The organism is Hazenella coriacea (assembly GCF_004341825.1).
GTDB lineage: Bacteria > Bacillota > Bacilli > Thermoactinomycetales > Thermoactinomycetaceae > Hazenella > Hazenella coriacea.
The window spans coordinates 115,344-346,029 of the sequence record NZ_SMAG01000001.1 but is presented as its reverse complement, the minus strand read 5'-3'; the positions used below and the strand labels follow the sequence as shown (position 1 = coordinate 346,029).

Here is a 230,686-nt window from a genome sequence, read left to right as displayed (position 1 = left end):
TCCTTTTTTACAGTACGATTACCTGCTTGATCCAAAGCGACAACAGTTAAAATATTTTTGCCTTCATTCAGTAAGGTTCGTCCTGAATAAGTTCCATCTGGATGAATGGTTGCAGATTGCCCATTTACCTTGACCGACTTTAAATGTTCGTCGGAAACTGTTCCTATAACTGAAACAGCTTCTCGATTCGTTTTCAAACCTCCGACGGGTTGTTCAATGGTCAGTTGAGGCTTAGTTTGATCCAGTGTAACCACTACTTGCTGGGAAGGAGCAGTAGTCCCTCCTTTGGATGAAGAGGTTGCTGTTAAGAGGTTTTTACCTTTCTTTAGTGAAATTGAACCTTCAAACATACCATCCTTGTTAGCTTTTATTTCTGCAATTTTTTCGCCATCATTTTGAATTTGTATAGGAGCTGAAGGTGAAGCTTTTCCTTTTAGGGTGATCGTAGATTGGTTAGTAAAAGATTTGTTTTTGGGCGAAAGAATTTCTGGTACATCCAATTCGTAGTTAACAACAGCACGAATCATGAAATTACCTAATGCATAGGGGCTTTGATACCAATCACCATCCCTATATTCCCATGTGCGCCCAGTAGGTAGACTACTTAGATCTGTGCTCAATCCAGGTACATAGGGGAAATCATTCTTTTGAATATAGGTCAAGTAAAAATCTCCTTCAACTACAATTCCCTTGTCAGATAAATCAACATAGGTCCAATCACCATTACGTAAAGCTTTTCCATCAAAAGGTCCAGCTATTTTCTTACCTGGTGAACCATTGGGACCACTTGCATCAAACACAGCTACTTGGAAAGAGTCACCTCCAGGTAGAGGCCAATCATCAGTCGAAAAATGAAATAATCCTCCTTGAACCATCGCTTTTTTCTGTCCATTTTTAAGGCTCATATGAACGCCCCAACCATCCCCATAGCTTTGAAAGGCTTGAGCATCTTCAGCTGATCCATCATCATAACTAATTTCTTCTGGATAACCGAGAAACGGTTTTAAAGAGAAATTCTGTGTAGTGTGACCATTGCCAGAAATAGTGACAGAGGCTGTTTGTGGGAAAAAGTTGGCTGAGATCACTTGGAGGGTATATTCACCTTCATAAGCGGTAAGAGTAAAGTTCCCATTTGCATCTGTTTTCACTGGTTGGATTGCAGCATCTTCGATCAAAGTGAGTGTTGCATCGGCAATAGGTTGTCCATTGGTTTGATCAGTCACTCGTCCAGAAATCGTTCCTGTGGGGATGGGTTGCATGACAAAGTTAGCGGAAGTGACTCCATTTTTAGTGATTGAAACGGTTTGTTGTGCAGATTGATAGCCATAGGTCTCTGCTAATAAGGTATAGTTGCCAACAGCGTGTTTGAATGAATAACTACCATCCATGGGATTGGTTTTAACTGAACGTCCTGTTTCCAATACTGAAACCTGTGCATCCAAAGGTAGAAGAGAAGGTTGGATCGATGTAGAGATAGCTTTGGATGGGGCTTGCAAATGAATGATTTTACTGGGTCGTAGCTTAGATGGATCAATCCTTTTTCTTTTCCCATTTTTGTCAATTGCTTGTGTTGGTGATGAAGTTTGAATCCTTTTCTTGATTGCTGAGAGTGGAGTAGCATCGATGGAAACATCATCCAAATACCAACCGTTCAGGCTCATGTGTGAATCTGAAGTCAAATGGAAACCAATATAAATCGTTTGTCCTCGATAGTCAGAAAGGTTAATCTCTTCATCTAACCAATCGACTGAATTTCCATTATATGTGGCTACTTGAGTCCAATTTTGCTTATCTGTGGAAATAACAACATGTCCGAAATCAAAGTACTCTTCTAGTTGAAAATAATTCTTGTAATGAAGGTAGGTGTTGCCTGAAAGTGGCACATGTATGGGGGGTAAAAGTAGTGTTGAGTTTTCTGATAAGTTATAAGGACCATGTAAGTTTGTTGCAAATACTTTTTCTCCAGAGTAAGCAGTTGGTCCTACAGTTGGTTTTCCCCATTCCCAGGTGCTTGAGATTCCAAAGGAAGTCCAACCAGATGGATAGTTCTCAAAATCTTGCTTATAACCGACCGTTTCTCCTGTTTTGACAGGTAGTTGATAAGGATCAGATTGAACTGAATTTCCCCCAAAGTCAGTGATTCGCCAACGATATGAAAGTTTCGGAAGCTTAATCTCATTCGCTGGGATGATCGCTTGATAATTGGCTTCTCGATGGTCTCCATTCATTCTTTTAGCAGAAATGGTTTTCCATTCTTTAGAGTTGGCTGGTAGATAGGATAGTTCTACTTTGATTACACTAATGTTGTCCTTCACATGAATGTTAAGAGGTAGTTCATGGTTTTGATAAGCGACGGAAGGTGAAGGATGTTCATACGTAGGGGGTTCAAGATCTTCCCCCTCCATGGAAACAACCCCTTTGACTTGTCCAATTCCATTTTGTAAAGCAGCAATTGCTTTAGAAGCGTCAAGGAGTCCATGACCATAGCCATTGTTAGGAGAATTAGGATATTTAGAATCCGTTAGAGGCTGTGCTGTAGCAAGTAAAATCTCCTCAATTTGATCTACAGTAAGGGAAGGATCTACTTGTTTCATTAGAGCTACTGTCGCAGAAACGTGTGGTCCTGCCATGGAGGTTCCGTCCCATCCATCTTCGTATTCACTTCCAGGAATGGCAGAGCGAATATTGACCCCAGGTGCAGAAATTTCTGGCTTGATGGCATCATCGTAAGGTGAGGAACCACGAGAAGAGAAGGAAGCTAACTTATCATCGGAGTCTGTTGCTCCTGTAGCGAACGACTCAGGATAATTGGCTGGAGTAGCTATCGTTTTGGGATCAGGACCGTCATTACCTGCCGAAAACTCAGGGAAAATTTCTGCGGATCGCCAATTTTGTACCATAGGACGATAAAATTCATCTAAGCCAGGACCGCCACCCCAAGAATTATTCACAACATCAGGAGCTTTTTCAGGATGGGGGTTTCCATTGGCATCTGTAGGAGAAAGAATCCATTCACCTGCTTTTAATAGGTCAAAGTCAGTTCCGCCTGCTTCGGAAAAGGCTTTAACTGCAATCCATTTTGCTCCAGGAGCTACTCCAATTTGATTAGAGCCATCAGGTTCGGAGCCGACCATGGTTCCCATCGTATGTGTTCCATGTTGAAGATCATCATAGGGGGTTGCTTGTCCATTCACAGCATCAAACCAGTTAAAGATATGGTCAGGTTGATCAGGTTGTGCCGAATTGTATCCCCGATATTTTTCTTTTAGTGATGGATGGTCCCACTGTACCCCTGTATCAATATTCGCTACAACGGTTCCGGTTCCATCAATTCCTTGTTCCCAAAGGGCTGGGACACCTACACGCTCAATGTTCCATTCAATGGTAGAAGGAGAGGTGTTGTTGGTCGATGTTTTTTTATTTTTCTTGACCGGAGTATGCAGTTTTCTAATTTCATTAGGTACAATTTTTTCAACTTCGGAGAACTTCGATAATTTTTCCATTGTTTCTTTGGAGCCTGTAACAGCGATCGCATTGACAATATAGAAGGAGTGGTAACTTTTTACTTTTTCAGCTTTTTTCTCTCGTTCGAGAAAATCTTTGATAGGGGCTTGTGTTTGCTCAGAGGTTGTTCTTAAGGATGAGACAACAGAGGATCGTTTAGCTATTTTGGTTTGATAGGGACTTTTGTGTTGCTTTTTGGCTTTTTTAAGTGCATCAGTAGCTACCTTTTCTGTATTTGCCTGTGTCTTAAACTTGACTAAAAAAGTGGTCTGTTTTTGTTGACTAAACTGTTTATACAGCTTTTGATCAATTTTATTTTCCTTAGAAACAGCACTTTTGCTAATTTTAGATGGTGTTTCTGCAAGAGCAACTGGTGCGTGAAAGCTACTAAGTAGCAGGAGAGAACAGAGTAGCCAACTAAGCAAATGGGAGAAACTTTTTGACTTTACCAATAGAAATGCCCCTTCCCTTTCTGAAATGAGTGTATTATCGTAAAACTCACACCACTTATTATATATGATTAGCAACTATCATTCACCATTTTATTTGTAATTTAGGTTATTTTTTCATAATTAAATTTGAACTTTTTAGGAGGTTCCCATGGGAATTAAAAAAGCACTTCCACGATCGTGGAAGTGCTTTGATTTAACCACAATGATATTAGGGTTTTACTTGCTGGAGTGCTTGTTGGTAGAGCGCAGAATTAGGTTCAAGTTGTACGGCTTTCGTGAAAGATTGAGTCGCATCTGCCTTTTTGTTGGTTGTCAGCTGAACAATACCTTTTTGATAGTGATAGAGGGCATTTTCAGGGTTTAATTGAACTGCTAGGTTAATGGCGGTTAAGGCAGAGTCATATTCTTTACAATAGTAATGGGCTACAGATCGATAATATTGAACATCAGGATCTTTAGGTGAATCATTGGCCGCTTCTTTAAATGCATCTAAAGCCTTTTGTGCCCATTGGTTCATTTGTTGTAACTTCACGTTGGCAACTAAGGAGGGGGATTTTTGAACTTCCTCCCTTTTTTCCAAATAAATAATCCCAAGAGTTAAATCGTACTTCCCTTGAGTGGGATTTTGCTGAATAGCTACCATTTCATCTTTAATGGCTTCGTCTAATTTACTATTACGGAAACTAGCAATTGCCCGTTCATGGTAGTAGTTAGGGACATCTTTTCGTAGTTCAATGGCTTTGGTTAGTGATTGGATTGCTTTATCATACTCACGCATCTGATTTTCGATCCGTCCACGAAGGTAAAAATAACCAGAAAGCTTTCCGTCACTAAGTGTGATTGCTTTTTGAATTGCGTCTTTTGCAATATCGTAATCTTTGTTAAAAAAAGCTTGTGATGATAATTCATAAAACATTGAAGGACTTTCAGGGAATTTTTCAGTTCCCTTTTTCAATGTTTCGATACTTTTATCGTTACGTTGTGTAGCTTTGTAAAGATTGGCTAAATGTAAATAATACTCTTCTTTTGGATCTGTTTGTATTGCTTTATCTGCTTTTTCAATCGCTTGGTTCAATTGTTTATCTTTTACTGCTTGCTTGGATTCTTGGTATAAAGTAGCTGCTTGTTTAGCTTGAGTAGTGTTGGCATTGACTTTGTCACCGCCAGAGAAAAAGTAAGTAACTACAAAAGCTACTGTGACTAGTAATGCAATACATCCCCCAACAGTAATGGCAAGACGCTGTTTGGTGAAGGGTTTTTTAGTTTTAACAGGCTTGGGTGAAATGGGTTGACTTTCCACCTTTTTATGCTGATCGACCTTTGTGGGTGGAGTTTCCGCAACAAGTTGTAGAGGTGTATTTGGATTAGCTTGCCGAACCCACTTCAATAGATCTTGTAGCACAGGTCGTCTGCTAGGATCTGGTGACAATGAGCGCATTAATAAATTCTCGAGTTCTAAAGGAACATCTTTTCTAAAGTTCCGTATACTTTCTACAGTTTCATCTTGCTTTACCCATTTTCCAGTAAGCATGGTATAAACGGTGGAAGCCAGTTGGTGAAGAGATTCAGATTCGTTAAGTTCTGTGGATGAGAATAATTCTACAGGTCCCCCTAAAAAAAAGCGGACTTGATGTTTGCTTCCCAAACACATATTTTCTGGATGAATAATTGTCCAATGCTTATTTTCTTTCAGTAGATACAAGTGTTCACACGTATTTCTGAGTAGCTGTAGCACTTCGCCTAATGGTAAAGGACCTGCCTTTTGTAAATAGAAAGCAAATAAGGTTCCTTCCATCTTTTCAAATACTTGATAGACTACGCCATCTTCGATGAATATTTGTTCGATAGGGAAAAATACTTGTGAATTTCGTTGAAGTAAAGATGTTATATCAGATCCTGGAGGAAAAGAACTAACATCTAAAGCAAGAATAAACCTTGTTGTACTCGAAGATGTTTCATCAGTAGAAGACTGTTCAACATAATAAAGCAATCCCTGAATGAAGGGAAAACGATTGAGTACCACATACTGTTGGATTTTTTGTCCTTTCTCTTTCATATGCATGTGTCTCATCCTTCTATTGTGTTAATCAAACAAATATGTTGCATGATTGGTTCGTCATTGATATAAAAAATTATCATGCCAGATTTTTTCAGTCCCCGATAAACGTTTCCTTTGATTTTTGGGGGATACAGAAACTTTATACAATTTTACATTTCATTTTATTCTATCATGAACTGAAAAAAATAGGGATTGTTTTCGATTAATTTCCCAATTAGACTCAAATTAGACAGATAGGAAGATGTTAAAAATTTAGTAAAATTGCATGTTCCCTTCTTGAGTGGTAAGTTTTTCTATGCTAAAATTTAATAGTTGCTGGGATATTCATTCAAAGCACGCTTTAATGAAGATTTAAAAAAGGGGGATTTTAATGAAACGGTCTACCCAAGTGGCTTTAAGAGTAAGTTCTCTCTGCCTCGGACTGTCCCTTGTGGCTGTTCCTACGGTAGGATTTGCTAATGAACCCGCTGCAGAAGCTGTCATTAACGATGTAGTAACTGTAGAGCAAGTAGCTGCTGCAGCAAAAGCATCAGTTGTAGAACAAGTACCAGTAGTCGCAAAGGCACCAGTAGTGCAGCAAGCACCAGTAGTTGCAAAGGCACCAGTGGTTGAGAAAGCGGCTCCTGTAAGTGAAGAAAAAGCCCCATTGGCTAAGTCGATCAACATGAGCTCGAAAGGTAAGCCTAAGGATCCAGTTGACCCAGATCCACCAACCGATCCAGGTCCAGTTGATCCAGGTCCAGTTGATCCAGGTCCAGTTGATCCAGGTCCAGTTGATCCAGGTCCAGTTGATCCGGGTCCAGTTGATCCAGGTCCAGTTGATCCGGGTCCAGTTGATCCGGGTCCAGTTGATCCAGGTCCAGTTGATCCAGGTCCAGTTGATCCAGGTCCAGTTGATCCAGGTCCAACGAACCCACCAGGAAAACCTGGAACTAAACCAGGAAAACCTGGGGATAAACCAAGCAAGCCGGGCAAACCTGGAACTAAACCTACTCCTCAACCACCAGGTGGGAAACCAGTTCCTACACCTCCTGTTTACGCACCTGATAATCCAACAGGAGATAAGCATGTCATTAACTTAGCCGCTGCTACAGGAACAGGGCAAACAGATACTGAAGAAGGCGGGGAACTTCCGAAAACGGCTACTTCATATCCAAATCAACTATTTAGTGGTCTTGGAGTCATGTTGTTAGGAGCATTATTGTTTGTCTTTGGTAGAAAGAAAAAAGTATCTTAAATTATTTATATTAAGATAGGTTTTTTCTATAAATAAACACCTCAGCTTTTTGATTAAGCTGAGGTGTTTTCTTGTTTCATTGGAGATTTACGATTTACCGTTTTGAGTAGGGAGTCTCGCCAGCTTAGGGCTTACTCTATATGAATTGAAAGCAATCTCTCATTATATTAACTGTGTTATTAAGCTAGCTTTTTAAGTAGATTAAGTAATTTTTCAATTTCTTCAGTAGTTAACCCCTCAAATTTCTCATGAAAGTATTTCAGCTTTTTTTGAGAGAGATCTTCAACTAGTTTTTTTCCTTCCTCGGTAATATGAAGCTCCACTACCCGTTTATCCAATTGAGAACGCTTCCTACAAGCAAGATTCTTCCGTTCTAACTGGTCAGCTACATGAGTAATATGGCTGACTGAAACTTCAAATTCCTGTGATAGTGCTGTTACAATCTGTGGACTTTTCTTTTGTAATTGTTTTAAAACACCGAATTCTGCACCTGTTAAATTATCTCCTAAAATAAAAGCTAAATCTTTTCTCATCTGTCGGATGGTATTTCGAAAAGTTTGTTCTAGATCAAGGATGAGTTCTACGCGGTCAGACATGGTCAGCTCCTTAGTTCTTCTACACTATACTTAATGGTTGATTATACCCCTGTCAGATTGGTTATGCAATACAAAGTTTTATCAGTAAGTCGTTTTTAATGTGAGGCAAAAAATAAAAGCCATCCTATTTGTGATGGCTAAAAAATGGGTATTTTAGGTTGAAGGACGATTGGGGCCTTCTAATTTTTTATTCCCAAATCCTACAGTATGTTCAACTTCCCGATTTTGAACTGATTTCTTTTGAGACTCTCGTTCTTTTCTTTTTTGTGCCAAACTTTGGTTTGGGTTGTTCATAAGTATTATGTTCTCCATAACTTTAAAATTAGTATTAATAACTAAAAATAGTATGTCTGGTTGCTTACAAGAGTATTCGACTAAGGAATCGTCTGTATAAAATATTAAATTTCCTATGGTGTGAACCTTTTTACTTTATCAATCATCTAATACGTGATTCAATCAAAAATGCTTTTTGAAGAGGAGGGGAACTGTGAATATAGTTATGGATACACGATTAGCTCTACAAGGAGATCAAGAAGCATTTATTCGCTTGATTAATCAATTTGAGCTAAGCCTATACAGAGTTGCAAAAGCTTTTCTTAAAAAAGATGAAGATTGTTCAGACGCTATTCAAGAAACCATTGTAGCTGCCTATCAGCAACTACATACCTTAAAAAAACCAGAATACATCAAAACTTGGATGATTCGAATCTGTATCAACCAATGTCAAATGATCTTGCGAAAGCAAAATCGGATTGTTACAACGGACGTAGTTGAAAACTCAATCCCATCTGATTCTAAATTTGAATCCATCGAGATTAAAGAAGCGGTGGGTCAGCTGGAGGAAACATTAAAAGTCGTTGTTGTTTTACATTATTTTGAGGATTTGACAATTAGAGAAATCGCTGAATTGTTACAAACCCCTGAGGGGACAATCAAATCTCGTTTGCATCGAGCTCGATCCGTTTTCGTTGTATGTGGATTAATCTTTGGTACTGCTTATGTATTCCCATCATGGATGCAAGCATTGCAACAAATACCTGTTGTGGGGAATATCTTTAAGTCATTGGGAGGTAAGGGAGAAAAACAGGCTGCGGAGGAGAATCTGGTTAGTGAGATCAACCAATCAGTCACTAATCAGGGGATTACACTTACCATCTCTGAAGTGCTGTTCGATGGAACACGGTTTTCAATCGGTTATATTGTAGAATTGAACCATGATCAAAAGATCAGTAAAGAAGCTACTCCATTGATAGACAATCCTGGAGAGTTCATTATATCAATTAATGGAAAAGAGATTAATTCTTCTAAATCAATGAGCAGAGAAGAAGATTTGGGCACAAAGAAAGAGTTTGGAATGATTCAATTAAATCAAGTAAATGATCTTCCAGATCAATTCGAAGCTGAAGTTCATGTACACACAATTGGAAAAATCAAAGGGGATTGGAAGTTTCGCTTTCCGGTTAGAAAGATTCCACCCAAAGTATTTGAGCCGAATCTAAGTGTAAAAGATGGGAATGTAACAATCCGTGCAGATAAAATAATTTTAGCTGCGGGCTCTACTCAAGTCAATTTAAGGGTAGAGGGGCCACTAAATAGTGTGAGAAGGAAATTTTACATTTTTGATGACCAAGGGAATAAATTGAAATCAGTAAATCAGACGAGTGATGGGAAGGCCATTGACAATGATAGATTTTCTGAAATTTATTATTTCCATTTCGATCCATTGAAGCGAAAACCCCATTACTTATTAGTTAAAGATGTGAAAAAGCATGATGAATATATTGAGCGGGTGATCGTAAACCTAAATAATCCACCTACACCTAGTCAACCGATTATACTCTCACAAGGGATTCTAGGGGAGACAAAAATAACTCAAATCGAACGATTGACAGATCGAACAGAAATCCATTACCAATCCACAGGTGCTTCCAAGGAATCACATTATATTATTGCTACATGGAAAAAACAGCTCAATGAGGAAAAAGATTATATTAAACCTTTAAAAGAGCCTCGTCTTGTGAAAGAACACCCAAACTCTTATATTTTGACACTTCTGCCTTTAAAAAAGGATACATCCATTTACTTAAATGCTCAAGCTCAAAAAGACCCAGTTTACAATGAAGATCTAACCTTAAAGATTCCATTGAAGGAGTAATTGGATAAATATCAAAAAAGCAGGTTCCGTTATGTGTGATTATGAACATCGGAACCTGCTTCTTCAGATTATTGCGATCTTTGCCGATAGGTGGCAAGGGCTCTCTTAAAGAAAAAAGATGATCAACCCAGCTCCGATTAGGATGGTTCCCAAGTGAATAAGCTGTTCTTGAATCCTTTTCTTTTTAGATTCTTTTTGAGATGTGGGTAAGTGCCTAATAGATATACGACCCAATCCCTCAACGAGCATGATGAGAATGTAACCTAACAAAACAAACGAGGCACCAATCATTTTCATGGGCGAATCTGTCGTATTGGAAGTATATGCAGAGCATCCAGCTAAAAAAGGGAAGAGGGACAGAAAGATGAAACGAGCCATTAGTGTCAATGAACTCACCACTCCCTCTGTATTAAAAGTATGGGTAACATGGGGAAATTAATAATATTCAAAATCTATTTCATATGTGTAACAAGTTCTATATCATTAGTTTAACTGATTTTGCTAGCAGATATGTTTGTTTTTTGCAATTATTTTATTTTATGATAATATTGTTAGTTGGAGAATAAAAGTAGCCTCCTTGAAGGTTCAAGGAGGCTATGTATATAAGCGATTAGGCGTTTGCTACTGGAGTTGGTTTAATTTTGCTGTTGGAGAAAGGTTGTTTTAAGGCTTCTTTTTGTCCAGATTCCCAAAGTTCCTCAACTTTTTTCATCTCATCAGCAGTTAACGGAGTTTTCTCTGGAGCAGCCGCAAATTCTTGTAAGTTCTCTTCACTTGTGATGTTTGGCAAGACTGATTTGATCGCTGGGCTTGCTAAGGAGAAGAGGATGGCGGCTTGGCCAATGGTGCGATCTGTATCTTTATACAGGAATCCCCATTCGCGAACAGCTTCCAAGCCTGCTTGCATCCATTTAACAGGACGGTGGTTACGATGATCTGTTTTATCAAAGTGCTTGTCAGGATCATAGGAGCCATCAAGGAGACCTGAAGCATGAGGAACACGTGCGACTAAGGCTCGTCCTTGTTTTTCGGCTGCTTGGATCAATTCCCGAGCAGGATCTTGTTCAATCAAGTTGTTAATAATTTGAGCCATATGTGTTTTTTCAATCGCTGCAAGTCCTTCATCTTTCCAACCCACATCAGGACCCAAGGCAACTCCATAAGAGCGGATTTTACCTTCTTCTTTGAGTCGTTCGAGAGTTTCTAAGACTTCATCACTAGTGATTGCTTCCATTCGAGCATTATGCATTTGAAAGAGATCGATGTAATCTGTTTTCAAACGTTGTAAACTTTCTTCACAAGATTTACGAATGGATGCAGCGTCCCAACGTTGTGGCAGTTCGCTATGACCACCGTGACGATCTGCTCGTTTAGCATAAATATCGTAGCCAAACTTAGTGGCAATGACAATTTTATCACGAAGATCTCCAAGTGCGTCAGCTAAGATGGTTTCACCTTTTCCTTGACCATACACATCAGCAGTATCAAAGAAATTCATCCCGTGATCTTCATACGCACTACGAAGTAGTTTTTTTGCTAGTTCGTCATCTTTGACTCCCCACCATGGAGTAGCCACAGACCAAACTCCAAATCCCACCTCTGAAATAGGTAAGTCAATCCCAGGCATAGAACGATATTTCATGGGAGGTCCTCCTTGTCCTGATCAATATTATTTGAAAACATAGAGAGAGTTACATGGTTTTTTATAACCATGTAAATGTTCTCTTAAAAGGCTAATCCTTTTAACATCGGATTTATTGTACCACTTTTCTATTCCATATATCTGTTAAGCGTTTACAAATTTGTGTAGTCAAAGTTTGTTCATAAGTCTAATCTGATATGCTACATGAAACATTGTAATTAAGTGAAGGTTATGATATATTCCCATTGTTAATCAACTATTCATTTAGTAAATATATCCAATTACATCAAAGGACAAGGGGGAGACTACGGGTGCAACAGCAAGAGATGACAGCAACTCAGAGGGATCATGGAAAATCTGCCTTTGTACTTGAAGAGCAAATCTGGAGTATGGTATCAATCGTGCTTGCAACGGTTGGTTTTATTATGTGGATTGTAGATGTATTTAGCTCAACACCAGGCACAGGAGTCGAAGGGCGGATGCATCTCTGGATTTGGACATTGATTGTGAGTCCCATTGGAATTTATCTAGGAAGGCGTGCGTGGAAACAGACGAAACACTCACTCGCTCGTGTTGCAACGATCGCTAATATTGTACACATGTTATTTATTCCTATTTTAGCCTATATTGGAATCATCGGTATTATGTTAAGAAGTATTTTCTCCTAACAGTACGTGGAATAAAAGCCTTGATCAAGGTAGTCACCTTGATTAAGGCTTTTTATGTTCTCCAGATTATACATCATATCCTTAAGTCATATCAAACAGGATAGTGAGATTCGTTGCTTAACGGTGGATGATCTGGAATGAATAGGGTTGAGAATTAAATTTTGAATTAATAATCACAGTTGTATAAGAACTGCCTTAGATGTTCTAGAAAAGGAGCCACATTTTGTTGTAACATGAGTAAAAAGGAGTGAAAAACATGGCGAAAAAGAAGAAGTCTTCGATTGATGTTGGTTCGTTAACGATTGGTACGATTTTGTTACTCATCGTTGGTTTTGGGATCTTTACCCTAGTTTCATCCTTGATGACTGATGAGGGTAATGATCCTGCTAAGGAAAAGCAAGCTGAAGTTGTTCCAAAAATTAGTGAGAGTGATTACGAGGGACAACCTACGCTGGGAGATGCTAATGCTCCAGTTAAGATTATGGAATTTGGAGACTACAGATGCCCATCATGTAAATTATTTAATGACGAGGTATATCCTCAGTTGAAAAAAGAGTATATTGACACGGGTAAAGTTCAATTTACTTTTGTGAACTTTCAATTTATGAATGATTCTTTCCAAGCAGGAGAAGCAGGGGAAGCTATTTTTAAGCAAAACCCTGAGGCGTTTTGGAAGTATCATCATCTGATGTATGCGAATCAAGAGAATCACCCAGCAGGTTCGTGGACTCATGAGTTCATTATTGACTTTGTTAAAAAAGAAATCCCAGAAGTAAATGTCGAGCAGTTGAGTAAGGATCTTAAAGATGGAACATATAAAGCTGTAGTCGAAAAAGATAATCAATTGGCACGGAAGGTTCCTGTGGAATCTGTACCAGCTGCTTACGTTAACGGAAGATTTGTGAATAATTCTATGGATTATGAGCAATTGAAAAAAGTCATTGAAGAAGAGTTAGCGAAAAAATGAGTACACAAACATCCGCTAAGTCCGAGTTATTAGAAAGGTATGGTCTCTACTTTTCATGGTTAATTGCCCTGTTTGCAACAGGGGGGAGTCTATACTTTAGTGAGATTATGGGTTTCGGACCCTGTACATTATGCTGGGTGCAGCGTATTTTTATGTATCCATTGGTGGTGATCTTAGGGATCGCCAGTTATCGTAATGATCGTCAAATCATTACATATGTATTACCTCTGACGTTGATTGGAGGTTGCATTGCACTGTTTCAATACCTACAGCAGAAAATTCCAGCTTTAGCTTCTGCAGTTCCTTGTAAAGTAGGAGTGCCTTGTAATTTTGAATATATTAATTGGTTTGGTTTTGTTACCATTCCGTTTTTATCTCTCACTGCTTTTACTCTGATAACGATTATTTTATGGCTTTCACGTGCTTCAAACCCAAATAAATAATCATTTTAGGCGAATACTCTCCGTTTTTTGTCCAACCACTCTCTTTTCAATTACATACATTGATTGTGAATGTATATTAGAAAGGAGAGTGCAGCCGTGAGCAAAGTAACCAAAGCGAGTGGTTATGGTGCTTTGGGTTTAGGTTTTGGAGGTTGTTGGTGGATCATCATCGGTATTCTTGTGATTCTGTTCCTCTTGTGTATCTGTTTCTTTGGCTTTGGGGGCTTCAGATTCGGAGGTTATTACTGGTAAGGGTTGATTTTAAACAGAGTGAGCTTAAGAAAACGAGACCTGCAATCCTACAAGGAATGCAGGCTTTCTTTTATCCTCTTTATTGTGATTCAAGTAAAAACTAGTTAGAATAGGGGAAGAGTATCAGGGATGAACACCTTTATTGAGTCGTAGATAAACGCTCTTGTAAAGTTTCAATCATTTGAGCCTGTTCTTGAGTAGAACTGTTTTGCCAGATCACTTCAAAGATGACTCCTAATCCAGGAAGTAGTTTTTCGTCTCCTTGTTGGATCGAGTCTTGGACTAATTGTTGTAATTCCTGATCATTCATTTGATGGATGTTGTGAATCACAGCACCACGGATATTAAAATTCATTGAAGAAACCTCCTTTTAGGTTTAGCTTGTACGGAAATTAGATCTTTATCCTTGAATATGGCGATAGAAGTGTGGATGAAATTTTTTAGGAAACCGAACATGAATTTAGATAATAAACGGAGGCACTAACATGAGCAAGACATTTGCCATCATAGGATTAGGGCGTTTTGGCTCAAGTGTAGCCCAAACCCTAGACACAATGGGATATGAAGTGCTTGCGATCGACCAAGATTCACAGCGTGTTCAGGACTTGTCCCAGTCTATTCCGCATGTGGTTGAGGCTGATTCTACAGACGAAAAAGCATTGAAAGCTTTAGGAATTCGAAATTTTGATGTGATCGTAGTTGGAATCGGAAATGATATTCAGTCAAGTATATTAACCACCTTGATCTTAAAAGAGATGGGAGTAAATAAAATTGTAGTGAAAGCTCAAAATGAATTACATGGGAAAGTATTATATAAAATTGGAGCAGATCGGGTTGTTTTTCCTGAACGTGATATGGGGGTTCGGGTGGTACATAATCTCATTTCCCCCAATATCTTAGACTATGTAGAGCTTTCCAATGACTACAGTATTGTTGAAATCATTGCACGAGACTTTTTTAATGAAAAAACATTACAAGAGCTAGATATTCGTGCTCGCTTTGGCTGTAACGTGATTGCGATTAAAAATGGGGATATATTTAACATTGCTCCAGCCGCTACAGATATCATCTATGAAGGTGATATGCTAGTCGTGATCGGGCATAATGATGATTTAAAGAAACTACAAGAAAAGGCATATGGAGATGGCTAATATTATTTCAATTCAATCGTCGAATAATGAGAAATTGAAACAATGGAAAAAATTACGTACTAAAAAAGGAAGACTGCAAACTCAATCGTTATTGATTGAAGGAGAACATCTATTGTTGGAGGCTACTTCGGCAGGTTTATCGTTCTCAGCGATTTTGTTGGATCAACAAAAAAGAGAGGGAGTACTCGCTTTTCTACAACGTTTCTCCATAGATGTACCCATCTATGAATTAGCTTCTGAGTTATTTAAGGGAATAGTAGAAACGGAAACTCCTCAAGGTGTAGCTGCTGTTGTTAGCATGCCACAATGGTCTTGGGAGAATCTTGTCGTATCAAATCAAGCAGAAGCTACATATATTGTTGTAGATGCTGTTCAAGATCCTGGTAATCTTGGAACGATGTTGCGAACAGCGGAAGCGGCAGGGATGTCTGGCTTTGTGTTGGGGGCAGGAACCGTAGATCCGTTCAATTCAAAAGTAGTGCGAGCTGCGATGGGATCTGTGTTTCGATTGCCTATTCTCCAATTAGATCTCAAAGTAGGTTTAAGTCGTTTGAAAGAGCATGGTGTAACGATTGTGGGAACTTCTCCTCATGCAGGAACCCCTCATTTTGCCTATTCGTTTCCACAACAGTCAGCGATTGTGCTTGGAAATGAAGGTCGGGGTGTGGATCCAAGTTTTCAGCCATGGATTGATGATGAGGTGATGATTCCGATGCCAGGTCATACAGAATCACTGAATGTGTCGATTACACATGCTATACTAGTATATGAGCGTGTCAGACAAAGCTATCCGCACTTGTAACGGTTGCAAGTTAGCTGTTCCTTGGCTATAATAAAGAATAATTTTTATATTGTATCAGCTATGAAAGAGAAGAGTAAGCAGTACGCCCTTTCAGGGAGAAGGTGTCATGACTGGAAGCGCCTTTAGGGAAACGACTGTCGAAGTTCGCTCTGGAGCTGTCCCTTGAAATCATTTATATAGTAGAGGGAACCGGTTTCGACCGTTATTTCGATGAAAGTGGAAAAGCATTGCTAGTTATAGATATGTTTTTCAAGAAGGGTGGTACCGCGAATCTCTCGTCCCTTTTCGGGCTTGAGATTTTTTTGTGTTTTTTAATACATACAAATAGAAAGGAGCGGCTTTGAATGAGAGAACGATTACAGTCATTAAAAGAGGAAGCTCTTACTGCGATTGACCAGGTATCTAGTCTAGATCATCTGCGTGAGCTTAAAGTGAAGTATCTAGGAAAAAAAGGGGAATTAACAGCTGTATTGAGAGGAATGGGCAAATTAACACCTGAAGAACGTCCATGGATCGGAAGTCTTGCCAATGAGGTTCGCACCGAATTAGAAGAAACTATTTCTCAGAAACAGACAAATCTTGAAGATCAAGCGATTGAAGAACAACTAAAATCAGAAAAAATCGATGTCACCTTGCCTGGAATCCCTATGGAGGTGGGGTCTGTTCATCCTCTTCAACTCGTCATTGAAGAGCTGGAGGACTTTTTTATCGGTATGGGATTTCAAGTGGCTGAAGGCCCTGAAGTGGAGAATGATTATTACAATTTTGAAGCACTCAACTTACCCAAAGATCATCCCGCTCGTGATATGCAGGATTCGTTTTATATCACTCCTGAGTTACTATTGCGGACACATACTTCAACCACACAGATTCATACCCTTGAAGCTAAAGAAGGAGAAGTTCCTGTTAGAATTATTAGTCCTGGAAAAGTGTACCGCCGTGATGATGATGATGCTACCCACTCCCATCAATTTACACAAATTGAGGGACTGGTCGTTGACCGTGGTGTGTCAATGAGTGAATTAAATGGGGTCTTACTGGCTCTGATTGAGAAACTTTTCGGTGAAGAGACAAAAGTGCGCTTACGACCCAGTTATTTCCCATTTACAGAGCCGAGTGTTGAAGTGGATATTTATCACCCTGTTAAGGGCTGGATTGAAATCTTAGGTGCCGGCATGGTTCATCCACGTGTTTTGGAGAGAACAGGGTACAACCCTGAGCGTTACACAGGCTTTGCATTTGGAATTGGTGTGGAACGAATCGCTATCCTAAAATACAACATTGACGATATCCGTCATTTTTATAATAACGACTTGCGTTTCTTACGCCAGTTTAAATCTGAGTGAGAGGAGTGTTTGAAGGATGCGTGTATCTTATGAGTGGTTAACCCAATATGTTGATTTGAAAGATATTTCTCCAGAAGAGATTGCTGCAAAGATGAACCAAACAGGAATTGAAGTTGAAGTAATCGATTCTCGAGATTCAGGAGTCTCTCAAGTAGTTGTAGGAGAAGTACTATCAACTCAGCAACATCCTGAAGCGGATCGTTTAAAAGTTTGTCTTGTTCATGTAGGTAAAGGGCAACAATTGCAGATCGTGTGCGGTGCTCCCAATGTGGCTAAAGGCCAACGGGTTCCAGTGGCTTTAGTAGGAGCAAAATTGCCCGGAGGAATGAAAATTAAAAAAGCCAAGCTCAGAGGGATTGAATCCAGCGGAATGATCTGCTCAGCTAAAGAGTTGGGACTTCCCGAAAAAATGATAATGAAAGAGCAATCAGAAGGGATTTTGGTTCTAGGTAATGATGCTCAAATCGGCGAAGATATTAAAGATTACTTAGGATTGAATGACCATGTGATTGAATTAGAGCTAACACCTAACCGTTCTGACTGTCTTGGAATGATCGGTGTTGCTTATGAAATAGCAGCGATTTTTGATCGGGAACTTCGTTTACCTGATGTATATATTCAAGATGTTGAAGAGGGCGAAGGATCAGAGATAAGTATTCGACTGGAATCTGAAGAGGATTGTCCCCTCTACGCGGCTCAAGTTGTACACCATTTACAATTGGGCACGTCCCCCCAATGGATGCAAAACCGCTTAATTGCTGCGGGAATTCGACCGATCAATAATATTGTCGATGTGACCAACTATGTCATGATGGAAACAGGACAACCTCTGCATGCGTTTGACTATGAGAAAATCTCATCGGGGCAAATTGTGGTTCGTCGTGCCTGTGCGAAAGAACAAGTTGTTACTCTTGATGGATTGACTCGCACCTGTGATGACGAAATGTTGCTGATCACAGATGGTACACAACCTCTAGCGATCGCGGGAGTGATGGGGGGAGAATCTTCAGAGGTTACAGAGCAAACGACCTCAGTTCTTATTGAATCCGCTTTATTTGACCCTGCTTTAGTTCGTAAAACATCACGGAAGTTAGGACTTCGATCAGAAGCGAGTAGTCGGTTTGAGAAAGGAGCAGATCCCGAACGGGTTCTCCCTGCTTTGGCTCGTGCTGTTCAATTATTGCAACAGACTGCTGAAGGTACTGTAGGCTCTAGCATTGAGTGTGAGGGTTTGGATGAAGTAGAGGACATGTGGGTGAAATTACGACATGATCGTCTGTCTCAAGTATTAGGAATCCAATTGGAGCAATCTGAAGTATTAGATGTTTTCCAACGTCTTCGTTTTGAAGTGGAGTTGGATCAAGATACTTATAAGGTACAAGTTCCCACCCGTCGTCCAGACATAACGCTTGAAGTGGATTTAATCGAGGAAGTAGCTCGTTTATATGGTTATGATAAAATACCAGTTACTTTACCTTGGGGACAGCAATTACCCGGAGGGTTGACCCAACATCAAAAACTACGTCGGGTGATCCGTAAGACACTCGGAGATTTGGGGCTTAACGAAGTTATTACGTATAGTTTGACATCCCCACATCTCGATGAAGAGATTGAGTCTTTAAATCCAGAAGTCATCCCTGTTTCACTGGCATTACCTATGAGCAATGAACATTCTGTGTTACGAACCACTTTGTTGCCTCATATGATAAAAGTGGCTGAATATAATCAGAATCACGGCCAGGAACGGGTTGCGATTTTTGAATTAGGAAAAACATTTTTAACAGATGAGACCATATTAACGAAGCAACCTGAAGAGCGTTGGGAATTAGCAGGTCTATTAACGGGTGCACAAGAGACCACCATTTGGAAAAAACCTGAGCAGGAAGCATCTCACTTTTATGAGGCGAAAGGAATTCTTGAAGCCTTATTTGCAAGGCTAGGGCTGGATCAAGTTCAGTATCGTGAAGCATTCCCAGTTGGTTATCATCCAGGTCGCACTGCAGAAATGATAGTCAAAGAAAAAGTGATCGGGGTCTTTGGACAGCTTCATCCGAAACTATGTAAAAAATATGATTTAGAAGACACAGTGACGTTTCAGATTGACTTAGCAGAGCTATTCGCAGCCATGAATGACGAATTATTATACCAACCAATTCCACGTTTCCCGGCTGTAACGAGAGATTTAGCTATGATTGTAGATAAAGAGATTCCAGTCGGTGAGATTGAAGAAGGGATTAGAGAAGCAGCTGGAGAACTATTAAAGTCTATAACTCTTTTTGATGTCTTTGTTGGCGAACAGATCGGTGAAGGTAAGAAAAGTGTAGCCTATTCTCTAATCTATCGGGCTATGGATCGAACTCTTACCGATGAAGAAATACAGGGAATACACCAAGGTGTGGTGGATCATCTAGAAAGTCAATTTAAGGCGAAATTGAGACAGTAGTCTCCACCCACATAGGATTTTTACATGGGAGGTAGGCGCTAGGTATGTATAAAGATGCTCTAACCGTCGAGATTTATGGACAGCAATATCATATTTCTGGCGCAAGCCATGGAAATATTCGACAGGTAGCAAGCCATGTCGATGAAATGATGAGAAAGATTGCTGATAAAAACTCTAAATTAGACATAAAAAGCTTAGCTGTCCTGTCAGCTGTTAATATTGCAAATGAATATTTGGAACTGAAGCAAGTTTATGATGAGATGATGCATTTAATCGAAGATGATCAACCATGAGGAGATGAAATGAATCTACTAGATATAGTGTTTATACTCTTGTTGGCAGGTTCCATTTTTCGAGGTGTTCAACGGGGATTGGTCATGCAAGCAGCTTCTCTGTTTGGATTATTGATCGGGATCTGGGTTGCTTTTCAATTTACCAATGATCTAGCCGTCGTGTTTAGCGAATGGTGGTCTTTACCAGATTCTACAAAAGAAGGATGGTTGGCACTTCTTCCAGTTGAAAAAGCAGTTTACTCCATCGTTGCGTTCTTAGTGTTGTTATTTGGAACGAAATTTGCGATTACCATTGTCTCTAATCTGCTCAATCAAGTAGCGTCCTTACCTGTACTCTCTTTGCTCAATCGAACTGGAGGAGCTTTACTCGCTGTTATTTCGTTTGTATTGTTTTCTGTGGTAATTATTAATGTATTGCATATCATGCCATGGGAAACTGGGCAACAAGCGGTTCGGGATTCAAGTATCGCACAAGGATTATTAGCGATCACACCTAATCTCAAAGAGACATTTATGTCTGTTTTCACCAAGGTGTATGAAGGAAAATAGATCCAACATATGAAAGAAGCCATCCGATTACAGGGTGGCTTTTGACTTTGAGACCTTAAGTTCTTGAATAAAATATAGCCAAATAAGCAAACTCATATTGTGATAAATCTCACCATATGGAGGATGCAAACGAATGGCTAAAGTTAAAGGATTAGGTTTTATACCATCACCTGAAGATAAACGGGATCTGATCATGTCTGCTTTTTTACCGACATTCACGATTCCTCGACAAAAAGATTATACAGATCAAATGAGCCCAGTTAGAGATCAAGGTACAGAAGGAACTTGTGTAGGATTTGCTACAGTTGTGGGTGTGAAAGAATATCAAGCAGAAAAGGATTTTCACAGCTTTATTCCACTTTCTCCAAGATTCTTGTATCAGAAATGCAAGGAAATTGACGGAAATCCTGATCAAGAAGGTACTTATCCTCGAATCGCCATGCAAGTGCTGAAAAAAACGGGCGTATGCTTGGAGGAATATTGGCCTTATATGGCCAAGCAACCAGGTCAGCCTAAACCAGGGGCTGAAGAAAATGCCAATCGATACCGAATCAAGGCTTTTGCTAAGTTAGATTCTGTTGAAACGATGAAAAGAAGTTTAGTTGCGAATGGACCATTTTTAGCTGGGGTTCCTGTTTATCAAAATTGGATGACACAGGAAGTACACGCAACGGGAAAAATACCACTTCCAGGAAATGATAACCAGATCGGAGGACATGCGATCTGTATCGTTGGTTACAATGATGATACCCAATTGTTTAAGTTTAAAAATTCTTGGGGTGATAGTTGGGGTGATCATGGTTATGGATATTTGCCTTATGAGTACTTAGAATTAAAGCTTTCAGAGGCTTGGAGTGCCACTGATTTGATTGACAACCCTGATGCTTTGGTAAATGTAAAGAAAGAAATTCTTCAAAAATTAGGGGAAGACTTTGGAGGAGCCGAACGAGGAGAAGATTTTCAAACTAAGCAACAAACTATCACCTATCACTAAGGTTGATTTCACTATGCTTATCTTGAACCAAACAGATCATGGGAAAACCATTCAATTAAAATTACAAGACCGAATTCAGTTGAAGTTAACGGAAAACCCATCCACAGGCTATACGTGGTTAGAAGAAATAACACCCCGTATAGATATTGTAAAGTTAGAACATGAGGAGATCGTGCCTAATCATTCTACAAGTGGAGGACAAAGTACCCATCAGTGGATCTTTCAAGCAGTTAAACCAGGTCGGAAAATGTTAAGGTTTGTCTATCAACGACCCTGGGTTAAGAGCGTTACTGGACAAGAAAATGTATTTGAAATAAGTATAGTAATTACTAATAGATGAAAAGACAGGTTGGAAGATACAGTACACTAAATCACATGATTGTAAAAGAGCAACTAGTTTAGTTGCTCTTTTAGGTGGCTGATATAAAGTACCAATTCTTGTCTAGCTTGTCGACTTCTATAAAGTCCACACCAAAATCATCTGGATTTGGCTCTTTGTCATTAGGTGAATACACAAAACCTGAGAAGTTGTCTATCAAACCTCTAAAAGTATAGAAGAAAATATAATAGTCATTACCATTTTTCTCTAAGACAATTTCTCCGCCACCTTTAGATAAATGTTGATATTCTTTGGGCAATCGAATTAAAGAAGGGTTATAAGAAACATTAGGCTTAATGGTCTGATTTTCCACCATTTTGATGACTTTTTCTCTTTCAGACTTGTTCATTTTGAAGTCTAAATCCAGTATGATCTGATTAAATGGAAAGAAAAGCCATAGCGAGATAGTTATTGCTTGAACCGCGATAGGTTTCCAATTTTTACTCTTAAATAAAACAATTAAAGCTATTACAGTAACAAGGATAAAAAAACCGGATAACACCATCCACAAGGGAATCATCAAAAATGGTGTTATGATGTCAACAATTGACCATTGAAATACGAGAAATAGTAGAACTAAAACACTGCTGAAGATTGATAAAATTAACGGGACTCTATATTTCATTTATATACCAACCCTAGGATTTAATGGAAAAACTATTTTGTTAACAACGAACAGATGCTGTAAGGAAACCCCATCCTCTCTTTTCTTAAACTACATAACTTTAATAATTATATACTTATTCGGAAGAGGAGTCTTTTTAATATTCTTTTTCAGAGTGATGGAATGTGCTAGTTTAATGGATAATATAAGAGAATTGTTAGAGAAAAAATTTTCAGGAGACAAAAATGAACAATAAACAAATTGCGGGTATTTTGCACTCATTAGCTAATTTGATGGAGTTAAGTGGAGAAAATCATTTTAAAGTGAATGCCTATCGAAGAGTAGCACGATCTGTGGAAAACAGCCGCCAATCAGTATCGGAGATGGAAAAGTTAGAGGAACTGCCAGGTGTGGGGAAGGGAACAGCAAGTGTCATTGAAGAGATTTTACAAACTGGACGTTCCAGTCAATTGGAGGAGCTTCAACAGAAATTACCTCCAAAGCTTCCTGATTTATTACAATTACCAGGGTTAGGACCCAAGTCTATTTACACCTTATATAAAGAGTTAAATATTACGAATCTCGAAGAGTTACAAGTAGCAGCTAAACAACAGAAGATTCGCTCCTTGTCTGGTTTTGGTGCGAAAAAAGAAGAGAAAATTTTAGAGGCGATCTCTCAATATCAGAGCAGACCTGAACGAAGGCTTTTACATGAAGCGTTAATTGTAGCCCAACGATTCACTGAGTATTTTGAAGGGAACGAGTGGATTGACCAGTTCGAGTTGGCTGGGAGTATCCGAAGACAGAAAGAGACGATCAAAGATATTGACTATGTAGTCGCTACAACAAAGCCGATCGAGGTGGGGGAATGGATTGCATCCTTGCCTGAAATCTTGGAGATTGTGAACCAAGGAGAAACGAAAGTGAGTGTGATTGTTAAAGTTGAGGGAATTGAAATATCGATCGATATTCGATTGGTAAGTCCTGAACAGTTTGCGAGTGCCCTTCATCATTTTACAGGCTCAAAAGAGCATAACGTTCGAATTCGCCAACGTGCCAAGCAGTTTGGTTGGAAAGTAAGTGAATATGGAGTTTATCATCCCGAGCAAGAGAATACAATAACTTTTCGTGATGAAGAGTCTTTTTTTGCACATCTCCAACTTCCTTTCATTCCCCCTACATTACGTGAAGACCGTGGTGAGATCGAACGAGCTGAGCATCATGAGCTCCCCATTCTCATTCAAAAGACTGATTATCGTGGTGACTTACATATGCATACTTTGTATAGTGATGGCGCAGATCGTATACAAAAAATGGCTGAAGCTGCACAACAGAAAGGCTATGAATATATTGCAATTACCGATCACTCCCAATCTTTAAAGATCGCAAATGGACTCACGATTCGGGACCTGCAAGAACAGTGGGAGGAGATAGACCGCATCAATGCAAAGATGGAAGGTTTCACTATTTTAAAAGGAACTGAAATGGATATTTTGCCTGATGGTACATTAGATTTTCCTGATGAAATTTTGCAACAGATGGATCTAGTGATCGCCTCGATTCATAGTAGTTTTAAACAAGATGAGCAAACCATGACACGACGAATTGTGAAGGCAATGGAAAATCCTTATGTCGATATTATCGCACATCCAACGGGACGTTTACTTTTACGGCGAGACGGATATCAGGTAGACATGGATCAGATCTTTCAAACAGCTACAGATACAGGAACCATTCTAGAATTAAATGCAAATCCACACCGCCTTGATTTAAACGATGAGTTGTTAAAAAGAGGAAAAGAAGAATATGGGTTAAACTTTACGATTAATTCTGATGCTCACTCCACTGAAGGGCTAGAAGTCATTCCATTTGGCATTTACACAGCACAAAGAGGATGGCTGGAAAAAGAAGATGTGATTAATACTTTGCCTTTAGTTGAATTAAAAAAGAGACTTAAATCAAAAATCTAAAGGAATAGAGGAGCAAAAACTTCGCATAATAACATCAGAATACCAACCTGAGAAAGGGTTGTTTTCCATGCGAAGAAAAAAAATGGTTCTAATCCTAACTGCTTTTACACTTGCTTGGACCGGTTTGATCAGTTCAGTTCAAGAAGGGGTGGTCGTGGCACAAACTTCATCCATGGAAGCTATCCATCCGTTTGGCAAGCAGATTCTCAAACAGGGAGCACGGGGTGGAGATGTGTATGAGTTGCAAGGAAGACTCAAATTGCTCGGTTTTTATACAGGAAAGATCGATGGTGTGTTTGGAAATCGAGTATATAAAGCGGTCCGACTTTTTCAATATCGGTTTGGATTGAAGATTGATGGTGTTGTTGGTCCAAAAACGAAGTTGAAATTATGGAAGGCGACAAAGCATTGGCGTCCTTCATCACCACCTCCCAAAAAAGCTAGCCTGATTCTAAAGCCAGGATCACAAGGTAATGATGTATTAGATCTTCAAGGGCGATTAAAGTTTCTTGGATTTTATACAGGGGAGATCGATGGAAAATACAGTCATCGTGTCTATTTAGCTGTTCGACTTTTTCAGTATCGTTTTGGATTGAAGGTAGATGGAACTGCGGGACCAGACACTTTAACTAAATTACGTAAAGCGACTCAAAATTACAACCCATATTCAAAATCAGCGGTAAAAAAGCCAGCGCCTCAAAACAAAACAACGATTCCCAAATCTTCCAAAGGATTAAGTCAAAACGATATTACCTTATTAGCACAAACGATTCATGCTGAAGCACGAGGCGAACCTTATATTGGTCAGGTCGCAGTCGGTGCAGTGATCTTGAATCGATTGCAGAGTGAAAATTTCCCAGATACAATTTCGGGGATTGTATTCCAGCCTTTAGCTTTTGAAGCAGTGGCGGATGGACAAATCTGGTTACAACCAAGTGAAAGTGCTAAAAAAGCTGCCAGAGATGCGTTGAACGGTTGGGATCCTTCGGGGGGAGCAGTTTATTACTTTAATCCAGACAGAGCGACTTCCAAATGGATCTGGAGCCGCCCGCAAATAAAGAGAATAGGCAAACATATTTTTATGAAATAAAGATAAAAAAACTCGAGCCGATCGTAAGGGAAGGCTCGAGTTTTTATTTGGCTAAATATCGTCCTTTCACAGGAACAAAAAAGTCGATGACCCCCACCCATAAAGAGGCGGTCACTATCCCTAGTAAAGTAATATTTGCTTCTTGAACCATTATAGAGGTACTGATTAACCCCAAGACCGTTAAAGTAATGGCAATGAGACCGCGAGCAAAAGGATTAAGAGTCCCACCCAGAAACACTTCAAGTAACCATCCCACTAAGGTGATAGCTATAGAAAGAATAGCGATATCTAATAAATGACCAAAAGAAAAACGTGGGATGATCTTTTCGATGAGGACAAACACTGTAAAACAAACAACAAAACGGACTAGATGTTGTCCAATCATGGTTATCCCTCTTTTTAAATGATGATCACCATCGTTATTTTGTACAAATCAATTCAACTTCATGAAAAATTCATGTACTAAAAAAGGAACATGGTATAATAGATAAGGATTTTTTATAAGAGGGGTTGTATACGTGGAACAATGGACGTTAAACACGTTGGAATTTAATCACGTGAAAGAGATGTTAAAACAACAAGCTTCCTCTTTGTTAGGAAAAGAAAAAGTAGATGAAGTGGTTCCTTCTGCTTCGCTTGAAGAAGTGAAAGAGCGATTAAAAGCAACTGCTGAAGGAATGGATCTTTTACGGCTTAAAGGTGATGTTCCTCTTGGAGGAATCAGACAAATCGGTCCATCGATTCGTAGAGCCAAAATCGGAGGGATCTTGACAGAGTCTGAGCTACTTGATATTGCCAGTACACTTGCCGCAGGTCGAAAGTTAAAATCATCATTAAGGCAAGTTGAAATAGAGCAGGCAACACTTCCTATCTTGCGAGGATATACAGAGCAAATTGAAAGCTTGGAACACCTTGAGAAGACAATTGAAAATGCGATTGATGATCAAGGAGTGGTAAAAGATCAAGCTAGTTCGATCCTTACAAAGGTTCGTCATTCAATAACTCGAATTCGTCAAAAAGTGAATCAAACATTAAATCAGATGTTACGCAGTTCTCATTATCAAAAGATGATGCAGGAAGCGATTATTACCCAACGATATGATCGTTATGTAATCCCTGTCAAACAAGAATATCGACAATCATTTGGTGGAATTGTTCATGATCAGTCAGCATCGGGAGCTACATTATTTATAGAACCAGAAGCAGTCGTGCAGTTAAATAACCAGTTACGTGAACAAGAGCTTGCAGAAGAAAAAGAATTAGAACGAATATTGGCAGAATTAACAGGGAAAGTGGCCGAGGAAACAGAATGGTTAGAGCAAAATATTGCGATCCTAGCTGAAGTTGACTTCATTATTGCTAAAGCAAGGTTTGGTTATGCTAAGAAAGCTGTTTGCCCAATCATTACTACAGATTTCTCGATGCAATTAAAAAAAGCTCGCCATCCACTAATTCCTAGTGAGCAAGTGGTTCCGATCGATGTGGAAATGGGAGAAAATCAGAAGGCGATCATCGTCACTGGACCCAATACGGGTGGAAAAACAGTTACCCTAAAAACGATTGGACTTCTTGCTTTAATGACACAATCTGGCTTTCCGATCCCTGCCGAAGAAGAGAGTATGATGCCTGTATACAGTGGCGTTTTTGCTGATATTGGTGATGAGCAGAGTATTGAACAGAATCTCAGTACTTTTTCAGGTCATTTGACAAACATTATACGAATTTTAAAGCAAATCGATGACCAAAGCTTAGTACTTTTTGATGAGTTAGGGGCAGGTACAGATCCGACAGAAGGTGCGGCTTTAGCCATAGCGATCCTTGAACATGTGATGAACAAAGGTTGTACAGTTGTTGCGACTACTCATTATAGTGAGTTAAAATTATTTGCCCACTCCCATCCAAGGGCGTTGAATGCGAGTGTAGAATTTGATGTAGAAACACTACGACCCACGTATCGCTTACTAATCGGTGTTCCAGGTCGTTCTAATGCGTTTGCTATTTCAAGTCGTCTTGGTTTACCTACACAAATTATCGATGAGGCAAAGAAACAGCTCTCAAGTGAAGAAAATCAATTAGAGGACATGATTACTTCATTAACAGCTGATCGCAAAAAATCCGAAGAAGATCGGCGTGTAGCAGAGCGACTTCACCAAGAAGCAGAGCATTTGTATAAAGAGTTACAACAACGGCTTCATCTCTGGGAAGAGGAAAAAGCTCAAATCAGAGAAAAAGCTAGAGAAGAAGCTCGACTGATTGTTTCCAAAGCACAAAGAGAAGCAGAAGAAGTGCTTAAACAATTGAGAGAATGGGCTAAAGAGAGACCACAAGCGATTAAGGAACATCAATTGATCGAAGCTAAAAAACGCTTGGGTGAGGCGGTTCCAGAATTACAAGTCCCCCGAAAGATTCAAACAGACTCTTTAAAAAAGCATAAAGTTGAGGTAGGGGACGATGTATTCGTTTTGAGAGTGAATCAAAAAGGAACCGTTGTTGAAGTGCTGGGTAAGGACGAATTTCAAGTTCAAGTTGGCTTTCTAAAAATGAAAGTGAAACGAGATGAATTAGAAAAACGAGAATCGACTCATAAGGCAACCATGCCTAAGGCCACATCCTCTGTAAAGCGTAAATCCGATGATGTAAGACCTGAACTTGATCTACGTGGACAAATGGTAGACGAAGCGATTCTAGAGATTGATAAATACTTAGATGATGCTATTCTAGCTGGATATAAACAAGTCTCTTTAATTCACGGGAAAGGTACAGGGGCATTACGTTCTGGAGTTCAAGATTTTCTTAGAAGTCATCCAAGTATTAAATCATTCCGCTTAGGTTCTCAAGGTGAGGGTGGTTCAGGAGTGACAGTAGCAGAACTACGTTAAAATAGGAATAGGCAGGGGAGTGTTATGAAATATCTTCCTAAAATTTTAGGATCCATTGCGTTGATTTTCTTTATCATTGGTGTCATTTGGTTTATGCTTAATACTTAAGCTTGGCACCCTATGCTTCCAATGGAACATAGGGTTATCTTTTTTAATGGATTGAAATCAAGTGGCTTGATCGAATGAACCTAGGAGGGGTGATGTTTCTCTGGCAAGCAACTTTTGCGGATCCGCTACGAGAGCGAGACAGAAAAACAGCGCCCCGACGGGATCTGTATCATTGTGTTACTAATGCCCATATAGAGTTAATAAATTCAATGATATTGAGTGATCTTTTTGCTTAAACAGCATGGTTGATTTGTTGAGTGAAATGGAGGGTATTTTAGATGAGAATATTCATCTGGAGCATAGCTCTTTACCTCATGATGTTCCTTGTTACTGGATGTAGTACAGAAGAAGATACACCGGAAAAAGAAAAAGGACAGGCGAAACCAACAACCGTTCAAAGTGAGACACCCGAAGATGCAAAAGGAACAACCAATCAAAGTAATACCCAAGTAGATGAAAATGAAACCAAACCACCTCAGTCTGCAAAGCCTGACGAACCCTTACCTAAACCCAAAGAAAAAAAGCTACTCAAGTTTAAACAAGTATCTGCTAACTATTACAATGTTCCTGCTCAATCAACATCAGGTGTTTGGTTCTATACGAAAGAAGCTCATCCAGGGTCTATTAATCGCTATGCCAACTGGGATCGAGAGGATCTAGTCTACATTCAATTTGCTGATCGAGAATATTATGGTTATAATATGGCCATTCTTTCTGTAGAACCTATCGATTCAAGTAAAGTACAAGTCTTGGTTAGACCTAGTAAAGATCGTTTATTTCAATATGATCAACCTGCTCGAATCATCTTAACCGTACCCAAGGGATCTTTAAATTCCAATATTCAATTTCAAGTAGAAACAGAAGGTAAGACAGAGAAGCTTCAGCTTCAATAAATAGGTTAAGTTAGAAAAATACATTTGAATTCTTTATAAAGCCGGTGGATAAAGTAGGTTATTCTTCGGTTTTGTTGTTTTCAATCGAAAAAGACTGCAGTCCTTTGACGGATGCAGTCTTTTTCATGAGTTTGTGACTTTAGAGATTAATAATTAACTGCATTGTAAGCGTTTACTCGACCGTGAGTCCAGTAAGTACCTGTTCCAGAAATATTGTCAGCACTATTTTCAATGGCTGCACGAATTTGTACGTGATTTCTACCTTGTGCTGCCAATAAACCAGCTACACCAGCAACATGAGGAGTAGCCATGGAAGTACCACTTAGAGAGGAGTAAGTGCTTGTAATGTAAGTGGAGTAGATGTTAGAACCAGGTGCAGCTACATCCACCCAGCTACCATAGTTAGAGAAATATGATCTATTATCGGAGGAATCTGTAGATGCGACAGCAATTGCTTTGTCATAGTAAGCAGGATAGGAAGGGGCACTAGTATTGGAGTTACCAGCAGCTGCAACTACAACAGAACCTTTGTTCCAAGCATAGTCAACTGCATTTTTCAAAGTGGTGCTACCTGAAGAGCCACCTAAGCTAAGGCTAATCACTTGGGCTCCTTGATCAGCAGCATAGATAATACCATTAGCAACATTGTTAAGGGTTCCACTGCCACTGTTGTTCAATACACGAACTGCAAGGATTTTAGCTTCTGGAGCTACACCTGCGATACCAATTCCATTATTGGTAGCAGCTGCGGCGATCCCAGCGCAATGAGTTCCATGTCCATTTCCATCTTGAGAAATATTATCTCCGTCTACGAAATCGTACCCATTAATAACTTTTCCAGAGAGATCAGGGTGGTTAGCTTGTACACCCGTATCGATGATCGCGATTTTTACACTGCTATTGCTTTTTGTAACATCCCAAGCTTCTGGTGCTTTGATCTTTTTGGGACCGTATTGTTGAGAGAATGAGGGATCATTGGGAACCCAAGCAGCGTGGAAGTAGTAGTTAGGCTCAGCATACTCTACATTTGGGTTGTTTTTGTAGGCCTGTAGCATTTGATTCACAGATTTATTTTTGAACTGAATAACTTCAAACCCAGTTGCAGCATTTTTACTAACAACTTGAGCTCTTTCGCTTGCGTGAATAGATTGAATATTATTCGCGGAGATACCTTTTTTAAACTTAACGATGATTTGGTCTGAAACAAATGAACTGTTAGACTCCTCAACAGCTGGTTTAGCCATAATAGTTGCAGGCATTACCAGTAATACCAGTAGCATCACGATACTAAATAATTGGAAAGCTCTTTTCACATAGATCCCTCCTACTATAATTTAAATGAATGTTGCTTTTTTACAGACGGCGGATAGAAACATTGGCATTGAATCAAGTGAATGATTAGGAATAGTTAGATATTTCTTCTAGATTTATCACATCCTTTCGATTGATGATTAAGAAGCTCTAAATCAATTATAAATTATTTATTAATTAATTAGAATACTTTTTTTAATAAAATTTTCTGTTTTATTGGATATATTCAATAATTGGTGGTTAATATTGGAATGATGACTGGTAAAAAAGAGGTTAGAAGTGTTTTATTATAGAAAAGACTACAACTCTTAGTAGAATTGTAGTCTTTTCGTAAGTTTTAAGCTTTTAGATTAATAAGTAACAGCTTTGTAAGCATTCACACGACCATGGGTCCAGTAAGTACCTGTTCCGGAAATTTTGTCAGCACTCTTTTCGATAGCTGCACGAATTTGCACATTGTTTTTACCTTGTGCTGCAAGTAGAGCAGCAACACCAGCAACACCTGGGCTAGCCATAGAAGTACCACTTAAGGAAGAGTAACCTCCTCTAAGATAGGTAGAGTAGATGTCAGAACCAGGTGCAGCTACATCTACCCAGCTGCCATAGTTGGAGAAATAAGACATACGATCCGCAGAGTCAGTAGAAGCTACAGCAATAGCATTGTTATAGTATGCTGGGTAGCTAGGAGCAGAAGTACTTTCGTTACCTGCAGCCGCTACAACAACAGCACCTTTATTCCAAGCGTAATCAACTGCATTTTTCAATGTAGTTGTACCAGAGGCACCGCCTAAGCTGAGGTTAATCACTTGAGCACCTTGATCAGCAGCGTAAATGATACCATTGGCAACATTGTCAAGAGTTCCGCTACCTCTGTTGTCTAATACACGAACAGCAAGAATTTTAGCATTTGGAGCCATACCAGCCATACCGATTCCATTGTTGGTAGCAGCAGCGGCAATTCCAGCTACGTGGGTTCCATGACCATTACCGTCTTGTGGAACATTATCTCTTTGTACAAAGTCATATCCATTGATCACTTTTCCAGAGAGATCAGGATGGCTAGCTTCTACACCTGTGTCAATCACAGCGATTTTTACAGTGCTACTACTTTTGGTTACATCCCAAGCTTGTTGGGCTTGCATTTTTTGTGGTCCATATTGTTTGGTTGAGAAAGATGGATCATTAGGAGTCCAAGTAGCATGGAAATAGTAGTTTGGTTCAACGTATTCAACATTTGGATTGTTTTGGTATTCTTTCAACATTTGGTCTACCGATTTTTTGTTATCGAACTTAACAACTTCAAAGCCAGATTTTCCTTTGCTAACAACTTGAGCCTTTTCACTTGCGTGAACAGACTGAATACTCTTTGCAGAGGTACCATTTTTAAATTTCACAATAATTTGGTTAGGAGCATAATCCTTGTTCACTTTTTGGTCGGTAGCTGGTTTAGCTAGGATTGTGGATGGAATCACTAGCAAGACAAGTAGCATTACAATGCTAAACAGACGAAATGCCTTTTTCATGTTATAAGTTCCTCCTCAATAGTTTTTGCTCCGATAAACTCGTTTACGTCAATAAAGTATGGTTAATAGGGCGTTAGAACATTACGAATTCATATGAGTTTATAGGAAATAAGTAACAGGAAAATAGAGAAAAAAGTTGAACAAACTAAAAGATATTACCTTATTTTTCTACTTCTATCACATCCCTTTATACTGATTATATATTATTTATCCATAGATTTGAATACTCTATTAATCAAAAAATAAAAAAATATTAATATTATATTTTTATTTTGACAAATACACCCAAAAAATAGATAAATTGTGACATGCTTTTAGTTGGTTTATACTTAAATAAAACGAAAATGTTCGCAATAAAGATGGATGATCGGAGGTATATGAAGATTAGGGGATATATATTTATAGGGTAAAAAGTAAAATGTAAAATAATTGCAAAGTATGTGTATGAGTAAAATATTATTGGATAAAGTACCATGAATAACAAAACTGTTTTAGTATATTTATCTATTTTTTGGTATGAATTTAGCTAATTCAGTTTAAAGATCGATTCGATGATCTTGACTAGTTCCTATTGCCTCAGCAACACAATAAAAATAATCTACTCGACTTAAGCGAAAAATATTGAAGTCATTGGGAATCATTTTATTCGATCGATCCACTTAGGAGGGATGTTTCTATGACGAACGACTTTTGCGAATGCACTACGAGAGTGAAGCAGAGAAACAAAGATCTGACGGAATTGGGATCAATTTGTTAGTGAAATTGTTCAGACTATAGAAATTGAGAGGTTCATGATGAAAATTGGATATCGTACATTAAAGACAGCGATTGGAACGGGTTTGTCGATTGCAATTGCTCAGTGGCTAGGGTTACAATTTTATACATCTGCCGGTATTATCACGATTTTATGTATTCAGCCTACGAAAAAACGGTCTTATCGAAGTGCATTTGAGCGAGTACTTGGTTGCTTGATGGCCATATTTTTGGCAGGGATTCTATTTGAAATGATTGGTTATTCTCCTTGGGCATTAAGCTTATTATTGTTGATTCATATCCCACTCAGTGTATTCTTTAATACTAAAGAGGGAATTGTGACCAGCACTGTGATTATGCTACATATTTACTTGCAAAAAAGTATCTCTATCGATTTAGTTCTCAATGAGTTAGCTTTAATAGTGATTGGAGTTGGAGTTGCTTTAATTATTAATTTGTACATGCCAAATGTAGAGAAACAACTGAAACAGTATCAACAAGATCTAGAAAGTAATTTTCGGAAAATATTAAATGAAATCTCTGTTTACCTTCGAAAAGGTGAAAGTGATTGGGACGGAAGAGAGATTACAGAAACTGCTCAATTACTAAAAGAGGCGAAACACCTAGCTCTATTGGATATCGAAAATAGTGGAATGGATGAAGAATATAGTTATTACCGTTATTTTGAGATGAGAGAGCACCAATTTGAAATATTAGAGCGAATTATGCCGATTGTTTCAAGCCTTGAACCTCGATTACAAAGTTTTATGATTGCCGATTTTTTTGATCGTGTTGCAGATGCTGTTCAACCAGGGAATACAGCCACGATCTACCTAGACGAACTGGAAGAGTTAAGAAAAAAATTTAAACAAACTCCATTGCCTTTAGACCGAGAAGAGTTTGAGACACGAGCAGCTCTTGTACAATTTGTGAATGAAATGGGAGGATATTTGATTTTGAAGCGTGATCTCATCAAAGAGGAACAAAAGGATCAAAAAAAGAAACGAGTGAGCTGGAAGCGATTTTTCCAAAAGTCTGTTGAAGACCATTAAGAATCCAACACGATTTACATATTGTTATGTAAAATAGATAGTAACGTAAGATAGATAACATAATTGATGGAAGGCGTCTTACAATCCGATGGGGGGAACGATTGTGGTAGAAAGCTTTTTACAACAAGAGAATAAAAAGTTGGATCAGCTACTAACAGCTTGGAACCATGCAGTCTGGATGGTAAATACAACGGGGGAAAAGGAATGGCAAGTAAAAGAAGCTCAAGCAGAAGCTACATATCGAGAGTATTGTGCAGATAAGGATCGCTTTTCTATGATCCAACAGTTATTGAAAGAAGTTCAACCTGGTTCACTAGAAGAACGACAATTACAAAGACTTGTTCAAGAGGCTGTCGAAAACCAGCTTCCTAAGCAATTGCTTGGTGAAATGGTCCAACTCTCGTCCAAGTTAAGCAATATTTTTAACACGTTTCGAGGCTCGGTTGATGGTAAGAAAGTGACAGAAAATGAAGTTCGCCATACCTTGATCCATAGTGATGACACGATTGAACGTAAAAAAGTATGGGAAGCAAGTAAGCAGATCGGTAATGAAGTCCAACCTGATTTACTTCGATTAGTTCGTTTGAGAAATCAAGCTGCGAAAAGTTTGGGATATGAGGATCATCATCAGATGATGTTTCAACTACAAGAGTTAGATCGGGATGAAGTTTTTCGGATATTTCAGGAGTTAAAGGAACTGACGGATGAACCTTTCCGAAAAGTAAAAGACACTATCGATCAAGAGTTATCTACTAGATTTCAGATCGATATCGAGGAGTTACGTCCTTGGCACTACATGGACCCTTTCTTTCAGGAAGCACCATCGATTGAAGGGGCTGACCTATCACCCTTTATTCAACAATATTCGGTTGAAAAGTGTACAGCTGAGACCTTTCAATCCTTGGGCATGGAGATTAAAGACTTGTTGGCAAGAAGTGATCTATATGAGCGTGAGGGTAAAAATCAACATGCTTTCTGTATCGATATGGATCGGCAGGGGGATGTGCGAGTTCTATGTAATATTCATCCCAATGAATACTGGATGGAAACGATGCTACATGAGTTTGGGCACGCTGTTTATGATAAATATATGGATTTAAATCTACCCTTTATCTTACGAACTCCTTCTCATATCTTTACGACTGAGGCCATAGCGATGTTTTTTGGTCGAATGGTTAGAAACCGAGAGTGGCTGCACAAGTTTATTGGTATGTCCAAGGAAAGTCTGGATAAGATGATGCCTAAGCTGGAGCTAATGTTACAACGGCAAATGTTAATTACAGCGCGTTGGGTGATGACATTTGTTTTCTTTGAAAAAGAGTTGTATGCCAATCCTGATCAAGACTTAAACCGTCTTTGGTGGAAACTAGTTAAAGAGATTCAATATGTACACCCTCCAGAAACGAATGATGAGCCTCACTGGGCGGCCAAAATTCATTTTACGATAGCTCCGGTTTACTATCAGAATTACTTATTAGGTGAGCTGACAGCTTCCCAGTTTGATCATTATATTCGACATCATGTTTCAGATGAGATGTTTACTAAGAAGACAGGTCAATTCTTTATGGAAAACGTATTTTTCCCAGGGGATCGGTATAATTGGCAAGAGCTAATCAACCAAGCAACTGGAGAGCCACTCAACCCTAAATACTTTGTGGAGCAATTTGTATATTAGAGTTTGCTCGTTAAAAGTTCATGGGCCGCATCCAAAATGATGATTCAAACAGGTTGTTGGCTCATGATCTACTTGATAATCTAATGATTAGGAGTTATGCTACACTTAACTATATACCCTCCCTAGGTATAAGAGAAAAGGGGGACTCTTGTTGGAACCATTTGAAAAGGATCCATCCCTAGATCAAGAAAATTGTCACCATGACTTAAAAGGACAAGTTCCCGCTGAGTTAAAAGAAAATCTAATCAAACGAATGAATCGAATTGAAGGACAAGTAAAAGGGATTAAAAATATGATTGAACGTGATGTTTATTGCGATGATATTTTAAATCAGATGTCAGCTGTTCAAGCAGCGCTTCATTCAGTGTCCAGACTGTTATTAGAAAGTCATATTAATACCTGTGTCATAGATCGTCTAAAGGAAGATGATCGGACAGTTGTCACAGAGCTTCTTAAAACGATTTCAAAGTTAACCAAGTAATATTATAAAGATACCAAGCGACTTGCAAGGTATCTTTTTGTTTTAGTTTTAAGGGTAGACTTCAAAACAAAAATGAAAAATAATTAATTAAATATAAATAATTATTAAATAAACAGACTGGTTGAATATAATAGAGTAGTAAGAACTCTATTTGATTTGAGGTGTATACATGAAGACTGATTATGATGTGATTATTGTTGGATCTCGCTGTGCAGGCTCCACCCTTGCTATTGAACTAGGAGCGGCTGGCTATGATGTACTTCTTCTTGATCAAGCTACATTTCCGAGTGATACCCTTTCAACACATGCTTTTTTTAATAATACCGTACATACATTGAAGGAGCTTGGAGTGTGGCCATACCTAGAGCAAATAGAAGCGCCTGAGGTGCGTCAGGTTCGATTTCAATTCGAAGATATCAAGATTGAGGGAGAATTACCAGTTGTACATCATGAAGAGAGAAGCTTCTGTATTCACCGCAAACATTTTGATCTAGCGATGTTTCAACGGGCGAACTCTTTTGAAACAGTAACTAGCTTGGAAGGCTTTCGAGTTAGAAAGTTATTGAAAAATGGAGAGCAAGTATTTGGTGTGGAAGGTGTAGATCGCTCTGGTAAGGAAATGAAATTTCAGGCTTCATTGGTGGTAGGGGCAGATGGGCGACTTTCTAAAATCAGACGAGAACTAGCGCTGCAACCCAAACGGGAAGTTCCTACAGATTTCGCCTTTTTTTATGGTTATCTCACTCATTTCAAGCAGGAACCACCTACTAAATTTGAAGTGTTTCGAATCTATGATCGCACCTTGGTCATTTTTCCTACTGCGGATGATCAATATGTTGTTTTTACCGCATTTCCGTTAACCAATAAAGCTTGGTTGGATGCTTTTATACAAGATCCCTCTGACGCATATTTCCGCTTTCTTCAAACGCAGTTTCAAGAAATTTCTTTTCAGCACCGGATTGAAGAGGCTAAATTGGTAGGAAAAGTAAAAGGGCTTACTGGATTTAATAATCACTGGTATTCAGGTATGGGAAAAGGTTGGGCGTTAGCTGGAGATTCCATGGTTTTTAAAGATCCTGCCCTAGCCCAAGGGATTCATGATGCCATCTTAGAAGCGCGTTCCTTAGCAGAGGTATTGAAAAAACATGAGAATTGGGATCAACATTGGGATGAGATGAAAGAAGAGTATGAAAGCCGAGTAGAGAAAAGTATCTTAGACCGCTTTGAACTAGGACTTGTCTTAACCAAAAATCAACTGATGACCTCAGAACAAAAGTTTATTCAACAGGTGATTAGTACCCATCCGGAAGCGATTAAAAAATTTCTAGGTGTTTATAACTATGCCAATAGTATAGATGAATTAAACCAAACCGTAGCTAACATTTTAAAATCGATGGAAAGCTGAGGGTTCCGTCCACCCCTTCATTTGAATGAGGGGGTGGATGGCATTTATGATTTATCCAGGTAATAAGTAGAGCAGATCTAAATGCTCAACTAAGAAAAACATAACAGCTAAAATAGGTAAAACACGTAGTCGTTGAAAACTATTTCTAGACAAAATGATAAACAGCAAAATGGCTGAAAGGGTAAATATCTTCCTGAATTATTCTGCTCTGTTGTTTGAACAATGGTAATCCTGTTTGACGATATCAAGGAATTGAAACCAACTCACATATATTAAAATAATCCTTTGAGGTCTAAATACCAGTATATCTCCAATACCAATATAGGGAAATTAAGTAGATCAATAGAAAAATTATAGAGTAAACTCTCCCGATGATTGTTAAACACCCTTTATCATTTCTAAAAATGTATAAGAAACCAGCACATGCGATCACCTTTAGAATAAATAATGGAGAAAAAGCAAGCTGTGATAATAAAAAAGAAAAACTTTGTTCCTCGATTCCTTCAGATAACATTTTCTCTCCCCCCTAATTATTAACAATCATAATTATAAAATAAAATGGAGTACTATATCTTGAGTTTTTATTATATATAATCCACTCGATGATTCTCCTCAAAGTGTTTTACCAAACACAATAATTTTCAGGGTAAATGAATATGATAAGGAAGACCCCGTTTTAGATAGAGCAAATCATTTAGTCAATAACTACTATGGATGTTTAACTTTTAAGAGTAGAAGTTATGCATGAAATAACTTTGTGATGCTATGGAGTGGAAACCTTTTGATGGGGCAAAAAATAGATAAACCTTCATTAAGGTACTAAATGTAGAAACCCTCATTCAAAATTCTTCTTGATATACAATAGGGGGGTATCGTATAATGACCTTGTAAAGGAAAGAAATTGTAATAGGGAGGATTCGATGATGAATCAGGCTACTTTAATTGTGAAAGGGATGTCCTGTGGACATTGTGTTCAAGCAGTCGAAACAAGTGTAGGGAAATTAAATGGGGTGGAGTCGGTAAAAGTTCACCTTGAAGCAGGCAAAGTGGATGTTAGCTTTGATTCCCAAACGGTTTCTTTGCAGCAAATTGAAGAGACGATTGAAGATCAAGGATACGATGTAATAAAAGCATAGAAAATAGTAATGAATCGTGCTAACTACAAAAGGAGCACGATTTCTTACGATGAATCATATACCCCTATAGGGTATATAGAGCGAGGTGAAATCTTTTGAGTGAACAAAATCATAAACAGACTTCAATCACGATTACAGGCATGACTTGTGCGGCATGTGCGAATCGGATCGAAAAAGGACTCAAGCGCACTGAAGGTGTTCAGGATGCCAATGTGAACCTAGCTGTCGAAAAAGCGAGTGTTAGTTTCGACCCCAGCAAAACGGATCTTGAAGCGTTAACCAAAAAGATCGAAGACTTGGGTTATGGAGTAGCTCAAGAGAAGGCAGAGTTTTCGATTACAGGTATGACTTGTGCGGCCTGTTCCAATCGGATTGAAAAAGGACTCAACCGATTAGAGGGGGTTTATCAAGCTCATGTCAATTTGGCTTTGGAAAGAGCTACAGTGGAATATAATCCAGCAATTCTCCAAAAATCTGACTTGATTGGGAAAGTAGAAGCATTAGGTTATGGAGCTGTTGATCAACATTCTGAGCAAGAAGAGGGAGTAGACCCAAAGAAAAAAGAATTGGATTCGCAAGTGAGAAAGTTAATTTTTTCGGCTATTTTATCTTTCCCACTCCTGTGGTCGATGGTTGCCCACTTTCAGTTTACTTCTTTCATTTGGATGCCTGATTTATTTATGAATCCGTGGTTTCAATTGGTGTTGGCAACTCCAATCCAATTTATCATTGGAAAACAGTTCTATGTTGGCGCTTATAAAGCTTTGCGAAATGGAAGTGCCAATATGGATGTGCTTGTCGCTTTAGGTACTTCAGCTGCTTATTTTTACAGTCTATATTTATCGATCCGCTCTTTGCTCAACCCTTCGATTCCGATTGAACTTTACTATGAAACCAGTGCTATTCTAATTACCTTGATCCTACTTGGAAAATGGTTAGAAGCAAGAGCTAAAGGTCATTCTTCAGATGCGATTAAAAAATTGATGGGATTACGAGCTAATACAGCCACTGTGATAAAAAACGGTACAGAACAACAGATTCCCATCGAACAAGTGGTTGTTGGAGATTGGTTAATTATTAAACCAGGTGAGAAAATTCCAGTAGATGGAGAAGTGATGGAAGGACAGTCAGCAATCGATGAATCGATGTTGACTGGGGAAAGTATTCCTGTTGAAAAAAAAGTGGGCGATGAAGTCATTGGAGCTACGATTAATAAGCATGGACGATTGAAAATCAAGGCAACAAAAGTAGGGCGTGATACGGCACTCGCACAGATTATTCGAGTGGTAGAAGAAGCACAAGGTTCCAAAGCCCCAATTCAACGAATGGCCGATCAGATCTCTGGAATTTTTGTTCCCATTGTGGTAGGAATCGCTCTTCTGACCTTTGTGATTTGGTATATATGGATTGCTCCAGCTGACTTTGCAGAAGCACTTGAAAAAATGATTGCTGTTTTGGTCATTGCCTGTCCCTGTGCATTAGGATTAGCAACACCTACTTCGATTATGGCAGGTTCCGGTCGTGCTGCAGAGATGGGGATTTTATTTAAAGGTGGAGAGCATTTGGAGTCCACTCAACAAATCGATACCGTCATCTTAGATAAAACAGGGACTGTAACCCATGGGAAGCCAGTCTTAACGGATGTGATTCCGCTTGGCGATCACGATGAAATAGATTTATTACAAATGGTGGGGACAGCAGAGAAAAACTCTGAGCATCCTTTAGCACAGGCGATTGTCAACGGAATTCAAGAAAAAGGGATTTTAATAGGAGATGCGGAGAGTTTCCAAGCTTTACCCGGTTATGGAATTGAAGCGATTGTGGAGGGGAATCAACTTCTGATCGGTACACGAAAATTGATGGCTAGCCACGGAATGATGGTGGAAGCCGTTGATCAGCAAATGAAAAAACTAGAGTCAATGGGTAAAACTGCAATGTTGATCGGAATCAATCAGCAATTGGCAGGGATCATTGCAGTGGCTGACACAATTAAAGAAAGCTCCCCCCGTGCAATCCAGCGGTTAAAAGAGCTAGGAATTCAGGTTGTGATGATTACAGGAGATAATCGACAAACTGCTGAGTCCGTGGCTAAACAGGTAGGAATCGATCAAGTAATTGCTGAAGTGTTGCCAGAAGGAAAGGCGGACGAAGTACAAAAATTGCAAGAACAGGGTCGAAAAGTAGCCATGGTTGGGGATGGAATCAATGACGCACCTGCATTGGCAACCGCAGATATTGGAATTGCGATTGGTACAGGAACCGATGTGGCTATGGAAACGGCTGATCTTACCTTGATGCGTGGAGATTTAAATAGCGTGGCTGATGCAATGATCATGAGTCAAAAAACGATGCGAAACATCAAACAAAATCTATTTTGGGCACTTGCGTATAATAGTATCGGTATTCCGATCGCAGCTTCAGGCTTGTTGGCTCCGTGGCTAGCAGGTGCTGCGATGGCGTTCAGCTCTGTCTCTGTAGTTCTCAATGCATTGCGTCTGCAAAAAGTAAATATAAAATAAGGCTGCCTCATAAAATAAAAAACCACCTCCAGTTTTTCTTGGAGATGGTTTTTTATTTAGAACGAGGGCGGAAGTTGATTTGAATAGCTGGGGTTTGTAATGAACGAGAAGTAAATGAAGAGGTGTTTGGGTTTTGCTCCTCTTCCTCTTCTTGATCAAAAAAATGTCCCATGTAAGTCCACTCAGGTGAGATCATTCCCATCGTAATCGGGGTATAAGGTAAATATTTAGGCCAATGGGAGCGTGGATTACGGTTGTCGTCACTCATCCAATCCCTCCAGTTTTTCTTTGTGTTATTTAGTATATGTAAGGGGTTGTTTGTTTCATAACCACGATAAAGCTTTACATTAGATCATTTCGTTTTTTCGTTAATCGAAATATAATAGTAGCGAAGGATAAGTAGAAAGGTATGGATGTATGACAACTAAAAAGATTTGGACGAAGGATTTTATTCTTTTATCGTTAGCTAACTTTTTTTTATTTGGTAGTTTCTTTCTTTTGTTATCTTCTCTTCCTTTATTTGCTGTTCAACAGTTACAGGCACGAGAAGAGCAAGTGGGCTTAATTATTGGAATCTTTACGATCGCGGCTATTATAGTCCGGCCCTATGCAGGGCTTTTTTTAGATCAGTGGGGTCGAAGAAAGGTAGTGGTACTTTCCCTCCTCTTCTTCGTGATCGCCACCGTGGGATATTTTTCTGCTTTTAGTTTGTTCATCTTATTGATTCTACGTCTTTTACATGGGGCTGCTTTTGGGATCTCAACGACAGCGTTAGGGACAGTTGCGGCTGACATCGTTCCTGCCGAACGTCGGGGAGAAGGACTTGGTTACTTTGGAACATTTAATATGCTTGCCATGGTAGTGGGGCCTGCGATTGGATTGTATATCATTCATCAATCATCTAGCCATTGGCTATTTTTTATTTGCTTAATATTAGCATTGATGGGTTTGGGCTTTGTGATGGTGATTCGTTACCCTCAGTCTGAACAATCTCCGACTCAGGTGAGATTCCGCTTGTCAGATTGGAAGAAAATGATTGAACCCAAAGCGATTCCTTATTCACTTCCTTTAGTAGGGCTTGGGGTTGTCTTTGGGGGAATCGTCTCTTTCATCTCCCTTTATGCGACTACATTGGGAGATCCAAACTTAGCGGGTGGCTTTTATTTTGTTTATGCGATTGCATTGATCGCTGCACGGATATTGGCGGGGAAATTATTTGACCAAAGAGGATCTGACCTAGTCGTGTATCCTGGGATTCTTGCGTATGTCCTCGGTTTATCTTGTCTAGGAGTGGCTCAGGGGCCCATTTTATTTTACTTGGCTGCTGCTTTTATCGGCTTTGGATATGGAAGTATTCAACCAAGCCTGCAAGCACTTGTCATCGAAAGTGTACCTAAACAGCGTCGGGGAGCGGCAACTGCGACCTTTTTTATCGCAATTGACCTTGGGATTGGTCTGGGTTCACTACTTCTAGGCTTTGTAGCGACTTGGATTGGCTACCCATGGATGTATATAAGTACCATTCTATTTGTGTTGCTCTCCTGCATGACTTATTGGAGAGCAAGGAGAGCTGAACTTAAGAATATCAAACATATAGATAAATTAAGTGCTTAATAAAGAGAGTTTCTAGGTCTGATGATCTAGAAACTCTTTTTTGTTTAAGATTCGACTGGAGAGAAATAACTTGAATGAATCGGGAATCATATTGCTTGATCCAATCTAGCTAGGTAGGCAGATGTTTCTCTAACGAACGACATTTGCGAACATGCTACGAGAATGAGGCAGAGAAACATCGACCCGATGGGATTTGGATCAATGTTTTAAGAAAATGATTGATATGGATCTAGGCGTATGATTTCCAACGCATCCACTTAGGATAGTGATTTTTTAATAAGCCTCCCGAAGCTTTTGCCCAGCCGAGTGGAAATTGTTCCACTGCCACTAACGTCCACCCGTTTTCTAGTTGAGTAGGGATCGCTTCGCCTTGTAGATATTGGAGTAATTGGGGGTCATTTTGAGCCAATTGTTCAGATTGAATCACTTGATCAACACGACTTGAGCAGGCGAGGGCATGAGAAGGAACAAATCTTCCTTTCTTTACTTGTCCAAGGTAACGCCCGGGTCTTTCTACACGGATTCCTTTCAGAGAAGGTAGCTCTACTGGCACTTGATAGAGATGCTCGCCGAACAAGGTTAGATTTCCTTCACTCCATTCATCTTCTCGATATGTCTCTTTTGTAAATTTCCGTAACTGCTTGACTGCATCAACAGAGACTGGAGGTAGTTTTCCTAGACGTTGTTTGCCTTGAGGGCTATCAGCTCTTTTTTCGAGACAAGCGACAAAGTGACCTTCTCCTTGCAAATAATGGGGCCATAATCGGGAAGCTTGGTTCAGATCTGATTCGGAGTTGGGAACCCAGTCGGTACGTCCAGGCTGATAATGTTTGGCTTGTGGGACGGGAATGAGTGCAAAATCAGGGTGTTGCTCTAGAAAAAGCTGAATCGTAGACTCGTTTTCGGTCGGATTAAAAGTGCAAGTGGAGTAGACAAGCCTTCCTCCAGGTCGCAACATAGGTGCGGCAGCGGCTAAAATCTCTAACTGCAAATCTGCACATTTCTCTACTGCACGTAAGCTCCACCGATCACATACGTCATGATCTTTACGAAACATTCCTTCCCCTGAACATGGGGCGTCAATTAAAATACGGTCAAAAAACCCCCGAAACCGTTTTGTTAAGTGGACCGGATTTTCATTGAGCACTACAGCATGAGTGACTCCACAACGCTCTAGATTTTCGACTAATGCTTTGATGCGAATGGGATCAATCTCATTGGCGACCAAAATTCCTTGTCCTTTCATTTTAGCTGCGATTTGCGTTGTTTTACCACCAGGAGCTGCACAGAGATCTAAAATTCGTTCACCGGGTTGTGGTTCGAGTGCCTCCGCCGGAGCCATCGCACTCGCATCCTGAATATAGTAAAGTCCTGCCGCATGGTAGACATGTTTCCCAGGGCGATCTACCTCATGTTGATAGTAGAACGCTTCGTTACACCACGGAATTGGATTTAGTTGAAAGGGGACACATTTAGTGAATTCTTCAGGAGATATTTTTAAGGTGTTGATTCGTAAGCCACGTGTGGGGCGTTGTTCATATGTTTTTATAAATACTGGATATTCGTCCCGCAATAACTCTTTCATTTGTTCAAGATAATCGTGAGGAAGAGAATTCATACATGGGCTCCTTTCATTTTGTGGATACTTGTTCTGCGGCGCTTTTACCAGCCACATACCCAGTGCAAGAGGCGGCAGTGATATTATATCCTCCTGTATATCCATGAATATCTAAAATTTCACCGCAAAAATAGAGACCTTGCATCTTTTTGGATTGCATGGTTCTAGGATCAATCTCTTTGACATGAACACCTCCACCTGTCACAAAGGCTTTTTCTAGAGGAAGGGTTCCGTTGATTGCGACTGGAAATCCTTTGATTCGTTTCACTAGTTGACGAAGTTGTTCTTTGGAGACGTGGGCATTGGTGATCTCTTCGTCCATCCCAATTTGTGAAAATAATAAGGGAATCATCCGTTCGGGTAACACTTGTTTGAGGGTATTTCGTAAAGTCTTTTTGAGGTTTTGTTTGACCCAAGGTTCCCATTTTTGTAGAAGTCCTTCTTCTGATTGATTAGGAAATAAATCAATCGCTACCGTGGTAGAAGAAACGTTAAATTTTTTGAGAGTTTTGATGACAAATTGACTACAGCGCAACGCTACTGGACCCGACAATCCGAAGTGAGTAAAAATCATATCACCACGATGTTGGATCACTTTTTTACCTTTAGGATTGTAAACAGTAAGGTGAACATCACGTAAAGATAGACCTTGAAGAGCTTTGTTTCGGATGAATGGTTCCTGTGATGTTAAAGGAACTTCCGTTGGAAAAAGTTCTGTAATGGTATGCCCTGCGGCTTCTGCCCAAGCATACCCATCGCCTGTTGAACCTGTGTAAGGAACAGATTTCCCTCCCACAGCTACAATAACAGCTGGAGCATAGAGTCGTTCACCTGTTTGTAATTCAACTCCTTGGACTTGTCCCTCTTGATATAAAACTTGTTTAACAGGTGAATCCACACGGATCTCAGTTCCGACTTGCTTGACTCTATCGATTAGGGATTGAACGACGGTTTTGGCACTATTGGAGACTGGGAACATCCGACCGTTATCTTCCTCTTTCAATAAGACACCCATGTCCTCAAAAAAGTGAACAAGATCCTGATTATTAAATATAGAAAAAACGCTATATAAAAAGCGACCATTTCCTGGAATGTGTTTAATCAGTTCATCTAATTCCTTAATGTTTGTAACATTACAGCGACCTCCACCAGAAATGGCTAATTTACGTCCAAGCTGGTGTCCCTTGTCCAAAAGAACAACACGGGCTCCATGCATACCCGCTGAAGCACTTGCCATCAATCCGGAAGGGCCTCCACCGATGACAATGACATCCTTTTTCATTTTGTAATCATCCTATCTCAATCGGAAGCTTCTAATCTCACCATTGTAGAATAAGCCACTTTTTATGAAAAAGCAAAAAAGTATCTATCTGCTTATGGAAAAATGATAAAATGAAAAACATGTATTTAAAAATAGGGTTCCGCTCAGTTACGGTATAAAATTATTTCATCTGGAAGACCGATTCCGGACTTATGGTAGGTTAAAACAAGGGTTGCTTTTTAAATAGGTCGTAGGACTAAATTTTTCTCGACTTGAGCAAAACAACTTGAATCAATTAGAAATCAGGTAGCTTGATTCAATAAACCTAGGAGGGGAGATTTTCTCTGACGAGCGACTTTTGTATATACACGACAAGAGTGAGACAGAGAAACAGCGACCCGACGGGATCTGGATTAGAATAAAGAAGTTTTATCATAGAAGGTAGGAAGATAATGAGGGAATTATCTGGAAAATGGTTTCATGACAGTATGTCGTCCGTGCAATGGTTTATTTTTTTATTAGCGAATGCACTTACTTTACCGATTGTAATTGGTCAAACGTTTCACCTCTCAGGTGATGAGATTGCTGGATTGATGCAACGAACTTTGTTCGTAGTGGGATTAGCTTCACTTTTACAAGGATGGTTAGGACATCGATTGCCCATTTCCAATGGACCTGCTGGGATCTGGCTAGGTATATTTATTATGATGGGGGAAGTGGGGAAACAACAGGGAAAAGATCTACATTCCGTTCTGCAACTTCTTGAAGGTGGCATGCTTTTAACAGGTCTAATTCTACTTGTAGTAAGTGTTTTTGGTTTGATCAATCGAATGAGTACTATTTTCACCCCTTTAGTGACAGGTTCCTACTTAATGTTACTCTCCCTTCAATTGAGCGGAGTTTTTCTTAAAGGGACGATTGGAATCAATGATCAAGGAGAATTAAGCTCAGGTATTTTTGCTATTATGGCGTTGTTCGTTTTTCTTCTCGTGCTTGCCTTGACCATTTGGGGAAAAGGATGGCTGAAAAGTTATGCAGTTTTGATCGGAATTATTTTAGGCTGGATTGGATTTTGGTTACTAGGATGGGAGTCGGGAGCATCAAATGTAGACTTTCAACCACAGCTCCCCCAAGTGTTTGCGTGGGGAATGCCACAAATCAGTGCTGATATGGTTGTTACATCTGTGCTTGTCACGATGGTACTGATTTCAAATCAGATTGGTAGTATTGTGGCAATGAACCAAGCTCTGGAAGGTTCCAAAAGTGAAAATACAGGTTCATTAAGGAGAACAGGGATTGTTGATAGTTTTGCAAATATCCTTTCATCTATTTTTTCTACTGTGGGAATGGTTCCAATCTCTTTAGCAGCAGGCTTTGTTCGGATGACTGGGCAAAAACGGATGCTCCCTTTTTTAATGGGGACTCTATTGCTAACTGGAATCTCTTTGATTCCTGCAATTACTTCTTTTTTTGCACAAATGCCTGCTCCAATCGCTAATGCAGTTTTCTTGGCTTCATTTGGACAGATGTTTGGGATCGGATTAAACAGTGTCTTACGAGAACCTCTTACTCAACGACGGTTAACGATTCTTGGATTGACCTTGACTTTGGGAGTGGGGATGATGTTTGTTCCCCCATCAGTATTTATTCCATTTCCGGCCGTTTTGCAATCAGTTTTAGGAAATGGTTTGTTAGTGGGGATGTTAATCGCTTTACTGTTTGAGCAACTATGGAAGGAAAAAGAGAGCGAGCATAAGGCGCTATAGGATATGGTTTTCATCGAGGGTTAATCCCCGTTTGCAAGTCGCTTCTTCTGGTAATAATGGAGAGATCACGGCAGAATAGGTGATTTCAGTGGAGGAAGCTCAAAACAAAGCGAATATGCAGGTTCGTTTAACAGATTCATTGGCGAATAATACTACTTTACTCAATGAAATCTTAGGGGTAAAAAAAAGCTTTGATGTGATCTGTCGGAAACTTCATTATGCAGGTCACCCATTTGCGCTTTACTTTGTGGATGGATTTGCTAAAGATGATATCTTAAATTTAATCATGGAAGACCTTGCTCATCTACGTCCTGGTGAACTAGGGAAACAACCAATTAAGAAGTTGGTTGAGAATAAAGTTGCTTATTTGGAAGTAGAGTCCACAGATAAGGTTGAAAAGATCGTGATTTCCGTGCTTTCTGGTCAACTCGCACTTCTGATGGACGGACAGTCTGAGGCCATTCTGATCGATGCTAGAAGTTATCCGGCTCGAGGACCTGAGGAGCCTGACATTGAGCGGGTCGTACGTGGGGCACGGGATGGATTTGTAGAGACACTCATTTTTAATACAGCCCTAACTCGACGGAGATTGCGGGATCCCTCCCTGCGTATGGAGCATATGCAAGTGGGGAAGCGCTCGCAAACAGATGTGGTTCTTGCTTATATTGAAGATGTGGCTGACCCCTCTTTAGTCAACCAGTTGCGAGATAAAATAAAAAAAGTGATGGTCGATGGATTACCTATGGGAGAGAAAAGCCTGGAAGAATTTTTATTTAGGCATCATTGGAACCCTTATCCAATCGTTCGATTTACAGAACGTCCTGATGTAGCCGCTGTCCATCTGTTGGAAGGACACGTTCTCATCTATGTAGATACTTCTCCGAGTGTCATGATTACGCCTACAACTTTTTTTCATCATGTACAACATGCGGAAGAATATCGACAAAAGCCAAGCGTTGGAGCTTTTCTACGGTGGGTTCGCTTTTTTGCTATGTTTACTTCTTTGTTTGTCCTGCCATTGTGGTATCTATTTGCAATCGAACCTCATCTACTACCAGAAGGATTGCAATTTCTAGGGTTGAAGAAGTCAGGAGAAGTCCCTCTGCTTGGGCAAATTGTTTTTGCCGAGATTGGCATTGAAGTTTTACGGATGGCGTCGATTCATACCCCTTCACCACTGGCGACGGCATTGGGATTGGTAGCCGCTATTTTACTAGGGGAGATTGCTGTTGATGTAGGTTTGCTTTCTTCAGAGGTTATTTTATATGTAGCAGTGGCAGTGATTGGCACCTTTGCGACTCCCAGCTACGAGATGGGATTGGCAAATAAGCTTACTCGTCTTTGGTTGATCATACTGATTGGTTTGTTTAAGTTACCGGGGCTTGTGATTGGTTTGCTCATTTGGTTCTTTTTATTGATGCGGATTAATGTGTTGGGTACGCCCTATATGTGGCCGTTACTCCCTTTCAATGCAAAAGCTCTTTGGGATGTGTTAGTTAGAACGCCAATGCCGATGAAAACGAAACGTCCTAGTGTGATTTCGCCTCAAGATCCTGACCGAAGAAGTGGGTAGAGCGATTTAAGGATTGTTAAGATGCTGAGAATCTGTCGGATTTTTGTTTCATGAATACGAAAGGCTTTAGGTTTTGTTGATAGTAATCATTCGATTATTTTCATCACTCCTAAAGCTTATTTTTATTCAAACTTGACTTAAGCAAAACAACTTAAATAAATTAGAAGTCAGGTAGCTTGATTGAATGAACCTGGAGGAGAAAAAAGATGTTTTCTAATGATTAATTGAGTTTCCTTTACAAAAAATCATATTTTTGTTCACAGAAATGAAAAAAATAGTTTGATTATGATGTGAAATTAGATAGAATGAGTTTGGGAGATAAAATAAATTTGGAATACTTTTACCTAATAATGAATGACTATTCAGTCGAAACGGGAGGGAAACCGGATGGCAACTACTGAAAAAATATGGCTTCGTCATTATCCGCCACAAGTTCCAGCGAGTCTAGAATATCCGCGGATTACACTCACACAATTTTTGATTGACGCAGCTACTGAATTCCCTGAACGGGATGCCATCGAATTCTTAGGAAAACGAATTTCCTTTCGTGAATTGCTCGATGAAGCATACCGTTTTGCTAATGTCCTTAAAAGCTTAGGTGTTCGTAAGGGTGAGCGTGTCAGCTTGATGTTACCGAACTCACCACAAGCTGTCATCGCTTACTACGGATCTTTAATCGCCGGTGCAGTGGTCGTACAGTTTAACCCTTTGTATATGGAAAGGGAATTGGAACACCAGTTGAATGACAGCGAATCGGAGACGATGGTTTGTCTTGATCTTGTGTACAATAAGGTGAGACATGTTCGAAAACAAACCCAGTTAAAGAGGGTCATTGTAACGAGCTTAAAAGAGCACTTACCGTTTCCGAAGAATTGGCTTTATTCGATAAAAACATTACTGGATGGTTCATATCAAAAAATTAGTTATGATGAGACTACACTTTCTTATTCTCAGCTCATGCAGAAAGCGCTTCCAAATGAGATAGATATCTCTGATCAGTCTCCCGAGGATTTAGCATTACTTCAATATACAGGTGGTACCACGGGTTTAGCTAAAGGTGCGATGCTAACTCATAGTAATTTAGTGGCGAATGCGATTCAGTCAGTGGCTTGGATGTATAAAGGAAAGCGAGGCCAAGAAAAGGTTTTGGGCGCATTGCCATTTTTCCATGTTTATGGAATGACTGTCGTGATGAACTTTGCCATTTCTATTGGTGCTACCATGATCTTGGTTCCTAGATTTGATCGTCACCAAATTCTTAAAATCATTAATCAGAAAAAACCAACTTATTTTCCAGGTGCTCCAACCATGTATGTATCACTGATCAATGAGCCTGACATTCGAAAATACGATCTCTCTTCTATTGTGGCTTGTTTAAGTGGATCAGCACCTCTTCCTGTGGACGTTCAAGAAAAGTTTGAGGAGTTGACAGGTGGCCTTTTGATTGAGGGCTATGGGATGACAGAGACTTCTCCAGTCACTCATGCCAACTTGATTTGGGATCGTGTTAAAAATGCCACGATTGGCTTACCTTGGCCTGATACAGATGCTCGAATTGTTGATCCAAGTACCAAAGAGGTATTAGAGATTGGCGGTGTGGGCGAATTACAAGTCAAAGGTCCACAAGTGATGAAGGGGTACTGGAATCGCCCTGATGAAACCAAAGAGATGTTACAAGAAGATGGATGGTTAAGTACAGGGGATATCGCAACCATGGATGAAGATGGGTACTTCTACATCTTAGATCGCAAAAAAGATATGATCATTGCAGGTGGGTTAAACATTTATCCACGTGAAGTTGAAGAAGTTTTATTTGAACATCCTGCTATTCAAGAAGCGGCTGTAGTGGGTGTTCCACATAAATATCGTGGGGAAACAGTAAAGGCCTTTATTGTTCTTAAGTCAGGCAAAAAAGTGACTGAAAAAGAACTAGATAAATATTGCCGAAAAAAATTAGCAGCTTATAAAATTCCTCGAATCTATGAATTTAGAACAGAGTTGCCAAAGTCGTCGATTGGTAAAGTGTTACGTCGGGTTCTACAGGATGAGTCAAATAAAGTAAATATATGATAAACACTTTTGATTTCATATACCGAGGAAAAAAACCTCGGTAATTTTATTGTCAAAAATAATGAAAATTGATATATTTGCTTTGGTTCTATTTTTATACTTTGCTGAAATCGTTGACAAAGGGTTTGTGCCATACTAAACTAATTATTGAATGAATCATCATTCAGCGCTGAATGACAGAGAGGAACATGACCCATGGCTAAACGGACTGGAGAGAAGTACAACGCTATTATTGAAGCGGCTGTACGGGTGATTGCTGAATATGGCTATCATAATGCTCAAGTGTCTAAAATCGCTCGTGAAGCCAAGGTGGCAGACGGAACCATCTACCTTTACTTTGAAAATAAAGATGATGTTCTGATTTCGCTCTTTAGTGAAAAAATGGGAACCTTTATCAGCGATGTAGAAGAAAGCATCAGCAAAGTAGAATCTCCCATTGATCAGCTCCACAAGTTGATCACTCTACATTTTCAAAACTTGGAGCGGGATCATCAGTTAGCGATTGTGACACAAATTGAATTGCGTCAATCGAATCCAGAGGTTCGCAAAGGGATTGGGAATATTTTAAAGCGATATCTAGATGTGATTGACCGTGTAATTGAGTCAGGGATCGAACAAGGATTATTCAGAAGCGACACAGATGTGCGTATTGTCCGTAGGATGATCTTTGGAACCTTGGACGAAACTGTAACATCTTGGATCATGAATAATCATAAATACAGTTTACTCAGTCAAGTAGATCAAATTCATAGCCTATTGGTCAAAGGTATGGGAAAATAAAATAGGTGAACAGTTCTGCGAAACAAGGAGGAACGACCATATGAACATCTTGGTTTGCTTAAAACAGACATTTGATACCGAAGAGCGAATCTCGATTGAAAATGGACAGATTCAAGACGAAGGTGTAGAATTTGTCATCAATCCCTACGATGAGTATGCAGTTGAAGAAGCGATTAAATTGAAAGAAGAGCATGGCGGGGAAGTGACTGTCATTACAATTGGCCCTGAACGTGCAGAACAAGCTTTACGCACTGCAATGGCTATGGGAGCAGATAAAGGTGTCATTGTTGATCTCGAAGACTTTGAAGAAGAAGTAGATGAGCATACAGTGGCACAGATTTTAGAAGCTACGATTAAAGAAGAAGATTTGGAATTTGATATCATTCTTTGCGGATATATGGCTGTGGATGATGGTTCAGCACAAGTAGGACCTCGTCTAGCAGAGCTACTTGATATTCCACATATTTCTACAGTGACTAAGTTGACTATTGATGGAGATCAAGTATCAGTGGAAAAGGATGTGGAAGGGGATACCGAATACATCGACTCGAAACTTCCAGTTCTTGTGACTGCTCAACAAGGGTTAAACGACCCACGCTATCCTTCCTTACCAGGGATTATGAAAGCTAAAAAGAAACCGCTTTCCCGCTTAGATTTAGATGATCTCGAGATCGACGAGGATGAGATCGAAGCGAAAACAGAAACTGTCGAAGTTTTCCTACCTCCCAAAAAAGAAGCAGGAAAAATTCTACAAGGAGAAATTGCGGATCAAGCCAAGGAATTGGTGCAATTGCTACGTTCTGAAGCGAAAGTGATCTAATAGCGAGGAGGATATTAAACCAATGAGCAAACATGTACTCGTGTTAGCAGACGTTCGTGATGGAAAGTTACGTAATGTTAGTATGGAAGCATTAGCTGCAGCTAAGATGGTTGCTGATGGTGGATCGATCACGGCTGCTGTATTAGGTAGCTATGGAAAAGAATTAGCAGAAACTTTAGCACATCATGGAGCAGAGCGAGTTGTCGTTGTTGAGAACAAAGAATTAGATCAATATACGACTGATGCTTACTTCCAAGTTCTCAAAAAGGTAGTTGACCATGTGAAGCCAGATGCGATTTTTACGGGTCATACTGCTGTAGGTAGGGATGTAAGTCCACGACTTGCTGCTCGCTTAGGAATCGGATTAATTTCAGATTGTACTCATATTGAAGTCGTGGATGGGAAAGTTACTTTTACTCGTCCGATCTATGCAGGAAAAGCATTTGTCAAAAAAGTAGTGAAAGATGGAATCATTTTTGCTACGCTTCGTCCTAATAATATTCCTGCTGAAGAGCCTGATCTCAGTCGTACAGCTCAAGTGGAAGAGTTAACGGTTGACTTTGCTCCAGATTCACTTCGAACCATCGTCAAAGAGGTTGTAAAAAAATCTTCAGATGGTGTTGATCTCTCCGAAGCTCGAGTAGTTGTCGCTGGAGGACGCGGTGTTAAAAGCGAAGATGGATTTAAGCCATTACAAGAACTCGCTGATCTATTGGGCGGTGCCGTAGGTGCTTCTCGTGGTGCTTGCGACTCCAATTATTGTGACTATGCATTGCAAATTGGACAAACAGGTAAAGTAGTCACTCCAGATCTTTATATTGCTTGTGGGATCTCTGGTGCGATTCAACACTTAGCTGGAATGTCTAACTCTAAAGTGATTGTTGCCGTTAATAAAGACCCTGAAGCACCCATCTTCCAAGTGGCGGATTATGGAATTGTCGGAGATTTGTTTGAGGTTGTTCCATTATTGATAGAAGAATTTAAAGCCGTATTATCTGATAAATAGAACATTGATTTTACAGGAGTATTTTTGAATGAAAAGGGGAAAGAGCACATTAGCCAGTGCTCTTTCTTAGTGTGATGATATTTTTGGAACTTTTTTTAGTACGGTGGTATACTAATCACTGTGAAAAGGGTTAAGAATTCACTGGCTGGATCTGTTACATCAATGAAAAGAGTCCTTAGGATTATGAAGGATTAAGCTCATCACTTTTTGAAAAAGTGGGTAGCATGTTGTAACAGCTTATCGAATAAGGAGGTTTATTTAGAATGGCAATTGTAGATGTTACCGACCAAACATTCGCAAAAGATGTAGAGTCTGCGGATGCAGGAACAGTACTTGTGGATTTTTGGGCACAATGGTGTGGACCTTGCCGTATGTTAGCACCAATTTTAGAAGAGGTTGACGCTGAATTGGGTGACCAATTGAAAATAGCGAAAGTGAATGTGGACCATAACCCAGAAACAGCAGGTCGCTATGGGATTATGAGCATTCCAACTCTCATGGTGTTTAAAAATGGTGAAATGGTAGCTAAAATTCCCGGCTTACAACCTAAAGAGCAATTGATTGAATGGCTAAAACAACATTTTTAACCTGAGAAAGGCGAGTATAAAAGTACTCGCCTTCTTCTATTCTAAAGATCAAGCTTAGGTGGTTGATTTGACGATGGAGGTGAATCAAAAGTAAAGGGTTGATTAAATGGTTGTTGATTGATTCTGAAGTGCATATGTCCCTCATTAGATCCATTTGACGGAGGGAAAAGGTGTTGCCGTAGTTTTTTATTATATCGGTCGGAGATCCATAAAATAGGAAAAGATATAGTTAATGGAATGAATAGTAGATAGAGGATCACTAAAAAGATTAGACCAATCACACCTGGGATCGCTTCATTGCCTGTAAGTTCAGCAACCGCTCCTAGAACAAGGACGAGACAAAGCATGATTAGATACATCACTGTAACAATGATTATGAAGGAACTTAGATAGGCGAGTGCAGATAGGATCATTTGTCCGATCGAACGAAAAAAGAGTTTCATACTTAGAGCAATTGATTTCCAAGCACCTGCACCTTCTTGGATAATGAAGATGGGAGCATGGATGGCAATGGCAATTAGAAAGATCATTGCCACAATAAAAAGGGAGATGAAGAGCAGACCAAGAACAAAACTAGGAACAATATTCACGGCATCTAAAATGATCAGTGGTAAATAAAGGACTAACATGACAGGGATGACAACCACAAAAGAAAAGATGAATGACATCCAAGTCAACTTGAACATGTATAGAAAAGCCTTTGAAAAATATGTTCCGATGGTAGAGCTGTTGTTTTGAGATGCTTCTAAACTAAAAGCATATGTACCACCCATCCAAATGGAGTTACAAAGACTCCCTATAAATATGAGCAAGATATATAAAATTACCAAAATAATCAAAAACATAAATCCAGTTGCTATACTAGACTCTAAAAGTTGAGCAGGATCTTTATAATCCGTACCAATCATAGCCCAAAATGTACCACCAGCGCCAAAGAGAAAAGCAATAGATACCAACAAGATTGCACCTATAGCAAATAGAACATGACTAATGATTAATCCAAGTAGATTAATCCAGCTCAACTTCAAACTATGGCGAAACGCAAATAGCATGCCCTCACTCCTATGTGCTTTCAAGCAAAATCTACAACATACATTATCATATAGAAAAAAGAACCCTTTGTCTACTAAAAAACAAGAATTTTTACTTTATATACAAAAAAAGAAAGTTGTAGTGAAATTGAAAAAGGCAATATCTTTAGGATAACCTAAAAATATTGCCTTCATTAGAGTTTGAAATTAATACTTTAATTTTAGGATGACTTTCCAGAATCATCATTCGTAGAGTTGTCAGATGAAGAAGAATCGCTTTTAAAGCCCCATGAGAGTTTACTTTCATGATCAGAAGAGCTTGAATGACGATCAGATTCTGAAGAAGAAGCTTCATCTTCGGGTTTTGATGTTTTTTCGGAGGAAGCTATTTCAGAGTTTGCCGTGGAACTTGAAGAGCTTTGTTGATCATTTCTGTCATCATTGGTTTGATTCTGGTGGCTTTTTAAACCAAAGTACAACTGGTTTGAACCCGTATTTTCGATCGGTGCTAAACCTAATGTAGGACGCAAGTATTTATAGTAGCGTAGGGTAACGAGTAAACTGACAATCGTTAGGAAGAAGGGTGATACCCACCATCCAATTAAGAAATTGTATAGGTTGCTTACTGTACTGAAAGTATTTAAAGAGTAGAATAAAAAATCATCCAAATTGTCGGTGGTAACCCCACTGATCAAAGCTGAAATGAGAAAAATCAGGATCAATGAACCGATACTATAAAGAAGATAGTAAATACCAAAGTAATAGAAAGAACTGCCAAACACCCGACCGAACTTACTTTTACATAATTGAATAGAGGCTTTGACTGAATCAAACACTCCTGCATTTTCTGCGACCAAAACGATAGGAGCATGGAAAAATAGCAAGTAACATAATATTGAGAGAAGGAGAGTAGCTAGAACTAGTACGATCCCAATAAACAGACCTAGACCACTTCCCATGTTAAAGGCAAATACTGTGAAAACAATCAACAAGATGATCGGGATGGAAGGCAAAAATAAGATTGTTAAGTTTAATAGGAACATTTTCCACATTTTTTTAAACCCTTGAACAAAAAATGTTCCAATACTTAAACTGCCTTCTAAGATAGGTTGAATGGTAACACTAATGGTTCCAGCTTGTAGAAAGGCTGTCAGTAGACTAACACCCACCATGAAAATCATAAAACCTAATATACCCATGATAACAAATCCAGTCGATAAACCAGTGGAGAATAGGCTATCAAGGCTATCAGGATTCGAAGGATCAAATCCTCCTAATGTTGTTGCGAAAAAGAGACCGATGAATATAAATGCGAGCAGTATAAAAACAAAATAAGCGGCAAGTGCAGTAAAAAAGACAACTAAGTTTCCTAGGAGTACACTTGCATACATTTTAAGTCCATGTTGCTTAAAAATCTCTGAAAAACTGGGCACGATTGACAACACTCCCTTTCATACATAGACCAATCATCTAGTGCCTAATTTTTGCCCTCTTTTCAAGTTGTGTCTAGCGAATAACGTTAAGAAGTTATTTGTTTGGAGCACACAAACTTATCTTACAAGAAAAATAGCCCCTCACCTGAAATGTAGGCACTACTAGAGTTAGATATATTGAATCTGCTCTGTTAAAATAACTGTATCATGTGCCTTTAGGTCATAAAGGTTGTTGTGCGATTTCTGCTCATTGTTTCAAGTGCAATCAAATGAGGAATCGATTCATGATAAGTATATTATAAAAGATTTATTACGAAAGGGGGGAAGATATATGTCTTTGATACAGAATAAATTGTCGCTTCTCCCAGAACAACCGGGCTGTTATTTGATGAAAAATAAAGATGATGAGATTATCTATGTAGGGAAAGCCAAAAGCCTACGTAATCGAGTCCGCTCTTATTTTACAGGTAGCCATGATGGTAAGACTCAACGTCTGGTAATGGATATCGTAGATTTTGAATATATTGTGACAGGAAGCAATTTAGAAGCTCTGATCTTAGAGTGTAATCTCATCAAAAAACATCGACCACACTATAATGTGATGTTAAAAGATGATAAATCATATCCTTATATTCGCTTAACGAAAGAGAAGCATCCACGATTGGAAGTAACCCGGAAGTTGAAAAAGGATGGTTCCAAGTATTTTGGACCTTATCCCCATGCTGGAGCAGCCCAACAAACTAAAAAGCTATTGGATCGCTTATTTCCACTTCGCAAGTGTCGTACAATTCCAAAGAGGGTTTGCCTCTATTATCACCTTGGACAATGTCTGGCTCCGTGTGAAATAGAAGTAAACTCTGCTGAATTAGAACAGATTACTAAACAAATCACTCGTTTTTTAAATGGGGGATCTTCAGAGTTACAACGTGAACTCAAAAAGAAAATGGAAGAGGCTGCAGAAGCTTTAGAATTTGAACGTGCGAAAGAGTATCGGGATCTCATTTCTGATATAGAGGCAACGATGGAAAAGCAAAATATTGTTTTAAATGACCACACCAACCGTGATTTCTTCGGCTATGCTGCTGATAAGGGATGGATGTGTGTTCAAGTCTTTTTTGTACGACAGGGAAAGTTGATCGAAAGAGAAGTATCGATTTTTGCCCATTACAATGAACCTGAAGAAGACTTTATCTCATATATCGCCCAGTTTTATCATGATCTACCTACCTTGCCTAAAGAAGTTGATCTCCCTGAAGGTGTAGATCAGGAATTAATCGCTGACTTGCTTCAGGGCGTGAATGTTCATGTACCACAACGAGGGATGAAAAAAAATCTAGTGAATATGGCGATGGAGAATGCAAAAATTGCTCTTCATGAGCGTTTTCAGCTGATGGAGCGAGATGAGGAAAAGACGATTCAAGCGATAGAGCAATTAGGACGCTTGATGGGGATCGGATTACCTCGGCGGATTGAGGCATTTGATAATTCCAATATTCAAGGGACAGATCCTGTCTCTGCAATGATCTGTTTGCTGGATGGAAAGCCTGCGAAAAAAGAGTACCGTAAATTTAAGATTCGCTCTGTAGAGGGACCTGATGATTACGAAACGATGCGTGAAGTAATCCGCCGCCGCTATACACGTGTACTCAAAGAAAATCTGCCTTTACCTGACTTGATTTTAGTTGATGGTGGAAAAGGACAGATGTCTGCCGCTATAGATGTACTGGAAAATGAACTGGGTTTATATGTACCCATTGGGGGCATGGTCAAAGATGATAAACATCAAACGGCCCGGTTGTTATTCGGTGATCCACCTCAAGAAGTGGATCTAAAGAGGGGAACCCAAGAATTCTATCTCCTCCAACGGATTCAAGAAGAAGTACATCGGTTTGCGATCAGCTTTCATCGACAGACCCGTGGTAAAACAATGATTCAATCACAGTTAGACGAAATTCCTGGAGTAGGTCCCAAGCGAAAACAACAACTCTTTAGACATTTTGGCACCATTGAAAACATGAAAAAAGCATCAATAGAAGAGTATCGTAAAGCAGGTATTGGGGATCACTTAGCAAAAAACATCATTGAATTACTAAATAATTAAACCGTTTCTAAGAAAAGCCTTAGAGACGGTTTTTTAAAATGATATAAAAGTTCAGGTTTTACCTACTAATGTGAATTCAAGCTTAGTCCAAGATATATGGATTGAAATGGGAAAGACAGTTGTATAAACTTTGCCTAGGCGGTACTTTAAATATCAAAATTACTCTAGCTTCTATTATGGTAATAAGCATCATTGATTTAATCCTTATTTGAATCAGAAGAGTTTGACGTAAGGATAAAATATTATTTAACAATATACTTAGTAGTATATTTATTGATCAAGGAGTAAATATGAGTGATCAACAAAAAACATAGAAGTTATCCATTGAGAAGAAATCCAGGTAGACCCAAAAGGTCTGAGCAAAAAGGTCAAGTAGATACAGAATCATTAATTTTACATCATGCAGGTCTTTTATTTATGAAGTCTGGGTATGCAGGGGTTTCGATGAGTGCGATTACCAATGAAGTTGGTATTACTAAGCCTACTCTGTATCACTACTTTCCAGACAAAGAGCATCTATATACAGCTGTACTGTGTGATTGTTTAGCTCGAATTGGTAAGGAGATTGTCACTGTCATTGATGGTGTAGGGACAGTGCGTGAAAAATTATTTGGACTTGCTTATGGTTTTTTTCGTTTTGCTCCCATGTCGATGAGTTCGCTCATGCGAGATGTAGATAGTAAATTAGATTCTACTTTGATAAAAAAAGTTTATGCTTCCTATGACCGATGGATCATAGACCCGCATGAAATGTTATTTTTAAAGGGAATGAAACAGGGAGAACTAGAAGATGATCATAATCAAGTTCGTTTACGGGTTGATATGTGGTTAGGTCTTTTAGATGCTCTTTCACAAAGAAGGACCTATGTAGGCAAAGATCATGAAAAATTAGTGGAGTTAACGCAAACAGTTGTCACTCAGTTTATGGATGGGATCGTAAAAAAATAACCCTAACACTTATGAATGACTCGTCTAGAAAAATGCTCATATCGGGTTAGTTAAAAACACACATACTGATCCCAAGTTTGTAAAGAAGTACCGAGAGATTGATCATCATTGGGAAGGGAAGAACATCTTATGAAAAAAGGTGTGGTCATCGGCGGGGGAATTGCGGGACTTGTATCTGCTTCAGTTCTCGCAGCAAAGGGTTATCAAATCACTTTGTTGGAGAGACAAGCAACATTGGGAGGGAAGCTACAGGATATTCAATTAAAGCATTATCGATTTGACTTAGGTCCTTCGACGATTACCATGCCCTGGATTTTTGAGCGCGTTTTTCGAGAAGCTGGTAAAACTATTGATCCTGCACTACGCTTTATCCCCTTAGCCGTGAATAGCCGAAATTTTTTTGCCAATGGAAGTGCGATTGACTTAACTGCTGATCCTGATTATATGGCAGAACAGTTAGTCACCTTTTCGCCTGAAAATCGAAGTGGTTTTCTTGAATATTTATCTGAAATTCAACGCATGTATGAAATTGTGGAAGACCATTTTTTTGAAAACCCAATGGTTGAGTGGAGAGATTATTTTAAACCTGAGTTAATTAAATCTCTGCTTTCTGTTCATCCACTACAATCCATGGATTCTTTTCACCGAAAATACTTCGATGATCCCCGATTGATTTCTATGATGAATCGTTATGCTACTTATGTAGGTTCCTCTCCATATGAAACACCTGCTACATTTTCATTGATCGCTTATTTGGAGATGGTTCAGGGGGTTTACTATATTGAGGGAGGGAATTACCGACTTATCGAGGCTTTAGAGCGATTGGCTCAGTCCGTAGGGGTAAAAATCGTTAAGGAATGTCCGGCGGAGATGATTTTAACTAGAAAGAATAAAGTGGTGGGGGTTCTAGCAGGAGGCGAGGATTGGGATGCTGACTTTGTCATTTCCAATGTGGATGTAAGAACAACCCAAGAGAAACTTTTATTACTTCCAAAAAGGAAGATTCGACGTGATGTACTTAGTTTCTCTAGCTTCTTATGTTTATTTGGGGTAAACAAGAAATTCCCTCATTTACATCATCATAACCACTTTTTCCCCAGAAATTATGGACGAGAGTTTATTGATATTTTTGAGCAAAAAACATGGCCCCTTTCTCCAGCTATTTATATATGTAATTCAGGATTTTCAGAGATTGATCGTGCTGGCAAAGGCTCCAATCTATATGCTTTAGTTCATGTGCCTGCGAAGGATTCAAATCAGCCTTCGACCGTAGAAGACACATACAAATACCGATCGAATATCGTGCATTGGTTAGAGAATAACTGGAAATTAGAAGGGTTATCGGATGCGATTGAGGTGGAACGTTGGTACGGACCTTCAGAAATGGAAAAGTTCACAGGTGCATGGCAGGGATCACTTTATGGTTCCGTTTCACATGGAAAAAAGGCATTTTTTCGTCCACCCATGAAAGAACATTCCTGTAAGGGGCTTTATTACACTGGAGGAACGACACATCCTGGAGGAGGCACTCCAATGACTGTTTTAAGTGGGTTGACAGTCGCCAATCTGATTCAACGAGAAGATAAAAAATAATTGGACAACTGTTTATTGTAGTGATTACTTAGAGAATCTCTGATCTTAAATCAAAAGAGTCAGGATCAATCCCATCTTTCAAGTTAAATCGAAAGACGTTGACCCTGACTCCTAAAATAAAAGCATAGCCAATTACTTAGAATCTTCTTTTTTACCCTCATCGGATTTATTACCTGAGATCGCATCACGAAATTGTTTTAAGGTCTGACCTGTAGCACGCCCAAGTTCAGGCAATTTCTTGGGACCAAACAAAAGCAGTACGACTACAAGGATGATAATCAGGCCAGGAATGCCAATATTAGTAGGCAACATATATATCACGCTCCAGTTGGAGTCACCGTTTATCTTTCACGATTTATTATAGACCCTCTATATTGAAAAGCCAAGTTAAGGTTTATTGAAAGTTATTGGGAGTGATGAAAAGAAACGATTAATTTTATCTAACCAATCAATCTAGGAGAAGAGATATTTCTCTGACGCATAACTGTTGCGAGTACGCTAAGAGAGTGCAGCAGAGAAACAACGACCTGACGGTATGTGGTTCGAGATTTGTTACTAAAATGGCTCATATAGAGGGATTAGTTATGTGTATCTTCGAGTTAGTGATAAATATAATCCGTTTTTGTATAAATTGACTCTGACTTTTACCTGTTTTCATAGTAAAATGAATATACATTCATTAGGTTGTTGATATTCCTCAAAAGATAATGACGAAACACTGTTTTCTACTTCTTTGTCATCAGCCCTATGAAAAGAACTTATATAGGAGGTACTCTTATGTCCGTAAAGGAAACTTTAGCGACATTAGCAGACAAAATCAATGGGAACCCTGAGGGAATTCAGGAACTAGATGTCACTTATCAATTAGATCTAAATGAAGTTTACCAGATTCGCTTTCACGAAGGTAAGGTGGAAGTAGCAGAGGGAACCCCTTGGGAAGCAGTATGTACATTACAACTTAGTGATGATAATTTTGTCAAATTAGTAGAAGGATCTCTAAATCCTACATCCGCGTTTATGACGGGAAAGCTGAAAATTAAAGGGGCTCTAGGACAAGCCTTAAAACTTCAATCTATTTTTAACCAATACTCTAAGTAAGGGTCAGTCATCATATGTAGATTACCGGACAAGGAGTACTTGTCCGGATTTTTATTGATTGATGGGGATTTTTTCTTTTTTCTTTGAATCGGATTTTATAATCTCATCCGGATTAGAAATGGCTTTTCCGTAGTCAAACACCTTTACTTTGACTTGAACCTTTTTCAATAAGTCAGGATGAAGTGTTAAAGAGTGACTCTTAGCCATTTGATTCCATCGACGAAAGTCTTTTCTGTACAATGTGTTAAACAAATTGTACACGTCATGATTTTTCTGAAGAGCCTTTTCGAAGGTTTGACGTATTTCTGTCTCGATCGCTTCTGCAGCACGACGTTCAATTAACTTTTCATCCATCGGAATTTCTTTACTTGTGATACTTCCTTCTACGGAAATGTTGATCTGAAAAGCTACTTTTCCATCTTGGATGATAGGGATAATTTTAGAGTTGGGTTGCTTCATCGTCATAGTGATCGCGGGTTTTCCTTTAAAAGGAATAGTGAGTAGAATGCGGTTGGCATCTTCAGAAAACCAGATGATTCCAGGTAATTCTTCTGCAAACATATTTCCTTTTAGTTGCCAATTTTGGATCAACCAGACTCCATTGATGCTTAAGGATGTATGTGACTCTTTAGGGTCTGTCCACTGTTCCTGAGAAATTGTTAGGTTAGGTAAAAAGGCTGTTCGATTGGGCTCGTAAACTTGTGACATAAATCGGTTAATTCGGATCGGTTCGATGAATGAGCTTTGTTCAAAGACCTCTTTGGGATCACCCAGTTTCGAATATACAGGTGTAGATTCCATAACTGGAGTAGTGTTTAAAATTTCCTCGATCGGTTTGTCAGTCCCATATAACCAAACGATATGCCTGACTTCATTATAACGAGTTAGTGAGTCTAGCGTTTCTTTCAATCCTTTATTTAAAGCCTCTTTACTAAAAACAATAGCACTGAGATGCCCCCAGTAAATTCTCCGTTGGGCTGTAGCATAAAGATTATGGATGGCAGAGATTAAAGTACTACCTACTCCTTTTCCTACCCAGGCACCGACTTGCTCGCCTTGTCCACCTGAACTCCCTCCACTTTCCTGTTTAGCCAGTGTAGAAAAGTTCAGGACTTGTGCATACACCTCATAACGATTATTTTTATAATCTACACCTAAAGCATGAACATAAAACATGTGTTCAAGTTCTCGCATGTCCCAACATCCCGTTAATGAAACAAGTAACATAACAATGAGAGATCGACTTAACCATTTCTTCATATTTTTTACCTCTGACGACGAGTGTCCTTGGATTTGGTCATTTGGGGTCGTTTTTTAATATAAGGAATAGGGATACGCAACACTCCCTGTATAAAGTCTTGAAACGAAAATGGTGAGATCGGTGCTAGGTATGAGACTCCAAAGGAACGCAAGTTGGATAGGTAGATCAAGACGACAAAAACCGATAGGAGAAAGCCATAAATTCCGATCAGGGAAGAGATGATGAGAATACCAAAGCGGATCACCGAAATAACCCCCTGTAGGGACTGATTGACTAAGGTGAACGTAGAAACGGCTGTGGTAGCTACGACTACTAACAGAGTGGGGCTTGTTAGTCCTGCTCGGATCGCTGCTTCTCCAATGATAAGTCCGCCTACGACGGAAAGCGTTTGCCCTACAGCACTGGGTAATCGAATCCCGGCTTCTCGAAACAGTTCAAACAGAATGAGCATGATGATTGCTTCCATGGGAGTAGATAAGGGAACTCCTTTTCGAGATAACACAAGGGTTGAGAGTAGTGAAAGTGGGATTTGGTCTGGATGATAGGTAGTGATTGCAATATATAGACCAGGTAAAAAAAAGGAGACTAGTAATCCAATGGTGCGAAAAAAACGCTCTACGGTCACGTAGAGATAGGATTGGTGTAAATCTTCAGGTGTTTTTAGTAACAAAGCTAAGTTTACTGGTGCGATCATAGCCGTTGGAATCCCATCTAGTAAAAGAATAAAGCGACCTTTTAAGAGGGCATTGGAAACATAGTCTGGACGCCCTGTATAGTCATACAATGGGAAAATGGTGAAAGGGGAATAGTCTGTAAGATAGTCGATCAGATCAGAGTAGCTACTGATGGCATCGATCCGAATCTCGGATAGTTGTTTTTTTACTTTAGTAATCACCTCAGGTCGAGCAATATCATCAATATACAGAAGTCCAACTGATGTTTTGCTTCTGACTCCCACTGTAAATTTTTCATAATAAAGGGAAGCTGTTGGCAGGCGTTTACGAATCAAAGCCACATTAACGGTAATATTTTCTGTAAAATTATCACGTGAACCCAAGAGGGCGATTTCTGTATTGGATTCTTCAGGAGTTCGTTGGGGTTGGTCAGCCACATTTAACAAAAAGGCTCCTTCTAATCCATCGATCAGTAACGCTAATTGCCCAGCAAATATCTGTCTAAGTAAAGGTTCTAATTGATCTTCTTTTTTGATGTCAGTATATAACCATTTATTTAATACATCATTCACTTGGATTTCTTTTACTGATATCGACTCAAGTAACTGTTGAAGGCAAGGGAAAACAAGTTCATTGATCTGTTTATGAGAGCTTAGTCCTTCGTTATAAATCCATAGCGTCTCAACAGGTTGATCTTTGCTTTGAAACTGTTTGGTTGCTATGATCACATCTTGACAGTGGGAGAGCTTTTCCCGTAATAACTGCTCATTTTCTTTAAAGCTTGTTTTTAAGGGTGGAGACTTATGAGACTTATTCTTTTGTCCGATCTTGTCAAGAAAATGGTTCCACTTCACTGACTTTTCATCCTTTCAGACTTGCCAAAGGTTGCGAAGAAAAATAGAAAAGAGATGGTGACTGATGTGATGAATGTATAAGGTAAATAAAATTTAGCTAAGTATGTAATGAATTGCAGATCACTGATGGGGATCTGTGAAATGATAATGATGGTGCCTGAGATGAATAAAAGTAAATAAAATCTCTTTTTCTTCGTTTGAATTAAGAGAAGATCTGGGAGTAAGAAAAGAGCAATGGAAATCCGAACAAATGATCCAACTAACCATTGATAAATGGATAAGAAATCGACATTTTCTAAATAACGACCAAAGGTAACCAGCCTCCATTCTTCAAAGGCTGGAAAGCGCAAACGACTTGCTTCGTATGGCCCAAATTCGATAATGGCTCCAATTAATGGTCCTAACATCAAGATAATTAAGGTTAGACCTGTCAGATACAAAGGGAGCAGACGGATTTTCGATTTCAGTTGATGTTGCATGATGACCAATAGTGTGATTCCTACAAATCCCGATCCTGCATAGAGCATTCCTGATAAGGGACGTTGAAGTCCTTGCTCGAAGACTGGGAATAATAAAGAGTAATCTTTATGTTGGAAATTGGCAATGGCTACGAAAAGGCCGAGAAGAATTACGACGGGTAATAAAATTCCATTGACAATGGCAATCACGCGGATGCCTGAATAGGCGGCATAAAAGCAAACCGTGATTAAGGTTATAACAAGAACAAAGTTGGGTGTTTCAGGAAGATAAGAAATATTAGCCCAATAGGTTACATCCCGTAGAGTCATGCTGATCATGAGAAATAATTCTAGGACAATAAAGCTAATGATGATGGTGGCAATTACTTTTCCCCAACGATTTTTTAACCATTGATATAAATGCTCTTGGTGCGTTCGTTTCATAATCACATAGATGATTGGTAACCAAAGGAGAAAGAGGATCGCAGAGAACAAGACGGTGATCCAAGCATCACGCCCTGATGACTCCAACAATGTGGGCATAATGATGACATGATCTAATACGCCAACAGCCGTAACCAAAATAAAAATGGCTTGAATGGAGCTGATTTTATCAGATGAGTGATTCATAAATAACTCCTTTTATATAATGAATCTGAGGATTATTCTTGCCTTTACAAGGTTTTTTATGTAACAAAATCTGTTGCATCTGGTTATCTTGTTCTCTTGACTGAAAACCTATTTTTAAGAGATGATTAAAAATAGTCCTAGATTGAATAATTTTCTACATAAACGAATGGAGGTGTCAGGTTTGGTTCGGTATATCATTCGGCGATTATTACAGATGGCGGTTACTTTATGGGTGATCGCAACGGTCACGTTTTTAATGATGAAAGCGGTACCTGGAGATCCTTTTTCTAATGATAAAGAGTTACCGGATCAGGTCTTACAAAACCTGAAAGCGTATTATCATCTAGATGAACCCCTTTCTACGCAGTATGTTATTTACATGAAAAGTTTGCTCCAGTTGGATTTAGGGCCTTCGATTAAGTATGAAACACGTACCATTAATGATATTGTTACGGAAACTTTTCCGGTCTCAGCCCAACTAGGAGCTCAGGCACTAATTGTAGCTATTGTTCTAGGGTTAATATTGGGAACGATCGCAGCTTTGAGACAGAATAAACTGTTAGACTATTCAGCCATGGTTCTGGCTGTTGTAGGGATCTCGGTTCCAAGCTTTGTACTAGCGCCCATACTACAAAAGTATTTGGCAGTGGAATGGGGTTTGTTTCCCGTGACGAGTAATGAATTATTTATATCTACCATCATGCCAACGGTTGCGTTAGCAGCTTTTCCACTTGCGACAGTCACGCGTTTGATGCGTTCAAGTATGGTGGAGGTTTTGCGACAAGATTTTATTCGAACGGCTCGTTCTAAGGGATTACCTCCTACCAAAGTAGTTTGGCGTCATACCGCCCGAAATGCGATTTTACCAATTGTGACAATCCTTGGACCTTTAATGGTAGGGATTTTAACCGGAAGTTTTGTCGTAGAAAAAATCTTTTCGGTTCCGGGGATCGGAAAGCACTTTGTTGAGAGTATTTCAAATCGTGACTATCCTCTAATAATGGGAGTAACTCTTTTTTACTCAAGCTTACTGATTTTCATGAATTTCTTGGTGGATTTGGCTTATGGAGTGATTGATCCAAGAATCAAACTAGCCAAAAAAGGAGGGAAATAAATGGAACCAGCAGTTTCCCCACGCTTTCAACCCGCTGTTCGATCACAAAAGTCAATGGAAACGATTCGCCGACCACAAACCACTTATTGGAAAGATGTTTGGCGGCGGCTACGCAAAAATAAGTTAGCGCTTACGGGTTTCATTCTGATTCTACTGATTACTACGATGTCGATCATCGGGCCTATGATTTCCCCCTATAGTTCAAAAGAACAAAACTTAGAGACAGGGATCAATCAGCCTCCTTCAAGTGATCATTGGTTTGGAACAGATGAGTTAGGAAGGGATGTCTTTGTTCGGGTATGGGAAGGCGGACGAATCTCACTGACGATCGGGATTGTAGCTGCTTTAGTCGATCTTCTCATTGGTGTGTTATATGGTGGGATTTCAGGATATCGGGGTGGACGAATCGATGAGATGATGATGCGATTGGTCGATATTTTATGGGGTCTACCTTACTTATTAACAGTTATCCTACTTCTAGTGGTACTTCCCCCTGGCTTACCAACAATTATTATTGCTTTAACTGTAACAGGATGGTTAAGCATGGCACGGCTTGTTCGTGGACAGGTATTGCAATTAAAAGAGCAAGAGTATGTTTTAGCGGCTGTAACTCTGGGAGCAAGTACTAGACGGCTCTTATTTAAACATCTTATTCCTAATTCCATGGGACCCATCATCATCATGCTTACATTGACGGTTCCATCAGCAATCTTTGCAGAAGCTTTTCTAAGTTTTCTAGGTCTTGGTGTACAAGCACCCATTGCTAGTTGGGGAACGATGATTAATGATGCATTAATCACAGTCTTATCTGGAGAATGGTGGAGACTCTTTTTCCCGGCGTTATTCCTTTGTTTGACGATGTTAGCATTCAATGCTTTTGGTGATGGTCTGCGCGATGCCTTGGACCCAAAAATGAAAAAATAGAAGGGAGAATCAGTGATGGGTTCATTGCTAAAAGTTCATGATCTCCACGTTAACTTTCAAACAGGTGGGGGGATCGTGCAAGCAGTTCGAGGTGTTTCTTTTGAGCTTCAAGAAGGCGAGTTTTTAGCGATTGTTGGTGAATCTGGAAGTGGAAAAAGTGTGACGGCTCAGGCGATTGTCCGGTTGATCCCTACCCCACCCGGAAAAATTAGTCAAGGTGAGATCCTATATCAGGGGCGAGATTTAACGCAAGTATCTGAAAGAGAAATGTTTAAAGTACGGGGAGCAGAAATTGGGATGATTTTTCAGGATCCAATGACTTCACTCAATCCAACGATGCAGGTTGGAAAACAAATTAGTGAAGGTCTCCGTTGGCATCGTGGATTGGACGCTGCTGAAGCAAAAAAGATAGCAATCGAGATGCTAAAACTTGTTGGAATCCCAAATCCCCAAAAGCGTGTTCACCAATACCCTCATGAATTTAGTGGTGGGATGCGACAAAGAGTGATGATCGCTTTGGCATTAGCCAGTGAGCCCAAAATTCTCATTGCTGATGAACCAACTACTGCTTTAGATGTAACCATCCAAGCACAGATTATGAAACTGATGAAAGCCCTGCAACAGCGTATGCAGACTTCTATTATCTTAATTACACACGATCTAGGAGTTGTAGCTGAAACGGCAGATCGCGTAGCAGTGATGTATGGAGGACGATTGGTTGAAACAGGTTCAGTCGAAGAAATCTTTAAACAACCACATCACCCATATACGTGGGGGCTACTTGCATCGATGCCACGAATGGATCAATCCAAGGATCAGGAGTTACAACCAATTCCAGGTTCTCCTCCGGATTTATTCGAACCACCTTCAGGATGTCCTTTTGCAGATCGTTGTCCATTAGCGATGCAAGTATGTCTCGAAGAAATGCCACCCATGACCTCGATTTCGGAGAAGCATCAAGTGGCTTGCTGGTTAGAAGACCCTGAAGCACCTAAAGTAGATCAAGAGCAACTAAAACATTTGTTTGCCCATAATAAGTGTTGATAAATTTTGAACAAAATATGTCATTTTAACGACGAAATAACGAATGATTTTTTTGGAATAAATAATAGAAGAAACTCCTAATATAAAAAACAACACCTTTTTTGATGAGAATGGTGTTGTTTTTTAATTATGTGAATAGGCATGTATCTAAAATCCTTGCTTAAATAAGTGGTTTTTGCAAACGTAACAAAACAATATGGCTAGATGTTTTTTTGGGATATAAAAAACCATATTATGGGTGAAGAGGGATTAGTTATAGACTGAAGGATTTGTGGCATTTCCTTGACGCTTTTATATCATTGGGAGTACAATAAAAGCGTTGATGTGAAACCCCTTTCTCTATAAATTTTGTAAAAAGGGGTTCGCGATTGCTAGTTCTATCTGAATCTGCGATTAAATCCAAGATTGGAGGCACACGATGAACATGCAGCGCAGTTTCTTTAACCGTCGGTTACACTCCTTACTAGGCGTCATACCGGTGGGCTTTTTTTTGGTTGAACACATGTTAATGAACTATTACGCTACTAAAGGGGCAGGCGCTTTTGTGGAGCAAGTAGAGTGGCTATGGGGGATCCCATTCCTGCTCGTCCTGGAAATCTTTTTTATTTTCTTGCCGTTGTTGTATCATGGTATTTATGGATTGTATATCGTGTTCCAGGCAAAGAACAATGTAGGTAATTTCGGTACATTCCGTAACTACATGTTCATGTTGCAACGTGTCACAGGAGTACTCACCTTACTATTCGTTTTTTGGCACGTTTGGGAAACTCGTATTCAAGTAGCATTGAATGACTACAATCCTGAGCAGTTGGCTAACTTAATGCATACTCTTGTTTCCAATCCCGTCGTATTGGGAATCTATATTCTTGGAGTCATTGCCGCTGTCTTCCATTTCAGTAATGGAATGTGGGCATTTTTAGTCAGCTGGGGAATCACAGTAGGTCCACGGGCACAACGCATCTCAACTTGGGTTTGGGCTGGTGTGTTCGTACTCGTTTCGTATCTAGGTGTTTCTTCCTTATTAGCTTTTGCAGATCCTGCATTTGCTCAGCAGTTGGCACAGTAGGTAGAAGGGAGCAACTTGCCAATGAATGAAAAGATTATTATCGTCGGTGGGGGGTTAGCTGGTCTAGCAGCAGCTCTTAAATCAGCAGAATCTGGCGCCGATGTTCAACTATTTTCGATTGTTCCTGTTAAACGCTCTCACTCCGTATGTGCGCAAGGTGGCATTAACGGAGCGGTTAACACCAAAGGGGAAGGCGACTCTCCTTGGGAGCACTTTGACGATTCGATTTATGGTGGGGACTTCTTAGCCAACCAACCACCGGTTAAGGCTATGTGTGAAGCCGCACCCGGAATCATTTATTTAATGGACCGGATGGGTGTTCCATTTAACCGTACACCTGAAGGGTTGATTGACTTCCGTCGTTTTGGTGGAACCCAGCATCATCGTACAGCTTATGCTGGAGCAACCACTGGTCAACAATTGCTTTACGCATTAGATGAACAAGTCCGTCGTTATGAAGTTGAAGGTAAAGTGACGAAGTTTGAGCATTGGGAGTTTCTTTCCATTATTCAAGATGATGAGGGTCGTTGTCGTGGGATTGTGGCTCAAGACCTCAGAAGTGGTAAGGTCGAATCTTTCCCAGCAGATGCAGTGGTTTTAGCAACAGGTGGTCCTGGAATTATCTTTGGTAAATCAACCAACTCCATGATTAACACCGGTACAGCTGCAGCTGCTGTTTATCAACAAGGTGCATACTACGCTAATGGTGAGTTCATTCAAGTCCACCCAACAGCGATTCCTGGGGATGACAAGCTTCGTTTGATGTCTGAATCAGCTCGTGGTGAAGGTGGTCGGGTATGGACTTATAAAGACGGAAAACCATGGTACTTCCTTGAAGAAATGTATCCAGCTTACGGAAACCTCGTACCACGGGATATTGCGACACGTGCGATCTTTAAAGTGTGTGTCGATATGAAGTTGGGAATCAACGGAGAAAACATGGTTTACCTTGATCTCTCTCATAAAGATCCTAAAGAGCTAGATATTAAATTAGGTGGAATTATTGAGATCTATGAGAAATTTATGGGTGAAGACCCACGTAAAGTCCCAATGAAGATCTTCCCAGCCGTTCACTATTCAATGGGTGGTTTATGGGTTGACTATAATCAAATGACGAATATCCCAGGTCTGTTTGCAGCAGGTGAATCAGATTACCAATACCATGGTGCAAACCGTTTGGGTGCGAACTCATTACTCTCTTGCATCTATGGTGGTTTACTAGCTGGACCAAAAGCGATCGAATATGTTCGTGGCTTGGATAAATCAGTAGATTCCTTGAGCAGTGAATTGTTTACCTCACATCAAAAAGCTGAAGAAGAAAAATACAATAACATCCTTAACATGGATGGTAATGAAAATGCGTATGTTCTTCATAAAGAGCTTGGTGAGTGGATGACAAAGAACGTAACTGTTGTTCGTTATAATGATCGTTTGCTAAAAACGGATGAGAAAATTCAAGAATTGATGGAACGCTATCAAAACATCAACATGGTTGACACCAGCCAATGGAGCAACCAAGCAGCTCCGTTTACACGTCATCTATGGAATATGTTACAACTGGCTCGTGTCATCACAATCGGTGCATACAATCGGAATGAAAGCCGTGGGGCACACTATAAACCAGATTTCCCAGATCGTGATGATGAAAACTTCTTGAAAACCACTAAAGCATTATTTAAGCCTGAAGGTCCACAATTTGAATATGAGCCTGTCGATGTATCTTTAATTAAACCACGCCCACGTCGCTATGATGTTGACAAAGAAGGGGGCGCCAAAAAATGAGTGAGCAACAATGGATTCAATTGATCGTAACACGACAAGATGGTCCTAACGAACAACCATACAAAGAAGAGTTTAAAATTCCCTATCGTAAAAATATGAACATCATCTCAGCATTGATGGAGATTCAGCGGAATCCTGTCAATGCTAAAGGTGAAAAAGTAGCACCTATTCAGTGGGAATCGAACTGTTTGGAAGAAGTATGTGGAGCTTGTTCGATGGTGATTAATGGTCGTCCACGTCAATCTTGTACCGCACTCATTGATAAATTGACACAGCCGATTCACTTAGAACCCATGAAAACATTTCCGGTCGTTCGTGACCTTGTTATCGATCGTGGTCGGATGTTTGATGCTTTAAAACGTGTAAAAGCATGGGTCCCAATCGATGGCAGCCACGATTTGGGTCCAGGTCCTCGACTTGCAGAAGTTGATCGTCAATGGCGGTATGAGCTTTCTAAATGTATGACTTGTGGTGTTTGCTTAGAGGCATGTCCAAATGTTAATAGCAAATCGGAGTTTATTGGTCCATTTGCTGTTGGACAAGTACAATTGTTTAACTCCCATCCAACAGGAGCAATGAACAAAAACGAACGGATTGAAGCCTTGCTTGCAGATGGTGGATTACAAGAATGCGGAAACTCTCAAAACTGTGTTCGTGCCTGTCCAAAAGGGATTCCACTTACTACAGCGATTGCAGCAGCTAACCGTGAAGCAAGCAAACATATGTTTAAAAAATGGCTTTCTTTCTAATGTGATTTTCGGTTACCAAAAGTACCTGTTTCAATCGAAACAGGTACTTTTTTTATCATTAAATATAAGCAAAGCCCTCCCAGACTCGGGAAGGGCTTTACTGTTACTTTTCTGTAGCTTTAGAGGAAGAAGAACTAAAGAAGTCGCCAATTGCACTGAATAATTCGCCGAGCCATTCAAGGATCGAATCAATAATTCCTTGTGTTTGTTCTGAGTTAAGTACATTGGCAAGGTCGCCTTTTAGCTTAGAGAGTTGGTCACTAAGTTGGTCCCAATCGAGATTGAGAGAGTTAAAGTTTTGAGAGAACTGAACGAGTTGGTTAATCGATTGATCACTCAAGTTGATATTAAATTCTTGTGAGATATTGATAACGATATCTCTGTATTCTTCTGGAGTGGAAGGACGCTCAGTGGCAATCTCTTTCTTGAGTTCATTCATAAACTGAGCTGCTTTATCAGGGTCGTTAATCTCTTTTGCGACTTCATTGGTTCGAACGATTTCTTCGTTGGCTACTTGCTTTTGATTTTCATCAATCTTTTTACCCGTTGCTTCTTCAAAGGCTTTAATGATCCCTGTGAGTGCAGCTGTTCCGGAAACATTGAAAGGTGCAGTGACATAGATATCTGCATCTTTAATCCCTGCGGTAATCGCTGCGTTGGCATACATACTTGGTGTAATCGCAGTAATATTTTTGGTTTTTACATCCATACCTTTGCCATCACCAGTTAAAACGATTTTAGCTGATGAAATGGCCCGAGTTCCGATTTCATTCCGGGACATATACTTACCTAAGTATTGGTATTCTTCTTCGTTTGTCACATCCAAGATTTGAACATTATTCCCATTTGGATCTACTTGCATTTCTTGTAGAAGTGCACTTCGCTCAGAATCTTTAAGGTCTTTCCCCAATGTGACTACTGTTTCTCCAGGAATCGCATCCGCAGAAGCCATCATGGTTGGGAATGCTAGGAAAACAGCAGTGACTGCAGCTAAGGCAACCGTGCCGATCTTTTTCATATTCTTGAATATCATAGAAGTAAAAACCCCCTTTATTGTATATAAAGACAATGGGTATATTTTTGTTTCAACCAATTCGAGAAATCAAAGAAAAAATCTTTAAGAATTAGGTCTGAAACGTAATAGATTTCCAGTTCTATTGTATCGTGTAATATAGATTCTGTGAACAGTAAAAAAGGTGGGAATGGATAAAAAGAGCCAAGCCTACGTGATCACTATCAACGAGGACTTAGCTCTTTGATTAAGAAATAGTTGATTAAAAGACAGGGTCTTTTAATTCGGATAGCTTCTCAAGAGAAGATTTATCTACATCAGCATGTAGACTATTTCCATGAGAGTCCATAGTGACAATGGCAGCAAATCCTTTTACTTGTAGATGCCACATAGCTTCAGGAACTCCAAACTTCATAAAGTCGACTCCATCTACTTTTTCGATGCAATTGGCGTAGTATTGAGCAGCTCCACCGATTGCATTGAGATAGACTGCACCATGTTCTTTTAAACCAGCCAATGTTTTAGGACCCATACCGCCTTTTCCAATGACTGCACGAATACCAAACTTTTTAATGATATCGGCTTGATAGGGTTCTTCTCGAATACTGGTTGTCGGACCAGCTGCTTTGACATGCCAAGTTCCTGCTTCGTCTTTTAACATCACCGGACCACAGTGGTAAATGACGCCACCGTTCAAATCAACGGGACTATCATGATCCATCAAATATTTATGCAATGCATCACGACCGGTATGCATAGGTCCGTTGATAATAACAACATCGCCTACTTTAAGATCTCGGATTTGCTCTTCTGTAATGGGGGCGGTCAATTCGATTTGTCGAGTTCCACTAGGAGTGGATTGAGCTTTCTCTTCCCCTTTTTCCGTGGTGATTTCTTCGTCTTTATAAAGCCAACTCGTAATTTGGCCATCTGTATTTAAGGTGACTCCTTGACGACGGAATGCCCAACAATTGTATGCAACGGATACGAAAAAACTAGCAGGAAGTCGATTCATGGCTCCGATTTTACAACCGAGCAAAGTAGTATTTCCACCGAAGCCCATCGTTCCGATGCTTAGGGTGTTTGCTTTTTCCATAATATAATCTTCTAGTTGGGCTAAATCTTCATTGGGATTGGTATCGGTAACTTTTCTAAATAGCTGTTTTTTAGCTAGTTCGTAACCAGTGGTGCGGTCACCACCCACACCAACTCCGATAAATCCAGCACTACATCCTTGACCTTGAGCTTGATAGACGCTATGGAGGATACATTTACGAATCCCGTCTAAGTCTCGACCAGCTCGACCTAATCCTTCTAGTTCGCAAGGAAGACTGTACTGGATATTTTTATTTTCACAACCGCCGCCTTTTAAAATGAGGCGAACTTCAATCTCATCTTTTTCCCATTGATGATAATGAATGACGGGTGTTCCTTCACCAATGTTATCCCCGCTATTTTCACCTGTTAATGAATCAACGGAGTTAGGGCGAAGCTTTCCTTGTTTGGTCGCTTCTACTACAGCAGTGTGAATCGCTTTTGACATCTCAATCTGGTTGACCCCAACTGGTACGTGGATCTCAAAAGTGAGCATTCCAGTATCTTGGCAGATGGGAGAAATATTCTCTTCAGCCACTTCGATGTTATGAGAAATGGTTGAGAGAGCCAGAGTCGCTCGTGTCCCTGCATCTTCTTTTGCTTTTGCAGCATGAATGGCTTGTCTTACATCTGGAGGTAAGTTGGTAGATGTTTCAGTGATGAGTTGTAAGATCGAATCTTTTAAAGCATCCATAGTAAACCCCTCTTTATTCCCATTTAAATTCAAAAAGATACTCTCATTATCCTATTATAGTACTTTCCTACGCATTCTTCACATCAAAGAGTCAATGAAAAGAGTCAATGAATCGAAACAGCCATCCGATTTAATTACGGATGGCTGTTCATTGTAGCTCTTATGATTGATGTATACGAGCTTGTTGAATAAATAGCCGTTCTGCTTCAACCATGCCACAAACTCCACATTGTACACGATATGGATCACCATCGTATTTAAACTGAAGAGGGTCATCAGGGTCTAAGTACTCGATAACGTCCCCTGTTTCTCGATCTTTTTTAACAGATTGTACGACTTGTTCAATGAGATTGAAGCGGCTACGGTTTGTTCCACAATGAGGACAGAGATAAGGAAATGACATCAGAAAAGCACCTCCAACTGTTACATTTCCCCATCAGATTGCTCGACATCCATCCATTCTTCGGCCCATGCTTGAATAGAGTCAAAAACAGGAGCCATCGCTTTTCCTTTTTCTGTTAACTTATATTCAATCCGGACCGGAGTCTCTGGATAGACCCGACGCTCGATAATCTTGTGTGATTCCAGCTCCTTCAGTCGTTCCGCAAGCATTCTTTCGCTCATTTGAGGGATTTGCTCGCGAATATCACGAAATCTACTTGTTTTTTCCATGAGAACACGAATGATTAAACCCGTCCATTTTTTAGTTAATATTTCAATGGCAGATTCAAACTTTGGACATATACAACGGTCCATCCGACTCACCTCCATTCTATAGTAGGTGCTTTTGAGAACTTCATATTTTTTAGTTGATTACATTTAGTATATCCTTTTCTGCAAAGAGATTCAAAAATGAGGTAGCTTCAAATATAGTCACATTGTAAAGTTGTTGCATCATTTAATCCCCATCGCTTCAATCTATGATTTTCATGCTACATGCTCTCACTGTAAAAAAGATCAATCCAATTTATTCCTCATGTGTTGACACTATATAGTTTTAGAGTTTAAATATACCTAAGGGGGTATATGGAACCTTTTTGTTTTTTTGTTTCTAATATACCCATATGGGTATTTGCGGATTCATAAATGATCAGTTGCACCAAAGTAACTCATCGGGGGTTAGATGAACCAAGATGTCAACTGTATAAATTGTAGTCACTAAGAAAAAATATAGTTAGAGAGTATGTCTAATAGAGTAAAGCCTAGTTAGAAAGAACCCCGAAATTGGCTGATAATCATTGGGGCTTGGGATCAGGAGGGGAAAGAAATGTGGAAATGGGCTGAACGGCTGTTGATTGATCGGTGTCCTGTGTGTGAACAGCGATTAGAAGTTGATTATGATCAATCAAGTTCCTTAATCACTGTAAAGGCGTGTCCTTCTAGGCATTATACAAAAGAAACATACCCTTTTCTCGAACAAACATTCGAGTTTTATCCATCGAAAAAAGAAAATATTAGAAGGGGGCGTTAGTGATTATGATACGAAAAGTAGTTCCTGCTGTTAACTGGTTAAGAAATTATAAAAAATCGGATTTGGGAGGGGACTTATCGGCAGGACTTATTGTTGCGATTATGCTTATCCCCCAAGGTATGGCTTATGCGATGTTAGCTGGGTTACCGCCTGTGATTGGTTTATATGCTTCTACGATACCGCTGATCATTTATGCACTGTTTGGTAGTTCAAGACAACTGGCGGTTGGACCTGTTGCGATGGTATCGTTACTTGTGTTTTCGGGAATCTCAACCTTAGCCAAGCCTGGAACCAATGAATATATTGCACTTGCGATTCTGCTGGCTTTTATGGTGGGAATCATTCAGTTATTTCTTGGTTTGTTTCGGCTGGGTTTTTTAGTGAATTTTTTGTCTCATGCAGTTATTAGCGGTTTTACCTCGGCGTCTGCAATTATCATCGGTTTGAGCCAGTTAAAACACTTGTTAGGAGTAAAGCTATCAGGTGGAGAGAATGTGATTCAATTACTTATAGAAGCTTTTCAAAAAATGGGACAAACGAACCTGATTACTTTAGGAATTGGTTTAGCAAGCATCTTTATTCTTGTGCTAATCAAAAAAGTAGCGCCAAAAATTCCCGGGCCTCTTTTCGTTGTTGTAGGAAGTACCCTGCTTGTCTACCTGATGAAATTAGATCAATCTGGTGTAAAAATTGTAGGTGAAGTTCCTCAGGGCATTCCATCTCTTTCTTTACCAGGCTTAGATTTAGGAGCGATCCAATCTTTATTGCCAGCGGCTCTAACCATTTCATTTATTGGATTTATGGAGTCGATTGCGATGGCTAAAGCAATTGCATCTAAAGAAAAATATAAAGTGAATTCTAATCAAGAATTAATCGGACTTGGATTAGCCAATATTGGGGGATCCTTTTTCTCTGCGTATCCGGTTACTGGAGGGTTCTCACGTTCAGCGGTTAACTATGAGGCGGGTGCTCGTACGCCTTTAGCTTCGATCATCACAGCGATTATCATCGTTTTAACATTACTCTTTTTTACTCCTTTGTTCTATTATCTTCCTCAAACCGTATTAGCTGCAATTATCATGGTTGCCGTATATGGATTAATTGATGTGAAGGAAGCGATCTATTTATTTAAAGTAAAGCCTATAGATGGGTGGACTTTGGTGCTGACGTTTGTCGCTACTTTAACCTTAGGGATTGAAGCAGGAATTTTGATTGGGATTGTGTTTTCACTTCTTGTATTCATCGGACGTAGTGCTTATCCTCATGTAGCAGAATTAGGTTTCCTACCTGAGAAAAATGTGTATCGAAATGTGAAGAGGTATCCAGAAGCTAAGACTGATCCTGAAGTTTTGATTTTTCGTGTTGATGCTTCTCTATACTTTGCCAATATGTCATTTTTAGAGGATCGATTGCGCCAGTGTTTGTCTGATCGTCCTGAAGTAAAATGGATCATTTTTGACTATTCTGGAGTCAATGCAATTGATGCAGTTGCAATTGATTCGATGGAAGAACTGATGGTAACATATCAAAGGTCAGGTCAAAAGATTATATTTGCAGGTATCAAAGGACCTGTCTTAGATCTTATGAAGAAAGCTGGTTGGGATCGAAGGTTTAAGGATCAGATTAGTTATCTATCCATTGAAGAAGCATTACAATCAATTGGAAAATGATAGGAGAGTGTTAGATGGGTCAATTAAATCTAAAGGAACAGCATGAGCGATTTGTACAAGAAGCGGTGGAGCAGAAGCCGACTTTTTTCGAGGAGCTGAGTAAAGGTCAGTCTCCCGAATATTTGATGATTGCTTGTTGTGATTCACGGGTGAGTCCATCCACGATTATGAAGGTGCCTTTGGGTCATCTTTTTATCCATCGAAATATTGCTAATCAGGTTAATCATAACGATGAGAGCTTTAGTGCAAGCCTGTATTTTGCATTGAAACACTTGGGTGTTCGGAAGGTCATTGTTAAAGGTCACACCGATTGTGGAGGAGTGAAAGCAGCTTATCAAGATAATCAGGAATCTGAATTGAAGCCTTGGCTAGATCATATTAAAAAGGGGCTTCAATTCGGCCAAAATGGCTTATCTTCACCCAATGAATTGTTTAAGAGGAACGTAGTACAACAAGTGAAAAACTTAAAAGAGCATCCCGTTTTCAAGAAGTATGGGAAAGGTGTCGAAGTAATCGGATATTTATTTCATGTGGAGTCGGGAGAGTTGGAAAAGGTAGTTTAATGTTTTTATGATGATGAATTGAGTGATCTAATTGAATATATTTTGAAAGCAGGTTCAGATCAGTGAACCTGCTTTTTGGGGTGTTGCTATATTATATGTAAACATCAATCTGCTTACTTGGGTATTTATACAAGCAGTTTGATGGGTAATAAAGGAGGCTCTATATGAAGGGTTAGTTACATTCTATGAGTGCTTTTCATATTATGTCGTTGTTATGTAGATGGTGGGGATTGATTGGTAGATAGATGTAATCTTTTTGTAATATGAATGTAATAACCTCTATATACTTTCATTCGATAACTATCTATTTTTTATGTCACTAAGAATGAGTTTTCGCAAAAAAATTTTTATTAGGTAAGGACAACTTATTATTTCTTTTGGATATTCGTAAATAGTTAGAGGGTTTTATTTTCTTTGACTTCACTACGCGGTCGAAGCCCCAACTCTAAAATTCGGAATAACTCTTCAAATTGTGTCAAAAATTGAGATTGGGATTGCTCTGGTGAATGGTCACGGAGTCCAAGAGTTAACAAAGTGAGTATGGAAGAGATTAGTTTGGGATTGTAACTGGGATCCACATCACCTCGCTTCATACCTAATCGGACTAATTGTTCCCAGGTATCTGAGATTGTTTGTCGTAAACGAGTCCTTACTTCATCATGCCATGGGTAGTCGCTAAAGGTAGCACGATAGACGACTTGATTAAGTTGAGGATGTTGATGGTGAAATTGTGTATTTTCCCGGATCGCTACTTGAACATATGAGAAAAAATCTAAGTTCGACTTATTGTTTAATAATTCAGACATAAAAACACTCTGCTCTTGACAAGCTAAGTCAACTAAGTAGAGGTGTAGATCTTGTTTATCTAAAAAATATTGATAAAAACTGCCTTTTGCAATCCCAGCTAAAGCAACGATTCTTGAAATAGAAGTATTGATCGGGTCATAGTCAGCAAATTCAGTGATGGCTGCACCAATTACTTTTTTCTGTTTTTTCTTGGGTAGGTTAAAAAATGTATCCTTAGGCATGCATGTTTCTCCCTTATAAAAAAGTGACTATATCGTCATATAACGATATAGTCACATCATAAACCCATTTAATATTTCATTTCAATAGAGTTTATTTCACAAAGGTTTAGCTCAATTAATGGGTTGATTGATCCAGTTCTTCGCTCGGAGGGGCTGGAGGATGAAAGATCGGTTCTACGCGTTGACGAACAGATTGAAAGTACTCACGAATTTGTAGTCTGCTTTTCCCCTGATCCTTTAGAAGTAAAAGATGATCGAGTAAAAGAGGGGACCATGTTAGCTTTAGGACTTGCTCTGTAAAAGTATGAGCAGCGATCTCTCGTAAACGGCGAATTGGTTTATGGCTGACAAAGGGTCCCCATATTTTTTGTTTGGCTCGAGGAAGGATTAAGTCTGTTCGTTGAATTTTTGTCTCCTCCAAATGGTGAAACCACTCATGGACCAAATGGAGCTGAATCAAATCTTTCTCCCCCACAGGTTGTTTCATCTCTCGGAAGAACGTTTCCATTTGACTGAGAGAGGAACGGTAGATCTCAATGGATGGAGGTTTGCGGATGTATTGTGCACGAATCCAAGAGTTTGCGGGTTGGTGTTGGAAAAATCGAACCCTTACTCCTTGTTTCAATAGCGTATTAATCAGGAAAGTCAGTTCAAGATTTTTAGCAAACTTTTTAGCTGCTTTTTCTCCATGCTCCATAGCCAATTGGATGAGTTGTGGGATTTTTTCATCAGGAATTTTAGAGAATAACTCATCTTGCTCCAACTCCAAGTAAGCTAAATAAGTAAAGGGCAATGTAGGCCAAATCACAGACAATGAGACTTGATGGAGTCGATTTTCGTTCATTCGATCAGAGTGTCGCTTTGTCTCAGTGACTTTCACTTGTTCTCCTCGTTTCGACAAGGTTTGATACACTTGTATGTAGAGAAGAGCTTGCCCTATTCATCTTTTTTCTGTTGCTCCTCATTGGACGATCCAACTAATTGCAGGATCCAATTTTTCAAATCGATGATGCGTGGGTGAGTGGGTTGTGAATCGGTTCCAGTCACAATCATTGGTACATACGAGTCGATGTGATGGAGAGAGCCGTGTGCCGCTCCGATATGTCTGGGAGATGCTTCAGCAATCATTTCATAACCAGGTGAACAAGTGACCACCACCATTCGTTGCGCAGCATCCATGACTCCTGATAAACGGAGTAAGACATCGGGATATAGACCATACTCCACTTGTTGATTCTCTGTCACTGTCAAATCTAGGATGGCTAAATCCCCCTCAAGATGCCAAGATTGTTGATACTGATCTTGAAAGGAACCGCCTTCTTTAAACTTCAGTCTTCCTGGGGTTTGGCCACTTTCTACTATGATTATGTCTTGTTCTTTCCAAGCGATAATGTCTAATTTAGATTCTGATTTACATTTCCCTATCACATCTTCAATCGACACATTTTCAGATACATAGATATAAGCCGAGCGTTCATTTAAGCATAAAATCAATTGATCCTTTTCTGAAGGTTTTTTTTGTCGAATTGGCATGATGGAAAAAGGCTTTAAGATCTGGCGCAAGTCTATATAGGACTGCTTTTTATCAGGGAGCAAATTGGTTTGCCCGCTATCTCCCATCACAATGAAAGTGGCTTGCTGAATCGCATCTTCCCATGATGGAAATGAATGTAGAATCGTTTGTAACTCCTGATCAGCTTGGATAATTCCCTTGATCTCAGAGGTACCTTTGAGATGAATATCCCCATCATTGTCAGGTAGATAAACAATAGAAAATGCAGGTAATTGCTTGTTGGCAATGATTGAACTCAGCTCCATTTGTGCAAATCGGTCGTTCATTCCATAGCGAAAAAAAGCACTCGCTTTTTGTGAATGTGTACTGGTCTGCACAAGTGATCCATAGGAAAAGATTTGAGGAGCCATGGTGGCTATTTTTCGTGGTAACAGATTAAACAGTACAGCGAGTCGAGGGGATCGCAATGTATGCTCAAAGGGCCCTCGATAAACAACAGCGTTGATCGAAGCTGTTGGTTGATCCAAAGCTTCATGAATTGTCGTCACATCTTTACTTAGGAAATCTTGGTTTAAGCGGGTTAGACTATCAGTCACAATTTGTTTACTGCCAAATACGATGGTTTCTCGTAATCCTGTTCCTAGGTTAACCATTCTTTTTTCCGTAGGATGCATATAACATAAACCAAAGATGTGGTGTTGATTAGGGGTTGTTCCAGTCAACAAAGTACTATCTATACAGACAGACATTGTTGGAAAAGGAGAGACAACTTGTGGAATGTATTTCCCGTGTTTTTTCAAAAATTGAAAAGCAGGAGCTTTTCCCATCGCGATGGCTTCTTTTAAAGGTTGATCCATCAACGAATCGACTATTATTAAAATAACCGGTTTTCGAGATGAAGGAGGTAAGGATGGGACCGGTTCTATATTTCGGTTTGGACTTACTAAAAGCCACAGTACGATCACGACCACAACAAAAATGAGTAACCATAATGTAATTCCCATGAACGACATCCTTTAACATGTAAGCTTTCACTGTCCAGTTACTTTACTCTATATGAGCATTTTTAGTCACATATTGATCCAGATCCTATTGGGCGCTGTTTCTCTGTCTCACTCTCGTAGCGAATCCGCCAAAGTCGTTCGCTAGAGAAATATCTCCCCTCCAAGATTCATTGAATCAAACCACTTGATTTCTTTTTGCTCAAGTTGAGTACTTTAGTAGTATCAACTTATCCAACAGTAGGGCGTCGTATCTTTTGAGCGAAACCCTCTTCAGAGAGGCCGATCATAGCCTTCATAGACCCTACTGTAGTTAACTTTTATCATTCCTCAAGATATTTTCATCTATTCAAAAGGAAAAAACAGAAATGAAAAGGGTTTCAAACGGGTGAGAGAGAATTTTTGAAGAAGACATATTTCGCTAACAGAAAGGATGAAGCTTTTATGCACTCATTGCCACTAGTCCCTGTATCTGAAATTAAGCAACGACTTCAAGATTTTCAGCAAACATTGCAACAAATGAAGTTAGATGGAGCACTCATTACTCAGAATATAGATATTTACTATTTGTCTGGTACGATGCAAAACGGAGTCTTATATGTCCCAAAGTCAGGTGATCCCTGTTTATATGTGAAAAAAAGTGTCACTCGAGCCGAATTTGAAGCCTCGATTCCTGTTGAAGAGATGGGCAGGATGAAAGAGCTAGGAGATAAGATTAGGAATCATTTTGGTGAGGTGAAACGTCTGGGAATTGAGATGGATGTTTTGCCTTACGGTCTTGCGCAACGCTATTTAAGTATGTTTCCTGGAGCGGAAGCTGTGGACGTCTCCTTTGCACTTCGTCTTCAACGAGCTGTCAAATCGTCTTATGAGTTAGAACAATTACGAGAAGCAGCGCGCAGGGTTCATGAGATTGTGGTCTCTTTACCAGAGATGATTCGTTTAGGGATGAGTGAGGTAGAACTCGCTGCCCAGATCGAATATAAGTTACGAGTTCAAGGCAATATCAGCCTATATCGGATGCGGGGCTATAATCAAGAGCTAGCTTTAGGAATGGTCGCTTCAGGGATGGCTGCTGCTACTCCTACCTACTTTGACGGGCCTGCTGGGGGATTAGGTCTAACGACGGCTAGCCCACAAGGATCAGGACATAAAACGTTTACTAGTGGGGAGCCCATCCTCGTCGATATCAGTACAGTTGTAGAAGGCTATATTATAGACCAAACACGGATGGCTGTGGTTGGTGAAATGGACGATGATCTACAACAAGCATATGAAATTACTCGCTCCATTTTACGTGAAATCGAACAGATGGGACGCCCCGGTGTGAGTTGGGAATCGTTATATCTGAAAGCGGTTGAAATGGCAGATCAAGCAGGGTTAAAAGAACATTTTATGGGGTATGGAAAAGATCAAGCTAAATTCCTCGGACATGGAGTGGGATTGGAATTAGACGAATTACCTGTCTTAGCTCGTGGATTTAGCCAAGAGTTGGTCGAAGGGATGGTCATTGCGATCGAACCTAAGTTTACTTTCCCAGGTAGAGGTGTTGTAGGGATCGAAAATACATATCTCGTCACTACACAAGGACTTCAATCATTAACGACTGCACCTGAAGAGATTGTAAAGATTGAAGCTTAAGAGTTAGGGATATCGTAAATCAACCAGCCACAGCGATCAGACAGATTCGCGGGCTGGTTGTTCTTTTTGTCTTACTTAATGGGGTATAAACGGCAAGCATGATGTTTCAATGGTCCTACGTATTGGTTGATAGGGAAAGAGTGGCGAATCGCTTCAGTAATAAAAGATTTAGCGACTTCAATCGCTTCTTTAACAGGCTTTCCTTTCGCCAACTCAGCTGTAATAGCTGCTGAATAGGTACAACCTGCTCCATGTGTATTTGTCGTTTTGATGCGATCTCCTTCTAACACATCAAACGTTTGTCCATCATAAAGAACGTCAACCGCTTTTTCGTGTTGAAGCTTGCCGCCGCCTTTGACCAATACATATTTGGCACCCAAATCATGAATTTTAGCTGCGGCCTCTTTCATGTCGTCCACAGTACGAATCGGTTTTCCTTGGCTGAGTTGTTGTGCTTCAAACAAATTGGGAGTGACTACTGTTGCTTTAGGGACGAGAACTTCTCGTAGGCTGACTGCAGTGTCAGGTTGAACAAGCTCATCTGTACCTTTACAAACCATCACAGGGTCAATGACAACATGTTCTACATCATATTTTTCAATCGTTTCGCCAACTAGTTCAATCACTTCAACAGAGCCAAGCATTCCCGTTTTTAAAGCTTGTACGCCAATGCCCTCTAAAATTGTTTTTAACTGGTCTTTTAAGGTATCCATAGGAATGGGGAATACTTGATGTGACCAGTTATCATCGGGGTTCATCGTTACGATCGTCGTTAAGGCGGTCATCCCATAAACTCCACATTCCTGAAAAGTTTTCAAGTCCGCTTGAATCCCAGCGCCACCACTGGAGTCAGAACCTGCAATCGTCAATGCTTTAAACATACCTGTACCCCTTTTCTCTCTAGCCTTGAGCGAAACCGTTCTCAAGACTTTTTTATAGTATTTAACAATGATTTTCTACTATCTTGAAAAGAGTTATGACATCATGAACTGAATCGCCTCTAGACCTAATCCAAGATATCACTCACTCTTAAAAAGAAAATAGGAACCACTTATTATAGTACTTCTTGTGAACAGAAGAGAAAAGAGAATTTTTAACTCGGAAAGTGCTGGAACCCCTTAATCTTTTTTGCATAAAATGTGAAAACAATATGAAGCAAGAATTTAAAAATAACAGAAGCAACCGCCTATTTTACCTCATTTGCCTCACCTTGATCGATTCTTGCTCATAAGATAGTTTGACTGGTCCCTGACCCTCGTGTTCTTAGTGCTCGAGCAAGGAAGGGTGGCATCATTTGAATAACCAAAAAGGTAAATCCTTATTAACCAATCGGGAGAGGGAAGTTTTCGAGCTACTCGTTCAAGACAAAACAACCAAAGAAATCGCCCAACATCTCTTCATCAGTGAAAAAACCGTCCGCAACCACATCAGCAATGTCATGCAAAAGCTCAACGTCAAAGGACGATCCCAAGCTGTTGTGGAGCTCGTGCGGTTGGGTGAATTGAAAATTTAAGAGTCGCGTAACCCTACCGAAGTCATGGAGTGGTAGGGTTTTTGTTTTGGGGTGGGTTTGGAGTGATTCATTTTAGATTCAAAAGAGTTAAAAATGACACTAATATATATTTCATTTAATATTAATTCAATTAGAAAATTATATAATAGTAATGATAAACTATAATTATACTTAGGATCAGTAGTGCTGATTAGGAAATGGGTAGGCGATGGAACAAAGTCATTTGGTCCAGAATAATTGATCCTAAATCATGGTGAATCGACACTACTGATTTACTATTTATATTTGGGAGAAGAGTTTTATGAAAGAAGTTTTTACTACTATTCTAAGAAACTATATAAGTGAAGCTAAAAGTAACTTTGGAGGAAATAAAATTGGTGAATTTGTCCGTAGTTTTGCAGTTGAAGAGGTAAAAGAAAAAGCTAGTATTGATTCAAGTCAATACTGTATAAAAGGATCAGTCGGCCAAGGGAACTGGGCAGAGATCCCTTGGATCTTGATTTCTGATAAAGGTATAACAACTACTGCCACTAAAGGTTACTACATAGTTTACCTTTTTAGAGCTGATATGAGTGGCGTTTATCTGTCTTTAAATCAAGGCTGGACCTATTATAAAGAAAAATATCGAACAACTGATGGTAGACATAAGATCGAACTTGTTTCTGATAAATGGAAGGAAATTCTGAACTCACCATTAAACGATTTTTCATTTGAACCTATTGATCTTCATTGTACAAAGTCACTGGGCAAGGGATATGAATTGGGGCATATTTGCGGTAAGTTTTATGAGACCGGTAAGATTCCTAATAATACTGTATTAGTAAACGATTTACGCAATCTAATTGGAGTTTATCGTGAAATCAAAGGATATATGGGTGGGAAGGAATTTAGCGAAATCAATGATTTAATAATCGCAAATAAATTTATTTTATCTCTTTCAGAATTTAGTTATCAAGCAAATATTGATAGATCTAAACCTAGTGTCACTCCTGAGAAGCCGCAAAAACGCCCAAAAAGAAAATTGACAAACGGTATTGAAGAGTGGGAACGTAATGAAAGAATCTCTAAGGAAGCCATACATAAGGCAGGTTATGTGTGTGAATACAATCCGGAACATAGGACATTCGTATCTAATGTAACAGGTAAGAATTTTGTTGAAGCACATCATTTGATTCCACTCGCTAAACAAGGGGAATTTCAATATAGTCTTGATGTGCCTGGAAATATAATTTCGCTGTGTCCAAATTGTCATAGAGCCATTCATTTGGCTACACCAGAACAAAATCAAAAAATCATTAAGAAACTATATCATAGTAGAAAAGATAAGTTAGTATCATACGGAATTGATATAAAGTTAAGACAACTATTAAAGTGTTATAATGACAAGCGATCATAAATGCCGGAATTTAAACGGGTTCTGTCCATACGAAGAAATGTTTTATAACTAAACTCTAGAAATAGGACAATTTGTTGATAAATAAATGAAAATGAGGTTCATATGTTGTGTTCTGACACAATGTATGGGCTTTTTTTATTCATTTTTGATTAGGGTAGACATGATTCAAGGTATCCCCATTTTGGCATACCTGATTCGATACACTTAGGATAGAAAATAAAAATCCTAATTTAGAGAAGGAAGATAAAAGATGGCAAACATCACAGAAAAAAACACCAAAGCCACCATTCTTACGGCACTTCGAGAAGCTGAGAAAAAGATTGCTGAGTTGGAAAAAGGAAAGTTGAACGCTGTTGCTGAAACTACGGCTAAAAAAGCAACTGAAACCATCACTAAAGCAGACCAGATTGTAGAAGATAATGTTGAGAAGAAAATTACTGATTTGTCTAAATCGATTTCTAGATTGTTAGGAAAAATCAATGAAGATATTGTCGTTGAGATGAATAGTTTACAAACGATCAAAGAAGCAATTGAAATTAAAGAGGCTGAACTAAAAGAATTATTCGGTATTGAAAAGCAGGCACATACACTTGCAGCACTCGTGAATGCGCACCAAGAACTGAAGCTAGAGCAAGAAAAAGAGTTAGTGGATGAAAAAGAAAAAGCTGCTGCTGAATTGGCTGAGATCGTAAGTCAAATTAAATTGAGTCGTGAAGAGTACGAGACTTTAATCAAAGAGCAAAAAGAGAAACTAGTTCAAACGAAAAAACGTGAAGAAGAAGAATTCAAATATGAATTTGCTAGACATAAAAAGCAAGCCATGGACAACCTTGAGGATGAGATTACGAGTAAACGTAAGGAATTCAATGCAGAATTAGAAAAAACAAACGCTGAACTAAGTACATATGAAAAGTCTTTAGGTGAACGTGAAGTGGCAATCGAAAAACGCGAACAAAAATTAGATGATCTTGAAGCAGAAATCGCTGCTTTTCCAGCAAAATTAGCTGAGGCAAAAGCGGAAGCAGACTCTAAAGCCTCCTCAGAAATCAAGCGAGTACTTGCCATACGTGAAGCAACTCTTAAAAAAGAAGTCGAAGCAGATCGGCGTATTCTCGAAGCTGAGCGCGAACATTTAAGATCACAACTAGAAACAGCCAACCTAACCATTAGTACACTACAAGCGAAGTTGGATGAAGCTTACAAACGTATTCAAGAAATGGGAATTCAAATGGTATCCAGTTCCAATGAATCGAAAGCATTTGATAAAATTGCAGCACTTGTTACTGAAAAGAATACAAAATAAATGATTACTAACTCATTTGAGTAAACCAGCTTGATTAAATTAGAAATCAGGTGGCTTAATTCAATGAACCTAGAAAGAGAAATAGTGACCTAATGGGATTTGGATCATCTAAAAATGCTCATATAAAGTTACTAATGTTTAAAATATAGATTTGTATTATCTCGTTGTAGTAGTGTCGATGAGGCAATATTCACCTTACATATTCGTGCATCGGAGCTCAATTTTCTCCCTCCATGAGCTTGTCCCTTGCAAAGAAGTGGAGAAGTCCATTTCACCCTTTGATTCCGGGAGGAGGCAAAAGGCAACGAAGGATCTCAAGGAAGAGTTGCCTCCTCTTTTCCTTCATCAAAGGGTTCCACTAAGGATCGGTACAAAGTCATTTCGAGCGAAATATCGTCTCCTAACTGTTGGTAAATCAACACTACTGATCTTGTTGCCCCTTAGCTTTTGAATTCACTTCTATAACTGTTAAGATTTTCATAAGTGACCCATCTCAAAAGTCAGGAGCTTTGACTTTTATATAAGCAAGGAACTATTAAATTGGTGTAATGGGTAAAATTCAAATAATTCTACAAGGAGAAAAAACAGAATGCCACACTTTAACGAAGAAAAGCTAAAAGAAATCCTTGTTAATGAACATAAACATTCATATGAGAAGGAAGTAGAAAGTTTAAAAAAGCTCGACGAATCATTACAAAAAGCATTGCAACAATGGATTGAGCGATCTCTGAAGAAATTGAAGTAGAAGGTGTCACACTCCAATATATTATGGATAAATGGGATAGTAATTATATAGATAAGGATATCGTATAAAGGTGAAAAATGTTCTTTTGTATTTATTTTTCTAATTCCTTACATATATCATGCTTAAAAAAACAACAAGATTCAAATAATAATTAAATTCCTATAATAGATAAAACTGATAAAATGCTCAAAGAGGAAAACAAAATGTCACTTTTTAACGAAGAAAAACTAAAAGAAATTTAAACCATTCGACTTATAGGGCAGAGCAGGAAATTGAAAGTTTTAAAAAGCTCAACGAACCATTACAGAAAGCTTTACAACAATGGATTGAGGATCGAACCATCTCTGAAGAAATTGAAGTGGAAGGTGTCACACTCCGATATATTATGGATAAATGGGATAGTAACTTTACTAGTGCTTTGTTTCTCATGAGTGCATTTATGAAAGAGCCCCGAAAAGCCGCAAAATTCAAATCGGTCCCTTTCTTCTTCATTAAATAAGAATGTGAAGCTAAAGTGAATAAAGAAGAATGGATTAGAAGCATTAACTGAAGAGTCACTAAAGGAAAAATTGTTTCCGGAATGTATCCAATCACAATCATCTTTTATTTTATATGATTCAAATTGACTCCTGTCTTCTTTAAATAAGGGTATTGTATAGAGTAAAGACGAAAATGTTCTTTATCTTTAGTTTGCTAATTTCTTAGATCTATCACGATCAAAAAATAACAAGATTCAAGAATAATTAAAATGCTATAATAGACAAAATGCATAAGGGGGAAAACAGAATATCGTCACTTTTTAACGAAGAGATGTTAAAAGAAATCCTTTTGAATGAATGTAACTTTTATCAATACCAGGCAGAAATGGAAATTGACGGCTTGAAGAAACTCCAAGAGCCATTACAAAGAGCATTGCAACAGTGGATTGAGGATCGAACGATCTCTGAAGAAATTGAAGTAGAAGGTATTACAATTAAATATATTATGGACAAATGTCAAAGTGATTTTACCAGTGCCCTAACTTTTATGAGTGTATTTATGGATGAACCCGAAGAGGCCATAGAGTTTAAATCAATTCCTTTTTTCTTCATTAAATAAGGATGTTTTTATAGTATAAAAGGGGGGGACAGAATGTCGTCACTTTTTAACAATGAGAAATTAAAAGAAATCCTTTTGAATGAATGTAATTTTTATAATCACCAGGCAGAGAAGGAAATTGAAGGCTTGAAGAAACTCCAAGAGCCATTACAAATAGCATTGCAACAATGGATCGAGGATCGAACCATCTCCGAAGAAATTGAAGTAGCAGGTGTTAAGCTGAAAGATATTATAGAAAAAAGGAAATGTAACTTCACCAGTGCTCTATTTCTCATGAGTGTGTTTATGGATGAACACAAATATGTAGAAGATTTTAAGTCGATTCCTGTTTTCTTCAAAAGGGATACAGGTAAAAGATGAATAAAGAGTGGATCAGACTGGTTATAAATTGGAAGTGTAGATATAAAAGATCTATAGAAGACTTATAATCAACATAATCATCCTTTATTTTCTATGATTCAAATCGATTCCTATCTTCTTTAAATGTTTTTTATCTTTATTTTTCTATTTTTTACATATATCATTCTTAAAATAACAAGATTCAATAATAATTATAATTATTTAATAGATAAAATACATAATGGGGAAAACAGAATGTCATCATTTTTTAACGAAGAGAAGCTAAAAGAAATCCTTTTGAATGAATGTAACTTTTATCAATACCAAGCAGAAAAGAAAATTGAAAGCTTAAAAAGACTGCAAGAGCCATTACAAAAAGCATTGCAACAATGGATCGAGGATCGAACAGTCTCTGAAGAAATTGAAGTGGAGGGTGTTACACTTCAATATATTATGGATAAATGGGAAAGTAATTTCACCAGTGCCTTGTTTCTTATGAGTACATTTATGGATGAGCCCCAAGATGCTATAAAGTTCAAATCAATTCCTTTCTTTTTTATTAAATAAGGATGTAATAGTATAAAGGCAAAAATGTTCTTTTTTGTTTAGTATGCTAATTATTTACATATTGTTAGTTTGCAAAAAATATAACATTATCAAGAATAATTAAAATGCTATAATAGATAAAACAAATAAAGTGCACAAGGAGGAAAACAGAATGTCACTCTTTAACGAAGAAAAATTAAAAGAAATCCTTTTGACCGAATGTAACTATTATCAACACCAAGCAGAAGATAAAATTGAAAGCTTAAAAAGACTGCAAGAGCCATTACAAAAAGCATTACAACAGTGGATTGAGGATCGGACGATCTCTGAAGAAATTGAAGTGGAGGGTGTTACACTCAAATATATTATGGATAAATGGGATAGTAACTTTACCAGTGCTCTGTTTCTCATGAGTGCATTTATGAAAGAGCCCCAAAAAGCCGCAAAATTCAAATCGGTTCCTTTCTTCTTCTATAAATAAGGATGTGGTCACAATCATACTTGAGAATGTTTCACACTTCAAATTGGGAGAAGGCTTCTCAAACTGAAAAAATGAAAGCTTTGCAATTTCTTGAATATGATTATGCTTTAAAGCAAGGAAGATATCCTTCCTATATTGAAGAAATAGCAAAATCAATTGAAAAAGAATACAATAATCAATTTGAAGAGCAGAAAAATCTTAGTTCTCCTAAAAATTCTCATGAACAAAAAATAGAACAGACCAAAGAAGCTAATGAACAAATATTGACGCATAACAGCAGTCAGTTCTCGGCGATTATGAATAGAATTAATGAACTCTATAAGCAGCAAACAGGAAAAGATTTAGTCCCTTCTCTTTCCAAAAAATCTAATAACATGGATGGTATACATAACGAGAGTCAACCATTAATAAATGTTCGAGATGTAATAACTGAGGCAGTAGAAGAAAGAAAAGAGTTATCCCAAGTGATTAATCAAAAAGAAAAAGGTATGAATTGGAAGTGCTAAGAGTCCGTTGCCTTGTCATTTCATCACGAAATTACTTAGTCAAGATTAGTAGGATGTTGAGTGAAACAGGCTTTACCTCTTCTTAGCAAAGGTACAAGTTCATGGAGGGGGAAATTGTTCCGATGCTCAGGTTCATCGACACTACTGAGTCAAAATTTAACATCAAAAGAATTATTCTCCCCCCTCTCCCACTTGACATAACCCCCATAGACAAACAATAATAGATAAAATGAAAAAATTACAAAATCATTAATTTTTCACTAAAAATGCTCATTATAGAGTATTAAAGTCATTTTATTTTCGAAAATCGAATTTTTACAACCTAGAGGAGGTACTAGGATGAATGTAATCAACTCTCCTGAGGCCGTTAGAAACTATGCAAAACAAATTCAACGATTTGTACAGCAACAAAATCAATTACTCCAAACTTTAAAATCTGCTCATTCGAATGTGGGGGGACAATGGAGAGATGCTCAACATCAAAAATTTGGCCAAGAGCTTGAGTCGATGATCAGCCAGATTAAGAATCGGTTACCTGAGTTTGAAAGTTATATTCAACACCTTAATGCGAAAGCCTCCCAATTGGATGACTATTTAAGATAAGTTTGTAAGTAATAGAAGCCTTATTTTTCATGATTTCTAAGTGAGAAGTCATTTTGAAAAATAGGCTTCTGATGTTCATATGGAGTTTTTCGTAAAGGAGGGTTGGAGTTGCTGTCGAGTATCCATGAAGAAGGGGAAATGATCGCAAGAAATGATCATAGTCATATCAATGGTGGATTTAGTGACATGTCACAGATCCACAATAAAATGCGTCTAGCTGCGCTTGAGGGAAAAGTGCTCAGTTTCAAGATCAATACCTTAGTCTGCTCTGCAATCATTTATGGGGTTTTTGGTAGCATTTTGTGGACAAGTGAATATTTTCACGTTCAGAATCTTTTTGCGGGCTTGCTCATTGGATGTGTATTTGGGACGGCGATTACCGCTTTTTATAATTATAAATGGGCGAAGACCTATGATGGAATCGAATATGGATGGACCCTACTTTTGCCATTAGGAGTAGCTGTTGGGTGTTATATCGCTATGCGGTTATTAGTCTGGTTGATCGCGATTTTTTTCATGTTAGTGATTATGATGATTGTAGGTAAGATATGTAAATTTGCAAGTGGTAGTTGAAGAGCGAGTGGCTGTACCTCATTTTGATGAAGCTAAGGATGTGAGCATGATGAGACCTTCTTCAACCATTTCTGAAATTGCTGCGAAGTGTCAGAGTTTATTTAAGACTTTAAGTTCTGATTGGCAATCCATCGAACCGCAATGGAGAGATTCGCAACGGAAAAAATTTGAACAGTCGGAGATCGCACCCGTTTTGTCTTCTGAAGGACAGCTTTTGAGTCGGATCAATCAAGTGTACTCCATCATTTGTGAAATAGAAAAGAGAGGTTATCTCCCATAAGGAGAGAGTGATTGATGAATAAATTTGCCACCAATATTCTAGACTGCGTTGATAACATTCGAACATCAATCGATAACTATACTCAAGCAATTCATAAAATCGAGAGGGATTATGAAGCAGAACAAGAGTCAATCCATGAGTCTTATCGAAGTGAAAAGAGTCGATTAGGGGCTGAGTTAGAAGCCGAAAAACGTACATATCAAGAGGAAAGTGATCAGGTTACAGCTGGGATTACAAAGTATTATTCGATTGCAATTGCACACGAAAGTGAATTTTCGATCCTTGATCCTGAGTATTACAAGAAAAGAGACCATCTTCAAATTGCTGATCATTATTTATATCCATTTGATCATATTCGAGACCCTGTTCGTGAGATGCAAGCCATTGCAGATCGAATTGAGCAGCTTGGAATTGATTTACTCAGAAAACGATCTGTGATTCATCTTCTGGTTGGAAATAGACCCAAAAAGTATGCCGAAATCAAGTATTTGGTGGAACGAGCAAATACAATTCATGATCGAATACAGAGTGAAGTTCAAGAGCATCTTTGTAAGCAAATGAGTGAAGCGGAAAGAAAGTATGCTCGTTTAATGGAAGAGCTTGAGAATAGTCAAAGAGAACAGCTTCATCAACTCAAGCTTACTGAAGCTACTATGAGGGAAAAGGCAGAAGATACATTTAAGATACAGCTTGAAGAAATGATGCCACCTTATATGTTGCAGGCAATCGCCAAGCGAATCAGTTTATATGAACCTGATTTTTCCCATTATACCCATCCTGGTGAGGAAATCCCAGTTATTCAGATCGGTACCATGAAAGTAAGACTTAATCACTTAGATTCACCAGAACGATCAAAGGAAATATTAGAAAGGTATGAAGAATTCATCAATGAAGACTACATCCTTATGCCTTATGCATTTCAATTCAATGATATATGTTCATTACTGATCCAATCCAACTTTTTGATTGAAGATCAGGTAAATCAAGGTGTCCAAGCTGTGATCGCCCGAATGCTTGCCCAGTTACCACCTACACAATTACATTGTATCTTCATAGATCCCAAAAATGCAGGCCGAATCTTCTCGCCTTATATGAAATTATCATCTAAAGATGAAAAAATAGTAGGGAAACAAGTGTTTACAAGTCAAGATGCGATTCGTCAAGCTCTGGATGATGTGTATAACCATATTGATCACATCATCCAATTTAAATTATCTTCCGGGACTGGATTTGGAGATATCTATGAATACAACACCTTCGCCAAGGAAAATGCTGAAAGCTACAAACTGTTAACTGTATTAGACTTCCCCAAAAATTTCACTGTAGAAATGATGGAAAAACTACTCTATATCATCGAAAATGGGAGCAAATGTGGTGTACATGTAATTGTTACATATAACTCGGAATTTGTTTCCCAATATCAACAGGATTCATTTGAGCAAATCATCAACCACATGGGAGCAATTTCTAATGTCATTCAAAGTGATCGTAATGATCTAATGATTGGTAACCCATCAAATGAAATTCTATTTGAATTTGTTTCTCCACCACAATCATCTCAATTGGTGGCTTTCGTCGATGAGTTAGGCGAACAAGTAGTGATTGCCAATAAGAGGGAGACTCCCTTCTCGGTGATTGCTCCTAGGCAGACCGATTGGTTTGCAAAGAGTAGCTCTGACTCATTAACGATTCCTATTGGAAAAACAGGAGCTGGTGAGATTCATCCCTTGATTTTTGGTGCAGATACTTCTCAGCATGCCATTATTGCAGGAAAGACAGGATCAGGAAAAACCTCGTTACTACACACGTTGATCACAAGTGCATGTATCAACTATAGCCCAGATGAGTTGAACCTATTCCTATTGGACTTCAAGGAAGGTGTAGAATTTAGCGAGTACGCCACCCATCGGATCCCCCATGTAAAGGTTCTCGCTCTGGAGAGTGAACAAGAATTTGGCGAAAGTATCTTGATCGAGCTCCAACAAGAACTAAGTCGTCGTGGAGATCTATTTAAAAAGCAATCTGTTCAAAATATCATGAATTACCGAGAAAAAACAGGGCAAACCATGCCAAGAATCCTTCTGGTTATTGATGAATTTCAGGTTCTTTTTGATACGCAGAAAAATCGTAAAGTGGCTCATAATTGTGCAGCGATCTTGGATGACCTGGTTAGACGGGGAAGATCATTTGGGATTCATGTGATTTTATCATCACAAACCGTCTCTACAGTGATGAATTCGTCACTTGAAACCTCAACCCTGTCTCAAATGGCAGTAAGAATTGGTTTAAAAGCAGACGAAAAAGACGCTCGTGTGTTACTAGGACAAGATAATGATGGGATTGCCAGTTTAGGACAAGAAGTGGGCGTAGCTATTTATAATAGTGATGCTGGCAATGCGACCAATGTAAAGTTTAGAATTGCCTATCTGGATCGAAAATACCAAGTAGAGATTCTCCAAAAAATCGGGGAGTATAGTTCACAACAAGGGTATGTGTATGAGGCCGAAGTTTTTTCAAGTCAAGCAGAGGCTACTATGGAGGATCCAGCTCTCCTATTTAGAAGAAGCGAAGATGATTACGGCTCTATCTTATGGTTGGGCAAATCGGTTCGAGTTGCACCTCCTTATACCACCATCCATTTACAATATCAGCATGAGGATAATGTGGTGATCTTGGGTCAGGATGAGGGACTTGCACGAAGGATGATCTATTATTCACTATGCTCAGCTTTGTGTTCGGGCTCTCATGCTTCCTCTGAAACGCGCATTATTTTCGTTGATTATCGACCGCTTCATAACCATCGAAATGATACTGTAGATCTTCTGATTGAGCAGACAGGTAGCCATATACGTAAAGTTAGTAACGATAGCGAGTTGCAAAAACAAATCACTTGGCTTTATGAAGAAATGGACCAACGCCGTTCTGGAGGGAGTCAGAATCGTTCTCCATATTATTTATTTGTTCATGGGATTCAGCGGATTCGTCTCATCATTAAGACAGCTGATGAAAATTCATTTTCCCTAGACTTCGATCAAGAGAAGCCCGTTGGGAAAATGTTTCTTGAGATCCTCAACGATGGTCCAGCACTGGGGATTTATACAATCATGTGGTGTGACACCTATGGAAACCTCAACAAATTTCCATATGGTACCCAAGATCTTTTTGGCTACAAAATCGCTCTGTTATTACGTGAAGAAGACTCTAACAAGTTTCTAGGAGAAAATATCGCTACGGATCTAAAAGGCAAGTTTGCGATTTGCCGAGACTTATCTGGCGAGTTTCGAAAGTTTCAACCTTTTCAATACCCTAGTAAAGAATGGAAATCGGAGTTTATTAGGGAGATTGTCGGTCAGGGTTAGCATCTCACAAAGTAGGTGAAGTGATGGATGCTCATGTATCCTTGGAAGTGTTAGAAAAGTTCAAGAAATCATTAACCCAATTCAATAAAGGTTTAAGTGAAGAAGCACAAAAAATGCAATGGGTTCTTAATAAAGTTTATGAGCAACTTCAACAAAAGCACAATGAACTAAGTTTCTCGAGAGCGGGCAAAGGAGAGAAGAAAGAAGAAATGAGTAAATGGCTATTAAAGATGAATCGTGCCCCTTATATTGAAAATCCAGATTGGCAATCCATCGAAGAGCATCTAGCTAAGATGAATGGACAGGATGTTTCGATGGTTTTACTGAGACGAAAAGCTAAGGGGGAATTGGTTATTCATGGTGGGAACATAATAGATAATGAAAAAATCTTCTATGTCAATTATTGGTATGAACTGACGGATCAACTATTTGATGAGGAAGAAGAGGAAGGAATTGAAGAATTTTATCCAAGTGATACCTATTTTGAATTAGTGGATGGAACAAAAAAAGAAGGAAAAGAATATTCAATTACGATTTCACAATTATCGGTGATGCCAGAAAATGTATGTGTTTCTTGGGATTATATGATCAAAGCAGTTAAATACTTTTTTGATCAAGATGCTAGTCTAAATCCTGATCAAATCTGGCGAGAGTTTGATATGTAAGAATGTCCATTTAATAAAACAACACATAGCTTCATTAACTTTTAGAAGTGTGTGTTGTTTTATATTAAAAGACAGTTATTAGTTATTGATGATAGTCGAAAGTAAATACACAATAATCGGAGGGATCATATGCAAACATTAACGAAGGAAGTAGAGAATATTCTTGCTCAATCTGGATGGCATATAGATCGGCAAGTTGATATAACAGAGATCGAAAATTTTTTGAAGTCCAAGGGATATTCATTATCTCCATTAGTAATTAAAGCTTTACAAGAATTTGGAGGAATCGAATATACATTTAGGCATCCTGATGAATCGTGCCCCTTATATTGAAAATCCAGATTGGCAATCCATCGAAGAGCATCTAGCTAAGGTGAATGGACAGGATGTTTCGATGGTTTTACTGAGACGAAAAGCTAAGGGAGAATTGGTTATACATGGCTGTAATAAAGTAAATCATGAAAAAACTTTATGTGAGCTATTGATATAAACTGACGGATCATTATTTGATGAGGAAGAAGGGGAAGGAATTGAAGAGTTTTTATTGTAACACTATTGGGGGGATGTAAATGTCTCATTGGCGAGACGTTTTTTTAGATAAAATCGTTGCAATGCCGAAACTTAAAAGGGTATTGATTGAAGTATTTAGTGATAAACAGATGGAAATCGATCCAGAAGATGTAGCTATTATTGGAGATATTACTGAATTTCCAGCGAACAAACGTATTGTCTGTGACGTTTCTTTATGTGAACATGAATTTAGATTTATGATATCTATTTATATCGTAGATGAACAACTAATGACCGAGCAAGATCATGAAGTGGTATCGAAAATTTGTTCAAAACTAAATTGCCGAGCTTTAGTTGAAGATGTAAATGTTATAGCTACTAATTTAATGTATCTTGTTCATCCGAGTGGGCACCATGAACATTTTACAGTGAAAAATTCCGAAAAGTTAGAGGGTATGCATATCGGAGCTAGTTACTTTAGTTAGTTCTAATCAGTACTCATATAGAGTAAGGGAAAAGGATTATTTATATCTAAATATTTTGGGTTATTCACAACACACAGTTCTTCCCCCATTTTGAAGAGCGTGTGTTTTTTTATGTAGAAACAATCTTCTTGCGTTAACTAATGATATTAGTTAATATAAAACTAACATAATTAGTTTTTGTGCTAATAAAAGTAGGAGAGGTGTTATCATGCGAATCATTCGTGAAAAGACGGTTTATCAACTAACTTTTTTACCACGTTTTTTTCCTGTCAATTGTTATTTAGTCGAGGAAGAAAGTAACTTAACTTTGATTGATGCTGCTCTTCCCTATAGTTCAACGGGGATTTTACGGGCGGCCAATGAGATTGGAAAACCAATTACACGGATTCTTTTAACACATGCACATGAAGATCATGTGGGAGCGCTTGATGCATTGAAGCAAGAGCTACCTGAGGTTCCTGTCTATATTTCTAGACGTGATGCCCGGTTAATGGAAGGGGACCTTACTTTAGATGTGAATGAAACAGATACTCCGATTCGAGGTGGAGTACCTAAAAAATTAAAGACAAGAGCGGATGTATTACTTCAAGATGGAGATCAGGTTGGATCGTTGCTTGTGGTGGCTACACCAGGTCATACACCAGGTTCGATGTCATTTCTTGACACTCGTAATAAAGCTTTAATCGCAGGTGATGCTTTTCAAACAAGAGGTGGAATTGCGGTTTCAGGGCAAATACGACCATGGTTTCCATTCCCAGCTTTCGGTACATGGGATAAAAAGACATCACTAGAAAGTGCATGTAAGCTATATGAGTTACAGCCTTCATTACTCGCAGTGGGGCATGGATCGATGTTAACCCAACCAGAAGTAGAGATGAAACTTGCGATCGATAAAGCCAAACAGAATTTAGAATAGATTTTTGATAGGAAAGGAATGATTGGCATGGCCCCACGAATAAGACTGGATCTCAATACAATTCTAGAAGCTGCAATTGAAATTGCTGATACACAAGGTGTTGACGAGGTAACATTAGCCTCTTTAGCAAAAAAATTAAAGATTCGTCCTCCTTCACTTTATAACCATGTAGACGGGTTACTAGGATTGCGAAAAGAGCTTGCTATTTATGGTCTGAAGCAACTTCATTTCCATTTAACTCAAGCAGTGATTGGTCGGTCGGGGGATGAGGCCGTTCATGCCCTAGCTAAAGCTTATGTGGAATTTGCTCGTGAACATCCGGGTTTATATGAAGCGACTCTACGTTCTCTGAAACCATATGATCAGGATATTCAAAGAGTTGGAGATGACATCGTAGATCTAGTCGTTCGTGTACTGAATGTTTATGGCTTGAAAGACGAAGCAGCGCTTCATACAGTACGGGGATTACGTAGTATTTTTCATGGGTTTGCTTCTCTTGAACAGCGTGGTGGATTTGGTCTTCCACTTGATCTTGACGAAAGCCTTCGTTTGCTGATCGACACCTTTCTTGCAGGTATTCACAAGATGAAATAAGCTTGAAAAGCATTTTAAATAGGTATTCATATTCATCATTTTTCTTAAATATCAACTTTAAAACTTTGACAAAATCAATACTTTTGTATGATGTTTATATAATTTCTGATAAAATTTATTTAAATTTGACTCTAAATTATTTGGTTCATTCGAATGAAAGAATATAAGAAATTAGCACCTCAGGTCATCCACATCGATGGACAGTCTGGGGTCAATTTATTTCTTAAGGGCATGACTGGATAAAGGTGGGGATTACACGACTATCAAATAGTGAACAGAGTTGTACTTTACAACGCTTTCCTCGTTTCTTCTTGATATTATTCGGAGTGAGCTTTCTTAGTTTAGCAATCTTTCTTCATTATCAATTTTAACTAAGGGGATTTATCTTAACATGATCTATACTTAGGGGGTAAAAAATGATTGCATTAAAAATCCTACCTATAGTCATGGGATTGTTCACCTTGGCCTTTGCTGCTTTTATCCCAAAAGGTGCAAGGCTACAGATGAATTTGAAGGAATATTCTAGGGAATATTTTGAGGATGATCTCAAAGGCTATAAAGATTCGATTAAAGGTACGAAAAGCATTTACTCCTTTGACTTTATTTTGACAGTACTGTTTTTTATCAAAGAAACTATCTTCGGATTTGGCACTAGTTTTTTCATACAACGTTATCCGCAAATCTTTTTGGTGTTTCTTGGAGTTTGTTTAATGAGTGTAGCTATCTTAATTCAATAATATTTCTTATGTAAGTAAGGATTAATATATATATTATAATAGGATGAATGAAGTGACCTCGATCAGGGGTCACTTTTTTTGAAAAAGGATTAATTAGAGCCATGGAGAATATGATATTGATTGAAACAAAAAATATATTATTTACATTCATAAAGGTGATTATTGGAGAACATTTGAGAATTGGTGTCAACTGATAAGGAAATCTTCCTAATTATACTGGTGCTAGTTTGTGAATTTTGCACAAAGGAGTACGAAAATGAGTCGAAAAATGGTTTTACCAGGTGGTTCGGGTTTTTTGGGGCAGGCATTGGCAAAAGACTTAGAGTCACAGGGCTATGAAGTCATCGTGTTAACTCGTGGTACGCAGAAAACAGAGGGGAACATTCGATTTGTACAGTGGGATAGTTCTACTCTAGGAGAATGGGTATATGAGATTGATGGGGCAGAGGGGATTGTTAACTTTACAGGGAGAAGTGTCAACTGCTTATACACGGCTAAGAATCGAGCAGATATTATCCATTCTCGTGTGGACTCAGTCCGGATACTTCATGAAGCTATTAAGCAGTGTGACTCTCCTCCCAAAGTGTTTGTTCAAGCTGGCTCATTAGCCATCTTTGGTGACACACGAGAAGAATGTGACGAAAACGCCCCACATGGTGAGGGATTCTCAGTGGAAGTTTGTCAACGGTGGGAGAAAGCTTTTTTTGCTGAAAATCTTCCTGAAACGAGACAAGTGGTTTTGCGGATTGGATTTGTTCTAGGGCGGAATGGTGGAGCACTTGAGCCGTTGCAAAAGTTAGCGAGATTTGGTTTAGGTGGAACCATTGGATCAGGACAACAGTATATCAGTTGGTTGCATATTGATGATCTCAATAAAATGATTCATTACGTGATTGAAAATGACTGCGAAGGTGTTTACAATGCAACAGGTCCAAATCCTGTAACGAACCAAACATTTATGGAAACTTTACGTAAAGTGATGGGAAAAGGATGGGCTCCGCCTGCTCCAGCCCCTTTGGTACGTTTGGGGGCAGTGACGGTGATGAGAGCAGATCCGGGGCTAGCGCTTACAGGTCGTAATTGTATCCCCAAGCGGTTGCTCGATGAAGGGTTTCAATTTGCATATACGGATTTAGGGGATACCTTGAAAGAGTTGGTATAAAAGCGATTTTAAAGGACTATAAAATGAAGATAAATTTTTGTTGCGATTGCTGGCAACTAAAAAATCCCCAGTGATAGGGGACTTTTTATTTCAAAAAACTTTTGTGGTCCAATGTTCACAGTTCCACACATCTGTGACTACATCACGGTAAAAGTCGGGTTCATGGCAGATCAGTAGGATACTTCCTTTATAAGTTTGAATGGCTCGCTTTAGCTCAACTTTGGCGTCAACGTCCAGGTGGTTAGTGGGCTCATCGAGGACAAGAAGGTTAGATTCGCGATTGATCAGCTTACACAAGCGAACTTTGGCTTTTTCGCCGCCACTTAGCACCTCTATTTTGCTTTCGATGTGTTTGGTGGTTAAACCACATTTGGCAAGGGCTGCACGTACTTCGAATTGTGAAAGGGAAGGAAATTCATTCCAAATTTCATCAATACAGGTGTTGTAATTGGAACCTTTGATTTCTTGTTCAAAATAGCCGATATGAAGGTATTCACCCCGCTCAACTGAACCTGACAGTGGCTTAATTTCACCTAAAATACTGCGGAGAAGTGTAGTTTTTCCAATTCCATTAGCACCTACGAGTGCGATTTTTTGCCCACGCTCCATACGAAGGTTCAGTGACTTGGAGAGTGGTTCATCATAGCCAATCACAAGCTCTTTTGCTTCAAAAATAAGCTTTCCAGAGGTTCTTGCTTCTTTGAAGTGGAACTGTGGTTGGGGCTTTTCTTTAGCTAGTTCAATTAGTTCCATTTTATCTAATTTTTTCTGACGCGACATGGCCATGTTCCGTGTAGAGACTCGAGCTTTATTTCTAGCTACAAAGTCTTTTAGATCAGCAATTTCTTGCTGTTGTTTTTTATAAGCGGCTTCAAGCTGTTGCTTTTTCACTTGGTAGACTTGTTGGAAATGGTTGTAATCTCCTACATATCGATTCAACTCTTGATTTTCCATATGATAAATTACATTGATTACATCATTTAAAAAAGCAATATCATGGGAAATGAGGATAAAAGCATTTTCATAGGCAAGAAGGTAACGCTTTAACCAATCAATGTGTTGCTCATCTAAGTAGTTGGTTGGCTCGTCTAACAGAAGAATATCCGGTTTTTCGAGGAGCAACTTGGCAAGCAAAACTTTGGTTCGTTGTCCACCACTAAGATCATGTACATCTCGATCCAGTCCAATCTCATCTAACCCAAGACCACTTGCAATTTCCGTCACTTTTGCATCAATCATGTAAAAATCATTATTGGTTAACAAATCCTGTATGATGCCGACTTCATCCATGAGCTGTTCAAGTTCAGAAGGAGAGGCTTCAGCCATTCTTTCATAGTGTTGATTCATTTCCGTTTCTAAATCAAATAGGTATTGGAATGCACTTTTTAAGACATCACGGATGGTTAAGCCTTTTTGTAGCACTGTATGTTGATCTAGATAACCGACTCGAACTTTATTAGCCCACTCAATTTTACCTTCATCGGGTTCTAATTTTCGAGTGATTATATTCATAAAAGTAGATTTACCTTCACCATTAGCACCGATCAGTCCCACATGTTCTCCTTTGAGAAGACGGAAGGAGATATCATTAAAGATCGCTCGATCGCCAAAGCCATGGCTTAAGTTTTTCACAGTTAAGATACTCATGTGGATTTACACCTTTTTCTATAATGACATGGGATAGATGTTAAATGTGATCTCGTGACCGTTTACGTAGCTGCTATCTTATTCATGTCTAGTATGCATGTTCATCCTAAAGCTCTGATGACATCAAATATTCTAATGGATCTATGGCGTAAGCTCAAGAAAACATTTATCTCAACTGTATTTATATAGTAGCTCTTGTTATAAAAAAAAGAGCCTTACTTTTACCAAGGCTCTTTCATGATGATAATATCTTAGTGAATATCAATCAATTAGTTAGGAGGCGGTATTTTGTATTATTTATTCATTTGACTTCGTTTTTGATAAAATTCTTCTTCAAATAGCTGATGTAACATTTGTTGTGAAGCCATACCATTTATTTCGATTTGACCATCGGGATTGAGGCGGACTTCAATTTTGTTGGGAATTTGCTGCAATTGATTTTCTAAATACTTATAACGATCGGTTAAAAATCGATATTGCTGGTTAGATGAACCCACCCAAGGTCGAGCCAGATCTAAAAGTTCTTGTTTAAAGGGTCCATCGATGAGCAGATCCGTGACTGTGAGTAAATCTTGCCAATCTTGACGTTGAGAGGATTGTAGGTGCTTATATTCATAACCTGAAAATGTTACCACGGATAGCCCTTTCGATTTAAGAATTTTCCCTAGAGAGGATAAAGCTTCTGCTTGCTCAAAAGGTTCCCCACCCACAAAAGTAACACCTTCAATCTCTGGTTCCTCTAAGATTTGCCGAGCAAGTTGTTCGACTTCAACTTCTTGTCCGTGATTAGGAGACCAGGTCCAAGGTACAGCACATCCTTTGCAATGAATCGGACAACCTTGTACCCAGATACAAGCTCTTACTCCTGGTCCCTCTACAGTAGTTGTAGGCAAAAAACGGTGGATTCGTAGCTTCATCAGTAGTCAACCATTCTGCCATGTGAAGAGGGCTGTTTGGGATAAATAGGAGTGACTACAACTAAAGGCCTAATTCTTTCCACAATATGAGGCTTTAACTGGAGTAAAAATGCAAACTCTTCAAGAGATTGAAATCCTCCACGGTACTGTCTGTGCTGAATCGCTGCTCGAGCCAAAACAGTGCCTATTCCAGGCAAGGAAGCGATCATTTCTTCAGAAGCAAGATTAAGATTAATAGGGCTTTGGTTTGGTGGAATCGTTGAAGATGACTCTACAGCATGATGGTTGGGTGAAAAAGATGTTGGTTCCTTTTTTTCCTCAAATAGATGTGCATGAGATTGATTAGGCTGATGAGTAGGTTGAACACGATTTCCATATTCAGCTTCTATTTTACGTTTTAATGCCTCATTTTGATTGATTTTATTTGCTTTTATCGTGCTAAGTCTTAGTAAGTATTCTTTACGAACCAGAAAGGCATGTACAATTGCAATGATCCCCAGAAACAAGGTTAAACCAGCAGTGACATTAACCATCCAATGATCATTGTTAGGATTGTTATCACCGTCCATAAATATCATGGCTAAAATAAATGGGATCGCATAAATGATTCCTGATATTATCCACTTCGTTTGTTTGGTACGAAAGCCGATATAAAAAAAAGAGATCCAACTAAAGAAACCAAATGCAAAAGTCCATAGGATCCAAATCGAATTCAACCATTCCCATTTTTGACCGCGATTAGTGATCGACATTAGTTTCACTCCTTCAAAGTCTGTTGCTGTTTGATTCTGTCGCTGTTCAATTCCTCTGCTTCAAAGTACTCAGATGTATAATTCGAATCAAAAGTTTCTGCCTCTAATAACTGCTCTAAAATCCGAATATACTCTGTACACTTTTTTCCTTTAATTCCTTCGATATGGGCAGCGATTTTTCCATCCCGTTGAATTTGAATTGTTACTTTTTGATTCATCAATATCCTTCCTTTCCAATAGAAAAGGTGAGTAATACAGACTGATCTTCTTGGACTGTTTCAGATTCTAAAAAAAGTCCATGGTTGGGAGCTTGTTGTTTTAACCGAAGATAAACTTGCTCCTGAACGACACGAAAATATTCTTCATGTAGGTTGTTTACGAAGTTTTCTGCTTGACTTTGTGAAATATCACCAGTAAATAACGCAGTAAACCCTTGCTCTTCGTCAGTGGTAAAGATAATCTGTGTCGCATCAACAGATAAACTTACTTCGTCAGAAGTAGCAATAGATTGACATCCTAATTGTACCAATGTTTTTTGTAATAGTTCCTTATTTCGAATCTGTGTTTGTATTTGGTGCGAGTTTGTAGAATAGTCGGTTGTCTTTGTGGAGAGTGCACTAGCTACAGCGATCGCAACAGGAATCAATGCCAATTCAATACTCAATCTTAAAACCTCCCTCTTAAAATTGAAGATTACTCAATCAATCTCTCGTTTTCTTCTTTTTTAAAAATCAATACTTCGTCCTCCGCGTGTTGCGGATATATCCCCAGACTCTGATGAAGATGTGCTTGAATACTCCATTCGATCTTCTTGTTTAGTGGCAGCAACTGCACGGAGATTGGCCCAATCGCGAATTTGCTTGATTTGCTCCGCTTGTGTAACAGAGAGTGGGACAGTTTGACGAATAGACTTAACGAGATCCTCGGGTTGAAGGGCTCTTTCTTCATAAAAAGCTTCAAATAATGCTGAAATAACAACTTGTTCGATTTCTGCACCGATAAAGCCTTCTGTCATTTGTGCTAAAGCTTCCAATAGAGACGGAGAGATTTCAAAATCTCCTGCCACGTCCTTATGTTGGAGTCTTTTTTGTAAGTGAATCCGGAAAATAATTTCCCGTTCCCTCCGTGTTGGTAAATCGACAAAGAAGATTTCATCAAACCGACCTTTACGAAGAAACTCAGACGGTAGGGAGTGAATCTGGTTTGCTGTTGCCACGACAAAAACAGGTTTTGTTTTTTCTTGCATCCATGTCAAGAAAGAACCAAATACACGTTTGGAGGTTCCAGAATCACCTGCATCGTTGCTAAATCCTTTTTCAATCTCATCGATCCATAAAATAGAGGGTGCGATGGCTTCTGCTACTTGGATCGCTTTTCGCATATTTTCTTCGCTACTACCGACGATCCCACTGTACACTTTACCAATATCAAGTCGAAGTAAGGGGAGTTGCCACATGGCACTGATTGCTTTGGCAATTAAACTTTTCCCGCATCCAGGAACTCCAGTGATCAAAATTCCTTTGGGTGAAGGCAAGCCATACAGCTTAGCAGAATCCAACCAAGACTTATTTCGCTTCTTTAACCAGTGTTTTAGATTTTGTAATCCACCTACATCTGCTAACTGTATATCTGTTTGAATAAATTCTAGGATTCCAGATTTTTTAATGACTTGACTCTTTTCTTCTAAAATGAGTTGGACATCTGAGATGCTTAGCGTTCCATCTTCAACAAGGGCTCGAGCAAAGGCGTTTTCAGCTTCTTGTAAAGTAAGACCTAGTGCTGCTTTAGCTAACCGCTCTTTTTCCTCATGGGTCAAACGGATTTGAATCCGTCCATTCCTACTATTCGTTGCAATCATATCATCTAAGAGATCTTGGATATTTTGATAGGAAGGTAAGGGGAAATCTAGAATGGTGATCTCTTTTTGTAAATCATCAGGAAGAACTAGACTAGGAGAAATAAAAATGACATTTTTGGGATTGGCACTATTTTTGAGTAAGATCGATAGGTCCCTGATTTTCCGAATGATTTGTGGATCAGCTTGTCTTTCATGACCCAAATAGATATGAAAGTCTTTTAAGATAAAAATAGCCGCTTCTTCAGTGTTTTCAATAATTTGAAGTGCTTTTAAGGGTGACGTTGTATTCTCTGAGTGGTTGTAATTTGTCATTCCCGTAGTGACACTCCATGTCATCACTTTTCGGGGAGTATTAATGAGTTGAAGATCATTGACAACGGTATGGATAATTTGAATGAGTCGGTCTTCTTCCCATGTAGGTATGTACAAAAAAGGAAATCGAGCTTTTAATAGATTTGCGAGTGTTTGTTCAAAGTGAGACATCAAGGATTCCCCTTTTTAGAAATATTATCTATCCTCCATATTATAGTCCAAATAATATCCTTTTTCATTGATTTATAGTGAGTGAAAAAGGGCTATGTCAAAGTGACATAGCCGGAAGAACAACGGTTATTTTAATCGGCTACCTTGACCAATTGTTTCCCGATATTATCTCCTCTAAATAGACCGAGGAAGGCTTGTGGAGCATTTTCTAATCCATCCACAATATTTTCCCGATACTTGATCTTCCCTTCATGCAGCCAAATAGAAAGTTGTTTTAACGCTTCCCCAAAGCGGGAGGCATAGTCGCTCACGATAAATCCTTGGACTAGGGCACTGTTAATGAGTAAGAGTGAAAAGTTACGGGGACCTAGCTCTGGCTTTTCAGCATTATATGATGCAATCTGCCCACAAAGGGGGATACGTGCATGTTTATTGATGTGACGTAAAACTGCATCCGTAATGCCTCCACCAACATTATCAAAGTAAATATCCACACCATTGGGGCAAGTTTCTTGGATCGCTTGGTTGAGATCAGTACAGGTTTTATAATTGATCACTGCATCAAAGCCTAGCTCATTTTTTAAATAAGCAATTTTCGCTTCGGATCCAGCGATACCTACAACATGACAACCATTCAATTTGGCGATTTGACCCACGATGCTTCCCACAGCGCCAGCAGCCCCAGAGATGACTACGGTTTCTCCTGTTTTAGGTTTTCCAATGTCTAAAAGTCCGAAGTAAGCGGTCAAACCAGGCATACCAACGACACTGAGAGCCGTTGTGAGGGGGGCTTGTTGAGGGTCTAATCGAGTTAATTGATCTCCATGACAGATAGAGTAATCCGCCCATCCAAGTGTCCCCAACACGAAATCTCCTTCTATAAAATCGGGGTGTTCAGACTCAACGACTTTTCCTACTACACCACCAGTCAGAACTTCATTTAGTTGAAAGGGAGGGATGTACGATTTGCTATCATTCATTCTACCTCTCATATAGGGATCAACCGATAAATATAACGTTTGGATAAGTACCTCATGATTTTGGAGAGAAGGGATGGGGGTTTCTATCAATTGGAAATTGCTTTCATCGGGCATTCCTTTAGGGCGACTTGTAAGCAAGATTTGACGGTTCTTCATATTTATTGATCGACTCCTTTTTTGATTTCTATAACGTCTTTTTACCCCTTTCTTAGAATCACAATCGTATAAAATGTAAGGTTAATTGTTAATTATCTATATTTAAATTTATTCAATTTAGGTATAATAAATTTAAATATGAAAAAATAACATATTTATAAAGTAGAAGCATCCAGTCTAGGAGGAAAGAAATGAGTTTTGTTCAGATTGATCCAAGCCAAACTGAGCTATTACAGAAAGATATATTGGAATTGACCCAAGTTTTAAAGGAAGTCCCAATGGAATCAAATTGGAGTGAACCATTGTTTCTTAAAGCACTCAAACATAGATATAGACCGGAAAAGGAAACAAAACTGGAGGAGGTTTCCACTTCAGAGGATTCTCTTGATGATTTTGATCGTCAACTGGAACGGATAGATATAATGATTGGAGAAATTCAACTCGATAGAATGCTTGAAAATCAAAGCGGTCATACATATAGAGGACCAATCACTTTACCACAATCAGATTCACATGCTCAGGATTTGGACGAGGTTTTAGAGCTTTCAGAGGAAATCCAGTCAGAACTGATCCAAGGCAAGGTGAATCAAGATCAATTGGCTAAATTAAATAAGAAGCTTGAAAGCCTCAAAATCAACTATGGTAATGTCGCAGGTGTAGCAGTAGCGGCAGCCGCTGTAATTAGTGGATTGACTGATTTGCTTGAACTTATTAAATCATTATCTGGACAATAATCTATAGTGATTAATTCGATCAACTCTCTTTGCGATCATAACGAGAGAGTTGACCTTTTGAGCATTTAAGATGAAAAGAAACGACGTCTTTTTCGGCGATGTTTACGACGGGATGACGATGAGTAGGAAAATGAAGATGAAGAAAAGCTACGTGATGAGAATGAAGAATGTTTGTGACGGCGTCTACGTCTTTTTTTAGAAGAGAAGGGGAAACTGAATAAATGATATTTAATATTTTCTAGCTCTTCTCTAATCTGATCTGTGTAACTTTCTTGATTAGTAGTGTAAAAGAAACGACCGACATCAATGATTTTAATATGATTGTCTTTGTCAATCATGATGTTATTGAGGTGCAGATCATGAGCAATAATCCCATCTCTATAGCAATCTTCAACATATACTTCAATTTGTCTAAAAATTTCATCATTAAGCGAATCCCCAGATTTTAATGCCTGTCCAAGAGTATAACCAGATACTTTGTCCACAACCATAAATTGCTCTTCTTTATAATGAAGATTGGGGAAACCAGAGTGATTATGTAAATGATTCAGCATAATAAAGTCATCATTTTCACTATACTTTTCTTTGAAGACTTTGACGGCGTAGTTTTCAAATTCATACACTTGACCACTTAATCCTTCACCTAGTAAGGGATGATGGTCTTGCATTTTTCCGCTTGCCACTATTTCTCTAAGATACTCAATGGTTCCTTGATCGTTGGAAAATGTATATTTCAATTATAACGCTCCTTTTTTATTTTATTTTACTAATTAATCAATCTATTTGCGAGTGTTAATCTATGTATTGGGTTATTGATTGCTGTTTGATCAATTCTATCAATCGAATAGACGACTCATTGAACTATATGTAGGATTTGAGTGGTTAATGAATAAGAAAAGGTTTGGAGGAGGGATCAAGATGAGTGAATTCCAACGTGCGATTCGATGTCGAGAAGAGGGGCGTCTTGAAGATGCCCAATCTTTATTGTTACAGTTGATCAAACAGGATCCATCTAATCCTCAAACACTGTATCAGTGTGCTTGTGTTCATGATGCATTAGGTTTGGAGAGAGAAGCGATTCCATTCTACGAAGAGGCGTTACAACTGGGATTAACGAGTGAAGAGCGCAGAGGTGCATGGTTAGGGTTGGGCAGTACGTACCGAACGTTAGGTGAATATCTCAAAGCGCAAGAAACTTTGGAAAAGGGGATACAAGAGTTTCCTGATGCTCATGAATTGTACCTCTTTTATGCCATGGTTTTATATAATCTAGGAGAGCATCAACGATCCATGGAGATCCTTTTACAAAAGATGATTGAGCTTACTCAGGATGAAGGGATTCAAAAGTACCAACGAGCTATTCTTTTTTATGCTGATCAGTTAGATCAGGTCTGGGAGTGAGCTAGAAATGAAGTCAACAAATCCGTCATATGGATGAAAAAAGAAGGCATCAACTTTTCTCGGAGAAATGTTGATGCCTCCTATACTCAAGGGGGGAGAGAACCTCCTCCTTTCATTGCAAGAGAAAAGTCGAGCTCCATCATGGATTGAGCAGGTAATTCTGTTCTCATCCACACTACTGTTGAAAGGTTAGTCTCTGTCAAAGTCTTTGGCTAATAATCCCATATGAATCACATCATGATATTGATGATTGTAAAATAGAGCTTCCCGTTTGACGCCTTCTTTTCTGAATCCTACCTTTTCATAAGTGCGAATCGCACGTTTGTTGTACTCATAAACGTCTAATGAAAGACGATGAAGATTACGGATTCCAAACGCATAATCAGCCATTAATCGCATCGCTTCTGTTCCATACCCTTTACCAAAATGTTTTTCATGGTAAAGGGCGATCCGTATATTGGCACTGCGATTGACCAGATCCATATGATTAATTTCTACGTCTCCAAGTATTTCATGAGTTTGCTTGGAAACAATCATTAAAAAGACATGATCATTGGACATCAATACATTTTTTAACCATGCTTCTATTTTTTCTCTTGTAAAAACTTGAGAAGTGCCAGTCAATCGACGGACTTCAGAATGATGAAAACTGTGGTAAAATACTTCAAAATCTTCTGGTTCAAAAGGACGTAGATAGACTTGCTTACCTTTCATGAATTGAATAGGGGATGGCTGAGTTGAACTCATAGCAAAATATCCTCATTTCTCCTGAAATTACGAAGGTTATAACTCTTTAGAGCGAAAACCATTCGTAATTTATTATACCAGTCAATAATTACTAGAACGATAGAGAGATCGTTCTAGTAAATAAAAGCTATTGTTGTACATTTCCTTGAGCAAGTTGTTCTCGTAGAAGGGGTTTGACTACTTTCCCGTAAGCATTTTTGGGTAGCTCATTGACAAATAAGACTTTGGTTACTTTATAGTTGGCTAATTTTTCTTTACATTCATCTAAAATCATTTCTTCAGTTACATGAGCTTCTGCTTTCTTAACCACACAAGCACAAGGCATTTCCCCCCAGATGGGATCAGGGATGCCAACGAGTGCCACTTCTGCCACTTCATCAATCTGACTAACCACAGACTCTACTTCTGCGGGATAAATATTTTCTCCTCCACAAATAATGATATCTTTATAGCGATCAATGACATATAAAAATCCGTTTTCATCTTTTCTTCCTGCATCCCCAGTCAAAAACCATCCATCTTTAAGTACTTTTTGCGTTTCCTCAGGTTTTTTCCAGTATCCAGCAAAAACTTGGGGACCTGTGATTGCGATTTCCCCCACTTCACCTGTAGGTAATTCCTCTCGTGTCTTGGGATGAACAATCTTTGTTTGTACATACATAATTGGTTTACCAACAGAATGTGATTTGTCTAATCCCATAGATGGAACCCAAAAGTGAATCGCTCCAGCCACTTCAGTAGCTCCATAGCCATGAAGAATCGGGTAACCAAGTAAATCATATTGTCGAATCAAACTCTCAGGAACAGTGGTTCCTCCACAAGCGATTTGTCGGAGAGAGCTCAGATCTTTTTCGGTCTTTGCAAGCTCGGGTAGTAAATAAATTAAAATGGGTGGAACAGTCATCATGGTAGCAACTCTCTCGGCTTCGATGGTATCTAAGATTTTGGACGAATCAAAACTAGTCAAAATAACTAAAGTGGTTGCAAAATAAATGGAGTTGATCAGAATGATCACACCACTAATATGAAAAAACGGAGTCATAATTAAGAAGCGATCTCCATAGTGGGGATCAGAGGCAAGGGCGCACCCGATTCCCGTTGCAATAATGTTTTTATGACTGAGTACGACTCCTTTAGGCGTTCCTGTTGTTCCTGATGTACTAATGATGATTGCTGGGTCATCTTCATAGACTTGGACATGGGGTTCTTCGGTAGAGTAACTCATCCATTGAGACTGGAAAGATGGAAGCACTTTCAATCCATGGCACACAGCGATTTTCTTAGAGAGAAAATACCACTCGTTGGACTGAGTGAGACTAGCGGAAAACTCTTCATCATAAAAAAGGATTTTGGGCTTACTGTCTAGAATCATCCCTTTTAATTCCTGAGGTTTTAATCTCCAATTTAAAGGAACAAAAATTGCTCCCACCTTGATCGTCGCCATCATGATGAACGCAAATTGGGGGCTATTTTTACACAGAGTTGTGATTCGATCCCCTTTTTGAATACCAAGCTCAATAAAATAATTGGCTAATTGATTCACTTGTTCATTATACTGCTGATATGTATATCTTTGATCACCAAAAACTAACGCTTCCAAATCGGGAGAAAAAGAAGCTCGGTTTCTAAGAATTTCCCCAATAACATTCATCTTTGATGCGCCTCCATTCCAATATTCAGGTGGTTTTGAAAAGAGATGGTAGGATGTTGCAATAGTTTCTAAGATAAAGAATAACGAGTAATGTTATAGAGAAAGTATACCATTGTTTATAGAATATAAGAAATAGATAGATTATACAGAATTTAAATTATATCATTTGTAGATAGCGTCAAAGTAGCGTTTTAGAAAATTATACATGATTATTAATTAATGATTTAATTCTTTTTATAAATGGATTTTTACTTTCATTTATGCCTTTTCTATATTAGATTCTATTTTTATTTTGTACGAGTTGAAAAAACGCCTGACTCCTTTCAGGAATCAGACGTTAAAACATTTAATGATTTGGATTTAGGTGAAGATGATCTACTTTTGAATTGAGCGAGGAGGATGAGAGGGGTTGAAAACCTTGGATGGATGCCTTGGATTGTTGCTTTTGGCTCGAAGCTGGAGGGATATAGTTGGGAAGGTGAGTTTCATCGATGAACAAGATCCCATCATATTGATCTCGAGGGAGGAGTTCTTCCTCCATGAATCCCCAATCCAGAGCTAGACGAGGGGTATACATCCAAGAAGTTCCTTTTTTATTTTTATGTTTGGCTAGATCAACAAAGATCGCAGGTGACTTCATGTGTTTACCGAGAATTGATTCCATGGTTCCGGTTGGATGAGGGTAACGAACGGGCATAGGCACTCGATTGTTAGAAGCAGATTCTCCACGGTTCATGTACAGTCCGACAGTATAGGTTTGCTTTTTGATATGGTCTGGGAGTAACTCACCCATGGTAACCAATGAACCTCGATATGGAGCTGTAATTTGTGAGTTGTTTTTACGTATATGGTAGTTGTGTCCCCAAGCAATAATTTTTTTATCAGGGTAGAGTTCGTCAGCGACCCAAGTCAAATGTTTGGCCATCGCTTTGTCACGAACGACACTGAGCCGATCCATATTTTCTCCAGCCTTTTCATAATCTTCTTCCTCTAAATACTTTTGGAGAAGGATTGAAGGCTCGATCATTTGATTGATACTGTCGATTCGATCTTGAAATGTATACTTTGTTACTTTCGTTAATTCTGGATGTTGTGGATAGATTTTTTGTAATTGTGATTCGTGTGACTCGACAAATGAAAGTAATTGTTGATACTGAGCAATCAAATGTGGTTGTTCTTTTTTAAATGCATTGATATCTGATTCCATATAGTAGTAGTGAACAAATTTATTCTCCAGTTGGAATGCGAGCTCAGCGACTTTAGGATCTACTTGCTTAAACCAATCTCGAACAAAGGGACTGTAAGTTGCCATTGGCTGATTGTCAAAGCCAGATAAGATCAAAGGATTCTTGGTGTTTTTCTGCTCTTTGATGTAATCGAATAAAGGTAAAGTTTCCTGTGAATGCCAGACACCAAAAATAGAATTTTGCATGGTTGTCAACGGAGGTTTCTGGCCTGACTCAATAAATGCAGCATGGTTTTCGGCTAATCCAGATTCGAAGGAGATCACTTCATAACCTAATTCTTTATGTAAATATTGAATCATGCGAACCTTCGAAGAGTTAAATTCCGCAGCACCATGAGAACTCTCCCCAAGCAAAACGATTCGTTTGTCTTTCAATGTCTGCTTTAGAAAATGCAAGTCTTTGTAGTGATCATTTTCTGAGGGGCTCAAGATTTTAATCGGATTCGCGTGTTTTTGAACCCAATGTTGCCAATCCTTTTCAGATCCAATCGGTTGAGCCGAAACCCAAGAAGGAAATGCCCCCACAGATAAAAAAGCAACCAAAAAGAGTGAGACCCACATCGATTTTTGCTTTGCGATGATTTATACACCCCTTTCATTAATAGGAACATATATCTATCTTAATTATAATGAAGGAATCTTAACAAGAGTTGAATAAGAGTGAAACAATAGCTTAAGAAATTTATATTTTTAACTTTTGTCAGGTTGAATCAACCAGTCCTTTTTTTGTCCTCACCTTCCAATTTTCTTAAATTGGCTTATGATAAGGATAAGGATGTTGGATTGCCACCAGCATCTTTAGGATCATAGGAGAAATGAGGGAGAGGATATGGTTCTTCCATTTATAAATGATGATCATGGCTACCAAACTTGGTGTAATGAACATCAATCGGGGTATGTGGCGACGATTAGGGAGTTTGAATTACAGGCTAGGAATAATGTGATCCATCGGGTTCGTTGTCCACAACTACGGAATCAAGGAGCTCTGAGAAGGTGGACTGTGGGGAGTACAATCGTTTGTTCTACTCAATTAGATGAATTAAAGAAGTATCTAGAAAAAACATGTGGTGAATCTTGGTCTTATTGTAACTCTTGCTTTTAAATGTAAGCCCTTTCACGAAAAGTGTATAACTGAATTTGAGTGAAATCAATCGAAGTCATTGGCATTCATTTTTATATCTAATCAGCTAAGGTGGGTCGCTGTTTCTCTGAGGGATCACTCTTGTGAATATATTACAAAAGTAAGACAGAGAAAACAGTGACCTTCCGGAATTTTGTAGATGTGTTACTAAATTTGCCGATGAAAAAGGTAGATAATAACCAGCTCCCCTGAGTGTAATGCTCAGGTTTTTTGAATTGCTTTTAGGGAGTAGCTCTAATCTTCGACTTTCTGACTACTTCAGTGTAGAATAGGAGAAGATTTCAAGTACATAAGAAGAGATAGCAAACTTTGAAATAGGTTCAGGTCGCAAGTTCAAAAAGAGTGAAAGTCAAATTCTCGTCATTGCCTGATCGAGATCTGACCGAACATAGATTCTAAGAATGTAATGAGGTTGAATCACATGAAAACTGTTTTAGCTACACTCAATGCCAAATATATTCATACCTCTCTGGCACTTCGCTATTTGAAGGCGTATAGTGGTAGAGATTTCGAGACGGAGATCGCTGAATATACGATTAAAGACCCAGTGATGAATATTGTCTCCGATGTATATCAGCGACAACCAGATCTTGTGGCGTTCTCTTGTTATATCTGGAATATCGAAGAGACGATTACAGTGATCAGTATGTTGAAGAAGGTTAAACCAGAGCTGAAAATTGTGTTAGGAGGTCCAGAGGTCTCTTATGACACGAAGTACTGGATGGAGCGTCTCCCGGAAGTAGACTTTATCATTATGGGAGAAGGAGAAGAAACTTTTCATCATTTGCTTACAGAACTCCACGGGGAACAAAAGTTTCATTTTGTGTTGGGGCTCGCTTATCGGAAGAATGAAGAGATCATCCTGAACCCACCCCGCCCGAAACTAGATTTGAACGAGATCCCTTCTCCGCATCGTTTCCCGGAAGACTTGAAAGATCTTCCGAATCGAGTGGTTTATTTTGAAACCAGTCGGGGTTGCCCGTTTAGTTGTCAATTCTGTTTATCCAGTATCGAAGTGGGAGTTCGTTATTTTGATATCGAACGAACTAAACAAGACTTGTTGTATCTCATTCATAATGGGGCGAAGTTGATCAAGTTTGTGGATCGAACCTTCAACATTAAGCGTGACTATGCGATGGAGATTTTTCAGTTTTTAATTGAAAATCATGGTGGGTGTGTGTTCCAGTTTGAGATTACTGCTGATATTATGCGTCCAGAGGTACTTGATTTTCTCGCTGAAAATGCTCCGCAGGGTATTTTTCGCTTTGAGATTGGCGTGCAATCGACCCATGATCCGACCAATGAAGCAGTGAAGCGGCGACAAAACTTCACTAAATTATCTCGTACTGTGACGAAGGTCAAAGATAGTGGTAAAATCGCTCAACATCTAGATTTGATCGCAGGATTACCCCATGAAGATTACAATACTTTTCGCAAAACATTTAATGATGTATTCGCCCTTCAACCGGAAGAACTTCAATTGGGCTTTTTGAAAATGTTGCGGGGAACGGGTATGCGACATGATGCAGAGCGTTACAACTATGTCTACATGGATCATGCTCCTTATGAAATCTTGGGTAATGATCTGCTTCCATTTTCAGATATTGTACGAATTAAGCGTGTGGAAGATGTGTTGGAGAAATATTGGAATGCCCACCGGATGGATCATACCGTCCAGTATCTGATTAAACATGAATTTGCTTCTGCCTTTGACTTCTTCCAAGAGTTTGGAGACTACTGGGAAGAGCAAGGGTGGCAACGAATTGGGCATCAATTGGCAGACTTATTTACCCGCTTATGGTCCTTCTTGCAATACCATGACACGAAACACTTAGAGCGGATTCTGGGTCTGATGAAATACGATTACTATCTCAATCATCGGCATCGCCCACGTAAAGTCTGGTGGAACTTTAGCTTATCTAAAGAGGAACAGTCTAGATTGATTCGTCAGGCAGCAGAAAAACCGGATACGGTTTCTGGGGATTTTGCCAACTGGGGACTGACTGAACGTGATTTGCACAAGCATGCGGTCGTTGAAATTCTTCCTTTTGATCTAGAAGCGTATCTGGAACATGGGAAGTGGGTGGACAAAAAGCATGTATTATTAGCTGTTTATCGTCCTGAAGAGGAAGTGCCTGTACACTGTTATACGATGGTATTGGAAACTAAAGCAGAAGAAAGAGGAAGCCTCGTGTGAGAGGCTTCCTCTTTGATGTAGAAAGATCAAATGATTCCTTTTAAAACAGAAAACGCAAAAGCATCATGGACACGACACCAACCATAACAGTGGCTAGCAAACTTCTTGTAAAGACTGCGATCAGGATTGTGGGGATGGCAGCTACAAGTCGGAGGTTTCCAGAAAAATAGGTGAATTCTTGGTTGGGTATTAATAACTCTTGTGCTAAAAGTGCAGCCATAATCGCCACTGGAATATGTTTGAGCCAGCTGATAATCCAGTTAGGCAAATGAATTTTACTTAATACGACCAAGGGAAAGACACGTGGAACGAAGGTGACCATGGCTCCACCGAAGATCATGAGTAAAATATCTAGCCTTATTTCCATTTTTCGATCACCACCCCTAAACATGCAGCCAATAAGGTAGCTACAATGAGATCTAACCCTTTAGAAAGCATAAAACTAGCTAGGATTGTTAAAATGATTGCACTGATGGCTATAAAAAAATCCAGAACTATTTTGGGGCTATCTACAAATTGTAAGACCAGTAAGCCAATAAACATCGCTGGTAAAGCAAAATCAAGTCCAAAGGAACTCGGATCTTGAATCCATTGACCTAAGTATGCTCCTGCTAAATTAGCAAATAACCAATTAAGATAAGCTGTGATATTTAAACCAAGCATCCAACTGTAGCTGGCTTCATTTCGTTTTGAGAGACGATTCGCTGCGACACCAAACGTTTCATCTGTTAACAAGAATCCATTCACGATATTTTGTAGTGTTGACATTTTTCTGAAATAGGGGGCTAAAGCCGCACTTAAAAGTAAATATCTTAGATTTACAATAAATATGGTAACAATTATAGATAACAATGGAGCCCCTGCTACGAACATGCCAGCAGCTATAAATTGAGCGGATCCCGCGTACAAAAGTGTGGACATCAGTGCAATTTCCATCATACTTAATCCTGCTGTTGCCTGAACGACTCCAGCTGCAAATCCGATACTTAAATAACCTAAAACCGTAGGTAAACAGTCTTTAACTCCTTGGAAAAAGTGATCTTCACCTTTCCACCGATCCAGATAGGAGTTGACTTTGACTTGATTTTTATCCATTCCCTTTAATCTCCTCCCAATAGTAATATTTCTCCCTAGATTTGCCACTGAACATTCCCCCAGATTAGGTGGGGGATGAAATAGATGTTATCAACCTAACTACTATAAAAGCGATAAGAAAATACGGTTCATTTCAACATGAACCGCTTTCCTGTTACCACTTGAATTAAATCTTGTTTATTGCGCCATAAAGCATCTAGTTTGTCGGAGCCAAATTCTTTGGTGATTTCTTCGATCATGATGTCATGTCTAATATATTCTGTGGCTACTAGCACCAAAGCAGGATCTTTAGTTTTTACTGCCCATGTTGTGTGATGGTTATCGAAGTTTGCGATTAGAACCTCTTCATGATCACGAGACACTACCGTTAAATGCCCACCCATACGTTCTTCGACTACTTCTGGAGGCATGTAGTTATGATGATAGGTGGAGCCAAGCTGTACGTCGGGTGCCCCAAAAAGGATTGTAAATACTTGTTTACCATTTTTGACTTGTTGCTCCACTGGTTCTCGGATCAAAGGGGCTTGTCTTTCCCAAATAGACAACCATAATTCATTTTTGGCTTTGCGGATCAGGTTTTGCATTTCGTTAATGACTAATTGCTCATTATGAATTCGCCAAATGACATCAATCTCTGGTTCTGTTCCCAACATAGATAATTCTTTTTCAAGAAAGTCAAACGAATCTTCAAATGTTTGGCGTAATCGAGCAATTAAGTCTTTAGCAGGGACAGGTAAATATTTTACTGGATCTGATGGGACCGTATAGATGGCTCCTTTGTCTAATAACTTACCTAACACTTCATAGATCATGGAGCGTGGTACACCTGTCCGTTTACTTACTTCATATCCTGTTACAGGTGAATGTTTTAAAAGACCTACATAAGCTTTGCATTCATACTGCGAAAAACCTAACCGTTGTAATTCCTTATAAATGTTGTCCATGTAACACTCCATTTTAGTAGTTATTCTTTTAACTACTATTAGAAATTAACATGGGTCTCTTGTCAATAAGGAACATACCAGAAAATATTTAATTTAAATCATACAATATTTGAAAAAGTCATATATCGTTTTTAAAAAAGTAGAGTTATAATTAATAACGCATATATTTCAAAAAAATTAGGAGGAATATCATGCTCCAATTACGAGTGAGAAAACTAATCCCTATTTTTCTGATCTGTCTGCTATTTTTCTCTTGTGTAGGCATCACTCAGGGAGTATCTGCTGAAGTAGGATCAGCTAGTACTCTCTCCATTGCTCAAGCGAAACTGAAAATAGGGCAGACCGTCACTGTGGAAGGTGTTGTTCTTGCTGACAACTCAGCCATTGGGGGTGGAAAGTTGTCTACATTTATTCAAGACGCAACAGGTGGAATCAATCTATTTGCCATAAGCCCCACTAACTATCCTCAATTAAAAGAAGGCGATCAAGTAAGAGTCACAGGCAATATTACTGAATATAAAGGTTTGACAGAAATCACTCCAGGAACAGTTGAAGTATTGGCTAACCAACAACCTTTGCCAACACCTCAGAAGATTCAACTTTCGGATTTAAAAGATGCTAAGAAAGCAGAACCACTAGAAGGTTCACTTGTCCAATTAACTGGATTTATACAAAATATTCCTTCTGCACCAGCGGGTGGCGGATACAACATCTCACTCATCGATGCTGACTTCCAAGAGACTACGTTACGTGTGATGGAAGGGTCTATGGATGTATCTCAGTTACAAAAAGGGAAATGGTATGAAATTACTGCAATTCTTAGTCAATATACATCGTATCAGTTAATTCCCCGTAAAGATAAGGATCTGTCTCTACTAAGTAACCAACCAGCTCCCCCTTCCGCAGAGGGACTCTATCCATCTGTGGTATCTAGTGTGGTGGATGGTGATACGATTCACCTGAGCAAACCCGTTCTGGGGACAACGAAAGTTCGTTTTGTTAATATGGATACAGCTGAAACCTATGCAGCACACAACAAAGATCCAAACCGTGCGACGATTAATCGCAACCAAAAGGAGTTTGGAGAAAAGGCTAAATCATATATCAACACATTGATAAAACCCGGAGATGAAGTACTCATCAAGGTTGGACCTGAACCGACAGATAATTATGGTCGCTTACTTGGGCAAGTGATTCGTAAATCAGACCAAGTCAATATCAACCTTGAAATGGTGAAGCAAGGGCATGCAGTTACTTACTTTATTTGGCCGATTGATGAAGAGGACTATCCTAAGTATCAAGAAGCTGTCAAGTCAGCGAAAGAAGCAAAATTGGGAATTTGGAATCCTGAAAATCCATTATTGGAACTTCCTTTCCTCTTCCGTGCAAATGATGACAAGAAAGGGTTAAGTAAGTATGTAGGGAATTCTGATACAAAAACTTATGTCAAACCTGAAGAATGGGAAAAGGTTCCGGTCGATAAGCGTATTTTCTTCTGGGATGAAGCTACTGCACAACAAGCGGGCTATACCGATGGTCAATTGAACTCTGTAACTCTTGCTGAAGCTCGTCAAGTATCTGTGGGTACTGAAGTAATGGTAGAGGGAGTAGTTACCTCCCCGGTCGGAGCATGGGGAAGTAAAGGGTTTTATATTCAGGATTCATCTTCTGGTGCTTATGTGCACCAAAAGGATTTAGATGTAGTCATTGGTGATGTTGTCCAGATCGTCGCTAAAACGGCTGTATTTAATGGAGAATTTCAATTAACAAATATTAGTGGAATCCAAGTAACTGGGAAATCTGATGTCCCAACACCATTAGTGGTTCGTCCAAACGAAGTAGGCCTCAGTAATGAAGGACAACTCGTTCAATTAAAAGGAGTTGTCATCGAAAACCTTAAGCAAGTCAATACACAAGGAACGTTTGAATTTGATGCTACTGTAAAGGCGACAGGTGAATCGGTGAAAGTTCGGATTGATCATCGGACAGGTCTTACATTTGACAAATTTGCTTATCAAAATGGAGATATGATCGAGTTGACTGGGGTTTCTAGTCAATTTCAAGGTGTCTCCCAAGTGAAACCACGCATGACATCTGATATTCAGGAACTCCAACTACTTAGTGATTATTTAGCAGGTAAAAAGGAGCTTCAGATAGTTTCCCAAGACTTGATCAAACTTGTCACAGTAGATGGACTAGAAGCAAAGCAAGTCAGTCGTTTGTTAGAAAAACAATTAACTCAAGCGATTGGTAAAGATCCTAAAACTAATCTACAGATCAAAATCTCAGTCAAACAGATTCAAGTTTCTCTAGAGGTGATGGAGAAAAAGTTGCAAAAAGCTTCAAAGCATAGTGAAACGACGTTGAAAATCACTGAATCTCTCATCACTCAAACTTTAGAACATCTTTTTAAAAAGGCAGAAAAACAGCAACTTATTTCATAATAAATCTAGACTTAAGAAAAGACACCTCAGCCAAGAAACATGCAGGGTGTCTTTTCTTAATGATGAATGAATTAGCACCAATCCGGTGTTTACGGACAATTTCTATATGCCAAAGACTTTATTTCCTGCTTGTCCGATAATTGGAAATGATATAAACTAAGCGTGGTTATTCTTTTCCATTACTTCTTAGTTCAAGGAAGCCTTTTATAATCGGAACTGATTCTCTTGCTCAATGGATGTAAACAGTTTCGCATAGCTGTAAAAGTTTGAGATTATCTTGGAAGCAATGCTTATTTACAAGAAAAGTATCTTTATAAAGGAAAATAGCATATCCAACGAATCGTCATGAGTTGGATGTTTGAATATGGATCTATCGATGGTGAATGAAAAACAGTCCTAGGGAGGCAGCTTTCTTGCGCAAATTGGTAGTTTTTAGTTTATTACTCACTTTCCTTGGAGTGGGTCTCTACTGGGCTTATTTAACTTATCCACTGCATGAAGTTCAAGATTTTCGAGTGCCCGGAAAACTGGCACCTGTCTATGTGAAGGTAGCTGAACAATCTGGGATCCCTTGGACTATTCTTGTAGCGATGGATGAAGTGACGAACCAATACGAAAAAGCAACTCCACAAACCATAAAGAAACAGGCTGATCAACTTCAACAAGAATTAGCTGGAAAAGAGCCAACAACACGCCATTTGACACAGGTTCTTTCACAAATCTATTCACAAGAACAGGTCACACAAATCATCGAACTTGCAGATCTTTATGCTTGGGAAGCGGGAGCTCTAGGAGAACCTTATGCTTTTCCGTTTCATACGGAAGATCGAGACAAGGTTACTTATGCCGACGGTTGGGGAGATGGTAGGGAGTATGGTGGAAAAAGAAAACATGAAGGCACAGATCTTATGGCTCCGAAAGGAACACCGATCCTTTCTGTAGGAGATGGAGAAGTAGTTCGTAAAGGATGGAATCGTCTAGGCGGTTGGCGGCTTCAGATTCAAGATCGTGAACATCCCCATATCTATTACTATTACGCTCATATGAGTCAATACGCTGATCAGATCGAAGAGGGCACTGTGGTGAAAAAGGGGCAAATCATTGGTTTCGTCGGGGATAGTGGATATGGACCTGAGGGGACTACAGGTCAATTCGCTCCACACCTACACCTAGGGATTTATGTGAAAGGTTGGCCTGTCATCAAAGAAGCGATCAATCCGTTTCCTTTTCTAAAAGTATGGGAGGAGAATAATAAATAGGTTGTGTTGGTTCTTCGTGAAGAGACGCTAGATATTCCACCTGAATGAAGTATGAAGAAGGGATTTCTTCTATATAAAAGGAATCCCTTCTTTGTGTTTAAAATCGTCTATTTTTCCACTTCGTAAAATGGAGTCAACACGACATGTTGACAGGCGGTATGTAGATCTCGCCATATTCGGTTGATGGATGTATGTTCCATCACAGCTCCCATCCCCAAATAAGGCAACAGAGAATCAGTACTAGATAAAGCTACTCGTGCTGTTTCCTTGCATTGGTAACTGATCTGATCCAGTTCCTCCTCAGAAAGTGGTGGTAGCTGGATATGCTTGTCCCAAGAAGTATCAATGATCTTGTAGAAATCCTCTACAGATCGGGTGAATACTTGTTCCAGTTGTTTCTTCTTTTGATTCACAAACTCCCACCGATCCGTTTCCCACTTGTTTTTACACTCATTTAAAATAAGCTGTGCTTCTTCAAAAAAGTGCTTACCGATTCCGATACTCACTGCGGCAAAAGAGGCTGCAGCAAACGGAATAAAGGGATATTGAAAAACAGGGTGATTGTAGTAAGAATTGGGCTCGGTAAGGTCGAATGTCATAGAATCAGGGACAAAAATATCTTCCACCTGAATCGAATGACTACCTGTAGCTTTTAAACCAAAGGCACTCCAGTCTTCAATGATTTTGACTTGATCAGGTAAAAAAATAAAGGAACGGATCGATTGTTGTTTCGGTTTGTCTGCTAGTTCAATCAAACAGTTAGCTGTAAAAAAGGTAGCATGTGGAGCACCGCTACAATATCTCCATTGTCCGCTCACCTGATACCCACCATTTACTCGCTTGGCAACTCCTGATGGAGTTCCGCTACCAGCAATCACTGCCTTTGGGTTTGAAAATAGATTTGTACACACAGACAGATCGATCAAAGCAGAGAAAAATCCACCTCCTGAGCCAATGGTAACTGTCCACCCCAAATTACCATCCACCTTAGAGGCATCAGCAAATAACCGTAAAGCTTCTGGAAGAGGAGTCATTCTTCCCCCAAGCTCTTCGGGGACAAATAATTTAAACAGCTTCTGTTCGTAAATAAAGTCCAATATTTGGTGAGAGATCACACCTGTTTGATCCATCTGATTCGATTGTTCTCTGATTTTTGCTGTGACTTCTTGACTAAACATTTCTAGAAGAATCCCCCTTTAATTGATCCATCAAAGATAACCTCTCTTGTCCAATATACCAAGAATGGTTGAATCTTGTTAAATAATTGGTTGAATGTGACAGTATTCAAGCATTTAAATGTTAGGAGTCGATGTTTCGTGCAAAATGTTTGTGCCAATTCTTAGCGGAACCCTTCGATTTTTTACATGATTTTAGTGTTTCCAAAACATTGAACCAAAGTAAAGGGATATAAAATGAAGAAGGAAGAAGATCTGTACAAGTCGTTTAAAAGCTGATATTATATTTAACTTGGTTGAATATCTACATAATAGGTGAAAAGCAGGGAGTGGCTTAACGATGAAAAGAGGTTTGGTAATCGGAAAGTTTATGCCCATGCATCAAGGACATGTTACATTACTCGAACATGCAAGTAGCCATTGCGATCTATTAACGATTGTCGTCTGTTCGATGGATGAAGAACCGATTTCGGGCGAACAACGAGTGACTTGGATCCGTCAGCAGTGTCCGCATGCTCGTATTCAATGGTTACATCGAGAGATGCCGCAAGAGCCGCAGGATGAACACGACGATCGATTTTGGGATATTTGGCGAAAAGAGCTCAAACATCTCCATCCCGAAAAAGTACACCGTGTCTTTGGTTCAGAGCCTTATATCCTCCGCTTGGCGGAAGAGATGGATGGGGCTGAGCCCTGTATTTTTGACATCAAACGGGAGCAGGTACCAATCTCAGGAAGCGCGATTCGCCGAAGCCCTTATGATTACTGGGAATTTATCCCCAAGATTGTTCGGCCTTACTATGTGAAGAGAGTCTTAATCACGGGACCTGAATCTTGTGGTAAAACAACACTTGCTCAACGCTTGGCAGAGATTTGGAATACGACCTGGACTCCTGAATATGCGAGGGAATACATTGATATTGAACTAAATCAGGTTATGGATCACCTTACTCCTGAGGATTTAACTGTTATCGCCAAGCGTCACTATGAACAAGAGCATTATGCTTGGTTGAATGGGCACCATGTCACCTTTAGCGATACCTGTGCCATTGAAACAGAAGTTTACGCCAACGAATTTTTTGGTCATGTTGACCCATTTATCAAGTCTCTGATTCAACCAGAGCGCTATCATCTTGCTCTTCTGATGAAGCCAGACATTCCGTGGGAAGCAGATCCACAACGAAACTTGGAAGACCGCAGGCAAGAATTTTATGGAAAATTCAAAGAGAAACTTGAAGAGTATAGGATTCCATATGTTGAAGTGGGTGGGCTTTGGGAAGAACGAATCGGAAACGCATCTGTGCAGATTCATCAGTTAATGCGCGAGATAAATAGTTGTGAGTAAGATAAAGTATAGGTGATGAGGAAAAGTTTATACATATATAGTTTTTAAGTTAAACAAAGACCTACTTCTTCAATGAGGTAGGTCTTTCTATTGGTTCAGCAAATGATGACATTTGTCATTTTTTTTTATGGCATTCTCTACTAAACCAGAATTCATCAGGATCATATACTAATTGATATATACGGAGGTGCTGAAGATGACAGAGGTAATAAAGGTAGAAAACGTGTCAAAGTCCTTTCAAGATAAAAAGGCAGTTGATCGTGTTTCATTCACCATTTATTCAGGAGAGATTGTAGCGATCCTCGGTCCGAATGGTGCTGGAAAGACAACTACCATTTCGATGATTTTGGGGCTTTTAAATCCTTCGCATGGAAAGATTCATGTATTTAGTCGCGAACCTAAGGAGCGAAGTGTTCGGGAAAAGTTAGGAACCATGCTTCAGGATGTCAATGTGATGCATGGTTTAAAAGTGAACGAATTATTAGATTTAGTTCGTCACTATTATCCAGATCCTCTTTCATTAGAGGAGTTGATCTCTTTGACGGCATTAAATGAACAAGATTTGAAAACACGAGTGGAAAAGCTTTCTGGTGGTCAAAAGCGGCGGTTGAGCTTTGCGTTAGCGCTTGCGGGAAATCCAGACTTGCTGGTTTTAGATGAACCTACAGTGGGTATGGACTTAAATTCACGAAAGCGCTTTTGGGAAACGATTCAACAATTGACGGAGCATGGAAAGACGATTATTTTTTCTACCCACTATTTACAAGAAGCCGATGACATTGCCAATCGAATTCTTTTATTCAAGGAAGGCAACATCATTGCTGACGGAGCACCAGCAGAAATCAAATCTAATTTTTTAACACGGACTGTCTCTTTTCAAGCAGATTCTGATCATCTGTTAACTCAGCTGAAAGGATGGTCTGAGATTAAAAATGTAACGCAAAAAAATGGTCGATTTTACATTGAAACCAATAATTCAGATGCGATCTTAGAACGGTTATTTAATGAAAAAACGGGTGCCTATGATATTCAAATTGAGCAGGGAAGATTAGAGGCGGCATTTGAACAACTGACTAATAATCAACAGGGGGTTATTTAATATGAAAGTGTTGTTCATGCAATGTAAAGCTGAAATAATCAGAGTCTTGCGTAATCCATATTTTGTTTTTTGGTCCCTCTTGATGCCGATCTTTTTTTACTTTATCTTTACCAAGGTAGTCAATACAAATGCACCTGATCAAGCTCTCTGGCAAGCACATTATTTAATGTCGATGACTTCTTTTAGCGTGATGGGGTCTTCGATTATGACACTAGGCCTTCGTATGGTGCAAGAGAGATCACTCGGTTGGTCCACCTATATGCGAGTCACCCCTCTTTCAAATACGATCTATTTTATTGCACAAATGGTAGGGCAAACATTGATTCATATAATGTCTATTTTGGTGATTTTTACAGCGGGTGCACTGATTAATGGTGTATCACTCAACTTTTCACAATGGTTACTTAGTGGGTTGTGGATTTTAATCGGTTCTATACCGTTTCTAGCATTAGGAACTCTTTTTGGAACCATGAAAAAGGTGGAGACAGCAGCTGCAGTCAGTAATGTGTTGTATATGATGTTAGCTGTGGCGGGTGGCATGTGGATGCCATTAGAAATTATGCCTAAAATTATGCAAAATATTGGTGAATGGTTACCTTCTTATCATTATGGTAGTGGGGCTTGGGAAATTGTACGTGGACATTTTCCTAGTTGGAAAAGTGTTCTGATTTTATTCTCTTATTCCATCTTATTCATGGTAGTATCGAACTATATTAGAAGAAAACAAGAAGCGGTGTGATTAATGAAAAGATGAACATTCGGATATTCCCTGAGAGATTTGGGGCATTGCCTTACGTATTTCTAGTCTATTTATTTATGCCAGCTTATATTTTGGTGAGTCCGATCAATGTCAAGAATGGGATCGGTCTTGGTATACTTTTCATGTTTCTTGTTACCTACCGCCAATTATATTTCTCCATGGGAAAACAAGCCTATTCCTATTGGTTAGCGGTTCAAATGTTGATCGTATTCATTTTTGGTTTTTTTTATCAACCTAATATGCTATTTATGGGCTTTTTTCCGGCAAACTTTATCGGTTGGTATGGGAGTGATGAGTCAGAAAAGAGGAAATTTAAAATCGCCTTTGTCTGTCTTGTCTTGATCGAACTGATTCCATTGATTAGATGGGGGGTATTCTCCTCACCATTTACATATATTTATTTTTTTCCATTTCTTCTGATCATGTTCATGTCTCCATTTGGTATTCGCTCGATGAACAAGCGGATGGAACTTGAGGAGAAATTAGATCAAGCGAATGAGCAAATTAAAGTGCTTGTGAAGCGAGAAGAGAGAGTGCGAATCGCTCGGGACTTGCATGATACGTTGGGTCATACGTTATCGCTCATTACATTAAAAAGTCAGTTAGTTGAAAAATTAATTTCTCGTGATACGAATCGGGCTGAGATCGAAGCCAAAGAAATCGAACGAATCTCACGAACTGCTCTAAAACAAGTACGCGAGCTGGTATCTAATATGCGTGCGATTACGATTGCTGAGGAATTGATTCAGATCCAAGAGATTTTAAAAGCAGCTAATATCACTTATAACTATAAAGGGGAAAGCGATCTGTCAGAGATCCCCCCTTTAACTCAAAATATTATTGGTATGTGTTTGCGTGAGGCTATTACCAATGTCGTCAAACATAGTCAAGCGAAAAATTGTACAGTCACAATCCTCCTATCCAAGGATCACATACATGTGGAAGTGAAGGATGATGGAATTGGGATTGGTGACAGGGGTTTGTATAGTAATGGCTTAAAAGGCATCAGTGAACGATTAGCATTTATTGATGGAACATGTAAACTCTCGAATCAAAATGGGACTTTGTTAGCGATTATGATCCCTATTGTTCAGAAAGAGGGTGCCTTTATATGATTCGAATATTTATCGCAGAAGATCAACGAATGCTACTTGGAGCACTGGGTGCTCTGCTCGATCTAGAAAAAGATATGGAAATCGTCGGACAGGCCATCAACGGGCAAGAGGCACTTGATTCCATTAAAAAATTACAACCGGATCTATGTCTGATGGATATTGAAATGCCACTTAAAAATGGGTTAGAAGTAGCAGAGGAATTGAAAGAAATCCTGCCTGAGTGTAAAGTTATCATTTTAACAACTTTTGCACGTCCGGGTTATTTTGAACGGGCGATTAAAATTGGCGTACAGGGCTACTTATTAAAAGATGGTTCAATTGAGGAACTGGCAGCAGCGATTCGCCAAGTCATGAAAGGGAAGCGTGCATTCTGTCCTGAGTTAATGTTTGATATTATTCACGATGAAAACCCATTAACTTCACGTGAACAAGAGATCTTATCTATTGCTGCTGAAGGTAAAACAACAAAGGAAATTGCAAAGCAACTTTTTCTGTCTTCGGGTACTGTTCGGAATTATATGTCTGAGATTATCCAAAAACTCGAGGCGAAAAATCGGATCGAGGCGATTAGTACAGCGAAAGAAAAGGGCTGGATTTAATTCGATAACGATCTAGATCGATTCAACTCGACAATGCTTTGGCGTTCAGTTATACTCAACTTAAAATAGGTCTTCATCATAGAGCATAGATCGTTTTCTTCAAAAATGATCTACGGGTATAGGAAAAGTTCTTCTCTTATTACCCTTTAGATGATGAGCCTAAATAATTGAATATGTGAACATCCTTCGGGGCTGGGTGAAAATCCCGACCGGCGGTGATGGTCAGTGCTTAAGCTTGACCTCAGTCCGTGACCCGCGTAAGCGGTGGATTCGGTGCAACTCCGAAGCCGACAGTGAAAGTCTGGATGGGAGAAGGATGGATTCGGATCTATACCCTTGGCACTTTGTTTTTAAAACAAGCTTGCATAAGGCTTATTTGCGTATGGCTGTTTAAGTTTGGCTAAGGGTACAGTTCAACTTCTTCCTGGAATAACCAAGCCCCGATTAATAAAGATTGGGGCTTTTTTATATGGATGTGAGTGGAGAAAGGAGAGGAAGATGAAAACACACGAAGACTGGATGCTTTTCGCTTGTCAGTTAGCTCAGAGTGCAGAAGGGCAAACTGCACCTAATCCCATGGTGGGTGCAGTTGTTGTAAGAGATGGTTGCTTAGTCGGTTCAGGAGCTCATTTAAAAGCGGGAACCCCCCATGCAGAAGTACATGCTTTAAATATGGCTGGTAAAAATGCAGTGGGAGCAACTATTTATGTCACTTTGGAGCCCTGTAATCATCATGGACGCACTCCACCTTGTACAGAGAGAATCATTGCTAGTGGAATCAAACGAGTGATTGTTGGTTCTCTTGACCCTGATGAGAAGGTAGCTGGGCGTGGGATTGATCAGCTCAAGCAGGCAGGATTGGAAGTCATCGTAGGTGTGCTTGAGGAACGATGTTTCAAGATGAATGAAGCTTATTTTCATCATCGGCGAACAGGGAAACCATGGGTTACTTTAAAAACGGCGACGACCTTAGATGGAAAAATTGCCACAGCCGTTGGTGACAGTCGTTGGATCACTGGAGAGAAGGCACGAGAGAAGGTTCATGAACTCCGACGCAGTTCTGATGCGATTTTGGTCGGAGTTGGGACGGTGTTGGCGGATGATCCTTTGTTAACAACACGTTTAGAAGCAGGCGGGAAGAATCCAATTCGTGTGATTATTGATAGTCAGTTACGTACACCTTTGGATGCAGCGATTACAGATGTGGAAAAAGCAGCGACTTGGATCTATACCACTGACCGACATGATCCTCAGGTTAAACAACAACTCAAAGAGAAAGGTGTTCGAGTTGTATCAACGGGTGCTGGTTCACAGGTGGATTTGGACATTGTTTTACAAGATTTAGGAAAGCAAGGGATCTTGTCATTATTGGTAGAGGGAGGTGGAAGAGTCAATGCTTCTCTTCTTCAAGAGCGAAGGGTGCAAAAAGTAGTCGCTTTTATCGCTCCGAAATTACTTGGTGGTAAGTTGAGTCCTACTTCTGTTGAGGGAGAGAGTCCTTTTTATATGAAAGATGCGATTTCGCTTCGCGACGTAACGATTACACAGATTGGGGAAGACTTTTGTATAGAAGGATTGATTTAGTGCTCTTGCTATTTTTTCAGATGAACTCCGTAAGGGGGAACATAGATGTTTACAGGTTTAGTTGAAGAAGTGGGGAGCATTCGGCACATGCATCGTTCTGGTGAGACGATGAAGTTAACGATTGCTTGTAATCATGTGTTAGAAGGAACACAGGTTGGAGATAGTATAGCCGTTAATGGGATTTGCCTAACTGTTACAGAGCTAGGTAAAGACTATTTTGTGGCTGATGTGATGCCTGAGACTGTCAAACGAACCCATTTAAGGAAACAATCTCCTCGGTCTTTGGTTAATCTGGAGAGAGCAGTGGCGGCGGGGCAACGGATGGGAGGACATTTTGTCCAAGGGCATGTCGATGGTGTGGGTGTAATCCAAAAGCGGCATCCCTATGAAAACGCTGTATTATTTCAGATTCAGGTAGCACAGGAATGGACGAACTTGATGATTGAAAAAGGCTCCATCGCAGTCAATGGGATTAGTTTAACCTTGGTGGATGTGGGTACAGACTTCTTTACTGTTTCGATCATTCCTCATACGTTACAACAAACCCAGTTACAAGTAGCTCGAGTGGGGGATGAAGTAAATATAGAATGTGATCTAATCGGAAAATATTTGGCGAAGTGGATGGGTCCATCTCAATCCGGAACAGGATTAACCCTAACCCAATTGCAACAAAATGGCTTTGCCTAAAGAAAGGGTGAGAGAATTGAGCACGTTTCATCCCATTGAAGAAGCAATTACAGCTTTAAAAAAAGGTGAGATGATCATCGTCGTTGATGATGAAGATCGTGAAAACGAAGGGGACTTGCTTGCATTAGCGGAAAAAGCGACCCCTGATGTGATTAACTTTATGATTACTCACGGCAGAGGACTTGTCTGTTTGCCAATCACAGAAGAGCGAGCGACGCAACTGGAGTTACCTATGATGGTAACCCATAACACAGATCGACACGGGACTGCGTTCACGATCTCGATTGATGGTTTTAATACAACTACAGGAATTTCTGCTTTTGAACGTTCAGCGACGATTCAACAGTTAATCGATCCACAGACAGGGCCGGAAGATTTCCGCCGTCCAGGTCACGTATTCCCTCTCATAGCAAGAGAAGGGGGAGTTCTTCGACGTGCAGGTCATACGGAAGCGGCCGTTGATTTAGCTCGAATTTGTCACTCTTACCCTGCAGCAGTGATCTGTGAAGTGTTAAAAGAAGATGGCACCATGGCACGAGTTCCTGATCTCCATGAGCTTTCTAAACAGTTTAATTTGAAGATGATTACCATCCAAGACTTGATTGAATATCGACGTCGAACAGAGAATTTAGTGGAACGTGTGGTTTCTGTTCAGATGCCTACTGGATACGGAGATTTTCGTATGGTAGGTTACACCAATCAAGTAGATGGTAAAGAACATGTTGCTTTTGTTAAAGGAGAGATTGACTCTAAGGAGCCTGTATGGGTGCGTGTCCACTCAGAATGTTTAACTGGGGATGTCTTTGGTTCGATGCGTTGTGATTGTGGTCCCCAGCTCCATGCTGCCTTACAGAGGATCGAGAAGGAAGGAAGAGGTGTTCTTCTTTATATGCGTCAAGAAGGTCGAGGGATTGGTCTCATCAATAAGTTGAAAGCATACAAGCTACAAGAAGAAGGGTTAGATACCGTTGAAGCCAACCTACAACTGGGTTTCCGTGACGACTTACGCGAATACGGGATTGGAGCTCAAATTCTGCGAGATTTAGGAGTGAGAAAGATGAGACTTCTAACCAATAACCCTCGTAAAATTACGGGACTTAAAGGATACGGACTTGAAGTTGTGGAGGTACTACCACTAGAACTTCCCTTAAACCGAAATAACCGCAAATATATGGAGACGAAAAAAGAAAAGCTAGGGCATTTTCTACATTTATAGAGCTTGTCACACAAAAATTCCTATATAGAGTATTAATAAAAAGGAGAATGGATAGATGGTTAAAACATATGAGGGTCACTTAGTAGCTACTGATTTGAAATTTGGAATTGTTGTCAGTCGTTTTAATGAGTTTATCACAAGCAAATTGCTTGGTGGTGCGATCGATGCATTGAAGCGACATGGTACAAATGAAGAACACATCGAGGTGGCTTGGGTTCCGGGAGCGTTTGAAATTCCTCTCATTGCTGACCAAATGGCTTCCTCTGGAAAGTATGATGCTGTCATTACCTTAGGTACAGTGATTCGTGGATCCACCAGTCATTATGATTATGTTTGTAATGAAGTTGCTAAAGGAGTCTCCGCGGCTAGTTCGAAGCACGGATTGCCTGTGATGTTTGGCGTGATAACAGTGGAAAATATCGAACAAGCGATTGAACGCGCAGGGACCAAAGCAGGCAATAAAGGTTGGGAAGCGGCTGTCGGAGCGATAGAAATGGCAAACTTAGCACGGATGTTTAAGTAGAATGATTTCTATTTAAAAAAGACCCTTTTGTTACTACTATGTAATCATCTAGAAGAGTTCAAAAGGAATATTTTCTAAGAAATTTGTCCCTTATATAATAAAAGGTATATCACCAAATAGGGTGGTGTACCTTTTTTAAAAGGTGGAGATTCGTATTATTTATCAAAAAAACAAAAAGGATAGATAGAGTAGAAAAATTACCTTATCTATCCTTTACTTTCATCTTGTAATTCACAAAAAATGGATTCTAGAATATGATGAAGGGCTGATTCAATCTCAGCCCAGAAAAGCGATAGATTGTTTCGTTTTCATTGCAAAAGTAATGGGGTTTTCTATCGCTTCCCAGTGGATATACATCAAACGGGGTTTTTCAAATAACCAGTGATTATGAAGTGCTGTAACAGTAATTCCACGTTTCTGAAGGTTGGCGATTAACCGGTTGGCTTGACTTTGGAAAGCCGCAGTTTCACCCAAGCAAAGGGCACGTCCAGATTTATCTAACGATTCAAAAGAAAAAAGTTGATAGCGAACTAATGGGGAAAGTGTACGTCTCCCCAAAATAGTTTCGGGTGCTCCTAGCTTATGATCACGACTAACAAAACAAACGGGTCCTTCTTCAATCTCAGATGTTCCACCTAGAATTCGACCAAATTGGTTACAAAGTCTTTTAAATTGTGGACTCGCTTTTACGTTTGCCATTCTATAACCTCCTTTAATAGTTCAATACAAACTATGTTATGTATGAGCAAGAAGAGGTGATTGGATGAATGATTAAGTTTGCATCATTTTAGACTTGGTTATAACTTAGGAGATCAAAAGATGTGTTGAAGGGAAATTGAGAGACTCGGACAGGAGTAGGGGATCAGACAAAACAATGAAGGGAAGTCAGAAATGACTCCCCTTAGTTACTTATTCCCCCCTGTTTGAAAGCAAAGTTTAATAGATGATTTTTGGAAATGAAAAATGTTATTCACTACTTGTTTGCTCTCTTAAAGCAGTTTTGATCACTTTACCCAATGAATTTTTAGGTAACTCATCCATAAAGCGTACCTGAGTTACTTTATAATTCGCTAATTTTTCTTTACAGTAACTTAGAACATCTTCTTCGGTAATCTCTGATCCTTCTTTTTTAACAATACAAGCACAAGGCATTTCGCCCCAGATTTCATTGGGAGTACCGACTAGTGAAACCTCGAGGACATCATCAAGTTCACTAATTACAGCTTCTACTTCTGCGGGATATACTTTTTCACCACCACAGATGATGACATCTTTGTAACGGTCAATTACATACAAAAAACCATCTTCATCTTTTTTTCCGGCATCCCCTGTATAGAACCAACCATCTTGGAGAGCTTTTTTGGTTTCTTCAGCATTGTTCCAATAGCCTTTAAAGACTTGTGGACCTTTAATGATGATTTCACCGATTTCTCCAGCTGGTAATTCTTTTCCGGTATCAGGATCAACGATTTTTATTTTGGCAAACATAACGGGCTTACCGACGGATTGACATTTATCCATCCCCATATAAGGAACCCAACAGGAAATGCCACCTGCTACTTCAGTTGCTCCATAAGCTTGAATGATTGGGTATCCAAAGGATTGATACTGTTCAATTAATTTTAGTGGAACCTTTGTTCCGCCGCTAGAGAAATACTTCAAAGAGCTAAGATCCCGTTCCGTTTTGGCGATCTCAGGGAGTAAATAGATTAAAATTGGGGGTACTCCCATTGTTGAAGTAATTTTTTCTTGTTCGATATACTCTAAGATACGGGAAGAATCAAACTGGGATTTCATGACTAGTGTAATCGCATAGTAAATCATATTCATAATCCCTGTCACACCACTAATATGGAACAGAGGAGTGATTAGGAGAAACCGGTCCGCATAACTAGGATTTGTGAGAAGTGTTCCTCCTGTGCCAGTGGTAAATATATTATGATGACTACACACAACGCCTTTGGGCTTACCGGTTGTTCCAGAAGTATAGACAATGACGGCTGGATCATCTTGATGAAGGTGAACCTCAGGGTTGGTGATGGGTTTGTTGGAGAATAACGCCTCATAAGTGGGATGAGGGTGGATTCCCTTGCATGTTAATATACGGTGAGTCACAAAATACCATTCATTGGAATAGGTAATCGACTGAGAATATTCTTCATCATAAAATAGAACTTTGGGTTTGCTATCTTTCATTAGTTCATGAATCTCGTCTGCTTTTAGTCTCCAGTTTAAAGGCACAAAAATAGCACCAATTTTTAATATTGCCAGCATGATAAAAGCAAAGTGTGGGCTGTTTTTACAGAGAATTGCGACTCGATCTCCTTTTTTAACCCCAATCTCTAATAAGTAGTGTGCAACTTGATTAGATGTTTCATTAAAATCTCGATATGTATATCTTTGATAATCACAGACTAAAGCTTCGAGATTTGGGGAGACATTGGCACGGTTCTCCAGAATTTCTCCAATGATACTCAACGTCTATTCCTCCATTCAAAAAACGCTTCTAAACAGAATTATAAATGACTTTGTAATAGAATCATACAATTATTTATTAAATTTAAAAACATAAAAATGGCCTAATATATATTTATTTATAAATAAACAGCTTTATATAATTAAATATTCATCTGTTCGTAAAATTAAAATATAAAAATCCTGAGATGGGAAGTTTGCTCTCCTCTTTTTTCTGGAGGTGGGAAAAGGGTTAGAAGCATTACTGTTTTTTCATAAAGTAGATTAATTACGATTTACAAACAGGGTGCTCTGCTATGTTTTATTGTTAATTACATATATTATAGCTTTTATTTTACTCCTTCTTATTTACAAATCGTAATCTTTACGATATAAAAGATAAAGATGAATCAATGAAGGAGAGATGTTACTTTATGACAACATGCAAATTACCTGTAACGGTTCTAAGCGGTTATCTTGGAGCAGGGAAGACTACGATCCTTAACCATATCCTGAACAATCGCCAAAATTTAAAGGTAGCTGTGATCGTGAATGACATGAGTGAAATTAATATTGATGCAGATCTTGTTAGTAAAGAGACCAACTTGTCACGGACTGAAGAAAAGCTGGTTGAAATGTCTAATGGCTGTATCTGTTGTACATTGCGTGAAGACTTATTGATCGAAGTGGAGAGGCTTGCTAAGGAAGGACGTTTTGACTATATTTTGATTGAATCTACTGGAATTAGTGAGCCGATTCCTGTGGCACAAACTTTTAGTTATATGGATGAAGAGATGAGGATTGATCTCACTTCCTTATGTCAAATCGATACGATGGTTACGGTTGTTGATGCCTATCGCTTCTGGAAGGATTTTTCCTCAGGCGAGTCTCTTTTAGATCGTAGTGAGGCGCTCGGTGAGAATGATACTCGCGATGTCGTTGATTTACTGATCGACCAAATTGAATTTTGTGATGTTTTAATCCTCAATAAGTGTGACTTGGTTGAACAGGAGGATCTTGACCAACTAGAAAGTATATTAAGAAAGTTGCAACCGTCAGCCAAGATCATTCGAACCTCCCACGGTCAGGTGAATCCCAAAGAAATTTTACATACAGGCTTATTTGACTTTGAAAAAGCGAGTCAATCGGCAGGTTGGATACAAGAATTAGAAAATGAAAGTCATACCCCAGAAACAGATGAATATGGAATCTCTTCTTTAGTCTATTGTCGTCGTCGACCTTTCCATCCTGAACGTCTCATGAAGTATTTTGAAGGGTGGAATGAAGAAGTCGTTCGGGCGAAAGGAATGATTTGGATCGCCACCCGTAATCAAGTCGCTTTTTCGTTTAGCCAAGCGGGTCCCTCGATTCAAGTAGGGATGATGGGATATTGGATTGCTTCTTTATCTAAAGAAGAGCAAGCTGCCATTTTCATAGAGCAACCTGAGTTGAAGGAATTATGGGATGATGTTCATGGTGATCGGATGACTGAACTAGTCTTAATTGGTATCGAGATGGATCAAGAGCAGTTAACCAAGGAACTAGATGAAGTATTGTTAACTGATGAGGAAATGAATCAAGATTGGACTACTTTTAACGATCCACTGCCACGACCATCAGCAGAAGAATCAATTTTAAATGAAGCATAATGGATCGTCCGTCGAGTTCTCATCTATCAATGAGTAGAGATTGACAGGTTGGATCTCCAGTGTTTCATGTGTACAATCAAGTGGAATAGAGTCCATTTTGATTACGAGGTGAAAGTTCGATTGGGGAAACACGTAGATCTATATATATTAAGTGGGTTTTTAGGTAGCGGAAAAACAACTTTATTACAGCGGATTCTGATGGAAGAGAGACAAAGACAACGAAAAGTAGCTGTTCTCATGAATGAACTGGGAGAAATTTCGGTAGATTCAACGATTTTACCTGATGGAGTTCCACTAAAAGAGCTTTTAAATGGATGTATTTGCTGTACGATTCAAGATCAATTGACTCAGCAATTAGTTAGTCTTTGTCAACAACATGAACCTGATGTGATCTATATTGAAGCGACAGGGGTCGCTCATCCATTGGAAGTACTAGAAGCTTGTCTCACTCCATTGATGATCCCATATTTACGAACATGTAAAACAATTTCAACTGTGGACTTGTTGCGTTGGCGAGATCGTGGTCAACATACGATTCCAGTACAACGTCTAATGGAAGATCAAATTCGGTATGCGGATTGGGTAGTAGTGAATAAAATCGATCAACTTCCTGACAAAGAGTTTGACTGGGTAGAACAACAAATGAAGCAACAAAATGAGCATGCAGAGTTTGTTTTTACCAACTACGCCCAATTTGACTTAGCGTTACTATTCGATCAACCTGCACAGTCAGCATCATTTCAACGTGAGCAGATGGAGAAACGAGCCCATGTGCATCAACATCTCCACGTTCGCTCTTTTGCTTATACTTGGGAACAACCGATCCATCGTCAAGCATTTGAAGATTGGTTAAGAAATTCACCAGATCAATTGTATCGTGCCAAGGGATATTTACGCTTTCAAGATGAGCCTCAAAAAACATATCTCTTTCAGTATTCATATGGCATGCCTATTTTTACAGAGGAGTATTTCCGATATCCTTTAACTGTGGTTTTCATTGGCGAACAACTGGATGAACAGGTACTAAAAAGAGAATTAGCTAGTTTATAACGAGAATTTATTTTCCCAACCTTTTTCTTGAAGTGAAAAGAAAAAGGTTTTTTATTTTTGGAATGAAATCTCTCCTTGCGAACATGCATAGGTGGTGGGAGTGTTCTACATACGTGTACCCAAAGAATCTAAAAACGAAATTTTGAAAGAATACCCTGGTCAATCTAGCTTCACAATTAAAGAGACACCCAAACATCTATTCTTAGGCATTTTCCCTGCTAAAGAAGAGATAGAAATGTTCCCTGAAATCAAAGATAAGATTCCCACTGAAGAAGAGGTTAAAAAATGTTTCAGTTGATTCCAAAATAAAAATCATATCTTCAATATAAAGAAACTAGTGCATATTTACTAAGGCACTAGTTTTTTGTATGTTACCTAGCTGAGGAGTCAATCTATAAAGCAATAGATTGCGGAAGTCTTTCAAAAACAATGGAAACTTATAGAGATGAATGTAAAGTAATAACAAATAATATGAATGTGTAGTTTTCCGAAAAAGAAAAGCATCATTAGTAATCATTCAAATAGATGTATTTTTCGGGGATAGCTATGGATCTCCCTTGATTTCGTTGATTGAGTTTCTGGGCTATATATGAAACAATTTCCTTTGACAAGCATAAATAAATCGAATCGATTCCTTTTGCTGTGTGATTCAGTGATGATATTGGATTTTTTCGTGAATCGAAAGATAAACCTTTTAAAAAACATCGAAATCGATTAATATATCATTTATATATTAATGAAAAATATATAAAATGATAGTAAAATTAGCATTTATAATAAGGAGAAAGGAGAAAAAGAATAGATTGATTTAAATCAAATAGGGGTATATAATCCAAGATTCCGAAGAGTTCGAAAATCCACTATTCATCTATGAGGAGGGCTTCATTTTGACTATCAATATTGGGCAGCTCTTAACACATCGTGCTCGTACATACCCACATCAGGAAGCTGCAGTTGACGCACATGGTAGGTATACATTTGACCAACTCAATGAGCGTGTAAATCAATTAGCACAGTGGCTATTAGATCAACAGGTAGGCAAAGGAGATCGGGTAGCTCTTCTATGTAAAAATAGCGCAGCAATGGTTACGATCTTTCTAGCGGCAGCTAAAATAGGTGCAGTTACGATTCCATTGAACTGGCGTTTAAGTGGTGAAGAACTCAGATACATAATTAACGATTGTGAGCCTAAGGTTATTTTCTATGACGAAAGCTTCTCTAGCCAAGTTTATCCACTTCAATATATTCCGTTTATCGAACGGTTTGTACAAATTGGAGTCGGTCAACAACCCGCTCAATACTTATTTGAATCCGTTCTTCAAGAACATGAAGGCAATGAACCTCAGATTAATGCGGGTGGCAATGACCCGATTATGATTATTTATACCTCTGGAACAACAGGACGAGCTAAAGGGGTTGTCATTAGTCACGGTAGTCTATGGACAGGAGTTAATGGAACATTATCCTTCCTCGATTGGAGAGCGGGAGATCGTTTCTTATCGGTTTCTCCATTATTCCATATTAGTGGGGTGGGTTTGGTTCTCACAGGATTGGTACGAGGGATGACGGTTGTCTATATGCATGACTTTCATCCAGATTTTGTGTGGGAATTAATTGAACGTGAACGGATTAGTCACTTTATGTCTGTGCCAGCCATGTTGAAATTAATGTTTATCAGTCCAAACTGGCTAAAAACAAATATTGATTCATTACGCTTTATCATTTGTGGTGGGTCGGCGGTTCCTCCAGATTTGATTCGCTTGTATGATTCTTATGGAATCCCACTCATCCAAGTTTATGGAATGACTGAGTTTACAGGACCAGTCAGCTTTTGGACTCCCGAAATGGGAATGGATCAATGTCAATCTATGGGGAAACCCGTTTTTCAAACCGAAGTTCTCATTGTTGATCCGGAGACCAATGAAGTTTTGCCAGAAGGGAAAGTGGGCGAGATTGTCTGTCGTGGACCACAGACTTTCTTAGGTTATTGGAAAAATGACGAAGAGACTAGAAAAGTGATTCGAAATGGTTGGTACCATACAGGTGACTTAGGAAAAATCGATGAAGATGGATTTTTAACGGTGATCGATCGGTATAAAGATATGATTATTTGTGGTGGAACGAATATTTATCCTGCAGAGGTAGAAGCGATTATCCAAAATATTGATGGTGTTGCTGAAGTAGCAGTTATTGGTGTGGCTGATGAGATCTGGGGTGAAATCCCACGTGCTTATGTGGTGAAACGTCCTAACTCTGATTTAACGGAACAAGATATTTTAGATTATTGCCGTACACGCTTGGCAGAATTCAAATTTGGAAATGATGTCCAATTTATTGACAAGCTTCCTCGCAACTCTGTCGGCAAGATTCTGAAGCATGAATTAAGAAAAATAGTGATTCATCACCCTGATCATGAAATGCATGATGAAGTTTAAATAATGAATGGATGAGTCTATGAGACTCATCCGTTTTTTTGTGAGTGTAGATAATCGCGACGTAGCTCTCTAGTTAAGAGGTCTGGTTGTCGTGTGATTTCAGGAATTCTACTTTTGTTGCCAACCCAGTGCATGGTGAAGTCGATCGTATTTTGTAAAGTTACTCGATTCCCGACAGATACATAGACGGGTTTCACATCGGTTTGTGTTCGTAGCACAGCGCCTATGATTTCGTCTTGATCATAGATCCATTCATAACTCCCTTGTACAGGTGAAGGAGTTTGATAGGTGCCAATCATTGGTGTCTTGGCGATCCCGATCGTTGGTTTATCGATCCAAAAAGAGGCATGAGTAGCAATCCCAACTCGATGAGGATGTAAAATTCCATTCCCATCAAAGAAAACAAGATCAGGACTCGATTTTAACTTTTTCCATGCTTCTAAAAAGAGTGGGAGTTCACGAAAAGCAAGAAAGCCAGGGATATAATCATTAGAAACAGTATCCATATAAGAGACCGTTTCGATTACTTTTTTCGTAGCAACATCCATAGCAACAATCACAGCAATTGCTTGATTGTCAAAGTAAGCAAGATCTACTCCAGCAACGATTTGAGGTTGACCCGAATAGGGTGTGATTTGAATCTGACTTTGTAACTGGAGTTGAAGTGCTTCCATTTCGGTTCGAGTAAGATCAAACGAGTGTAACTGTTGTTTGATATCCATGGATACCTCCAAAGTGTGAGGGAAAAGCTCACTGAGTCATAAAAGGATTCGTAAGATTTGAGAAGCTTATCCTACTCGATTGTAACAAAATATTTGCTAGGTCAATCATTTTTTTTCTTATGACTTTGAATTCCTAAGTACTTTTCATATTCTCTTAATAGTTCCAAAAAATAAACTGGAGGATCTACATTTCTTTTTTTGGTACGTACAGCAGCTAAGGCTTCACTACAGGTAAGTTTAAATCGTTGCATGTAATAGGCAGTCAACACAAACCCAAGTCGATGCATTCCTAGATGACAATGGGCTAAAACCCGATAACCTGAATCGATGAGTGTATTCATTTGATTCATCAATTGGACAAGCCATTGAAGACTCGGTGCTGGCCACATCATTAAAGGAGCCCAAATCAGCAGGATCGGATGATGGGAAAAAGGAGGCTGATCAGGAATGAGACGCAGATTGATAATCGCATCAATATGACGATCAATATAAGCCCAGTCCTTTTGGCGGATTCGACCGCTCGCATATAATTGGTCTGGAATCATTTCTATGATACTCATAGGAACCTCCTTTTAAAAATTAGGATCATATTTTTGTCTGATCTAACTACTTTATTGGAAATACATCCATTCTGTTCCGAAATTAGTTGAATGGACTAAATAAAAAAGAGGAATATCCCTGGGATATTCCTCTTTTTATATACACAAGCGGATGGAAGATAATGATCCAACGTCATCGCTATAGTAAAATATTATCCAGTTCCTTCATCAAAGAGTTTACTAAGATTCTTCTACTTACTCAGCTTTCCTTCCCAACTATTTACACCACGTTCCAAGTGAGATAAGTTTTTAAATTTACTCCTTTTTAAGATTTTGGCAGCTCGTTTACTTCTAAAGCCACTTTGACATGTAATCACGATGGCTCGGTCATGTGAAATTTCTTGTTGACGTTGAGAAAGTTGAGACATAGGGATATTTTTAATGCCTTTAATATGGCCATTTTTATATTCAAAGGGTTCACGCACATCGATAAATTGAAACTCCTGTGGTTTCTTTAGCAGATCCTTGACTTGTGTAGGTGTCAGGTTGGTTAACCAGCGGTTAGGTAAGAATGGCTTAATTAATAAAAAGAGAATGAGACCTAGAATCATCCATTGTAACCAATGCATACTGTTTCACCTCCTGATACAGGTATGGGTATTTAGCTTAAAGAGAAAATGGGGATCTTTGATTGATGATCCCCGGTTTGAAAAAACAAACTACGCTCACTTGATTAGACTAACTCGAAGGGCATAGAAGTCTGGATGAACAGAAACGACTTCAGTCCATACATCGTGTTTGTGGAATAGAGATTGAAGTTTCTCTGGAGTAATTCGATGGTGAAGGGGTGGACCTGAGTCAGTTTGTCTAGGAGACCATTCAAGAATGAGCCCTTTCCCTGTAGGTTTCATCACCCTTTTCAATTCTTGAATCGTCTGTTCAAGATCATCCACTTCATGTAACACAAGACTACAAATCCACTTATCAATTTCATGATTAGGAATTGGGATGACTCCAAGATCATTCACAATATATTTGAAGTGATCCAGACCAGCCTCGTTGACTCGTTCTTTTAATAAATCCAACATTTTTTCTTCAACATCAACGGCATAAACCAGACTTTGTGTCTGCTCAGCAAAGGGAAGGGTAAAAAAGCCATTTCCACAACCAAAATCTGCGATTACATCTGTACTATCGATCTCTAGATATTGAATGATTTGTTCAGGAGGTAATTTGCGATAGCGCTCAGGATCTAATAAACGAGCTGCTTTTTCGGGATTAAATCTTTTTTCGTGATGCAAGAGGTGTTCTCCTTTCAGCTTTTGAATGGTGGAGGAACGCTTTCTTACTGTTCCTCCACCCATTTTATCAATTAGCTGTGATGGATGGCACAACGGTTTGGACCAATTTCTAGTTCAGTTGCCTTTTCTGGAGGAACGGTCATCGATCCACGGTTAATTTGGACGATCTCCTCAAAATTTGGAGGTGTTGCTCCCACATTGCTTGCTACCATTTCTGTAAATTGTTCACGATCTTCGGTGCGCATAATTTCGTTTGCTTTACGGATTTCACCAAGTAAAGCTCCAACGTAACCAGCTTCGGTAATTTCTTTGATATCAGCATAGTGAGAAGGAAGTACAATCACATCGTCAGACAAGGTGGAAACGGTATTAAATACTGTTTCATATAGGGATTGTGCCCACTCTCGGACTTTTCCACCAAGGTCAGGACGACCCAGACCTCCCACAAAAATGGTATCACCAGAAAGTAAATATTGATCATTGACTAAGATGGAAACACTTCCAGGTGTATGACCAGGGGTTGGAACTGCAATGATTTTCACATCTGCTTGCCCAATTTTTAAGTGTTTGTTTTGCTCAAGTGGTTCATAAGGTAATGGGCTTCCTTGCATTTCACTGGAGCTAATGTAATATTTTGCACCTGTTTCTTTAGCTAAATCTATGGCACCTGAGATATGGTCTGCATGTAAATGTGTATCGACGATATGTTGAATCGTTGCATTTTTTTCTTTGGCCAGAGTCACATATTCATTCATATGACGACCTGGATCGACAACTAAGGCTTGCCCCTCAGAAATCATCATATAAGAAAGGCATCCTTTGGCTAAGCGGTTTACTTGGATGAGTTCAAAATTACCTTCTTTTACGACAGTGATTGGATGATAGAACTGGCTCCATTCTTTCATTCCACCTTCAAGATAGCTAACCTGGTATCCTCTTTCGTCCAACATTTCTGTCACCATTTGCGCACTACCGCCCTTAGCACAAATTACTACAATATCTGCTTCTTTAGGAATTTGATTAAAGGTTGCTTCGTCTTCATCAAGAAAATCGAAATAAGGGATATTGATGGATTCAATGTGTTTATGTTCGATTTTCCAGTCATCAAAATCTTCACGGTTTCTTACATCAAGAATAAGTACCGATTGCCCACTGTTCATTTTTTCATGAAGTTCTTTTGCTTTTATAGCTGTTACAGCCATTTGGCTCACCTCTTTAATTAATTTACATGAAAAAGCTCTCATTGATCAGCTCTTCTTGAATTTGTTGAATTGAGCTCCCAAAATTTTGGGTTACAGTGACATCAGATTTGGTATTTCCCAAAACCTCTTTCTCTATGAAGAGATATAAAGGTGGTGAAAAATGACCCATTGACTTACTGCTATATCTCACTATACCTATAGGGGTATATAAAAAGGGTAAAAAAATAGTCAAAACCTATTTGTATACCCGTATAGGTATAATAACCCTTCTTTTTGTTCCTGTCAACGGTGGTTTTTATGTACAATTTTAGAACTCGATTAGATCATCAGGTATAGAGATCGTCGTTCAGTAAATGATAAACACAAATCGATCTCAACCCATAACCCATGGATTAGGGAGAATTTAAAGGAGGTTGTTTTCTTGTATCGAATTGCGATTGAACCCTCACTCACTCCGATCAAGGAATACTTAGCACAAAAAGGATATCAATGTGATCTCTTAGAAAATACCAATGAGAATCTAACACAAGGAACTTATAAAGCAGTTGTCGTTACAGGAGGAGATATCAATCTGATGGGGATGCAAAATATTGAATTTGCATGTCCTGTAATCAATGCAGAAGGATTAACTCCTGAACAAGTATACGATCGATTACAGTCTATTCCTCAATAAGATCTGTAAATAACAACACCCCCGCCTTAATTGAAGGATGGGGGTGTTGTTTGGATGACGGAACGACTATATGAATAGCTCGTCCAATAATAGTAGACTCCATAGATCAAAAGGTAGATAGTGACAACTCCGATATATACAGTCCAAACGGGTTGTTGGAACATAAAACTAAACATGTTTAATGCTATAGCAGAATGGATCAGTCCAATTGCCATAGGTAAGAAAAAGAGGATTCGTATTTGAGCCTTTAGGATTCGTTTCGCATCATGTACGGTCAGACCTATTTTTTGTAAAATCCTCATTTGCTTTTGATCATAAGCCAACTCAGTAAAACATCGGAAGTAAAGCAAACTACCTGCCGCCAGGAAAAAGAGGATTCCAATAAATAAGCTGATGAACATGAGTGGAGCAAATAATTCTTTAAGTAATTGGTACAAAAGAATGGTGCCTTTGAACTGTTGGATGTTTCCTTGTTGTGAAATGATTTGTTGTTCCCACTGTTTCATTAACTCCTCAGTCTGTTTCCAATCAGTGATTACATAAGCATGCATTTGAGTTAATTGGGAAGGGGGAGCGGTTTTCTTCCATTGTTTAAACTGATGATCCTCAACGATTAGCATCATTCGTGTGGAATCGTGTTCATTAAAAGTTACATGGTTGATTCGACGTTGTAATTGTTTTTGAATGGATGAATCTGCAATTTGAATTGAGATGGTTTCTTTGGGTACTGAAATAGTTTCACTCTTGAAAAATCCACTACTTACAGCGAGAACAACTTCGTTGGGATTCAACTGAATCGCTGGATATTTTCTATTTCGTAGGAGCTGATTATAGTCAGAAAGAGAGATTAGAGTTATTTCATTCGCAAATGAAGACTGGACAGTTGCATGCAATAAAGGAAAATGAATCTCATCCTGAATGGGAACATGATGCTTTTGTAAGTCAGTTTTGATTTGTTCGGTAGTTAGTCCTGTAGGAGCCCCCTCTAAGCTAAGTGCATAGGGCATCTGTTCCTCAGCTGCTTGTTCCGCTTGGGTATAGTAAGTTACACAGACACTGATGGAAGTGATGACGACTGCGCATAAGATCGAAACAATAAATAAGATTCGAGCATGATCTGTTAACCGATAGCGTAATTGTGAAAAGAGTAGTAAACGATGTCCGTGATAGATGAATGAAGGAGACTTCTCCAACTGATTGATCACAGCTACGCTTACTTGAGTAAAGGTGAGGTAGGTGCCAATCAAGGTAAGGATAAGAATAGGGAGAATCCGATAAATGAGTGAAGACAATGGAACATCCCAAGCGAGTAGATATGCACTTGCCAAGCAGCCGATCGCTAATAAAACTAACCATATGGAGGATCGAGGGGCTGGCTTATCTTGAACCGTTTCGCGAAATAAGTCGGCAATGGATAGCTTGCGAATGGTAAATCGACTACGCCAAGATAGAAGGGAAAAAAGAACATAAAAGAAGATCATCGTAATCAGGATGGGCGAGATCGAAAAGTGAAAAGGAATCGGCTCACTTAATTGTAAAACAGCCGAAATTCCAAGAAAAAACAACTTAGAAAATAGCAATCCGAATCCAATTCCAGTTACTAATGCAAAACTTCCCATGATCATGTTTTCCCAAAAAAGGAGTCGTGTCACTTGTCGAGTTTTCATTCCTAGTAATTGTAATAACCCGAGATCTTGTTTTCGTTGCCGTAAAAAGGCAGATTGTGAGTATCCAATAAATAAAACTGAAAATACCCCAATGATGATCACCACAAAATAAAGGAGAATGATAGCTTGGTTGGGTATCGCTTCTTCCTGTAAGATCGGATGGGATAAAAGGGAAGTATAGAGAAAGAAAACCCAGATCGTAAAACAACAACTTAAGAAATATGCGGCATAGCTTCGGGCATGGAAGAGTAAGTTTTTAAGGGCGATTGAGCGAAATGTCATACTGACTTCCTCCTAAAGCAGTCATCACATTCATGAGTTGCTGAATAAATACTTGTCGTTCTTCACCACGGCGGACTTCATTGTAGATGCGACCATCCTTGATAAAGAGGACTCGGTCACAGTAGCTTGCAGTAATGGGGTCATGAGTCACCATCAAAATGGTTGCCCGTTCCGTTTGATTCAATCGAACTAAGGATTCCATTAAGGAACGGGATGATTTGGAATCGAGATTCCCTGTGGGTTCATCGGCGAGTATTAAAGCAGGTTGATGAACCAAGGCTCGTGCTGCCGCTGCTCGTTGTTTTTGGCCACCTGAAACCTCGAAAGGACGATGATCAAGGAATTTTAAAATATCTAACTGTTGAGCTAGTGTTTGAAGCCGATCTTCCATTTCGGAGAGGGGACGCTTCTCCAACACTAAGGGAAGTAAGATGTTTTCTTTTAATGAAAGGGCATCAAGTAATTGAAAGTCTTGAAAAATGAACCCTAATGTTTTGCGACGAAATGAGGCGAGCAGATCTCTGTTCATCTTTGAAACCTCTTGTCCCTCAATGATGATCTCACCTGAAGTAGGTGGGTCAATCGTGCCCATCAGTTGAAGTAGAGTGGTCTTACCACTTCCTGAGGGACCCATCAGTCCAACAAACTCTCCCCGTTCTACGGTTAAACTGACATGATCTAAGGCTTGATGAACAACGCCCCTTTGCGCATGACCATATACTTTTGTGACATCTTTAACCTCTAATACATTCATCATGAACCTCCTTGGAAAATGAATCTTGATTTGTTCTAATCTCATTGTAGCGAGACTCATCCTATTCTTGGATCGATTTGGCTTACAAATCATTTCTTAACCTTACATTTTTGCAAGAAAAAAGCCGCTAATAGGAGCGGCTTGGCTAAGATATGATACGTGATCGAAAGAAGATTATAGCTGTGCAGCAACCATATATTTAATGATGAATACACTTCCCTCTCCCACCTCTGATGTCACTTCTACTTTATGCCCCAACTCTTCAGTTACCTTTTTGACTAGATAAAGGCCCATCCCTGTGGCAGAAGCGAACTGTCTTCCATTTTCTCCTGTGAAAAACGGTTCGAAAATTCGGGGAAGATCTTGGCTTGGAATGCCAGGTCCTTGGTCTTTGATTTCCAAACGAATCCAATTGTCGTCTCTATGTAAGGAGATCATTAAGTTACTTTGTGGTTTGACTTGTGAAGTGTATTTGATGGCATTGTAGGTGATTTGTTCAAGGACAAACCGATTCCATTTGGGATCTGTATAGACAAGCCACTCCTGTTCTTCTGCTTCGATTCGTGGGAAAATATGATGACGAATCCAGGTTTTTTTATGATCATTAATTAGTTCACGTAACATACTTAGTAGATCAACAGGTTGAACTAAATAATCCATGGAGAAGTCAGAGAGACGTGCCATAGATAAAGAAAGATCTAGACCATGATTTAGTTTATCCAATTCTCCTTCAATCTCGTTCCAGCGGTCGCGCTCGGCGGCGGAGGATGGATTGGAACGTTGCATAATGAGGTGAATGGCTGAAATGGGTGTTTTCATCTGGTGCACCCACAAATTAATAAATTCCAATTGTTGTTGATGGGCTTGTTGGAACTGTTTTCTTTCTTTGATCCCCAGTTGATATAGATGTTTAATCACTTCTTCTGTGATTTGCCTTTCTCCAGAGTCTGGAGCTTGCCAGTTGTTAAACCAGTGTGAAGAATGGCTGTTTAATGCATCTCCAGTAAGCATGCGACCATAAGAAAACCAACGAATCCATTGATAAACAAGGAATAAGAGCAGACAGCCGAATGAAATGAGAAAGCCATAACCAATCACAGTATAAATGGATGAAGATTGAAATAGACCAAAATGAAGACTTAAGCCGATCCAGATATACTGGATCACCATTTGGACCAATAGGAATAAAATCCACGCCACGCGATCTTTCAAAAAGATAGATAGTGTTTTTTTCATCCATTGTTCCCCCCTTTCTTATGAAACATATACCCCATACCTCTTTGAGTCTCGATCAGTGAGTCTAATCCCCAATGCAAAAGCTTTTTTCGGACTCGGTTGATGTTGACTGTTAAGGTATTATCATCAACAAATCGAACGTCATCCCAGATCTTTTCTAAGCACTCCTCTCGACTCACTACACTTCCTGCTCGACTCATCAGTAGATATAAAATCTTCCACTCATTTTTAGTTAGAGTTTGTGTTTCGCCTTGGTAGCTCATCTCCATTTGTTTTACATGAAGAGTAAGTCCATGAAGAGTCATTTCAGGTGTTAGATCTTCCATTGCATATTTTCCATAAGCTCGCCGTATGAGGGCTTTAATTTTGGCTAATAAGACTTCGAGGTGGAAGGGCTTGGTCATATAATCATCAGCACCACTTTCCATCCCTAATACTTGTTCTATCTCCGATTGACGAGCAGACAGGAACAAGATTGGGACAGATGAGGATCGACGAATTTGTTGACAGAGAAAAAAGCCATTTTGATAAGGAAGGTTGATATCTAAGATGACAAGATGGGGTTGAACACGGATAAATTCTTCAATTACATGACTAAAATCTTGAGCGAGAATTACTGAATATCCATAGGGTTCCAGAAAAGTTTGGATCGATTTGGCGATGATGGGATCATCTTCGACCACAAATAATTTCATTTGTATTCCTTCTTTCTTTTATTGACAATACTTGTTTCAATACTCCTCCTCCAACATACTCATCACGATTAGGTTCCAATAATCATCCCCCACTCGATTTTTGATCTCTAAGGATCCCTTCTTCAACGAAGCATTTCTTTCATCATTAGTTGGGCATAACCTTAATGATGCCTCCATTAGTAAGAAAATCAGTGGCTGAAGAGAAGATCAGATTCCAATCTTGTCATATGATATGTAATACCGACCATGCTTGATTTAATTGATACTCTTTATATTATAACGAGAGTAGGGGAATGAATCATACTAAAAAAGCACTCATTCTAGAGTGCTTTCTAAAACTAAATCGTAGTTTGTTTGGAAGTCTTTTGCAATTCTCTCCGCAAAAACTCAGGAAGTTCAAAGCAATGTTGTAAAACTTCTTGATTTACAAATTGAGTTTGTTTCACTAAAGACTGCGGGTATACTTCTGTATATTTCTTAGATCCCAGTGTGAAGCTCCAGAAACCACCAGGATAAGTGGGGACTGTAGTGATATATACTTGACTATGTTCAAAGAGTTGATCGATGTGAGTTAAGGTTTGCTTGGTAACATGTTGATGGAAGAGGGGCGATTGACTTTGACAAACCATGAGTCCATCTGTTTTTAGGGCACGATGGATATTTTCATAAAAGCTCTTTTCAAAAAGTTGCACAGCAGGTCCAACAGGATCAGAAGAATCGACAATAATGACATCATAGAAATCTTCCACTTCTTTGACAAATTGGATGCCATCTTTGTAAATAAAATGAACTCGTGGATCGGAAAGATTTCCAGATACTTCTGGAAGATGTTCTTTACATAGACGAACAACAGCTTCGTCAATCTCCACCATGTCAATTTGCTCCACTTGATCATACTTAGCGACTTCACGAGCAACACCACAATCTCCGCCACCGATAATTAAGACTCGTTTGGGGTTTGGATGAATACAGAGAGGGACATGAGAAATCATTTCGTTGTAAATATGACCATCGATGGAAGTAGTCTGGACAGCTCCATCTAACACTAACATACGTCCAAAATCATATGAATCTAGGATCATCAGTTGTTGAAACGGAGATGACTCTGAGATGATCACATCTTTGATCCGGTAGCTAACTTTCATGTTTTCTCGTTCATCTTCAATTAACCACCATTCTCCGTTGATCTTTTGTAAATACTCCGGATAATTGCTCATGATTTTCCTCCTTATTTCTGTATGAGTCAATGCAATCATCTATTCTATCAAAGATCAGTCCCTTTTTGTTAATGAAGAAAGAACTGCTACTCTATATGGATCGGCTCAACATGAACATGGATGTGTGAAATGTTAAAGACTTTTTTAGTCGTGTCTTCTACAAGTTCTGTAATCGTATGGCTTTCGACAACATTTAACTTCGGACTTACCGAAATGGCTACGTCTACTAAAAGTGAGTTTCCGTGCAATCGTGCTTTAATATCATTTACAGAATGAACTCCATCTACCTGTTCAATCATCTTTTTTAATTTAAACAGGACTTCTTCATCTACTCCATCCGTTAAGGTGTGAGTTGCCTCCCAGAAAATATCCCATGCTGTTTTACAAATCATAAATCCAACAATTAATGCTGTTACAGGATCTAACCAAGGGAGTTGCCATTGGGTACCTAAAATCCCGATGGTGACTCCAATACTGACCCAAGCATCAGATAAGTTATCTTTCGCAGCAGCATCTAGAGCTTTACTTCCTACTTTTTGAGCTAAACGTTTATTGTATCGATAGACTCCATACATGACTAAAGCACTAAAAAAAGAGGTATATGCAGCGACTACATCAGGAGTTTCCGGATGATATTGCAGAAGTGATTTCACAGCTTCGAGTAGCACTTGTAAACCTACAGTCATCATAATAAATGAAGCAATCAACGAAGAGATCGTCTCAGCTCTGCGATGTCCGTAAGGATGGTCTTCGTCAGGAGGCTTTCTGGATAAACGAAGACCGATCAGAACTGCCAAAGAAGCTAAGATATCTGTAGAGTTGTTCAGCCCATCAGCAAAGAGCGCCTCAGAGTGAGCGATTGAACTCACTATCACTTTTAAGATAGATAGGCATATATAGGCAAGGATACTAATCCAAGCCCCTTTTTCACCAGACTTTAAGTTTTGTTGTTCCATTGTTGGTTAGAGCTCCTGATTATGTAATGAATGATGTTGTTCATAGACATGATGATAAAAATCATTATGTTTTAGGTTTCTCTTATTATTTGTCTTCATGCTTTGGTATGATTCAACCAAAAACAGTGAAGAGATTTCGATCGAGAAAAAAATCAATTGTATAGATCTATGATTATTAATGACAGTCGTTTTAATCATTAACATAAGGGAAAGTTGAGTGAGCTACTGATCAAAAAGATAAGACAGTCTCTTGATTATTTTTGAAAAATGGGAAATGATTCATTATGATTGGTCAAAGTAAGCAAAAGTAAGAAATCTGTAAGCTCTATGTCAGAATCACCAGATAAAATGCCTATATAGATTTAATAATCATCTGAGAATAGGAGTGATCTGAATACAGAATAAGACTGATAGATCCTAGTTAAACAGCTATTAAATTTGTATCTATTTCATCTGCTTTGTATATAAATTCACCTGAACAGGTATACGATGGATGTACAAATAATTAGTAAATAAATTTTAACAAAGTTTAAAAGAGTAGTTGATTCACTTGTTGTATGATTAAAATCTAAGTATTGTAATTAAATATGAGAGTAAATTCTCGATTTATATTGAATATTGGGGGATATAGATGGATCAGATACTATTATGGTTAAAATATCTACTTTTAGGGATTTTTCAAGGATTCACCGAACCCATTCCGGTTTCTTCAAGCGGACATTTGGTCATCGCACAGTACTTTATGGGGCTAGATATCGAGGGACTCAACTTTGAGGTGATTGTTAATTTTGCTTCGTTGTTAGCTGTTTTGATTATTTATCGTGAAGATCTCATCCGTTTAAGTAAGAATGGTGTGAAGCATTTTTCACAACCTACTGCTGAAACAAAAAGTGATTTTCACTTTATCCTATATCTCATTGTTGGAACAATTCCAGCGGGGGTTTTAGGTGTCCTCTTTAGTGACATTATTGGAAGCTATCTCAAAGGGATTCAAGTGATTGGAGTCGCCCTGATCATTACAGGAATCGCTCTCTTTTTAATTCGCAACTATAAAGGAGGGCGCTCTGAAAATAATTTAACCATTAAAGATGCGATTATTGTGGGATTGGCTCAAGCTATTGCTTTAATCCCTGGAATTAGTCGCTCGGGTGCTACCATTGTTGCAGCGATGGGATTGGGAATGAACCAACAAACCGCACTCCGCTTTTCTTTTCTATTGTATATCCCTGTCAGTTTGGGTGGGATGATTTTGGGTGTGAAAGACCTGTTTAATGATCCCAATATGAGTCAACTACTCATTCCTTATATTATTGCGTTTATTGCTTCTTTTATCATGTCCTATATTTCTCTTCGTTGGTTTATGGGGATTATGGAACGTGGTAAATTAATCTACTTCTCTATTTACTGTTTCATTGTTGGACCGACAGTCATTCTTCTTTCTTGGTTATTTTAAATGAAGTCAAAGAGACATCCACAGAGTTGGGTGTTTCTTTAATAGAAATATGTTCGGAAAATTAGCAAATTATCGAGATTATTTGAAGGATATTATATATTAATATAGAAAATAAACATACTAACAAATTAGACCCTTTGTAATTCCTGCATTTCAACAGATGTTTGTTTGTCAGATTGATGATTTTATCATATACTTTTGTACAATAAAGTTTTTAAAAGGGTCAAAGGGGAGTTCTATGAATAAACATCAACCAGTCTCCGCCCAAACAGTCAGTGATATTGAACGTCTATTACGGGAAATCAGTGTGATTGTCAAGTATAAAGGGAGAGAGATTTTGACTCACTTTCCAATTACTCCACCTCAATTTTCAGCTTTATTGTGGTTGGAAGAAGAAGGGGACTTAACCATTGGAGAGTTGAGTCAAAAGATGTATCTTGCCTGTAGTACAATGACAGATTTAATTGATCGGATGGAGAAAAATGGTGTAGTTGAAAGAGTAAGAGATGATCGGGATCGCCGTGTAGTACGTATCCACTTATTGAAAAAAGGAGTGGAGATTATTACTGAGGTGATGGAGGCGCGTTGTGAATATCTTGAAAATGTCTTGTCTCGTTTATCAGATGACGAAGCAACTGAGATTAAAAAGTACTTATCTATTTTATTTGAAGAGATGAAACGATAACACTTGTCATTATGAATCTTGTATCATGCAGAGCCGGATTTAGGCAAATGGATCAAATGAATTGTCCAAACCCCCTCTATGAAACTTAGAGGGGGTTTGGCTGTTTAGAACGCCGTTTCTTGAGGAAGGGAGGTTCATATAATAATCATAAGATGAAGCTTTAGTGGAAGTTGGATGGGACAGGAGATGAATACCAGCATGGATATAAAAAAAGAACATGCAATTGGCATTTTAGATTCAGGTGTGGGAGGGCTTACGGTAGCAAAAGAAGTCATGCGTCAACTCCCGCAAGAAGCGATTATCTATTTAGGAGATACGAAGCGCTGTCCATATGGACCCCGTACAAAAGAAGAAGTAAAGAAATTCACATTGGAAATCGTACATTTTTTATCGCAATTCCCACTAAAGGCACTTGTAATTGCCTGCAATACAGCGACAGCTGCTGCTCTGCATGAAGTCCGATTGCAAATCCCGATTCCAGTCTTAGGAGTGATTAAACCGGGAGTGAGAGCCGCAATTAAAGCAACGAAGCAACATCGAATCGGAGTGATTGGCACACAAGGAACGATTCAAAGTCAGGCATATGAGCAAGCACTCAAAAGGATTCATCCAGAGATTGAAGTTTATAGTGTCGCTTGTCCTCAATTCGCGCCTTTAGTAGAGAATGGCTTGCATCAATCGGAGCTGGCGGAAAAAGTGGTTGCCGAGGGTCTTGCCCCATTTCAAAATATCTCGATCGATACTTTAATTTTGGGCTGTACTCACTACCCTCTTCTTGCTGAGTCGATAGCCAAGGTGATGGGAGAAAAGGTTGAGATCATTAGCTCTGCGGAAGAAACAGCGGCTGAATTGAGTACCATTTTACAACATCAGTCTCTCCTCGCTTATGATTACACCCCTGACCACCATTTTTTTACTACAGGAGACCCTCATTCATTTAAAAAGATTGCTGAAACATGGTTGGGACAAACGATCAAAATAGAGCAGGCTCGTTTAGAACCTGTCCAAAAAATATCTTTTTAAAAGCATAAATTCTCCTAGGACTCGTATACATGTTACTAATCAACCTTGTCCTAGGAGGGAAATGTATGCAAAAAGTGTGGCGTACTGCGGCGATTTGTTTACTATTGCCGATCACATTAACAGGATGTTTATTTGGACCAGAGGAAAAAACATCTGGAGCTATTGATCCTCCACCTCCTCATGTGGAGAATAGTCATACTCAAGAAGTACAAGCAAAACCTGAGCCAAAACCAGTGGTCGATCAGAAGACTGAGCAGAAAAAAACGAGTGGGATCGAGCTTTACTTTCTAACAGATCATGGTTATGTCGTTCCTTACACGGTCCAAATGCCAAATGTGAAAACAGTAGCGAAAGAGTCTTTAAAGTATATGGTTCAAGGTGGACCTGGAGAAGCCTTATTACCTAAAGGATTTGTTCCCATTCTCCCCAAAGGTACTGAAATTAAGGGTTTAGATATTCAAAATGGAACAGCCAATGTTGATTTTTCTAAGAACTTTTTAAACTATGAAGCTAAAATGGAAGAAAAGGTATTGAGTGCAGTTACTTGGACATTAACAGGGCTTTCGTCAGTGAAAAAAGTGAATATTTGGGTAGATGGGAGACCTCTGGCCGTCATGCCTAAAGGTAAAAACCAGGCTCAAGGGTTAACCAAAAGTCGTGGGATCAATGTGGAAATTGCAGAAGGGGTTAATTTGACTCAAAGTATTCCAGTCACTTTATATTTTATGGGACAAACTCCTGATAATGAGGTTTACTATGTACCTGTAACTCGCATGATCAACCGAGCTGAAAATATTGCCCAAGCAGCGATGAAGGAGTTGATCCGTGGTCCATTACAAAGTAGTACGAATCTCATTGGGGCGCTAGATCAGTCTACAGCAGTTAATCGGGTACAAGTCAAAGGGGATACCGTTCTTGCAGATTTTGGTGAACAATTACTTCAATATGATAATCAACAGAAAACTTCCAAAAATGTACTTGATACGATCGTTTTCTCTCTCACCGAAAACACAGCAACCAAAAAGGTAAAGATTACAGTGAATGGGAAAGAGCAAGCTTCTACTGCAGGGAAAAAAGGTACCTTCAGTCAGCCCGTTTTACGTCCAACATCAATCAATCCAAATGGCTTATAAAAATCATTCCATTCTCTAGTAAAGTCTTGGAGGGATGATGTGCAAATCATTCCTTTTTTCTTTTTCTCATTCCGTATATTAGCCTTGGGTATGCTATACTTAAATGACTTGGTACAGGAGGGAAAACACCATTGAGAGTTGACGGTAGAACAAATGATCAGTTGAGAAATGTAACAATTGAACGCAATTATATTAAGACAGCTGAAGGCTCAGTTTACATAACGATTGGTGATACAAAGGTAATTTGTACGGCAACTGTAGAAGATCGAGTACCTCCATTTCTTCGGAACTCCGGAAAAGGTTGGATTACAGCCGAATACTCGATGCTACCACGTGCGACACAGACACGTACCATTCGCGAGGCTAGTAAAGGGAAGCTAAGCGGACGAACGATGGAAATCCAACGACTCATCGGGCGTGCTTTGAGGTCTGTCGTGGATTTAAAGGCTCTAGGTGAGAGAACATTGTGGCTCGATTGTGATGTTATTCAAGCAGATGGGGGAACACGAACAGCATCGATCACGGGAGCATTTGTGGCTTTGGTAGATGCCTTAGTTCCTCTTGTTAAGAATGGAACTCTATCCACTTTACCTATTAAAGATTTTTTAGCAGCGACAAGTGTAGGATTGATCGGTGATCAGCCTTGCTTGGACTTGTGTTATGAAGAAGATGCTTCTGCGATTGTGGATATGAATATCGTGATGACAGGTTCAGGAAACTACGTAGAGGTTCAAGGAACAGGAGAAGAAGCTCCATTTAGCCCTGACCAATTAAAAGATCTTCTAACTCTCGCCCAGCAAGGAACCAGACGTTTGATTCAACTGCAAAAAGAAGCATTAGGAGAAAACGCCAACGGGATCGGGGTGACTTCTTCTACGGAAGAGAAAACCATCTCATCCTGAACATAGAAGTGGCCCATGATGAAGAGTCATGGGCTTCTCTGTCTATTTATGGTATACAAACTCATTCGAAGATCGGAGGAAGGGTGTATCGTCACCTTATCAATATGAAACCAAAATGGCCATTCCCATATCTAATTATCGCTACAGGAAATCAGAATAAATTAAAGCAATTTGCCGATCTTTTTAGTCAAAACTTAGGTCTAGAAGTTAAAGGGCTCAAAGACTTTTCAGACTTACCAGAGATCGTTGAAGATCGGGATACTTTTGAAGGAAACGCTTGTAAAAAAGCCGAAGTCATCTCCAAGGCTTTACAGGCTCCAGTGATTTCTGACGATTCGGGGTTAGTTGTTCCTGCTTTACAAGGTGAACCAGGTGTTTATTCAGCACGTTATGCAGGTCCTCACTCCACCGATGAGCAGAACAACATAAAGTTAATAGAAAATATACGTCCCCTTCCTGAAGCGCAACGTGATGCATATTATGTATGTGTCATGGCATTAGCTCTCCCAGATGAACCGACCCAATGGGTTCGTGGAGAATGTCAGGGTCGTATCATCACAGAGCCTCAAGGGACAGAAGGATTTGGATATGATCCGATCTTTTATCTTCCAGAACAACAAAAAACAATGGCTCAACTCCCAGCTGCCCAAAAGTATCAGATCAGTCACCGAGCCAAAGCGACAGAGAAGTTAATGGAGTTGTTAACCACTCGCTATCAATTTACGACCCAGACATAGGGTTAGTGAAAGGTGGGGGCTGTGTGAAAATATTAATTGTGAGTGACTCCCATGGTAAAAAAGACCTCTTGCAGCAAATCGTTCAGCAAGTGCAAGCCGATCATGTGATCCATTGCGGAGATTTTTGTACGAGTGTCAATGAGCTTCCAGATGTTCCGATCACCGTTGTTCGTGGAAATTGTGACTTTGAAAAGGTTCCTAAAGAGCAAATCTTTATTGTTGAAGATGTACGGATCTTGGTTGCACATGGTCACACCTTACAAGTGAAGCGAACCCCTCTGCCGCTTCGTTACCGTGCAGAAGAAGTAGGGGTACAGATCGCCTGCTTTGGACACTCACACCTTCCTTTTTGTGAACAAGTGGGAAACGTTTTGTTAATCAACCCTGGCAGCATCTCAAATCCGAGAGGCTTTGCTTTCCCCACATATGCCATCTTACAAATACACGATGGGAATGCTGAAGTGAGCTATTATCAGATAGATGGAAAAGTGACTAAAGAACGCGGTGGCTCATTTCCACTTCACAAATATTGAAAAAAGAGGGGCTCGGTTTGACAGATCCATGCTCATCAAAGGAGCCAACCAGTCCCTTTGAATCCTATGAAGAATCGAGGAATTCTAATCATTAATAAAAAAAGAGATGAAATGAAAAAATGCTATTGACAACAGCAAGCTTTTTATTATATTATATTCTTGTCACTAATCACTAAGTCCCAGTAGCTCAGCTGGATAGAGCAACGGCCTTCTAAGCCGTCGGTCGGGAGTTCGAATCTCTCCTGGGACGCCAATGGAAAAAGCTGATTTACAAGTTCTGAATCAAGAGCTGGTAGATCAGCTTTTTTATTTTAGATTCATTTATCTAAAGAGAAAGTTAGTGATGTAATTGAAGATCGCATTCGTAAGTTGTACTAAATCCAAAGAAAGTATTTCATGTGAAGCAAGAAAGATGTATCAAAAGTCTATCTTGTTTAGTAAGGCAGTCAAATACATTGAGCAAAAAGATTACGATAACTGGTATATTCTATCTGCAAAATACGGGCTTCTTAGTAAGGAGCAAATTATTACCCCTTATAATCTAACATTAAACAATATGAAATTACCTGAGCGGAAAGCTTGGGCGGAACAAGTTCTTTGGCAAGTACAAGAACAAATACAAAAGAAGATAACTCAAATTGACTTTTATGCAGGAATTAATTATAGAAAATACTTAATTCCTGTTCTTGAACAACAGGGAATTGTATGTAATATTCCTCTTCAAGGGAAATCGATTGGAAAACAAATGAAGTTTTACACACAAAACACAAAATAGTATCGTAATTTAGTATAAAGTGAATGGGTTAGATTATGTAGTTATGGTGATGTGAAGCTTCAGTTTAAAGGATAATGAATTCATAAGAGTAGGGAGTAGAACTTTATTTTCGTTGCTCCCTTTTAGCTCTTTTTAATCGATCTGATTTCCATTTTGTTAATAAAAAGTCTATCAAATTGTTTATGTTGAGACTAACACCCCAAAAGCTTGGGTTTAGCTCTATTATTTTATTGAAATCAGCCAAGATGCTCATGTTTTTACTATGGCTTATATTACTATTTTCGTTGGTATTTTTAAAATCAACAGTGCGATCTGCGCGAACTTTATTAGTCCCATTAGGTTTCTTAAGTGGTGTAAGCGTAAATGATGTTAATGAGCCATCTAATGTCAAAAAATCAGTTTTTATAAGTTCTAAATACATAAATTAAATCCTTTCTATTATTATTAGATTCATTTATATCTCTCGATATTATTCGATTAAATTTTATCTTTTCCTGCTAAGATTAGCAGCATAAAAAGTTATTTCCTTTGATCTCAACCCTTTAAATAATGATAAAATAATTAAGAAGATAACATTTAAAATAATAATTGAACAACTCCAAGAAACGGTGATAACAGTGAATAGCAATTTTGCATTTTTCCGTGGGAAATGGGATGCCCTTGCTGAACTAGGATAAACGGCAGAGAAAAATGTATATCAAAACCCTCATACGACCCTTATGAAGCTCCGTTTGTTTGCGGAGACATTGGCAAAATATATTCTTGCTGCGGAAAACATTCAAGAAACGTATGGGACCAAACAAGTAGATCGCATTCATATACTTCGACGAGAAGGATTACTAGAGCCTGAGCTTGATGATATATTCGAAGCCCTTCGTCGTAAAGGAAATACAGCTGTACACGAAGCTGGCTATGGGAAAACAGAAGAGGCGAAAGCATTATTGAAATTAGCATTCCGCTTATCAATTTGGTACATGGAGGTTTATGGTGCCTGGAACTTTCAAGCTCCCGAGTATATGGAACCTCAGGATCAAGAAATTCCAGATACACAAGAGCTTCAAAGAGAATATGAGGATCGAGTTAAAGATCTAGAAGAACAATTAGAGACCATTCGTCAACAGGCTGAAGCCGAACACGATGACGTGAAAGCGAAGCGCAAAATGATTTCGAAACAATTTATCCGTCGTCAACATTTAACAGAGGCTGAAACCCGTGCTTTGATTGACCGAAAATTACGTAAGGCAGGTTGGGAAGTAGATACCCATACACTTAATCATCAAAAGAATGGTACTTTTTTAAAAAACACTTGTCTTCCATGTATTGATATGTAAATATTAGATAATATACAAATATTCATACAATATATCTAATTCTACTAACAACAATGAACACCTATCAACCCCACTTCTAAGTACCTTTACATAAGTAGGTGAAGCGATGGATGCCCATGTTTCATTGGAAGCCCTAGAAAAATTTAAACACATCCTGAACCAATTCAGTGTAGGCATGAGCGTAGAAGCACAGAAAATGCAACAACACCTTAAGAAAACCCATCAACAACTAGAACAAAAACACTATGAACTCAGACGAAAACTTCAAATGTGCCAAGATCCCATTTCTCAGGAGAGAGCGAAACAACAACTCATGGAATTTGAACGACTCTTTGCAGGGTTTTGCCAAGCCGCCCAAGAATGTATCAAAGGTTTCCAGCAACAAGAACTAATGGCAGCCAATCGAGGAAAGGCTGTTGTGAAGATTGATCAGAAGGTTGGGGTGTTAAAGGCGTATTTAGGAAGTAGGTCTACAGATAGAAGGGATCAATTGAGTCAGATTGGAGTTACTTCCAAAAGAGTCAATGATACTCCAGATAATTTTGCAGATAGACAGAAGTTAGAAGGCCATTTTGAAAAGCATGGACATGAATTTAAGGGGATCTATAAAAATGCGGATGAATATCTAGATGGTGCAAGGGATGTTATAAAAAGTGGTATAGAGGTTGAATATAGGTATAGGGAAGAAATCAGGACTGGTTATGTAAGGTTTATGGGTAACAATCGAGGTGGAAAAGCTAAATTTGAATTTGTTGGTACAAACAATGAAGGAAAAATAACTACATATCATACTCAAAGTGGAAAGAAATTTTGGAAAACTATTAATGGTAAGAATGAACCTGTTATCAATCCGGTTAATCAATAAAATAGGAGTGATCATATGAGATATAAGGCACAGGTGAAAAAGCTAAACCCTCATATTGAAGAGGAAGTGACACTAGAGATACAAGGTCATGTAATTACCGCATTTTCTTCCATTTGTCCGTATGTACTTGAAGAAGGCAAATCCTATCCGATTTCCATTGGCTTTACCATTTTGGATAAATTTGAGATTCGGGAATTAAATGAGGATGTGAAAAGCTTAGAACAAGTTGATATAGGTTATCAATATTATATAAAAGGTATTTTACACGAAGACTTTATTGATGCAGGATTAATAATATTAGATGAAGATGAATATTTTGTTGACTATACTTATCTGATTGGTAAGTATGTAGAAATAAAAGTTGACCGCTTAGATATTGAATTTATATAGTTTCAATATCATGAGCTTTTATTAACTAGCAATATAATATTTTTGTATGACTTTGAGAGATATTCTTCAATTTTTTTAAATAACATTAGTTCAGACACCGAAGATTATGCTATTGAGAAGTTACCGAATATATGAATGAAGTTAAGCAAAAAACAAAAAGGTTTATTAACGATGTTGCTTTATTAAATAAAGAACTATTAAATTCAGTAATGATGCAAGAACTCATTTTGATACATAACAAACTTTAGTATGAGTTCAACCTTGGGAGTGACTTTTCGACTTTCAAGGTTATTTTTGGGTTTGGGCACTTTTAGAATTAAAAATGTAATGTTCAATCATCCAATAAGCAGGAATTGATGAACGTGGACATCAATGGATTTGGAAAAGCTACACAAGATATGATTGATCGCTTTGAACATCATATAGGTTTCTCTCTGCCTGAAGACTACAAAGCTTTTTTACGTCAATATAATGGAGGGCTTACATCAGTAAGATACTGTAATTTCTTTGTCAATGAGTTAAATGAAGAGATCCCATTAAATGTTTTATATGGGTTGGGGGTTGATTATGAACAAGCAGACTTACAGGTATGGTATGACGAATATAAAGATGACTTACTTCCAAACAGTCTAATTATAGGTAATGATCCAGGCTCAGGGATGATTGTACTGGTTAATGACCTAGAGGGATCAGGGGTTTATTATTGGGACCATTCGTGGTATTTTGAGCAGTCAGATGAAGAACAAAACTCATATAAAATTGCAGATAGTTTCCAATCTTTTTTGGATGGTTTAAAAAAACCATAGGTAAATCTTTAAACAGTCCCTTAGACCTTTTCATGTTTAAATCATGCTTTTAAGGAATTGAAATAGTTTATAAATTTAGGATGGTTTGCTATAATGATATGTGTAGGAACATCCATGTGCGTTCCTACAAGTTTGTATTTCTTTCGACGCAAAAAAGCCTGTTTCCATTTGGGAATGGGTTTTTTTGTTTATTCCAATTATATGATGGTGTGGATCTGGTTCTTTCTATTGTTGTAAATCTGGGTCTGGAGAAGTATTTTCTAAAGGCTAAGATGTCAATCAGTCAAAATGAAGATACTTCACCACCCAGCAAGTCTGAGATAGAAGATGCTATAAAGGAAGTTGGGGAGCATATTTCAATCCATATCATAGTCTAGATCCTTAGAGACCCCTTGAAGAAGAAGTGACACTAGAGATTCAAGGTTATGAGGTGGCTGGATTTGCTTCTATTTCGTTTATATGTACTTGAGCAAGGTGTATGAAGATGGAGAGATCAGCTGGCGTTATAAGTGACAATGAAGTGCCTATGATTGTAAACAGACATATAGATGGGATTATAGTAAAATATGTAGGGAGAAAAATCAATCAAACAAGATATATCAATCTATTTAGATTTAACTGGAATATTGTTACAGGATGACGAACGTGGTAATCATATTTAAATTTGAAAAGATAAATCTTAAGATTAGGAGTAGAATGATGTCAAAGAAGAAAGTCAAAACAGATCGCTATCAAGCAAATGGGATTGATATTACTTGTATTCATTGTCAATATGATCAGTTTGATCTTGGTAAGGCACAATTAAATACTGCGGTCATGAGTTTTTTTGACCTCGACTTTCTCAATAAATCAGCACATACATTAACCTGTCATCGTTGTGGTTATGTCCATTGGTTTAATAAAGAACTTCAAAGAGTGTATGTGAAAAAATGACCTCCCATTTATGGTTTCATTTACAGTGAAGTTTTACAGTATTTTGTAGCTGTTAAAGGGTAACAATGGATCTAATTAGAATGAGCTTATATGCAAGAATCTCCAGTGAAAAAACACTTTACATTCTTGGGCTGATTTCGTTATGATTATGAGGAACGTTTAGGGAAACGAAGCCATACATATGCAATAAACCGGAACGATTTTATATCTCAAAAGTGGAATGAATAATACTTAATCCATATGGGATGAATCCATGGCATGCTATGGGCATGAAGCTATGGGGAAAATCACCTCACAACGTTTATGCAAGGTGGGGTTTTTTGACTTTATAGGTGCTTTCAACCACATCTGCTGTTTATTGCAATGTTGACACCCTGTGTTATAATGTAGTGGTTGTAATAAGCGCGGTATTTATAGGATTCATCTTCCATATGACGAGTTTGCAGGAGGTAACATAGATGAAGGCAAGTTGGGAGAAAACAGAAAAAAATGTAGGTGTACTTACGGTTGAAGCAGATGAGCAAGCCGTAGCAAGTGCTCTTGATCAAGCATTCAAAAAAGTAGTAAAAAAGGTAAGTGTACCTGGTTTCCGTAAAGGAAAAGTACCACGTTCTCTTTTTGAACAACGCTTTGGGGTAGAAGCTCTTTATCAAGATGCTGTCGATATTTTATTGCCAGAAGCGTATACGAAAGGGATTGAAGAGACTGGAATTGAGCCTGTCGATCAACCTGAGATCGAGATTGAACAGATCGAAAAAGGAAAATCCTTCATCTTTAAAGCAACAGTTACTGTTAAACCAGAAGTTGTTCTTGGAGATTACAAAGGATTAGAAGTACCAGAGAAAGATTTTTCTGTTAAAGAAGAAGCTGTCAATGAAGAATTAGATCGTATGCACAAACAACAAGGACAATGGAGCGCAGTTGAAGAGGGTGCAGTTGAGAATGACGACCGCGTGACCATTGACTTTGAAGGTTTTGTGAATGGAGAAACCTTTGAAGGCGGAAAAGCAGAAAAATATACTTTAGAAGTAGGTTCTGGTTCTTTCATCCCAGGCTTTGAAGATCAGTTGATCGGGCTTAAAGCTGGCGAAGAGAAAGATGTAGAGGTTACCTTCCCAGAAGAGTATCACGCAGAAAATTTAGCAGGTCAGCCTGCTACTTTCAAAGTGAAACTCCATGAAATTAAACGTCTTGAACTTCCTAAGTTGGATGATGATTTTGCTCAAGACGTGAGTGAGTTCGACACCTTAGATGAATTAAAACAAGACATCAAGAAGAAACTAGAAGAGCGTGCGAAAAACGATCAAGAAAGTTATGTACGGAATCAATTAGTTGAAATCGCTGCTAACAATGCAGAAATAGAGATTCCGGAAGTGATGATCAACAATGAAGCACACAACATGGTTCATCAGTTTGAAGATCAACTTCGAATGCAAGGAATGAATCTTGAGCTGTATGCACAGTTAACTGGGCAAGATCATGATGCTCTTCAAGATCAGTTTAAAGATGACGCCGAAAAACGTGTACGTGCGAACCTAGTTCTTGCAGCAATTGCCAAAGCGGAAAACGTAGAGGTAACTGCAGAAGAGATCGATGGAGAAATCAAAGAAATGGCTGAGCAAATGAATCGGGACGAAGCTGAGATCCGTCGCATTCTAGAAGCTCAAAATGCATTTGATTCTGTAAAGGAACAATTGATTGTCAAGAAAACAATCGATCTACTTGTATTGAGCAGTAAAAATGCGGCATAATGGATATAGGGAGATATAAAACGAGGCACGTGGATCACGTGCCTTCTTTTTAAAATTTTGCTAACTCCGAAACGAGGTGTTTCCTATGCCTTTAGTGCCAATGGTTGTGGAGCAGTCTAACCGTGGAGAGCGCGCCTATGACATATACTCCCGACTGTTAAAAGACCGGATTATCTTTATCGGAACTCCGATTGATGATCATGTAGCTAACTTAGTCGTTGCTCAGCTACTTTTTTTAGCAGCCGAAGACCCTGAAAAGGATATCCATTTGTACATAAACTCTCCTGGCGGTTCAGTAACTGCAGGGATGGCGATTTTTGATACTATGAACTTTATACAACCAGCCGTTTCCACCATGTGTATGGGTTTGGCTGCAAGTATGGGGGCTTTCCTACTCGCTGCCGGTGAGAAAGGAAAGAGATATGCTTTACCTAACAGTGAAGTGATGATTCATCAACCACTAGGAGGAGCACGTGGGCAAGCTTCAGACATAAAGATTCATGCGGATTGGATCTTACGAACCCGTCAACAAATCAACAAAATCCTTGCTGAGCGCACAGGACAACCGATTGAGAAAATCTCCCGAGACACGGATCGTGATTATTTCATGAGTGCGGATGAAGCCAAGACATATGGTCTTGTCGATGAGGTCATCACCCGTCCAGACCTAAGAAAGGGGTGATCTAGATGTTCAAGTTTAATGAAGAAAAGGGACAGCTAAAATGCTCTTTTTGTGGGAAATCTCAAGATCAAGTTCGTAAGCTTGTGGCTGGTCCAGGAGTATACATTTGTGATGAATGTATCGAACTGTGCAATGAGATTGTGGAAGAAGAGCTAGGCAGTGAAGAGGAAATCGATCTCAAAAATCTGCCGAAACCACAGGAGATCTGCGATATTCTTGACCAGTATGTCATCGGTCAGGAACAGGCAAAGAAATCTCTCTCTGTTGCTGTTTATAACCATTACAAACGAATCAATACTTCGCAAAAGACGGATGATGTCGAGTTGCAAAAGAGTAATATCCTGATGGTCGGACCTACCGGTTCAGGTAAAACCTTACTTGCACAGACATTGGCTAAAATCCTCAATGTACCTTTTGCGATTGCGGATGCCACTTCTCTGACAGAAGCAGGGTATGTGGGTGAGGATGTTGAAAACATTCTGCTAAAATTGATTCAAGCAGCTGATTACGATGTAGAAAAAGCGGAGCGCGGCATTATCTACATCGATGAAATTGATAAAGTGGCTCGTAAATCAGAAAATCCTTCGATTACTCGGGATGTTTCAGGTGAAGGGGTTCAACAGGCTTTACTCAAGATCTTAGAAGGTACTGTAGCGAGTGTGCCTCCTCAAGGAGGAAGAAAGCACCCACATCAAGAGTTCATCCAAATTGATACGGGCAATATTCTGTTTATTTGTGGTGGAGCTTTTGATGGCTTAGAACCAATTATTAAACGCCGGATTGGTAAAAAAGTGATTGGTTTTGGAATGGATACACAGAGTGTCACGATGAAGCCAGGTGAATACTTGAAGCTAGTTCTGCCTGAGGACTTGCTGAAGTTTGGTTTGATTCCTGAGTTTGTAGGACGTTTACCTGTGATTTCTACCTTAGAGCCTTTAGATGAAGATGCATTGATCCAGATCTTAACGGAACCCAAAAATGCACTTGTGAAACAGTACAGTAAATTGCTTGAGATGGACAATGTTGAATTGCAATTTGAGAAAGAAGCTTTAGAAGCGATCGCTGCCGAAGCAATCAAACGGAAAACAGGTGCTCGTGGATTGCGTGCGATCATCGAAACAATCATGTTGGATGTGATGTTTGATCTTCCATCCCGTGATGATGTGATTCAATGTACTGTTACAGAAGACACCGTCTTACACAATCTTGCACCTAAATTAACCACTCGTGAAGGTCAAGTCATCACTCCAAAGAAAGAAGAAAGTGCATAAGAAAGTGATGGAAAAGCATCTATCTAAACGGTGGGTGCTTTTTTCATGTCTTTGTAAATATATTTTGTGATAGAATGAAATAGTTCAAGGACGGACCCAAAGCAGTTCTACCATGTAGGACTGCTTTTTAGATAACAGCAAGACTGGGAGTGCATGGGGAATGTTAACAGTTACGTTGGTTGAACGAGATCATTATTTGAATTTTGTGGAGACCCACCCGTATAGGAACTTTATGCAATATCCTTCTTGGTCTGACTTGAAAGCCGAGTGGAAATGGCTAAGTGAATTTGTGGGTTGGTTTAACAGTCAAGGAGTGATGGTAGGGGGAGCTGTCATTCTTTACCGAAAGGTTCCAGGTTTAAATAAGTATTTAGCATACATACCGAGAGGTCCAATCATTGATTGGTTTGCGCAAATCCCTTTAAAGGAATGGTTTTATCCTTTATTTAATCATCTGAAACAAAGACATGTGTTTAGTGTGAAAATGGATCCGCCCTTGGTACACCAGACTTGGTCTATGGAAACGATCATCAACAGTTTACAAGGAATTCCAGCAGATGAATTGCGGAATATGCGCTTACATCGCCTGAAACCGGACCGAGTTGATCAGAATGTAAATCAAGTCAAACAGGGATTAGCCGAGATGGGATGGAAAGAGAATGTGGGACAAGATAGTTTCGATACTGTCCAACCGCAATATGTATTCCGTTTGAACATGAAAAATAAAACATTAGATGAAGTGTATAACGACTTTCATCCATTGTGGCAGCAAAAGATTCAACAAGCTGAACAAAATCATGTCACCATTAAGGTAGGGACAGAACAAGATCTTCCTAATTTCCACCATCTTCTAACACTGAATGCCCGACGTGAACAAAGCCAAGTCCGAGATATATCTTATTTTAAACGAATGTTTGAAGCACTGACTAGCGAAAGTCCAGACCGAGTTCGTCTTTATATGGCTTCAAGAGGAAACCATTTATTATGTGCGGCTTTAGCTATACATGTAAATGGACAAACTTGGGATTTATACAGTGCTCGCAGTGACTATGAGGATGACTCATCAGTCTATTTAATGCGTTGGAAAATGATTCAAGATAGCTATAACCAAGGGGATCGGGTCTACGATTTCCGTGGGATTAGTAATACTTTAAATGCAAGCGATCCTTTGTTTGGATATCTTCAGTTTCGAATGGGATTTGGTGGAGATGCGTGTGAACTGATGGGAGAATGGGATTTTCCTGTGATTCCCATGCTTCACTGGGCTTTTGATATGTACATGAAACGCCGGTAACTTTTAATGGATGAGTATCCCTTTTCATTGACGGTCATACTACAGTTAGAAAGAACCTTCATGAGCGATCGAAGGGAAGGGAGTCACCGTCATGAATTGGACTGTTTTTCTTATGTTTTTACAAGTTTTTTTCTCCATTATCATAGGTCTTTATTTTTGGAACCTGCTTCGTAATCAACAAACAAATAAAAGTGCAGTGGATAAAGAAGCAAAGAAAGAATTGGATAAGTTGGCGAAAATGAGGCGGATTTCTCTGACGGAGCCTCTTGCTGAAAAAACTCGTCCTTCCAAAATTGAAGAAATCATTGGGCAAAGGGAAGGAGTTCGAGCCTTACGCGCATCTTTATGTGGACCTAATCCGCAACATGTGATTATTTATGGACCACCAGGCGTTGGAAAAACGGCCGCGGCAAGGGTTATATTGGAAGAGGCAAAGAAAAATCCTTCATCGCCATTTAATCACCAGTCTAAATTTATCGAGATTGATGCCACAACTGCACGGTTTGATGAGCGAGGCATTGCAGATCCTCTGATCGGCTCTGTACATGATCCAATTTATCAAGGTGCTGGAGCCATGGGAATGGCTGGAATCCCACAGCCTAAACCTGGAGCTGTGACCAAAGCCCATGGAGGAATATTATTCATCGATGAAATTGGGGAGTTACATCCTGTACAGATGAATAAACTATTGAAGGTATTAGAAGACCGTAAAGTATTCTTGGAAAGTGCCTATTATAGTTCTGAAGATGTTCAGACACCAGGTCATATTCACGATATCTTTCAGAATGGTTTACCCGCAGATTTTCGTTTGATTGGAGCAACGACTCGTACACCTGAAGAGATTCCACCTGCAATCCGTTCGCGTTGTATGGAAATCTTTTTCCGCCCACTACTTACTAATGAAATAGAAAAAATTGCAACTCAAGCCCTTCAGCGTGTTCAGTTTGGTTATGAAACTGAAGCGATCGAAGTCATTCAGCGATTTGCCATGAATGGAAGAGATGCTGTCAACATTGTCCAGACTTCCATCGGACTAGCTATGACTGAGGAAAGACAAAAGATCAATGCGGCTGATGTGGAATGGGTTGTGCATAGTAGTCAGTTGAGTCCAAGACCTGACAAAAAAATGCCTGAAAGATCACAGGTGGGATTAGCATCAGGACTTGCGGTATATGGTCCTAATTTGGGAACAGTCCTTGAGATCGAAGTTTCTGCAACACCTTCTACCACTCCAGGGAAAGGGAGTATTCAAGTTACAGGGGTGGTAGAAGAAGAAGAGATGGGTGGAAGACAACGAACCATACGAAGGAAAAGTATGGCACGTGGCTCCTTAGAAAATGTACTTACTGTTCTTCGACAAACCGATGTAAAGCCTGAGGATTATCACCTTCATATTAATTTTCCTGGAGGGATTCCTTTGGATGGTCCATCAGCAGGGATTACGATGGCGGTGGCTATTTATTCGGCGATTAAAGAAATTCCTATCGACCATCGAATGGCAATGACAGGAGAATTAAGCATCCATGGTCATGTAAAGCCTGTTGGTGGGGTGATTGCTAAAGTGGAGGCAGCTAAACAAGCAGGTGCCACACAAGTGATCATACCTAAAGAGAATATGCAAGCTATTTTTCAAACCATGGAAGAAATCGAAGTGATTCCAGTCGATGATATTCAAGAAGTGTTAGACTTAGCACTAGTTAAAGAAGAGACAGAAGAAGAGCTATTACCATCCGTATCCTCGGTTTGGTCCACTTCTTCTGCACCGATCTAATTGGAAAAGGTTTTGGTGGGTCTATAGGTCCAACATCGGTATTCCACCTAATTTTTTGGGGATACCGATGTTGGTATGTCATAGACAAAAGGAAACGAATAAGATAAAATCGTACAAAGTTAAAGCCAACAACCAGTTCCTTTTAGAGACAGCAACGGAGGTGCATGTATGGCTGTAAAAGAAGAGGAACGTAAATTGCCTTTACTTCCTTTACGAGGACTTCTCGTTTTTCCAACCATGGTACTACATTTAGATGTGGGACGGGAGCGATCAGTTCAGGCACTCGAAAAGGCAATGATCGATGAAAACCTTATTTTATTGGCAACTCAGCGAGAAGTTCATATTGAAGAGCCAACGGTTGATGATATCTACACTGTAGGGACAATTGCGAAAGTTCGACAAATGCTAAAGCTGCCTAACGGAACCATCCGTGTACTGGTTGAAGGTGTTAAACGAGCTCGAATTTTAGAATTTATCGATACAGAAGAATATTATCAAGTACAAATTGAAGAGTTGGATGATCATGATCATGTAGGTCTAGATACAGATGCTTTGATGAGATCTGTGTTGGATCACTTTGAACAATATCTACGACTATCTAAAAAATTGTCCGCAGAAACTTACTCAGCGGTATCTGATATTGAGGAACCGGGTCGTTTGGCGGATGTGATTACCTCTCATTTACACTTGAAAATCGCTGATAAACAAGCGGTTCTAGAAACGTTAGATGTGCGTGAACGGTTAGAGAAGTTGTTAACTATTTTAAATAATGAAAGAGAAGTATTGGAACTTGAAAAAAGAATTAGCTCACGTGTTAAAAAGCAAATGGAAAAAACGCAGAAGGAGTATTATCTTCGCGAGCAAATGAAAGCTATTCAGCGTGAGCTGGGCGATAAAGAGGGTCGAACGGGTGAAGTTGAAGAGCTTCGTGAAGAGTTAGAGGAATTAAGTGCTCCTGAATCGGTCAAAGAAAGAGTGGAAAAGGAAATTGACCGCCTCGAAAAAATTCCGACTAGTTCAGCGGAAGGCGGAGTTGTTCGCACATATATCGAGTGGTTACTTGAGTTACCATGGGAAACCATCACAGAAGATGACCTTAGTTTAGAAAAAGCAGAACAAGTTCTAGATGAGGATCACTATGGTTTGGAAAAAGCAAAGGAACGGGTACTTGAATATTTAGCTGTTCAACAAATGGTGAAAAAATTAAAAGGTCCCATCCTTTGTTTAGTGGGACCTCCAGGAGTAGGAAAAACATCATTAGGTCGTTCCATTGCACGAGCACTCAATCGTAAATTTGTCCGGATTTCCCTAGGGGGAGTGCGTGATGAAGCGGAGATCCGTGGTCATCGTCGGACTTATGTTGGAGCGATGCCAGGACGGATCATTCAAGGAATGAAAACAGCAGGGTCGGCCAACCCAGTATTTTTATTGGACGAAATTGACAAGATGGCCATGGATTTTCGAGGGGACCCTGCTTCGGCATTGTTAGAAGTGCTCGATCCTAATCAAAATACAACATTTAGCGATCATTATATTGAAATTCCATATGATCTTTCCAAAGTGATGTTTATCACGACAGCTAACACGATTCATACAATTCCTAGACCACTACTAGATCGAATGGAAGTTCTTCATATCTCTGGTTATACAGAATTGGAAAAAGAAAAAATTGCAAAAAACTACCTCATCCCCAAACAATTAGAAGAGCATGGGCTAACCAAAGAAAACATGCAGATTAATACAGAAGCCCTCTTTAAGCTGATTCGTAACTATACACGTGAAGCAGGTGTCCGAACGTTAGAACGTACGATCGGAACCCTATGTCGGAAAGCAGCACGTAATATCGTTTCAGGTAAAAAGAAAAAAGTTGTTGTGACTGTGAAAAATCTGGAGCAGTATTTAGGTCCAGAAAAATTCCGCTATGGAATGGCAGAAGAAACCGACCAGGTTGGAGTTGTGACAGGTCTAGCGTGGACAGCTGCAGGTGGAGATACAATGTCCATCGAAGTTTCATTATTTCCGGGAAAAGGGAAATTGACTTTGACGGGGCAGTTAGGCGATGTCATGAAAGAGTCTGCTCAAGCTGCATTTAGTTATATCCGGTCACGGGCTGATGACCTGAACATTGACCCTGAATTCCATGAAAAAAATGATATCCATATTCACGTGCCAGAGGGAGCGATTCCTAAAGATGGTCCTTCAGCTGGGATTACCATAGCAACTGCACTCGTTTCTGCTTTAACGGGTATTCCTGTTTCTCGTCATGTAGCGATGACAGGCGAAATTACCTTACGAGGTCGAGTCTTGCCGATTGGTGGATTAAAAGAAAAATCATTAAGTGCTCATCGGGCTGGAATCAAGCATGTGATCTTACCAAGTGAAAATGAAAAAGATCTTGAGGAGATTCCAAAAAGTGTACGAAAAGATCTCACTTTTACTCCCGTGAGCCATTTGGATGAGGTGCTAAAATTGGCACTAGTGAGGGATCCTTATGATCATAAAGAAAGCTGAGTTCGTTATAAGTGCAGTAAAACCTACACAATATCCTGAAGAAGCCCTGCCGGAGTTTGCTCTGGCTGGGCGTTCTAACGTGGGGAAATCTTCTTTAATCAACACATTGATTCGACGTAAAAATTTGGCTCGCACTAGTTCAAAACCGGGGAAAACGCAAACGATTAATTTTTATCGGATCAATGATGTACTTTGTTTTGCGGATGTTCCGGGCTATGGGTTTGCTAAGGTTCCAAAAAGTGTACGTAATGCCTGGGGAAAAATGATGGAAACCTATTTGAAAAATAGAGAGCATCTAAAGGCTGTTATTCAAATCGTTGATCTTCGTCATCCTCCCACCGTAGACGATCAAAATATGTATCAATTTCTGAAACATTATGGGATTCCTGTGATCGTTGTTGCTACTAAGGCGGATAAAATTTCCAAAGGGAAGTGGCAACAACATCTTAAAGTGACTCGCAATGAATTAAATTTACATACAGGTGATCCATTAATTCTGTTTTCATCAGAAACTTCATATGGTAAAGATGAATTATGGAAAGAAATTGAACAACGCTTGGATGAGAATTCCACAGAAACAGTGAGTGACTAAAAGAAAACAGAGGAGGATGGGAGTGGATGAGTAAGAGATTACGTGTGGCTGTATTATTTGGAGGAAAATCAGGCGAACATGATGTTTCCCTATCATCGGCAGCTTCAGTGATTAAATCCATGGATTTGGATCGATATGAAGTGATTCCAATTGGGATCACTAGAGATGGTTTGTGGAAAATAGGTCAAGAATCCTTACCGATGATCGCTGCAAATCTAGATCAAAGTAAAAGGGAACAACTACAAAGCCAATTGCCTGTGTTGTCTGATTCTCATGATCTAGGTCATCCTTCAATCATGAAACCGAGTGAGATTGATGTCGTCTTTCCAGTACTTCATGGAACATTTGGAGAGGATGGAACCATTCAAGGATTTTTAGAAATTGCTAATCTTCCTTATGTGGGAGCAGGTGTCTTGGCTTCTGCGGTGGGGATGGATAAAGTGATGACTAAAAAAATCTTTGAACAAGCAGGATTACCCCAAGGTAGATATGTGTACTTTTTGAAATCGGAGTGGAACAAGGACGCCTCGCAAATTCTGCAACAGATTGAAGGCTCATTTGGATATCCATGTTTTGTTAAACCGGCTAATTTGGGATCAAGCGTAGGGATTTCCAAAGCATCGACACAAGAGGAATTGGTTGAAGCGATCGATTTCGCAGCTCAATATGATCGTAAAATTCTCGTAGAAGAGTTTATCCCTGCTCATGAGATTGAAGTAGCGGTTTTAGGTAATGATGAGCCACAAGCTTCTCAACCTGGTGAAATTGTATCTTCCAATGATTTTTACGATTATAAAGCAAAATACATTGATGGAAAATCAGAGATGAGGATCCCAGCAGAGCTGCCAGAGGAAACCAAGGAAAAAGTCCGTCAGATGGCCGTTCAAGCTTATAAAGCGATCGATGGTTCAGGTTTATCGCGGGTAGACTTTTTTATCCGTAAAGATAATGGTGAAATCCTGATCAATGAAATTAATACCATGCCTGGCTTTACGCCTTTTAGTATGTACGCAAAACTCTGGGAGCATTCGGGTATTTCATACCCTGAATTAGTGAGCAAGTTGATTCAACTAGCCTTGGATCGATTTAAAGAAAAAAATGAATTGATTACTACACACGAAATTAAGTAATCCCGTCTTTCATAAAATCGAATCACTTCGGTGATTCGATTTTTTATTTTCCCTGTATTAAAATGATTATATATTTTCTTTAAAATATAATGAGCTTGTGAATAGGGGTAGGAGACTTCACGAACGAGGTGTTTAAGAATGAAGCGCATAATGTAACCCCTTATCTGAAAACAAATATTCATCAGATTAGTTCGATGATGGTGGCAAATTTATTTATAGTCGAGACGCTTTTCAATTCTCCTGGAGTGGTCTGGATTTATGAAAATTTTTATGGTGATTTTTTACTGATTAATGTTTTGTGGATCTTTGTGATCATTTATGGATTCAATGTCTTGAGTTTGCGTTTGTTGATTGTTGCATGTGAAAGGGTGTTTGCCCATGAATAAAGAAAAAATGTTTAATTGGCCGTTGTGGATCGGAGGAATATTGACGAGTTGTTTTATCATATTGGCGATCATTGGTCCATGGATCGCTCCCTATGAGATTACATATGAAAAGATTTTGGATCATCCGCCAATGGGAGAATGGAAGGTAGCTCCCGCCCCTCCCTCAGAAGAGCATTGGTTGGGGCGAGATCGGCTTGGACGCGATATTCTCTCTTTACTATTACATGGTTTAAAATATACGGTATTCATTACTTTGCTAGTCGCTTTTGTTCGGTTGCTATTTGGATTTAGCATTGGTTTATATCAAGGGATCAATGGGAAGCCTGTGGGGTGGCGCTTCTCGCTCGGTTATTTGGGAGCGATTCCTCAGATTATTCTCTTGTACGTGATTCTCCTCCCTTTTAAATATGGAGAACTACCCATTTGGCAAGCAGTTCTTATACAAGTAATCATTATGGCTCTTTTTGGAATTCCAGCGGTTAGTGGAGCTGTGCACCAGCGTTAAAAGAAGATCTCATTATCATGTTTGTGGTTGAAATGATTCTGGTGCTTAATTTGATCGGACAGTTAAGTGTGCTTGATATTTTTTTGGGTGGTACAGAGGTTCGTGGTTATAGTGAATATTTATCAAAGACTTTTGAATGGTTAGGTTTGATTGGACAAGATCGGGCTTATATTCTCGTTTATCCGTGGCTGATGGTGATTTTAGTAGGATGTTATTTGCTTCTTCTCCTATCCTTTTATCTACTTTCAAAAGGATTAGAAAAAAAGTATCAACATCAATATAATAAATATCCTTATCTTTGATCTCGGGATTGTTGTTGGCGATCCTAAGCATAGGAGACAAGTGAGTTTTAGATAGATGAACTACGATCTGGTCGAATCACTAAAGAGGTTCGATTTTTTTTACTATAAATATAGAAAACAAAGTTAATAAGTAATAGAATTAGTTGTATAATTTTCTTTTTTTAGAGGTGAAAGAAATCGGAATTGACTGAACTTTGGAATTTGAGGATATTTTATGTGGGATTTGAGAGTGTGATGGGGGTGTTGGTTAGGTGAAATGGCTTTTGCAGACTATGTTGTTAGTCAGTTTTGTTTTTCTTGTGGCTCAATTACCTCAGTGGATTCCTTTTTTTATGAAGCTCAATGAAGGGATGACGATCTTACATCTGGTAAAAGACTGGCTGCATTTTATTCAAAGTTATCTGATAGGATTATTTTCAGGAGAAAGTTTGACCTATCATAGAGAAATTTATGGAGAAAAAGTTGAAGGTTATTCTTGGTTGACAGATGGTGTTTCATATTTTTTATTCTCACTGATTAGTTTAGTGGGGACAGGATTGTTAGCTGTGTTTAGTGGAATGTTAACCGGGATGTGGATCGCTCGTAAACAAGGTTGGATGAAAAGTGTGCTAGAGTTTACTTCGGTCGTGCCTGACTTTTTGGCCGTTATTTTGCTTCAACTACTAGTGATCTGGATCCTAGAAATGACCGATGTGCTGGTGGCTGAGGTATATACGACAGATCAGGATACAGCCATTTTGCTTCCTTTGATTATTTTATTTTATCTGCCTTTCGCCTATGTGACCCGCATAGTTTCCAAGCAAACCTATCAGGAGTTAACCGAAGACTATATTTTAACCGCGAAAGCGAAAGGATTGAGTCGTTGGTCGATTTATACAGACCATGTTTTTCGTAATGTTTCCCCTTATCTCAAAACGAATATTCATCAAATCAGTTCGATTATGATCGCCAACTTATTTATCGTGGAAACGTTATTTAATTCCCCAGGAATCATTTGGATTTATCACAATTATGCTGGTGAATTTGAACTAATTAATCTTTTGTGGATGCTCATCATCATTTATGGATTCAATGTCATCTGTTTGCGCCTGTTGATTACTGGGTGTGAAAGGGGGATTGCTCATGATTAAAGTAAAATCATTCAATCTACCTTTGTGGATCGGAGGAGTATTAACTAGCATTTTTATCGTACTAGCCATCATCGGTCCCTGGATTGCTCCCTATACAATTACAGATGCAAAGATTTTGGAACTGTCACCTACTGGAGAACTGAAATTAACTCCAGCCCCTCCATCAGAAGAGCATTGGTTGGGACGGGATCGTCTCGGACGCGATATTTTCTCTTTACTGCTACATGGTTTGAAATATACGATATTTATTACTTTGCTAGTCGCTTTGATCCGATTGTTATTTGGCTTTTTCATTGGTCTCTATCAAGGAATGAATGGGAAAGAAGTCAGTCGGGGTTTATCCATCGGTTATTTAGGAGCGATTCCTCAGATTCTTCTTTTGTACATCATTCTCCTTCCTTTTATGGAGCCTGAACAACCCATTTGGATAGCTGTTTTGATTCAATGTATCGTGATGGCTCTATTTGGAATCCCTGCCATCAGTGCATCAGTACAAGAAAAGACTTTATTACTCAAAGAGCGTTTATCTGTTCTTGTGTCGCAAACGATGGGAGCCAGTCGGGGTTGGATCATTCGTAAGCATATCCTTCCAGCCCTAAAAGAAGATCTGATCATGATGTTTGTGTTTGAAATGATTCTGGTCCTTAATCTCATCGGACAGTTAAGTGTACTCCATATTTTTTTAGGTGGTACAAATGTTCGAGAAGATCAATTTGGAATCGAGTATTTATCGAAGACTTTTGAATGGTTAGGATTGATCGGACAGGATCAGAACTATATTGTCGTTTATCCATGGTTGATGGGCATTTTGGTAGGAAGTTATTTACTCCTTCTCTTATCCTTTTATTTGCTGTCTAAGGGATTAGAAAGGAAGTACAGACAGCAGTATAGCAAATACCCTTATATGTGATAAAGATTAGCTGTTAAAGGCAAGAATGGCAAAAGATCATATAAAAAAGTAGGTTTACCCATTGAAGTGGAAACCTACTTTTTTATATGGATACTCAATTTCTGATTGGAAGGATTACTGTTCAGTCAAAATGAGTGGTCCCTCATTCGTAATGGCAATGGTGTGTTCATATTGAGCAGACCATTGATTGTCTACCGTTTTTGCTGTCCATCCATCTGAGAGGACATGGACATGGTGACTACCTAGGTTGAGCATAGGCTCGATCGTGAGAACCATACCTTCTTTGAGTAAAGGTCCTTTTCCAGGTGGTCCGTAATGAGGAACTTCTGGTTGTTCATGAATCCGTTGTCCGATCCCATGCCCGATGAAGGGACGGACGACAGATAAACCGTTTGACTCTGCGTGTGTTTGGATCGCATGTGAGATATCGCCAATCCGATTACCAGGAATCGCTTGTTCAATCCCTTTGTACAAAGCTTGATGAGTGATTTGAAGAAGTTGCTCTACTTCTGGAGATACTTTCCCTACTGCATAAGACCATGCCGAATCCGCTAACCACCCATCGAGGTTCACAACCATGTCGATGGTAACAATATCTCCATCGTTTAAGGGTTTTTTTCTGGGGAAGCCATGGCAAACTTCTTCATTGATCGAAGCACAGGTCGCATAGGGGTAACCCAGATATCCTTTTTGCTCAGGGGACGCTCCATGTTGAGCTAGATATTGTTCCACCCATTGATCAATATCCCATGTGGTAACACCGGGTTGAATTCGTTTGGCTAGTTCACGATGACAAGCAGCGAGTAATGATCCCGCTACTTTCATTTTTTGAATTTCCTCTTTGGTTTTAATTAAACTCATTTTTTGATTCTCCAATACTTTTATGGTTGACCGTCTTGCTTAATCATGTGAATGTACCATGAGGAGTCGATATTTGTCCAAATGGGTTTGTATCGTCTCCCATTATAACAATTATTTTTTTAGGAGTAAGACGGTTCCTAGTGTGACAATAAAGATCGGCCAAATAGAATGGACCATCGATGTCATGGGTGCAAGTATAGGGATGTCAGTAATACCGGGCCAAGCAAAGAGTCCAGCTAGAAGAATCATGGCACCGATGAGGGCTGTCGATTTATTTTTACTAACTCCAAATTGTAACAAAAAGGCGATCCCAAGGATCACTACGATGAAGCTCCAGTGGTCAGGCCAACCATCGATCTCGTATTTAAGTCCCCAAATATAGAGTCCACATCCACCCATAATTGTACCCAAGAAAACAAGTTGAGGTTTTTTTCGAATAAATCCGAGAAATGTTAATAAGGCTCCACCTAAAAAAAGTAGAAAAGGCCAGCTAAGAAAAGAGGTTAATGGAGCCCACTCAAATTTAACAATCAAGAGGAGGAGTCCGAAAAGAACGAGAAGTAAACCTATCACTTTCGATTGCATGGGTTGGAGTCTCTCCTTACCATATTTTTTCTATTATCTTACCATACAGTCGATGAAGGTTGATAGATTTCCTATGAAAGCTGTTCTTTTCTCGGAATCCTTAACTTAACTTATATACTTTATTAGTGTGTCGAAATACCCACAGTTAGGAGTTGATCTTTCGCACGAAATGACTTTGTACCACACCTTAGTAGAACCTTTCGATGAAGGAAATGAGGAGGCAACTCTTCTCGGAGAGACTTCGATCCTTTTGCCTCCTCCCGGAGTCGAAGGGTGGAGCGAACTTTTTTATTCTTTGCAAGATACAAGCTCATGGAGAGGGGAAATCGAGCTTTGATACTTGATTAAACAACCTTATTGACACCACCGATATTTTATTGCTTTTGGAGCAGGTACTGTTCTAACCAAGAAATGAGTTGATACATGATCGTGGCAATTAGTGCGATGACAACTAGGCTTAACATAACTAAGTTAAGGTTGAAGACTTGAAACCCGTACATAATGAGATAGCCTAATCCCCCCTTAGAGACTAGAAATTCTCCAACAATCACTCCAACCCAAGCTAACCCTACATTTACTTTCAAAGAGGCGATCATATCAGGAATACAAGCGGGAAAAATAATCATACGGAAAATCTGGGATCGAGTTGCTCCTAAAGACCTGGCAACAATCAAATAGCTTTCATCAACATTTTGATAGCTGGTGTGAATCACCAAAGTTGTGATAATAATAGTGATTGCTACTGCCATCGCTAGAATCGAACCAAAACCTGCTCCAATGGTGACAATGAAAAAAGGTCCTAAGGCTACTTTGGGCATACTATTCAGAACGACTAGATAAGGATCCAGAATTCGCGAGAAAAATGGGGAAGACCAGATCAAAGTGGCGAGTCCAATCCCGCCAGCGGTTCCTAATAAGAAGCCAATGATTGTTTCACTGGCTGTTAGGAAGATATGACTGATAAGCTCTCCTGTTTGAGCAAGTTGAACCGCTTGTTGCCAAACAAGAGTTGGACTACTAAAGAGAAAAGGATCTACCCATCCTGTTTGAGTACTCCATTCCCATAAAGAAAGAAAAATGATCAGGATCGCTAAACGGATGGTCCAAACCAACCATTGGGTTCGTTTCAAGTGACGTAAATAAGCAACATAAGCAGGGCTGTGCGCTACTGTAGGTTTTAAGGGGTTCACTTTTTTTCCACCTCCCGCCATAAATCTTCAAATAGTGGGCGAAAGAACGGATGACCTCTCGTTTTCATAGGGGGACATTGGCGAATTTCATCAGGAACTTGGATTACTTGACGAACTTCACCGGGATGTCCTCCCAAGACTACAATCCGATCTCCTAAGGCAATCGCTTCTTCTAAATCATGAGTAACTAAGACCGTTGTTTTTTGGTGATTCTGTAAGACGAGTGTCAAAAGTTCTTCAAGATGTAATTTGTTTTGGATATCTAAGGCGGAAAAGGGTTCATCGAGGAGGAGGATTTCAGGTTGAATGGCGAGGGTTCGAACTAAGGCGACCCTTTGTCTCATTCCTCCCGATAACTGGGAAGGATATTGGTGGATTACATGACTCAGACCCATCTGGGTGAGTAATTGTTGAGCATGGAGAATTCGTTCTTCTGTTGCCTGACCTTGAATCTGTAAGCCCAAAATCATATTTTGTTTGACCGTTCTCCATTCAAGTAATCCATCCTTTTGTAGCATATATCCTGTCAAAGATGAAGGATGGGTGGTTTTTTTTCCATTTAGAAGAATTTCACCATAGGTAGGCTGTAGTAATCCTGCAATCAGGGATAAAAGAGTACTTTTTCCACAGCCACTGGTTCCTACAATGACTAAGAATTCCCCGGGCAATACTTGGAGAGAAATCGATTGTAGAGCTACCCTTTCTTCTTTTGGGGTCATAAAGGTATGGGTTAAGTTGTTTACTTCTATGGCATAAGGGGAAGCCACTGGTGATCACCCCTTTATTTTTAAATGAATTGGAAATCAAGCTGTTTAATCCCATGAACCTAGGAAGGGAGATGATTCTCTGACGAACGGCTTTCTTATAGGTTACGAGAGTGAGACAGAGAAACAGCGACCCAACGAGATAAAATGCTCATATAGAGTTTTTACTGACTTTCGCTCATGATCTCTGTAGAGATCTTTGTATCAATCAGTTGCGAAAAAGGAACTCTTTTAGGTAGTTCACCTGATTGTTGCATCACATTTAATAAATGGTTATATTCAGCTTCATCGATTTGTGGATGGGTTGCGTAGGAACCTTGCTTTTTGTATCGATCCATCACACGTGCGAGAATCTCTGGATCTGTATCAGGAAAGTGTTCTTTCATCACTAGGGTGATTTCTTCTGTGGAGTGAGTCTCAACCCATTGTTGTCCTTTGTAGATGGCGCGAGTAAAACGTTTGATAAGATCGGGATTTTGATCTAGGAAGCTCTTTTTGGTTAAATAACAAGTGTAGGGAACACGACCACTATCTGTCCCGAAGGAGGCGACGATATACCCTTTGCCTTCTTTTTCTAATTTAGAGGCGACAGGTTCAAATAGTTGAGCAAAGTCTCCTGTACCTGCGGCAAAGGCTGTACCCAGATTTTTAAACTCTACATTTTGAATAATGGTGACATCTTGATGAGGAATCACTCCGTTTTTTCTTTGTACATATTCACTCACCATTTCAGGCATTCCTCCACGGCGTTGGCCTAGTAAAGTCTTTCCTTTGAGCATACTCCAATCAAAAGAATCGATGGGTGTTCGAGAGACGAGAAAGGTTCCGTCAGTTTGGGTTAATTGAGCAAAGGCGACTGTGGACTGATTTTGGGAACGAGCAGTCACATATATTCCAGCTTCTACTCCAACTAAAACGATATCCGATTGTCCAGAGACGAGGGTTGTCATGGTTTTGTCTCCACCATCTCCATTGCTTAACTCGATTTCGATGCCTTCTTCGGCAAAAAATCCTTTACTTATCGCTACATATTGAGGGGCATAAAAGAGGGAGTGGGTCACTTCGACCAGTTTCACTTTGGTAAGTCCAGTCTGCGAGTTGCTCCCCATACAGGCTACTAAACTGAAGAAAAGGCATACTATGATTGACAACCGAAGCCAACGGAATTTCTTTTTCAAATTCAACCACCTCTTCTTATGTGGTCCCAACCACAGAATGGGTATAGAGTTTTGACAGTCAGTTGCGTTTTATAACTCGACTTGAGCAAAACAACTGGAATCAATTAGAAATTGGGTAGCTTGATTCAATGAACCTAGCTAGGAGGGGAGATATTTCTCTGACGAGCGACTTTTGCGTACACGCTATGAGAGTGAGATAGAGAAACAGCGACCCGATGGGATCTAGATCCATTTGTGACTAAAAATGCTCATGTAGAGTTATAAGTGAAAGGACTGGAAGGAATTGCTTTATGGTTTCCATGAATTACTTGATTAGGTTGAGTTAGAACTCTATTTATGCGAAAACGTCATAGTATATAACAACGGGGCTTCAAAATGTGTTCACAGGTGAAGCTTGGGATTAAAAGTGCCTGTGTTATAATGAGAAATGATTATTGACTAATATATGTACCAGATCAGCCTAAAAGTGGTTAATTAAACTGGCTAATCTGTAGTTCGGGGTGAAGTTCTTATGCATACTCTCATCGTTGGATTTAACCATAAAACGGCTCCAGTGGAACTTCGAGAAAAACTTTCTTTCTCTGATGACCGGCTTCAGATGGCCTTAAGAAGTCTCAGAGATATGAAGAGTATTCTTGAGTGTGTCATTGTGAGCACTTGTAATCGGATGGAGCTTTATGTGGTATGTGACCAACTGCATACAGGTGAATATTACTCTAAATCTTTTTTAGAGAGTTGGTTCCGTATTCCGAGAGAGGAATTCGTTGATCATTTGTATATTAAACAGAACCAAGAGGCTGTTGACCATCTCTTTCATGTGGTATGTGGCTTAGATTCGTTGGTTCTTGGGGAAACCCAGATTTTAGGACAAGTAAAAACAGCCTTTTTAACCGCACAATCGACGGGGACAACAGGAACTTTGTTTAACATGTTGTTCAAACAAGCTGTAACATTAGGTAAACGCGTACATGCTGAAACGGAGATTGGTCAAAATGCGGTTTCCGTTAGTTATGCGGCTGTAGAGTTAGGCAAAAAAATGTTTGACACGTTTGCAGATAAAACGATTTTGTTGATCGGTGCTGGAAAGATGAGTGAGCTTACAGCCAAACATTTCTACTCTACAGGTGCGACTCGAGTGCTTGTGGTCAATCGGACGCTAGAAAAAGCTGAAGAGATGGCGAAAAAGTTTCATGGTGAAGCTCGTTCATGGGATCAATTGATTCCATCTTTGGCGGAAGCGGATATTGTAGTGAGTTCCACAGGTGCATCTCGAGCAGTTTTAACAAAAGAGATGGTAGAGATTGCGATTCAACAACGTCGCTCTCCAATCTTTATGATGGATATAGCGGTTCCAAGGGATATTGATCCAGGTGTTCATGAGCTAGATCAAGTATTCCTGTATGATATTGATGATTTACAGGGGATTGTTGACGCCAATATGAGTTTGCGTGAGCAAGAGGCTGAAAAAGTACGAGCTTGGATTGTGAATGAGACGAAGCAATTCCAAGATTGGTTACAAACATTGGGTGTGGTTCCATTGATTTCTGCTTTGCGCGAGAAAGCGATTTCAATTCAAGAGGAAACGATGGCTCGAATTGAGCGTAAGTTGCCTGAACTGAGTGAACAAGAAAAACGTGTGCTTCGTAAACACACCAAAAGCATTGTGAATCAGTTAATGCGTGATCCAATTGTTCGTATTAAAGAATTAGCTACTAGTTCCCAAAAAGAAGATGCCTTAGATATGTTTGTTTATATATTTGCTCTTGAGCAGCAGCTCAAAGAAAAAGAGCTTGAGAAAGAACGTAAAACTGCATCCGTAGAGCTCAAAACCTCAGCTTTTTTCGATCAAAAAGCTTTGATCCGCTCATAGTGAGGTGGAGCAACTGTGTTCGCTGAGCGATGGATCTACGACTTTACGATATATGTGTATGCTTTGAGCCTCCTTTTTGCGTGCTCTGATTTTTTACATGCAAGTAAACGAGCTCAACGCATTTCATATGGGTTACTCATGCTAGTCTGGCTTTTACAGACAACAGAATTTACTTTACGGGTGTTTGAGTTCTTCCCGATGGCGACTCGTTTTGACTCATTATTTATTTATTCGTGGATGTTGGTTAGTTTTACGCTCATTTTGAACAGATGCTCTCGGTTGATGATGTTCTCTTTAGTTGCTAATTTATTTAGCTTTACGGTACTTGCTATTCATTTCTTTTTTGCGAGGGATGTCTCACCTGTATTGGAGCAGTTGCTACTCTCTGAGTTGGTATTTATTCATATGACAATGGCTATTATGGCTTATGCTGCTTTTACGTTGGCAAGTATTTGTGCAGGACTTTATCTCATCACTACGTCTCTGTTAAAGAAACGCAAATGGAACCGTCTATTAAGACGATTGCCTAGTTTGGATCGACTTCAATTGATTCTGAAATGGTTAGTGATGTCAGGCACATTATTATTGTTAATCGCACTCATCTTGGGAGTTATTTATGCATATCAAACAGTTGGACACGATTTTTGGATGGATCTTAAGATTTTAGGATCATTAATGGTATTATTTGTTTATGGGTTTGTCCTTTATCGATCCATCATGAATAAGTGGTATGGTCGTCGCCTTGCTTGGTGGACGACTCTCTCTATTTTTGTTATCATCTGTAACTATTTGCTTTCTAAATCGAGTGTGTCGTTTCACCATTGGATCTAGAGAAGGAGTTATCGATTGAGATGAAACATTATTATCCAATGATGGTTGATCTATCGGCTCGCCGTTGTCTAGTGGTGGGTGGTGGAGTTGTCGCTGAGCGAAAAGTTCTTTCATTGGTAGAAGCAAAGGCGGATGTAATCGTCGTTAGCCCGCAAGTGACTTCTCGACTCGAACAGTTAGCTTTGGTTGGACAAATCCGGTGGATCTGCCGTCCTTATCAATCTGAAGATGGTCTAGACAGTTTCTTAGTCATTGCTGCTACTGACCGTCAAGAAGTGAATGTAGAAGTTCACCAGGATGCCAGTCAACGAAGGCAATGGATTAATGTCGTTGATCGCCCTGACTTGTGTAACTTTACCGTTCCCTCATCGGTGAAACGAGGGAAGTTACAGATCTCCATATCTACCAGTGGGGCAAGTCCTTCTCTAGCCAAAAAAATTCGACATGAACTAGAAGACGTGTATGGAGATGAATATCACCTCTATCTAGATTTAATGCAAGAGGTTCGGGAATGGATTCAACGTGAGGTACCCGATCACAAGCGACGAGCTCAATTGATGAAAGAGTTGGTATCCGATGAGTGGATCGAACGTTGTCGGACTCATCCGAATGAAGTAAGAATGATGATGTTTTATTGGATTGATCAACAAATATCAGTTCGTACGTAGAAAGGGGTTCATCATGAGACCTTTGGTAGTTGGAACTCGAAAAAGTGAATTAGCTATGACACAGACCAAATGGGTGGTGAACCAGCTTAGAGAGGCACATCCAGATCTTCAAGTGAGCCTAGAAAAGATCGTAACCAAGGGAGATCGGATCTTAAATGTCACCTTATCCAAGGTTGGAGGCAAGGGGCTATTCGTGAAGGAGATTGAACAAGCCCTATTGGACAAACGGATCGATTTTGCTGTGCACAGTATGAAGGATATGCCTGGAGAAATGCCAGAAGGTCTTGTGATTGGTGCGATTCCTCCTCGTGAAAATCCGCATGACTGTCTCTTGACTCGGAAGGGTTGTACCTTACGTGATCTACCTGAAGGGTCACTAGTGGGGACCAGTAGCTTACGCCGTCAAGCCCAATTGTTGGCGATCCGTCCAGACTTACGTGTGGAACCTGTTCGAGGGAACCTTGGAACCCGTTTACAGAAGATGAAAGATGGAGAATTTGATGCGATCATTTTAGCAGCTGCTGGCTTGTCAAGAATGGATTGGAAAGAAGAGATTCATGATGAATTGTCAGCCGAGGAGATGCTACCAGCGGTAGGTCAAGGAGCGCTAGCGATTCAGTGTCGTGCTGACGATGAAGAGTTACTTGCGGCATTGCAAAGCATTCACGATGAAGAGACAGGTCGTGCCGTTCGTGCTGAACGTGCCTTCTTACAAACTTTCCAAGGTGGATGTCATCTTCCTGTGGCCGCATATGCGCAAGTGATCGGAGAGGATGTCCAGTTGACTGGGTTGGTGGGACAACCAGATGGTAAAAAAATCATCAAAGGCTCATTGACAGGTAAAGATGAGCAATCTGTCGGTCAACAACTGGCGGAACAATTAACAGAACAAGGAGCAGGACGTTTACTTGCAGCTGTGCGAGAGGGGTTAGTTGGATGAGCGGAATCGTTTATTTGATAGGAGCTGGGCCTGGGGATCCAGGGCTCATCACTGTGAAAGGTCTTGAAGCAATAAAAAAAGCAGATGTCATTGTTTATGATCGCTTAGCAAGTCCACAATTATTAAAATATGCTCAAGAGGATGCTGAGCGGATCTACGTAGGAAAATTGCCAGACCGTCACACTTTACAACAAGAAGAAATCAATGATCTACTCGTTGAAAAAGCAAAAGAAGGAAAAATAGTCACCCGTTTAAAAGGTGGAGATCCTTATATTTTTGGACGTGGTGGTGAAGAGGCTGAAAGATGTGTAGAAGAAGGGATTCCTTTTGAAGTTGTACCTGGAATTACTTCAGCGATTGCAGTACCTGCTTATGCGGGAATTCCTGTCACCCACCGTGACTTTAACTCATCGTTTTCAATCATCACAGGTCATGAACGTCCTGAGAAGACGGAATCATCCATTCGTTGGGATCGTTTAGCTACGGCGACCGAGACGCTTATTTTCTTGATGGGTGTCAGTAATCTACCTTTTATTGTGGAGCAATTGACCCAACATGGTCGAGCTGCAGACACTCCTGTTGCTCTTGTTCGTTGGGGAACCCGAGTAGAACAACAAGCTTTGGTTGGAACATTGGCCGATATTGTGCAAAAAGTGGAGGAGAACCGTTTTCGATCTCCAGCTATTATTATTGTAGGTGAAGTCGTCAAACTGAGAGAAAAATTATCTTGGTTTGAAAAGAAACCGTTGTTTGGTAAGCGGATTTTGGTGACCCGGGCACGGAGTCAAAGTAGTGTTTTATCTGAAAAGATACAGGAATTAGGTGGTGAAGCACTTGAATTCCCTGTGATTCGGATCACACCACCTAAAGAACAAGAGAAGTTTGATGAAGCTCTCCAGCAATTACCTAAGTACGATTGGGTTGTCTTTACTAGTGCAAACGGTGTCAAACACTTTTTTAAGCGCTTAAATGAGTTGAAAGTCGATATTCGTCAGATGTCTAAGGCACGGATCGCAGCGATAGGTCCTAAAACTGCTGAAGTTTTAATGGATAAAGGGCTACTCGTAGAAGTATTACCTGAAGAATACAAGGCAGAAGCATTGGTGGAAAGTCTCAGACCATTTGTTAAGCCTGGGGAAGAGATCTTACTACCTCGTGCCGATCTTGCGAGAAAAATATTAGCGGTTGAACTAGAACAGATTGGCTGTCATGTGACTGACGTGGATGCATACGATACACGGATCGAGACTGGAGATGCAACCGAGGTTGTGGATCTATTAGAAAAAGGAGCCATTCAAGTGGTCACATTTACGAGTTCCTCAACTGTTCGCAATTTCGTAGAGGCGATTCGTACTGTTCGTGAAGATGTACAGGCTCTCCTCAGCCATTCACAAATCGTATGTATTGGACCCATTACAGCCCAAACGGCGAAAGAGCTGGGTTTACAAATAGATGCTGTTGCAGAAACTTATACAATAGATGGACTGGTAGATGCGATTCAGCAACTACCTGCGAAGTAAGGTAGGGAGGTTTCAACAAGATGTCATCATTTATTCGTCATCGTCGTTTACGATCCAATGACTCCATCCGCCGGATGGTAAGAGAACACCAAGTTCAAGTGGATGATTTAATTTATCCTCTCTTTGTTGTGGAAGGGGAGAATGTGAAAAATGAAATCCCTTCCATGCCTGGTGTTTATCATTTCTCTCTTGATCGGTTAAATGAAGAAATCGATGAAGTCGTTGAACTGGGAATTCCTTCGATTATCGTGTTTGGTGTTCCTGCAGAGAAAGATGAATGTGGATCTCAAGCAGATCATGATCATGGAATTGTTCAAAAAGCGATTCGCCAAATAAAAGAAAATCATCCATCTCTCTATGTGATTGCAGATACCTGTCTGTGCCAATTCACCTCTCATGGTCATTGTGGGATTGTAGAAAATGGAGAGATTTTAAATGATCCATCCTTAGAACGTCTGGCTTCAACAGCCATTGCACAAGCCCAAGCGGGTGCGGATATGATTGCTCCCTCCAATATGATGGATGGGTTTGTCTATGCGATTCGCCAAGGTCTGGATGAAGCAGGTTTTGAACACATTCCAATTCTTTCATATGCGGTCAAATATGCATCTGCTTTTTATGGACCTTTCCGTGATGCAGCTCATTCCACTCCGCAATTTGGAGATCGCCGTTCCTACCAAATGGACCCTGCGAACGCCAGAGAAGCTATACGGGAAGCAGCTTCTGACGTAGCAGAAGGGGCAGATCTTCTAATGGTCAAACCAGGACTTGCTTACTTGGATGTTATTTACCGAGTACGAGAGCGTTTTGATCTGCCGATTGTGGCTTATCATGTAAGTGGTGAATACTCCATGGTAAAAGCAGCCGCTCTCAATGACTGGGTGGACGAAGAGAAAGTTGTAATGGAAACAATGATCGGTTTTAAACGAGCAGGTGCCGATTTGATCTTAACCTATTATGCAAAAGAGATTGCCAAGTGGCTACAAGGAGGAAAATAGGATGGGAAAGATGACGATTGAAGAGCTAGATCAAGAGCTGTTAAACCTCTTACAAGCGGGTCTTGAGTTTGTTCCACGTCCATTTCTTACGATCGCTGAAAAGTTGGGAGTGGATGAAGAAACAGTTCTTCAGCGTGTCCAAGAACTTAAAAAAGATAAAATTCGTCAGATTTCCGCTATTTTTGATACTCGCACGCTAGGCTACAAATCAAGCTTGGTAGCAGCAAAAATTCCTGCGGACCGGTTGGATGAAGCGGCTCAAATTATTAACCAACATCCAGGTGTTACTCACAACTACAAACGTAACCATGACTTTAATCTGTGGTTTACCATTGCTGTTCCTCCTAATAGTAAGCTGGGTCTAGAAAAGACGGTTGAGCTTTTAGGTGAACTGGCAGAAGTAGAAGTGATTCGGCTGATGCCAACCTTAAAGTTGTTTAAAATTGGTGTTCAATTGGATATGACTGGTAAAGAAGATGGAACGAAAGCGAAAGCAAAACCTACTTACAATGAAGAAGATCGAAAAAATGCAGATAAAGATATCACTGACTTTGATATTCAAGTGATTCGTGAGTTACAAAAAGATCTACCGATTGTGTCACGTCCTTTTGATTCTTGGGCTGACGACTTAGGAATCACGACAGAAGAACTGCTAGAGGCTGGACGTAAGATGATCGAGCGAAAACAAATGCGTCGCTTCTCAGCTGTACTGAATCATCGTAAAGCAGGGTTCCGTTTTAATGGAATGGGAGTTTGGGCTGTCCCTAAAGATCAAGCAGATGATACCGGACAGTTGATGGGTTCCTTTAAAGCTGTGAGTCACTGTTACTTAAGACCTACTTATCCGGACTGGCCATACAATATTTTTACCATGGTACATGGTCGCTCTATGGAAGAATGTGAAAATATTCTTCAGGCGATTGAAGATGAAACAGGAGTAACTGAGCGAATCACTCTCTATTCCACAAAGGAATATAAGAAAACTCGTGTCTCCTATTTCACTCCAGAAATGGATGTATGGGAAGATAAGATTATGAAAGAACGAGGCATGAATGTCTAAAAACCTCAGCTGACAGTGAGGTTGTGAAAGCTGGAAATGGATTTGCGAGCCAATTGGGTAAAGTTATAACTAGTTATGGGACAGGCCTTTGTGATGGGTGTTGGGCAGGGTGGACCACCCACATTTGTCATCACGATGCCGTTCACTAAAGAACCGCCGACCCCATACGGCGGTTTCTTTTCGATCTGTTACACTTTGCTGTATTGATCTCATTGCTGAGCGTTCATGTGAGAAAAGTAACGTTTTGAGATAGAATAAAGTAAAAGTGATGGTGAATATTAAGCTCCAGTTCTTTTTAGAAATCGACCACCTAAATCAAAAATTGTTAGATGGTCTATACATAACTGAGTGAAAAGAGTGATGAAGATGCATCGAGGATATGAACGGTCGATTGCCAATTATCGTGAAGCTGTAAAAGTAATTCCTGGGGGAGTGAATAGCCCCGTTCGGGCCTTTAAATCTGTTCAAATGAATCCAGTTTATATTGAGCGTGGTCAGGGATCACGGATTTTTGATGTTGATGGTAATGAATATATTGATTATATCTGTTCTTGGGGGCCTTTGATTCTTGGACACTCTCATCCTAAAGTCATTCAAGCGATCCAAGAGACAGCTGAAAAAGGAACGAGCTTTGGAGCTCCTACTGAAATTGAAACGGAAATGGCTGAGATTGTCACAGAGCGAATGCCTTCAGTAGATATTGTTCGTATGGTTAACTCGGGAACTGAAGCAACGATGAGTGCATTACGCCTAGCTCGTGCCTATACTAAGCGGAACAAAATTTTAAAGTTTGAAGGAAGCTACCATGGTCATTCAGATAGTTTGCTTATCAAGGCAGGTTCCGGGGTAGCGACTTTGGGTCTGCCAGATAGCCCTGGAGTTCCTGAGCATACCGCTCAACATACTTTGACGGTCCCATACAACGATCTAGATAGCCTTCGTCTGGCATTTGAACGTTATGGTGAGGAAATTGCGGCGGTGATCGTTGAACCTGTCGCCGGTAATATGGGAGTGGTTCCACCATTGCCTGGCTTTTTAGAAGGATTACGTGAAATAACAAACCAATACGGAACAGTTCTCATTTTTGATGAAGTCATGACTGGATTTCGGGTGGGTTACCACTCAGCACAAGGTCGTTATGACATTACCCCTGATTTGACTACCATGGGAAAAGTAATTGGAGGCGGTCTTCCAGTAGGGGCCTATGGTGGAAAGCGTGAGTTGATGGAGATGGTTGCACCAGTGGGGCCTGTCTACCAAGCAGGAACACTTTCAGGTAATCCATTAGCGATGGCCGCTGGCTATGCTACTTTAAATGAAATGAGTCCCGAAGCCTACGAAAAGCTAGAGCGAAAAGGGCAACGTTTAGCAGAGGGCTTGCATGCGAATGCAGTGGAATTTGACATACCCCATCATATCAATCGAGTTGGCTCAATGGTGTGCTTATTCTTCACTGAAGAGAATGTAGTCAGTTATAATCAAGCGAAAGAGACAGATACAGCTCGGTTTGCAAAATACTTTGGTTTGATGCTTGAAGAAGGAGTTTTCCTTCCACCTTCTCAATTTGAGGGTATGTTCGTGTCAATGGCACATACCGATGAAGATATTGAACGGACGATTGAAGCGAATCGCCAAGCATTTCGTCGTTTAGTGAAATAAGTGAGTTAGTCAAATTCAAACAGGTGCAGTGATGAGCAGATCACTACACCTGTTTTTTATTCCGATGTATGTTTCTCTAGTGAATACCTAAGAGGTGAGCCGAAGAATATGACCCTCTTTTATAGAGGTGAAAATAACCGAGGCTTTCTGGCTATTCAAGTCATTTTTACTCCAGTTTAGCTATATATATAAATCGTTAAACTCAGTCAATGCTCATTCTATCATTTAGTTATAACCCTCTCTTTGATGCATATAGATGATAGTAGCATCCTGAACCTATGATCCTTTTATTTGGGGTTGTGGAAGTTCTAACATTTCGGTGTGAATAGTTGCCAAGGAGGGATTCGATGGAAAACTCGTTTAACCAACTCCGGTTCGATATTTCCGAAAAAGTCCGATTACACCCTCAGCAGGCGGGAATCGGCAACCTCTTGGAGTTGGATTTATATCCTGATGTACAGATTAAGGATGAAGGTCAGCATCTAAGGATTCAAGGCTATCTACGTTTAAATGGAACTTATTTAACTAAACAGGAAGAACCATCTTACGACGAACTAGTACATACAGACACAGATGTCTATGGAATTCAACGTCAAGAGATCGCCTATGTAATTCCAGTAGAAATTACACTTCCTGCTGAACGAGTAGAAATGGCTCATATTTCTACAGAAGTTGAAACGTTTGATTACCAAGTATTATCTCCGTTTGAGCTACAGATTGAGGCAATCCTGATGATCGATGGACTTTTACCTGACCAACAGGAGGAATGGGGAAGTCAAGAAGCGGAAAAGGAAGATGCATATCCATATCCAGTCTTTTCGGGTTCTCCGGCTCAATCTCTGTCCATATGGGGAGAAGAAGTACAGAATGAGAAAAAACAAGACTACCAAAAAGAGAAGATTGATGAGTGTAATAATGCAGAAGGATCTTCATCTCCAGAAAAAGTGACAAAACCTGTTGAGCCAATGATCGAAGAGTCGAAGGATTTAAAGGTCATTGATTCACAACCAACAGCACCACGGATGGCAAAGAAAGAAGTTTCTGTTCCCGAAGAACTCAACCAGAAAGAACTCAACCAGAAAGAACGAACACTAGTAAACCCACCCAAATCTAAGTCAGAACAATCGGAGGAAACATCACTTACGCAATCAAGTGAAAAGACTGAACAGAGTGTGGAGAAGAAAGAGTCTTTAGAATCTAATAAGAGTCAGCCTGCTTCAGAGCCAAAAGAGGTGAAGTCTGAAGTCAAAGAGCCCCACGAGAAAACAGAATCCAAAAAGTCAGAGCATCACCAAGAAGATCCTCCAAAAAAAGAGAATTCGTTTGAAAAATTAGATACAGCTCCAATGGTCGAAGAATCCATCGAAGATCAGCCTGCACAGAAGTTGAAAGAAGTGGAAACTGAAAAGAAAGCGATTGAAGATCAGACAGAACCAGAAAAACCAAATACACACTTAGGTGAGCAAAAAGAGGAAGAATCCCATTCCTCTACCCATTGGATTAACTGGTTGGTTAAGAATAAGGAAGAATCTTTTGCACCCATGCGGATGGTGATTGTCCAAAAAAATGATTCATTAGATCAAATAGCAGAGCGGTATGAAGTCTCGACAGGTCATTTATTGAGAGTCAATCACCTTCAGTCTGATCAACTTGCAGAAGGGCAAATGTTATATATTCCGAAAAATCAATCCCAATTGTAATCAATCAGAGCGAAGTGGAAGGAGGGAAAGAGTTGGAACAACATCCTGCTTATGAACAGGGAGAAGAGATTTGGGAGGTTATGGAGCAGTATGATTTGAATCCTACAGTTCTTCAATATACTGGTGGGGTTTGGAGGGTGGTTACAGATGAGGGTGTATTTGCTTTAAAAAAATCACCTTCTTCAAAAGAAAAATTGCTCCTCTTGAATGAGATGCTGACAAGTGCTCAAAAAGAAGGTTTTCCCCATTTAATTACTTGGAAATTAACGAAACAAGGAGAACCCATCGCTGAGATCCGTGAAGAGATTTGGTATGCTTCTCCATGGAAAGAGCCTGTTGGAATTGGAGAGCCAGAAACCAAACCCTCTGCGAAGGAGTTAGTTCAATCTATAGCTCAATTTCATCGGGTCTGTGAAAAGCTAGTAAAAGAGTATCCTGAATTAACACCCACATTTAACAAAGATCTAGTGGATGATTGGAAAGAATCACGTGATCATTTTATCGATTTAACTCGATTCCAAGAAGAAAGAGAATTTCGTTCCCCATTTGACCAGGTTGTGTATACGAATCAGGATCATGTGGAGCGTATGTTTAACTTTGCGATCAAAGGGATGGAGAGACTGATCGAGACAGAGCAAGGAAAGTATCCTCGAACTACACTTTGTCACCGCCGAGTTCACCCAAGTAACGTGGTTTATGATGATCAAGACTATTACTTTATTGATTTTGACCATGCTGAAGTGGATACTCCTATTCGAGATTTGGCACTCGTTTTACGAAGATATACAAAAGAGAAGGGGTATTCAGAAACCCCAGATGAGTTGATTCAGTGTTATCATGAAGTAAATCCTTTACAACCGATTGAAAAGAAATTGTTAGCTCTTTATTTGCTCTATCCAGAGCGGTTGTTGAAAGCTTTACGACATTATTACGAGTCACCACAGATTGCTCAACAGGAATCACAATGTGTTAAACATCTAGAAGCTGAATTTCGTCATTATGATGGACTACAAGATGTTGCCAGAAATCTTTGGTCTACCAAAATAACTAAACAAGAGGAAAAAAAGAAACCAACTGCGGTTCGACCCGTAACTAGAGATAGAAGAAAAGGAAAAAGAAAAACATAAACAGATGGATGTACGAATTTATGATCGTGAGTGGGAACTTTCACTATTTCAATAGGGAGATAAAAGTGAGCGTTGCTCAGTACCCCCTTTTTTAGGGGTGCTTAGAGCAACAATTTTTTGTATAATAGCTACGATTTGCAGGGTTGGTTCACTCTCTTCCGGGAATTATCCCGGTTTTTTAGATTTGTTTAGTGGGACACTCCTCTTTATAAGGAAGTTGAACGTTGTTTAGTCTCCTTTCTTATGAGAGTACTTAGAGCAATTAAATCATTTATGATATAATCCAAGATGGATTGTAAAACACAAAAAAACATTTTGAAAAATTGTTTACTTGTTTAAACGATTTGCCCGTTGTTTCATCCAACGGGTAATCTTATTCACGGGAACGGTAAGAATCACTGCCCAAATCAAAATTTCAATCATCAGGAATCTCTCCTTTTTTCAGTCAACGATGAGAGGTGCATGATGCAACTAGGTTATAGGAATCAAAGGACAATCTGAATCCCAACAAGTGTTGCTGATGGCAAAAAACTTTCCTTTGGTAAAAATATATGAAATAAGTTCCCTGATGGATTGGGATTTTGTAGTTTTCTTTTAAAACACTAGACAGATATTGACGAAAAGTGGAGAATAAGAATATGCTAAAGCGATAAGAATTTGGAGGATGTAAGGAAGGGGTTTATTATCTTGAGTTTGGTAAAAACCGTTGTCCGTAAAGCTTACCGTGGAGTATTGTTTTTGGCATTTTTAAGTATTTTACTTTTATGCTCGGTATTATTGTTAGTATTTTTGGCAGACCCTCAGGGAATGTACGAATATGTTAAACAAGTCTTTGGGATGAACTAAGTTACGCTTTGATCAGTGGGTCATAAAGGATTGTCAATATCTTTTTGTAAAATGTTAATACCCAAGATCCCCCCGCAAAAATTCGGGGGAGTGGTCAATTTACTGTGTTTTATTGACTCCTTATTCGAATCGTTGTATGATATAAAGCAAATTATCGTCTATGTTGAATGCTGTGAAAGGGAAGAGTAAACAAAACTGATCTGTCAGAGAGAGAAACCCTTGGCTGAAAGGTTTCTTCAGATTAAGTTGTTGAACGTCGCCCTTGAGCTGTCAATCTGAAATCAATGAGTAAGATTGACCGGGTACCGACCGTTATCTTGGAACTAAAGTGCACTGAACCCGAAATATGGATCAGTGAACAAAGGTGGTACCACGAAAAAACCTTTCGTCCTTTGCTGACGGAAGGTTTTTTTATTTATTTAAGTAATTGGTTTTTAATTAATAATGAACTTATGAAAGATTTAAAGGAGGATTGGAAGATGGCTGACTCAGTAAAAAGTAATTTACCTTCAGCATATGAGCCCAAACAGGCAGAGCAAAAGTGGTATGACTATTGGATCAAAGGGGATTTCTTTAAATCAGGACAACACCCTGAAAAAAAACCATTTACGATTGTGATCCCCCCTCCCAATGTGACAGGAAAATTGCATATTGGTCATGCACTGAATAGCACGTTACAAGATCTCCTCATCCGTTGGAAACGCATGCAGGGTTATGATGCTTTATGGCTGCCAGGAATGGACCATGCAGGAATTGCTACTCAAGCGAAAGTCGAGGCAAAACTACGAGAACAGGGTACAAATCGGTATGAGTTAGGAAGACCCAAGTTTTTAGAGGAAACATGGAAATGGAAAAAAGAATATGCACAAAACATTGCTCATCAGTGGAGAAAGATGGGATTATCCCTCGATTACTCCAAAGAGCGATTTACATTAGATGAAGGACTGTCTCAAGCAGTTAAAGAGGTATTTATTCGATTGTATGAAAAAGGGCTCATCTACCGTGGAAAATATATTATCAATTGGGATCCAAAGACCCAGACCGCCCTGTCTGATATTGAGGTTATTTACAAAGAGGTGAAGGGTGCCCTTTATCATATGGAGTACCCACTTAAAGATGGATCTGGAACGATTCGAATCGCAACGACACGTCCCGAAACAATGCTAGGTGATACTGCGGTTGCTGTTCATCCTGAAGACTCCCGTTACACGGATTTGATTGGCAAAACTGTGGTTCTACCCATTACAGGTCGAGAAGTACCTATTATCGCAGATGATTTTGTGGACCCTGAATTCGGAAGTGGTGCAGTGAAGATTACCCCTGCCCATGATCCAAATGATTTTGAGATGGGGCATCGTCATCACTTACCTCAAATCTTAGTGATGGACGAGACAGGAACGATGAATGAGCTCGCTGGGAAATATGAGGGTCTAGATCGTTTCGCATGCCGTAAGCAAATTGTGAAAGATTTACAAGAAGCAGGTGTGTTAGTTGAGATCGAAGAGCATGTTCATTCAGTTGGACATAGTGAGCGTTCAGGAGCAGTCGTAGAGCCTTATCTGTCCACACAGTGGTTTGTCGCGATGAAGCCTCTAGCAGAACGTGCAATCGAAGCACAAAAGAAGGGTGAAGGAGTACGCTTTGTTCCAGATCGGTTTGAAAAAACCTATCTCAACTGGATTGAAAATGTTCGTGATTGGTGTATTTCACGACAATTATGGTGGGGGCACCGAATTCCTGCTTGGCATTGTCAAGATTGTGGACACATCACAGTGGCTAGTGAAGCACCAAACGGTTGCTCTTCTTGTCAAAGTGATCATCTGAAGCAGGATGAAGATGTATTAGATACATGGTTTAGCTCTGCCTTATGGCCATTTTCTACCTTAGGCTGGCCAGATGCAGATGCTGCTGACTTCAAACGTTACTATCCGACCGATGTTCTTATAACTGGATATGATATTATATATTTTTGGGTAGCTCGGATGATTTTCACAGCGCTAGAGTTTACAGATGAGAAACCATTCCAAGATGTCATCATGACAGGGCTTATTCGTGACGCTGAAGGGAACAAGATGTCCAAATCCCTTGGTAATGGAGTAGATCCGATGGAAGTGATCGACGAGTATGGTGCGGATGCGATGCGATTCATGTTGTCAACAGGTTGTACGCCAGGAAATGATCAACGTTTTCGCTGGGAGCGAGTAGAGTCGGCGCGCCATTTTGCCAATAAAATCTGGAATGCTTCTCGATTTGCGCTGATGCATTTGGAAGGTGTAACCGCTGATGAGCTAAGTCTAGAGGGAGAACGCTCAACGGCAGATCGTTGGATTTTACATCGCTTAAATGAGACAACCGCAGATGTGACTCGTTTATTAGAGCGTTATGACTTTGGCGAGGCAGGTCGAGTGTTGTATAACTTTATTTGGGACGAACTTTGTGATTGGTACATCGAATTTGCTAAACTACCTCTATATGGTGAGATAGAGGAAGCCAAACGAATGACCCGAGCCGTTTTAGCACATGTATTGGATCAGTCTTTACGCTTATTACACCCGATGATGCCATTTATCACAGAGGAAATCTGGCAACACCTTCCGGTCACTGGAGAAAGTATTAGTATAGCAGAGTGGCCAAAGGTACATGCAGAATTTGAGGCGCCTGAAGCTGTTCATGAGATGCAGATCTTGATTGAAGCGATTCGTGCTGTGCGGAATATTCGTGCAGAGATGGAGGTAGCTCCAAAACACCAAATCGAATTGTTGGTACGACCTGATCAAGACGCGATCTCTGCCATTCGTCACAACGAAGCAGCTATTAAACGTTTATGTGGTGTCAATGAGTTAACAGTTGATCTAGACCTCAAGCGCCCAGAAAAATCGATGACCGCTGTCGTGACAGGTGCAGAACTATTTTTACCTCTCGCAGGTCTCGTTGATCTTGAGCAAACCGTTGCTCGGCTTGAAGCAGAATTGAAAAAATTAAATGCTGAAGTAGAACGTGTTGAGAAAAAACTGGCGAATCAAGGATTTGTCGCTAAAGCACCTGCTCATGTAGTCGAAGCAGAACGACAAAAAGGGGAAGAGTACAAAGAAAAAAGAGAAAAAGTACTCGCTCGCTTGCAAGAAGTTCAAGCATAAAGAATTGAAAATCACAATGAGATGCAGGGTAGGCGAGTTCTACCCTCTCATTGTTGACTCAGGTCTTAATTATATGGAAAATGATTAAAGATCTTTATTTTTAGCTTGAGGAATCAAACATCAGCAATTATAGTGATAGAGATACACTCGCTCTTTGTGAACAAACATGGAATATGATGAAGGAGACGGTTCTAATGTGTCAAACAGAGAAATTTTCCAAAGCAGAAGAGGTTTTTCACTGGATGGATGAGTATTGTACTCAAGCGATTCAACCCGGCTTACAACGGATGGAGTGGATGTTGGATCGACTCAATCATCCAGAACGACGTTGCAAATTTATACATATTGCTGGAACGAATGGTAAAGGTTCAACAGCTGCCATGGTTTCATCCGTTCTTCGTGAAGCAGGTTATCCAACCGGATTGTTTATCTCTCCTTATATTACGAAGTGGAACGAGCGAATTCAATTTGATGGAGAAGCGATCTCTGAATCTTCGTTTGTTCATTGGGCGAATGTTTTACGACCTCTGGTCGAAGAAATGAAGAAAACAGAGCAGGGGGCTCCTTCACCCTTTGAATTCTGGACTCTGATGGCCATTTGTTATTTTGCATTGGAAACGACTCCATGGTTTATCGTATGGGAAACTGGATTAGGTGGACGCTTTGATTCAACCAATGTGGTTCATCCACTTGTTTCTGTGATCACTCAGATTGGGTGGGATCATCAAGAATGGCTTGGTGAGACATTAAGTGATATAGCCAAAGAGAAAGCAGGTATTATTAAACCTGGTGTACCTGTCGTCTGTGGAAGTGGCGATGAAGAAGTGGTTCAAGTGATTCGCCGAGAGGCAGAGACTAAAAAGAGTGGGTGTTATGTATTAAATCAAGATTTTTCAGTTGAATTAGATGAAGTAAACACCACTATGCAAAGGTTTCATTTTCAAAATATCTATCACTCCCTTCGTGGATTAGAAATAGCCATGATGGGAGAGCATCAGCTTCGGAATGCAGCTACAGCTTTAATGACCTTAGATATATTAAGGCAAGGTTATGCCACCGTGCTTGAGCCTGAGCATATTTATCAAGGTATGAAAAAAGCATTTTGGCCCGGTAGAATGGAATTAGTCAGTCAACACCCCCCCATTGTACTAGATGGTGCTCATAATAAAGACGGAATTCAAGCATTAGTGTCCACCATTAAACAATTGTATACATATGATCGGCTTCTATTGTTAACTGCAATGATGAAGGAGAAAGAGATTTCTTCGATGGTCGTACCACTGGCAGAGATCGCAGATGAGGTGATCACTACAACAGTAGCAGATCAACCCCGAAGCTTGTCAGCAGAAGAATTGGCTTCGGAATTTAGGAAACAAAGCTCTACACAAGTTCATGCCATCTCTTCGGCTCGAGAAGCATGTCAATGGATAAGGGAGAGAGCTACTTCACGGGATTTATGTGTGATTGCCGGTTCGCTCTATCTGGTCTCAGAGGTTCGTTCACTTCTGTTAGATGAATTTCAAGAATAAATGTAATAAAAAGGCTGGTGATTTGTAATGAAAAAGAAACATGTACATTTTATTGGAATTGGCGGATATGGTATGAGCGCCATTGCCCGAGTATTATTAGATTTGGGATTTGAAGTATCCGGTTCAGATGTCTCTGAGAATGCATTAGTACAAAAGTTAATCGAACGTGGGGCTAAGGTAATGATTGGGCATGATGCTTCTAACATTCATGGAGCAGAGATCGTCGTCTATTCTACAAGCATCTCCGAAGATAATGTAGAGCGGGTGGCGGCCATTGAACAAGGAATTGAAACGCTCCATCGTTCGCAGATGTTGGCGAGATTATTAAATAATCGAAAAGGCATCGCTGTTGCTGGGGCTCATGGGAAAACAACCACTTCTTCGATGATTGCCCAAACCTTGGAGATTTGTGGAGTTGATCCTACTTATATTATTGGTGGAGAGGTTGTAGGACTCAAAAGCAACGCTAAAGCAGGTCAGAGTGATTATGTGGTTGCAGAAGCCGATGAAAGTGATGGAACCTTTTTAGAGTATTATCCTCATTTGGCGATTGTAACAAATATTGAACCTGACCATTTAGAGAATTATGGAGGAGATTTCGAAAATCTAAAGCAAGCCTATCGTGAGTTTTTAAGTCAAGTTCGCCCAGATGGAACAGCTATTTTAAGCTGGGACGATGCCCATGTCCGTGATATGGCAAAAGAGGTTCGTGGGAAATATATTACTTATGCGTTGAACCAACCTGCTGATTATATGGCTACTGAGATTCGAGAAAATAAACAGGAGATTTCTTTTACTGTTGTTCATAAGGATGAGAGATTAGGAGAAGTGACGATTCGAATCCCAGGACGACATAATGTATCCAATGCATTATCTGTGGTGATTGTTTGTTTACAACTGGGGCTTCCATTTGAACAAATTGCTCAAGCACTCTATCAATTCTCTGGTGCAAAAAGACGTTTTCAAATCATTGGTGAGTTGGATGATATTCTTGTTGTTGATGATTATGCACATCATCCAACAGAGATTGAGGCTACCCTTCGTGGTGCTAAAGCTCTAGGCAGACGAATGATCATTGTATTCCAACCGCAACGGTATTCACGGACGCATTTATTAATGGAAGAGTTTAGCCGTGCATTTCAGTTAGCTGATGAAGTGATTATTAACACGATTTATGCTCCTCCAGGTGAAAAGCCAATTCCAGGTGTGACAGCGGAACGTCTTACTGAACTTATTATAAAAAATAGTAATCCGCATGCACAGTTTATGGCAACCAAAGAAGAAGTGATCGATTATTTACTGACTCATACCCAATCAGGTGATTTAGTGATATCGATGGGGGCTGGGGATATCTGGAGAGTCTCCCATGGTTTAGTTTCTGAATTGGAAAAAAGAACTGTAACAGGTTAAATGAATAGAAAAAAACACAAGAATCTCAATCATATTCTTGTGTTTTTTTTATGTCATTTTTAGACCGATTTAGTGAAAACGCTTTTTTAGAATATGGAGTATGATAAATTGATATGGGAAATAGTAGAATAATGAGGAGGAGAGAAGTGTGAAACTAAGAAAGCAAAAATGGGCCTTATTTGTAGGATTTCTTACCCTGTTATTCGTGGTTTCGGCGTGTTCCACAGGTCAGCAACCAAATGATTCACAAAAACAGCCAGCTGCTAATGATGTATCTGATCTCAATTGGAAAGTTCCTGACTTTACATATACAGATCAAAATGGAAAACCATTTGGTTTAAATGATCTCAAAGGAAAAGTATGGTTAACTGACTTTATGTTTACTCGTTGTCCGGATATCTGCCCTCCGATGACTGCCAACCTGTCTAAAATTCAACAGCACCTTAAAGATGAGGGAATTGAAGCAGAAATCGTTTCCTTTTCGGTAGACCCTGAACATGATACTCCAGAAGTCTTAAAGAAGTTCAGTTCTAACTTCAAGGTAGATGAATCCCATTGGCATTTTATAACTGGTTACCCACTACCTGAAATTCAAGCAATGGTGAAAGATACCTTCAAGGGAAACGTTCAACATCAAAAAGGACCTTCCGAAGATGTTCCACTTTTAGTGAATCACCCATCTCAATTCTATTTGATTGATGGTGAAGGCAAAGTTGTAAGATTTTATGATGGTCTGCAACCTGACCCTAAACAAATAGCCAATGACATCAAAGAAGTACAAAAATAAAGAAAAACTCGATGAGAAGTTGACCTTCATCATCGAGTTTTTTTATGGGACTGTTTAAAAATTTCTCTGACTTTGTTTTTTCCATGAGTAGGGTAATAGGAATTGACTGAGTAAAAACACGGTGATCCCGTTTAGTGCCCAGCCACCCCACAGCCAAAGAGTTGGAACCCAAGGGAAGAAAAGCAAAAGGAGACTTAAAATTAATGCTTGGAAACCAAGTAAGACTTGCCCCAATTGGATCAAGGCCTCTTTTTGCTTGGATATGGGCACAGGATATAAGGTGATCCAAATAGGATAACGTCTAGAACTTGCGATTTCAGCGAGCTGAGTTGCGAACATCCATAGAGTGATGGGTGGAATCAGTAGAGCCACCCATGGATACGGCAAAAATAGTAGCATAATCACTGCCCAAAACATTAAGCGCAGATAAATGGCAAAGTTTTCGCCTCTTCGTAAAAAGGATCGCCAATAGAGATAAGAAAAAGGATCTGTTTTGAGTGGAGAGTGTTTGAATAGGAAGATGAGCCAGGTTCGCTTTTTAATCGGCTCCTCTTTGTTAGGCATATCCACAAATAAGCGAGCAAGAGAATAATAACGGGCTAAGGTACGTTGTTCTCTTTTCTGTAGGTCAGACCAAGGGTATGGGAAAGTAGGTGTCCAGTTACGAACTCCCCACCCAAAGATTAAAGGAACAATGGTAGCGACACATAAGAAAAGCCACCGTTGATCCAAGATCACTACAACCAATCCTGCATTAATCAACCATTGGAGAAGTCGAATTCCTTTCAAGCTCCATGGGTTTTGTCTTGAAGTGAGCCGAAGTTGTAGCCAGTTCATATAGAGATTCCATGCGAGTAAAACAACCAATATAAGATATGTAAGTAAAAAAGGTAGCAAACTTCCGATTCGGGCCATGTATAAGGGATAGGCAAATCCCCAAAGAAATCCTAATCGGATGGCGTCAACCACCCAGCTATATAGAAAGCTTGTCCGAAAATAAGATTTCATTTTGGCTTCCATTGGCAATAGGAAGACAAGATCAGGGACTTGAATCCAAGTTCGAACCTGACTAAAGGTTAGCAGGAAAGCCAAAAGAATCGCTAAGACCCATGTGATCGGAAAATCAGTGGGTAAGAGGTCAAGCAATTGGATATAGGCAAAGGAAATAGATAGAAACAAAATCATTGCAATGATGAGGGTGCCGCCACCTCTTAATACAGTGACAATGATTTGCAAAGCATGACTCCAAGAAGATTTCATTCGTTTTGTGAATAATTGATTGGTTTCCATGGGTTCACCCTTTCACAACCTGGATAAACAATTCTTCCAGTGTAGCGGTAGGGGCATTGCTTTGAGACCTCATCTCTGAAAGAGTTCCTTTGAGTGCAATCCGCCCTTCATGAAGCATGATGAAGCGATCTGCATATGTTTCAGCCATTCCTAAGATGTGTGTGGACATTAAAATCCCCATGCCTTGTTGTTTCCCTTGTTGTAAAATATCGAGAAGTGATTGGATGGCGATTGGGTCTAATCCAACAAAGGGTTCATCCACGATTAAATAGGCAGGTTGTACAAGAAAAGCTGACATAATCATGATTTTTTGTTGCATTCCTTTAGAAAAAGTATCAGGGAACCATTTCACTACTTTTTTCATGCGAAAGGTTTCTAAAAGCTGTTCAGCACGTTCATGAAAGGTGTCACGATTCAATCCATAAGCATGAGCAGTTAGTTCTAAATGCTCCCATAAAGTAAGCTCCTTATAAAACTGAGGAACTTCTGGAATATAAGAGATATGAGAGCGAAAGTGGACTGGATCTTCTTGTAGAGTGGTTTCGTTAACAGTAATGGTTCCTTGATGTGGAGTAAGTAAACCTAGTATATGTTTAATGGTAGTGCTTTTACCTGCACCATTGAGTCCAATGAGCCCTACGATCTCCCCAGGTTTTACGTCTAAATCAATGTCATGTATGACGGGCTGACGCAGGGAATAGCCTCCGGTTACATGTTGTAGAGAAAGCATAGCAACCTCCTTTGAAGTTCATTTACGGTTTCTCAGTAGTGTCGATGAAGTAAGAATCCCCTATACAATTGAGCGTGGAGCTAAATAGCGGTACAAAGTCATTTCACGTGAAAGATCGACTCGGATCTGTTTGGTAGATCGACACTATTGACAACGTCTTATCTATTTTAGCTTATTATATCTTTATGAGCGAGCCAACTTCTTGGATCTTATCAATAGTAAATGTCAAAAAAGTGAATAAAATGGAAATATCTACTTTGAGAACATATACTCAAAGTGTATTTTTTAAAAAAAATTTATTCCTTTCGCTTTCGACAGCTAGTTTAAAATCCAACTCTGCACATCTCGCAGCTTCTATACTTTCAGAGAAAATTCATTTCGACAGCTATAGAGAAAAGGTTTAGTTATTTTGGTTCTTTACTCCCCACTCACATAATTCTTCCAAAACGGGTAATAGTGTCTCCGCTTTATCTGTGAGACTGTACTCGACTTTAGGAGGAATTTGAGGATACTCTTTTCGTTTCACCAGACCATCTGCTTCTAATTCCTTTAGTTGTGAACTCAAAGTTTTAAAAGTAATAGTTCCTATTTGTCTTTTCAGTTCATTAAATCGTACCCGTTGGTTTTCTGCTAAAAGGTAGAGAATAACCATTTTCCATTTACCACCAATAACTGAAATTGTATAACCAAATGGTGTATCTTGAATATTTTTAACTTTCCCTTTATATTCAGTCATGCCCATATTAACACTATCCTTTCGGGTAGTACCTATCAAAAAAGTGCGTACTACTTTTTTATTTTTGCTCAGTTTATACTGAACTTACTTTAAAGTAAAGGGAGAGAAAAAATGAGTAATCCTAAAACGTACAATCACGGTGTTGATTGGGAAGAATCTTTCGGACTAACGCAAGGTTACAGCATCAACGACACGATCTACATTTCTGGTCAATTTTCCCACGATCTGCAGGGACAATTTGTTGGCGAGGGCGATTTTGAGGCACAGGCCCGACAGACACTAGAGAACCTAGATCGTGTACTAGAAGGATTTGGTGTAACAAGATCGAACATCGCTGAAATGGAGATTTTTCTAACAAACCCGCAAGAACATTTCGAACAGTGCGTCGTTCTGTTTAAAGAGTATGTGGGTGACCATCGTCCGGCTGGCACCCTCATCGGCGTGTCAGGTCTGGCGTTCCCTCACCAACTGATTGAAATTCGGGCAGTTGCACACACTAATTAAATAAAAAATCATGATGTCTATTTAAACTGCACTCCAATTGTTAGATGCACTTTAACAATTGGAGGTGCTTTTATTTTGGCTACTGTATGAGATTCAATGCCTAGTACATCATTGCTCGGTACGTCATTGCGACGAACTGCCACGTGTCACGGGTTCACCTGGCTTAAAGTTTCTGTTATCACCTAATACCATCCCTTGGTCTGCTGGCTGTGTCTTCAGGTGTAAATTTTCCTCAGTCTAGACATTAGTAAAACCCTCCCATTTTTACTATTAAGATTCTACCTATGTCTTGTTGCAACCTTCATGGGCTCAGTATAATGTAGTCAAGGTCGCCTGTCAGTAAATTAAATATCCCCTCGTCTGACATCTTTTGGGTAGAAATATAGATCAACCTCTCGTAAAATAGTAAACAATAGAGAAAAATGTAGATAGTGAGTGGTGGAGAAAGTCGTAGGAGGTTGGGTGGCGCATTGCATAAGTTATTAAATTGTGCGATTGAAAAACAGGCATCAGATTTACATGCTGTGACAGGGGAACACCCTTGGCTTCGAGTTCAAGGGAGATTAATTTCCTTACCTGATGTGTGTACTTATGAAGAGATCTTTAGTCTACTGCGTGACATTTTCACTAGAGAAGAGTTAGCGCAGTTAGAGAAAGGTAAAGAATTAGACAGAGCGATCAAGCTACAAGAGAGAAGAATCCGTGTTCATACTTATTTACAAAAAAGTAAAATAGCTTTAGCCATTCGTCTGATTCCAATCAAAATCCCCTCATCTACAGAGTTAGGTCTCCCTCCCATATTATTAGAATTAGTGGATCAGCCCCACGGTTTAGTCTTAGTCACAGGTCCAACTGGAAGTGGTAAGACAACCACTCTAGCTTCGGTCATTCACTGGTTGAATACAAATCGGTCTGTGCGTGTCATTACACTTGAAGATCCGATTGAGTTTGTCCACGTTTCTAAAAGCTCTTTGATCACTCAACGTGAGATTGGATCTGATACCGCCCATTTCACCCAAGGTATTTATACGGCTTTACGGCAAGATCCCGATGTGATTATGATTGGTGAATTACGTGATCAAGAAGCCATTCAAGCGGCCATTCGAGCAGCTGAAGCTGGACATTTGGTTGTAGCTACTTTACATACAGCGAGAGCTCTACAGGGAGTTCAACGGTTGATCGACGCATTTCCTGCAGAACAACATGCATTCATTCGTAGCCAGTTAGCTTCGATTCTTCGAGGTGTTTGTGCCCAACAATTAGTCTACAATGAACGATTGGACAAGCAAGTAGGTATTTTTGAAATGTTAGTCAATACATCAGGCGTTGCTCACTTGATCCGTTCGGATCAGGTACACCAGATTGAATCGATGATGCAGTCTGGAAATGCCCAAGGAATGCAGACTTTTGAAATGGCCTTTTTGAAAGAGAAAAATAACAGATTATGTGCTGAGACTAATGGAGAATTTACATGAACAGTTGGTGGATCGGATTGATTCATCTTTCAGTAGCTCCATGGTTGCCAAAGTTAGCATGGCTGTCTGTACGGAAACGTTCGGATTGTGTTTGGAGGAGTCAAAATTGTGGTACATGTCTGAAGGCAAAGCCACAAGGGTTGACAAAAAAATGTGTGGATTGTCGAATATATATAAGACAGATTCAATGGATTTCTACTTTTTTGATTTTGATCACTACATCAATCCTTATATTCCAACAGAGAACAGGTTTTGATTTGTTAGCTTCCCTTCTCCTTCTTGATTTTCTCCTATTAGTTTCTTGGACAGATTTGTGGACAGGCATCATTCCTAACTGTCTGACATTAGGAGGATGGTTTTCCTTCTTGGTATTTCGCATTTTTGAGCATACCCAACCTTTCTGGCAGTATTTTATGGCGGGATTGTCAATTGGAATTGGCTTAGCGCTGATCGCTTGGTTGACAAGAGGGATGGGATTGGGGGACGCTAAATTAATGGCAGTAGCGGGTTGGGTGATTGGATGGCCTCACATTTTTACTGCGTTCTGGTTGTCCACAGTCAGTTGCATGATCTATGTCATCTACCGATGGCTGACAGAAAAATCTCTGAGCAGATTGGATAAAATTCCTTTTGCCCCACATTTAGCGATGGGTCTATTTGTTGCTGATGTGTGGGGGGAAATGGGATGGAGTTGGTATCTATCATGGTTCTTTTAGAAACTGAAATGGGTGTAACTGGATTTGACAGAAGTGTATACATGATTACTCGGCTTGAGCCAAACAGCTTGATTTAATTAGAAATCAGGTGTCTTGATTGAATGAACCTAGGAGGGGGATATTTCTCTGGAAAGCGTCTTTTGCGGATTCGCTACGAGAGTGAGACAGGGAAAAAGTGGCCCGACAGGATTTGGATCAAGATGATAACAAAGCTGATAGAATATAAGGGTGTGATCGATTTGCCTCTGAGGCAGAGAAGATTAGGGCTTGAATTAAATGATACCTTATTAAAACTAGTAGAAGTATCTCAAAAGAAAAAGCAAATTCGCGTTGAGCAAGTCGTGTCTCACCCACTGCCCTCTGTATGGAATCGTGATGGAGTATTTATTGAACAAGAAGAATTAACCCAATCCGTCAAAGAGGCGTTAACAGGTCGGAGATTTTCAACTCGAAAAGTTCATGTTGCTTTAAACAGCCGCCATGTGATGATCCAACACAAGCAAGTTCCGATCATGAAAAAACGTCAACTTCCTCGATATCTAAAAGAACATATACTCCCAACATGTAATCTGCCTTTTACAGATCCCATGCTCAACTATCTTTGTCTGGAACAAGATCAAATCGCTGGGACACAAAATCTTTTACTTGTGATGGTTTCTAAAAGTTATATAGAGACCCTAATCAAGATCATTGAACAATGCGGATTACAACCAGTCTGGATTGATTTGTCTTCACTTAGTTTGTTCCGATGGTTAAGCTATGTCAACTCTAAACAACCTATGTCTACCAAATTATTAACCTTAAACTTTTCAGTGACTGGAGTAGAACTAAGTTTGTTTAAAGACGGGGATTTACAAGAGGTCTCCTATATTCCTTTACAGATGGCGGCTCATCGTCATGGTGAGGATCATCCACAGCCAGACCCTTTAAAGCCTATTTTGTTGGAATCCTCTGAAGTAGAATCATATGGAAAGGCACTTTTGCTTGAGCTACAAAAGCAATTACAAGCTTGGGAAGAAGCTTATGGTTGGAAACCTCAACATTGGCTTTGTACGGGTGAGGGGATTGACTTTTCTTTGCTACAAACGGTTTTAACTACAGAGGAAATAAAAGTAACGACAAGTGATTTACCTGAAGAGTTATTGTCTAACTCTCTGCAGGAATCTGCTTCTCGGTGGATTGGAGCTTCATTATCTGTACCCATTGGCTTACTTTTAGATGGAAAGGTGCAGATGATATGAAACTAAACTTAATGCCCAGAATTCCATGGGCGAAGCGATTTTTTGGTTGGTGGTTATGTTTCATTCTGATGATTTGGCTTGGATTAATTGTCGCAGTTGTTTGGTTTTATCAAGTTCAGTCTACACAATTGACACAACTGGACCTGCGAATGAAGCAATTGCTACCACAAGAAACCAAAGCAAAAGCTGAAATGAAAGAACGAGAAACTTTCTATAAAAATCATCGGGCGGTGCTCGACTATCAACAGACTGTACAAGCTTTAAAGTCGGACTCCTTAGATTGGTCGCAAGCGATTGCAGCGATGGAAAGTGCTACCTCAGCTGAAGGTCGTCTCTTTAATTTAAAAGTGCAAGGGAATCGGCTAGAAGCAATGGCTGCTTTTAGTACCATGGATCATGCTGCTTATTTTCAGAGTCAAATGAAAAAGAATACTTTTATTCAGAACTTCACGATTGACAAAGTAGAAGAAGCAACAGTGGTCAAGGAAGTAGAAATTAAGCCAGCTACTGCAAAAGTGGTTCATTTCCACTTTATATACCAGCCGGATCTTCAAAAAGCACCCAAACCAAATATTGGGGAGGATCCATTATGAAATCGAACTCTCCGTTCTGGTATAAATCAGGTCGCTTTTTATGGGGAACTTTCGTTGTGGGAGTTGTCATCATTACGGTTTCCACTGGTCCCCTCCTTTATAAACAATATGAGGTAGTTCAATCAAAAAAAGAGCGAGTTACTGAAATGAAACAGATCATAGCACAGCAAAAGGAATCTGTTTCTTTATCTAATCAGCCACTACGTCTTCCAACGAATGATGAACTTCTTCTATTGCAGCAAAGAGTCCCGACTGAAGTGGATACTCCGTTATTTTTAAAGCAGATTCAAGAAAAAGCGACTGCTGCAGGAGTTCAATGGAAAGGCGCTCAATTTGGCTCCTCCTCAGAACAATTGGATGAAAAGATAGAAAAGAAACAATTGGATGATCCAAAGGAAGAAAAGGTGGAGAAGAAATCGACTCTAACTTCAATTCTTGGATACCAACCACTTCGCTCTCCATATTTAAAAGAGATGTGGGTAGATCTTTATGTAGATGCGGATCTAGCCCAGCTAAAAAACTGGTTTGAACAATTAAAAGGATTGGAGCAAGTTGTTCGTATCGAGGGTTGGGAAAATCAACTTGTGTCGATCGATGGAGGAAATACCCGTGTGAGACTTTCCTTTTTAGTGTATCAGGATACAGGTTTGAAGATTGCTCCCAATCAACAAGAGATGTTGGTTCCACAACCTTCTTCAGAGTTGATTCAAGTTCTTCCTCCTTCACACAAATTGAAGACTGATCAGAAAGGTTCGCCTGATCCAGTTCCTTCTGGAAAGGATACAACTCCCCCAACAGGAACTGATCAGAAACAAGAACCCACAAATCAAAAAAATGTCACTACACCTAGCTTGTAACTTACCCTCCTATTGTGGAGGGTTTTTTTGTTCTTATTCTCTATGAATCTATTCTTTGGCTAGTGTTATGAAATGGATAAAAACGAGATGAGGCAATTACCTTCACAACAGAAAAAAGTTCTATTTCCTCTATCAAAACATAAGGTATATTAACAGATTTTAGAAGGGACGGTTTCAAGATGGAGGCAAAAAGGACTTCTCATTCCGATGAGAAAGGATTTAAGGGAATGAAAGTAGTAGTAAAATCGAAAAATCAGACAACCTCACATCAAGCCAAGAACCAGCCTCAAACTTTATATCTGGATTCAGCCCATTCAGCTTCACAGCCCAATAAAGATTCAATTCATCAATCCAAAGATAACTCAGGTGATTCTTCTCGTTTTAAGGATTTTACAGATGCCAAAGAACATTATCAATTTAAAAAGGTTTTCCAAATGGATGACTCCATGAACAAAGAGGTGATCGAGTGGGCTTCACCCCATAACCCTTTTTCCAAACAACGTAGGAAACAGCGCAAACCGAATGCGTCAGGAGCGGTCCAACTTTTGATTGCGATCGGTGGAGCGATTATTGTGGGAACTATTATGGGGTTTTCAATTTTATCTTTGTTCTTTTCAGATGACTCGAGCCACTCGGACCGATCCATTGACGCACATCTACCACCCAAACAGGTGACAAAAACAAACCAAGAGTCACCTGGAACTTCTACCCGTGTTAAAACGGGGAAGTTAGTTTTCCCAGAGTTAAAAACAGTGATGATTCAAGCTGGAAACTTTTCAGAAAAAACAGGCGCCCAAAAGACAGTACAAACTTATCGAACGCAGGGACTAGCAGCAGTCATGTCAGAGCAAAGTCCTTATCGTATTTTTTTGGGGATGGGCTTAAGCCGTGATGAAGCTTTGAAGTTGTCGGCAATCTATCAAGAGAAAGATATCCCTGTCTATTTGAAAGAGCTGAATATAAGTGGGGCGACTCCATCTTTACCGTATGAAGTCTCTGTTCAATTACCACAAGCATTACAACAGGGAAATCGCATCTTTATAGAGTTGGGGCAAGCTTCTGTGCAAGAGATTCAAGTTCGTTCACAACAAGCACAAACCCCATTTAAGTTTAAAGAGGAATGGTTAGAACAACATAAAAAGTTTGTTACAGAAATACAAATGGTAGAGAATTTACTCCCTGTTGAAGCACAAGAATCACTCACAGGGATGTCACGTGCGTTGGATCAAGCGATTCAAAGTGGTCAGGAAGCTAAAAATAATCCAAGTCAAGCTTTATTGTGGCAGATTCAAGAAGGACTGGTTAGATATGCGATTTCCTATGATCAATTGGTAAAGTCTCTGACCAAATAGAATGATCGAAGTGATGTTGATTCGTTGGAAATTCTAGAGAGAAGTTTCTAAACAAGCGCTTCGAATGTTTACAAAATGTTGAATTTTTCCTTGTTGATAGTTGGTTTATTTGCTAAACTGAAGATGTTGATACAAAGAAAACAAAGCGCCTTCACAACGTGATGGTGCTTTTTTACTTGTCGATCTTACCTAACTTCTTAGAGTGACATATTTTTGTGCAGTCGAACATATGTGCTATAATGAACCCATAGATCGTAGCTTGGTTTTTTAAAATACCATGACTGGGAAATGCATAAAACCAAGAAATCTACACTCTCCATCATGTAGTGACACAAAATGGTGATACTAATTGTAAATGGTTACCTCAAGGAAGGTGGAACTGTGAAGAAACTAGAGATTGTCCTCGCTTCTGGTTCACCACGGCGACAAGAAATGCTAACTCAACTTGGTGTTCCTTTTCGCGTACAAGTGAGTCAAGTAGATGAAAATGTAGAAGAAGAGCTTACCCCTGATTTACTTGTTGAACAGTTAGCGAATCGGAAAGCAGTGGCTGTGGCTAATCAGTGTGAAAATGCGTTAGTCATAGGTGCTGATACCATTGTGGTTCTAGATGGTAAAGTCCTTGGAAAGCCTAAAGATGAACAAGAAGCAATGGACATGCTACAACAATTACAAGGCAAGAAACACCAAGTATTTACTGGGATTTCTGTTATTCATATCAACGAAGGATTCATGCAAAATCAGCAGGTGGCCCACCGAATGACAGAGGTTACAATGCGTCCTCTTTCACAGGACAAGATCCGCAGGTATGTTGAGACTGGTGATCCTTTAGATAAAGCAGGAGCTTATGGTATTCAAGGAAAAGGGGCTGTTTTAATTGAGAAAATTAGCGGCTGTTATTTTAATGTAGTAGGAATGTCACTCTCTCTTTTAGATGAAATGCTTGAACAAATAGGATTTTCAATAACTGGTGAAAGTGCTCGTTCATCTGGAGTGTAGGACTCTTCATTGATGAAAACAACTAGTCTCCTCGTCCGGGTGAATAGAATCAGACTGGAGAGGGGAACGAGCAGTGGAAGAATATAAAGAAGGTGCAGTGTTAATCAAAGATCTTCCTGAACAAGAGCGACCTCGGGAACGAATGATTCAAGTGGGGAGAGAACAATTATCTAATGCTGAACTCATTGCAATCCTCTTACGAACAGGTCGAACAGGAGAATCTGTCATGCAACTCGCCCAGCGATTACTTCACTATACAGGTGGATTGAAGGGGCTCACCCAAACGGAAATCCAAGAATTAATAAAAATTCCTGGGATTGGTTCAGCAAAGGCGATTCAAGTGTTGGCTGGAGTAGAGTTGGGACGACGAATTTCTAGAGCTTTACCTGATGAACGCCCTGCCATTCGCCAACCAAGTGATGCAGCTCAATTGGTGATGGATGAATTAAGGTATTTACAACAAGAGCATTTTATTTGTTTGTTTTTGAATACTAAGTTTCAAGTTGTGGATAAGCAATGTATATTCAAAGGAAGCTTAAATGCGTCTGTAGTACATCCTAGAGAAGTGTTTAAAGCCGCTATTCATCGAAGTTCAGCAGGAATCATTTGTGTACATAATCATCCAAGTGGAGATCCAACCCCAAGCCGGGAGGATTTAGAAGTGACAGAACGTTTAGTGGAAGCAGGAGATCTCCTAGGGATTGAGCTCGTTGATCATCTCATTATCGGAGATCAGACATACTATAGCATGAAAGAAAAAGGGCTGATATTGGATCGATAAAACCGGTCTCATCAAAGAATAGATAATTGAAAATGACTAAAACCATGCTATTTAGCCCCTAAATTAAATTCGAGTCATCCCCTCTACCCTATACAATGTAGTTAAACACAGTGGAGGGGATTTTTAATAAAGAGACGAAACGGTTGGATAAATCAATTAAACAAAAAGAGGGGGAATCTAGTATAAATATGAATATAACAGAATTTGTAATTGCGAGAGCTAACTCTGGGCCTTATGGCATAGCTTCAGCAAAAGACGGAAATGTATGGTTTACTCAACATAAAGCAAACAAAATCAGCTGTATAGATCAAAATGGTAGGATAAAGGAGTTTACAGTTCCCACTCCTAACGCTAAAGTGATGTGCTTAACTGTTTCTTCCCGTGGTGAGATATGGTTTACAGAGAATGGCTCTAATAAAATAGGGAAACTTACAATAAAAGGTGATTTTATAGAATATTCATTGCCGCAGCCTGATTCAGGACCTTACGGAATAACTGAAGGTCTAAATGGCGAAATATGGTTTACTCAAATGAATGGAAACCGTATAGGAAAGTTGACGGCTGATGGTGCTATTCATGAATATGACCTGCCAAATAAGGGATCTTATCCTGCTTTTATTACTTTAGGTTCAGATAACGCCCTCTGGTTTACGGAGAACCAAAATAATTCAATTGGAAGGATTACGAATACAGGAAAGTTAACGGAATATCCTCTACCAACACATGCAGCAGCTCCAGTAGGTATCACTAATGGTAACGATGGTGCACTCTGGTTTGTCGAAATTTTGGGCAATAAAATAGGTCGAATCACTACTGATGGGGAGATTAGAGAGTATGATATTCCCACTCCAAATTCACGTCCACACGCTATTACTGCGGGAAAGAATGATGAAATGTGGTTTACTGAATGGGGAGCAAATAAAATTGGTCAAATTTCTGTTATTGATGGGAAAATTAATGAGTATAAAATTCCGACATCATCAGCAGAACCACATGGTATCGCATGTGACCCAAATGGGGATGTCTGGTTTGCATTAGAGTGTAATAAAATAGGTCATATTAGAAATAACTCATAAAAAGGTGTGTATTGTGCCGAATATTATAGTTGGCGAGTACCCTTATTATGATAGCAAGAATGGAGACTTTAGGGCAAAGTTCTCTTACCCTTATCAAGCAGTGAAATCCATCATTCAGCTACATGGTTTCAAAAGCAATTCCTTAAAAAAAAATTTATACAAATGTTGGGTCCATTTCGATGATTCCTTTTTCAATATGGACTCTTTTTATTTTCTATTAGTTGGGTGTTTGTCCGTTATTATTAATCAAACTGTAATTCAAAGCTATAATAACACCTTTAAAGAAAATTGGATTGGATGTAGAATAGGTGTATGGACACACGAGATAGAGTTAGTATTATTAGACCTCAAGAGAGGACGCGTCCATTTTATGAGCCTGAAACGATTTAACAAAGATTTAAACAAACAAAGAGAAAAAAGGTATTTCGAAAAAGTTTGATCAAAACATAAAAATCAAACATAATTAATCTGATCACTGAGTCGAGAAGACTTAGATATGACAGAACGTTTAATGAAAACTTAACAGTATTTAGAAATTGAACGAGTTGATCATCGAATGATCCAAGACTAGACCTACTATAGAATGAAAGAAACAGGGCTAATCTTAGACATCTTAGAGGATGGTATTTCAAATAAAATTGATTTGTTCAACTCTACACATTAGAGATTTAGCGGAAGGGGGTTTTTCATCATGTTTAAAGGTTTTACTCGAGATATGGGAATCGATCTCGGAACAGCGAATACACTTGTCTTTGTGAAAGGGCAAGGGATTGTTGTCCGGGAGCCTTCTGTTGTGGCATTTGATAAGAACACTGAAGAGATCAAAGCAGTAGGAGACGTTGCCAAACAAATGATCGGTCGAACGCCTGGAAATATCGTAGCCATCCGTCCTATGCAAGATGGTGTGATTGCTGACTTTGATACAACCCAGACGATGATCGATTATTTTATTGAGCAAGCAACTGAAAAACGTATGTATTTACCACGGCGTCCCAATGTGATGGTTTGTATCCCTTCAGGAGTTACTCAGTTGGAGAAACGAGCTGTAGAACAAGCTACTTTACGTGCTGGAGCAAAAGAAGCCTATACGATTGAAGAGCCTTTTGCAGCAGCGATTGGAGCAGGGCTTCCTGTTTGGGAACCGATGGGGAATATGATAGTTGATATTGGTGGAGGGACCACTGAAGTTGCAGTCATTTCTCTAGGAGGCATTGTACTGAGTCATTCGCTTCGAGTTGCTGGTGATAAAATGGATGAGGCAATTATTCAATACATTAAGAGAAAACATAATCTCTTGATCGGTGAACGGACATCTGAAATGCTTAAAATGGAGATTGGCTCTGCGAGTCCTCTAGAAGAAGAGATTGAGAAAGAGATTCGTGGAAGGGATTTAATTTCGGGTCTTCCTAGAAACTTAATGATCACTTCTAAAGAGATCACAGAAGCACTTGAAGAAACTGTGGATGCCATTATAGAATCAGTAAAACAAACCTTGGAACAAACTCCACCTGAGTTAGCAGCTGATATTTTAGAAAAAGGAATTGTTTTAACAGGTGGTGGTGCGTTGTTAAGGAAGTTAGATCAACGATTGAGTGATGAAACCAAGATGCCTGTCATTGTCGCCGAAAATGCACTTGATTGCGTAGCGATTGGTACAGGAATGGCCTTGGAACATATTCATCTTTTCAAACCAACCACTGAGTCATTCCTATTTAAACGGCGGAGGTTTTGGTGATTTATTATGTTTGAACGTCCGAAGTTCCAACGCCGCATCTTGTTTCTATTGTTGTCTGTAATCCTTCTATTTATTTCTGTAGGAATGACAAAAGGGAACCAAGGAGAAATGAAGGGACCTGAAGGTTGGCTGAAAAATGGATTTGTGTTTATCCAAGGTTTTTTTTACACTTCTACATATGATTTTCTATCTTTATTTTCTACAGAATCGAAAGAATTTGCTATGTCCTTGGAGCAGAAAGCGGAAAGAGATCAATTAGAAGTGAAAGTAAATAAGCTCGAACAAGAAAATGAGCAATTGAAACGACTGATTGGTTATCAAGAAGAAAAGTCGATTCAGTATATTTCGGCTCGGGTTGCATATCGGAGTCCCAACCGATGGAATAATCGGGTTGTGATAAATCGTGGAGCTAAAGATGGAGTATTGCCTAGAATGCCTATTATCACTTCACAAGGACTTATTGGTAGAGTTCAGGCAGTTACAGACCATATGGCAGATATTCAATTGTTGACGGATGCGGGAAATGGGGCGAGTAATCCGGGCATTGCAGCCGTGATTCAAAAAGACAAGCAAGAAACCTTGGGAATTATTGAAGGATTTCATGCTGAGAGTAATTCCTTAATCATGAATAAAATTCCTGCTTCCGCTCGACCTGAAAAAGGTCAGCTTGTGGTTACCTCAGGGTTATCCGATGTTTATACAGGCGATTTACTCATTGGGACAGTAGAGCGAGTAGAGATTGGAGAAACAGGTGTGGACCAGAAAGTTTTTGTAAAGCCAGCAGCTCACTTTGAACGACTCGATTATGTGTTAGTAGTGAATGATCCGACAAAGCTTCAGCTAAGCCAACATCAAAAACAGACGAAAGTCCAAACCGGAGGGGAAAAGCGATGATGCACTTTATTTTCGTCGGTTTTCTCTTCTTTCTTTTTATTTTGGAAGGATCTCTATTACAACTTATGCTTCCGCAATCGATGGGGAGTTCTTATGTAGTTGTTTCGCAACTTGTTTTTAATGGCATGATTCTTCTTTCTTTATATTTGCAGAAACGGGAAGTTTTTTTCTATAGCTTGGGATTTGGATTGTTTTATGACTTGATCTATGGTCCAGCGATCGGAATCTACACTTTCACTACGATTTGGACAGCTTTTGGAGTGTGTTGGGTCGCCAAACGATTTCCGCCAGTTCCATGGGTCATCACACTGACAACTCTTTTAGCTCAATGGATACATCTCAGCTTATATTACGGATGGTTGCGCCTTTTTGATTTGACAAATCAATCACTCTTCCCAACCTTATTTAATTCGATCATTCCATCTGTCTTTTTTAACCTGATTATGATGTATCCCATTTATTTGTTCATCCATTGGATTCTCTACAAATATCAACACAAATCTGTTCAATTATATCGTACCTGATCACAGGGGCTTTGTTTCAGAGATGAAATAGGTACATATCGTTGGTATGCGTTGACATTAGAAGGAAAAACAAGGGAAAGAGCGAAAACATTTAGTTAAGGCGGGGTGACGTACGTATGGGAAAAGCATTAAAGCCGGGCGTAACCATTAAAGGAACCAAAAATGGACTTCTCTTCTTTCTCGATGATTCGCGCCCCTTTTCTGAGGTATTAAATGAATTAAAACATAAATTGGAACACAATCAAGCTTCGCAAATCTGGGATGGTCCTAAGATGAATGTACAGGTGAAGCTGGGTCAGCGTCGAATCACTAAGCCAGAAGAGCTAGCTGTTCGAGAATGTTTTTCCATTCGTAAAAATTTGATCATCCAAGAATTTGAATCGGAAGGGGTTCCATATCTACTCGATCAGCAATTGGGCATTCAAATGCTTTCTGGAACTGTTCGCTCAGGTCAGGTACTCGACTTTCAAGGAAGCTTACTATTACTTGGTGATGTAAACCCTGGAGGGATGGTGCAAAGTACAGGAAGCATTTATATTATGGGAGCTTTACGTGGGGTAGCCCATGCGGGAAGTCAAGGAGACGAATCAGCGATGATCGCAGCCTCGATCTTCAGACCTACCCAACTACGAATTGCTGATATCATCTCTCGACCTCCTGATCGATGGGATGAATCGGAAAACTCGATGCGTTTTGCTTATTTAGTCAATAACCAAATTTCTGTTGAAAAATTGCATTGTATTACTCAAGTGCTCCCGCAAAAAGAGTGGAAAGAACATACCAAACGGGTGTAAATAGAATAGAAACCACCAGATAGAAATAGGTTCGGGAAAGGAGGAAAGGAATGGGCGAGAGTATCGTGATTACTTCTGGTAAAGGAGGAGTGGGGAAATCTACCACTTCTGCTAATATCGGAACAGCGCTTTCATTAGCAGGTAAAAAAGTATGTTTGATTGATACAGATATTGGTTTGAGAAATCTAGATGTATTAATGGGATTAGAAAACAGAATCGTGTACGATCTTGTAGATGTGATTGAAAAGACGTGTCGCATCCAACAAGCATTAATCAAAGACAAGCGGTGTGAGGAGCTATTTTTATTACCTGCCGCTCAAACTAAAGATAAATCTGCTTTGTCAAGTAACCAACTGCGATGGATTGTTGCAGAACTCAAAGAGGATTTTGACTATGTGTTGATTGATTGTCCTGCAGGGATTGAGATGGGCTTTAAGAATGCGGTTGCAGGAGCAGACCAAGCTATTATTGTGACTACTCCCGAACATACAGCAATCCGAGATGCCGACAGAGTAATTGGTCTATTAGAAAAAGAAGTCAGTGTTCCGCCTAAGCTGGTTTTGAATCGGATGAAAAAACAAATGGTGAAACAAGGCGGTATGATGGATGTTGACGAAGTCGTCTCTGTGCTCTCTATTGATTTGCTTGGAGTGGTCCCTGACGATGAACAAGTGATTCGGGCAGGAAATATAGGCGAACCAGCGGTATTTGATCATACTAGTCTTGCTGGAAAAGCATATCGGAATATCGCCAGACGGATTCAAGGTGAAATGGTTCCTTTAATGGTGTTAGACTCAGAACAAAGGTTTATCACAAAAATGAAAAAATGGCTAGGGTTTGCATAATCATAGGAAAAGGCTACATCTCTAGGTGTAGCCTTTTTATCATATAAACTTTTAAAAAGAATAACCACATCCAGTCCTACATATGTTGATAAAAAGGCTTGGACAAAGTGTGGTGAAGTAAAAGTGAAAGAAGAATGGAGCCAAAACATTAAGAAGCGGAGGGAGCAACAAGTTCGTTTAATCAAACAAGGGATTTCAACTCCGCCCCCGCCATCGGGTCCTGTGCCGTTTAAGGAAGAGAAATCTTTTGTAGATCAAACCACATCTGAACTGGCTCCTTGGAATCAAGGAATCAAACAGAAGTCAAGGCGTGAGCGTCGCTTGGTCTATCAGTTTATAGGGGCAGGATTTTTATTTGTACTTACATTCTTAGTCTTTCAATCCAATTCTCCAACGATGAGACCTGTAGAACAATTTACTGTTCAAGTGATGACCCGTGATTTTAACTTCTCAGGAATGTCCCAATGGTATCAGCAAATAGTTGGCACATCACCCTCTATTTTACCTGCTTTTTGGAGTAAGCTGGAAGCTCCGAAAGCTACTTCAATTAGCTGGGGGACACCTGTCAATGGAACAATTGTCTACCCATTTGATAACAAAAGAAAAGGGGTTGTAATCCGCTCAACTATACAGTCACCCGTGGGAGCGGCAGCAGAGGGTTGGGTGATTTTTGCAGGCCAAAAGGAAGGGTTAGGAAATACAGTGGTCATTCAACATGGGAATGGTCGGGAAACTTGGTATGGTTGGCTTCAAGAGATCACTGTCAAAGAGAAAGATTGGGTGCAAAAAGAACAACCGATCGGTAAGGTAGGAGAAAAAGAAGGACAGCCCCTTGTTTATATTGCACTAAAAAAAGATGAACAGTTTATAGATCCGACAGGTGTGATCTTTTTTGAATAGACGGATGTGGAAAGAAGTTAAGTTTCAGATTCACCCGTTATTTTGGTTATTAGTCTGTTCAGCGATTTGGACAGGCTATTTTCTTGAAGTTCTCACTTTGATGGTATTGGTAGTTATCCATGAACTCGGACATATGTCTGCAGCTTGGTCTTATGGTTGGCGAATTCATTCCATGCAACTCCTTCCTTTTGGGGGAGTTGCCAAGATGGAAGAGTGGGGAACAGTATCTGCACAGGAAGAAATGATTGTTGCATTAGCAGGTCCATTTCAACACATGTGGATGATTATAATCAGTTATTTATTTTATTTTACAGGCTTTTGGTCAAAGGGATGGACCGACTATTTTATTCTATGTAATTTTTTGATTGCTGGGTTTAACTTACTTCCGATCTATCCGTTAGATGGTGGGAGAGTGATCCAAGCTCTTCTCTCCTATCTCATGCCCTATCGTTTATGTATCATGATTACTCTATGGCTAGGAATTATCTGTTCTACTTTATTAGTGATTGGTTCTTTCATTCTTGCACTTGATGGGGTTTTACTTCATCTCTTATTTTTATCATTGTTTTTAGTCTATTCGAATGTAATCGCACTGAAGCAAAAAAACATTCAGTACATAAGGTTTCTTTTACGGCGTAGGGAACGAGGAATTTCACACAGTGCAAAGATTCAAACTCTATGTGTAAATGAACGAGACCCACTGTGGAGTGTGGTGAAGCGGTGGTATAAAGAACATTATCATGTGCTTAAGGTGGTAGATCAGAAGGGAAGGGTGATTGGATTCATCCCTGAAGAGCAAATCCTTGAACAATATTTTGACTCAGCTCGTCCTAATTGCAAAATAAAGGAGTTAATCAGTTAATAAAAAGCCAAGGGCGTAGTTCGAATCGCCTTTGGCTTTTTATCTACTCTCTATTCCTGAGTGGATCGGACTCAGTAAAGTGATGATAGGTTATTTAGTTATTTTTCAATATAATAGTAATTGACATTGGGATCTTCGACTTGACCTTGAAGGGACATGTCAAATCCAAAGTACAATTGAGCATTTTTCCCTTCATATTTAATAATATAATCTCCACCTGTATCTAGTTCTTCCGCTGGACTACCAAAAGTTTTTTCAAGTTTGGATAGAGTTAACGATTTTAGTGAAGGGTCGTAGCAAAAAATTTTGTTAACTCCGTTTGGGTCAAATGTGAATTGGGCCCCCTTCTGGGTGTAATCTAGATAACTTGCCTCTTGATTTTCTGGATCTCCCCATTGTTGAAGGATCTCATCCTTCGTTGATTTTAAACTTAACTCTTCACTGGTTAACGTTTTTCCACTCTCTGCTAATTCCTTGATTTGTTTGGCTAACTCTTGATCATTCTTTCCAGCTGAGGGATTCGAAGAGAAGCTACATCCACTCATGACTATAAGAATGCATAAAATAGAAAACCATGAAAGCCACTTTTTCATCAAAACAACTCCTTACTCCCTATGAGCAGATTTCAGTAACATCAGAGTCTAAATCTCCGATGATCCACAGTACCTACTTCACTGTCAGTCCTCAAGGATACTTGGATATCTACAGGAAGAAACTTTGAGAAATTGTGAATGGATTCATTTATTCTAGTTTATCATCTTATTTTCCTGCTATTAGAGACTTTTACTAGCTAGGCAACAGATAGATTCAAATCCCGTTGGGACGTTGTTTCTCTGGATTACTGTATTTTCCAGATTCGATCGATTGAAGATGTGCTATAATGAAATTCCTTCTTACGGTGTAAATATACTGTTTCCAAGGGCTGAAGGTGGCTCCTAAGAAACGGAAAATCTTTGACAAGAACTCCTTTATGTGCTATTATACTCGTTGTGATTGCTCACCGCACACCAATAGGATGAGTGTGAAAAAGGTTTTTTACCTTTCCTATAGTGGCGAGTCTCTATAACGAGGAGGATTGTCATGTACGCTTTAATCGAAACTGGTGGTAAACAATACCGCGTTGAAAAAGATAGTGTTTTATTCATTGAAAAACTGAATGCTCAAGAGGGTGACACGGTCACTTTCGACAAAGTTTTGCTCGTCAACAAAGACGGTGAAACCAAAGTGGGTGCACCAATCATCAATGGTGCCAAAGTGGTTGCTAAAGTAGTTAAACATGGTAAAGCTAAAAAAGTTACTGTGTTTAAATTTAAAGCAAAGAAAAACTATAAACGTACAAGAGGTCATCGTCAGCCGTTTACCAAAGTCGTGATCGAGAGCATCGAAGCTTAATGATCCGCATTCGGGTAGAGCGAAACGAGCAAGCTGAAATCGAACGTGTTCTCATTACTGGGCATGCAGATTTTGATGAATCAGGTAAGGATATTGTCTGTGCTGCTGTATCTGGTATTTCCATTGGGATGGTGAATGCCATCGAGGAAATGTTTGGAGTCCAGATGCATGCGGATGATGATGGAGACGGTAAGGTAGATTGCCGTATTCCCCTTCATTTGGACGATCCCGAAAAGCTTGCAAAGATTCGCTTATTGCTTGAGGCGATGGTGGTATCGCTTCGAAATATGGCTGATGAATTTCCTTCTTATGTTAAAATAAGAGAACGTTAGCCTGTTAATCTAATATAATATAACTTTATTGAAAAGAGGTGGAAATCATGCTAAAACTTAACCTTCAATGCTTTGCTTCTAAAAAGGGTGTAGGTTCTACAAAAAACGGTCGTGACTCCATTTCCAAACGCTTAGGTGTTAAACGTGGAGACGGTCAATTTGTATTGGCTGGCAACATTCTTGTTCGTCAACGCGGAACCAAAATCTACCCAGGTTTGAACGTAGGTAAAGGTGGAGACGACACCTTGTTTGCAACAGCTGATGGTGTAGTACGTTTTGAGCGCATGGGTCGCGACAAAAAACGTGTAAGTATCTACCCAGCAGCAGTGAAAGAAGTAGCTGCATCTGTACAAGCTTAATTGTTTTCAGGTTGGAAAAACCCCAGCAAATGTCTGGGGTTTTTCTTTTGCTGAAAAATACTGTAAAATAGAGGTCTGAACTAGCTACATAGGAGAGGTTTTTTCATGATTCGGTCGTTTGCTCCAACTATTCTTATAGGGATTGTTTGGGTGTTCCAACCTTTTGGGATGATCGGGAATATGATTTGTTTTATTGGCTCCATCGTTAGCTTATGGGGTGGTATTTATTTTTATCATCAAAGAATTCAAAAACAAGCACTCATCGAAGAAGCTGATCAGATCAAGTGGATTTTAAGTCAACAACGCCATGACTGGATGAATCACATCCAAGTATTGATGGGATACCAAACGTTAGGGAAGTCGGATAAAATAACTCCATACCTCATGAAGTTAGTCGAAACCTCTATGCAAGAACGGAATATCTCGGAGATTGGATATGCCCCACTAGCTGTTTACTTGATGACGTTGCCTCATCGTTTTCAAAATGGGAACATACAGGTAGTGGTTTCAAGTGGTTTCCAGTTACCGAACCAACAAGATGAACAGCGTCTATTAAGGATTTTAGAAGTATTATTTTCTTGGCTAGAAAAACAGGGTGAGGATCAAGCTAACTGGAGTTTGATAGAGACAAAGTTTGAGATCGATGAACAGCATCTAAATCTATGGATCACGATGAAGAGTGTAGATCATGAACTTTTGTCATGGACATTTCCTCCGCATGAGTGGGAAAAACTGCGGAATGATATGAACAAATGGAACGGAGATTTACAAATTTCTAATCAAGATCACGGTTTACAGATTCAACTTCAGCTTAGATGAACGGGAAATGTAAGGTGGGTGGAAAGTATGTTTGTAGATAAAGTGAAGGTATACGTAAAAGGTGGAGACGGAGGGAATGGGATTGTCTCATACCGCCGTGAAAAGTATGTTCCCTATGGTGGACCTGCGGGTGGAGATGGAGGTCGTGGGGGAGATGTTGTTTTTGAAGTAAATGAAGGACTTCGGACATTGATGGACTTCCGTTACCAGAGGCATTTCAAAGCGACACGTGGAGAGAATGGACGACCTAAGACTCAACATGGAGCCAATGCAGAGCATAAAGTGGTGAAGGTACCTCCTGGAACGATCGTAAGAGATGCTGATACAGGAGAGTTAATCGCAGATTTGACTGAACATGGGCAACGAGCGGTGATTGTCCGTGGCGGACGTGGGGGGCGTGGAAACACTCGTTTTGCTACGCCTGTCAATCCAGCACCCGAAATCGCAGAAAATGGGGAGCCAGGAGAAGAACGCTGGGTTGATTTGGAGTTAAAAGTATTAGCCGATGTAGGATTGGTGGGTTACCCGAGTGTGGGTAAATCGACTCTCTTGTCAGTCGTATCAGCAGCTCGTCCCAAAATTGGAGCGTATCATTTTACGACACTGGTTCCGAATCTAGGCGTGGTACAAGTGGAGGATGGGCGTAGCTTTGTGATGGCGGATCTCCCCGGTCTGATCGAAGGCGCCCACGAAGGTGTAGGTCTAGGGCATCAATTTTTACGTCATATCGAACGGACGAAAGTCCTTGTGCATGTGATAGATATGGCAGGCTCAGAGGGCAGAGATCCCTATGAAGACTGGCAACAGATCAACGAAGAGATTAAGCTTTATCGACAAGACCTTGAACAACGTCCGCAAATCGTTGTAGCTAATAAGATGGATCTACCTGATGCCGAAGAATATTTAGAGCTATTTAAGGAACAAGTGGGCCCAGACGTTCCTGTGTATCCGATCTCCGCGGCCACCCGTCAAGGACTGCGAGAGTTATTGTTTGCCATCGCTGATTTACTAGACAAAGTGGAAGAAGAGCTAGCTGAGGAGACAGTAGCTGAAGAACAATTCTCCGCTGAACGTAAAGTGTATAAAAGCGAAGCTGAAGAGGCAGCCTTTACGATTCGCCGTGAAAATGAAGTGTATGTGGTAGAGGGAGAACGGATCGAACGATTAATGCAAATGACCAATTTTAACTACCATGACAGTGTGATTCGTTTTGCCCATACAATGAAACAAATGGGAGTCGAACAAGAATTACGTGAACGGGGAGCCAAAGAAGGCGACACGATTCGAATCGGGGAAATGGAGTTTGAGTTAACTAATTCGATGTACCAAGACTAATAAAGATAGTCGGACCTAAGCGGTTCGGCTTTTTTTATGGGGGGAATAAGGTGAAATATCTTGAAAGTACAGTGAATTAATGTTAGTAGTGGCAAATGGCGGTAAAATCGAGCTTTGCTACCCCTACTCCTAATTGCGCCCGTTTGTTAAATATCTAAATTACGAATGATGATACCGCATCCCCCATTTTAGGTATGTCTCTTCATCCAATTATTTCTTGTTAATTTCATGTTAATTGAATCTACCCATTTCCCTTCAAATTCTAAATCATTTTTATCGACACTATCTATAACAAAGCCCACTTTTTCATATACTTTCTTTGCTCTTGGATTGAAGTCAAAAACACTCAAAGTTAGTTGGTTCAGTTTAGTATTTTTAAAAACATAATCGATCATTAGTTGGGTGGCTTCCGTTCCTAACTTACGATTTCTTCCCTTGGGTCCAATGAGTATTCTAAAATTCATACTTTGGATTTTTTCATTATATAAATTGACCACTACTTCTCCCACCAAGATATTTTGGAATTTATCAACAATGGCAAGATCCAAACGGTCGGTTTGTACATTTCTTGTTTTATACCAATTAATGATTACTTCTCTATCGAATTCAGATGAGCTTCCTGTAAGTTTTATTACCTCAGGATCCGTTAAACATTCTTCTAAATGGGGAAGATCTTCAACTTTAAAGGGTCTCAGAATAACTTTCTCTCCCACAATAGTCGGTTTATTTTTCAAATCTATCATTTATCTCACTCCATTCATTCAAACTACACCCATCATTTTATAACAACGCATAATAAAAAACAGGTAGCCTATGGTGAATAAGTTCCTCCATAGTATTAGATGGTTTTGGCTGTGGTTCTAAAATTCAAGCAGGTGAAGCGGGTTTAAGGGCACTTAGGAAACAATTAGAGAAGGACTTAGGAATGAAAGTAGATATTTCAATCATTAAAAGAGGAGGGGTATTTGATAATAAGCCCTTTATACAACATGTAAAAAAGGAGAGAGAGAATTTAAATATTATGATGATTTATATTGCAAGGTGTTTATAGATATAAGTATGAATGAAGAAGAGTTAATAGAATTTATTGTAAAAGCAATATCAGGATCAAAAGAGCTATGGAGAACCATTACTAACGGTGTAATGGAAATTGATGTTGTAAAAAATGAAGACTTTGATGAAAGTAAATTAGTCCATTTCTATAGGAAGGGTTTCTTGTATTCAAGATATTATCTGGACATCGAACCAAATGAGAATGTAGAGCAAAAAGACTACATAGAACACATAGGTAACCTACTAAAAAGGCTTTGGGAAACAGAATTTAAAGCAATTGCTGCCTGTGACTTTGAAGAAGAGTTGCCAAGAAAGGGAGGGCGTGAAAAAATAAGTTGATTGTAGAGCTTTCTTGATACTTGGCTTACTCATATCACGTAGTAGACAGATTATTTTGCAAGATTATGAGGGGATATCTTGAAAGCACAGCTAATTCAAGAAAAAATCAATCGTTTACACTATTGGGATGCCCGACTGTTGCAACTACATGCGGATTATTTCGGAGATGAAGTAACACTTCTATTTGAGGATTCAAATGCAAATGTAAAACTATTATTTTCTGGGTGTTCTAAAGTACACTTAACTACAAATGTTAGCGACCGAATCAAACCAATGAGAGAGCTCTCTATTCCACAAATCCCTTATTTTATTCAGGATCTAGAGATCACTGACTATATTGAAGGGGATTTAGAATTGCTGAATTGTAAAATATCGGCACCTCCACTTATGATTGAGTTGCGTTGCTATAAAATCGAGATAGTCCGAGAATAAGCTTTTTGGTTAGTTGATGGAGGTAAATAAAAATGCGAGGATTAAACATTTTGAGGATGATATTTACAGTCGAACCTAAGCGTTCGACTTTTTTATATTGAAAACTCTAGAAAGATTTAAGTCGATTCTCTATATATTTCTGGAATTAACGAATTAAATGTTAATATTTATTATAACAAACAAGAAAAGTTCGTAGTTTCGTAAATCTATCATCCATAATGGCTAAGAGGAACTATTCGAAGGACAATACGCTATGATTTGAATGAGGTGAATCTAGTGTCAGAACCCAGTATACAAACAAAAAAGAAAATAACTCGCCGCAACTTTTTGAGACTCTCGTTATTTGCAGGTTTAGCTAGTACGAGTGCTTTATCTTATTCTTTCTTTTTTGAAAGGTTAAACATCGAAATGAAACAAATAAAAATAACATCTTCACGGGTTCCACAATCATTTAGAGGCAAAAGAATCGTACATATAAGTGATATTCATTTTGGTTTTTTCTTCGACCTAGAGGAATTAAGGGAACTCACAGCAGAAATAAATAGAATAAAACCAGATCTGATTTGCTTTACAGGGGATTTTATTGACTATGAATTTACTAAAAATCAAGCCACTCAAGTATCTGAAATATTAAAGCATCTCAAAGCTCCTTTGGGTAAATTTGCTATACTTGGAAATCATGATTATTGGGGAGATGTTACTTTAGTCCAAACATGCCTACAAGAATCTGGCTTTACCCTTCTTAAAAACCAAGTGACTGAGATTAAAACGGAAACAGATCAAATCTATTTATCTGGCTTAGATGATATATTAGAAGGAACACCAGATCTCCATCCAATCATTCAGCAGACTCAAAATCATCATGATCGTTTTCATATCATGCTTGTCCATGAACCTGATTATGCTGATGCTGTTGCGAGCTATCATGTGGATCTTCAACTTTCGGGACATAGCCATGGTGGGCAGATCAGCTTCCCTGTGATTGGACCTTTGATTACCCCTCAGGGTTCAAAAAAATATATTAGTGGACTATATAAAGTGAATGAAAGACTTAATCTCTACACGAGTCGTGGTATAGGAACAACGATTCTTCCAATCCGTTTCTTGTGTAGACCGGAATTAACAGTTATTGAACTATAGTCTGAAAATTGTATAGAAGAAAGAAAACACTCGCTCATTGAATTACCTCATTGGAAAGAAGCCCTTAGAATCTGATTCGAAAGATTCTTAGGACTATCGGCTATTATCCATTATTACGATTTAGACTCCTAAATGAACATTCAGGAGTCTAAACCACGATCTTGTTTAATTTTTGCTAAGAGTCCTTTACAGCCTTGGGTGACCAATTCATAGGTTTCTTCGAAATTACCCGTAAACCAAGGATCAGGGACTTCTTTGTATTGAGTTTTGGGAATAAAGTCTACGAGGCGATACAACTTCACATGTGGGTCACCTGCGACTTCTTTTAAATTAGCGAGGTTACTTTCATCCATCCCAATCACATAGGTAAAGTCTTCAAAGTCATCAATTTTCACTTGGCGGGCATGAATTCCTTCGTATGAGATTTTGTGTTCAGCTAATTTTTTTTGTGTACCTTCATGTGGAGGCTCGCCGATATGCCAATCGCCAGTTCCTGCTGAGTCGATTCGAAAATGGCTAGACAGGCCTTCTTGATTTACGAGATGACGGAATACTGCTTCAGCCATCGGTGAACGACAAATATTACCTAAACAAACAAATAGAACTGAGATCATATGTAACTGTCGCTCCTTTTCTATAGATTTGGAGTTCGATATTCGCTCCACAAATTAGGACAAAGTCATTGGAAACGATAGTTCCACTCCTTATAGTAGTCTATCTACACTCCTCTACTTGAGCAAAATCACTTGAATGAATTGGAATTTAAGTGACTCAAGCCAAGATACCTAGAAGGGGAGATGTTTCTCTAGCGAACGACTATTGCGGATCTGCAACGGGAATGAGGCAGA

218 protein-coding genes, 1 tRNA gene, 3 pseudogenes, 1 riboswitch and 2 other annotated features (1 of these 225 running past the window's edge) are annotated in these 230,686 nt (G+C 39.4%); of the genes and pseudogenes, 154 read left to right on the top strand and 68 right to left on the bottom strand.

Translation table 11 applies throughout. The features are described 5' to 3' along the window. A protein-coding gene (locus EDD58_RS01630) for a S8 family peptidase (RefSeq protein ID WP_131923096.1) crosses the window boundary here: on the bottom strand, window positions 1–3,956 show its 5' portion. Its footprint begins 346 nt before the window's first position; the window shows 3,956 of its 4,302 coding nt (coding positions 1–3,956); its start codon is at window positions 3,954–3,956; its stop codon lies off the left edge, out of view. Window positions 3,957–4,164: 208 nt separating this feature from the next. Beyond that, window positions 4,165–6,018, bottom strand: a complete 1,854-nt coding sequence (locus tag EDD58_RS01625) for a protein kinase family protein (RefSeq protein WP_165875740.1) — start codon at window positions 6,016–6,018, stop codon at window positions 4,165–4,167. Between the two features lie 367 nt (window positions 6,019–6,385). On the opposite strand from EDD58_RS01625, the gene EDD58_RS14985 reads away from it, so the two are divergent. Next, a complete protein-coding gene (locus EDD58_RS14985) occupies window positions 6,386–7,252 on the top strand; it encodes an LPXTG cell wall anchor domain-containing protein (RefSeq protein WP_131923094.1) in 867 nt (288 codons plus the stop codon). A 179-nt stretch (window positions 7,253–7,431) separates the two neighbouring features. Here EDD58_RS14985 and EDD58_RS01615 read toward each other — a convergent pair whose 3' ends face one another. Together EDD58_RS01615 and EDD58_RS14715 are read right to left on the bottom strand one after the other, a co-directional pair. Continuing rightward, complete coding sequence (locus tag EDD58_RS01615; RefSeq protein WP_131923093.1) at window positions 7,432–7,848, bottom strand: MarR family transcriptional regulator; 417 nt, start codon at window positions 7,846–7,848, stop codon at window positions 7,432–7,434. 153 nt (window positions 7,849–8,001) lie between these two features. Then, a complete protein-coding gene (locus EDD58_RS14715) occupies window positions 8,002–8,142 on the bottom strand; it encodes a hypothetical protein (RefSeq protein ID WP_165875710.1) in 141 nt (46 codons plus the stop codon). A 193-nt stretch (window positions 8,143–8,335) separates the two neighbouring features. Between EDD58_RS14715 and EDD58_RS01610 the strand changes: the two genes are divergently transcribed. Further along, window positions 8,336–10,003 (top strand): sigma-70 family RNA polymerase sigma factor, encoded by a 1,668-nt coding sequence (locus tag EDD58_RS01610; protein WP_131923092.1) that lies wholly within the window; start codon window positions 8,336–8,338, stop codon window positions 10,001–10,003. A 105-nt stretch (window positions 10,004–10,108) separates the two neighbouring features. Here EDD58_RS01610 and EDD58_RS01605 read toward each other — a convergent pair whose 3' ends face one another. Continuing rightward, entirely contained in the window at window positions 10,109–10,381 is a 273-nt protein-coding gene (locus EDD58_RS01605; RefSeq protein WP_131923091.1) for a hypothetical protein, read from the bottom strand. A gap of 232 nt (window positions 10,382–10,613) precedes the next feature. Continuing rightward, a complete protein-coding gene (locus EDD58_RS01600) occupies window positions 10,614–11,645 on the bottom strand; it encodes an aldo/keto reductase (RefSeq protein ID WP_131923090.1) in 1,032 nt (343 codons plus the stop codon). Window positions 11,646–11,956: 311 nt separating this feature from the next. Between EDD58_RS01600 and EDD58_RS01595 the strand changes: the two genes are divergently transcribed. The 4 genes from EDD58_RS01595 (at window position 11,957) to EDD58_RS14710 (ending at window position 13,975) form a co-directional block, all read left to right on the top strand. After that, window positions 11,957–12,313: a hypothetical protein gene (locus EDD58_RS01595; protein WP_131923089.1), complete on the top strand. Its 357-nt coding sequence runs from the start codon at window positions 11,957–11,959 to the stop codon at window positions 12,311–12,313. A gap of 256 nt (window positions 12,314–12,569) precedes the next feature. Then, window positions 12,570–13,280, top strand: a complete 711-nt coding sequence (locus EDD58_RS01590; protein ID WP_131923088.1) for a DsbA family protein — start codon at window positions 12,570–12,572, stop codon at window positions 13,278–13,280. Beyond that, window positions 13,277–13,723 carry a disulfide oxidoreductase gene (locus EDD58_RS01585; RefSeq protein WP_131923087.1) on the top strand — a complete coding sequence of 149 codons (447 nt, stop codon included), beginning with the start codon at window positions 13,277–13,279 and terminating at the stop codon, window positions 13,721–13,723. Before EDD58_RS01590 ends, EDD58_RS01585 begins: the two co-directional genes overlap by 4 nt. Window positions 13,724–13,819: 96 nt before the next feature. Continuing rightward, window positions 13,820–13,975, top strand: a complete 156-nt coding sequence (locus tag EDD58_RS14710; RefSeq protein ID WP_165875739.1) for a hypothetical protein — start codon at window positions 13,820–13,822, stop codon at window positions 13,973–13,975. A 139-nt stretch (window positions 13,976–14,114) separates the two neighbouring features. Here EDD58_RS14710 and sspI read toward each other — a convergent pair whose 3' ends face one another. Further along, window positions 14,115–14,330, bottom strand: a complete 216-nt coding sequence (sspI, locus tag EDD58_RS01580; protein WP_131923086.1) for a small acid-soluble spore protein SspI — start codon at window positions 14,328–14,330, stop codon at window positions 14,115–14,117. 130 nt (window positions 14,331–14,460) lie between these two features. Between sspI and EDD58_RS01575 the strand changes: the two genes are divergently transcribed. The 8 genes from EDD58_RS01575 to EDD58_RS01540 all read left to right on the top strand — a co-directional run bounded on the left by EDD58_RS01575 (window position 14,461) and on the right by EDD58_RS01540 (window position 21,893). Continuing rightward, window positions 14,461–15,126 carry a potassium channel family protein gene (locus EDD58_RS01575; protein ID WP_131923085.1) on the top strand — a complete coding sequence of 222 codons (666 nt, stop codon included), beginning with the start codon at window positions 14,461–14,463 and terminating at the stop codon, window positions 15,124–15,126. After that, on the top strand, window positions 15,119–15,928 hold the full coding sequence (locus EDD58_RS01570; protein WP_165875738.1) for a TrmH family RNA methyltransferase: 810 nt from the start codon (window positions 15,119–15,121) through the stop codon (window positions 15,926–15,928). The genes EDD58_RS01575 and EDD58_RS01570 overlap by 8 nt, the downstream gene beginning before the upstream one ends. A gap of 51 nt (window positions 15,929–15,979) precedes the next feature. Next, window positions 15,980–16,214, top strand: a binding site (T-box leader). A gap of 58 nt (window positions 16,215–16,272) precedes the next feature. Beyond that, window positions 16,273–17,274 (top strand): phenylalanine--tRNA ligase subunit alpha, encoded by a 1,002-nt coding sequence (gene pheS / locus EDD58_RS01565; RefSeq protein ID WP_131923083.1) that lies wholly within the window; start codon window positions 16,273–16,275, stop codon window positions 17,272–17,274. Between the two features lie 16 nt (window positions 17,275–17,290). Continuing rightward, window positions 17,291–19,717: a phenylalanine--tRNA ligase subunit beta gene (gene pheT / locus EDD58_RS01560; RefSeq protein WP_131923082.1), complete on the top strand. Its 2,427-nt coding sequence runs from the start codon at window positions 17,291–17,293 to the stop codon at window positions 19,715–19,717. Window positions 19,718–19,761: 44 nt separating this feature from the next. After that, on the top strand, window positions 19,762–20,010 hold the full coding sequence (zapA, locus tag EDD58_RS01555) for a cell division protein ZapA (protein ID WP_131923081.1): 249 nt from the start codon (window positions 19,762–19,764) through the stop codon (window positions 20,008–20,010). Between the two features lie 9 nt (window positions 20,011–20,019). Next, a complete protein-coding gene (locus EDD58_RS01550) occupies window positions 20,020–20,559 on the top strand; it encodes a CvpA family protein (protein WP_131923080.1) in 540 nt (179 codons plus the stop codon). 133 nt (window positions 20,560–20,692) lie between these two features. After that, entirely contained in the window at window positions 20,693–21,553 is an 861-nt protein-coding gene (locus EDD58_RS01545; protein ID WP_131923079.1) for a C1 family peptidase, read from the top strand. Between the two features lie 13 nt (window positions 21,554–21,566). Beyond that, window positions 21,567–21,893: a protease inhibitor I42 family protein gene (locus EDD58_RS01540; protein ID WP_131923078.1), complete on the top strand. Its 327-nt coding sequence runs from the start codon at window positions 21,567–21,569 to the stop codon at window positions 21,891–21,893. A 70-nt stretch (window positions 21,894–21,963) separates the two neighbouring features. Here the strand turns inward: EDD58_RS01540 and EDD58_RS01535 are convergent, their stop codons facing one another. Beyond that, the gene (locus tag EDD58_RS01535; RefSeq protein WP_131923077.1) at window positions 21,964–22,557 is read right to left on the bottom strand and encodes a hypothetical protein; all 594 of its coding nucleotides are present in this window, start codon (window positions 22,555–22,557) and stop codon (window positions 21,964–21,966) included. A gap of 224 nt (window positions 22,558–22,781) precedes the next feature. Here EDD58_RS01535 and polX point away from each other — a divergent pair, with 224 nt between their 5' ends. From polX to sleB, 3 genes and pseudogenes are all read left to right on the top strand, one after another. After that, window positions 22,782–24,506 carry a DNA polymerase/3'-5' exonuclease PolX gene (gene polX / locus EDD58_RS01530; protein WP_131923076.1) on the top strand — a complete coding sequence of 575 codons (1,725 nt, stop codon included), beginning with the start codon at window positions 22,782–22,784 and terminating at the stop codon, window positions 24,504–24,506. A 67-nt stretch (window positions 24,507–24,573) separates the two neighbouring features. Continuing rightward, window positions 24,574–24,876, top strand: a pseudogene (locus tag EDD58_RS15315) (peptidoglycan-binding domain-containing protein); the annotation flags it as partial. 78 nt (window positions 24,877–24,954) lie between these two features. Then, a pseudogene (gene sleB / locus EDD58_RS01525) lies at window positions 24,955–25,596 on the top strand (spore cortex-lytic enzyme); the annotation flags it as partial. A gap of 43 nt (window positions 25,597–25,639) precedes the next feature. Here the strand turns inward: sleB and EDD58_RS01520 are convergent. Beyond that, window positions 25,640–25,981 carry a hypothetical protein gene (locus EDD58_RS01520; RefSeq protein ID WP_131923075.1) on the bottom strand — a complete coding sequence of 114 codons (342 nt, stop codon included), beginning with the start codon at window positions 25,979–25,981 and terminating at the stop codon, window positions 25,640–25,642. A 133-nt stretch (window positions 25,982–26,114) separates the two neighbouring features. On the opposite strand from EDD58_RS01520, the gene EDD58_RS01515 reads away from it, so the two are divergent. Next, window positions 26,115–28,475 carry an endonuclease MutS2 gene (locus EDD58_RS01515; RefSeq protein WP_131923074.1) on the top strand — a complete coding sequence of 787 codons (2,361 nt, stop codon included), beginning with the start codon at window positions 26,115–26,117 and terminating at the stop codon, window positions 28,473–28,475. A 386-nt stretch (window positions 28,476–28,861) separates the two neighbouring features. Continuing rightward, window positions 28,862–29,476 (top strand): hypothetical protein, encoded by a 615-nt coding sequence (locus EDD58_RS01510; RefSeq protein WP_131923073.1) that lies wholly within the window; start codon window positions 28,862–28,864, stop codon window positions 29,474–29,476. Between the two features lie 146 nt (window positions 29,477–29,622). On the opposite strand, the gene EDD58_RS01505 is transcribed toward EDD58_RS01510, so the two are convergent. Next, window positions 29,623–30,756, bottom strand: coding sequence for a S8 family peptidase (locus EDD58_RS01505; protein WP_131923420.1), 1,134 nt, complete (start codon window positions 30,754–30,756; stop codon window positions 29,623–29,625). A 381-nt stretch (window positions 30,757–31,137) separates the two neighbouring features. Next, window positions 31,138–32,310 carry a S8 family peptidase gene (locus EDD58_RS01500; protein ID WP_243648609.1) on the bottom strand — a complete coding sequence of 391 codons (1,173 nt, stop codon included), beginning with the start codon at window positions 32,308–32,310 and terminating at the stop codon, window positions 31,138–31,140. A gap of 794 nt (window positions 32,311–33,104) precedes the next feature. Between EDD58_RS01500 and EDD58_RS01495 the strand changes: the two genes are divergently transcribed. The 6 genes from EDD58_RS01495 to EDD58_RS01470 all read left to right on the top strand — a co-directional run bounded on the left by EDD58_RS01495 (window position 33,105) and on the right by EDD58_RS01470 (window position 41,331). After that, window positions 33,105–34,115, top strand: a complete 1,011-nt coding sequence (locus tag EDD58_RS01495) for an aromatic acid exporter family protein (protein ID WP_243648608.1) — start codon at window positions 33,105–33,107, stop codon at window positions 34,113–34,115. A gap of 88 nt (window positions 34,116–34,203) precedes the next feature. After that, window positions 34,204–35,790 carry a M2 family metallopeptidase gene (locus EDD58_RS01490; protein ID WP_243648607.1) on the top strand — a complete coding sequence of 529 codons (1,587 nt, stop codon included), beginning with the start codon at window positions 34,204–34,206 and terminating at the stop codon, window positions 35,788–35,790. A gap of 148 nt (window positions 35,791–35,938) precedes the next feature. Next, a complete protein-coding gene (locus EDD58_RS01485; protein ID WP_424321641.1) occupies window positions 35,939–36,271 on the top strand; it encodes a metal-sensitive transcriptional regulator in 333 nt (110 codons plus the stop codon). 169 nt (window positions 36,272–36,440) lie between these two features. Beyond that, window positions 36,441–37,676, top strand: a complete 1,236-nt coding sequence (locus EDD58_RS01480) for an NAD(P)/FAD-dependent oxidoreductase (protein ID WP_131923071.1) — start codon at window positions 36,441–36,443, stop codon at window positions 37,674–37,676. A gap of 923 nt (window positions 37,677–38,599) precedes the next feature. After that, complete coding sequence (gene copZ, locus EDD58_RS01475) at window positions 38,600–38,812, top strand: copper chaperone CopZ (RefSeq protein ID WP_131923070.1); 213 nt, start codon at window positions 38,600–38,602, stop codon at window positions 38,810–38,812. A 95-nt stretch (window positions 38,813–38,907) separates the two neighbouring features. Further along, window positions 38,908–41,331, top strand: a complete 2,424-nt coding sequence (locus EDD58_RS01470) for a heavy metal translocating P-type ATPase (protein ID WP_131923069.1) — start codon at window positions 38,908–38,910, stop codon at window positions 41,329–41,331. 52 nt (window positions 41,332–41,383) lie between these two features. Here EDD58_RS01470 and EDD58_RS01465 read toward each other — a convergent pair whose 3' ends face one another. Beyond that, a complete protein-coding gene (locus EDD58_RS01465; protein WP_131923068.1) occupies window positions 41,384–41,599 on the bottom strand; it encodes a hypothetical protein in 216 nt (71 codons plus the stop codon). Between the two features lie 149 nt (window positions 41,600–41,748). On the opposite strand from EDD58_RS01465, the gene EDD58_RS01460 reads away from it, so the two are divergent. Continuing rightward, window positions 41,749–42,945, top strand: coding sequence for an MFS transporter (locus EDD58_RS01460; protein WP_131923067.1), 1,197 nt, complete (start codon window positions 41,749–41,751; stop codon window positions 42,943–42,945). Between the two features lie 229 nt (window positions 42,946–43,174). Here EDD58_RS01460 and EDD58_RS01455 read toward each other — a convergent pair whose 3' ends face one another. Beyond that, window positions 43,175–44,563: an RsmB/NOP family class I SAM-dependent RNA methyltransferase gene (locus EDD58_RS01455; protein ID WP_131923066.1), complete on the bottom strand. Its 1,389-nt coding sequence runs from the start codon at window positions 44,561–44,563 to the stop codon at window positions 43,175–43,177. Window positions 44,564–44,576: 13 nt separating this feature from the next. After that, window positions 44,577–45,845, bottom strand: a complete 1,269-nt coding sequence (locus EDD58_RS01450; RefSeq protein ID WP_131923065.1) for a BaiN/RdsA family NAD(P)/FAD-dependent oxidoreductase — start codon at window positions 45,843–45,845, stop codon at window positions 44,577–44,579. A gap of 467 nt (window positions 45,846–46,312) precedes the next feature. On the opposite strand from EDD58_RS01450, the gene EDD58_RS01445 reads away from it, so the two are divergent. The 7 genes from EDD58_RS01445 (at window position 46,313) to trxA (ending at window position 54,426) form a co-directional block, all read left to right on the top strand. Next, complete coding sequence (locus EDD58_RS01445) at window positions 46,313–47,590, top strand: purine/pyrimidine permease (protein WP_243648605.1); 1,278 nt, start codon at window positions 46,313–46,315, stop codon at window positions 47,588–47,590. Between the two features lie 88 nt (window positions 47,591–47,678). Continuing rightward, a complete protein-coding gene (locus tag EDD58_RS01440; protein WP_243648604.1) occupies window positions 47,679–49,163 on the top strand; it encodes a spore germination protein in 1,485 nt (494 codons plus the stop codon). A gap of 387 nt (window positions 49,164–49,550) precedes the next feature. After that, entirely contained in the window at window positions 49,551–51,233 is a 1,683-nt protein-coding gene (locus EDD58_RS01435; RefSeq protein WP_131923063.1) for a long-chain-fatty-acid--CoA ligase, read from the top strand. Between the two features lie 195 nt (window positions 51,234–51,428). Beyond that, the gene (locus EDD58_RS01430; RefSeq protein WP_131923062.1) at window positions 51,429–52,013 is read left to right on the top strand and encodes a TetR/AcrR family transcriptional regulator; all 585 of its coding nucleotides are present in this window, start codon (window positions 51,429–51,431) and stop codon (window positions 52,011–52,013) included. A gap of 40 nt (window positions 52,014–52,053) precedes the next feature. Next, on the top strand, window positions 52,054–52,833 hold the full coding sequence (locus EDD58_RS01425; RefSeq protein ID WP_131923061.1) for an electron transfer flavoprotein subunit beta/FixA family protein: 780 nt from the start codon (window positions 52,054–52,056) through the stop codon (window positions 52,831–52,833). A 22-nt stretch (window positions 52,834–52,855) separates the two neighbouring features. Continuing rightward, on the top strand, window positions 52,856–53,839 hold the full coding sequence (locus EDD58_RS01420) for an electron transfer flavoprotein subunit alpha/FixB family protein (RefSeq protein WP_131923060.1): 984 nt from the start codon (window positions 52,856–52,858) through the stop codon (window positions 53,837–53,839). A gap of 263 nt (window positions 53,840–54,102) precedes the next feature. Beyond that, on the top strand, window positions 54,103–54,426 hold the full coding sequence (gene trxA, locus EDD58_RS01415) for a thioredoxin (RefSeq protein WP_131923059.1): 324 nt from the start codon (window positions 54,103–54,105) through the stop codon (window positions 54,424–54,426). A 41-nt stretch (window positions 54,427–54,467) separates the two neighbouring features. Here trxA and EDD58_RS01410 read toward each other — a convergent pair whose 3' ends face one another. Both EDD58_RS01410 and EDD58_RS01405 read right to left on the bottom strand, forming a co-directional pair. After that, complete coding sequence (locus tag EDD58_RS01410; RefSeq protein ID WP_131923058.1) at window positions 54,468–55,478, bottom strand: efflux RND transporter permease subunit; 1,011 nt, start codon at window positions 55,476–55,478, stop codon at window positions 54,468–54,470. A gap of 200 nt (window positions 55,479–55,678) precedes the next feature. Continuing rightward, complete coding sequence (locus EDD58_RS01405) at window positions 55,679–56,890, bottom strand: hypothetical protein (RefSeq protein WP_131923057.1); 1,212 nt, start codon at window positions 56,888–56,890, stop codon at window positions 55,679–55,681. Window positions 56,891–57,221: 331 nt separating this feature from the next. Here EDD58_RS01405 and uvrC point away from each other — a divergent pair, with 331 nt between their 5' ends. The 3 genes from uvrC to EDD58_RS01390 all read left to right on the top strand — a co-directional run bounded on the left by uvrC (window position 57,222) and on the right by EDD58_RS01390 (window position 61,532). After that, on the top strand, window positions 57,222–58,991 hold the full coding sequence (gene uvrC / locus EDD58_RS01400) for an excinuclease ABC subunit UvrC (RefSeq protein WP_131923056.1): 1,770 nt from the start codon (window positions 57,222–57,224) through the stop codon (window positions 58,989–58,991). A 294-nt stretch (window positions 58,992–59,285) separates the two neighbouring features. Beyond that, window positions 59,286–59,939 (top strand): TetR/AcrR family transcriptional regulator, encoded by a 654-nt coding sequence (locus EDD58_RS01395; RefSeq protein WP_131923055.1) that lies wholly within the window; start codon window positions 59,286–59,288, stop codon window positions 59,937–59,939. Between the two features lie 129 nt (window positions 59,940–60,068). After that, window positions 60,069–61,532, top strand: a complete 1,464-nt coding sequence (locus EDD58_RS01390) for a phytoene desaturase family protein (protein ID WP_131923054.1) — start codon at window positions 60,069–60,071, stop codon at window positions 61,530–61,532. 132 nt (window positions 61,533–61,664) lie between these two features. Here EDD58_RS01390 and tatA read toward each other — a convergent pair whose 3' ends face one another. Next, window positions 61,665–61,844 (bottom strand): twin-arginine translocase TatA/TatE family subunit, encoded by a 180-nt coding sequence (gene tatA, locus EDD58_RS01385; RefSeq protein ID WP_131923053.1) that lies wholly within the window; start codon window positions 61,842–61,844, stop codon window positions 61,665–61,667. A 465-nt stretch (window positions 61,845–62,309) separates the two neighbouring features. Between tatA and EDD58_RS01380 the strand changes: the two genes are divergently transcribed. Beyond that, window positions 62,310–62,630, top strand: a complete 321-nt coding sequence (locus tag EDD58_RS01380) for an SCP2 sterol-binding domain-containing protein (protein ID WP_131923052.1) — start codon at window positions 62,310–62,312, stop codon at window positions 62,628–62,630. Between the two features lie 51 nt (window positions 62,631–62,681). On the opposite strand, the gene EDD58_RS01375 is transcribed toward EDD58_RS01380, so the two are convergent. Genes EDD58_RS01375 through EDD58_RS01365 form a run of 3 tightly spaced genes read right to left on the bottom strand, consistent with a single transcriptional unit; the run spans window position 62,682 to window position 66,507 of the window. After that, window positions 62,682–63,890, bottom strand: coding sequence for a Ger(x)C family spore germination protein (locus EDD58_RS01375; RefSeq protein ID WP_131923051.1), 1,209 nt, complete (start codon window positions 63,888–63,890; stop codon window positions 62,682–62,684). A 5-nt stretch (window positions 63,891–63,895) separates the two neighbouring features. Then, window positions 63,896–65,419 carry a spore germination protein gene (locus EDD58_RS01370; protein WP_131923050.1) on the bottom strand — a complete coding sequence of 508 codons (1,524 nt, stop codon included), beginning with the start codon at window positions 65,417–65,419 and terminating at the stop codon, window positions 63,896–63,898. Next, window positions 65,416–66,507, bottom strand: coding sequence for a GerAB/ArcD/ProY family transporter (locus EDD58_RS01365; protein WP_131923049.1), 1,092 nt, complete (start codon window positions 66,505–66,507; stop codon window positions 65,416–65,418). The genes EDD58_RS01370 and EDD58_RS01365 overlap by 4 nt, the downstream gene beginning before the upstream one ends. 181 nt (window positions 66,508–66,688) lie before the next feature. On the opposite strand from EDD58_RS01365, the gene EDD58_RS01360 reads away from it, so the two are divergent. The 6 genes from EDD58_RS01360 (at window position 66,689) to sdhB (ending at window position 73,186) form a co-directional block, all read left to right on the top strand. Beyond that, entirely contained in the window at window positions 66,689–67,621 is a 933-nt protein-coding gene (locus EDD58_RS01360; RefSeq protein ID WP_131923048.1) for an ABC transporter permease, read from the top strand. Beyond that, window positions 67,622–68,545 (top strand): ABC transporter permease, encoded by a 924-nt coding sequence (locus tag EDD58_RS01355; RefSeq protein WP_131923047.1) that lies wholly within the window; start codon window positions 67,622–67,624, stop codon window positions 68,543–68,545. Between the two features lie 15 nt (window positions 68,546–68,560). Continuing rightward, entirely contained in the window at window positions 68,561–69,589 is a 1,029-nt protein-coding gene (locus EDD58_RS01350; RefSeq protein WP_131923046.1) for an ABC transporter ATP-binding protein, read from the top strand. Between the two features lie 418 nt (window positions 69,590–70,007). Then, window positions 70,008–70,655 carry a succinate dehydrogenase cytochrome b558 subunit gene (locus EDD58_RS01345; RefSeq protein WP_131923045.1) on the top strand — a complete coding sequence of 216 codons (648 nt, stop codon included), beginning with the start codon at window positions 70,008–70,010 and terminating at the stop codon, window positions 70,653–70,655. A 21-nt stretch (window positions 70,656–70,676) separates the two neighbouring features. Further along, window positions 70,677–72,437: a succinate dehydrogenase flavoprotein subunit gene (sdhA, locus tag EDD58_RS01340; RefSeq protein WP_131923044.1), complete on the top strand. Its 1,761-nt coding sequence runs from the start codon at window positions 70,677–70,679 to the stop codon at window positions 72,435–72,437. Then, complete coding sequence (sdhB, locus tag EDD58_RS01335) at window positions 72,434–73,186, top strand: succinate dehydrogenase iron-sulfur subunit (protein WP_131923043.1); 753 nt, start codon at window positions 72,434–72,436, stop codon at window positions 73,184–73,186. The genes sdhA and sdhB overlap by 4 nt, the downstream gene beginning before the upstream one ends. A 103-nt stretch (window positions 73,187–73,289) precedes the next feature. On the opposite strand, the gene EDD58_RS01330 is transcribed toward sdhB, so the two are convergent. From EDD58_RS01330 to EDD58_RS01315, 4 genes are all read right to left on the bottom strand, one after another. Further along, a complete protein-coding gene (locus EDD58_RS01330) occupies window positions 73,290–74,204 on the bottom strand; it encodes a DUF1002 domain-containing protein (protein ID WP_131923042.1) in 915 nt (304 codons plus the stop codon). 256 nt (window positions 74,205–74,460) lie between these two features. Next, on the bottom strand, window positions 74,461–75,987 hold the full coding sequence (locus EDD58_RS01325) for a fumarate hydratase (protein WP_131923041.1): 1,527 nt from the start codon (window positions 75,985–75,987) through the stop codon (window positions 74,461–74,463). A 160-nt stretch (window positions 75,988–76,147) separates the two neighbouring features. After that, entirely contained in the window at window positions 76,148–76,390 is a 243-nt protein-coding gene (locus EDD58_RS01320; RefSeq protein ID WP_131923040.1) for a DNA alkylation repair protein, read from the bottom strand. A gap of 20 nt (window positions 76,391–76,410) precedes the next feature. Continuing rightward, window positions 76,411–76,743, bottom strand: coding sequence for a winged helix-turn-helix transcriptional regulator (locus tag EDD58_RS01315; RefSeq protein ID WP_165875737.1), 333 nt, complete (start codon window positions 76,741–76,743; stop codon window positions 76,411–76,413). A gap of 511 nt (window positions 76,744–77,254) precedes the next feature. Between EDD58_RS01315 and EDD58_RS01310 the strand changes: the two genes are divergently transcribed. The 3 genes from EDD58_RS01310 to EDD58_RS01300 are packed head-to-tail and all read left to right on the top strand — an operon-like array spanning window position 77,255 to window position 79,691. Then, entirely contained in the window at window positions 77,255–77,458 is a 204-nt protein-coding gene (locus tag EDD58_RS01310; RefSeq protein WP_131923038.1) for a hypothetical protein, read from the top strand. Between the two features lie 5 nt (window positions 77,459–77,463). Further along, complete coding sequence (locus EDD58_RS01305) at window positions 77,464–79,128, top strand: SulP family inorganic anion transporter (RefSeq protein ID WP_131923037.1); 1,665 nt, start codon at window positions 77,464–77,466, stop codon at window positions 79,126–79,128. Window positions 79,129–79,142: 14 nt separating this feature from the next. After that, on the top strand, window positions 79,143–79,691 hold the full coding sequence (locus EDD58_RS01300; protein ID WP_131923036.1) for a carbonic anhydrase: 549 nt from the start codon (window positions 79,143–79,145) through the stop codon (window positions 79,689–79,691). Window positions 79,692–80,086: 395 nt separating this feature from the next. Here EDD58_RS01300 and EDD58_RS01295 read toward each other — a convergent pair whose 3' ends face one another. The 3 genes from EDD58_RS01295 to EDD58_RS01285 form a co-directional block, all read right to left on the bottom strand. Further along, window positions 80,087–80,719 (bottom strand): TetR/AcrR family transcriptional regulator, encoded by a 633-nt coding sequence (locus tag EDD58_RS01295; RefSeq protein ID WP_131923035.1) that lies wholly within the window; start codon window positions 80,717–80,719, stop codon window positions 80,087–80,089. Window positions 80,720–80,834: 115 nt separating this feature from the next. Beyond that, a complete protein-coding gene (locus tag EDD58_RS01290) occupies window positions 80,835–81,620 on the bottom strand; it encodes a hypothetical protein (protein WP_165875736.1) in 786 nt (261 codons plus the stop codon). Window positions 81,621–81,655: 35 nt separating this feature from the next. After that, window positions 81,656–83,236 (bottom strand): alkaline phosphatase family protein, encoded by a 1,581-nt coding sequence (locus tag EDD58_RS01285; protein WP_165875735.1) that lies wholly within the window; start codon window positions 83,234–83,236, stop codon window positions 81,656–81,658. 399 nt (window positions 83,237–83,635) lie between these two features. On the opposite strand from EDD58_RS01285, the gene EDD58_RS01280 reads away from it, so the two are divergent. Beyond that, entirely contained in the window at window positions 83,636–84,874 is a 1,239-nt protein-coding gene (locus tag EDD58_RS01280) for a M24 family metallopeptidase (protein ID WP_243648603.1), read from the top strand. A gap of 71 nt (window positions 84,875–84,945) precedes the next feature. On the opposite strand, the gene pdxK is transcribed toward EDD58_RS01280, so the two are convergent. After that, a complete protein-coding gene (pdxK, locus tag EDD58_RS01275) occupies window positions 84,946–85,755 on the bottom strand; it encodes a pyridoxine/pyridoxal/pyridoxamine kinase (protein WP_131923032.1) in 810 nt (269 codons plus the stop codon). Window positions 85,756–86,168: 413 nt separating this feature from the next. On the opposite strand from pdxK, the gene EDD58_RS01270 reads away from it, so the two are divergent. The 20 genes from EDD58_RS01270 to EDD58_RS01175 all read left to right on the top strand — a co-directional run bounded on the left by EDD58_RS01270 (window position 86,169) and on the right by EDD58_RS01175 (window position 102,685). After that, a complete protein-coding gene (locus EDD58_RS01270) occupies window positions 86,169–86,387 on the top strand; it encodes a helix-turn-helix domain-containing protein (RefSeq protein ID WP_131923031.1) in 219 nt (72 codons plus the stop codon). 301 nt (window positions 86,388–86,688) lie between these two features. Beyond that, a complete protein-coding gene (locus tag EDD58_RS01265; RefSeq protein ID WP_131923030.1) occupies window positions 86,689–87,783 on the top strand; it encodes an MrcB family domain-containing protein in 1,095 nt (364 codons plus the stop codon). 250 nt (window positions 87,784–88,033) lie between these two features. Continuing rightward, on the top strand, window positions 88,034–89,086 hold the full coding sequence (locus EDD58_RS01260) for a coiled-coil domain-containing protein (RefSeq protein WP_131923029.1): 1,053 nt from the start codon (window positions 88,034–88,036) through the stop codon (window positions 89,084–89,086). A gap of 589 nt (window positions 89,087–89,675) precedes the next feature. Beyond that, on the top strand, window positions 89,676–89,831 hold the full coding sequence (locus tag EDD58_RS14705) for a hypothetical protein (RefSeq protein ID WP_165875734.1): 156 nt from the start codon (window positions 89,676–89,678) through the stop codon (window positions 89,829–89,831). 810 nt (window positions 89,832–90,641) lie between these two features. Then, complete coding sequence (locus EDD58_RS01255) at window positions 90,642–90,929, top strand: hypothetical protein (RefSeq protein WP_131923028.1); 288 nt, start codon at window positions 90,642–90,644, stop codon at window positions 90,927–90,929. Window positions 90,930–90,962: 33 nt separating this feature from the next. Further along, window positions 90,963–91,289, top strand: coding sequence for a hypothetical protein (locus tag EDD58_RS01250; RefSeq protein WP_131923027.1), 327 nt, complete (start codon window positions 90,963–90,965; stop codon window positions 91,287–91,289). Window positions 91,290–91,523: 234 nt separating this feature from the next. Then, window positions 91,524–91,835, top strand: coding sequence for a hypothetical protein (locus EDD58_RS01245; protein WP_131923026.1), 312 nt, complete (start codon window positions 91,524–91,526; stop codon window positions 91,833–91,835). 151 nt (window positions 91,836–91,986) lie between these two features. Next, entirely contained in the window at window positions 91,987–92,295 is a 309-nt protein-coding gene (locus tag EDD58_RS01240) for a hypothetical protein (RefSeq protein ID WP_131923025.1), read from the top strand. 71 nt (window positions 92,296–92,366) lie between these two features. Further along, on the top strand, window positions 92,367–92,801 hold the full coding sequence (locus tag EDD58_RS01235) for a hypothetical protein (protein ID WP_131923024.1): 435 nt from the start codon (window positions 92,367–92,369) through the stop codon (window positions 92,799–92,801). Between the two features lie 339 nt (window positions 92,802–93,140). Further along, entirely contained in the window at window positions 93,141–93,404 is a 264-nt protein-coding gene (locus EDD58_RS01230) for a WXG100 family type VII secretion target (protein ID WP_131923023.1), read from the top strand. A gap of 108 nt (window positions 93,405–93,512) precedes the next feature. Next, window positions 93,513–93,977 carry a hypothetical protein gene (locus EDD58_RS01225; protein WP_131923022.1) on the top strand — a complete coding sequence of 155 codons (465 nt, stop codon included), beginning with the start codon at window positions 93,513–93,515 and terminating at the stop codon, window positions 93,975–93,977. Next, window positions 93,961–94,257 carry a hypothetical protein gene (locus EDD58_RS01220; protein ID WP_131923021.1) on the top strand — a complete coding sequence of 99 codons (297 nt, stop codon included), beginning with the start codon at window positions 93,961–93,963 and terminating at the stop codon, window positions 94,255–94,257. Before EDD58_RS01225 ends, EDD58_RS01220 begins: the two co-directional genes overlap by 17 nt. A 14-nt stretch (window positions 94,258–94,271) precedes the next feature. Next, complete coding sequence (locus tag EDD58_RS01215; protein WP_131923020.1) at window positions 94,272–97,616, top strand: FtsK/SpoIIIE domain-containing protein; 3,345 nt, start codon at window positions 94,272–94,274, stop codon at window positions 97,614–97,616. Between the two features lie 23 nt (window positions 97,617–97,639). Then, complete coding sequence (locus EDD58_RS01210) at window positions 97,640–98,281, top strand: hypothetical protein (RefSeq protein WP_131923019.1); 642 nt, start codon at window positions 97,640–97,642, stop codon at window positions 98,279–98,281. A 129-nt stretch (window positions 98,282–98,410) separates the two neighbouring features. Continuing rightward, window positions 98,411–98,614: an SUKH-3 domain-containing protein gene (locus EDD58_RS01205; protein WP_131923018.1), complete on the top strand. Its 204-nt coding sequence runs from the start codon at window positions 98,411–98,413 to the stop codon at window positions 98,612–98,614. A 236-nt stretch (window positions 98,615–98,850) separates the two neighbouring features. Continuing rightward, window positions 98,851–99,276 (top strand): hypothetical protein, encoded by a 426-nt coding sequence (locus EDD58_RS01195; RefSeq protein WP_131923016.1) that lies wholly within the window; start codon window positions 98,851–98,853, stop codon window positions 99,274–99,276. Window positions 99,277–99,484: 208 nt separating this feature from the next. Further along, a complete protein-coding gene (locus tag EDD58_RS01190) occupies window positions 99,485–100,192 on the top strand; it encodes an MBL fold metallo-hydrolase (protein WP_131923015.1) in 708 nt (235 codons plus the stop codon). Window positions 100,193–100,219: 27 nt separating this feature from the next. Next, window positions 100,220–100,786, top strand: coding sequence for a TetR/AcrR family transcriptional regulator (locus EDD58_RS01185; protein WP_131923014.1), 567 nt, complete (start codon window positions 100,220–100,222; stop codon window positions 100,784–100,786). A 416-nt stretch (window positions 100,787–101,202) separates the two neighbouring features. Beyond that, the gene (locus EDD58_RS01180) at window positions 101,203–101,523 is read left to right on the top strand and encodes a hypothetical protein (protein WP_131923013.1); all 321 of its coding nucleotides are present in this window, start codon (window positions 101,203–101,205) and stop codon (window positions 101,521–101,523) included. A 256-nt stretch (window positions 101,524–101,779) separates the two neighbouring features. Beyond that, window positions 101,780–102,685: a TIGR01777 family oxidoreductase gene (locus EDD58_RS01175; protein ID WP_131923012.1), complete on the top strand. Its 906-nt coding sequence runs from the start codon at window positions 101,780–101,782 to the stop codon at window positions 102,683–102,685. A 90-nt stretch (window positions 102,686–102,775) separates the two neighbouring features. Here the strand turns inward: EDD58_RS01175 and EDD58_RS01170 are convergent, their stop codons facing one another. The 7 genes from EDD58_RS01170 to EDD58_RS01140 all read right to left on the bottom strand — a co-directional run bounded on the left by EDD58_RS01170 (window position 102,776) and on the right by EDD58_RS01140 (window position 109,478). After that, a complete protein-coding gene (locus EDD58_RS01170) occupies window positions 102,776–104,332 on the bottom strand; it encodes an ABC-F family ATP-binding cassette domain-containing protein (RefSeq protein WP_131923011.1) in 1,557 nt (518 codons plus the stop codon). A 293-nt stretch (window positions 104,333–104,625) separates the two neighbouring features. Next, window positions 104,626–105,249 carry a 4Fe-4S single cluster domain-containing protein gene (locus EDD58_RS01165; protein WP_131923010.1) on the bottom strand — a complete coding sequence of 208 codons (624 nt, stop codon included), beginning with the start codon at window positions 105,247–105,249 and terminating at the stop codon, window positions 104,626–104,628. Beyond that, window positions 105,249–106,001: a ComEA family DNA-binding protein gene (locus tag EDD58_RS01160; RefSeq protein WP_131923009.1), complete on the bottom strand. Its 753-nt coding sequence runs from the start codon at window positions 105,999–106,001 to the stop codon at window positions 105,249–105,251. The genes EDD58_RS01165 and EDD58_RS01160 overlap by 1 nt, the downstream gene beginning before the upstream one ends. Window positions 106,002–106,006: 5 nt before the next feature. Then, window positions 106,007–106,219, bottom strand: coding sequence for a DUF2997 domain-containing protein (locus EDD58_RS01155; protein WP_131923008.1), 213 nt, complete (start codon window positions 106,217–106,219; stop codon window positions 106,007–106,009). Next, on the bottom strand, window positions 106,219–106,665 hold the full coding sequence (locus EDD58_RS01150; protein ID WP_131923007.1) for a hypothetical protein: 447 nt from the start codon (window positions 106,663–106,665) through the stop codon (window positions 106,219–106,221). The genes EDD58_RS01155 and EDD58_RS01150 overlap by 1 nt, the downstream gene beginning before the upstream one ends. Before the next feature lie 60 nt (window positions 106,666–106,725). Then, complete coding sequence (locus EDD58_RS01145; protein ID WP_131923006.1) at window positions 106,726–108,342, bottom strand: AAA family ATPase; 1,617 nt, start codon at window positions 108,340–108,342, stop codon at window positions 106,726–106,728. Window positions 108,343–108,473: 131 nt separating this feature from the next. Then, complete coding sequence (locus EDD58_RS01140) at window positions 108,474–109,478, bottom strand: NADP-dependent oxidoreductase (protein WP_131923005.1); 1,005 nt, start codon at window positions 109,476–109,478, stop codon at window positions 108,474–108,476. A gap of 191 nt (window positions 109,479–109,669) precedes the next feature. Between EDD58_RS01140 and EDD58_RS01135 the strand changes: the two genes are divergently transcribed. Further along, complete coding sequence (locus EDD58_RS01135; protein WP_131923004.1) at window positions 109,670–110,212, top strand: hypothetical protein; 543 nt, start codon at window positions 109,670–109,672, stop codon at window positions 110,210–110,212. 65 nt (window positions 110,213–110,277) lie between these two features. Here the strand turns inward: EDD58_RS01135 and EDD58_RS01130 are convergent, their stop codons facing one another. Then, window positions 110,278–110,949, bottom strand: coding sequence for an AarF/UbiB family protein (locus EDD58_RS01130; RefSeq protein WP_131923003.1), 672 nt, complete (start codon window positions 110,947–110,949; stop codon window positions 110,278–110,280). A 181-nt stretch (window positions 110,950–111,130) separates the two neighbouring features. Here EDD58_RS01130 and EDD58_RS01125 point away from each other — a divergent pair, with 181 nt between their 5' ends. Further along, window positions 111,131–111,613 (top strand): tetratricopeptide repeat protein, encoded by a 483-nt coding sequence (locus tag EDD58_RS01125; RefSeq protein ID WP_131923002.1) that lies wholly within the window; start codon window positions 111,131–111,133, stop codon window positions 111,611–111,613. Window positions 111,614–111,802: 189 nt separating this feature from the next. Here EDD58_RS01125 and EDD58_RS01120 read toward each other — a convergent pair whose 3' ends face one another. The 3 genes from EDD58_RS01120 to EDD58_RS01110 form a co-directional block, all read right to left on the bottom strand. Further along, complete coding sequence (locus EDD58_RS01120; RefSeq protein ID WP_131923001.1) at window positions 111,803–112,360, bottom strand: GNAT family N-acetyltransferase; 558 nt, start codon at window positions 112,358–112,360, stop codon at window positions 111,803–111,805. A gap of 127 nt (window positions 112,361–112,487) precedes the next feature. Beyond that, the gene (locus tag EDD58_RS01115; protein ID WP_131923000.1) at window positions 112,488–114,011 is read right to left on the bottom strand and encodes a class I adenylate-forming enzyme family protein; all 1,524 of its coding nucleotides are present in this window, start codon (window positions 114,009–114,011) and stop codon (window positions 112,488–112,490) included. A 346-nt stretch (window positions 114,012–114,357) separates the two neighbouring features. Continuing rightward, window positions 114,358–115,818 carry an erythromycin esterase family protein gene (locus tag EDD58_RS01110; protein ID WP_131922999.1) on the bottom strand — a complete coding sequence of 487 codons (1,461 nt, stop codon included), beginning with the start codon at window positions 115,816–115,818 and terminating at the stop codon, window positions 114,358–114,360. 268 nt (window positions 115,819–116,086) lie between these two features. Between EDD58_RS01110 and EDD58_RS01105 the strand changes: the two genes are divergently transcribed. Both EDD58_RS01105 and EDD58_RS01100 read left to right on the top strand, forming a co-directional pair. Beyond that, a complete protein-coding gene (locus EDD58_RS01105; RefSeq protein ID WP_131922998.1) occupies window positions 116,087–116,359 on the top strand; it encodes a hypothetical protein in 273 nt (90 codons plus the stop codon). A gap of 460 nt (window positions 116,360–116,819) precedes the next feature. Beyond that, window positions 116,820–118,595: a B12-binding domain-containing radical SAM protein gene (locus EDD58_RS01100; RefSeq protein WP_131922997.1), complete on the top strand. Its 1,776-nt coding sequence runs from the start codon at window positions 116,820–116,822 to the stop codon at window positions 118,593–118,595. Window positions 118,596–118,635: 40 nt separating this feature from the next. Here EDD58_RS01100 and EDD58_RS01095 read toward each other — a convergent pair whose 3' ends face one another. The 3 genes from EDD58_RS01095 to EDD58_RS01085 all read right to left on the bottom strand — a co-directional run bounded on the left by EDD58_RS01095 (window position 118,636) and on the right by EDD58_RS01085 (window position 120,634). Then, window positions 118,636–118,962: an AzlD domain-containing protein gene (locus tag EDD58_RS01095; RefSeq protein WP_131922996.1), complete on the bottom strand. Its 327-nt coding sequence runs from the start codon at window positions 118,960–118,962 to the stop codon at window positions 118,636–118,638. Then, entirely contained in the window at window positions 118,953–119,690 is a 738-nt protein-coding gene (locus EDD58_RS01090) for an AzlC family ABC transporter permease (RefSeq protein ID WP_131922995.1), read from the bottom strand. Before EDD58_RS01090 ends, EDD58_RS01095 begins: the two co-directional genes overlap by 10 nt. Before the next feature lie 128 nt (window positions 119,691–119,818). Next, window positions 119,819–120,634 carry a TrmB family transcriptional regulator gene (locus EDD58_RS01085; protein ID WP_131922994.1) on the bottom strand — a complete coding sequence of 272 codons (816 nt, stop codon included), beginning with the start codon at window positions 120,632–120,634 and terminating at the stop codon, window positions 119,819–119,821. 191 nt (window positions 120,635–120,825) lie between these two features. On the opposite strand from EDD58_RS01085, the gene EDD58_RS01080 reads away from it, so the two are divergent. Together EDD58_RS01080 and EDD58_RS15205 are read left to right on the top strand one after the other, a co-directional pair. Continuing rightward, the gene (locus EDD58_RS01080; protein WP_131922993.1) at window positions 120,826–123,078 is read left to right on the top strand and encodes a thermonuclease family protein; all 2,253 of its coding nucleotides are present in this window, start codon (window positions 120,826–120,828) and stop codon (window positions 123,076–123,078) included. A gap of 413 nt (window positions 123,079–123,491) precedes the next feature. Then, window positions 123,492–124,337, top strand: a complete 846-nt coding sequence (locus EDD58_RS15205) for a M23 family metallopeptidase (RefSeq protein ID WP_165875733.1) — start codon at window positions 123,492–123,494, stop codon at window positions 124,335–124,337. 107 nt (window positions 124,338–124,444) lie between these two features. Here EDD58_RS15205 and EDD58_RS01070 read toward each other — a convergent pair whose 3' ends face one another. Next, window positions 124,445–125,515: an acyl-CoA dehydrogenase family protein gene (locus EDD58_RS01070; RefSeq protein WP_131922991.1), complete on the bottom strand. Its 1,071-nt coding sequence runs from the start codon at window positions 125,513–125,515 to the stop codon at window positions 124,445–124,447. Window positions 125,516–125,852: 337 nt separating this feature from the next. Here EDD58_RS01070 and EDD58_RS01065 point away from each other — a divergent pair, with 337 nt between their 5' ends. From EDD58_RS01065 to ribH, 9 genes are all read left to right on the top strand, one after another. Next, window positions 125,853–126,857, top strand: coding sequence for an AAA family ATPase (locus tag EDD58_RS01065; protein WP_131922990.1), 1,005 nt, complete (start codon window positions 125,853–125,855; stop codon window positions 126,855–126,857). Between the two features lie 196 nt (window positions 126,858–127,053). Next, entirely contained in the window at window positions 127,054–127,956 is a 903-nt protein-coding gene (locus EDD58_RS01060) for an ABC transporter ATP-binding protein (protein ID WP_131922989.1), read from the top strand. 1 nt (window position 127,957) lies between these two features. Further along, window positions 127,958–128,695 (top strand): ABC transporter permease, encoded by a 738-nt coding sequence (locus tag EDD58_RS01055; RefSeq protein WP_131922988.1) that lies wholly within the window; start codon window positions 127,958–127,960, stop codon window positions 128,693–128,695. Window positions 128,696–128,706: 11 nt separating this feature from the next. Next, window positions 128,707–129,831, top strand: coding sequence for a sensor histidine kinase (locus tag EDD58_RS01050; protein ID WP_131922987.1), 1,125 nt, complete (start codon window positions 128,707–128,709; stop codon window positions 129,829–129,831). Next, complete coding sequence (locus EDD58_RS01045; RefSeq protein ID WP_131922986.1) at window positions 129,828–130,430, top strand: response regulator transcription factor; 603 nt, start codon at window positions 129,828–129,830, stop codon at window positions 130,428–130,430. Before EDD58_RS01050 ends, EDD58_RS01045 begins: the two co-directional genes overlap by 4 nt. A gap of 178 nt (window positions 130,431–130,608) precedes the next feature. Further along, window positions 130,609–130,751, top strand: a riboswitch (FMN riboswitch). Window positions 130,752–130,928: 177 nt separating this feature from the next. Further along, complete coding sequence (gene ribD / locus EDD58_RS01040; RefSeq protein WP_131922985.1) at window positions 130,929–132,014, top strand: bifunctional diaminohydroxyphosphoribosylaminopyrimidine deaminase/5-amino-6-(5-phosphoribosylamino)uracil reductase RibD; 1,086 nt, start codon at window positions 130,929–130,931, stop codon at window positions 132,012–132,014. A gap of 45 nt (window positions 132,015–132,059) precedes the next feature. After that, the gene (gene ribE / locus EDD58_RS01035) at window positions 132,060–132,701 is read left to right on the top strand and encodes a riboflavin synthase (protein ID WP_131922984.1); all 642 of its coding nucleotides are present in this window, start codon (window positions 132,060–132,062) and stop codon (window positions 132,699–132,701) included. After that, window positions 132,688–133,917, top strand: a complete 1,230-nt coding sequence (locus EDD58_RS01030; RefSeq protein WP_131922983.1) for a bifunctional 3,4-dihydroxy-2-butanone-4-phosphate synthase/GTP cyclohydrolase II — start codon at window positions 132,688–132,690, stop codon at window positions 133,915–133,917. The genes ribE and EDD58_RS01030 overlap by 14 nt, the downstream gene beginning before the upstream one ends. Window positions 133,918–133,972: 55 nt before the next feature. Next, entirely contained in the window at window positions 133,973–134,440 is a 468-nt protein-coding gene (gene ribH / locus EDD58_RS01025) for a 6,7-dimethyl-8-ribityllumazine synthase (RefSeq protein WP_131922982.1), read from the top strand. Window positions 134,441–134,716: 276 nt separating this feature from the next. On the opposite strand, the gene EDD58_RS01020 is transcribed toward ribH, so the two are convergent. Together EDD58_RS01020 and EDD58_RS01015 are read right to left on the bottom strand one after the other, a co-directional pair. Beyond that, on the bottom strand, window positions 134,717–135,139 hold the full coding sequence (locus EDD58_RS01020) for a DUF1259 domain-containing protein (RefSeq protein WP_131922981.1): 423 nt from the start codon (window positions 135,137–135,139) through the stop codon (window positions 134,717–134,719). A 267-nt stretch (window positions 135,140–135,406) separates the two neighbouring features. Continuing rightward, the gene (locus tag EDD58_RS01015; protein WP_131922980.1) at window positions 135,407–136,918 is read right to left on the bottom strand and encodes a class I adenylate-forming enzyme family protein; all 1,512 of its coding nucleotides are present in this window, start codon (window positions 136,916–136,918) and stop codon (window positions 135,407–135,409) included. Between the two features lie 410 nt (window positions 136,919–137,328). Between EDD58_RS01015 and EDD58_RS01010 the strand changes: the two genes are divergently transcribed. The 4 genes from EDD58_RS01010 (at window position 137,329) to EDD58_RS00995 (ending at window position 142,028) form a co-directional block, all read left to right on the top strand. Further along, complete coding sequence (locus EDD58_RS01010) at window positions 137,329–138,543, top strand: GTP-binding protein (protein WP_131922979.1); 1,215 nt, start codon at window positions 137,329–137,331, stop codon at window positions 138,541–138,543. A gap of 108 nt (window positions 138,544–138,651) precedes the next feature. Further along, entirely contained in the window at window positions 138,652–139,593 is a 942-nt protein-coding gene (locus EDD58_RS01005; RefSeq protein ID WP_165875732.1) for a CobW family GTP-binding protein, read from the top strand. Between the two features lie 100 nt (window positions 139,594–139,693). Further along, window positions 139,694–139,891 carry a hypothetical protein gene (locus EDD58_RS01000; protein WP_131922977.1) on the top strand — a complete coding sequence of 66 codons (198 nt, stop codon included), beginning with the start codon at window positions 139,694–139,696 and terminating at the stop codon, window positions 139,889–139,891. Window positions 139,892–140,480: 589 nt separating this feature from the next. Continuing rightward, the gene (locus tag EDD58_RS00995) at window positions 140,481–142,028 is read left to right on the top strand and encodes a class I adenylate-forming enzyme family protein (RefSeq protein WP_131922976.1); all 1,548 of its coding nucleotides are present in this window, start codon (window positions 140,481–140,483) and stop codon (window positions 142,026–142,028) included. A 26-nt stretch (window positions 142,029–142,054) separates the two neighbouring features. Here EDD58_RS00995 and EDD58_RS00990 read toward each other — a convergent pair whose 3' ends face one another. From EDD58_RS00990 to EDD58_RS00970, 5 genes are all read right to left on the bottom strand, one after another. After that, the gene (locus EDD58_RS00990; protein ID WP_131922975.1) at window positions 142,055–142,750 is read right to left on the bottom strand and encodes an endonuclease V; all 696 of its coding nucleotides are present in this window, start codon (window positions 142,748–142,750) and stop codon (window positions 142,055–142,057) included. Between the two features lie 101 nt (window positions 142,751–142,851). Then, window positions 142,852–143,310 carry a protein-tyrosine phosphatase family protein gene (locus EDD58_RS00985; protein WP_131922974.1) on the bottom strand — a complete coding sequence of 153 codons (459 nt, stop codon included), beginning with the start codon at window positions 143,308–143,310 and terminating at the stop codon, window positions 142,852–142,854. A gap of 230 nt (window positions 143,311–143,540) precedes the next feature. Beyond that, window positions 143,541–143,918: a rhodanese-like domain-containing protein gene (locus EDD58_RS00980; RefSeq protein WP_131922973.1), complete on the bottom strand. Its 378-nt coding sequence runs from the start codon at window positions 143,916–143,918 to the stop codon at window positions 143,541–143,543. Between the two features lie 96 nt (window positions 143,919–144,014). Beyond that, window positions 144,015–144,590, bottom strand: a complete 576-nt coding sequence (locus tag EDD58_RS00975) for a class I SAM-dependent methyltransferase (protein WP_243648602.1) — start codon at window positions 144,588–144,590, stop codon at window positions 144,015–144,017. Between the two features lie 71 nt (window positions 144,591–144,661). After that, window positions 144,662–145,792 (bottom strand): MBL fold metallo-hydrolase, encoded by a 1,131-nt coding sequence (locus tag EDD58_RS00970; protein ID WP_131922972.1) that lies wholly within the window; start codon window positions 145,790–145,792, stop codon window positions 144,662–144,664. 421 nt (window positions 145,793–146,213) lie between these two features. Here EDD58_RS00970 and EDD58_RS00965 point away from each other — a divergent pair, with 421 nt between their 5' ends. After that, a complete protein-coding gene (locus tag EDD58_RS00965) occupies window positions 146,214–146,465 on the top strand; it encodes a YkuS family protein (protein WP_165875731.1) in 252 nt (83 codons plus the stop codon). A 26-nt stretch (window positions 146,466–146,491) separates the two neighbouring features. Here the strand turns inward: EDD58_RS00965 and EDD58_RS00960 are convergent, their stop codons facing one another. The 6 genes from EDD58_RS00960 to EDD58_RS00935 all read right to left on the bottom strand — a co-directional run bounded on the left by EDD58_RS00960 (window position 146,492) and on the right by EDD58_RS00935 (window position 153,272). Beyond that, a complete protein-coding gene (locus EDD58_RS00960; protein WP_131922970.1) occupies window positions 146,492–148,414 on the bottom strand; it encodes an FtsX-like permease family protein in 1,923 nt (640 codons plus the stop codon). Continuing rightward, on the bottom strand, window positions 148,389–149,168 hold the full coding sequence (locus EDD58_RS00955; protein WP_131922969.1) for an ABC transporter ATP-binding protein: 780 nt from the start codon (window positions 149,166–149,168) through the stop codon (window positions 148,389–148,391). The genes EDD58_RS00960 and EDD58_RS00955 overlap by 26 nt, the downstream gene beginning before the upstream one ends. 174 nt (window positions 149,169–149,342) lie before the next feature. Further along, a complete protein-coding gene (locus EDD58_RS00950) occupies window positions 149,343–150,404 on the bottom strand; it encodes a sensor histidine kinase (protein WP_131922968.1) in 1,062 nt (353 codons plus the stop codon). After that, the gene (locus EDD58_RS00945; protein ID WP_131922967.1) at window positions 150,401–151,099 is read right to left on the bottom strand and encodes a response regulator transcription factor; all 699 of its coding nucleotides are present in this window, start codon (window positions 151,097–151,099) and stop codon (window positions 150,401–150,403) included. Before EDD58_RS00945 ends, EDD58_RS00950 begins: the two co-directional genes overlap by 4 nt. A gap of 338 nt (window positions 151,100–151,437) precedes the next feature. Further along, window positions 151,438–152,316, bottom strand: a complete 879-nt coding sequence (gene speE, locus EDD58_RS00940) for a polyamine aminopropyltransferase (RefSeq protein ID WP_131922966.1) — start codon at window positions 152,314–152,316, stop codon at window positions 151,438–151,440. A gap of 86 nt (window positions 152,317–152,402) precedes the next feature. After that, a complete protein-coding gene (locus EDD58_RS00935; RefSeq protein WP_131922965.1) occupies window positions 152,403–153,272 on the bottom strand; it encodes a cation diffusion facilitator family transporter in 870 nt (289 codons plus the stop codon). 631 nt (window positions 153,273–153,903) lie between these two features. Between EDD58_RS00935 and EDD58_RS00930 the strand changes: the two genes are divergently transcribed. The 9 genes from EDD58_RS00930 to EDD58_RS00890 all read left to right on the top strand — a co-directional run bounded on the left by EDD58_RS00930 (window position 153,904) and on the right by EDD58_RS00890 (window position 160,513). Further along, window positions 153,904–154,725 carry an undecaprenyl-diphosphate phosphatase gene (locus tag EDD58_RS00930; protein WP_131922964.1) on the top strand — a complete coding sequence of 274 codons (822 nt, stop codon included), beginning with the start codon at window positions 153,904–153,906 and terminating at the stop codon, window positions 154,723–154,725. Between the two features lie 238 nt (window positions 154,726–154,963). After that, window positions 154,964–155,410: a MarR family winged helix-turn-helix transcriptional regulator gene (locus EDD58_RS00925; protein ID WP_131922963.1), complete on the top strand. Its 447-nt coding sequence runs from the start codon at window positions 154,964–154,966 to the stop codon at window positions 155,408–155,410. Between the two features lie 198 nt (window positions 155,411–155,608). After that, window positions 155,609–156,433: a glutamate racemase gene (racE, locus tag EDD58_RS00920; RefSeq protein WP_131922962.1), complete on the top strand. Its 825-nt coding sequence runs from the start codon at window positions 155,609–155,611 to the stop codon at window positions 156,431–156,433. A 65-nt stretch (window positions 156,434–156,498) separates the two neighbouring features. Next, window positions 156,499–157,566, top strand: coding sequence for a GerMN domain-containing protein (locus EDD58_RS00915; RefSeq protein WP_165875730.1), 1,068 nt, complete (start codon window positions 156,499–156,501; stop codon window positions 157,564–157,566). 131 nt (window positions 157,567–157,697) lie between these two features. Beyond that, complete coding sequence (rph, locus tag EDD58_RS00910; protein ID WP_131922960.1) at window positions 157,698–158,468, top strand: ribonuclease PH; 771 nt, start codon at window positions 157,698–157,700, stop codon at window positions 158,466–158,468. 104 nt (window positions 158,469–158,572) lie between these two features. Continuing rightward, entirely contained in the window at window positions 158,573–159,205 is a 633-nt protein-coding gene (locus tag EDD58_RS00905; RefSeq protein ID WP_131922959.1) for an XTP/dITP diphosphatase, read from the top strand. Between the two features lie 23 nt (window positions 159,206–159,228). Next, window positions 159,229–159,738 (top strand): metallophosphoesterase family protein, encoded by a 510-nt coding sequence (locus EDD58_RS00900; protein WP_165875729.1) that lies wholly within the window; start codon window positions 159,229–159,231, stop codon window positions 159,736–159,738. Between the two features lie 176 nt (window positions 159,739–159,914). After that, window positions 159,915–159,991: transfer RNA gene (locus tag EDD58_RS00895), tRNA-Arg, on the top strand. 96 nt (window positions 159,992–160,087) lie between these two features. Further along, window positions 160,088–160,513: a DUF6884 domain-containing protein gene (locus EDD58_RS00890; RefSeq protein WP_131922957.1), complete on the top strand. Its 426-nt coding sequence runs from the start codon at window positions 160,088–160,090 to the stop codon at window positions 160,511–160,513. 103 nt (window positions 160,514–160,616) lie between these two features. On the opposite strand, the gene EDD58_RS00885 is transcribed toward EDD58_RS00890, so the two are convergent. Continuing rightward, window positions 160,617–160,934: a hypothetical protein gene (locus EDD58_RS00885; protein ID WP_131922956.1), complete on the bottom strand. Its 318-nt coding sequence runs from the start codon at window positions 160,932–160,934 to the stop codon at window positions 160,617–160,619. A 196-nt stretch (window positions 160,935–161,130) separates the two neighbouring features. On the opposite strand from EDD58_RS00885, the pseudogene EDD58_RS00880 reads away from it, so the two are divergent. The 18 genes and pseudogenes from EDD58_RS00880 to EDD58_RS00795 form a co-directional block, all read left to right on the top strand. Next, window positions 161,131–161,805 (top strand): annotated as a pseudogene (locus EDD58_RS00880) (DUF4145 domain-containing protein); the annotation flags it as partial. Between the two features lie 214 nt (window positions 161,806–162,019). Beyond that, window positions 162,020–162,709, top strand: coding sequence for a hypothetical protein (locus tag EDD58_RS00875; RefSeq protein ID WP_165875728.1), 690 nt, complete (start codon window positions 162,020–162,022; stop codon window positions 162,707–162,709). 15 nt (window positions 162,710–162,724) lie between these two features. After that, entirely contained in the window at window positions 162,725–163,099 is a 375-nt protein-coding gene (locus EDD58_RS00870) for a hypothetical protein (RefSeq protein ID WP_131922954.1), read from the top strand. A gap of 356 nt (window positions 163,100–163,455) precedes the next feature. Beyond that, window positions 163,456–163,905: an SMI1/KNR4 family protein gene (locus EDD58_RS00865; protein WP_243648600.1), complete on the top strand. Its 450-nt coding sequence runs from the start codon at window positions 163,456–163,458 to the stop codon at window positions 163,903–163,905. A gap of 699 nt (window positions 163,906–164,604) precedes the next feature. After that, window positions 164,605–164,838 (top strand): hypothetical protein, encoded by a 234-nt coding sequence (locus EDD58_RS00860; RefSeq protein ID WP_131922953.1) that lies wholly within the window; start codon window positions 164,605–164,607, stop codon window positions 164,836–164,838. Window positions 164,839–165,296: 458 nt separating this feature from the next. Further along, a complete protein-coding gene (tig, locus tag EDD58_RS00855; protein ID WP_131922952.1) occupies window positions 165,297–166,589 on the top strand; it encodes a trigger factor in 1,293 nt (430 codons plus the stop codon). 85 nt (window positions 166,590–166,674) lie between these two features. Then, complete coding sequence (clpP, locus tag EDD58_RS00850; RefSeq protein ID WP_131922951.1) at window positions 166,675–167,271, top strand: ATP-dependent Clp endopeptidase proteolytic subunit ClpP; 597 nt, start codon at window positions 166,675–166,677, stop codon at window positions 167,269–167,271. Window positions 167,272–167,276: 5 nt separating this feature from the next. Further along, entirely contained in the window at window positions 167,277–168,542 is a 1,266-nt protein-coding gene (clpX, locus tag EDD58_RS00845; RefSeq protein ID WP_131922950.1) for an ATP-dependent protease ATP-binding subunit ClpX, read from the top strand. A 160-nt stretch (window positions 168,543–168,702) separates the two neighbouring features. Continuing rightward, window positions 168,703–169,836, top strand: coding sequence for a lipid II:glycine glycyltransferase FemX (locus EDD58_RS00840; protein ID WP_131922949.1), 1,134 nt, complete (start codon window positions 168,703–168,705; stop codon window positions 169,834–169,836). A gap of 91 nt (window positions 169,837–169,927) precedes the next feature. Further along, window positions 169,928–171,607, top strand: coding sequence for an ATP-dependent protease LonB (lonB, locus tag EDD58_RS00835; RefSeq protein ID WP_131922948.1), 1,680 nt, complete (start codon window positions 169,928–169,930; stop codon window positions 171,605–171,607). 168 nt (window positions 171,608–171,775) lie between these two features. Continuing rightward, window positions 171,776–174,118, top strand: coding sequence for an endopeptidase La (gene lon / locus EDD58_RS00830; protein ID WP_131922947.1), 2,343 nt, complete (start codon window positions 171,776–171,778; stop codon window positions 174,116–174,118). After that, the gene (gene yihA, locus EDD58_RS00825; protein WP_131922946.1) at window positions 174,099–174,710 is read left to right on the top strand and encodes a ribosome biogenesis GTP-binding protein YihA/YsxC; all 612 of its coding nucleotides are present in this window, start codon (window positions 174,099–174,101) and stop codon (window positions 174,708–174,710) included. Before lon ends, yihA begins: the two co-directional genes overlap by 20 nt. Window positions 174,711–174,736: 26 nt before the next feature. Continuing rightward, window positions 174,737–175,840 carry a D-alanine--D-alanine ligase gene (locus EDD58_RS00820; RefSeq protein ID WP_131922945.1) on the top strand — a complete coding sequence of 368 codons (1,104 nt, stop codon included), beginning with the start codon at window positions 174,737–174,739 and terminating at the stop codon, window positions 175,838–175,840. A 128-nt stretch (window positions 175,841–175,968) separates the two neighbouring features. Next, window positions 175,969–176,226, top strand: a complete 258-nt coding sequence (locus EDD58_RS00815; RefSeq protein WP_131922944.1) for a hypothetical protein — start codon at window positions 175,969–175,971, stop codon at window positions 176,224–176,226. Further along, complete coding sequence (locus EDD58_RS00810; protein WP_131922943.1) at window positions 176,219–176,731, top strand: hypothetical protein; 513 nt, start codon at window positions 176,219–176,221, stop codon at window positions 176,729–176,731. Before EDD58_RS00815 ends, EDD58_RS00810 begins: the two co-directional genes overlap by 8 nt. Before the next feature lie 17 nt (window positions 176,732–176,748). Further along, entirely contained in the window at window positions 176,749–177,033 is a 285-nt protein-coding gene (locus EDD58_RS00805; protein ID WP_131922942.1) for a hypothetical protein, read from the top strand. A gap of 251 nt (window positions 177,034–177,284) precedes the next feature. Continuing rightward, entirely contained in the window at window positions 177,285–178,163 is an 879-nt protein-coding gene (locus EDD58_RS00800; protein ID WP_165875727.1) for an ABC transporter permease subunit, read from the top strand. Continuing rightward, the gene (locus EDD58_RS00795; protein WP_131922940.1) at window positions 178,156–179,073 is read left to right on the top strand and encodes an ABC transporter permease; all 918 of its coding nucleotides are present in this window, start codon (window positions 178,156–178,158) and stop codon (window positions 179,071–179,073) included. The genes EDD58_RS00800 and EDD58_RS00795 overlap by 8 nt, the downstream gene beginning before the upstream one ends. Window positions 179,074–179,187: 114 nt before the next feature. On the opposite strand, the gene map is transcribed toward EDD58_RS00795, so the two are convergent. The 5 genes from map to EDD58_RS00770 form a co-directional block, all read right to left on the bottom strand. Continuing rightward, window positions 179,188–179,934: a type I methionyl aminopeptidase gene (gene map, locus EDD58_RS00790; protein WP_131922939.1), complete on the bottom strand. Its 747-nt coding sequence runs from the start codon at window positions 179,932–179,934 to the stop codon at window positions 179,188–179,190. 111 nt (window positions 179,935–180,045) lie between these two features. After that, window positions 180,046–180,519, bottom strand: a complete 474-nt coding sequence (locus EDD58_RS00785) for a hypothetical protein (protein ID WP_131922938.1) — start codon at window positions 180,517–180,519, stop codon at window positions 180,046–180,048. A 374-nt stretch (window positions 180,520–180,893) separates the two neighbouring features. Next, a complete protein-coding gene (locus tag EDD58_RS00780; RefSeq protein WP_243648599.1) occupies window positions 180,894–181,709 on the bottom strand; it encodes an ABC transporter permease in 816 nt (271 codons plus the stop codon). Beyond that, on the bottom strand, window positions 181,706–182,476 hold the full coding sequence (locus EDD58_RS00775; protein ID WP_243648598.1) for an ABC transporter ATP-binding protein: 771 nt from the start codon (window positions 182,474–182,476) through the stop codon (window positions 181,706–181,708). The genes EDD58_RS00780 and EDD58_RS00775 overlap by 4 nt, the downstream gene beginning before the upstream one ends. Before the next feature lie 161 nt (window positions 182,477–182,637). Beyond that, window positions 182,638–183,651: an ABC transporter substrate-binding protein gene (locus EDD58_RS00770; protein ID WP_243648597.1), complete on the bottom strand. Its 1,014-nt coding sequence runs from the start codon at window positions 183,649–183,651 to the stop codon at window positions 182,638–182,640. A 511-nt stretch (window positions 183,652–184,162) separates the two neighbouring features. Between EDD58_RS00770 and hemA the strand changes: the two genes are divergently transcribed. The 15 genes from hemA to EDD58_RS00700 all read left to right on the top strand — a co-directional run bounded on the left by hemA (window position 184,163) and on the right by EDD58_RS00700 (window position 203,733). Beyond that, window positions 184,163–185,521, top strand: a complete 1,359-nt coding sequence (gene hemA / locus EDD58_RS00765; RefSeq protein WP_131922936.1) for a glutamyl-tRNA reductase — start codon at window positions 184,163–184,165, stop codon at window positions 185,519–185,521. 15 nt (window positions 185,522–185,536) lie between these two features. Further along, entirely contained in the window at window positions 185,537–186,352 is an 816-nt protein-coding gene (locus EDD58_RS00760) for a cytochrome C assembly family protein (RefSeq protein ID WP_131922935.1), read from the top strand. 20 nt (window positions 186,353–186,372) lie between these two features. After that, window positions 186,373–187,020: a precorrin-2 dehydrogenase/sirohydrochlorin ferrochelatase family protein gene (locus EDD58_RS00755; RefSeq protein ID WP_131922934.1), complete on the top strand. Its 648-nt coding sequence runs from the start codon at window positions 186,373–186,375 to the stop codon at window positions 187,018–187,020. A 13-nt stretch (window positions 187,021–187,033) separates the two neighbouring features. After that, window positions 187,034–187,960, top strand: a complete 927-nt coding sequence (gene hemC / locus EDD58_RS00750) for a hydroxymethylbilane synthase (RefSeq protein ID WP_131922933.1) — start codon at window positions 187,034–187,036, stop codon at window positions 187,958–187,960. Beyond that, the gene (cobA, locus tag EDD58_RS00745; RefSeq protein ID WP_131922932.1) at window positions 187,957–189,480 is read left to right on the top strand and encodes a uroporphyrinogen-III C-methyltransferase; all 1,524 of its coding nucleotides are present in this window, start codon (window positions 187,957–187,959) and stop codon (window positions 189,478–189,480) included. The genes hemC and cobA overlap by 4 nt, the downstream gene beginning before the upstream one ends. A gap of 20 nt (window positions 189,481–189,500) precedes the next feature. Further along, a complete protein-coding gene (hemB, locus tag EDD58_RS00740) occupies window positions 189,501–190,478 on the top strand; it encodes a porphobilinogen synthase (protein WP_131922931.1) in 978 nt (325 codons plus the stop codon). A 1-nt stretch (window position 190,479) separates the two neighbouring features. Then, window positions 190,480–191,538 (top strand): siroheme decarboxylase subunit alpha, encoded by a 1,059-nt coding sequence (ahbA, locus tag EDD58_RS00735; RefSeq protein WP_131922930.1) that lies wholly within the window; start codon window positions 190,480–190,482, stop codon window positions 191,536–191,538. Window positions 191,539–191,904: 366 nt separating this feature from the next. After that, window positions 191,905–193,197, top strand: coding sequence for a glutamate-1-semialdehyde 2,1-aminomutase (gene hemL, locus EDD58_RS00730; protein ID WP_207903230.1), 1,293 nt, complete (start codon window positions 191,905–191,907; stop codon window positions 193,195–193,197). 347 nt (window positions 193,198–193,544) lie between these two features. Further along, window positions 193,545–194,897 (top strand): LysM peptidoglycan-binding domain-containing protein, encoded by a 1,353-nt coding sequence (locus EDD58_RS00725; protein WP_131922928.1) that lies wholly within the window; start codon window positions 193,545–193,547, stop codon window positions 194,895–194,897. Window positions 194,898–194,929: 32 nt separating this feature from the next. Continuing rightward, window positions 194,930–196,024, top strand: coding sequence for a phosphotransferase (locus EDD58_RS00720; RefSeq protein WP_131922927.1), 1,095 nt, complete (start codon window positions 194,930–194,932; stop codon window positions 196,022–196,024). A gap of 687 nt (window positions 196,025–196,711) precedes the next feature. After that, window positions 196,712–196,870 (top strand): hypothetical protein, encoded by a 159-nt coding sequence (locus EDD58_RS14700; protein WP_165875726.1) that lies wholly within the window; start codon window positions 196,712–196,714, stop codon window positions 196,868–196,870. A gap of 163 nt (window positions 196,871–197,033) precedes the next feature. Continuing rightward, window positions 197,034–197,266, top strand: a binding site (T-box leader). Window positions 197,267–197,349: 83 nt separating this feature from the next. After that, on the top strand, window positions 197,350–200,007 hold the full coding sequence (locus EDD58_RS00715; protein ID WP_131922926.1) for a valine--tRNA ligase: 2,658 nt from the start codon (window positions 197,350–197,352) through the stop codon (window positions 200,005–200,007). Window positions 200,008–200,201: 194 nt separating this feature from the next. Further along, window positions 200,202–201,536, top strand: a complete 1,335-nt coding sequence (locus EDD58_RS00710) for a bifunctional folylpolyglutamate synthase/dihydrofolate synthase (protein ID WP_165875725.1) — start codon at window positions 200,202–200,204, stop codon at window positions 201,534–201,536. 27 nt (window positions 201,537–201,563) lie between these two features. Further along, complete coding sequence (murC, locus tag EDD58_RS00705; RefSeq protein ID WP_131922924.1) at window positions 201,564–202,946, top strand: UDP-N-acetylmuramate--L-alanine ligase; 1,383 nt, start codon at window positions 201,564–201,566, stop codon at window positions 202,944–202,946. Window positions 202,947–203,094: 148 nt separating this feature from the next. Continuing rightward, on the top strand, window positions 203,095–203,733 hold the full coding sequence (locus tag EDD58_RS00700; protein ID WP_131922923.1) for an SCO family protein: 639 nt from the start codon (window positions 203,095–203,097) through the stop codon (window positions 203,731–203,733). 54 nt (window positions 203,734–203,787) lie between these two features. Here EDD58_RS00700 and EDD58_RS00695 read toward each other — a convergent pair whose 3' ends face one another. The 3 genes from EDD58_RS00695 to EDD58_RS00685 form a co-directional block, all read right to left on the bottom strand. Then, window positions 203,788–205,023 (bottom strand): ABC transporter permease, encoded by a 1,236-nt coding sequence (locus EDD58_RS00695; protein WP_131922922.1) that lies wholly within the window; start codon window positions 205,021–205,023, stop codon window positions 203,788–203,790. Window positions 205,024–205,027: 4 nt separating this feature from the next. Continuing rightward, window positions 205,028–205,753: an ABC transporter ATP-binding protein gene (locus EDD58_RS00690; protein WP_131922921.1), complete on the bottom strand. Its 726-nt coding sequence runs from the start codon at window positions 205,751–205,753 to the stop codon at window positions 205,028–205,030. A gap of 400 nt (window positions 205,754–206,153) precedes the next feature. Further along, on the bottom strand, window positions 206,154–206,495 hold the full coding sequence (locus tag EDD58_RS00685; protein ID WP_131922920.1) for a winged helix-turn-helix transcriptional regulator: 342 nt from the start codon (window positions 206,493–206,495) through the stop codon (window positions 206,154–206,156). Between the two features lie 105 nt (window positions 206,496–206,600). Between EDD58_RS00685 and EDD58_RS00680 the strand changes: the two genes are divergently transcribed. The 17 genes from EDD58_RS00680 to EDD58_RS00600 all read left to right on the top strand — a co-directional run bounded on the left by EDD58_RS00680 (window position 206,601) and on the right by EDD58_RS00600 (window position 222,637). Further along, a complete protein-coding gene (locus tag EDD58_RS00680) occupies window positions 206,601–206,993 on the top strand; it encodes a RidA family protein (protein ID WP_131922919.1) in 393 nt (130 codons plus the stop codon). A gap of 470 nt (window positions 206,994–207,463) precedes the next feature. After that, window positions 207,464–208,468 (top strand): type IV pilus twitching motility protein PilT, encoded by a 1,005-nt coding sequence (locus EDD58_RS00675; RefSeq protein WP_165875724.1) that lies wholly within the window; start codon window positions 207,464–207,466, stop codon window positions 208,466–208,468. After that, window positions 208,465–209,184, top strand: coding sequence for a prepilin peptidase (locus tag EDD58_RS00670; protein ID WP_131922917.1), 720 nt, complete (start codon window positions 208,465–208,467; stop codon window positions 209,182–209,184). Before EDD58_RS00675 ends, EDD58_RS00670 begins: the two co-directional genes overlap by 4 nt. 101 nt (window positions 209,185–209,285) lie before the next feature. Beyond that, a complete protein-coding gene (pilM, locus tag EDD58_RS00665; protein WP_131922916.1) occupies window positions 209,286–210,425 on the top strand; it encodes a type IV pilus biogenesis protein PilM in 1,140 nt (379 codons plus the stop codon). Next, the gene (locus EDD58_RS00660; protein ID WP_165875723.1) at window positions 210,422–211,018 is read left to right on the top strand and encodes a hypothetical protein; all 597 of its coding nucleotides are present in this window, start codon (window positions 210,422–210,424) and stop codon (window positions 211,016–211,018) included. The genes pilM and EDD58_RS00660 overlap by 4 nt, the downstream gene beginning before the upstream one ends. After that, entirely contained in the window at window positions 211,015–211,875 is an 861-nt protein-coding gene (locus EDD58_RS00655; RefSeq protein ID WP_131922914.1) for a hypothetical protein, read from the top strand. Before EDD58_RS00660 ends, EDD58_RS00655 begins: the two co-directional genes overlap by 4 nt. Before the next feature lie 227 nt (window positions 211,876–212,102). Next, window positions 212,103–213,227, top strand: coding sequence for an SPOR domain-containing protein (locus EDD58_RS00650; RefSeq protein ID WP_165875722.1), 1,125 nt, complete (start codon window positions 212,103–212,105; stop codon window positions 213,225–213,227). 336 nt (window positions 213,228–213,563) lie between these two features. Further along, window positions 213,564–214,226, top strand: coding sequence for a Maf family protein (locus EDD58_RS00645; RefSeq protein ID WP_131922912.1), 663 nt, complete (start codon window positions 213,564–213,566; stop codon window positions 214,224–214,226). A 73-nt stretch (window positions 214,227–214,299) separates the two neighbouring features. Next, complete coding sequence (radC, locus tag EDD58_RS00640) at window positions 214,300–215,007, top strand: RadC family protein (protein ID WP_279389082.1); 708 nt, start codon at window positions 214,300–214,302, stop codon at window positions 215,005–215,007. Window positions 215,008–215,195: 188 nt separating this feature from the next. Beyond that, window positions 215,196–216,083 (top strand): Vgb family protein, encoded by an 888-nt coding sequence (locus EDD58_RS00635; protein WP_424321647.1) that lies wholly within the window; start codon window positions 215,196–215,198, stop codon window positions 216,081–216,083. Between the two features lie 691 nt (window positions 216,084–216,774). Continuing rightward, entirely contained in the window at window positions 216,775–217,818 is a 1,044-nt protein-coding gene (locus EDD58_RS00630) for a rod shape-determining protein (RefSeq protein WP_131922911.1), read from the top strand. Window positions 217,819–217,824: 6 nt separating this feature from the next. Beyond that, complete coding sequence (gene mreC, locus EDD58_RS00625; RefSeq protein ID WP_131922910.1) at window positions 217,825–218,712, top strand: rod shape-determining protein MreC; 888 nt, start codon at window positions 217,825–217,827, stop codon at window positions 218,710–218,712. Continuing rightward, window positions 218,712–219,236, top strand: a complete 525-nt coding sequence (gene mreD, locus EDD58_RS00620) for a rod shape-determining protein MreD (protein WP_207903228.1) — start codon at window positions 218,712–218,714, stop codon at window positions 219,234–219,236. Before mreC ends, mreD begins: the two co-directional genes overlap by 1 nt. Before the next feature lie 116 nt (window positions 219,237–219,352). Next, complete coding sequence (locus tag EDD58_RS00615; RefSeq protein WP_131922908.1) at window positions 219,353–220,030, top strand: septum site-determining protein MinC; 678 nt, start codon at window positions 219,353–219,355, stop codon at window positions 220,028–220,030. 50 nt (window positions 220,031–220,080) lie between these two features. Next, a complete protein-coding gene (gene minD / locus EDD58_RS00610; protein WP_131922907.1) occupies window positions 220,081–220,875 on the top strand; it encodes a septum site-determining protein MinD in 795 nt (264 codons plus the stop codon). A 123-nt stretch (window positions 220,876–220,998) separates the two neighbouring features. Further along, window positions 220,999–221,775, top strand: coding sequence for a M23 family metallopeptidase (locus EDD58_RS00605; protein ID WP_131922906.1), 777 nt, complete (start codon window positions 220,999–221,001; stop codon window positions 221,773–221,775). Beyond that, window positions 221,768–222,637, top strand: coding sequence for a site-2 protease family protein (locus EDD58_RS00600; RefSeq protein WP_131922905.1), 870 nt, complete (start codon window positions 221,768–221,770; stop codon window positions 222,635–222,637). Before EDD58_RS00605 ends, EDD58_RS00600 begins: the two co-directional genes overlap by 8 nt. Window positions 222,638–222,735: 98 nt before the next feature. Here EDD58_RS00600 and EDD58_RS00595 read toward each other — a convergent pair whose 3' ends face one another. After that, window positions 222,736–223,230, bottom strand: a complete 495-nt coding sequence (locus tag EDD58_RS00595) for a DUF4309 domain-containing protein (protein ID WP_131922904.1) — start codon at window positions 223,228–223,230, stop codon at window positions 222,736–222,738. Window positions 223,231–223,717: 487 nt separating this feature from the next. Between EDD58_RS00595 and rplU the strand changes: the two genes are divergently transcribed. From rplU to obgE, 5 genes are all read left to right on the top strand, one after another. Beyond that, window positions 223,718–224,029: a 50S ribosomal protein L21 gene (gene rplU / locus EDD58_RS00590; RefSeq protein WP_131922903.1), complete on the top strand. Its 312-nt coding sequence runs from the start codon at window positions 223,718–223,720 to the stop codon at window positions 224,027–224,029. Next, window positions 224,029–224,361: a ribosomal-processing cysteine protease Prp gene (locus EDD58_RS00585; protein WP_131922902.1), complete on the top strand. Its 333-nt coding sequence runs from the start codon at window positions 224,029–224,031 to the stop codon at window positions 224,359–224,361. Before rplU ends, EDD58_RS00585 begins: the two co-directional genes overlap by 1 nt. 47 nt (window positions 224,362–224,408) lie before the next feature. Beyond that, window positions 224,409–224,720: a 50S ribosomal protein L27 gene (gene rpmA / locus EDD58_RS00580; RefSeq protein ID WP_131922901.1), complete on the top strand. Its 312-nt coding sequence runs from the start codon at window positions 224,409–224,411 to the stop codon at window positions 224,718–224,720. A gap of 105 nt (window positions 224,721–224,825) precedes the next feature. After that, window positions 224,826–225,539 carry a Spo0B domain-containing protein gene (locus tag EDD58_RS00575; protein WP_131922900.1) on the top strand — a complete coding sequence of 238 codons (714 nt, stop codon included), beginning with the start codon at window positions 224,826–224,828 and terminating at the stop codon, window positions 225,537–225,539. Window positions 225,540–225,566: 27 nt separating this feature from the next. Continuing rightward, window positions 225,567–226,874, top strand: a complete 1,308-nt coding sequence (gene obgE, locus EDD58_RS00570) for a GTPase ObgE (protein WP_131922899.1) — start codon at window positions 225,567–225,569, stop codon at window positions 226,872–226,874. Window positions 226,875–227,062: 188 nt separating this feature from the next. Here the strand turns inward: obgE and EDD58_RS00565 are convergent, their stop codons facing one another. Beyond that, a complete protein-coding gene (locus EDD58_RS00565) occupies window positions 227,063–227,617 on the bottom strand; it encodes a GNAT family N-acetyltransferase (RefSeq protein ID WP_131922898.1) in 555 nt (184 codons plus the stop codon). A 298-nt stretch (window positions 227,618–227,915) separates the two neighbouring features. Here EDD58_RS00565 and EDD58_RS00560 point away from each other — a divergent pair, with 298 nt between their 5' ends. From EDD58_RS00560 to EDD58_RS00550, 3 genes are all read left to right on the top strand, one after another. Continuing rightward, window positions 227,916–228,266 carry a 1,4-dihydroxy-6-naphthoate synthase gene (locus EDD58_RS00560; RefSeq protein ID WP_207903227.1) on the top strand — a complete coding sequence of 117 codons (351 nt, stop codon included), beginning with the start codon at window positions 227,916–227,918 and terminating at the stop codon, window positions 228,264–228,266. A gap of 78 nt (window positions 228,267–228,344) precedes the next feature. After that, the gene (locus EDD58_RS00555) at window positions 228,345–228,698 is read left to right on the top strand and encodes a hypothetical protein (protein ID WP_131922897.1); all 354 of its coding nucleotides are present in this window, start codon (window positions 228,345–228,347) and stop codon (window positions 228,696–228,698) included. 276 nt (window positions 228,699–228,974) lie between these two features. Continuing rightward, window positions 228,975–229,838, top strand: coding sequence for a metallophosphoesterase (locus EDD58_RS00550; RefSeq protein ID WP_131922896.1), 864 nt, complete (start codon window positions 228,975–228,977; stop codon window positions 229,836–229,838). 140 nt (window positions 229,839–229,978) lie between these two features. Here EDD58_RS00550 and EDD58_RS00545 read toward each other — a convergent pair whose 3' ends face one another. Next, a complete protein-coding gene (locus EDD58_RS00545; protein ID WP_131923407.1) occupies window positions 229,979–230,452 on the bottom strand; it encodes a low molecular weight protein-tyrosine-phosphatase in 474 nt (157 codons plus the stop codon). Between the last annotated feature and the right edge of the window lie 234 nt (window positions 230,453–230,686).

Bases quoted from the DNA above. Each gene is read 5' to 3' on its own strand.
- mreC (WP_131922910.1), top strand. From the start codon at position 217,825: ATGTTTGAACGTCCGAAGTTCCAACGCCGCATCTTGTTTCTATTGTTG.
- EDD58_RS01215 (WP_131923020.1), top strand. From the start codon at position 94,272: ATGAATAAATTTGCCACCAATATTCTAGACTGCGTTGATAACATTCGA.
- EDD58_RS01255 (WP_131923028.1), top strand. From the start codon at position 90,642: ATGTTAAAAGAAATCCTTTTGAATGAATGTAACTTTTATCAATACCAG.
- yihA (WP_131922946.1), top strand. From the start codon at position 174,099: ATGATCATAAAGAAAGCTGAGTTCGTTATAAGTGCAGTAAAACCTACA.
- EDD58_RS01570 (WP_165875738.1), top strand. From the start codon at position 15,119: ATGGCTAATATTATTTCAATTCAATCGTCGAATAATGAGAAATTGAAA.
- EDD58_RS01490 (WP_243648607.1), top strand. From the start codon at position 34,204: ATGGGGGGAACGATTGTGGTAGAAAGCTTTTTACAACAAGAGAATAAA.
- pheT (WP_131923082.1), top strand. From the start codon at position 17,291: ATGCGTGTATCTTATGAGTGGTTAACCCAATATGTTGATTTGAAAGAT.
- hemB (WP_131922931.1), top strand. From the start codon at position 189,501: ATGTCATCATTTATTCGTCATCGTCGTTTACGATCCAATGACTCCATC.
- hemC (WP_131922933.1), top strand. From the start codon at position 187,034: ATGAGACCTTTGGTAGTTGGAACTCGAAAAAGTGAATTAGCTATGACA.
- EDD58_RS01495 (WP_243648608.1), top strand. From the start codon at position 33,105: ATGAAAATTGGATATCGTACATTAAAGACAGCGATTGGAACGGGTTTG.
- EDD58_RS01125 (WP_131923002.1), top strand. From the start codon at position 111,131: ATGAGTGAATTCCAACGTGCGATTCGATGTCGAGAAGAGGGGCGTCTT.
- EDD58_RS00990 (WP_131922975.1), bottom strand. From the start codon at position 142,750: ATGGATATCAAACAACAGTTACACTCGTTTGATCTTACTCGAACCGAA.
- EDD58_RS01345 (WP_131923045.1), top strand. From the start codon at position 70,008: ATGAACATGCAGCGCAGTTTCTTTAACCGTCGGTTACACTCCTTACTA.
- hemA (WP_131922936.1), top strand. From the start codon at position 184,163: ATGCATACTCTCATCGTTGGATTTAACCATAAAACGGCTCCAGTGGAA.
- pilM (WP_131922916.1), top strand. From the start codon at position 209,286: ATGAACCTAGGAGGGGGATATTTCTCTGGAAAGCGTCTTTTGCGGATT.
- EDD58_RS00680 (WP_131922919.1), top strand. From the start codon at position 206,601: ATGAGTAATCCTAAAACGTACAATCACGGTGTTGATTGGGAAGAATCT.
- EDD58_RS01605 (WP_131923091.1), bottom strand. From the start codon at position 10,381: ATGGCTCGTTTCATCTTTCTGTCCCTCTTCCCTTTTTTAGCTGGATGC.
- EDD58_RS01020 (WP_131922981.1), bottom strand. From the start codon at position 135,139: ATGGCAAACGTAAAAGCGAGTCCACAATTTAAAAGACTTTGTAACCAA.
- EDD58_RS01540 (WP_131923078.1), top strand. From the start codon at position 21,567: ATGCTTATCTTGAACCAAACAGATCATGGGAAAACCATTCAATTAAAA.
- EDD58_RS01185 (WP_131923014.1), top strand. From the start codon at position 100,220: ATGGCCCCACGAATAAGACTGGATCTCAATACAATTCTAGAAGCTGCA.
- EDD58_RS01155 (WP_131923008.1), bottom strand. From the start codon at position 106,219: ATGAATCAAAAAGTAACAATTCAAATTCAACGGGATGGAAAAATCGCT.
- EDD58_RS01420 (WP_131923060.1), top strand. From the start codon at position 52,856: ATGAGCAAACATGTACTCGTGTTAGCAGACGTTCGTGATGGAAAGTTA.
- EDD58_RS01120 (WP_131923001.1), bottom strand. From the start codon at position 112,360: ATGAGTTCAACTCAGCCATCCCCTATTCAATTCATGAAAGGTAAGCAA.
- EDD58_RS14985 (WP_131923094.1), top strand. From the start codon at position 6,386: ATGAAACGGTCTACCCAAGTGGCTTTAAGAGTAAGTTCTCTCTGCCTC.
- clpP (WP_131922951.1), top strand. From the start codon at position 166,675: ATGCCTTTAGTGCCAATGGTTGTGGAGCAGTCTAACCGTGGAGAGCGC.
- EDD58_RS01080 (WP_131922993.1), top strand. From the start codon at position 120,826: ATGCTCCAATTACGAGTGAGAAAACTAATCCCTATTTTTCTGATCTGT.
- EDD58_RS01095 (WP_131922996.1), bottom strand. From the start codon at position 118,962: ATGGAAATAAGGCTAGATATTTTACTCATGATCTTCGGTGGAGCCATG.
- cobA (WP_131922932.1), top strand. From the start codon at position 187,957: ATGAGCGGAATCGTTTATTTGATAGGAGCTGGGCCTGGGGATCCAGGG.
- EDD58_RS01205 (WP_131923018.1), top strand. From the start codon at position 98,411: ATGCAAACATTAACGAAGGAAGTAGAGAATATTCTTGCTCAATCTGGA.
- sdhB (WP_131923043.1), top strand. From the start codon at position 72,434: ATGAGTGAGCAACAATGGATTCAATTGATCGTAACACGACAAGATGGT.
- EDD58_RS00915 (WP_165875730.1), top strand. From the start codon at position 156,499: ATGCAAAAAGTGTGGCGTACTGCGGCGATTTGTTTACTATTGCCGATC.
- EDD58_RS01190 (WP_131923015.1), top strand. From the start codon at position 99,485: ATGCGAATCATTCGTGAAAAGACGGTTTATCAACTAACTTTTTTACCA.
- EDD58_RS01430 (WP_131923062.1), top strand. From the start codon at position 51,429: ATGGCTAAACGGACTGGAGAGAAGTACAACGCTATTATTGAAGCGGCT.
- EDD58_RS00925 (WP_131922963.1), top strand. From the start codon at position 154,964: ATGAATAAACATCAACCAGTCTCCGCCCAAACAGTCAGTGATATTGAA.
- speE (WP_131922966.1), bottom strand. From the start codon at position 152,316: ATGAGCAATTATCCGGAGTATTTACAAAAGATCAACGGAGAATGGTGG.
- pheS (WP_131923083.1), top strand. From the start codon at position 16,273: ATGAGAGAACGATTACAGTCATTAAAAGAGGAAGCTCTTACTGCGATT.
- EDD58_RS00710 (WP_165875725.1), top strand. From the start codon at position 200,202: ATGTGTCAAACAGAGAAATTTTCCAAAGCAGAAGAGGTTTTTCACTGG.
- mreD (WP_207903228.1), top strand. From the start codon at position 218,712: ATGCACTTTATTTTCGTCGGTTTTCTCTTCTTTCTTTTTATTTTGGAA.
- EDD58_RS00905 (WP_131922959.1), top strand. From the start codon at position 158,573: ATGAAACCAAAATGGCCATTCCCATATCTAATTATCGCTACAGGAAAT.
- EDD58_RS00865 (WP_243648600.1), top strand. From the start codon at position 163,456: ATGAACGTGGACATCAATGGATTTGGAAAAGCTACACAAGATATGATT.
- EDD58_RS00615 (WP_131922908.1), top strand. From the start codon at position 219,353: ATGGGAAAAGCATTAAAGCCGGGCGTAACCATTAAAGGAACCAAAAAT.
- EDD58_RS01445 (WP_243648605.1), top strand. From the start codon at position 46,313: ATGTCGTCCGTGCAATGGTTTATTTTTTTATTAGCGAATGCACTTACT.
- EDD58_RS01325 (WP_131923041.1), bottom strand. From the start codon at position 75,987: ATGGATGCTTTAAAAGATTCGATCTTACAACTCATCACTGAAACATCT.
- ribH (WP_131922982.1), top strand. From the start codon at position 133,973: ATGGTTAAAACATATGAGGGTCACTTAGTAGCTACTGATTTGAAATTT.
- EDD58_RS01590 (WP_131923088.1), top strand. From the start codon at position 12,570: ATGGCGAAAAAGAAGAAGTCTTCGATTGATGTTGGTTCGTTAACGATT.
- EDD58_RS01500 (WP_243648609.1), bottom strand. From the start codon at position 32,310: ATGAAAAAGGCATTTCGTCTGTTTAGCATTGTAATGCTACTTGTCTTG.
- zapA (WP_131923081.1), top strand. From the start codon at position 19,762: ATGTATAAAGATGCTCTAACCGTCGAGATTTATGGACAGCAATATCAT.
- EDD58_RS00810 (WP_131922943.1), top strand. From the start codon at position 176,219: ATGAATAAAGAAAAAATGTTTAATTGGCCGTTGTGGATCGGAGGAATA.
- EDD58_RS00980 (WP_131922973.1), bottom strand. From the start codon at position 143,918: ATGCATTGGTTACAATGGATGATTCTAGGTCTCATTCTCTTTTTATTA.
- ribD (WP_131922985.1), top strand. From the start codon at position 130,929: ATGAAAACACACGAAGACTGGATGCTTTTCGCTTGTCAGTTAGCTCAG.
- EDD58_RS01350 (WP_131923046.1), top strand. From the start codon at position 68,561: ATGGGTTCATTGCTAAAAGTTCATGATCTCCACGTTAACTTTCAAACA.
- EDD58_RS01135 (WP_131923004.1), top strand. From the start codon at position 109,670: ATGAGTTTTGTTCAGATTGATCCAAGCCAAACTGAGCTATTACAGAAA.
- EDD58_RS01455 (WP_131923066.1), bottom strand. From the start codon at position 44,563: ATGAATTCTCTTCCTCACGATTATCTTGAACAAATGAAAGAGTTATTG.
- EDD58_RS00725 (WP_131922928.1), top strand. From the start codon at position 193,545: ATGGAAAACTCGTTTAACCAACTCCGGTTCGATATTTCCGAAAAAGTC.
- hemL (WP_207903230.1), top strand. From the start codon at position 191,905: ATGCATCGAGGATATGAACGGTCGATTGCCAATTATCGTGAAGCTGTA.
- EDD58_RS01545 (WP_131923079.1), top strand. From the start codon at position 20,693: ATGGCTAAAGTTAAAGGATTAGGTTTTATACCATCACCTGAAGATAAA.
- EDD58_RS00565 (WP_131922898.1), bottom strand. From the start codon at position 227,617: ATGATAGATTTGAAAAATAAACCGACTATTGTGGGAGAGAAAGTTATT.
- lonB (WP_131922948.1), top strand. From the start codon at position 169,928: ATGAATTGGACTGTTTTTCTTATGTTTTTACAAGTTTTTTTCTCCATT.
- EDD58_RS00650 (WP_165875722.1), top strand. From the start codon at position 212,103: ATGAAAGTAGTAGTAAAATCGAAAAATCAGACAACCTCACATCAAGCC.
- EDD58_RS01435 (WP_131923063.1), top strand. From the start codon at position 49,551: ATGGCAACTACTGAAAAAATATGGCTTCGTCATTATCCGCCACAAGTT.
- EDD58_RS01480 (WP_131923071.1), top strand. From the start codon at position 36,441: ATGAAGACTGATTATGATGTGATTATTGTTGGATCTCGCTGTGCAGGC.
- EDD58_RS01045 (WP_131922986.1), top strand. From the start codon at position 129,828: ATGATTCGAATATTTATCGCAGAAGATCAACGAATGCTACTTGGAGCA.
- EDD58_RS01170 (WP_131923011.1), bottom strand. From the start codon at position 104,332: ATGAGTATCTTAACTGTGAAAAACTTAAGCCATGGCTTTGGCGATCGA.
- EDD58_RS01460 (WP_131923067.1), top strand. From the start codon at position 41,749: ATGACAACTAAAAAGATTTGGACGAAGGATTTTATTCTTTTATCGTTA.
- EDD58_RS00820 (WP_131922945.1), top strand. From the start codon at position 174,737: ATGAGTAAGAGATTACGTGTGGCTGTATTATTTGGAGGAAAATCAGGC.
- trxA (WP_131923059.1), top strand. From the start codon at position 54,103: ATGGCAATTGTAGATGTTACCGACCAAACATTCGCAAAAGATGTAGAG.
- EDD58_RS00755 (WP_131922934.1), top strand. From the start codon at position 186,373: ATGAAACATTATTATCCAATGATGGTTGATCTATCGGCTCGCCGTTGT.
- EDD58_RS01100 (WP_131922997.1), top strand. From the start codon at position 116,820: ATGAAAACTGTTTTAGCTACACTCAATGCCAAATATATTCATACCTCT.
- EDD58_RS01090 (WP_131922995.1), bottom strand. From the start codon at position 119,690: ATGGATAAAAATCAAGTCAAAGTCAACTCCTATCTGGATCGGTGGAAA.
- EDD58_RS01520 (WP_131923075.1), bottom strand. From the start codon at position 25,981: ATGATTGGACAACATCTAGTCCGTTTTGTTGTTTGTTTTACAGTGTTT.
- EDD58_RS00870 (WP_131922954.1), top strand. From the start codon at position 162,725: ATGAGATATAAGGCACAGGTGAAAAAGCTAAACCCTCATATTGAAGAG.
- EDD58_RS00715 (WP_131922926.1), top strand. From the start codon at position 197,350: ATGGCTGACTCAGTAAAAAGTAATTTACCTTCAGCATATGAGCCCAAA.
- EDD58_RS01050 (WP_131922987.1), top strand. From the start codon at position 128,707: ATGAACATTCGGATATTCCCTGAGAGATTTGGGGCATTGCCTTACGTA.
- EDD58_RS01110 (WP_131922999.1), bottom strand. From the start codon at position 115,818: ATGTGGGTCTCACTCTTTTTGGTTGCTTTTTTATCTGTGGGGGCATTT.
- EDD58_RS01550 (WP_131923080.1), top strand. From the start codon at position 20,020: ATGAATCTACTAGATATAGTGTTTATACTCTTGTTGGCAGGTTCCATT.
- EDD58_RS00545 (WP_131923407.1), bottom strand. From the start codon at position 230,452: ATGATCTCAGTTCTATTTGTTTGTTTAGGTAATATTTGTCGTTCACCG.
- EDD58_RS00635 (WP_424321647.1), top strand. From the start codon at position 215,196: ATGAATATAACAGAATTTGTAATTGCGAGAGCTAACTCTGGGCCTTAT.
- EDD58_RS00660 (WP_165875723.1), top strand. From the start codon at position 210,422: ATGAAACTAAACTTAATGCCCAGAATTCCATGGGCGAAGCGATTTTTT.
- EDD58_RS00690 (WP_131922921.1), bottom strand. From the start codon at position 205,753: ATGCTTTCTCTACAACATGTAACCGGAGGCTATTCCCTGCGTCAGCCC.
- EDD58_RS01285 (WP_165875735.1), bottom strand. From the start codon at position 83,236: ATGGGAATTACATTATGGTTACTCATTTTTGTTGTGGTCGTGATCGTA.
- EDD58_RS00685 (WP_131922920.1), bottom strand. From the start codon at position 206,495: ATGGGCATGACTGAATATAAAGGGAAAGTTAAAAATATTCAAGATACA.
- EDD58_RS00885 (WP_131922956.1), bottom strand. From the start codon at position 160,934: ATGTATTTAGAACTTATAAAAACTGATTTTTTGACATTAGATGGCTCA.
- ribE (WP_131922984.1), top strand. From the start codon at position 132,060: ATGTTTACAGGTTTAGTTGAAGAAGTGGGGAGCATTCGGCACATGCAT.
- EDD58_RS01180 (WP_131923013.1), top strand. From the start codon at position 101,203: ATGATTGCATTAAAAATCCTACCTATAGTCATGGGATTGTTCACCTTG.
- EDD58_RS01240 (WP_131923025.1), top strand. From the start codon at position 91,987: ATGTCACTCTTTAACGAAGAAAAATTAAAAGAAATCCTTTTGACCGAA.
- EDD58_RS01265 (WP_131923030.1), top strand. From the start codon at position 86,689: ATGAAAGAAGTTTTTACTACTATTCTAAGAAACTATATAAGTGAAGCT.
- EDD58_RS01375 (WP_131923051.1), bottom strand. From the start codon at position 63,890: ATGAAGAAATGGTTAAGTCGATCTCTCATTGTTATGTTACTTGTTTCA.
- ahbA (WP_131922930.1), top strand. From the start codon at position 190,480: ATGGGAAAGATGACGATTGAAGAGCTAGATCAAGAGCTGTTAAACCTC.
- tatA (WP_131923053.1), bottom strand. From the start codon at position 61,844: ATGTTGCCTACTAATATTGGCATTCCTGGCCTGATTATCATCCTTGTA.
- EDD58_RS00575 (WP_131922900.1), top strand. From the start codon at position 224,826: ATGATTCGGTCGTTTGCTCCAACTATTCTTATAGGGATTGTTTGGGTG.
- EDD58_RS01295 (WP_131923035.1), bottom strand. From the start codon at position 80,719: ATGCCTAAGGATACATTTTTTAACCTACCCAAGAAAAAACAGAAAAAA.
- EDD58_RS00785 (WP_131922938.1), bottom strand. From the start codon at position 180,519: ATGCAATCGAAAGTGATAGGTTTACTTCTCGTTCTTTTCGGACTCCTC.
- clpX (WP_131922950.1), top strand. From the start codon at position 167,277: ATGTTCAAGTTTAATGAAGAAAAGGGACAGCTAAAATGCTCTTTTTGT.
- EDD58_RS01065 (WP_131922990.1), top strand. From the start codon at position 125,853: ATGAAAAGAGGTTTGGTAATCGGAAAGTTTATGCCCATGCATCAAGGA.
- EDD58_RS01010 (WP_131922979.1), top strand. From the start codon at position 137,329: ATGACAACATGCAAATTACCTGTAACGGTTCTAAGCGGTTATCTTGGA.
- EDD58_RS01465 (WP_131923068.1), bottom strand. From the start codon at position 41,599: ATGAGTGACGACAACCGTAATCCACGCTCCCATTGGCCTAAATATTTA.
- EDD58_RS00840 (WP_131922949.1), top strand. From the start codon at position 168,703: ATGTTAACAGTTACGTTGGTTGAACGAGATCATTATTTGAATTTTGTG.
- EDD58_RS00695 (WP_131922922.1), bottom strand. From the start codon at position 205,023: ATGGAAACCAATCAATTATTCACAAAACGAATGAAATCTTCTTGGAGT.
- EDD58_RS01310 (WP_131923038.1), top strand. From the start codon at position 77,255: ATGTGGAAATGGGCTGAACGGCTGTTGATTGATCGGTGTCCTGTGTGT.
- EDD58_RS01585 (WP_131923087.1), top strand. From the start codon at position 13,277: ATGAGTACACAAACATCCGCTAAGTCCGAGTTATTAGAAAGGTATGGT.
- sdhA (WP_131923044.1), top strand. From the start codon at position 70,677: ATGAATGAAAAGATTATTATCGTCGGTGGGGGGTTAGCTGGTCTAGCA.
- EDD58_RS01355 (WP_131923047.1), top strand. From the start codon at position 67,622: ATGGAACCAGCAGTTTCCCCACGCTTTCAACCCGCTGTTCGATCACAA.
- EDD58_RS01615 (WP_131923093.1), bottom strand. From the start codon at position 7,848: ATGTCTGACCGCGTAGAACTCATCCTTGATCTAGAACAAACTTTTCGA.
- EDD58_RS01425 (WP_131923061.1), top strand. From the start codon at position 52,054: ATGAACATCTTGGTTTGCTTAAAACAGACATTTGATACCGAAGAGCGA.
- EDD58_RS00630 (WP_131922911.1), top strand. From the start codon at position 216,775: ATGTTTAAAGGTTTTACTCGAGATATGGGAATCGATCTCGGAACAGCG.
- EDD58_RS00860 (WP_131922953.1), top strand. From the start codon at position 164,605: ATGTCAAAGAAGAAAGTCAAAACAGATCGCTATCAAGCAAATGGGATT.
- EDD58_RS01250 (WP_131923027.1), top strand. From the start codon at position 90,963: ATGTCGTCACTTTTTAACAATGAGAAATTAAAAGAAATCCTTTTGAAT.
- EDD58_RS00875 (WP_165875728.1), top strand. From the start codon at position 162,020: ATGAGCGTAGAAGCACAGAAAATGCAACAACACCTTAAGAAAACCCAT.
- EDD58_RS14715 (WP_165875710.1), bottom strand. From the start codon at position 8,142: ATGAACAACCCAAACCAAAGTTTGGCACAAAAAAGAAAAGAACGAGAG.
- EDD58_RS01175 (WP_131923012.1), top strand. From the start codon at position 101,780: ATGAGTCGAAAAATGGTTTTACCAGGTGGTTCGGGTTTTTTGGGGCAG.
- murC (WP_131922924.1), top strand. From the start codon at position 201,564: ATGAAAAAGAAACATGTACATTTTATTGGAATTGGCGGATATGGTATG.
- EDD58_RS01085 (WP_131922994.1), bottom strand. From the start codon at position 120,634: ATGGACAACATTTATAAGGAATTACAACGGTTAGGTTTTTCGCAGTAT.
- EDD58_RS01230 (WP_131923023.1), top strand. From the start codon at position 93,141: ATGAATGTAATCAACTCTCCTGAGGCCGTTAGAAACTATGCAAAACAA.
- EDD58_RS01165 (WP_131923010.1), bottom strand. From the start codon at position 105,249: ATGAAGCTACGAATCCACCGTTTTTTGCCTACAACTACTGTAGAGGGA.
- map (WP_131922939.1), bottom strand. From the start codon at position 179,934: ATGAGTTTAATTAAAACCAAAGAGGAAATTCAAAAAATGAAAGTAGCG.
- copZ (WP_131923070.1), top strand. From the start codon at position 38,600: ATGAATCAGGCTACTTTAATTGTGAAAGGGATGTCCTGTGGACATTGT.
- EDD58_RS01260 (WP_131923029.1), top strand. From the start codon at position 88,034: ATGGCAAACATCACAGAAAAAAACACCAAAGCCACCATTCTTACGGCA.
- EDD58_RS00655 (WP_131922914.1), top strand. From the start codon at position 211,015: ATGAAATCGAACTCTCCGTTCTGGTATAAATCAGGTCGCTTTTTATGG.
- EDD58_RS01535 (WP_131923077.1), bottom strand. From the start codon at position 22,557: ATGAAATATAGAGTCCCGTTAATTTTATCAATCTTCAGCAGTGTTTTA.
- EDD58_RS01410 (WP_131923058.1), bottom strand. From the start codon at position 55,478: ATGCTATTTGCGTTTCGCCATAGTTTGAAGTTGAGCTGGATTAATCTA.
- EDD58_RS00970 (WP_131922972.1), bottom strand. From the start codon at position 145,792: ATGGCTGTAACAGCTATAAAAGCAAAAGAACTTCATGAAAAAATGAAC.
- EDD58_RS00805 (WP_131922942.1), top strand. From the start codon at position 176,749: ATGTTTGTGGTTGAAATGATTCTGGTGCTTAATTTGATCGGACAGTTA.
- EDD58_RS00930 (WP_131922964.1), top strand. From the start codon at position 153,904: ATGGATCAGATACTATTATGGTTAAAATATCTACTTTTAGGGATTTTT.
- EDD58_RS01625 (WP_165875740.1), bottom strand. From the start codon at position 6,018: ATGCATATGAAAGAGAAAGGACAAAAAATCCAACAGTATGTGGTACTC.
- EDD58_RS00950 (WP_131922968.1), bottom strand. From the start codon at position 150,404: ATGAAAAAAACACTATCTATCTTTTTGAAAGATCGCGTGGCGTGGATT.
- EDD58_RS01600 (WP_131923090.1), bottom strand. From the start codon at position 11,645: ATGAAATATCGTTCTATGCCTGGGATTGACTTACCTATTTCAGAGGTG.
- EDD58_RS01235 (WP_131923024.1), top strand. From the start codon at position 92,367: ATGAAAGCTTTGCAATTTCTTGAATATGATTATGCTTTAAAGCAAGGA.
- EDD58_RS01505 (WP_131923420.1), bottom strand. From the start codon at position 30,756: ATGCTACTGGTATTACTGGTAATGCCTGCAACTATTATGGCTAAACCA.
- EDD58_RS01330 (WP_131923042.1), bottom strand. From the start codon at position 74,204: ATGAAAAAGATCGGCACGGTTGCCTTAGCTGCAGTCACTGCTGTTTTC.
- EDD58_RS01575 (WP_131923085.1), top strand. From the start codon at position 14,461: ATGAGCAAGACATTTGCCATCATAGGATTAGGGCGTTTTGGCTCAAGT.
- sspI (WP_131923086.1), bottom strand. From the start codon at position 14,330: ATGAATTTTAATATCCGTGGTGCTGTGATTCACAACATCCATCAAATG.
- EDD58_RS01365 (WP_131923049.1), bottom strand. From the start codon at position 66,507: ATGAATCACTCATCTGATAAAATCAGCTCCATTCAAGCCATTTTTATT.
- EDD58_RS01300 (WP_131923036.1), top strand. From the start codon at position 79,143: ATGGGTCAATTAAATCTAAAGGAACAGCATGAGCGATTTGTACAAGAA.
- uvrC (WP_131923056.1), top strand. From the start codon at position 57,222: ATGTCTTTGATACAGAATAAATTGTCGCTTCTCCCAGAACAACCGGGC.
- rplU (WP_131922903.1), top strand. From the start codon at position 223,718: ATGTACGCTTTAATCGAAACTGGTGGTAAACAATACCGCGTTGAAAAA.
- EDD58_RS01450 (WP_131923065.1), bottom strand. From the start codon at position 45,845: ATGAAAAAGGATGTCATTGTCATCGGTGGAGGCCCTTCCGGATTGATG.
- minD (WP_131922907.1), top strand. From the start codon at position 220,081: ATGGGCGAGAGTATCGTGATTACTTCTGGTAAAGGAGGAGTGGGGAAA.
- EDD58_RS01195 (WP_131923016.1), top strand. From the start codon at position 98,851: ATGTCTCATTGGCGAGACGTTTTTTTAGATAAAATCGTTGCAATGCCG.
- EDD58_RS01145 (WP_131923006.1), bottom strand. From the start codon at position 108,342: ATGTCTCACTTTGAACAAACACTCGCAAATCTATTAAAAGCTCGATTT.
- EDD58_RS00670 (WP_131922917.1), top strand. From the start codon at position 208,465: ATGAACAGTTGGTGGATCGGATTGATTCATCTTTCAGTAGCTCCATGG.
- EDD58_RS01390 (WP_131923054.1), top strand. From the start codon at position 60,069: ATGAAAAAAGGTGTGGTCATCGGCGGGGGAATTGCGGGACTTGTATCT.
- EDD58_RS01115 (WP_131923000.1), bottom strand. From the start codon at position 114,011: ATGAATGTTATTGGGGAAATTCTTAGAAACCGAGCTTCTTTTTCTCCC.
- EDD58_RS01320 (WP_131923040.1), bottom strand. From the start codon at position 76,390: ATGTCATTTCCTTATCTCTGTCCTCATTGTGGAACAAACCGTAGCCGC.
- EDD58_RS01510 (WP_131923073.1), top strand. From the start codon at position 28,862: ATGAGAATATTCATCTGGAGCATAGCTCTTTACCTCATGATGTTCCTT.
- EDD58_RS01305 (WP_131923037.1), top strand. From the start codon at position 77,464: ATGATACGAAAAGTAGTTCCTGCTGTTAACTGGTTAAGAAATTATAAA.
- polX (WP_131923076.1), top strand. From the start codon at position 22,782: ATGAACAATAAACAAATTGCGGGTATTTTGCACTCATTAGCTAATTTG.
- EDD58_RS01030 (WP_131922983.1), top strand. From the start codon at position 132,688: ATGGCTTTGCCTAAAGAAAGGGTGAGAGAATTGAGCACGTTTCATCCC.
- EDD58_RS01160 (WP_131923009.1), bottom strand. From the start codon at position 106,001: ATGTCGATCACTAATCGCGGTCAAAAATGGGAATGGTTGAATTCGATT.
- EDD58_RS00645 (WP_131922912.1), top strand. From the start codon at position 213,564: ATGGTGATACTAATTGTAAATGGTTACCTCAAGGAAGGTGGAACTGTG.
- EDD58_RS00585 (WP_131922902.1), top strand. From the start codon at position 224,029: ATGATCCGCATTCGGGTAGAGCGAAACGAGCAAGCTGAAATCGAACGT.
- EDD58_RS00945 (WP_131922967.1), bottom strand. From the start codon at position 151,099: ATGAAATTATTTGTGGTCGAAGATGATCCCATCATCGCCAAATCGATC.
- EDD58_RS01245 (WP_131923026.1), top strand. From the start codon at position 91,524: ATGTCATCATTTTTTAACGAAGAGAAGCTAAAAGAAATCCTTTTGAAT.
- EDD58_RS01210 (WP_131923019.1), top strand. From the start codon at position 97,640: ATGGATGCTCATGTATCCTTGGAAGTGTTAGAAAAGTTCAAGAAATCA.
- EDD58_RS01140 (WP_131923005.1), bottom strand. From the start codon at position 109,478: ATGAAGAACCGTCAAATCTTGCTTACAAGTCGCCCTAAAGGAATGCCC.
- obgE (WP_131922899.1), top strand. From the start codon at position 225,567: ATGTTTGTAGATAAAGTGAAGGTATACGTAAAAGGTGGAGACGGAGGG.
- racE (WP_131922962.1), top strand. From the start codon at position 155,609: ATGGATATAAAAAAAGAACATGCAATTGGCATTTTAGATTCAGGTGTG.
- rpmA (WP_131922901.1), top strand. From the start codon at position 224,409: ATGCTAAAACTTAACCTTCAATGCTTTGCTTCTAAAAAGGGTGTAGGT.
- EDD58_RS01315 (WP_165875737.1), bottom strand. From the start codon at position 76,743: ATGGACCGTTGTATATGTCCAAAGTTTGAATCTGCCATTGAAATATTA.
- pdxK (WP_131923032.1), bottom strand. From the start codon at position 85,755: ATGTTTAAAGCATTGACGATTGCAGGTTCTGACTCCAGTGGTGGCGCT.
- EDD58_RS00955 (WP_131922969.1), bottom strand. From the start codon at position 149,168: ATGAATGTATTAGAGGTTAAAGATGTCACAAAAGTATATGGTCATGCG.
- EDD58_RS00935 (WP_131922965.1), bottom strand. From the start codon at position 153,272: ATGGAACAACAAAACTTAAAGTCTGGTGAAAAAGGGGCTTGGATTAGT.
- EDD58_RS14705 (WP_165875734.1), top strand. From the start codon at position 89,676: ATGCCACACTTTAACGAAGAAAAGCTAAAAGAAATCCTTGTTAATGAA.
- tig (WP_131922952.1), top strand. From the start codon at position 165,297: ATGAAGGCAAGTTGGGAGAAAACAGAAAAAAATGTAGGTGTACTTACG.
- EDD58_RS01380 (WP_131923052.1), top strand. From the start codon at position 62,310: ATGTCCGTAAAGGAAACTTTAGCGACATTAGCAGACAAAATCAATGGG.
- EDD58_RS01060 (WP_131922989.1), top strand. From the start codon at position 127,054: ATGACAGAGGTAATAAAGGTAGAAAACGTGTCAAAGTCCTTTCAAGAT.
- EDD58_RS01055 (WP_131922988.1), top strand. From the start codon at position 127,958: ATGAAAGTGTTGTTCATGCAATGTAAAGCTGAAATAATCAGAGTCTTG.
- EDD58_RS00985 (WP_131922974.1), bottom strand. From the start codon at position 143,310: ATGAGTATCATAGAAATGATTCCAGACCAATTATATGCGAGCGGTCGA.
- EDD58_RS00795 (WP_131922940.1), top strand. From the start codon at position 178,156: ATGATTAAAGTAAAATCATTCAATCTACCTTTGTGGATCGGAGGAGTA.
- EDD58_RS01105 (WP_131922998.1), top strand. From the start codon at position 116,087: ATGGTTCTTCCATTTATAAATGATGATCATGGCTACCAAACTTGGTGT.
- EDD58_RS00960 (WP_131922970.1), bottom strand. From the start codon at position 148,414: ATGACATTTCGCTCAATCGCCCTTAAAAACTTACTCTTCCATGCCCGA.
- lon (WP_131922947.1), top strand. From the start codon at position 171,776: ATGGCTGTAAAAGAAGAGGAACGTAAATTGCCTTTACTTCCTTTACGA.
- EDD58_RS00595 (WP_131922904.1), bottom strand. From the start codon at position 223,230: ATGAAAAAGTGGCTTTCATGGTTTTCTATTTTATGCATTCTTATAGTC.
- EDD58_RS01070 (WP_131922991.1), bottom strand. From the start codon at position 125,515: ATGTTTAGTCAAGAAGTCACAGCAAAAATCAGAGAACAATCGAATCAG.